We start from the raw sequence: 230,686 nt of genomic DNA on the forward strand, positions 1-230,686 counted from the left end.
GATCGGCTTCTCCCGCTTCGGCCAGATCGCCGCGCAGATCCTGCTCGCCGGCGGCCGCGACGTGACGATCATCGACCATTCCGCCGCCCGCGTGCGCCAGGCCGCGACCTTCGGCTTCCGCATTTACTTCGGCGACGGCACCCGGCTCGACGTGCTGCGCGCCGCCGGCATCGAGCGGGCAAAGATCGTCGCCGTCTGCACGCAGAAGAAGGAAACGACCGACCACATCATCGACCTCGTGCAATCGGAGTATCCGAACGCCCGCATCTTCGCCCGCTCCTACGACCGGCTGCATACGCTGGAGCTGCGCGCCAAAGGCGTCGACTACGAACTGCGCGAAACCTTCGAGTCCGGCCTGCTGTTCGGCCGCAAGTCGCTGGAGGCGCTGGGAGTCGGTGACGACGAGGCGATCGCGATCATGGACGATATCCGCAAGCGCGACGAGGCACGTCTCGTGCTGCAGGAGGCCGAAGGCATTACCGCCGGTCGCGACATGCTGCATTCGCGTCCCGTCAGGCCAGAACCGCTGGTCAAGCCGAAGCGCGAGGTCGATCACTCCCAGGAGACGGGCGAACGGATCCTGCCGGGGCTTCCTGCGGACGAGCGCGAGAGCGCGTAGTCGCGCCTGTACCGACCGTGCGGCCGTCAATCGTCGGAGCTCAGCCGAGCTTCGGTGCTCGCATCCGTTCGTCGAGGGCCCGCTTCAACTGATCCTTGATCGCGACGGTTCCGTTCAGCACGTCCTTGGCCCGCAGGAAATCCATTACCCGGTAGCGGCCGACATCCGGGCGCAGCAGGATATCCGGCGCGCCCTCCTTGAGCTTCATCGCGATGATCGATTGCATCATCAGCTGGCTCGCGCCGAACAGGCTGTCGATGCGGCTCGGGATCGTCTTGCCATCGCCATCAGGACCACCGACGACATCGACGGCGATGACGATGTCGGCCAGGCCGCGCAAATGATCGAAGGGGATGGGGTTGTAGATACCGCCGTCGATCATCACGCGCCCGCCGATCTTCACCGGGATGAAGATCGCAGGCAGGGCCGCGGAGGCCGCCAGCGCCTGCCACAGATCACCCCTTTCGCAGACATGCTCGGTCTGGCCGTAATAATCGGTGGCGACCACCTTCAGCGGAATGCCGAGATCCGAGAACTTCGACGGAATGGCCTCCGGCAGAAACGCTCTGAGAACGCGCTCGACATTGAATTGCCCGAAGCGAAAACCGTTCGCCACCGCCTCGGAAAGGCTCGACGGCCGCAACTGCCAGAGCCGATTGACGACCTCGCGGCGATGGCCGACGGTCGAAAGCGTGTGGGCCCTGATCTCTTCACCGCGCAGGCCGGCGGCCATGCCGGCGCCCATGATCGCACCGATGGAGGAGCCGGCGATCGCTACCGGGCGAATGCCCAGTTCATCCAGGGTTTCGATGACGTGAATATGCGCAAGCCCTCGTGCGCCACCGCCACCCAGCGCCAGCGCGACCGTCGGTTGGCTGGACGCCTGCGCCGCCCCCTTCATCGAAAGATCCTGCTTCATCGGCATGTTCTCCGCTTCTGCATCTTTCCCTAAGTCGAAATCGATTTGAGGGCAAAATTATGCAGCAGACCGAAACGTTACAGCGACCATGGGTGCGTCACAGAAGACGCGCGGCGCTATAAGCGGGATGAGGAAACTTGCATGGTCGGCGACAGCCTATCTTCGCAAGGAAATCGAAAATATGACGGTCAGGCGCCGCGGAAGCGATAGAAATGGATGCGGGTATCGCCGAAGACTCTGACGTCGAGACGCTCGAAGACTGCCGCAGGCGCCGGCTGGACGTCCGCCCGCTCTTCGAGGATCACCAGTGCATCGGGGACGAGCCAGTTGCCGGCGGCGGCAGATTCCAGCGCCTTCTCGCCGAGGCCCTTTGCATAGGGCGGATCGGCGAAGACGAGATGGAACGGCTCCATCGTGCCGACGGCGCCGAGGTTCGTCGCGTCACGCCGGAAAACCTTCGCCCGTCCTTGCAGGCCGAGCGTCTCGATGTTCGTCTGCAGCAGTCCCCTGCCCTCGACGCCCTGCTCGACGAAGAGTGCCTGACGGCACCCCCGTGAAAGGGCCTCGAAGCCAACGGCGCCAGTGCCCGCGAAAAGGTCGAGCACACGGGTGCCGTCGAGCGCTTCCGGATAGGAATGGCTCAGGATGTTGAACAGGCTTTCGCGCGTCCGGTCCGTGGTCGGGCGGATATCGTTGGACTTGGGCGTGGCCAGGCTGCGGCCACGAAACTCTCCACCGACGATACGCACGACCCGTTAGTTCCCCTTGCCGCGCGGTTTGCCACCCCTCGGACGGGCGCCACCAGGCCGACCGCCGGGTTTGCCCCCAGGCTTGCCGCCGCGGGGTGCGCCAGACCGTGCGCCGAAGGACTTGCCACCAGCCGGCTTGCCACCGGAGGGTTTTCCCCCAAACGGCTTTCCACGCGGCTTGTCGCCGAAGGGACGATCGCCCTCGGCACGCGGTGCGCGCGGCCGGTCGGAACGAACGCGTTCACCACCTTCTGCCCGGGCCGGACGGTCGCCACGCGGCGAGCGCGGCTTGTCGAAGCGGCTGCGCTCACCACCTTCGGCTCTGGCCGGACGGTCGCCGCGCGGCCGATCACCACCCTCGCGGCGCGGCGGGCGATCGCCGTGATCGCGCGAATTGCGCTCGCCGCCTTCGACCGAACGGCGGCGACCGAAGCCGCCATCCCTGCCCTCATCGCGATGACGAACCGGTTCTGCGGCGCTGATCCACTCGCCGTCCTCGTCGCGGCTCTTGACGAATGGGCGGGCCGGCTTGTCGGCGCGTGCAAAATCCCTGGCGCCGCCCTTGCGGTCGGGATCGAATTTGCTCGTTGTCTTCGTTGCCAGTCCGTCCTTGTTGCGGCCATAGCGCTTGGTCTTCGGCGCGCCTTCCGGACGCTCGCGACGGACGGGCTTCTCGGTGGCTTCGCCGTCAACGGATTTCGGCTTCTTCTCGGCCAGCGGACGGGCGCCAGGCGCCATCCAGACATTGGCGGTGCGCGCACGCGTAGCCGGCGCACGTTTCGGCCGATCTTCGAACTTGCTGTCACGGTCGTCACGATCACGGCCGCCACGCTTGCCGTCACGGCGATCGTCGCGGCGCGTGTCGAGCCGTGCCAGAGCACGTTCGCGCTTGTCCTCCGGTTTTTCCCAACGGCTGCTCTTGCGCTGCTCGGGTTCGTCCTCTTCGTGCAGGTCCCGCGCGGTCGTGGCCGCCTGGTCGTTGTAGAGCGGCGCGTCGAAATTCGCCTTGGCATCCTCGATCAGGCGCGGTCCAAGCTGGTCACGCAACGTGCGGCCACGGATTTCCTGGACATGTCCCTCCGGCAATTCGCCGAGCTGGAAGGGGCCATAGGAAATGCGGATGAGGCGGTTGACGTCGAGACCGAGTGCGCCAAGCACGTTCTTGATTTCGCGGTTCTTGCCCTCGCGCAGCCCCATTGTGATCCAGACGTTCGAACCCTGGACCCGGTCCAGCGTCGCCTCGATCGCGCCGTAGAGCACACCGTCGACGGCGATGCCGTCCTTCAACCGGTCAAGCGCCGCCTGATCGACGTCGCCGTGGGCGCGCACGCGATAGCGGCGCAGCCATCCCGTCGAAGGCAGCTCGAGCACGCGGGCCAGACCACCGTCGTTGGTCAAGAGCAACAGGCCTTCGGTGTTGATGTCGAGGCGGCCGATCGACAGGACGCGCGGCAGCTCGTCGGGCAGGTTGTCGAATACGGTCGGGCGTCCTTCCGGATCGGCATTGGTGGTCACCAGGCCGGCCGGCTTGTGATAGAGCCAGAGGCGGGTGCGCTCGATGCCGCGGATCGGCTGGCCATCGACTTCGATCGCATCGGCAAGCGTCGCGTTGACGACCGGCGTGTCGAGAATGACGCCGTTGAGCTTGATGCGACCTTCCATGATCATGCGCTCGACATCGCGGCGCGAGGCGACACCGGCACGTGCCAGGATCTTGGAGATGCGCTGCGGTTCGTCGATACCTGGAGCAGCCGCGTTCGGGCGCTCCCTGGCCGGACGCGAAGCGCCAGACTTGGCGCCGGAAGCCTTCGGCCCGGAGGTCTTGGCGCCAAACGTCTTCGAGCCGGCAACCTTTTTCGGTGCTCCAGCCTTCTTGTCGGCGAAATGCGGTTTCTTGTCCCGGCCGGCGGACTTGCCGCCAGGCCGCGTGGGCTTGTCTTTGGATGTCATTTGTGTTGCCTGCCTTTTGCGGCTGTCCTATCAGGTCGCGGCCCGTGGGTTAAGAGAAATTATTGTTTGAGCGATGACTGATACGACACGCTTCATGGATGCGGCCCTTGAGGAGGCCAGGAAGGCGGCGGAGCGCGGCGAGGTGCCGATCGGCGCCGTGGTCGTTTTCGATGGTCAGATCATCTCCCGCGCCGGCAATCGCACCCGCGAATTCAACGACGTGACCGCACATGCAGAGATCGTCGCCATCCGCGAGGCCGCAGCAGTGCTCAAGGACGAGCGGCTGACGGGCGCCGATCTCTACGTCACCCTCGAACCCTGCACCATGTGCGCCGCGGCGATTTCGTTCGCCCGCATCCGCCGCCTCTACTACGGCGCGGACGACCCGAAGGGCGGCGCGGTCGACAGCGGCGTGCGCTTCTTCGGTTCGCCCACCTGCCATCACGTGCCTGACGTCTATTCGGGCCTCGCCGAGCGCCAGGCTGCCGAGATCCTCAGGGACTTCTTCGCCGGCAAGCGGTGAGACCAGTCCGGGCTCTCACGAGTTCGCGTTTTCAGTTTTTTTGAAATCGCCTCAGTCGGCCGCGAAGCTTTCGAGGGCCGCGCCGGCCAGCCGGTAACGCGTCCATTCGGACATCGGCTCGGCGCCAACCGATTCGTAGACCCGGATCGCCGGCTCGTTCCAGTCGAGCACGCTCCATTCGAAGCGGCCGCAGCCTTCCTCGACGGCAATTTTCGCGAGGTGCTTCAGCAGCATCTTGCCGGCACCCGAGCCGCGGCAATCCGGCGTGACGTAGAGGTCCTCGAGGTAGAGGCCCTTGCGCGCCTGCCAGGTCGAGTAATTGTAGAACCACATGGCGAAGCCTGCGGGCTTGCCGTCCTTCTCGCAGATCACGGCACGGGTGATGGCGCCCGGGCCGAAGAGCGAGGCCTGCAGCATCTCGACTGTCGCCTCGACGGCGTCAGGCTCCTTCTCGTAGACGGCAAGTTCGGTGATGAAGCGCAGGATGGTCTCCGCGTCTTCCGGGCGAGCATCGCGAATGGTGATCGTCATGGCTTATGCGCAGCTTAGAAGGGCCAGTACCACTTGGTACCAGAATTCTTGATCTGCGCCTCCTTCTTGCGGCGGCGCTCCTTGTCCTTCTCCGGCTCGCCGAGATCGGTCTCGGTGCCCTCCGGCAGGCGGCGGTATTCTAGCGGCGGATCGCTCAGGAAACGGCGCTTGTCGGAATAGGCGCCCATCTCGATCTTGCGCGCCTCACGATAGGCCTCCTGCTGCTCCTTGGCCGAGAGCCGGCGGCCGTTGGCGCTGGCCTTGGCGAGCGGCGAAACGTAGTTCGGGTTGTTCTTGTTCGCGTCGGCTTCTTCGCGCAGACGATTGCGAACTTCCTCCGGAGACTCGACCCATTCCGGGTTGGCCTCACGGCTGGCGAGAGACTTCTGCGGCTCGACGAGAGCGGTCTGCTGCGCCGACGGCGGCAGAACGAGACCTGGGCGCGGCTGATACTTGACCGGATCACGCTTCGGCGGGCCGAAGCTGGCGACGCTGCCGAGGTCGTCCATGAGTTGTTCGCCAGCGGTCTTGTCCGTGCCGTAGGTGGGGCCGCCGATGCAGCCCGAAAGCACGAGGCCGCTCGTCAAAATGGCGGCCACGCTGGCAAACACTCGCAACTCTCGCGTCATTTCCATGAGATTCCTTCCAGCCGGCCACCGGTCCGCGCGGCCACTCAAGCGCCCATGGCGGAGAAATCCGCCAAATTTCGGGCAGGTTTTACCGGATGAACGCAACGAGTGCAATTCATCCGGTAACAATGCGTTAAGCCTTGAAACCAAGTTCACGCAGGGCCGCGGCGTCACGGGCCGACACGTCCGGGTAGAGCGGGTCGGAACCGACATCGGTCGTGATCCGCCAGGAACGGGCGCATTTCTGACCTTCGGCGAGCTTCGGCACGACGCTCACCTTGGCCACGTCGGCGAGGCGGAATGCATCCGCAGGGCCTTCGGTGGCTTCGATCACGATGGCCGAGGTGATGCAGATCTCGGCGAAGTCCTGACCTTCCAGCGCCTTCAAAAGCTCCGGATCGGCGACGTGGACGACCGGTGCCGCTTCCAGCGACGAACCGATGCGCTTGTCCTTGCGCTCGATCTCGAGCGCGCCGGTGACGACGGTGCGGACCGCACGGATCTTGTCCCACTTGGCTTCGAGCGCATCGTTCTTCCATTCCGCCGGGATCGCCGGGAACTGTTCGAGGTGCACCGAAACCGCATCGGGCTTGCGCGACAGCCAGGCTTCTTCCGTGGTGAAGGGCAGCATCGGCGCCAGCCACAGCACGAGGCAGTCGAAGAGCTTGCGGATGACCGCGAGCGCCGACCGACGACGCAGGCTCGACGGCGCGTCGCAATAGAGCGCGTCCTTGCGAACGTCGAAGTAGAAGGCCGAGAGTTCGACGTTCGAGAAATCGATCAGCGCGCGAGCGATCTTCTTGAAGTCGAAAGCATCGTAGCCTTCGCGCACGAGCTGATCGAGCTCCGCCAGGCGATGTAGCATCAACCTTTCGAGTTCCGGCATTTCGGCATAGGCGATCTCCTCGCCCTTGTCGTGGGCGAGCGTGCCGAGCATCCAGCGGATCGTGTTGCGCAGCTTACGATAGGCGTCGATGTTGGTCTGGATGATCGTCTTGCCGAGACGCTGATCTTCCCAATAGTCCGTCGTCATCACCCACAGGCGCAGGATGTCGGCGCCGGCATCCTTCATCACCTCCTGCGGCGTGACGGTGTTGCCCTTGGACTTCGACATCTTCTCGCCTTTCTCATCCATGGTGAAACCATGGGTGACGACGGCGTTGTAGGGCGCGCGGCCGCGCGTCGCACAGGCCTCGAGCAGCGAGGAATGGAACCAGCCGCGATGCTGGTCCGACCCTTCGAGATAGACGTCGGCCGGCCACTTCAGGTCCGGGCGGTCTTCGAGCGTGAAGGTATGGGTCGAACCGGAATCGAACCACACGTCGAGGATGTCCATGACCTGGTGCCACTTGGCGTGGTCGTGATCCTTGCCCAGGAAGCGGTCCTTGGCGCCCTCGGCAAACCAGGCATCGGCACCTTCCTTTTCGAAGGCTTCGAGGATGCGGGCGTTGACGGCCTCGTCGATCAGGATCTCGCCCTGGTCGTCAGCGAAGATCGCGATCGGCACGCCCCAGGCGCGCTGGCGCGAGAGAACCCAGTCCGGGCGTCCCTCGATCATCGCGCGCAGGCGGTTCTGGCCGGCGCCGGGAACGAAACGGGTATCGTCGATCGCCGAGAGCGCACGCGAGCGCAGCGTCGTGCCATCGCCGAACGCCTTGTCCATGTAGACGAACCATTGCGGCGTGTTGCGGAAAATAACCGGCTTCTTCGAACGCCAGGAATGCGGATAGGAGTGCTTCAGACGACCGCGCGCGAACAGCGCGTGACGGGCGATCAGCGCCTTGATGACGCGATCGTTGGCGTCGCCCTTCTTGCCCTTGTCGTCGATGACGCGGCCGGCGCCGCCTTCGGCGTCGGGGCCGAAGCCATGGGCGTCCGCGGTGAAGTAGCCGGCGTCGTCGACCGTGAACGGGATCGCCGAGGAAATGCCGCGGGCTTCGAGCGCACGGGCGCTGTCCATCCAGGCGTCAAAGTCCTCGCGGCCGTGGCCCGGGGCCGTGTGCACGAAACCGGTGCCGGCATCGTCGGTGACGTGGTCGCCGTCGAGCAGCGGCACCTTGAAGGCGTAGCCGCCGCCGAGACCATGCAGCGGATGGGCGCAGGTCACGGACGACAGTTCATCGGCTTCGAGATCGCGAACGAAATTGAAGGTGAGCTTCGCCTTGGCCGCGGATTCGTCCGCAAGGCGCTTGGCGAAGATCAGCTTCTCGCCCGGCTGTGGGCCGAAGTCGTTCTCGGCGGTCGCGACTTCATAGAGGCCGTAGGCGTAGCGCGAGGAATAGGCAATGGCGCGGTTGCCCGGGATGGTCCAGGGCGTGGTCGTCCAGATCACGACGAAGGCGCCGGAGAGCGCGTCCGGACCTTCGGTGACCGGGAACTTCACCCAGATCATGTCGCTTTCGACATCGGCATATTCGACTTCGGCTTCGGCAAGCGCGGTGCGCTCGACGACCGACCACATGACCGGCTTCGAGCCGCGATAGAGCTGGCCGAGCTTGGCGATCTTCATCAATTCGCCGGCGATGCGCGCTTCGGCGTGGAAGTTCATCGTCGTGTAGGGATTGTCGAAGTCGCCCTCGATGCCGAGGCGCTTGAACTCCTCGGCCTGGACCTGGATCCAACCGGAGGCGAAGTCACGGCATTCCTTGCGGAACTCGTTGACCGGGACCTCGTCCTTGTTCTGGCCCTTCTCGCGGTACTTCTCTTCGATCTTCCACTCGATTGGCAGACCGTGGCAGTCCCAGCCGGGCACGTAGTTGGCGTCGAAGCCGCGCATCTGGAACGAGCGGTTGATGACGTCCTTGAGGATCTTGTTGAGTGCGTGGCCGATATGGATGTTGCCGTTGGCATAGGGAGGGCCGTCGTGCAGCACGAACTTGTCGCGGCCGGCGGCCGAGGCGCGCAGCTTCTTGTAGAGGCCCATCTTCTGCCAGCGGGCCACCGTTTCCGGCTCCTTCTGCGGCAGGCCAGCGCGCATCGGGAACTCCGTCTGCGGCAGGTAGAGGGTCGAGGAATAGTCGATCTTTTCAGCGGTGTCGGTCATGGTCTTTGCAATCGCTTCTTCGCGCGAAGGGTCGCGCATACGCAATGGGCTCGGTATCGAGAGATGACTGGGGCGTCGGAAACGCCGAAATCCCGGACCTTCCGGCTGACTAAAGCGCGCGGAAGGCCGGGCCAATAATTCGCTGATCGATGATCAATCGACGGTGCCGGGTCATAGTGGCCGGTTGTTTAAGGCGTTTTCCGCCTTTTGAAAAGGTCCGCCACGACACCAATGCCGAAATTTATCGGGCGAAGTTGAGCCTGCGGTCGATGTCGCCGAGCGGCTGCACACCGGAGAGCAGCGCGCGCGCCTCGGCCTCGTCCTGACGGATCTGCGCCACCAGCGGATCGAGCCCGTCGAACTTCAGCTCGTCGCGCAGGTGGCCGAAGAAGGTGACCGTACAGATCTCGCCATAGAGATCGCCCGAAAAGTCGAAGACGAAGGTTTCGAGCAAGGGCTCGCCATCGCTGTCGACCGTCGGGCGGCGCCCGAAGCTTGCGACACCGTCATAGAGCGAACCGTCGGCCCGGCGGAAGCGCACCGCGTAGATGCCCGGCCTGAGTTCCACCTCGGGCGCGAGCCGCATATTGGCGGTGGGAAAGCCAAGATCGCGGCCGAGCTTCTTGCCGCCGATCACTTCCGCCTCGACGAGGTAGCGATAGCCGAGCATGCCGGCAGCCTGCGAGACATCGCCTTCGCCGAGCAGCGAGCGGATATAGCTCGACGAGATGACCGATGCATTTTCGTCGCGGAAGGCATCGACGAGCGTCACGCCAAAACCGTTGTCACCGCCGGCGGCCATCAGGAAGGCGGGGCCGCCCTCGCGACCCTTGCCGAAATGGAAGTCGAAGCCGGTGACGACATGCGAGGCGTGCAGCCATTCGAGCAGGATGCGGTGAATGAAATCCGATGCCGAAAGCTGAGAGAAGGTGCGATCGAACGGATATTCGATGACGGCGCCGAACCCCATGCCTTCGAGGATACGGGCCTTCAACGGCGCCGGCGTCAGCCGGAAGACCGGGGTTTCCGGACGGAACACGGTCCGCGGATGCGGCTCGAAGGTCAGGACCAGCGCCGGCACACCGCGCGCTTTCGCCTCTTCCAGTGCTCGATTGAGCACCGACTGATGACCGCGGTGCACGCCGTCGAAGTTACCGATCGCGACGACGCCGCCGCGCAGATGCTCCGGAAGCGGATCACGGGTCTCGTTGCGATGAAAAACCGTCATCTCCGTCTTCCCGTCAGGCGAGCCGCGGCATCCAATACTTCGGCGAGGCGCCCTCCTTCTTCAGGAAGGCGGCGAGCTTCGCCTCGTCGGTCCGGCTTTCGTTCATGTATTCCTGGGCGTGGATGCCGGCGCTGATGTAGAGCAGATCGAAGCCAGCATCCTGGGCACCCTTGACGTCCGTCGGCATGCCGTCGCCAATGGCGATCACGCGCGACAGGTCAAGCGCGCCGCGCACGGCCTTCGCCTCGGCCAGCGCCGCACGGTAGATGGCGATATAGGGCTTGCCGGCGATCCGGGCCTCGCCGCCCAACTCCTCATAGAGCTTGGCGATTGCGCCGGCGCAAGGGATCAGCCTGTGGCCGCGCTCGACGACGAGATCGGGATTGGCACAGATGAACGGGATCTTGCGCTTGGCGAGGCCCGTCAGCGTCGCACGGTAATGCTCCGGCGTTTCGGTCTCGTCGTCATAGAAGCCGGCGCAGACGACCGTCTCAGCGTCTTCCGACGACACGATCTGCGTTCCGAGACCTTCGAGCAGCGGCAAGTCGCGCTCGGCGCCGATGAAGAAGATCTTCTTGTCGGCGGCGGCGATCAGCGCCCGCGTCACGTCACCCGAGGTCACGATCCGGTCATAGGCTTCGTCGGGAACGCCGAGACCGCGGATCTGGATTTTCACACCCGGATGCGGACGGGGCGAATTGGTGATCAGCACCACCGTCAGGCCGGCGGCGCGCGCCTCGGCCAACGCCTCGCAGGCGGAAGCGAAGGCCTGCACGCCATTGTGAAGAACACCCCAGACATCGCACAGCACGACGTCGTAGCGTCCGGCGATTTCCCGAAAACTGTTGATCCTTGCGACCATCCTGGCTTCCTGCAAACACGGTTTCCGGCTTGCATGGCAAGGAAGGCACAAGAATACAAGTGTCGCCGTTGGAAAAAGGGAACCCTTCCCGGGCAAAAAATCTAAGGGCCAATCCTTGACTCGTTCCAGACCGAGCCTTATCTCGGCGTCGCTGGCACTCGACAAAAGAGAGTGCTAACACTCATCCGTCGGATCGGTCAGCGATCCGTAATGTCATTTGATCGAGGGATTAGACTAATGGCAAGCACCAATTTCCGCCCGCTGCACGACCGCGTCGTCGTTCGTCGCGTCGAGTCTGAAGAGAAGACCAAGGGCGGCATCATCATTCCGGACACCGCCAAGGAAAAGCCCCAAGAAGGCGAAATCGTGGCAGTCGGCTCGGGTGCTCGTGACGAAAGCGGCAAGGTTGTTCCGCTCGACGTCAAGGCTGGCGACCGTGTCCTGTTCGGCAAGTGGTCGGGCACCGAAGTCAAGATCAACGGCGAAGACCTTCTGATCATGAAGGAAGCCGACATCATGGGCATCATCGGCTGATCGGCCGATACCCGCCTTCCCAATTCTTCCCCCGTTTGAAACCGGGCCTTGCCCGGAATTTCGACAACAGGAGCTTTCAAAATGGCAGCTAAAGAAGTCAAGTTCGGCCGCACCGCGCGTGAAAAGATGCTGCGCGGCGTCGACATCCTCGCCGACGCAGTGAAGGTAACGCTCGGCCCGAAGGGTCGTAACGTCGTTATCGACAAGTCCTTCGGCGCACCGCGCATCACCAAGGACGGCGTTTCGGTCGCCAAGGAAATCGAACTCGAAGACAAGTTCGAGAACATGGGCGCCCAGATGGTCCGCGAAGTCGCTTCGAAGACCAACGACATCGCAGGCGACGGCACCACCACCGCTACCGTTCTCGCCCAGGCAATCGTTCGCGAAGGCGCCAAGGCCGTTGCCGCCGGCATGAACCCGATGGACCTGAAGCGCGGCATCGACCTCGCCGTTGCAGAAGTCGTCAAGGACCTGCTCGCCAAGGCCAAGAAGATCAACACCTCGGACGAAGTTGCCCAGGTCGGCACGATCTCCGCAAACGGTGAAAAGCAGATCGGTCTCGACATTGCCGAAGCAATGCAGAAGGTCGGCAACGAAGGCGTCATCACGGTTGAAGAAGCCAAGACCGCCGAAACCGAACTCGAAGTCGTCGAAGGCATGCAGTTCGACCGCGGCTACCTGTCGCCGTACTTCGTCACCAACCCGGAAAAGATGGTCGCCGACCTCGAAGACGCCTTCATTCTCCTCCACGAGAAGAAGCTCTCGAACCTCCAGGCCATGCTCCCGGTTCTCGAAGCCGTCGTTCAGACCGGCAAGCCGCTCCTCATCATCGCTGAAGACGTCGAAGGCGAAGCTCTTGCAACGCTCGTCGTCAATAAGCTGCGCGGCGGCCTGAAGATCGCTGCCGTCAAGGCTCCGGGCTTCGGCGATCGCCGCAAGGCCATGCTCGAAGACATCGCCATCCTGACGGGCGGCACGGTCATCTCCGAAGACCTCGGCATCAAGCTCGAAAATGTCACGCTCGACATGCTCGGCCGTGCGAAGAAGGTTTCGATCTCCAAGGAAAACACGACGATCGTCGACGGCGCCGGCCAGAAGGCCGACATCGAAGGCCGCGTTGCCCAGATCAAGGCCCAGATCGAAGAAACCACTTCCGACTACGACCGCGAGAAGCTGCAGGAGCGTCTTGCCAAGCTCGCTGGCGGCGTTGCCGTCATCCGCGTCGGCGGTGCAACGGAAGTCGAAGTCAAGGAAAAGAAGGACCGCATCGACGACGCCCTCAACGCGACGCGCGCTGCCGTTCAGGAAGGCATCGTACCGGGCGGCGGCGTTGCCCTACTGCGCTCTTCCGTCAAGATCACGGCCAAGGGCGAGAACGACGACCAGGAAGCTGGTGTCAACATCGTTCGCCGCGCTCTCCAGGCTCCGGCTCGCCAGATCGCTGAAAATGCTGGTGACGAAGCTTCGATCGTTGTCGGCAAGATCCTTGAGAAGAACACCGACGACTTCGGCTACAACGCTCAGACCGGTGAATATGGCGACATGATTGCCATGGGCATCATCGACCCGGTCAAGGTCGTTCGTACCGCTCTGCAGGACGCAGCTTCGGTTGCCTCGCTGCTGATCACCACCGAAGCCATGATCGCCGAGCTGCCTAAGAAGGACGCTCCGGCAATGCCGGGCGGCATGGGCGGCATGGGCGGCATGGACATGATGTGATAAGGCGTAAGCCTTTCACAGCATCGTCCATAAAGCTTCGCCCATGCACTTAAAGCGGTTCAGCGCGTCAAGCGCGCTGAACGGGCGGCATGGACATGATGTGATAAAGGCGTAAGCCTTTCACAGCATTGACCCATCTGGATCGGAAAGGCGGCCCTCGGGTCGCCTTTCTTGTTTTTTATCAATACCATTGTTCGGCGAAGAACCCTTCAGCCGAGCTGCGGGCACAAAAACTCCACCGGTTGTAGTCGGGCTTCAAAAAACCGTTGAAGTCGAAAAAAAACGAACTATAACAGCGCCCCAAGTGAACGGAGATTCACAGGAGACTGGATAGCGGATCAAGGCGGGCGGCCAATCGCTTAAGCTTTTTCGTATTAACCGTGTATCCGGAATCTCTTCGAGAAAATCACGATTAGCATAAGTATTTAATCGCAAATTTAGCCGCCCTCTCCAGCGAAATCACTTCGTCGGAGAGCTTCATACTATCTCGCGACCTTCGAGTGGTGAAGCGCCCACGGTCAGTGGCGTGCGCTTCCCTATTGGTCGATGGCGGGCGTGATTTGCACAATGGGACGTGTTTTCTTGAGGCGTCGATGAGGCGCTCAAGAATGCTGCTGGGGTAGACCGTGTTCAAGATCACGAGAGCAAATTCCGTTCCCCTCGGCTCTCCGGGACAGCCGGACCTCGATCTGCCGCACCATGAGTTCCTGCAACAGTTCTGCGCGTCGGAGGGATGGTCGGGCGACTTGTCCACCGGCCTGTTCCGGCTTGGTGAAAAGGCTGCCGCCATCCACGGCCTTCGCGACGGCGAATGCGGCCTGCTCAACTTCGTGCGCTGCTACGACCCGGCCGACCGCAACCACGTGCTCGAGCTTTTCGAGCAGGCGGCGACAAGCTGCTCCTCCTTCTGCTTTTCGACGACGATCGCGCTCGAAGAACACGGCCAGAAACAGCCCCTGTTCTGCATCGGCGAATCCTCAGGCCTCGAACAGCGTTATTCCGGCACGATCACGGGCATCTTCTTCTTCCCGCGCTTTCTGGTGGAAGGTGCCGGCCGGACCTTGCTGCGGCAATAGCGCAGGCCTTGGCCCTGCCGACGGTTGGCGTCGACAAGGCGTGAAATCCCCGCAAAATCGGTGCGCGATCAGCGCTCGCCGCAGGCGCGACCTTGGCGATGTGCCGCCCGATCAGGCGGCGGCCGCCTCGTCGTCGCCGCTGAACAGAAGCGTTATCGGGGCCGGGCGTCCGAGCAGGTAACCCTGTGCCTCGTCGCAGCCTTCCGCCTGCAAGATATCGAGCTGCTTCTGCGTCTCGACACCCTCGGCAAGAACCGGCACGGACAGGCTCTGACCGAGCGCCAGGATGGCGCGAACGATCGCCTTGGCCTGCGGACTGCCCTCAACCTCCCACATGAAGCTCTTGTCGAGCTTGATCTTGTCGAAGGGGAACGACCGCAACGTTTCGAGCGAGGAGTATCCAGTGCCGAAATCGTCGATCGCGATCGTGACGCCGAGCTCCTTGATCTGACGCAGCGTCAGCAGCGCGCGCTCCTTGTCGTCGATGATCGTCGATTCCGTGATTTCGAGCTCCAGCCGGTTCGGGTCGAGCCCGGTTTCGGCAAGCACGTCCTGCACCAGGCTGACGATGTCGCCATTGGCGAGTTGGACCGGCGACAGGTTGACGGCAATCTTGTGGTTGCTCGCCCAGCCCGCGGCCTCGCGGCAGGCTTCGCGCAGCACCCATTCGCCGATCGGCAGGATCGCGCCGCACTCCTCTGCGAGCGGGATGAACTCATTCGGCGGTACCATTCCGCGTTCGGGATGATGCCAGCGCAGCAGCACTTCGTAGCCGATGACGGTGCCGGTCATCACCGACTTCTGCACCTGGTAGTGCAAGGCAAGCTGCTTCTTGTCGACGGCATCCCAGAGATCGTTGGCGAGCGCACGGCGCTGGCGCGCAGCCTCGTCCATCGAGACCTCGTAGAAGCAGACCGTCTGGTTGAGCGCGGCCTTCGCCCGGTACATCGCAAGGTCGGCATTGTTGATCAGCGTATCTGCCGTCTCCGCATCCTGAGGATAGATGGCGACACCCATGCTGCCGCCGGACTTCAGCTCGAAATCGCCGAAGCGCATTTCCTCGTGCAGGCTCTTTTCGATACGGCGCAGGAAGTCGTTGAGCTCGGCCAGTTCCTCGAAACGCTTCACCGCAGCGAACTCGTCGCCGCCGAGGCGCGCTACGAACTCGCCCTCCTGCAGCAGCCCCTTCACGCGCTGGGCAATCGTCACCAGAACGAAATCGCCGGCGGCATGGCCATGCAGGTCGTTGACTTCCTTGAACTTGTTGAGGTCGATGCCGATGACGGCAACCTGGCGGTTGAACCAGGCCGCCGCATCCAGCTCTTCTTCGAGGTAGCTGTTGAACTGGAGCCGGTTCGGCAAGCCGGTCAGGCTGTCGTGACGGGCGAGGAAGGTAATCTGCTCTTCGGTGTCCAACCGCTCGGTGATGTCCTCGTAGGTGCTGACCCAGCCGCCATCGGGAAGGGTGCGATGCTTGGTCAGGATCGAGCGGCCGTTCGCCAGCTTTTCGACGATGTCGCCCCCGCCCTTGCCGACCATTTCGATCCGGTGCTTCTGATAGACTTCCTCGGCCTTGGCCCGCGCAATTTCAGGCTCGGCGTAAATGCGGGCGAAGACGATGTCGAGAATCTCGCGGAAGGTAAGCCCTTTGCCGGCGAGCGTCTCGGAAAAGCCGAAGATCTCGCGGCAGCGCCGGTTCGATAGCAGCAGCCGATCACCATTGTCGAACAGGCAGATACCCTGCGACATGTTTTCGAGTGCGACATCGAGGTTGTTGCTGACCTCGGCGATGCGATCGGCATCGGCCTTCGCCTTGGTGGTGTCCTTGACGATCTTGATGAAGCCGGCATGCTTGCCGTCTTCGTCAAGGAACGGGTCGATCACTACATGGGCCCAGAAGCGTGAGCCGTCCTTGCGATAGCGCCAGCCCTCGCTCTCAAACTTGCCCTCGGCCACCGCAGCCTCGAGCGCGCGGCGCGGCAGGCCGTTGCGCTGATCGTCTTCGGAATAGAAGCAGGCGAAATTCTTGCCGATGATGTCCTCGGCCGCATAGCCCTTGTTGGCCTCGGCACCGGCATTCCAGCTCGCCACACGGCCATCGACGTCGAGCATATAGATGGCGTAGTCCTTCACGCTGCGGACGAAGCGCGTGAATTCCCGTTCGGCGGCGGCGGCGGAGAGCTCGGCATGATGGGCAAAGCCGGCCGCAACCAGCACCAGGGACAGAAGGAAGAAGGCGGTTCCGGCAATGACGAAGGCGAGCAGATGCGGCTGGATCATGCCTTCAAGGGGCGTAGTGATAAGACCGACTTCGATCGTCACGGCGCCCATGGCGGTGAAATGCAAAGCGACGATACCGAGCGTCATCAGGAGCGTCGCGGTGATCTTCGCCTTCTGCGGCTTGCGGACACAGGCAATCGTCCGCAACGCACCGATGTCGAACAGCGAGCCGAGCATGATCGAAGCGACAACGAGCGTGGCGTCCCAGCGCAGGTTGCCGGGCACGTCGAGGGCCGCCATGCCGAGGAAATGCATGCAGGCAACGCCGGCGCCGAGCACCAGACCACCGGCAATCCAGGCCAGTCGATCCTGTAGACGGGTCGCGATCAGTAGCGCCGTCGTGGTCAGCACGATCGCGATGGCCAACGACAGGGCGGTCAGATCCATCTGATAGCCGAGGACGACACCGGGATCGTAGGCCAGCATGGCGATGAAATGCGTGGCCCAGATACCGAAGCCGCTGGCAATGCCTGCCGCCACCGCCCAGATCGTCCGCGCCTTGCCGGATGATCCACGGGCGCGCTGCAACAGCGTCACCGCACCGTAGCTGGACAGGAAGCATATGAGCGCCGCCAACGCGACCAGCTTCGGATTATGCTCCACAACGAGGCATGTAAGGACCTTGAACATCGCAATCGCCTAAATCAAAAACCGCTGGGGAAACGAGACCCCCCGCCTCCCCTTAAGCGACCTCTGTTGGCGTCTGGTGACTTAAGGAATTGATAAATCGCAAGTCGGCCCCGCAATTGCGAGGAAAAACAGTCCTTTCGTCGTTAACGAAAACTGAATTGGACCGCCTCAAGGCTGCCCCGGATTCGGAGCGTTGCCGGGCATGGTTCCCGCGCTACGCCTGAGAAAGCAGCGCCTTGAGGTCCGATTGCGGGTCTGCAATGACGGCCCGATCAGGGTTGATGCCGGCTTCTAGCAGCTTTTTGCCGGTCACATAGGCCTTGGCGTCGTTGATTGCGTCGACCGCGACCAAGCGTCCCTGCCTGAAGTACCAGACGGACACGCTGCCCTCGCGCTGGCCGGGTCTGACGATCGTTTCGTCATGGCCGAGACCGAGACCGGCGATCTGCAGTTTGACGTCGTATTGATCCGACCAGAACCACGGCTTGGGGTCGTAGGGGTGTTCGCTGCCGGCGAGGATTGCCGCCACCGCTTCCGCCTGGTCGACGGCATTCTGCACCGATTCCAAGCGGATACGCTGGCCATCCCAGGGCATGACGGCGCAATCGCCCATGGCGAAAATCGCCGGGTCGGCGGTTCGTCCGAAGGTGTCGACGACGATGCCGCCCGCGGTCTCGAGGCCGGCGTCGTGTGCCAGGCGATCATTGGCAGTGACGCCAATGCCGACGATGACGACATCCACCGGCAAGACCGATCCGTCGGAGAGTTCCGCCGCGGTCACCCGGCCATTTTCTCCGACAAGGCGATTGAGGCCGGTTCCCTCGCGAACATCGACGCCGCGCGAGCGGTGGATTTCGCGGACGATGCCCGAAGTCGCAGAGGAGGCGACGCGCTGTAGGATGCGGTCGGCCATTTCGATGACCGTGACCTCCAGACCCGAGGTCCGGGCGACGGCCGCTGCCTCAAGTCCGATATAGCCGCCACCGACGACCAGAGCGCGGCGGCCGGGCTTCATCTCCTCGGCGAGGCGATCCGCATCCTTGAAGTCGCGCACGACGAACACGCCGGCGAGATCGCCGCCGACGGAACCCGGCAGCCGGCGCGGCGTCGCGCCGGTGGCAAAGGCCAGCACCTCGTATTCAAGCGAGGTCCCGTCGCTGAGCGTCACGCGCTTGCCGGCGCGATCGAGCCCGGTCACGATCGTTTCGAGGCGGATGTCGACATTGTGTTCGCCGTACCAGGCCTCAGGCCTGTAGAGCAGCCGGTCGAGGCTCAATTCGCGCAGCAGATATTTCTTGGAAAGCGGCGGGCGTTGATAGGGCAGGCTCGCTTCGGAGGCGACGATGGTGATCGGCCGCTCGTCCTTCAGGGCACGCAGCTTGGCAACCAGGGCAAAGGCGGCCTGACCGCCACCGACAACAACAAGCCTTCCCGACACGCTTCTCACCTGTTTCTTATTCGTCTGTACCGCAAGGCCTAGCCTTGCACCGGAGCTTCGTCAACTCGGGCACAAGGCCACGGTGGTTGCTATTCCTTGCGCGGCACTTCCATGCCCTTCAGAGCCGCCGGGCGCGACAGGCCGCGCTCGACCCAGGCCATCACGTTCGGAAAGCTCTTGTAATCGAGGACCTCGGCGCCGCCATAGAACCTGCGTGCGCCTTCGACCCAGGGGTAGGTGGCGATGTCGGCGATCGTGTAATCGTCACCCATCAGCCATTGCCGTCCCTCAAGGCGGGTCTCGAGCACGCCGAGCAGACGCTTTGATTCGTCGCGGTAGCGCTCGACGGGATAGGAATTGTTGGCGACCTTGTCGGCGGCAAACTTGAAGAAATGGCCGAACTGGCCGAGCATCGGGCCGACGCCACCCATCTGGAACATCACCCAGCAGATGGTCTCGTAGCGGCCGGCAGCATCGGCCGGCAGCAGCTTGCCGGTCTTTTCCGCCAGATAGATCAGGATCGCGCCGGACTCGAAGAGGCCGATCGGCTTTCCGTCCGGACCGTTGGGATCGATGATCGCAGGGATACGACCATTCGGATTGAGCGAGACGAACTCCGGTGACTTCTGCTCGTTGGCATCGAAGGCGATCCGGTGGGGTTCGTAGGCGAGATCCAGCTCTTCGAGCGCGATCGAGACTTTCACGCCATTCGGCGTCGGCAGCGAATAAAGTTGGATGATATCGGGGTTTTTCGCCGGCCAGCGCTTGGTGATCGGAAAGGCGGAAAGATCGGCCATGAAGGTCTCCTGGAACGGAATGGCGGGGGGAACGGCGGAGATGCCGTCGGCGCGACTTACATAGGAACGGAGGGGGCGCTTTTTGAGGACCCTACTTTAATGCACGTTTTTCGAGCCCAGGAAGATTGCGGTGGGTCCGCCCTGCCCCGTTCGCAGCGTCAAAGCACGCCGCGAACCGCCGCAATAACCCGTGCCACGACCGGGTCTCCGTCATGGCCCGCCTTGCGCGCCCGCACTAGGCAGGCCTCGGAACGCAGGATCACGCCGTCAGTCAGGATCTTCAGATGGTTCGCCTTCAGCGTCGAGCCCGTCGAGGTGATATCGACGATGATGTCGGCCGAACCCGACGCCGGCGCGCCTTCGGTGGCGCCGAGGCTTTCGACGATGCGATAGAGCTGGATACCGTGGCTTCCCGAAAAATGGTTCTGCGTCAGCCGCCAGTATTTGGTGGCGATCGCTAGGCGGCGACCATGGCGCGCGCGGAAGTCCGCAGCAACGTCGCCGAGATCGGCCATGGTGTCGACGTCGTACCAGATCTCCGGCACCGCGACGACGACATCGGCATGACCGAAGCCTAGGCGGGCACAGAACTCGACGCGGGCGTCGGCATTGGCGAGCCCTTCGCGCACGAGATCCTCGCCGGTGACGCCGAAATCGATCGAGCCGCTGCCGAGTTCGCGGGATATTTCGGAGGCCGAGAGGAACGCGATCTCCACATCGTCCGCGCCCTCGACCCGGCCGCGATAGGAGCGATCATTGCCGACGGCGACGATCTTCATGCCGGCCCGTTCGAAGATCGCCGAGGCGTCATCCTTCATCCGCCCCTTGGACGGCAGCGCGATGGTGATGGTCATTGTGCGCCTCCCTCAGAGGCAATCGCCTTTTCGATGCGGTCGAGCCAGAGCGAGAAACCGACGGCCGGAATGTGTTCACGGGCGCCGAGCAGCGTCAGCAGCCGGTCGAAGCGGCCTCCGCCGGCCAGCACCGCCTGGATACCGTCGACTTCCACCTCGAAGACGAGACCGGTGTAATAATCGAGCGGGCGACCGAAGGCGGCGCGATAGCGGATCGCGCCGATGTCGGCACCGGTCTTGGAAAGCGCGGCGACACGGGCATCAAAGCGGACGAGCGCCTCATCGAGCTTGAGGCCGGATTTCTTGGCGAAGGCGAAGAGCGCGGCCGGAGCATCGGCGAGCGGCACGTCGAGCGCCAGGAACGCGCCGACCTGATCCAGCGTCTTGCGATCGAGCTGCGTGTTCGCCAGTTCCATCTTCTCCTTCAGCCGCCGGGCGATGTCCTCGGGCGAGCGGCTGGCATTGGTGGAGTAGCCGGTCGCTTCCATCGTCTCGCCGATATGGGCGACGAGGCGGGCTTCATCTTCAAGCAGTCCGTCCATCGACAGGCGTACCACTTCAGGACCGAAGACACCGACTGTCCGGGGATGGGCGAGCTCCGTAAGGAGCTTCTGCAGATGCTTCTGGTCGCCGAAGGCATGGATCAGCCGCTTCTGCCAGCCGGCCGGCAAGCCGCAGGCGCCGACGACGGCCTCGAACACCGCCTGGTCGCCCAGCGTCACGTTGAGGCGCCGTCCCGGCAGCCGGTTGGCGACGACACGCATCGCATCACCGACAGCGCGCGCATCGGCGGCAGCGGTATCGGTGTCGCCGAGATCCTCGATGCCGGCCTGGTAGAATTCGTTGCCGCCCTCGCGGCGCTGGCGGAAGACCTCGCCGAGATAGGCGTAGCGCTTCGGCGTGCCGGTCACCGCCTCGATGTGGCGCAGGCAGACGGGAATGGTGAATTCCGGGCGCAGGCAGAGGCTTTCGCCTGTCTCGCTCTCGGTCATGAAGATGCGGCGGCGCAGATCCTCGCCAGCCATGGCGAGGAAGGGTTCGGCCGGCTGGATCACCGGTGTGTCGACGCGCAGCGTGCCGAGGCTTTCGAACTCGGCAAGCAGCTCGTCGGCGAAGGCGGGCAGATTGATGAGGGCCATGACCGTCAGCCCCTTGCCCGATCCTCGGCCTGTGCCGCCAGCATCTCGCGCACCTTCTCGACCAGCTCGGCGGTCGGCACGGAAATCTGGGCCACACGCGCTTCGCGCCAGGCCGCATTGTCCTCGATCTCGCCCGACAGGCGCTTGCCTTCGATCAGATCCTTGATCTGTACTAGGCCGGCGGCGCGCTCGTCGCCACCCTGGATGATGGCCAGCGGCGAGCCGCGGCGGTCGGCATATTTCAGCTGATCGCCAAAATTCTTCTTGTTGCCCTGGTACATTTCAGCGCGGATGCCGGCGTGGCGAAGCTGCTGCACGAAACGCTGGTAGTGGCCCATGCTCTCGATGTCGCGGTCCATGACGCAGACGACGACCGGGGCGATCACTTCGGAGGCGCCGAGCTTGCCAAGGTTCTTGAGCGCCGTCATCAGGCGGGAAACGCCGATCGAGAAGCCGGTCGCCGGAACGGGCTGGCCCATGAAGCGCGAGACGAGGCCATCATAACGACCGCCGCCGCCAACCGAACCGAAGACGACTTTCTCGCCCTTCTCGTTGGTGACAGCAAACTGCAGCTCGGCCTCGAAGACCGGGCCGGTGTAATATTCGAGGCCGCGCACGACGGACGGATCGATCTTGATGCGGTCGGCCTCATAGCCGGCGCTCAAGACCAGGCTGCGGATCGTGTTCAGTTCCTCGACGCCTTCGCCGCCCTTTGACGTACCCGCAACGAGATCCGCGAGTTCGGCAGCACTTTCGGCATAGTCCTTGATGCCGACGAAGAAGAGCACCTTGTCGATCTGTTCGGCATTGAGGCCGGCACCCTTGGTGAAGTCGCCGCTTTCATCCTTGCGGCCTTCGCCGAGCAGGAGCCGCACACCTTCCGTCCCGAACTTGTCGAGCTTGTCGATGGCGCGCAGCACCGTCAGGCGGGCATTGGCCTTGTCGTCGCCGCCAAGACCGATCGCCTCCATGACGCCATCGAGCACCTTGCGATTGTTGACGCGGATCACGTAGTCGCCGCGCGCGATGCCGAGCGCTTCCATGGTGTCGGCCATCATCATGCACATTTCGGCATCCGCCTGGACGCCGGCGGCACCAACCGTATCGGCGTCGAACTGCATGAACTGGCGGAAGCGGCCGGGGCCCGGCTTCTCGTTGCGGAAGACGTAACCGGCACGGTAGGTGCGGAACGGCAGCTGAATCTCGTTGAAGTTCTCGGCAACGTGGCGGGCGAGCGGCGCCGTCAGGTCGTAGCGCAGCGACATCCACTGGTCGTCATCGTCCGTCAGCGAGAAGACGCCTGCGTTCGGACGATCGCTGTCCGGCAGGAACTTGCCGAGCGCGTCGGTGTATTCGAACAGCGGCGTTTCGACCGGATCGAAACCATAATGCTCGTAGACCGCGCGGATCTTGCCGATCATTTCGTCGGTCGCGCGGATATCGGCGGCGGAGCGATCGACGAAGCCGCGCGGCAGGCGCGCCTTGAGCTTCTGCGGTTTCTTCTGTTTCTCGGTCATGGGAGCATTCCGGACTGTCAGTGTGTTGGCTGCTTTCCCTATCGGATCAAGGCAGGGGCGGCAAGGGTTTGGACCGCGCAAAGCGCGCGCCGTTCCGGTCGCAGCAGGCTATGCGGAGCACACGGTGCGAGGCGAAGCTGGAGCCGGTGATCCTGCCTCTATCGGGCGGAACAGGCTTGCCTCAACCATAAAGCGCATTATTCTGGCAACAATCACCAAGAGTTTATCACCAGATCGATCGCCGACGTTTCGATCATGGAGGTGATCGGTTATCCTCCGGATCCCGGAGCGTTTACCGGCGAATGACGCCGGATGCAATGAGAGCATCGGCCCCAGGCACTCCAACCGCAAATGGAATGGCGAACCATCTCACTGGGAATGGCGGATTTCTGCGGAGACGTGGCGCGGGCGGAGCGAAGAGAGGAAATGGGTATCATGTTGAGATTCATGACACCTGGTTGCGGGGCTATCCGGCCCGGACATCTGGGCGCACATGACAATTGGATACGGCACCTCGACGAGGGGACCTACCTCAAGGAAGCCTGGCGCTGCGATCTCGCGACCGGCATTTTCCAGCTTGGCCAACGCACCGCCGCCGTACTCGGCACCTCCGCTCCTTCCTGCGGCGTCATCGATATGGTGTGCGCCTATGACCGAAAGGATCGCCCAACCGTGCTCAACATCCTCGAACAGGCGACCGCCTCGTCATCCTCGTTCTGCTTTACCGCCATGGTGCGGGCGCCGACGTCGCAAGCGGCGCAGCTCTTCTGTGTCGGCCGGTCCGTGCTCGACACACCAGGCGGCGAGGATCTGCTGCAAGGCGTCTTCGCCTTTCCGCGTGAGCGCGTGATGCTCTGCGCTTGAGCGCAGAGCCTGAAAGCGCTGACACCCCTTCCCCACGGCGCCGCGCGTCCTATCAGACGCGCAAAAGTCGCTGTAGGACTTTGATTTGCATGTCTTCGTCCTCAAATCGAGGTCGATTTAAGGAGACATGCAGTAGGTCGAAAATGGCTCCAAGGATCACGCCTCGGCGGCGCTCCCCAAAGGCCGATCGATTGCAGAAGGAAGAAAACACCATGTCACTGAAACCGTTGACGACGGCCCTCGCGCTCACCGCCTGCCTCGCCTTCCCGGCGGCGGCCGAAGACACGAGCCACGGCAGCATTCATCACGGCTCCACGGAATCCCAGAGCCTGGCGGGCGATGCCTCACCTTCGAGCAAGGCCTTTGCCGAAGCCAATGCCCGCATGCACAAGGATATGGACATCGCCTATACCGGCAAGACGGATATCGACTTCGTGCGCGGCATGATCGCCCACCACCAGGGTGCCATCGACATGGCCAAGATCGAGCTCGAATACGGCAAGGATGAAACGATCCGCAAACTGGCGGAAGAGATCATCAAGGCGCAGGAAGGCGAGATCAAGTTGATGAAGGAATGGCTCGCAAAGAACGGCGGCTGAGCGACAACGCCAGCCGGGTTTGAACACCAGTCAGCCGGGTTCGGGTTACCGGGGTCGGGTCGCCCCGCCCCTCACGCCACCCGACTCAGAGGCCTGACAAGCTTGGCTCGCATCTCCTCCACGGCCACGCGGCAATGACAGCCCTCGATGTGGTCGTTGACGAGGCCCATGGCCTGCATGAAGGCGTAGATCGTCGTCGGGCCGACGAAGGTCCAGCCGCGCTTCTTCAGGTCCTTCGAGACCCGGATCGAGGCCGCCGTCGTCGGATTGGCGACGATCGCCTCATAGGTCACCTTTGCCGGGCGCTCGGCTGCCGGTGGTTCGTGTGACCAGAAATAGCCCGCGAGCGAACCAAATTCCTGCCTGAGCTCCTGGGCGCGACGGGCATTGTTGATGGTCGAAACGATCTTGCCACGATGGCGCACGATACCGGTGTCGGCGAGGCAGCGTTCGATATCCGTCTCATCGAATGTCGCGACCTTGTCGAAATCGAAGCCGGCAAAGGCCGCGCGGAATGCCTCGCGCTTGCGCAGGATCGTGAGCCACGACAGGCCGGACTGGAAGCCTTCGAGGCAGATCTTCTCGAACAGGCGACGATCGTCGAGGACCGGGCGTCCCCATTCGTCGTCGTGGTAGCGACGATAGTCGTCGAGGTTGCCCTGCCAGGCGCAGCGCTGAAGTCCATCCTCACCGATCACTATGCCTTTGGCCGTCATGCCCGCTCCATCCTGTTCATTTCCCTGCCTTTTACCATTTGCAAACCAGATTTCTAAAGCGACGGATAACCCTACCCAAAGCTTTATCGGCACCTTCGCCTTTTAATGAAGCCCCGTTTACCATTCGGTGGCTCCCCGGTGACACGATCGCGCCATTGCCAAGGCGCATAGCCCGCTCGAGCGTCCGGTTCTTCGGCTATCTGCGCCCCTTTGATGAATTTCGGCGAAAGGTAGCGAGTCCGTCCGATGTTGAAAAACCTTCTTATAGCCGCCTCCGTTCTGACCCTTTTTGCCGGCCCGGCCGCGGCCCAGGACCGGTACCAGAACCGGCCTCCGGTCGTCGTCAGCCCCGATCTCACCGCCCCCTGGGTGATGCAACTCGGTGGGCAACAGGTCCGCACGCGGCAGGTCATCTACCGGCAGCAGATTCCGGCGGCCACCCGAAAACAGTATTATCAGGGACAACTCGCGCGGCCGCAGGCCAAGCGCCGCGTCGTCAACCCGCTGATCCAGCCGGCCAATGCCATGCGCGCCCAGCGCCCGGTCAAGTCGAAGTTTGACCCACAATTCCTGCCGCAGACGGTCTCCTATGAGACCAAGGAAAAGCCGGGCACGATCGTCATCGATACCAACAACCGCTTTCTCTATCTGGTGACCGGCAACGGCGAGGCACGGCGCTATGGCGTCGGCGTCGGCAAGCCGGGCTTCGAATGGGCCGGCGCTCACAAGGTCAGCCGCAAGGCGGAATGGCCGAGCTGGACACCGCCGCAGGAGATGATCACCCGCGAAGCGGCCAAGGGCCACTACCTGCCGGCGCGCATGGACGGCGGCCCGGAAAACCCGCTTGGCGCGCGCGCCATGTATCTCGGCTCGACGCTCTACCGGATCCACGGCACCAATGCGCCCTGGACGATCGGCTATGCCGTTTCCTCCGGCTGCATCCGCATGCGCAACGAAGACGTCGTCGACCTCTACGAGCGCGTGAAGGTGGGCACGAAGGTTATCGTCATATAGTTGAAGCATAGCATAGAATATTTCTCGACCCTCGCACGTGTTGCTGTTGCCTGCTGCATGTTTCCTTAAATCGTCTCCGATTTGAGGACATAAACATGCAGCAACTTAAAAGTGCTGCAGCGACCTTTGCGCGTCCAATACGACGCGCGGCGCTGCACGCGTGATTTTCAGGCAACAGCAGCATGAACAGATATAAGTCCGGCGATCCGCCGGCTGTATCGCAGGCTTGAACTTCGCCGCATTTTGCATAGCCTGCCTGCAACGAGGGTTCAGAGGGAATCGTATATGAAGCGTCTTGCCAGCAAAGCGGTCGCGATCGCTATCGCGACCAGCACTATTCTTGCCGCCACCAGCGCCTCGGCTTTCACGCCGACGCCAGCCACAGGTCCCAAGGTCAAGTCATCCGACGTTGTACTCGTGGCCACGCCCAAAAGGCCGGCAAAACAATACTGGCGCACCAAGGTTCGCTTCCGCACCGACGAGGCCCCCGGCACGATCATCGTCGATACCAACAACAAATACCTTTACTACATCGACGGCCCGAACCGCGCGACGCGCTATGGCATCGGCGTCGGCCGCGACGGCTTCGGCTGGTCGGGTGTCGTGAAGGTCGGCCGCAAGGCCGAATGGCCGACCTGGACGCCGCCGGCCGAAATGCGTCGTCGCGAAGCCGCCAAGGGCCGTATCCTGCCGATCACCCAGGAAGGCGGCATCGACAACCCGCTCGGCGCCCGCGCCATGTATCTCTACAAGGGCGGCCGCGACACGATCTTCCGCATCCATGGCACCAACCAACCCTGGACGATCGGCCAGAACATGTCGTCGGGCTGCATCCGCATGATGAACGAGGACGTGGAGCACCTCTACGACCGTGCCGACATCGGCACCAAGGTCATCGTCATCGGTCCCGGCAGCAAGCCGGGCGACACCTATTTCGACGATCGCGGCGTGGATATCTTCCGCCAGATCTTCGGCGGCTGATAGCTATTCGGGCACCCATCAAAAGGCCGGTTCCTCGCGGAGCCGGCCTTTTCTTTTGCCTTAGAGCCCTTGTGGCTTTGCCCCGCCATAGGCCCAGTCGAGCAGTTCGACCGTATGCAGGATGGGGATCGCGGTCCCGCTGGCGATCTGGGTGATGCAGCCGATATTGCCGGTGGCAATCGCATCCGGCTTCGTCGCCTCAATGTTCTTGACCTTGCGCGCCTTCAGCTTCGCCGAGATTTCCGGCTGCAGGATGTTGTAGGTGCCGGCCGAGCCGCAGCAGAGGTGCCCTTCGGCCGGATCGCGAACGACGAAGCCGGCGCGCTTCAAAAGCTGCTTCGGCACAATGGTGATCTTCTGGCCGTGCTGCATCGAGCAGGCGGAATGATAGGCAAGCGTCATGCCCCTCGCATCCTGTTCCGGCAGGTCGAGGGTAGACAGATACTCGGTGATGTCCTTGGCCAGCGCCGAGACCCGGGCCGCCTTTTCCGCATAGTCAGGATCGAGCCGCAGCATGTGGCCGTAGTCCTTGATCGTCGTCCCGCAGCCCGAAGCGGTAATGACGATGGCATCGAGCCCGCCCTCGTCGGCGACCTTCAGCCAGGCGTCGACGTTGCGGCGCGCCGCCGCGAGCGCCTGGTTCTCGCGGCCCATGTGGTGCACTAGGGCGCCACAACAGCCTTCGCCGGCCGAGACAACCACTTCGACGCCAAAGCGCGTCAGCAGCCTGATCGTCGCCTCGTTGATCTCAGGCTTCAGCACCGGCTGGGCGCAGCCGGACAACAGCGCGACCCGACCGATACGCTTGCCCTTCGGTGCGTGGGTGCCGGGCACGGCCGAAGCGGAAGGCTCAGGCACGGCCCCCGGCGCCAGATCCAGCATAACGCCAAAGGTTTTCAGCAAGGGCGTGCGCTTCATGAGAGCCGCAAACGGCCGGGCAAGGCCGGCCGCCTTCAGCGACAGGCGGAAGCGCTGAGGATAAGGCAGCACCGCCGCAAGCACGGAACGCGCCAGCCTATCCCTGAACGGGCGGCGATAGGTGTTCTCGATATGAACGCGCGCGTGGTCGACGAGATGCATGTAGTCGACGCCGGAGGGACAAGTGGTCGTGCAGGCGAGACAGGAGAGACAGCGGTCGATGTGGGTGACCGTTTCCTTGTCGGCTGCCCGGCCGTTCTCCAGCATGTCCTTGATGAGGTAGATACGCCCGCGCGGGCTATCGAGTTCGTCGCCCAGCGTCACATAGGTCGGACAGGTGGCGGTGCAGAAGCCGCAATGCACGCATTTGCGCAGGATGGCTTCGGATTCGGCCACATGCGGGTCGGTAAGCTGCGCGGGTGTAAAATTGGTCTGCAAACGCGAACTCCACTCTGCGGTTCTGCAGGACCGCACAAGATGCGTGCTTCGGTCACCGCAGCATTCTGATTTCAGCATCCTTCGACCGGATCCGGTCTCAGGGATTGCGCCGTGGCCTACACCATCCAGCTTTCGGGATTGGTGATCGGCTCCTGGCGCGCCGCCCGTTGCAGGCCGACGACGCAGCGCACGACGATCCAGACGGCGGTGGCGATGAAGCCGAGAATACCAACCAACAGCGCCGTCAGCAGCAACGAGATCAACCCGAACAAGAGAGCGATCCAGAAGGTTCGGATCGCCCATTCATAATGCGTCTGGACCCAGGACATGCCCTTGCCGCGATTGAGATAAGCCATCACCACGCCGATGATCGGGGTGATCCCGACCGCAAAACCCACGAGATAAAGGACGTAAATCACCTGGACGTTGATCTTGCCCGGCTCCAGCCAGCGATCGGTTTCCCGGGAAAACGGTGTCTGCGGACCATTGTCGCTCATCATTTCCTCCCATGTTCCATCGTCGCTGTCTCAGACACCGCAGCCATGCGGCCGGGATTGAAAATCCGGTGCGGGTCGAAGCTCGCGCGGACGCGCTCGCTCAATTGTGCCACGGCCAAGGGTTGTGGTTCAAACGCCGGGATGGCGGCACGGTAGCCGTCTTCGGCCCTGACGAGCGTTGCATGGCCGCCACCAAGAACCTTGATGTAACGGCGCACCAGTTCCGCTTCGGGGTCGGCCTCCATGCGCAGCCAGACGAGACCGCCCTGCCAGTCATAGAAGGCATCGACGCCGGTCTGCAGCCTGAGCGCCGCCACCAGTTGATGGCCGAGCGACGGGGCGACGGACACACGCCAGAGCGGCTTCTTCGTGCCGTCGGCATAGGGTTTGACGTCGCGGATCTCCGCCCAGAGCTTCGATGTCTGCGGCCCGTCGAGCCGCGTCACCGCGCCGAAGCGCCCGACCGCGTTCGCCAGCTTTTCGGCCCGGAGCGCGACCGATGCCTCCAGTCCTTCGAGCCTGAGCACCGTCGCGGCACCGTCCGGAAGGCCACCTTCGAGGAACCGCCCGCGCACGCTCTCCGGCAGATGCGCGGCACCGGAGACCTCGACCGTTTGCGCCATCGCCTCGGCCATGACCGCAGCGGCTTCGGCATCGTTGAGACCGGAGACGACGATGGTCTCGGACGCCGGCGGCAGCGGCAGGACGCGGAAGGTCACTTCGGTCAGGATGCCGAGCGTGCCGTGCGAACCCGCTTGCAGCTTGACCAGATCCAGGCCGGTGACGTTCTTCATCACCCGGCCGCCGGCCTTGATCGCCTCGCCGCGGCCGTTGACGAAGCGAACGCCGAGCAGGCTGTCGCGGGCGGCACCGGCGACATAGCGCCTGGGACCCGACACGTTGGCGGCAAAGACCCCGCCGATCGTCGGCTCTCCCGACGAAGCAAAGATCGGCCGATGATCCACCGGTTCGAAGGCGAGCATCTGTCGGTTTTCCGCCAGCGCCTCTTCGATTTCGCGCATCGGCGTTCCCGCAAGCGCAGTGATCGTCATCTCGGCTGGATTGTAGCTGACAATGCCGGAAAGGCGGCGCGTCGACAGCACCCGGTCGGCACGCACGGGATTGCCGAGACCCGAGCGCGTGTTGCCGCCGATGACTGCGAGCGAAGCCTTGTCGGCCGCCATCGCGCGGACGACGGTCGCAATCCCCTCTTCGCTTGCCGGTTCGAAATGCACGATCATGCGGCGGGACGCCCTTCGAGCGGGAAGACCTTGGACGGGTTCAGGATCCAATGCGGATCGAAGGCGGCCCGCGCCGCCATCTGCTGGTCGAGGTCGGCCTGGTTGTACTGGTGCAGCATGAGGTCCCGTTTTTCGATGCCGACGCCGTGCTCGCCCGTCAGGCAGCCACCGGCGTCAACGCAGAGCTTGAGGATATCGTTGCCGGCGGCTTCGGCGCGCGCCGCATCCTCCGGGTCGTTGATGTTATAGAGGATCAGCGGATGCATGTTGCCGTCGCCGGCGTGGAAGACATTGGCGACCCGCAGGCCGTAGCGCGCGACGATCTCGCCGGTGCGGGCGAGCACATGCGAGAGCTGGCTGAGCGGCACGGTGCCGTCCATGCAGATATAGTCGGCGATGCGACCGGTGGCGCCGAAGGCGGATTTCCGCCCCTTCCAGATCGCTGCCGCTTCCATTGCCGACTGGCACTCCTTGATCGTCGCGACGCCATGACGGCGTGCGACCGCGACGATGCTGGCGAGCATCGCATCCATTTCCGGCTCGGAACCTTCGACCTCGATGATCAGCAGCGCTTCGACGTCGAGCGGGTAGCCGGCATGGGCGAAGGCTTCGCAGATCTCGATCGCCGGCTTATCCATGAACTCGATCGCAACCGGGATGATGCCGGAGCCGATGACGTCGGCGACACAGGCGCCGGCCGCTTCCGACGAGGCGAAACCGAAGAGCACGGGACGGGCGCCTTCCGGCTTCGCGATCAGCCGCACCGTCGCCTCGGTGACGATGCCGAGTTGGCCCTCCGAGCCGCAGACGAGGCCGAGCAGATCGTAGCCGGCCGCATCCAGCGCCTTGCCGCCGAGCTCGATGACGGTGCCATCGAACAGCACCATCCTCACACCGAGCAGATTGTTGGTGGTGACGCCGTATTTCAGGCAATGGGCACCGCCGGAATTCATGCCGATATTGCCGCCGATCGTGCAGGCAAGCTGCGAACTCGGGTCGGGCGCATAGAAGAAACCGTCGGCGGAGACGGCCTCGGAGATATTGAGATTGGTGACGCCCGCCTGGATGGTGGCGGTGCGGTTGAAGAGGTCGATATCGAGAATGCGCGACATCTTGGACAGACCGATGACGACCGCATCCTCCTGCGGGATGGCGCCGCCCGAAAGCGAGGTGCCGGCGCCGCGCGGCACGACCGGAATGCCGTAGCGGCTGCAATATTTGAGAAGGGCTGCGACCTGCTCCGTCGTCTCCGGCAGCGCAACGGCGAGCGGCATGCGACGATAGGCGATGAAGGCGTCGGTCTCGAAGGGCTTCAGCCCGCGCTCGTCACTGATCAGACAGCCCTCGGGCAAGAGATCGGCGAGGTCGGCGACGATCTCGCGGCGCCGAGTGATAACAGCCTGTTTCGGTTGCAGAAAACCGATCGTCTCCGCCATCAGCTCCTCCGGCCGCTTATCAATTGGTTCATTTTCTTTACCACTAGGAGAGAACCCTCGCAAATGCTATGAGCTTTTCCGTTTTGGAAACAATGGCAACGATTGATGACGAATTTAGGCGATCTTGAGATTTTTGCACGGGTCGTTTCCACAGGCAGTATGTCGGCTGCCGGGAGGGTGCTGGGCTTTTCCCCAGCGGTCATCTCGAAGCGCATCAAGAGGCTCGAGGATCGGCTCGGCACACGGCTTTTGCAGCGCACGACGCGCCAGATCTCGCTGACGGAAGCAGGCCAGGGATTCTACGACCGGGTACTCGGCATTCTGACCGGCATCGAGGAGGCCGAGGCCTATGCCTCCGGGCGTTCGTCGCATGCGCTCGGCGTGCTCCGGATTTCGGCGCCGACCTCCTTCGGCCGGATGCACATCGCGCCGCATCTGACGAAGTTCATGAAGGATCATCCGGACCTGAAGCTGCACATCGTGCTGACGGACGAATTCACGGATATCGTCGCCGAAGGCTTCGACATGGCAGTCAGGATCGGCGAGCTGGTGGATTCATCCCTGGTGGCAAGGAAGCTTGCGCCGGTGCGTCGGCTGCTCTGCGCCTCGCCGGAATACATCGCCCGCAACGGCGCGCCGAAGGAGATCGGCGATCTCGCCAACCACCTCTGCCTGCCGGCGCACAACAACGACAACTGGAAGCTCGAAGGACCGGAGGGGGCGTTGGTCTGGCACCCGGAGGGGCCGCTCGTGACAAACTCCTCCGAGATCGTGCGCGCCGCCGTCATCGCCGGCGCCGGCATTGCGCTCCGCTCCACCTGGGATATCGGCCCGGAATTGCGCAGCGGGCAATTGGTGCAGGTGCTGCCGCAATGGGAAGGCTCGAAGCACCTGACGCTCTCGGCCGTCTATCCGAGCCGCCAGTTCCTGCCAGCCAAGGTGCGGCTGTTCATCGACTACCTGGCCGGACTTTACGGGCCGATCCCCTATTGGGAGCAATAGTTCCTGGGCTGGTTTTTGCTTCTCGCAATTCCGGACGCAAAACCGCGGCACACTTTTGCTGGAATTGCTTTTTTCTCGCAATTCCGAACGCAAAACCGCGGCACACTTTTGCTGGAATTGCTTACTTGTGCTCGCTGTCCTCGTGATGGCGGCGGATGCGGCGCACAATCAGCCAGACGCCGGCAACGGCGAAGGGAACGGCAAGGCCGGTGAGCAGGCCCGGATCGATCGGCAGCTCGTGGCTGACGGCCTTGGCGAGATAACCGAACAGCCCGACGACGTAGTAGGAAATGGCGGCGACCGACAGGCCTTCGACCGTTTGCTGCAGGCGCAGCTGCAGCTTGGCGCGCCGGTCCATCGAATTCAGCAGTGCGCTGTTCTGCCGCTCGAGTTCGACATCGACCCAGCTTCTGAGAAGAGCCGTGGCGCGGGCAAGCTTGCGCGACAGGTTGGCCTGGCGCTCTTCGACCGACTGACAGGTGCGCATCGCCGGCGCCAAGCGCCGTTCGAGGAAGGTGCCGATCGTCTCGTAGCCCGGCACCGGGGTCTCGGCGAGCGTGCGAATACGCTCCTGCACGATGCCGTAATAGGCGCGGCTGGCGCCGAAGCGGTAGAGGCTGAGTGCCGCACCCGCCTCGAGATCGGCGGCAAGCCGGGTGATCTCGGCCAGCATGTCGTCGGCCTCCTCGCGCACATTTTCCTTCATGCGCTGGGTGATCCCGGTCAAGCCGTCCTCGGTCCGGCGGATCTCCGGCGACAGCGACTGGGCGAGCGGCAGGCCCATCATCGCCAGAGTTCGGTAGGTCTCGATGTCGAGCAGGCGCTGGACGAGCGCGCCGGTGCCCGCCTCCGTCATGCCGCGGTCGATGACCAGGATCTGGGTCAGGCCGTCGCCGTTCTGGCGGAAATCGGTGACGATCACCGCCTGGCCGTTCTTGGTTTCGCTGTAGCAGAGGCTCGTCGGATCGAAGAGCCCGATCGCCTCGCGGCTCTCCGGCGTATCCGGCCGGATTTCCAGCCGGATACCCGAGATCAGCGAGCCAGGCGGCGAAAATCCGTCGCCAAACGGGTGGATCGGCACCTCGCCGCCAAACTTCTCCGGCGGCGGTGCATCCCAGAAATAGGTGGAGAATTCCGTGTGCCGCTCCCAGCGCAGCGTTCCCTGCCCCCAGGACATCGCATGATGGTTCGCGTCCCGCCCCGGCGGCGCAATCCCGCGTGCCCGCGACAACTCCGAGAGCACGGCGTGATCGACGATTGAGCCGCCATCGGTCAGGAAGGCGAGTTGGAAGATCACCCGCGGCGTGGTTACCAGCGCATAGGGGCGCGAATGAACCTCGCCCAAGGCCAAGGCGCGCATCGGCGCCACCGGAAATGCAAAACTACCCTTTGCCATGAAGCGCTCTTGTCCCCCTCACGCGTTCATCACGACTTTCTTATCAATCGAACGAGCAAAAGAAAAAGGACGCATTGCCGCAGTTTGACTTTTGTCAGCCGCACAAAGTGGACAAGCAAATTGACCACTTGGTGCCGGCTGCCTAGATTGCGGCACAGTGCGGGGTGAGGAACCTGGGTGCGGCTTTCCGCCCCCTCCCGCTCTAACCTATGAGAATCACGATGAATTTTTGGCCAAGAGACCGAACTTCACCGGGATCCGGGAGACCAAGACGTGACCGACGACCAGATCGACCTCTTCGCCCGCATCAGCCACAGCCGCACGGCCGACGAAGTCGTGCAGCAGATCGAGCTGCTGATTCTCGAAGGCGTGCTGCGCGACGGCGACCGGCTGCCGGGCGAAAGGGAGCTTTCCAAGCGCTTCGACGTGTCCAGGCCGATCCTGCGCGAGGCGCTCAAGGAGCTCGAAGGACGCGGGCTCGTCGAGAGCCGCCACGGCGGCGGCACTTTCGTCGCCGACGTGGTCGGGCAGATTTTCTCCAAGCCGCTGATCGACCTCATCGCCCGCCACCACAAGGCGACGCAGGACTATCTCGAATACAGACGCGAGCTCGAAGGACTGACGGCGGAACTGGCCGCCACCCGGGCCACGGATTTCGACCGCGATATTCTGACGAGGATCATCGAGCGCATGCGCACGGCGCACGCCGCCGGCGACTTCGACGCGGAACTCGAGGCCGATATCGAGCTCCACCAGGCAATCGGCGAAAGCGCCCACAACATCATCCTGATGCACACGCTGCGCGCCTGCTATCGGCTGCTCCAGCAAGGCATTTTCTTCCACCGCAACTCGGTTTTCGATGCGCCGGGGGCCCGCGACCGGCTGCTTGCCCAGCACGAGGCGATCTACGATGCGATCATGGCGCGGGATCCGGCAAAGGCGAAGGCCGCGTCGCAGAACCATATCGACTTCGTTGCCGCCGCGACCCGCGAGGCGGAACGCACCGGCGAATGGAACCGTATCGCCCGCCTGCGCCTGCAGCAGCGCGACCGCGCGAGCTGATGGACCAGTCCTACGCACGGTTGCCGGCGCTTGGTAAAGCGCCGCGAAATCACCATATCCTGTCGTATCTGGACCACAGTTCAGCGGAAAGCTGACCGCATATCCGGCTGCCCGCGGGCGGCAACATTTACACGCAACAGGACGCTGCCATACTGGCTTTGACAGAAAACAAAAACACTGATTCGCCGAGAGGAGCGCAGACGACCTTGAACTTCTTGAACAGACTCGCATCCGATGTCCAGTTGATGCTGCGCCGCCCGGCGCGCATGCAATATGCTGCGCTCTGCTATCGGATCCGCAAGAAGACCAAGGCCCTCGAAATCCTCATGATCACCAGCCGCGACACCGGTCGCTGGGTCATTCCCAAGGGATGGCCGATGCAGGGCAAGCGCGCCCACGAAGTGGCGGAGCGCGAGGCCTACGAGGAGGCCGGCGTCAAAGGCCATGTGCAAAAGTCGACGATCGGGTTCTATCTCTACCAGAAGCGCATGGACCACGGCCTGAAGATCTCGGTCAAGGTGCAGGTTCATGCTCTCGAAGTCGACGACCTCTGCAAGCACTTCCCCGAGGAAGGCCGCAGGCAGCTCGAATGGGTCGACTACAAGGAAGCCGCTTCGCGAGTGGCCGAGCCGTCGCTGAAGGACCTCATTCTCGCCTTTGGCGAACGCATGGTCGCGGCGTCTGCGCCGATGCCGAAGGCGGCGAACGGCTAACATTCCAGGTAACCTCTACTGCATGTCTCCTTAAATCGAACGCGATTTGAGGACGAAGACATGCAGCAAATCAAAGTCTACGGCGCCCTTTGCGCGTCTTAAAAGACGCGCGGCGCTGTAGGGCATCCAATGCCCCTCAACGCAGGTTCCGGACGCGCGGGCACCGATGTCCATCAAATCCACTTGAATGCGTGTTGCAGTGGCCTTAGTGGCCATGGTGACAATGGAGTTCCAGGCAGTGGCACAGCCGCGCATACGCCTCGCAAAACAGACGATCGACAAAGATCTCGACAAGCTCAGCCTTGCCGAAGAGGCATCGCAGCATGTCCGCCGCAGCCTGGCGGCGCCGGCGCTCGCCGGTCTCTTTCTGCTGCTCAGCATGGCCTTTGCCGCGAGCTTCGTGACAAGTTCCGCGACCGCGCCGATCATCATCGCCGCGGCTGCCATCGCCGGCTACATGGCCATGAACATCGGTGCGAACGACGTGACCAACAACGTCGGCGCTGCCGTCGGCGCCAAGGCGATGTCGATGACGACCGCACTTGCCATCGCCGCCGTCTTTGAAATTGCCGGCGCAATGCTTGCCGGGCGGGAGGTGGCGCTAACGATCGAAGCCGGCATCGTCTATGGAGAAGGCGTGCTCGGTCCGCAGGCGATCGTCTGGATCATGATGGCGGCGCTGGCCTCTTCGGCGGCCTGGATCAACATCGCCACCTATTCCGGAGCGCCGGTTTCGACCACGCACTCGATCATCGGCGGCATCGTCGGAGCGGGCATCGCGGCTGCCGGCTTTTCCAGCGTCCAATGGTGGTCGCTCGCCGGCATCACGCTCAGCTGGTCGGTCTCGCCGCTGCTGGGAGGCACGATTGCCGCCACTTTCCTCGCCTTCCTCAAGGAATTCATCATCTATCGCGAGGACAAGATCGCCGCCGCAAGGCGGTGGATGCCGGTCATTCTTGGTGTCACCGCGGGCTCCTTTACCGCATATCTCGCGGAGATCGCCCTGGTCCAGGTGGCCTCAATCTCCTTGCCAACGGGACTCGGCCTGGGCGCCGTCATCGGCACCATCATCTATTTTCTGACCAAGCCTTGGATCTACAGACAGTCCGAGGGGCTGGACAACCGCAACCAGTCGCTTCGCAAGCTGTTCCGTGCGCCGCTCATTCTGGCCGCGGCGCTGCTCTCCTTCGCCCACGGCGCCAACGACGTCTCCAACGCGATCGGCCCCTTGTCCGCGATCGTTTCGGCCTTGGACGGGGTCATTGCGACGGAGAAATCGCCGGCTCCCCTGTGGGAACTGGCGATCGGCGCGCTCGGCATCTCGATCGGTCTGCTGCTCTATGGACCGAAGCTCATTCGCGTCGTCGGTGAGGAGATCACCAAGCTCAATCCGATGCGCGCCTTCTGCGTCGCGCTCGCCACCGCCGTCACGGTGCTGCTGGCATCGGCGCTCGGACTGCCGATCAGCTCGACGCACACGGCCGTCGGCGCCGTCTTCGGCGTCGGTTTCTTCCGCGAATGGTACATCCGCAATTCCAAACGCCGCATGCAGTTTGTCCGGGAGCGGACAGGACAGACCGACTTCATGGAAACGGCGGAAACCAACTTCGCCGAAGTCCGGCGCCGGCGCCTCGTACGCCGCTCGCACTTCCTGACGATCGTCGGCGCCTGGATCATCACCGTTCCCGCCTCGGCAGCGCTATCGGCCGTCCTCTACTTCATTCTCTCCGGCATTTTCATGTGAAGGCACTCCCTATGCGCGCCAATTTTCGCATGCAGCGACTGTTCGTCGAACATCCCCTTGACACGGGCTCCGCCCATGAGGCGACCAAGGAGCAGTTCAATTATCTGGTGAATGTGCTGCGCTATGAAGAGGGTTCCTCGATCCTCGTCTTCAACGGACGTGACGGCGAGTGGCGTGCGGAACTCTCCTTCGCCAGCAGGAAGAAGCTGGTGCTGACCGCCATCGAACAGACCCGGCCGCAGCCGGAACCCTGCGATCTCGTCTATCTTTTCGCACCGCTCAAGGTCGGCAGGCTCGACTATCTCGTGCAGAAGGCCGTCGAAATGGGCGCAGGCGTGCTGCAGCCCGTCATGACGCAGCATGTGCAAGGCAAGCTCGGCAATATCGATCGGGTCCGCGCCAATGTCATCGAGGCGGCCGAACAATGTGGTGTGCTCGGCATTCCCGATGTCGAGGAGCCGCGCCGGCTGGAGGACGTGCTTTCCGCCTGGCCCGGCGACCGGCGCATCATTTTCTGTGACGAAGGCAGCGACAGCCAGAACCCGTTGCCGATCCTCTCGGCCGTCGAGGAAAAGAAACTCGCTCTGCTGATCGGTCCCGAAGGCGGTTTCTCGGAAGGTGAGCGGACGCTGCTACGCAGCCTCGACTTTGTCAGCAGCATTCCGCTTGGACCGCGAATCCTCAGGGCCGATACCGCCGCAGTCGCGGCCATGGCGGTCATCCAGGCGACGGTCGGCGACTGGCGATAGCCGGTCGTTCCGGAGCAGACCAGATACCGCTCGTTCCCCTAAAAGAAGTGGGATCTCTCAAGACAAGGTAGGGTTGGATCGACGATACCTCGATCCAGGGAGCTTGCTCCAGCGCAAGCAATCGTCCTACTTTTTTTGATGAGATCTTGAAAGAAATTGACTTGCACCGCACCTGATTACGGTTCAAGCAGCCTCCACCAACTCCCGCGATCCAGCGAGAGCCGTCCAAACAAAAGAAGACGCTCATGGCCCGAGATACCACCGACCAGACGCCGGTAACCTCTATCGCTGACCTGACCGCCTACCTGGCAGCAGGTTCGAAACCGGCGGAGCGGTTCCGGATCGGCACGGAGCACGAAAAGTTCGCCTTCTTTAAGGCGGACAACAGCCCCGTCCCCTATTTCGGCGAGGCCAGCATCCAGGCGCTCCTGAACGGCATGGCCGCCAAGAGCGGCTGGGAGCCGATCGTCGACGAAGGCAACATCATCGGCCTCGCCGAACAATCGGGCAACGGCGCGATTTCGCTCGAGCCGGGCGGCCAGTTCGAGCTTTCCGGTGCGCCGCTCGAAAACCTGCACCAGACCTGCAAGGAATCGAACCAGCACCTCGCCGCACTGCGCGAAATCGCCGAGCCGCTCGGCATCCGTTTCCTCGGCATCGGCGGCAGCCCGAAGTGGACCTTCGCCGAGACGCCGCGCATGCCGAAATCGCGCTATGGCATCATGAGCCGCTATATGCCCAAGGTCGGCACCAAGGGCCTCGACATGATGTATCGCACCTGCACGATCCAGGTGAACCTCGACTTCTCCTCGGAAGAGGACATGCGCCGCAAGATGCAGGTGTCTCTGAAGCTGCAGCCGCTGGCGACCGCGCTCTTCGCAAGCTCACCGTTTACCGACGGCAAGCCGAACGGGCTCTTGTCCTGGCGCGGCGACATCTGGCGCGACACCGACAATCAACGTGCCGGCCTGCTGCCATCCGCCTTCGGCCCGGATTTCGGCTTTGCCGACTATGTCGAATGGGCGCTCGACGTGCCGATGTACTTCGTCGTGCGCGACGGCCACTACCATGACTGTACCCACGTCACCTTCCGCCAGTTCATGGGCGGTGCGCTCAAGGGCGAGATTGCCGAGTGGCAGCCGAACATGGGTGACTGGACGAACCATCTGTCGACACTGTTCCCCGACGTTCGGCTCAAGCGCTTCCTCGAAATGCGCGGCGCCGATGGCGGTCCGTGGCGGCGGATCTGCGCGCTGCCGGCCTTCTGGGTCGGCCTGCTCTACGACCGCGAAGCGCTCGCTGCCGCCGAGACCCTGACGCGCGACTGGACCTTCGAGGAGGTAAGCGCGATGCGTGACGCGGTGCCCGTGCAGGCGCTTGCGACCAGGTTCCGTACGGGCAATCTCTACGACATCGCCCGCGAGGTCATCGCCATTTCGCGCGGCGGCCTCAAGCGTCGCAACCGGCTGAACGGCGAAGGCATCGACGAAAGCCAGTTCCTGGCGCCGCTTGACGAGGTTCTCGCGAAGAAGGCGACACTCGCCGAAGACCTGTTGGCACTCTACAACGGTCGCTGGAACGGCTCGGTCGAACCGGTTTTCGCCGAGTACCAATACTGAGGCGCCCGCCGGGCGCTCTCAAAAAGCGGTTTCCAGCCCCCGATTTCCCGTTATAGTGCAAGGATATGCGTCGCTTGCAGCGCCGCGCGTCGAGATGCCGAAGGGGAACTGGCATGGCACCGCTTTTTGACATGTTCGCACAGGCGCAGAACGGCAAGGCCATCGAACTGATGGCTCAACAATTCGGCCTCGCCCAGGAGCAGATGACGAAGGCGACGGCGGCGTTGCTGCCGGCCTTTTCGGCCGCCTTCAAGCGCAACACGGCCAATCCTTATGATTTCGGCGCGCTGCTGACGGCGCTCGGCAGCGGCAACTATGCCAAATACTTCGAAGACATGAGCCAGGCTTTCACGCCGCAGGGCATGGTCGACGGCAATGGTGTTCTCGGACAGTTGTTCGGTTCGAAGGAAATGTCGCGCGCGATCGCCGCGCAGGCCGCCCAGGTCACCGGCATCAGCCAGGAGATCTACAAGCAGATGCTGCCGGTCATGGCCGATACGCTGATGGGCGGGCTGTTCAAGCAGACGACCGGGCAATTCGCCGCCGCAAGCGACGCCTTCGCCAACAACCCGATGGCAGCGGCGATGCGCCAGTGGATGGAAGCGGCAGGCTTTGCCAAGAAGCCGGAGCCGCAACCGAACCCCTTCGACAACCCCTTCACGCAGGCGATGCAGGGCTTCTTCGGCATGGCCAAGAAGGAAGAGAAGCCGAAGACGCCGGACGTCTTTGCCGACAACCCTTTCGTCAAGGCGTTTCAGGATATGATGCAGGCGGGCGCCACCGGCGCGCAGAAGCCGGCACCGGACAATCCGGCGCTTGCCCAGTTCTCCCAGGTAATGAACAGCATGTTCGACACCGGGCTGGAAATGCAGAAGGAATACCAGAAGAACGTCGAGGCTCTGTTCGACGTCTACAAGACCGGGCCCGGCACAAAGAGCTGAAACGCCCCTTCCCTGTCCATGTCCCGTCGGCCGGCGCAAGCTTCTGCGCCTGAGCACGCGCGCCCCCGAGCAAAAGAAAAAGGCCCGGTACATGTCTTGGTCATGTACCGGGCCAAGCGGCAGGGTCTATTGGCTCTACCCTGCGGGGAAAGTTTGGGCGCGCGACCTCTGGCGATCGGCAGCACCGAACTTGAAATTCGCAGCATGATCCGCGGCGGCGGCAGGCTTTCGCGGATCATGCTCGACTGGCACACCCTAAGCGGCGGGATGCGCCGTGAAGCGGACCGAGGATGCGCGGCTTCCCGCCTTCACCCCGCTTCAACTCGTCAACGGTCAGTCGTGGCGGATCCCCTTGTAGAAGAGGCTCGCCCGGTTTCGCGAGGCGCGGGTCAGATAGCTCGCCGGATTGTCGAAAAAGGGCGAGGTGATCGCCTCGCGCACATCTTCTCGCTTCAGCCCCATATCGAGGAGCTGGCGGTCATCCAGGTCGTTCAGACGGCCGATCGCATGTCGGTTTCGCAGTTGGCGCCATACGGACGTCAGCATCCCTGCGACGCCGACGGCGCGGGAGGCATGGGACTGCTTTCCTGCAACGAGGTCGAGATCGAGGACGTGAGTCGTGCGCATGACGGTACTCCTTTTTTCAGGCACGAAGAGGCCCATCCCCTGCGGGGAGGTCAAACGCAAGGGCGGGCCAAAGAGCTTGGGAATCGCCGGCGAAATTGCCGGCCGGGGATCGATGAAATTGCCACTAATAGATCGCAAATCCTTATTGATCAGTCCAACGAATGTTTTTAATGATATTCATCAAACAATCTTATGGATGCTTCACGGCCATGTCCGCACCGCTCGATATCGACCAGCTCCAGACCTTTGTCGCGATCGCCGACACGGGTAGCTTCACCAAGGCGGCCGACCGGGTCTTCAAGACCCAATCCGCCGTGTCGATGCAGATGCGCCGCCTGGAAGAGCGCATCGGCAAGCCGCTTTTCATGAAGGACGGGCGCGGCAACCGGCTGACCGTCGAGGGCGACCGGCTGCTCAATTTCGCTCGCCGGATGATCCGCCTCAACAACGAAGCGATCGCCTCCTTCGACGACAATCGCCTCGAAGGCACGCTGCGCATCGGCACGCCCGACGATTACGCCGACCGCTATATGCCCGAGATCGTCATGCGCTTCGCCAAGACGCATCCGAATGTCGAGCTCTATATCGTCTGCGAACCCTCCGTGGATCTCGCCGAGAAGATGGCCAAGGGCGACCTCGACATTGCGCTGGTCACGCACAATCCGCGCGCCCGCGCTTCCGATGTCGTCCGCACCGAGCCGCTCTGCTGGGTTAGCTCGATCAACCATCCTCTGCCGGAGAACGCACCGATCCCGCTCGCCGTCGGGCGACGTGACTGCCTGTGGCGGCAGGCCGCCTGCGCGGCGCTCGATGCGACCGGGCGGGAATATCAGATCCTGTTCACGAGCTGGTCTTCGACGGTGGTCGCTGCCGCGGTGCTGGCCGGCATGGCCGTATCGGTCCTGCCGGAATCAGCACTCCGTCCGGGCATGAAGGTACTGACGCTCGCCGACGGCTTCCCGGCGCTGGCGCCGGTGCAGATCGGCATCATGAAGCGTCCGGGTCTGTCGCCCTCGCTTTCGAATGCGATCAGCAACCACATCACCGCCTGCCTCGACAATATCACGCCGATCAGCACCAATGACGATATCGATGCCGATATCAAGGGCTTCCCACGCTATCCCCGCCTGCGGCAGAGCCACATGCTGCCCGGCTGGTAAGAACGGCGAGAAACAAAAAGAAAGGCCACGCGATCGGAGGAGCGAGTGGCCTTTTTCTCTGCGGCTGTCCACGGCAGCGCACCCTGCGGCCTGTTCCGTGGCCGCGCCCATCATGTCCGCTTCGCGGGTCCGGAGCGCGGCCCGGCCACCTTGGCGCGCCCGCTTTTTATCGCCGACGATAATCTCCGATTGCATTTGAACTCAAATTTGATAGGGGATTCCTATCATGCTTACACTCCGACAGATGCGCTACTTCGAGGCGCTTGCCTCCGTTCGCCACTTCGGCAAGGCCGCCGAACTCGTTCACGTCAGCCAGCCGGCGCTCTCCGCCCAGATCATGGAAATGGAAACCCACCTCGGCGTGAAACTGGTGGAGCGCAGCCGCAGCGGTGTTTTCCTCACCCGCAAGGGCGAGGAAGTGCTGGCCCGCGCCCGCGCCATCCTCGCCGAGGTGGATCTGCTAGAGCAGAGCGCGCGCGCCAGCGCCGGGACGCTCGAAGGACGGATCCGCATCGGCGTCATCCCGACGCTTGCCCCCTACCTCGTGCCGCGACTGGTGCCGCATCTGCGCAGCGTCTATCCGGCAATCGAGATCGAATTGAAGGAATCGGTGACATCGCGGCTGGTTGGCGATCTCGGCGAAGGTCTGCTCGACGCGGTCGTTGCGGCGCTGCCGATCGACGCGGAAGGACTTGCGACGAAGCCGCTCTTCTCCGACCGGTTCTACATGGCGATGGCCGACGATGAACGCAACATCCTGATGTCACCGCTGACCGAAGACCAGGTCGACGTCGAACAGTTGCTGCTACTGGAGGAAGGGCACTGCCTGCGCGACCAGGCACTGGCCGTCTGCAGCACGGCCGGCAAGCGGCGCCTTGTCAGCTTCGGCGCCACGTCGATGACGACGCTCCTGCAGATGGTCGCCAACGGCATGGGCATGACGCTGATCCCCGAAATTGCCATTGCGACCGAGGCCGCGCGCAACTCGATCCGCATCGTGCCGTTCGCGGCCCCCGAACCGGCCCGCGAGATCGGCCTCGTCTGGCGCCGCAGCAGCCCGCGCGAGCGCGACATGGAGGCGCTCGCGGCGGCCATCAGCGGCTGCGCCGACGATATCATCCGGGCGGCGGCCGCCTGAGCGAAACCAATGCTCAGGCGAGCTTGGCCTTCAGGAACTCGACCGTCCGGCCCCAGGCGAGATCGGCCGCAACCTTGTCATAGCGCGCCGCCGAGGTGTCGTTATTGAATGCATGGTTGACGCCGTCATAGACGTAGATCGTCGCGTCCTTGCCATTGTCGTTGAGTGCCTTGCGATAGGCGTCGATGCCGGCATTGATACGCTCGTCGAGCCCGGCATAGTGCAGCAGCAGGGCGGCTTTGATCTTCGGTACTTCCTCTGCCTTGGGCTGGGCGCCGTAATAGGCAACACCAGCCTTGAGATCGGGCGAGCCGACGGCGAGCCGATTGACGAGGCCTCCTCCCCAGCAGAAGCCGATGGCACCGACGTTCCCTGTCGATTGCTGATGCCCTTGCAGGAAAGCCACGGTCGCCACTGCATTCGCCGTCGTTGCTGCCGCATCCAGCGCGCCGATCATCTCGCGCGCCTTGTCCTCGTCCGTCGGCGTCCCGCCCGACGGCGACAGGAAGTCGGGGGCGAGCGCCAGGAAGCCTTCGAGCGCCACGCGCCGCGCAATGTCGCGGATATGCGGATTGAGCCCGCGGTTTTCATGAATGACGATCACCGCCGGCAGCTTGCCGCTCATTTGCGCCGGGCGAACGAGATAGCCTTTCATGTCGCCGGCCGCACCGGGATAGGTAATGTCTTCGCCGGCGACCCGTGTGTCGGTCGCAGCAATGATCTCCGCCTTGGCGCCGTTTGCAGCAAGCAGCGGCGCGATCGCCGCTGCCGCGGCGGCAGAGCCGGCCAGCCCGGTCAGCTTTTCCATGAAGCGGCGGCGATCGAGGGTCAGATGCGTGTATTCGTCATAGGCGTCGATCATCGCCTGCGTAATTCTCAGTTCCTGCATGTCGGCCTCCTTCGGTTTCGTTCTCCCGTGGCGGCAGACAGAACCGCCCGCGACAGAATAGGTGCGCGGACGGAGTGGAACAGACAAACTTGCGTTACCAAGCGTGAACGGCGTCAGCCGTTGAGGTCCAGCACGATCCGGCCGTCTATCTTGCCTTCTTCCATGCGCGCAAAGATCGCGTTGATGTTCTCGATCTTGTCCCAGCTGAAATACGAGGCGACCTTGCCTTCGCCGGCGAACTCCAGCGACTCCTCGAGGTCCTGGCGTGTGCCGACGATGGAACCGCGGATGGTGATGCGCTTCAGCACCGTATCGAAGATCGGCAGGCACATCTGGCCCGGCGGCAGGCCGACCAGCGCCATGGTTCCCTTGGAGCGCAGCATATTGAACGCCTGCTCCATCGCCTTGGGCGCCACCGCCGTCACCAGCGCTCCATGCACGCCGCCGGTCGCCTTTTGGACCTGATCGACTGCATCCTTGTCGCGCGCGTCGACGACGAGATCGGCACCAAGCTTTCTCGCCAGCGCCAGCTTCTCCGGAAAGATATCGACGGCGGCGACATGCATGCCCATCGCCTTGGCGTATTGCACCGCCATGTGGCCGAGCCCACCGATGCCGGAGATCAACGCCCATTCGCCAGGACGCACTTCGGTCTCCTTCAGGCCCTTGTAGACGGTGACGCCGGCGCAGAGGATCGGCGCGGCCGGTCCGAATTCAAGCTTTGCCGGCAGGCGCCCGACGAAATCCGGATCGGCAAGGCCATACTGGGCAAAGGTGCCGTTGACGGAGTAGCCTGTGTTCTGCTGGCTGCCGCAGAGCGTCTCCCAGCCGGTGCGGCAGGGCGTGCAGCCGCCGCAGGCCGTGTGCAGCCACGGCACGCCGACGCGGTCGCCTTCCTTCAGGCGCGCGACGCCGCTGCCGAGCTTGGCGACATAGCCGACGCCTTCGTGTCCGGGGATGAAGGGCGGCTTCGGCTTGACCGGCCAGTCACCGTTGGCCGCGTGCAGGTCCGTATGGCAGACGCCGGTCGCCTCGTATTTGATCAGCACCTGGCCGGGGCCCGGCTCCGGTATCGGCACCTCCTCGATTGCCAGCGGCTTGCCGAATTCGCGCACCACGGCGGCTTTCATCGTTGCGGTCATCTCGTCCTCCGATACGTTGTCGTCCAACGTCGGCAGACTACCCGCAAGAGCAGCACCGGGTACTTGATGCGTATCAATGCGCGAAGATCACTTTGGCAAACTGTCTCAGATCTGCGCCAGTCGAAACGTAAGTCGGGATCAGCTCATCGCCATCCAGACGGCAAGCCACACCCACAGGGCGAAGAGCGTCGCGACGCCCGCCATGAACAGCGGGCGGCGATAACGGATGCGGTTGCTGGTGACATGCACGAAGGCGTGCGCATAGCGCAGCACGACGAAAAGCCAGGCAAGCCCCAGCGAGACGATGTTGTCGGCCTCGGTGATGTAGAGCAGCACGCAGCAGACGTAGAAGAGAACCGGCAGTTCGAACTGGTTGGCGATGCTGTTCTTCACCACCAGGCTTTCGCCCGGCTCATCGCGGTTCTCGCGAAACTGGGCCGCGTGCACCTTGCCGGCGCGGACAAGCCTCATCCGACGGAAGGAGAGGAGAGCGTAGAGGCAGAAGACGAGAAGAACATGGACCACGATCGGCCAGAAGATCTCGAAACCCGTCATGCACTGCTCCCTGAAATAGGCTTTCTGAAAAAACTTGATCTGAAAAGGCGAAGGGCGCCGCGAGATCTCGCGGCGCCCTTCGGATGTAGTCGCGATCAGTGCGCGCCCGGATAGTTCGGGCTCTCGCGGGTGATCGTCACGTCATGGGCGTGGCTTTCGCGAAGGCCGGCGCCGGAGATACGCACGAACTGGGCGCGCTCCTGGTATTCCTTGATGGTCGGGCCGCCGACATAGCCCATGGACGCCTTGAGGCCGCCGGCGAGCTGGTGCAGCACGCCTGCAACCGGGCCCTTGTAGGGAACCTGGCCTTCGATGCCTTCCGGAACCAGCTTCAGCGTATCGCGCACTTCCGCCTGGAAGTAGCGGTCCGCCGAGCCGCGGGCCATGGCGCCGACGGACCCCATGCCGCGATAGGCCTTGAACGAACGGCCCTGATAGAGGAACACTTCGCCCGGGCTTTCGTCGGTGCCGGCAAGCAGCGAGCCGATCATGACGGCCGAAGCGCCGGCGGCGATCGCCTTGGCGAGGTCGCCGGAGAACTTGATGCCGCCGTCGGCGATGACGGGAATGCCGGCCGCCTGTGCGGCTTCGACGGCGCTCATGATCGCGGCGAGCTGCGGAACACCGACACCGGCAACGATGCGGGTGGTGCAGATCGAGCCCGGGCCGATACCGACCTTGACCGCATCCGCACCGGCATCGATCAACGCCTTGGTGCCGGCGGCGGTGGCGACGTTGCCGGCCATGATGCGAACCGAGTTCGAGAGCTTCTTGACGCGACCAACGGCATCGAGAACGCGCTGCGAATGGCCGTGGGCGGTGTCGACGACGATCAGGTCGACGCCGGCATCGATCAGCCGCTCGGCGCGTTCGTAGCCGTCATCGCCGACCGAAATGGCGGCGGCAGCGCGAAGGCGACCTTGCGCGTCCTTCGAGGCGTTCGGATTGAGCTGCGCCTTCTCGATGTCCTTGACAGTGATCAGACCGACGCAGCGGCCGGCGGCGTCGACGACCAGCAGCTTCTCGATGCGGTGCTTGTGAAGAAGCCGCTTCGCCTCCTGCTGGTCGACGCTTTCCTTGACCGTGACCAGATTCTCATGGGTCATCAGCTCATGGATCTTCTGGTTCGGATCCGACGCGAAGCGAACGTCGCGGTTGGTGAGGATGCCGACGAGGCGGCCCTGTTTCTGGCCGCCGGCGCCACCGTTCTCGACGACCGGGATGCCGGAAATGCCGTGCTGCTTCATCAGGCCCAACGCGTCGGCGAGCGTGGCTTCGGGGCCGATCGTCACCGGATTGACGACCATGCCGCTTTCGAACTTCTTGACCTGACGGACCTCTTCGGCCTGTTCGGCCGGCGTCAGGTTGCGGTGGATGACGCCGATGCCGCCGGCCTGTGCCATGGCGATCGCGAGGCGGCCCTCGGTCACCGTGTCCATCGCCGACGACAGGATCGGCAGGTTGAGGTCGATGTCCTGCGCAATGGTGGTCGCGATGTTGGTCTGACCCGGCATGACTTCGGAATGTCCGGGCAGGAGCAGAACGTCGTCGAAGGTCAAAGCCTCCAGACCAGTTGCCGTTTCGATGATGCGCGCCATGGCCAATTCCCTTCAATAAACGAAAACCCCCGGGGACGGGCTGCGATTTGTCCACCGGGTGACTTCAAAGCGTGTCTTGGAAGTTGGCGAGGGCTCGTAACACGGATATGTCAGGATGAAAATAGCCAAAGCCGGGAAATGTCCCGCCTGCGGCCGATATTTGTTGCAGGGCAGCAATTTCGCGAGACGCGGCCCGGGAGTCGCTCAGATATCGAGCCGATAGCTGACGGGCACGAAGCGACAGCCCTCGCCCTGTTTCTCGACGAAGCCGACGGCCGGGAAAGGCATGCGGTAGCCGATGAAGGGCCGCTCGCCGGCGATCCTGTCGAAAGCCCTGCGGCGCGTCTCTGCCGCCTTCGCCTTGCCCATGTCGAAACGCGCTTCCCAATCCGGGCGCTGCAGCGACAGCACGTGATGGTTGGCGGTATCGGCCGTCAGCATCATGCCCTTGCCCCATGGACGAGCGGGCCAGAAGTAGCGTCTTGACAGCAAATGCCAGCCGGGATCACAGGCTTTTGATCCGCAATCACCGGTTTTTCCCGACAAAAGCCATCACCGGCATTAGCTTCTCGCCATCGCTGACTGTCTCCGAAGCACCATTCCATGAACCGTATCGTCCCGATGATCCTCGCCGTCGCTCTCTTCATGGAGCAGATGGATTCCACCGTAATTTCCACGTCTCTGCCGGCCATCGCCCGCGACATCGGCGTCGGGCCGATCACCCTCAAGCTGGCGCTGACGGCCTATATGGTGGCGCTGGCGATCTTCATTCCCTTAAGCGGCTGGATGGCCGACCGCTTCGGCGCCAAGAAGATTTTTCGCGCGGCGATCCTCGTCTTCATCGCCGGCTCTGTTCTCTGCGCCATCTCCAACAGCCTCGTCGCCTTCGTCTTCTCGCGCTTTCTGCAGGGCATGGGCGGCGCGATGATGACGCCGGTCGCCCGCTTGGTGCTGGTGCGCGGCACGCCCCGCAGCGAACTCGTCTCGGCCATGGCGCTTCTCACGATCCCGGCGCTTGTCGGACCGCTCGCCGGGCCGCCGCTCGGCGGCTTCATCACCACCTATTTCTCCTGGCACTGGATCTTCCTGATCAACGTGCCTGTCGGCATCGCCGGCTATATCCTCTCCGGCATCTACCTGCCGACCATGGAGCCGCGGGATCCGCCACCGGTCGATGTGCTCGGTTTCGTGCTCGGCGGAATTGCCGCGTCCGGCATCGTCTTCGGTCTCTCCGTGATCAGCCTGCCGGCTCTGCCGCCTGCCGTCGGCATCGCTTCGGTGGCGGTCGGCACGCTTTCAGCGCTGCTCTATATCCGTCATGCGCGGCGCCATCCGGCGCCGGTTCTCGATCTCAATCTCTTCAAAGACAGCGCGTTTCGCGCCGCCTCGATCGGCGGCACGATCTTTCGCATCTCGGTCGGCGCGGTGCCCTTCCTGATGCCCTTGATGCTGCAGGTCGGCTTCGGGCTCAATCCGTTCCAGTCCGGCCTCATCACCTTCATCGGCGCTGTCGGCGCGATCACCACCAAGTTCTACGCCCGGCGCGTGCTCGCCTTCGCCGGCTTCCGCACGACACTGATCCTCGCCGCAATCCTCGCCGCGATCACCACCTTCGCCAACGGCTTCTTCACGCCGGCAACGCCCTATCTGCTGATGATCACCATCTTGCTGATTGCAGGCTTTGCCCGTTCGTTCTTCTTTACCAGCGTCAATGCGCTCTCCTTCGCGGACATCGACGACGCGGATGCCAGCAAGGCGACTTCGATGAGCGCGGTGCTGCAGCAGATCAGCCTGGCGCTCGGCGTCGCCGTTGCCGGCGCGATCCTCGAAATCGAGACCAAGCTCAGCGGAGCTCCGCTGCAGCTCGACGATTTCCACACCGCCTTCATGATCATCGCCGGCGCCAACCTGATCGCGGCGATCCCGTTCCTCACCATGGCGAAGAACGCCGGCGCCTCGGTTTCCGGGCACCGGCTGCCGGTGCGCGAAGTCGAGTCGGCCGCGGGCAAGTAAGGAAATATCGGAACTTCAAGTGGCGACTTCGTGCGAAGCAAGGCGCCTCTTGTGACAGCTATTCCGGACGCTCGCAGACGGCGGCGATCTTGTTGCCGTCGAGATCGCGAACCCAGGTGCCGTAAAAATTCGCATGGAACGGACGCAGCCCCGGCGCGCCCTCGTCCGTGCCGCCATTGGCAAGGGCTGCCGCGTGGAAGGCATCGACGGCCGAGCGCGACTCGGCGTCAAGCGCGATGCTCACACCATTGCCATAGGTGGCCGGCTCGCGATTGAAGGGCGTCACCACCCAGAAACGGATGCGGTCGCCCTCGGAGCCATAACCGATCTCGGTCTCATCCTGCCGCTGGCGGCGGTAGCCAAGCGCCGGCAGCACCGCATCATAGAAGGAGCCGGCGCGCTCGAGATCGTTTGTGCCGACGGTCACGTAGAGCAGCATGCTATTCAGCCGCCTCGTCTTCGGTTTCCGTCTCGCTGCCGGTCTTCTGGCGTCCCTTGAAGCCCTTGGCGAGCAGGAACATTTCGACCGATTCGGCGCGCGACGACGCCGGTTTCACATGGATGACCTGGCGGAAATTCTGCTTGAGCATGTTGAGCAGGTCGCGCTCCGTTCCGCCCTGGAAGGTCTTCGCCAGAAAATGCCCACCCTCGGCGAGCACGTCGACCGCGAAATAGGCGGCGACCTCGCAGAGATGCATGGTACGCAGGTGGTCGGTCTGGCGATGGCCTGTCGTCGGCGCCGCCATGTCGGAGATAACCAGGTCCGGGGTGCCGCCGATCGCTTCCTTGAGTTTGCCTGGCGCTTCCGGGTCGAGGAAATCCATCTGCAGGATTCGCACACCCGGGATCGGATCCACTTCGAGGAAATCGATCGCGGCGACGCGCGGATCGGCATCGGTCGAATTGGTGACCTTGGCGGCAATCTGCGACCAGCTTCCGGGGGCAGCACCAAGGTCGATGATGCGGCGGGCGCCGTTCAGGATCTTGTGCTTCTCGTCGATCTCCAGGAGCTTGAAGGCCGCGCGGGCGCGATAGCCCTCGAGCTGGGCGCGCTGCACGTAGGGATCGTTGATGTGGCGCTCCAGCCAGCGGCGGGATGATGCCTTGAGCTTGCCCTTCTTGACCTTCTGGCCAAGCTTGCGGCCGCTGCGGTTGCCGCCAACTGGGGGTTTCGTCATGCCTTGTTTCCTTCCTGGCTGCCGGCATTGGCGCCGCGCTGGTGGCGGCGCGGCCGCGCGCGGCGCCAGGCTCCGTCATCCGCCATCATATCGGTCAGCAGCCCCTCGCGCAGGCCGCGGTCGGCAACACGCATGCGCGTCGACGGCCAGCGGCGGCGGATAGCCTCGAGAATTGCGCAGCCTGCAAGCACCAGGTCGGCGCGATCCGGACCGATGCAGGGATTGGCGGCGCGCGCATTGAAGTCCCAGGAGAGCAGGCGCGCCTGCATGGCCGAAACCTCGTCGTCGGTGAGCCACAGGCCATCGACGCGGCGGCGATCGTAGCGCGGCAGGTCGAGATGCACGCCGGCAAGCGTGGTGACCGTGCCCGACGTGCCGATCAGGTGGAAGCCACTGCCGGAAGCGCCGTTTGCCAGCGCCTCGACCGGTGGGCTTTCGAAGCGGGCAAGCATGCCCTCAACCTCTTTCACCATCGCCTCGAAGCTTACCGGCGTCACATGCTGGCCACCATGGCGCTCCGAGAGCGTGACGACGCCAACCGGCAGCGAGGTCCAATGGGTGATGTGGTTGGCGAGCCGGTTCGAGCGCGAATCACCGATCCGGATGACGGCAATCTCCGACGAACCACCGCCGATATCGAAGAGCACCACCGAACGCGTCTCGCGATCGACGAGCGACGAGCAGCCGGAGACGGCAAGCCGCGCCTCGGTTTCGCGGTTGATGATCTCCAGTTCCAGCCCGGTTTCGCGCGCCACCCGCTCGAGGAAGCTCTCGCCGTTTTCGGCGGCACGCGCCGCTTCCGTCGCGATCAATCGGCTGCGGCGAATCGTGCGGGCGCCGAGCTTCGAGGCGCAGATCTTCAACGCCTCGACCGCGCGCTCCATCGCCTCGTCCGACAACCGGCCGCTGGCACCGAGCCCCTCACCCAGGCGAACGATGCGCGAAAAGGCATCGACCACCCGGAATTGGCCCGGGCGCGTCGGCTGCGCGATCAGCAGGCGGCAATTGTTGGTGCCGAGGTCGAGCGCAGCATAAAGCGGTGCCGGCGGTTCGCTGGCGGCAACATAGGGCGTGCGCGGCTGATCGGCGCGCTGGCCCGGCCGCGGCTGTGACGTCGCCTGCCCATTGGAAGCGGAGGCCGCGGACCGCGCATTGCCGCCATCGGCAGTCCTTTGCTGTACCGGCTGGCGCTCGCCGCTCGTCAGCGGACGACCCTGGAGGCCACGACGATGCCGCGCCTTCTTGCCGCGCTTGTGGCCCTTGCGCTCACCGAGCGACGGCTCGACGAGTTGCGCGCTGCCCCCCTGTTGCGCGGACGCGCCTGTGGCCTGTTGTTTTGCGGATTTCGAACGACGACGCCGTTTGCGCTTGCGCGCCGGTTCCGCATCGTTCTGTCCTGCGGGACGCCCTGCCATGCCGGCAGTGCCGGACTGGCTGGCAATTGCAGACGGCGAAGCAGACGACTTGCGTCGTTTCCGCTTGCCCTTGCCGTTGCGCGGACCGAGCTTCGATCCATCACTGCGGCCTGCTGCCGACGCCCCGGATTCGGACGGCTTTTCGCCGTGATCGGGGTCTTTCACTTGTCTCAACCATGGCGCCGCGCAAGCCCTTGGGCCGCTCAAGGCGCTCTCTCGATTTTTCGTTGGCGCGACTGTACCAGCGCAAACCCCATTCGCCAAACTGTTTTTGACTGCGTCGCCAAGGGCTAAGCCCGGATGCGGCCAACTCTGCGGACACCGTTACGCTCAGGCCCTCTGCCTCGGCTCGCTCATCGCTGCCGCTCGGCCACAAATGCGCGGCATCACCGCGCACCTTCGCCCCCCCAAATCGGTGCAAAAATCCTGCCGCCTCATCGAGATCGCATTTTTTTGCCAAAAGGTATTTGCATTGGCCGCCGTTTTGTTTATAAGCCCGCCACACCGACGCGACGGGCAGCGCCCGACAGCGCACCTTGGGGAATAGGTTAACGGTAGACCAGCGGACTCTGACTCCGTTAGTCCTGGTTCGAATCCAGGTTCCCCAGCCAATTCTCGCTAAATCCCCTTAATTCCTTGATTTTCCAGTCGTGCCGGATCCCGTTTTGGCGTCATTGGCGACCTGATGCCCAGAACTGATGCCCAAAGGTGATGCCCAGCCGCTTAGCGCGCCGCAGCCGACCCTTCGGGCGAAGACAGGGTATTCGTCATGGCCGTGCGCCACGAGGTCGAGAATCTCATTCGCCGCGGAAACATCTTCTATTGGCGAGCACGAATCCCGGCCAATTTCGTTCATTGCCGTCCGGGCAGCCGTCTTTCACTCAGCCTTCATTGTTCCGATCATAGAAAAGCTCAGATCATCGGCCGGAAGCTCAATACGCGACTGGCCGAACTGAAGATGAATTCGAAGGAAGCGATGTCTACCAAGAAGCAGCTCCAGATCCTGTTCGAGCACGTGCGGGATGAGGAAATCGAGAGGCTCGATGACATCAGCACGATGGCCAAGCGCAACGGCCGCGGTGGCGATGTCGTCGAGATGGAGCTCGATCTCGAGGTTGGCTGGGCCTGCCAACTCCTGGCAAAGTTCGGGACCCGCTCGGAGCTCAACCTCGAAGGCGACTGCCCTGGTCTCACCTATCTCCTGAAGAACGGCGTTCCCGCGTCGCATGTCGATGCTATCCGGGCGAACTATCGAGGCGAGCTGAGCACGGCTCGTAGCCCTGGATTTGAGGATGGTATCAGACGACTGATCTACCACTTCGAGATCGAGGACACAGCGCTCAATCGCGAACGCGCCATGTCGAAAATGTTCGAAGGCCGCGCTGCGGCCCTCCTCGACATCGACGATCGACACGAACTCGTCGACCGGACCTCAAGCGAATTCACAGGTGGCGGCAGAGCGAAGAAACCCGTGGTCGAGGAGAAGCCCGTCGACGTCGAACCTGCTGCCGCTTCCTCGTTGAGGCTGGCCAAAGAGACCAAGCCGGCGTCGACTGCGACCGACATCCCGGAAGCACCGGAAATCGCTTGCCTCGAACTTTCGCCGCGCACGGCACCGACAACCGAGAAAGGGGCGCTCGGCACTCAACAGCCCAACCAGAGAATTGTTGCTGTCGCGGATTTCGAGCAAGAGTGCGAAAAGCTCATCGCGAACATGGGCGAAGAATGGACTGCGGAAACGGGGCGAGACGCCATGGCGCTAGTGCGGATGTTCAAATCGATTCTTGTAGAACATGGCGTGGAGCATTCCGGGCAGGTCGAGCAGTACCACATCGGCCTGCTGCGTCAGCACTTCAATGAGATCCCGATCAACTGGGGTCGAAGCAGCCGGATGAGGATCATGTCGGCGCCGGAACTGCGCGCGAAGGGCCATGAGCTGCGCAAGGCCGCGGAGGCTTCGGGAACCAAGGCGGAGGTGGGCCTCGCCGCCGGGACTATCCGCAAACACTTCGGCAACCTGCAGCATTTCCTGAAACATCTGAAGGGACACGGGTTCGAAATCGAGGATTGGACGTTCGAAGGTCTGCGCCCGAGAAAGCCCAAAGCTGGCGAAATCCGCCGCCAACAGTACAAGCCAACGCCGCAGGATATTGCCCCAATTTTCGCCAGCCCTCTCTATCGAGGTTCACGAGGTCATCTGCGTGGACAACGGCGGGAGCCGGGCAAGCATGTCTTCCACGATTCGCTCTACTATCTGCCGATCCTGTTCACCTATCTCGGACCCAGACGCAAAGAGTTCGCCGGACTGACAGTCAACGACATTGCTAAGGACGAGGAAGATTATGTCATCATCCTTCGCACGAACAGCCTTCGGCGGCTGAAGACCGCACAATCGGAACGACTGCTGCCCATGCCTGGTGAAATGGTTCGCTTGGGTTTCATCGACTATCTTCAAGCGATCAAGAAGCTTGGATACCAGGCTCTGTTTCCGGATCTCTTCTCGGACAAGACGGAGAATGATCCGGGCAATCGTTTCTACGACACCTTCATCCCTGTCATGCGGGGCGCGCTGGGCGAAAAAATGTGGGAGCGATCCATTCATGCCCTTCGCCACGGCATGGCAGACACCCTGAAGCAGGCTGGCGTCTCGTCTGAAGTGATCGATGACATCTCGGGGCGATTGAGCGAAGGGAGTGAAACGAACACGCGATACACCAATCCGGCCGGCCTTCCGTTGATGCGGAGCGCGCTCAAGCACTATCCGATCATTACGTCGACCATCGAACCGAAGCCGCTGCAACTTCTCCCGTGGATCGAGAACAAGCAGCCGCCGCCATGGGCACGAGAAGGCAAGAAGTGAAGTGACCGGGGCGGAAATGATTTCCGCCCCGGCTCACCACGTGACTAGGCTGCTTCCCAAACCTGATTGAGAATTCGTGCCGCCAATGCCGCCTTGTCCTGCGGAAGGAAGCGACCGTAGTGCTTGGCGACCATGTCTGCGGTGTCCTGGATGGCATAGCTTGCCTGCTCGTAGGAGCCGGTCTGTTTCAGGATATGGGTCGCCAACACATCACGAACGTTATGAGGACCGTGCGGCAGCAAGCCTTTGATCGCCCCACGGCCCGTGTATGGATTGTAGATGCCGTAGCGCTGGATGGTGAGCCGCCATGCCTCATAGAAGCTGGTGATGTCGTAGGCTGCGTCGGTACTCGTCGTCTTGACCGTCTTCACGAAAAACGTCCCGGGATCGGCAGCACCTTTAAGAAGGACCGAACGATGGCGCTCGACGTAATCATCGATGTGGCGGTAGAGGTCGAGCAGATCGGGCAGCACCAGCCTAAATGGTTTGTCTCCGAAGAACGACGAATGGGCGTTCTTGAAAGCCACCGCCGGGATCAACACCTCCCAGCCACCATCTCGGTCACTCCAGCGGATTTCTCCGCGCTTGAGCTTTTCCAGCACGCGTTCCGGGCGCGGCATGTGTCCCCGTGGGCAAAGCAACAACTGCCGCAGGTTTTTCTGACGAAGACCCAAATGCAACCCCAGTCGGAGCATGAGGAACGAGCGAACCGCCTCGGCAGCCGGGCGCGGATAGCGCTCCTCGTCAGGCATCAGCCGGATGATCTCCTCGGTGATCTTCCGGTATTCGCCGACAGGACTGTCGGCTTCGAGCACCGGCATGATCGGCTCGAACGGATCGCGATGGACCCGAGCGATGCGCTGGATTTCCTTCACACGGTGGGAGGCATGTTTGTGAAAATCCTCGCAGGCGCCGTGCCAATCTTCCCGCGCATAATCGATTTCGTTCTGCGACACGAGACCGGTAATAGGCTCCACACGCGCCAGGAGTTCAGGATGTTGCCGAAGCCACCCGGTGCCTTCCTTTGTGATTGCCAGGGCGATCCGCAGCATGTCGACTTCCCACGCCGTATAGAACCCCCGGCGGCTCTCGCGCCATTGCAGATACCAGTCCCAGACACCCGGAAAGAGAAGAAGCCCGAAGGTCAGTTGACGCAGCGGAACCCCATACCCCTTGATCTCTCCCGCCTTTGACGCCGCAAGTGCGCCAAACATCAGGCCGAGATGCTCGATCTTCTGGGAGGCGGTTTCCTCGCCCCAGACACCGTTTCGCTGAAATCCAATCGAAGTCAGCGCGGACGTCTTGAAGCGGACCAAGTCCGCCATTTCCATCGCGAGCGTCGGCGGCGCATCGATGACACCGGACAACAGGTCAGGGTCTTCGATCCAGGTCTCTTCATAGTTCGCCGGAACCGCGATCTTTCCATCACGCGGCGCGCGTCCACCGTAGGATACGCCGGGAAAGCGGATGGCGTAGCGCTGCTTCGCCGCGGCAGCCTGAAATTTGCGATAGTCCGTCGACCCGCTGATGATCACGCGACGGACCCAATCCAAAATCTCCTCGCGCTTGGCGAACGGAAGCGAGTTGAAGTCATCTGGTAGATGCCACGCGATCCTCCTTCGCTCCGCAGGCTCGATACCAGAGAGATTGAAACCGGACGCCGATCGCGACTGATGCGGCAGCTTCGCTTTGAAGTAGCCCTCCGGGAGACGATAGCGGCGCTCGATACGGCGAAGGACATCGAAGCTGTCGGTGCTACGTGGCACACGCCGGCCTTCGATCCAGCTCAACAGTGTATTCTTGTCCATGGGCTCATCAGGTCGCACGACTGATCGATAGAGAACCCAGTAGGTCTCACCGTGGCGACGCATGTGGAGCTGGAGTGCTCCGGCAAAATCCGCGAGGTCATCCCACTCGCAATACAAAGGGTCTGGAAACTCGACTTTCACGCCAGGCTTCTGCGCTGCGGATGCAACCTGGGAACGCGCAGTTCCCGGGGGCGCCGACTTGATTGTCGGTTTCGTTTTCTCGGCGCTGGCTTTTTTTGTCCTCGTCGGGCCTCCGGGCTTCCGAGAACCATCTTGCGTCGCTCCAACAGTTTTCCCGCCGTCCCTGTTCCAACGAACGATGGCATCAAACCCGGGGTCGATCAAACGGTGATGTGATGCAAGCGATCGAGCATCAATCCCGGTCATGCGGGCAACGACATCCCATTCTGTACGGCTTGCCGTTCGGGGCGGTCCGCACCTTCGCTCGATAAGTCGCCGCATGTAGGCCTTGAGGGCTTCGGCTTCGTCGCGGGAAAAAGTTGTCGAGAGGCGCAGTTCGCAATAGGCGTCGATCTTGCGTTGGAAGGCTTTGATTGCAGTTAGCTTGGTCATTTCACTTCATGATGTTCGTTACTCGGACCCTCTGTGCGAGGGGCCGGCCGAGCTAAGCGAAGCGAATTAAAGAAGGATTGGAGCCGTCTGCTTCTCGGGAATCCGATTCAGAATCAAACGGCGTTTTACGAAGTAATGGGGGGGAGAATTCGTAATCCCCTCAAACGCCGTTAGGCGTTGATCGGCTTCGTCGGGCAAGCAGAACCGATATCAAAAGACCAAATGGACACGGGCGCGCTCAAGCCTCTTGGTCGAAGCCGTCGGGATAGATCAGGTGGATTTTCCTGCGAAACGGCGAGCCGCCCGTCCGGTACTTGGCGACCAGATCGTCGAACACTGCGTCGGATTCGCGCTCATCGAACCCCTGATCGGCCAGCATCGAGACGATCTTGTTCTGGAACTTCTCAAGCTCCGTCTGCTGACCCTTCTCGATCGCCCGCCGGATCAGCCAGAACAGCGCCACCCGGGCAACATCATCCCTGTCAGGCCGCTTCGCCCTCTTGTTGGCGTCGCGAAGCGCCTTCTGTCGCTGCCTTGCTGCCTTCAAGTTCATGCTGCTCCTCCTCCCGCTGTTCGACCTCCTCAATGGTCAGGGGACCGGCCTGCCGGCGCAAGCCTTGTTCGACGGAATCGGAAATATCGACCTTTGAATCGGCGGTGCAGAGCAATGAATCAAATGACCGCAATTTGTTTCGAGTTGCGGGCAGGTTATCTCACGTTAAGACGTCCTATTCGGCAGCGAACGGCGTTGTTGAATCAACGGATTCGAACTCCGAATCAAAAATCCGGTGTTCGGAATCAAATGAGCGCAATTTGTTTCGGGTTGCTGGAGACTTGATGTGAGTTGCCGACAACGTGCCGCACCTCATCTCAAGTCACGCCACATCATAACGACGGTGTCCGAGTATCCAGCCCTCCCATATGTGGACGGCATCGATTGCCGGAATGCCTTCACCGCGCCGCCCGTCGACCACATCGAGCATCCCAAGCAGACCGATGGTGGCATCGAAACGATCCTCGCCTGCCTTGTCCGAGCCGAAGCCACCGTCGATGAAGGGCAGAAGCAGATCGGCATCGAGGTCCGGCCGCGCTGCAAGCCAAGGCAAGATACTCTGTCCCATCCGTACCCGGTCTGCCTGACGCCGCTTGCTCCAGCCACCTCTGGGCATGCCGATCTGACGGTACACGTCACCAGGATATGTCTCAGTGACGACGACTGGCTTGCTATTGGCGAGATTGACCAAGCTTCCATCGAACGGCCACAGCCCAATCTCATCCAGTCTCGGCACAATGATTTCCCGCCATCCCGAGATCGCGCCTTTGCCGACCTGGTTGCCGCCGAGTGTCCAGAACAACATGCAAGCGGCCTGCCGATCTTCGGTCGGCCGTTCGCAGACACGCAGGAGCGACGACGCGTCAGAAATTCCAAGGGCATCGAACAGATGGGTACGCGCCGTGCCACCAGGGCGGAGGGGATAGAACGGGCGCTGCAGCGAGATATGGTCGCGATGATCAGCGACATCGTACCAATGCGACCAGATCCCGGAGCCGAATGATGTCAGCGCCTCCCGGAAAGAACCCAGGCCGGCTGCTCGCGCATAGGCCGCCGGCAGGCCGATCGGGAAGTCGAAGCCGATGAGAAGCGCGCCAGGATCGACGGCGCGACGCTGCAGCCGGTCGAACAAGCTCGACGTGTTACCGACGAGTTCCGGAGGCTGAACATACCAATGTTCGCCGCGTTTGATGGCCACAGCCATCCAGCGCTTTTTATGGTCCATGCTCCAATCGCAATGGGCAACGACCGCGATACTCATCCTGCACTCCGGTTCTCGTCATCATCCGCATGACTATCAGCTTCAGCGTGTCAGATCACTCTGCCAGGATTTGCAGCACCGCCGCCTCATCCATTGCCTGGGCATCGAACAGGGCCTTGGCCAAGGCATGAAAGGTCGGCCTGCGCCTCCTGAGGATCGCCCCTGCCCGGTCGAATGCCGTTACAAGTCGATCATGAACGCGAGCCGCCAGTTCGGGTTCACGATCGAGAACCGCGCCCGGGTCGCGATTGGGACGGTAGAGCAGCGGATGCTCGGTTCCGAAGCCAAGGGTGCGCTCCATGTCGAACGCGATCCGCGTGGCCCGCGCCAGATCGCTGTCGTCAGCGCCACCGGAGCCGCTCGATACGCGCTTGAGCACCAGTTTCTCGGCAGCCCGTCCGGCCATCAGCATGGTGAGCATGTTTTCGTACCAATCGCGGGTGTCAGTGGTCCAGACGTGGAAGCCGACCAGATTGTAGCCGCCCTGCCCGGTATCGATATTGAGGCCACGGACAGGACCGAGATCGAGGGCATGATGGACAACGGCATGACCCGCCTCGTGGAAGGCGAAGCGCCAGCGCAGACTATAGGGCACGGGGGCACGATTGCCGCGGATGCCCTCTTCAATATCCTCGTAGCGGATCGCCCGCTTGCTGCGGCGCGCTTTCAGTCGCGCCTCCCGGATGATACGTTCGATATCGGCACCCGTCAGTCCCATGGCCCGCGTTGCCAGACGCCGCAGGATCGCATCGACGGGATTGACCTGTTGCGCGGCTGCCGGCGTTTCCGCCGTGCTGCTGTTCTGCGGCTCGGTCATCGGCCTGCTCCCTTCCGTTCGTCTTCTGCCTCTTCCTTCAGATGGTCGGCGATGATCTTGTTCAGAGAGAACCCATCATTGGCTTCCGACCGGGCGTCCGGTGCTGGCTCCCCGACCAGCGACGTCACATCGTCACCGAGATGATGGGCAAGGATTTCCGCGAGCGTCGGCACATCAGGCTTCGGGATTTCGATATGGGTCTCCAGCCGTCCGGATCGCTTGATCGCCTCATCGATGTCGTCTGGACGGTTGGTTGCGCCGACGATGATCAGCCCCTCGCTTTTGACAGCGCCATCGAGCAGTTCGAGCGCCTTGTTGACCACGGCATTCCAATAGTCCGCATATTCCCGCTCCGCCGGCTGTCGCTTGCCGATACCGTCGATCTCGTCGATGAACAAGATGGATGGCGCCATGGCCCGCGCCTCGACAAAGGTCTTCGCCATCTTCTCGATCACGTCATTGAGATGGCCGCCCTGCAGCCAGGTCGACACCGAGGTGACGACCAGCGGGACCTGCAGGCTGTTGCACAATGCCCGGGCAAACGTCGTCTTGCCGGTTCCGGGCGGACCTGACAGCAACAGCTTGGTGCTCATCTCCGGCCAGGCGAGGACGCTCGCCCGATAATCGTCGAGGTCCGCCTTGAGATCCAGCGCCCAATCCTTCGCCCTGCCGTATCCGGAAAGGGTTTCGACAGTTACCGGTGACCTGCCGCCGATCTCGCCCGCCGTCGGCAGAGGCTCCGGCTGGATCACCTCGGCACCCGACGGCTTGTCCTTCTTCCAGCGACCGTTGCTTTCGGTTTCGGACGGCTTCGACTTCTCGTCCGATCCCGACGCCTTCTCGGGGGAGGTTTTTGACGGCGACGATCCGGATGCCTTGTCACCATCATCGCCATCACCGGCGTCGCCACCCTCGTCCTCAGAGTCGCCGCGATTGCGTTCGATGAGCGTGGCAAGGACGTGCAGGACGTGTCGAACATGCCGTCCCGGACGGAAGGCGAGGACCAGATCCTCCAGCGACAGCCAGCGGGCATCGGGATCCGACGGCACGCCCAGCTTCTCGATTGCGGTGTCCGGATAGAGCACCTCGACCAGATCAGTGACGAACCTCCGATCGAGCTTTCCCGTCTCCAGCGACAGGTCGGCGGAGATTCGCAGCAACGAGGGAATGTCCGATCGCTTCTCGGCGATGGCAAGGATCGGAAAGTCACGGGAGAGCGCGCTGATCATTCGCCGGCGCAGGGCATTGCCCGTGACGCGATGCACGCCGGCGCCCGAGAATGCCACAAGACGTTTGCGAACCTCCCCTTCGTAAACATCGAAGTGGTTGTCGTCGAACATGTGGTCGGCGTCGATGATCGCGAAGGGACCACCAGGCACCAACCGGGATTTCTCGAGGAGTCTCAGCACTTCCCGCTCGAAGCCATCCAGCGGCGCATGGAGGGCGAGGACCGGCGTCACATGGATCAGGGTGTGAACGATCTCCCGAAGCGATCTGCCGCTACTCCGTACCGCGCGCGCCAACACAAGGGCCGCCACGACATGACTGACCAGCGGCGCTGCCGCTGCCTGATCCACAAGGCCGACCGCGTAAGCGCGCCGATCGATGCCGTTGCCCAGCGTCACCTCCTCTGCGATTGCGCGGCGACGTTTCCGCGGGAAGACAACCAGGGGGGAGGCTGGCATCACATCGATGGTCTTCGTCGTCACGGCAACATCGTCGCCAGTGTCGGAACCTGGCTTGCTCGTCTCCTTCGGCACGACAAGCCCCGCGCCGAGGTTCCGCCGGAACCAGACATCATCCCGAACCGGGTCGCCAGTCAGCGTTGTCGTGTCGAAGGCCGGGCTGTAGCGGCAAAGCAGATGACCATCGACATCGACGGTCCTGACCTCGAGCAGACCGTTGCGCAGCGCGATCCGGCGCGCCTCGCGGCGGGCAAGATGGCGAAGGCGACCAACGAACAGACGGGCGACCTTATCCATCGGTGCGCCCTCCTGTCTGCGCGGCAATAATTGCCGTTTTGACGTTCTGCACTGGATCGCGCGGACGTGTCCGGCGGCGCTTTCGGCCGTCGCCATGGCCGGACTCCGTGGAAGCCACCAGCAGACGCTCACGCAGCGAACGACGCAGACGATGGGTTTCAGCCGACACAGCAAGTGGGGCCGATCGGGTCAGATGCTCGTTCCCTGACCGACTAAAATCCCGGTTGCGGTTCCGCAGCCAGTCGAGCAGCAGGCGGCAAGCCGGGTCGCCATCATCAGCGAGTGCGCCCAACCGAACCATCAGAGGCTCCGGCATAAGGCCATCCAACAAAGGGCCTTGCCTGATGAAGGCGAGTGCCAGGCCAATCAGAACGGCAGGGTCCTCGGTATGGCTCGGGGCGCGATCGATGCCGGCAGGCTCGACGCGGGGGACAGCCGCCAGCCTGCTGTGAAGGCACGGCGACGCGATGGTACCGGTCGTGATCGGCTCGCAGCGGAAGCCGGCCACAGACGGGCTGTGGGTATCGATGGACATGAACGGTCTCCTAGCCGGAGCGCATCGGCATCCGGCGTTGTCGGAATGGATAGGAGTGGGGGAAGCGGGCCGCCCGCGTCACGGCGCGGCCGCGATCAGTGCCGCCGGGCTAGCAGTCTGTCAGTACCCGCGCGGACGGCGGGCAAAGCCAACCCGGATACGGACTGGTTCCGGTTCGTCGTCCTGATCCTCATCGAAGCAGCCGAGATCGTAATGACCATCGTCCTCGTCCAGCGCGGTCATCGCCTGCTCTTCCTCGTAGCTTCGTGCCGAGCCGTTCAGCGCGATCAGCGGCTTGCCCGCCATAATCGAGGGATGAGCGGCATCCAATGCGACCGCCGCCATAACACCGAGCGCCTTGCGCGCTTCCGCTTCGAGAAGCTGCTGCACACGACGGCCGAAGCGGAGACGCAGTTCCGCCATGCAGGCGGCGACCCCGTCGATTTCCAGCAACTCGTCGATCTCGGACAAAGCCCAGATGCCGGTGGCATGATCACTCGGACGGCTGGCGCCATCGACGATCGCGACCTCGACGGTGTCGACCATCATGCGCTTGTGATGCTTGTAGAGCCAATCCGGCAGAACCATCGCAGCGGCCATCATCTTGAGCTTCAGTTCCTCGAGACGGCTGGTGTCGCCGTACGACGCCAACGATCTTTTGAGATCGAGGATATAGGCCGTGTGCCGCGCGCGGTTGACGACGATCAGGTCGGGCGTGTAGCTGCCCTTCGCCGGCGCCTCACAATCGAGTTTGACCCCATCAAGACTCTGCCAGTCGTTTCCGGAGACGGCTTCGAGCGCCGCCTTGACCAGCGGCAGCTTCAAGGACTGCGTCAGCACGGTGATGTTCGGGTTGGCCTTCGCCAGACGCTCTACCGCCTGCTCCAAGAGCTTGCCTTCCCGGAACGACACGGCGCGGACGAGCGAGGCGATGTGGACGTAGTGCCCGAGGATCTCGTCCTCGATCGGTTCGCCGTCGGCGATTGCCATGATGGCGCGGTCGATCAGCAGATCGAGATCGGCCTCGACTTCGGCGAAGCGAACGATATGCGGATGGCGGCGCAACACTGCCGGTTCGCCGATGCCGATCCGGGCATCGGGGCCGAACGAACGCTGCGCGAAGGCGGATGCCGCTGCGGCGGTCGAACGGAGAACTTCCCCATTGGGGACAGAGAGAGTATGCGTGGTCATAGCCCGATTCCTTCTTACCAAGGCTTGAGGGTCAGGCCCTTGTCGATGTTACCAGCATCGGCTTGGGCCGCTTTGTGTCCGGTCTTCCGAACAGCCCCAACCTGGCAGGACCGGGAGCCGGGCTCAAGGACCCGGAGCCGCAAAATTGGAACAAAGCCGGTACAAGGTTAACGGCGGGCTCATGAAGCCCGTACCGGTGAACGCTTGCGGCGACCGGCATTGCCTGGTAGCGCGTTTCCGCTCGCCATCCGGAGGCAAAAAGAAAAGGGCCGACTTGCGGCCCTTCTGCGGTTGATGAGAAGGCAAGTTCGCCGGCCTTCGAGTCCCGCGCCTATCGCGAGACGGCAGGCGCCGGTTCAGCATTGGCTTTGTCGGCGGCAGCCTTGGCACGGTCAAGGAAGACCGGCCGTTTGAAAGCCTTCGGAGGCTCTGCCAAAACATCGGCCAGAGACGGGATCGAATCTTCCGAAAGAATCTGCTTGGATGCCACAGTCGGTTCCATCGTGACTTTCGCCCCGAATGGCGCAAGCATGGCTTCGAGCCGCTTCACAGCTCCTGCTTCGACAGTGCCTGTTTCGGAGCCGGCTCTAACCGAAGCCCCGTCATCCTGGCGCCGCCGCTCATCGATAGCCACCGAGCTCGCTTCGACCAATGACGTAGCTGCCGGCGAGGTCAACGCCTTCCCAGTCATCGGCCAGACCGGATCCTTGGTTTTTGCCGAAGCCCACTCCAACAGTGGCAAGACTTCGTTTTCCAGCCATGTCCGGAGTTCTCCCCTTTCCGGCCAAGTGTCGGTGCCACCGATCTTGTGAAGCAGATTGCCGACGTCACTCCACCGGGTGTTCGCCGGAAGTTTGGTCTCCCAGATCACATACTCGAAGTGCGGATTGGGCATGACAAACTGGGCAAGGCTTTCAAGTTCCTTGCGGGCAAGGCGGGCAGTCAAATGGATCTGAGCCGCAAGCGTCTTTTTGATCACCCGCTTTTCCAGAAGCGCCGCGGCGACATGCATCCGGATCTCCTCGACGTGACCGAGGAAGGACTTCAGGCCATCCCGGACCTTGATCGCAATGATCGCCTTGAGCCCTTCGATGCCGCCGACATCGTAGGTACTTTCATCCGGGCGAGCGTCATCGCCTGCCTGTTTTGCGCCTGCAAGGATCCCCGCAACGTCCGCCACCCGCAGTCTACCGTGCTGCATCGCAAAACCGATTGCCTGTTCGATCTGCCCCGGCTCGGCAGCGCTCAGCTTGCCGAGCACCGTCGATCCGACCGCCAGTTCGACAAGCGTGTCCTTGTAGTCCGAGAGATTCCGGTAAATGGCCCGGAAAGTGCGCACGTGACGGGTTGTGTAGTCACAACGCTGCACAACCCACTTGTCCAGACGACCGTCCGGAAGCAGCTCGGCGGCGCGCTCCAGATAAGCACCCAGTGCAAAGGACTGCTCGGTTGAGTGGCGGCGAGCGCCAATGAGATGCGAAGCCGTCTCCTCAAGTTCTCCAAGGATCTCATCGTCGGCGACATTGAGGGATTCGTAGATAGCACGAGTAGAAGCAGAGAGTCTTTCGGTAGTCTTGCGCATGTTTTACTCCAATGCGATTGATTAATATCTTGACGAACATCCTCAAGACATCCTTATGATCTCACAGAGATACAAGAATAGATACTAACTAACGGTTTGGTAAATTATGTTGTCATCGATTCTTCTTAAAACAATACTTATATTACTTGTTTTCCCTCGACTTTCTGGGCCCACAAAAAGAATCTTGCTTTCGTCAGGCGCAGTATTATCGCTCCACAACCATTGAGCGAGTCGCACCCCCCGAACTCGATGGGCGGGCCTTATCGTGACGAGCCGCTGACGCGGCAACTGCGCCATGCTAGCCTCGGTTATCACGAGATAGATGCGCAATGACCAAAGCCGTTCTGACAACCAAGATAGATCCCACGTACGACGACCTTCCGGAACAGCGGTATCACTTCCCGCGGACGTACCTGCGGCAGGTCGAAGGCGCTCGCGGGGATTGGATCGTCTATTATGAGCCCAGGCGTCCGAGTGGCGATCTGATGAAATCTGGCGGTCGGCAGGCCTATTTCGCCACGGCTCGTATTTCCGACATCATTCCGGACCCAGCGACACCGGATCACTTCTACGCGCTGATCGAGGATTTCCTACCCTTCGATCATGCCGTCCCGTTCAAGGAAGCGAATCATTATTACGAAAGCGGTCTGCGCAAGGAAGATGGCTCGACTAACAAGGGTGCGTTCGGTCGAGCGGTACGAAATGTTCCTGACGACGAGTATGACCTCATCCTGACTGCGGGCTTCGCTCACGTGCTTGGTCACCGGAATAGGGAGCGGCCGACGCCCGATCCCGTCGAAGAGGCACGCATCGGATTTGGAGATAACCCGCAGATGCCATTCGAGGTCGACAGTGTCGACCGCCGCATTGTTTCGCAGATGATGCAACGCCCCTTCCGAGACCGAGCATTCTCCACCGCCATCAAGACGGCGTACCACGACACCTGCGCCGTCACCGGCATAAAGCTCATCAATGGTGGCGGGCGCTCGGAAGTCCAGGCAGCGCATATTCGTCCGGTCGCGGCCGGCGGGCCGGACAGCATTCGCAACGGCCTTGCCCTATCCGGGACGGTACACTGGATGTTCGATCGCGGGCTGATTTCGGTCGATGATGACTATGGCCTGCTTATAGCGAGTGGCGGCGTTCCCGACACCATTTCGCGACTGATCAATCACGAGCAGCGCCTGCTCGTGCCGTCACGTGCTGACGAACGGCCGCATTCGCAATTCCTGAATTACCATCGCAGAGAGGTGTTCAAGGGATAAGAGGGCGGAAATTATCTCCGGCGTACCATCACAAAATCACAAGGTCGGTCGGCAGGTCACTGGCCGAACGCCGGCCACTTCGAGCGGCAGTCGCTGGAGCACCGATCAAGCCGTTCTCACCCGTTTTTTAAGTCGGCATCAAGCCGTCACATTACGTTTATAGGTCTCTCTAAAGACGGTATCAGCAAGCCACCGTCTGAACTCCGGATTGTCGCTGAATTGCTTGAAGAGCTCGGTGTCATCCTTCATCAGGCCGACGATCACGCTGGTGAGAGCCTTATCATGCTCGATACGGGCATTCTGCTTGTCCGAGTTCTGTTTCGCGTTCTGATATGATGTGTTCGCTGCCACCTTGTCCGGAATTTCGGTCGCAATCAGGCGCCTGATGCGATCGGTGTCTGCCCAGGTGATGTTGCCGAAAAGATCGTTAAAACTCCGGATGATGTTCGAAAGCCGTTCAAGCTCTGGTTCAGGTCGGTGTCCGCCCCCCTCTGTCGGGACAGGATCAATCTCTGCGTCCCGATCCGTCAGCAACACCCTTTGCGCCGCTTGCTTTTCTACTCGGTAGCTATCCATATCGATGGCTTCGAGAATTCCATTCGAAAGATCTTCCTCGCGCGGCGCCGGAAGCTTCGGGAGCAGGAAGTTCAGGAAAATCGATAGCTTCTCCCAATCCGCATTCGAATAGGGCAGAATGGACGAGAGAAAGGCGTAGGTACGTGCGAATGCCTTCGCTTTTCCCTTAAACTCGACCTGGCCATCTTCGCTTAGCGTCTCATTGTAACTGGCGACGCAAGTGTCCAGAAGCGGATCAAGGCGCTCCCGTCCGGCACCGGACAGATAGAGCCCTACGAACTGTTCGATCTGGCTCGGATCGTAAATCTGATGTTGGTCGAGCGCGTCCTTCAGGTCATGGAGGCGGTTCGGATCTGTTTCATCACTCAGGATAGTCGACCGATAGAACCGATCGAAGGAGGCGCGAATGGTCTCCACGTCGTTCATGAAATCGAGGACGAATGCGTCGTGCTTCTGGGGATGCGACCGGTTCAAGCGCGACAGGGTCTGCACCGCCTTAATGTTCGAAAGTGTTTTGTCGACGTACATCGAGTGGAGCAGCGGCTGATCATAGCCGGTCTGAAACTTGTCGGCACAGATCAGGAAGCGGTAAGGGTCGGTCTCGATCTTGTCGACAATATCCTTGGGCGGAAACCCGTTCAGGCTGGCCTCTGTGAGCTTGACCCCACGGAACTCGTGTTCGCCGGAGAATGCCACGATCGCCCGATACGGGCTCTTGCGTTCAACCAGATACGCGCTGATCGCATGATAGTACTGGATTGCACGTTCGATACCCGATGCAACCACCATCGCCCTCGCCTGACCACCAATCTTGTTGAGCGCAAGCACCTGCTCATGGAAGTGATCGACCATGATTTCCGCTTTGAGCCGGATGGCGTGGTCGTTGCTTTCCACGTACCGGCGCAACTTCTTCGTGGCACGCTTGCTGTCGAATTCAGGATCGGCTTCGACAGTTTTTACCAAGCGATAGTAACTGTTAACCGTCGTGTAGTGGCGCAGCACATCAATGATAAAGCCTTCCTGAATAGCCTGCTTCATCGTGTAGCTGTGGAAAGGGTGGTGCTTGACCACGTCACCTTCCGCCAAGGGTTCTCCGAATATCTCGAGCGTCTTGTTCTTCGGCGTCGCGGTGAATGCGAAGTAGCTCGCATTCGGGAGCATCTTGCGGCTCTCCATGATCGCGTTGATCTTATCCTCGACGGTCTCGTCCTCTTCGCCGTCTTCGACCCCGCTGAGCGCGGCATTCAAGGCAGCAGCAGCCTTGCCGCCCTGGCTGGAATGCGCCTCGTCGATGATGATCGCGAAGCGGCGGTCGTTATGCTGTTCGCCGATATCGTTGAGAATGAACGGAAATTTCTGAACCGTCGTGATAATGATCTTCTTTCCGTCGGCGATGAAGCGGCGCAGATCTCCGGAACGCTCCGCATGGCCGACAGTCGCGCCAACCTGCGCGAACTGCTTTATGGTGTCCCGGATCTGCTGATCGAGGATTCGGCGGTCGGTGACGACGATGACCGAGTCGAAGACGGGGCCCCTCGAATTGGCAAGCCGCACGAGCTGGTGCGATAGCCACGCAATCGAATTGGACTTCCCCGAACCTGCCGAATGCTGGATTAGAACACGGCGCCCGGCTCCCTTCTCCTTGGCCTCAGCAAGGAGAAGGCGCACGACATCCAGTTGGTGGAAGCGCGGGAACAACTGATCGCGTTTTACGCGGTTCGTCTTGGGGTCCTTACGTTCGACGATCTGCGCATAGTTTTCAATGACATCCGTCAGGCTAAGCGGCGTCAGGATATCCTTCCAAAGATAATCGCTCTTAAGCCCTCCAGAATTCGGCGGGTTGCCAGCCCCGTCGTTCCAGCCCTTGTTGAACGGCAGGAACCAGGATCCCTTTCCCTTCAAGTGGGTGCAAAACTTCACTTGCGAGTCGTCCACCGCGAAGTGGACCATGCAACGACCGAACTCGAACAGCTTCTCCCGCGGATCGCGATCCCGCTTGTATTGCTCGACCGCGTCCTCGACAGTCTGCTTAGTGAGGCTGTTCTTCAGCTCGAAGGTCGCTATCGGCAGGCCGTTGATGAAAAGCGCCAAGTCCAAGGCGTGAGCTTGATCGTCACGGCTGTAGCGAAGCTGGCGCGTAACGGTGAAGCGATTCAGTGCGAACCGCTGCGTGGCCTTCAAATTCCCGAGCGATGGCACACCAAAGAACAAGTCAACATCATGGGCGCCATGTTTGATACCGCGCCTCAGAACATCAATGACGCCACGCTTGCTGATCTCGCCCTGGAGGCGGGCGAGGAACTTTTGCCTGGCTGGAGAATCCCGTTCGAGTTCGAATGTGTCCACCAGGAGCGGCTGTGTCGCACTGATGAACTCGCGAAGCTGGACCGGATCCACGGTCCAGGCCCGATCATAGTCCTTCGGATCGCCCAGCCGCCAGTTGTGCAAACCAACGAAGGGCTCCGGATCGTTGGAAAACCCGGCTCTGCTTGCTCCCCCGGACGCACCGGCACTCCGGCCCGTCATTTCGGCGACGATCAGAGCCTCGAGGCCTTTTTCCGAGGTGTCGGTTCTCATGCGGCTGCCAGCCATCCTTTGCTACGGAGCGTTTCAAAGGCAATACCAATCTGGCGCGGAGAAAAGCGCTTCTTGCGATCGTTCCAGACGTGAACCTTCGCAGCCGCGTCCTGCGCGTCGACGGCGCCCTCGTGCTTCACAACCCAATGAACAGTCGCGAGAAGCTCAAGACCAAAGGGCGTCTCGAAGCCCTCGACCAGATTGCCCACGTGGTCGAAACGCGCCTTGGTCTCACTGTCATCATGCAGAAAGGCTTCCGCCTCTTTGACCGCGCCAGGAACCAACTCGAGCTGCTTTTCCGGCGCATCCCCGCCATCATGATATCCGGAGACGAGGTGACCCTCGATCTTCGTCAGCACATGCCGCAGATTGTCGGCGTAGGGTCCATAGTGGTGCTTGATGTAGTTCAACCTCAGCGGCTGACCCGCCTCCTGCATGAAATACATGAGTTTCTGCACTTCGATCAGCGTTACGAACGGGTCCATCAAGCCGCCGAGATAGCGATGCATCAGCACGACGAGCGCCGCGCGGCCAGGCGTCATGTTGGGAACCTCGCGCGATTTGGTGGAAACGGGCGCGCTGTTCGGCTCGAACACAATCACCTTCAAGTCATCGAGGCCGCGCAGGGCTTCGATGATGCGCGGGCGCACATCCGCCCAGTTCAGCCCGCCAAGACCACTGCCGAGTGGCGGAATGGCAATCGAGCGGATGCAGCGGACGCGGATCTCCTCTACAAGCGCCTTGAGACCGGAATCGATGTCTTCCATGCGGCTCTTGCCGCGCCAGTGACGCTTGGTCGGAAAGTTGATGATGAACTTGGGATTGGTCAGTGTCCGCGTTTCGTGCACGAACATCCGGCCGGGCTGCACCTCTTCACGGGCACAGGCAGCCTCGTAGGCCTTGAAGTTTTCCGGGAAGACATTCTTGAACTGCAAGGCGATGCCGCGGCCCATGATGCCGACACAGTTGACCGTATTGACGAGCGCTTCCACGTCCGCCTTCAGGATGTCTCCAGTTTTGAACTCGATCATTGTTTCCATCCCTCAATAATACCAGTCAGACCTGATTTCGATTATTGGCCGGTGCGCAGCACCTTGCATTGCATTCGAAACCAAGGGGACTACTGGCTGTGAATGAACACCGATACGCTCGACCAAATGCCACGGAAACGAATGCTCAATAAGAAACTCGGCTTGTTTACCCTCCTTGACGGATCGTGATACCCCGTTCCCAGACCATCGTCGGGCCTGCACAGAATCCCAGTCGATCTCATCAAGTTGTGCGAGGTCGCGGCGATCTTCAAAGTAGTATGCACCGGCATTCGAAAGCGTAAATGCCCAGCGGCGTGCATTCGCCTCCGCCCAAGCGACGGTTGCTTGCAGGTCTGCTTCGAGATGAATTATGGGAGTTTGGCCACCCTTATATTCCAGATCTGCACTACGCATGTAGATCAGATAGAGCATCACGGATCTTGGGCAAAAATAAAACGGCGTACAATGCCCCACGTGCAGATCCGGGTGGCATTCTAATCGCAGCTCATTCAGCCGACGAGCCTTGATGTTGCTCATTCCGATAGTCGTCCCAATGCCCTGCCGTTGCATCATCACGGCATCTGCGCAAAGAAAGCCGTCGGCAATAACTGAAGCCAGTCGATCAACATGGACGATATGGTAGATCTTGGGTCTCGCTGGAACGGGCATCGTCAGGCAACACCTCTTGCATACCAACCGAACTCCTTATGACGGCGCTCGATCAGGTCGACAAACACATCAAGAAAACGGCGCATATCTTCAATCGTGATGATAGCTCCCCAGTTTCGCGAACCTTTCGATGTATTCCACAGTCGGATTGCGCGAATCTGGCCTTTGCCATCTGACAGGAACTCAATGTTCCCATGCGCAATTCCATTGCGCATCAGCCTGACAAGATCGCCGAGAGATTCAGGATCCTTGTAAGTTGTCCGTTCCTTGGAAATCTGAGGCCAGCCCAAGGTCTGGGCATCAACTATTGGGATCAACCTCAGGTCATCCCGCATTGCCTCGAACGGATGAGCAAGGGCACCCAGGAACGTATTTATCAATTGCGTTACCTCGAAGGGTCCGGCTGGTCCACACCGTTCTTCTACGAAACGCAGGTTGGCCATGGAGCGGCGCATGATATTTAGGATCGGCTCTGTAGGTATACCCATCAGGCAGCGACCTCCTCGTTCTCGACATCGGCGTCCAACTCATCGAGATCCTCGTCGTCACCGGAGTCTTCGATCGGCTTGTGGTCGGCGACTTCGGGCAGGGTCGCAGCGACCGCCCGCACATCGAGCTTGCCGGTGACGACATCGACAATCAGCCGGGTGCGGAATTCTTGGATAAGGGCGATCTCACTCTCCAGCCTGTCAATACCGACATCAATGTCGCGACTTTGAGCTTCGCATGCAGCAACTATGCCCTGCTGAATCTCGAAAGCCGGAAAGAGGAATCGATGGGCTCGAAGCTTTTCACCAGTGAGGTGCGCGATAGTGCTCTCGTGACCATCGACAAAGGCACCTAGCGCTACAGCCAATCTCAGTTGCAATAACAAGAAGCGCGGATCATCCTGATCGAGCTTGAGGGGGCGAAGCCGGTGGAGCGCTTTCTGGAAGCCACAAACTTCAATTGCTGCCGACCAGATTGCCGCGCGACCCACCTCGCCACCTTCGCACACGAGCAGGTCGCCTGACTTCAACGTGTAGCGATCATACTCCTCTAATGGGACGTCCATTGTTGGAAGATCGATCAGATTGATTCTCTCCCACTGAACGTCCTGATTTCTTAGGTATGGTAGCGGATGCGCTCCTGTGATGCGTTTAGCATCAAGCATCTTCCCGAGGCACTGATCATATCGGTGCCGAAGAGCTGCTACATCCCACCCCTCCGGAACGTCGCCGAGCCAGGGCACGCCAGAGGGTTTGAGGCGGACGTTCGGATCGAGCCCGCGGGTGACGGCGCGGTGGATGATCGCCTGCTTCTGCTCGTTCAGAAGCGCAATGATCTTCCTTTTCGCGCGGATTAGTTTCTCCGTCTGCGCCCCGTGCCAATCCAGAAAACGCACGATCAATCGCTGCTCATCAAACGGCGGATAGACCGACGGCATTTGCTTGAACGACTCCCAGTAGAGCCGATTACGGTCCGCTACAATGCCGCGCGAGAAGGCATCGACCTCACGCATATAAGCTGCGGTGCGGAACAGATAGGCGTAGTAGGCGGCGTCCGTCTCCGGGAAAGGATGAGCCACCACGTAGGCGGGGCTTACCAGGCCGTCAACTGGTACGATCCCGACTGCTCCTTGCCACATGCGCATCATGTTGTAGGCGATGTCGCCGCGCAACGCCCGCTGATATTTGGAACGGTCGCTCATTTCCTGCTTGCGCGAACCGTTGTCGAAGTCGCGAACACGAACGCCGCTCCGCAAAGAGACTTCGAGGACCGGCAGCTCCGGAAAACCAGTCTCCCTTCTTGGCCCGAACAACCGACCGTTTCGCCTCACATCCCAATGCGCCGGCACGTCGCCAAGCCACAGCAGGTCGCTTGGCGTCATCTCGGCATAGGGGCGCAAACCACCGATCATCGCGCCGCTCCGATGATGTCCGCCATCAGGCCCTCGGTTTCGCGCTCCAGCGCCAGAATATCAGCGCGGATGGTTTCCAGCGACCTGAGCGTCTGGGGCTTGTAGAAGTAGCGCGTGAAACTTATCTCGTAGCCGATCGCAGTCTTGTCGTCATCGAGCCAGGCGTCCGGCGCATGGGGAAGCACCTCGCGGCGAATGAAGGCCTCTACGCCGCCGGGTTCCTTGAAGGGAATGGTCTCGGTGTCACGCAGTTCACTGTCGACCTCATACTCCACCACATGCGCCTTGCCCCCAATGGTAACCGGAAAGAGCCCGCGCAACGGGTCCGCGGCGACCTTGCCCGGCTTGTGGATGCGTCGGACAACGCGTTCCGCCCCTTCAACGCGCACCGCCAGCGCCGTCTGCAAGAGCTTGAGGCGCTTGGCCGTCAACTTGACGCCGTGGCGCTCCGCATCGGTCGCAACCCACTGCATGAACAGGTTGAAGTCTCGGTGCGGCCCGTCGCCGGCCGTGAGCGCGACGCGATCCACCACATTGGCAAGCGGCGCCTCATCCAGATCGGCGCAAGCTGCGCGGAAGCAGTCACGATGGGCCGATGAAAGATCGATAGACAGCCGAAGCGGCCGGTCCACCGTGACCTTCCAGTAGCCGAACTCGTTGTTCTCGTAGATCCGCGAGTGTTCACTCGGCTTGAAGGCGATGAACGTATCGAGGATGTGCTGGATGTCGGTATCCGACAGCTCGCAATTCTTCTTGCCCAGGTTTTTGCGCAGAGGATTGGACCAGGCGGTGGCATCGATCAACTGCACTTTGCCGCGCCGATGTCCCGGCTTTCGGTTCGACAGCACCCAGACATAGGTCGCAATGCCCGTATTGTAGAACATGTTGAGCGGCAGGGCGATGATCGCTTCCAGCCAGTCGTTCTCGATGATCCAGCGCCGGACATTGCTTTCACCGCTGCCCGCATCGCCCGTGAACAAGGATGAGCCGTTGTGAACCGATGCGATGCGGCTTCCCAGCGGCGTATTGTGCTTCATCTTCGAAATGAGGTTGGCCAGGAACAGCATCTGGCCGTCGCTGGAGCGTGTGACGAGGCTGTATTCCGGATCACCCGCATGCTCGATGATGAAGCGCGGATCCCGGATGCCGGCCTTCCCGCCCATGCGTTCTTGGTCGGATTTCCAGCTCTTTCCGTAGGGAGGGTTCGACAGCATGAAGTCGAACTCCTTCGACGGGAAGGCATCGTTGGTCAGCGTCGACCATTGCGGTCCGCCGACTATATTGTCAGCCTCTTCTCCTTCGCCCTTGATCAGCAGGTCGGCCTTGGCAATCGCATAGGTCTCACCATTGATCTCCTGTCCGAACAGATGCGTGGAGACTTGCTTGCCGTGCTGCTCGGCGAGTTGCTTCAAGGTTTCTTCGGCAACAGTCAGCATCCCGCCAGTGCCGCATGCCCCATCATACAGGAGATAAGTGCCGGACTGGATCTGATCGGCGATAGGCTGGAAGACAAGTTTTGCCATGAGCTTGACAGCATCGCGTGGCGTCCAATGTTGTCCGGCTTCTTCGTTATTGGCCTCGTTGAACTGCCGAACCAGTTCCTCGAAGATCGTACCCATGGCATGGTTGTCGAGGCCGGGATGCCTCGCAGATCCATCGCCGTTTAGCACCGGCTTTGGACCGAGATTGATTGAGCTGTCGAGGAATTTCTCGATCAGCGTGCCCAGCACATCCGCCTTGGAAAGCTTGGCGATCTGGTTCCGGAACTCAAAGTTCTCGAGAATTTCCTGAACATTCGGCGAAAACCCATCGAGGAAATCCTCGAAGTCCGCCTTCAACTGCGCCTGCGAAGAACGGTTGCGCAGATCACGCAAGGCAAAGAGGGATGTATTGTAAAAGGCTTGACCAGCCGCCTGGCGAAGGGCTGCATCCTGATTGGTGATGCCGGCCTTGTCGAGGTTGGCTTTCATTGATAGCACCTCGGCCTTGGTCGGCTCCAGCACCGCGTCGAGCCGACGCAGAACCATCATGGGCAGGATGACATCACGATATTTGCCGCGAACATAGAGATCGCGCAGAGCGTCATCCGCGATGCCCCATATGAAATTCGTGATCCAATTGAGATCGCCGTTGCTCATGCTTGTTTTGTTTCCTTGGGCGTTTCATTGGCAATCGAACTGAGGCGCTCATACTCCTCGATGGCGAGTACGACCACGACGGGTCGCCCATGCTTTTCGACCGTGACGGGCTCCGACCTGGCGATGTCGATCAAGCGACCGAAGCCATACTTCGCGTCTTTCGCAGACATGATTTGCATGTGATTCTGCCCCTCAACTCGGCCGCATTCTGGCTATTTTGGCCACTATTTCAAGAAGCGGCCTCGGCTGCGTTTCCGGAAATTATTTCCGATCTTGCACCAGGAAACCGCAGTTCATACCCTCACGAACGCATCCAGCTTCGGACACTTCGCCGGCTGCTCACGCCGATAATCTGGGGAATCGAGAACCGCTGCATCGTATCAACCGTCCGACGGTTCCAAAAAGCGTGGCTGCTTCTCGGCGGGCTGATCCCTTCCACCATCACAGTCAAATCCGATTGTCCCCGCCCCCTGCGAAGCAGAGAGCTTTGCCACGGGGCGTGGTTCGGTCAGCTATTAGGATGTAGCTAGCAACAAGCGGACGACCTTCATCTGCTTGAAAAGATGCGCGGCTCGGGCTGGCGGGCGGAGACCTGATCACTGTTCTGGTTCTGCAGCCAGAAGTCGAACAGATCGAGGCCAGCGTCGAGCTTCTCGACATGGACGACTTGCTTGGTCTCCTCCTCGTCATAGGGTGCAGCCAGCCCCTCAACGCTCGCGGCATCGCCCACCACAACATAGTCGAAGCGCTTTTGCATCCTTTCCTCGACCGTCGCGACGCCACTGACGTATGTAAGTGCGGTTTCGGGCTGCACCCCTACGCGGTAGATCTCAGGGCCGATAACCTCGTAGTAGGCCTGGTCGCCCATCGGGCGATGTATCAACATATGCGGCGGCGCCAGAAGACTGCTTGAGATCTTCACCTGCAGCCTCGCGGTTCGCCCGGTTGTACTTTCACGGTAGACCTTCAGTTTGACGGTCTCCTCACGCGTACGCCTGGAGGTCGTCTGGAATCCGATTATCCCGTCAGAGGACATCGCGATCCGGCGGAGGTCTTCCTCAGCTTCTATCGCTGGAAGGCTTGTAAGATAGACATATGCGACATTGGCGAGCTCCCTGGTGCCCTGCAGGTTCCACCGGGACGAACGCAGCTTACGGCTACCGACTATCGCGGCAAACGCCTTGGGGTTTGTGATGTGGAATATCCGAAGATCGAAGTCATCGTCCGCGCGAGGCCAACATCGCCCCGACGCAAAGCGTGTCAGCCGCTTCGGTCCCTCGACTACACACCGGTAGAGCTGTGCGCCATCTTCATAGCGCCTGACGAGACCATCGGACCGGATCTCGACAAGCAGCCGCGTCAGATCGGTCGCACGTGGATTACCGACATCGACAGAAAAGCGCGCGATGTGAATATCGGAGCCTATGTTGAACCCGAGGATAGGCGGCCCGAAGAAGCTAGGCTGGTAGAAGTGCCAGCCGGACCGCTCGACGAACATCAGCTCCGGCAGCAGCATGCTCCCGAAAGCGGCATGCCCGAGCCTCAGCTTAACAAGACCGGGAAAGCGAACTTGTGTGTCATCGCCAAGTGCTGGCGAATACCGGGCAGGTCGTCCGGCAAGTCTTGGGTCGAAAGGTACACTCATTCTCTTGCGTTTCATTCCTTCTTAAACGGCAGCTCTTGCTGCCTGCGCATATCACTTCCGCCCGTTGCTGCCTAATGATGCTCGACCTATGCAGCACGGTAGCGCCCAAAACGACCATCGGCCGGCGCCGCAGCGGTACCCGTTTCATCAACCAAACCAACCGCGAATCTTTGTCGCAATCGCCTTGGCGAACCGAGCGAATAGTCCCTGTGATCGGGATACCATTGTCTCGACGTCCCGCCGATCGCGCGCTTTCACCGCCGCGATCCGCTCCGCCGACATGGCGCCAGCCCATTGCACGCGGTTGCCGCTGATCCAGTAGTGCGACTGGCAGGGAAAGCTCCAGTTGCCAACTGACGGGTTGAGGGACACGGTGCCGTTGACTTCGGTGAGCCCCCATTTCGCCGGGTTAAGGGGAGTGACCACCTCCATCCCGCAGCCGCAGCAGCACAAGTGCGACGCCGTAGAATACCGTCTCGAGACATATAAGACGCCCGGTTCGAGCTTCTCTGGGATGAACTCAATAAACTCAGGCCTTATCTGTCTGATCCAGGTCATTTGTTTCCTTCAGAAATGATAGCGCCGGCAGCGATGCTGAAGCCGGTATAATATTGCTCGCGCGTATCCTGGTAGAAGCCGAACAGCTTTTTCCACTGGATGACCGCGATCGCCGCGTTGAGCGCATTCAGCTCCGCGATCTGGATGTTGCTGGCATACTCGTTCGCCCCGCCATCCCCGTCAGCATAGGAGATATGCGGCGCCGCCTGCTCGCGCGTCTTTGCCGTGCTGGTCGTCGCGCGGACGATCCCGCCGAGCCGTCCTTCGACAAGCACGACGCCCATGCCCACCTCGACGAATGGCGTACCGTTGGCTACGAGCCGCTCGACAATCTTCTCCTTCACCGGACCGCGATCGGCGCAGACGAAGACGAAGTCGAGCCCGTCCAGCAGGGCGACGTTCTCCTCAGTCATGTAGGCGTCATGGACGACGATGCCGTTCCGCATCTTCTTATAGATGCTCTTGAAGTGGGCCACCTTCTTGGGCTTGGCCGCGAGCTCTTCATGCCCCGGCGCGCCCGGCGAGCGGAACGCATTGTGCTGCGAGAAGACGTCGCCGTCGAAGAGATGGATTTCCGCGACGGGAGCCTTGGCGACGAGGTCCAGGACATAGCTGCCGGTCCCGCCAAGGCCGATGATGCCGATCTTCTGGCCCTTGACCTTGTCATTGATCGCGCCGATGCCGGCCCGGCTCGTCGCCGTGTCGACATACTTGAAGACCTCGCCTTCCCCGTCCGCGAGGATCGCGGGGAAGGTCTGCGCCGTCGCGTGTGGGTCGATCTTCGTCGCCTCGCCAGTGATGCGCCCGAGATAGGTCGTGACCTTGTGGTGATAGTCGCGGTACTGCGCCTTGGCCGAGAACATGAAGTCGGCCTGCACGCCGTTGCCGAAGTTCTGGGCCGGCGAGCCGTTCTCAATGCTCCTGATCTTCCGGCCGTCGCTGTGGCATGGATGCTCGCCTGTCCAGAACGCCCGGTGATCGCCAGGCCTGGAGGTGACGTCATCGGTCATTTCCAGCGTTGAGATCAGGATGCCGTCATAGCGGACGGCAGCCTGGGAGGTGACATAGGGTACGTTATGAACGAGAAGGTATCCGCCCCGGATTTCGAGGTCGTAGCCTTCGTTCTGAAGGCGGAGCAGATCCGCGCTACGAGCGATTGGTCGGCGTGACATCGAATTCCATACCTTCCTTCGCTTTGACGGACTGACCTTCAACGAGCGAGCCGGCCGGCTTGTTACCGTGGCCGCGCGTGTACTGGATGGTGAACTGCACGCCGTCTCCTGTGGGCGGGTTCTCGAACGCGAGCGCGATGACCTCCGCAAAGGTCAGGTCGTCGTTCTTGGGAACCGTCTTTTGGCGGCCGTTGACGATGATTGTCACGGTCTTCGGTTCGGGGGCGGGATGTTCTTCAGGCTTGGCCATCATTGATCCTTTCTGGCGGGGGGCGCCGGCTAATAGCCTGATTGCGAAATCGCAACTGATTTGATACTATCAAGAGAAGCGAATTGCAAGTTCGCAATTAATTGCGACATCTCAACGGAGAGGACATGACCGACAGGTTCGACAACGAGGCCTTCTTCGCGGCCCTCAATGCCGCGCGACTCAGCCGCCAGAAAACGTGGAAGGAAGTAGCAGCGGAAGCCGGGATCAATGCGTCCACCCTGACCCGCATGGGTCAGGGTGCCAAACCGGACGTGAACGGGCTTGCGGCGCTTCTGGCGTGGTCGCACCTCAAGGCCGAGATGTTTATCAAGGGTGCGGATGCAGCCGAATCGGAGCCAATTGCCAGAATCACCGCACTTTTACGCGCCGACCCAAAACTGACTTCAGATAAAGCCAAGCTGATGGAAGATATCGTCGTCAGCACCTACAACAGATTGAAGGATAGCTGAATTGGGTTTCAGGCGGGGGTTCAAGGCGGAAGCAAACCGCATCGCGCTGCGGGTTCGTCAGCAGATGGACCTGGCACCGCACGCGCCGATCGATCCGGCCGTGGTGTGCGCGCATTTCGAGATAGAGCTGCTTGAACTGAGCGAAGTGGAACCGGACAGCCCTTTTCTCGGTGAGCATCAGGATGCCTTCTCGGCGGTGACAGTGCCGCGGGGCCTCACCACCGCGATCGTGCACAACGACCGCCATCACCCGTACCGGCAACGCAGCAATATCTGCCATGAGCTCGCGCATTGCTTTCTGGGCCACGAATACGCACCGCCGCTCCTTGAAAACGGCGACCGCTCGCGCGACAGCGGCATTGAGGCGGAGGCGAACTTTCTTGCGGGCGTGCTGCTGATCTCCAACGAAGCTGCCAACAGGATCATGAGCGACGGGCTGTACCATCAGGCTCAGGGTATCTACGGCGTCAGCAAGCCCATGCTGGATTTCCGTCTGCGCGTCAGTGGCGCGCAGACTATCCACCAGCGGAGAATGGGCATCGTCCGGTACTCATCAAAATGATTCCTGATCACTTGCGCGATGATGCCACCTGCGGCGGCGAACCAGCAATTGCCTCTGTCTTAGCTGCGCTTTTTTTTGCAAGGCCGCCTTGAAGGACCTCGGCACCACAGGGTGTGGGTCCGTTCTCTACCATTTCTCAGACCTTCGTCCGAGACGGAATGCGCGGCGGTATTGGACCGGAACGCGATGTAGTGAGCCGCGGCTTTGGAGGCGCAGCAGTTATCCGCGCTGCCTCAAACAGGCCGTGACCAACGACAGTATTGGGGCCGAAACCGGACTGTCAGCTTTGGGCATGCCGCTGTTAACAACGGTCATTGCGCCGCCGGTGTGCCGTCGGCCGTAGCCACGCTCTCTGCCGGGGTTGAGACGAGCCCCTCCATGGTTGTCTGACTGGCCCGATCAGCAGGAACACCTGCCCGGAGTATCTCCGAGAGGAGTAGTTCACGCCCTTGCCGATCATGAAATTCAGGAAAGACCAAGTTCGCACATTTTTTTGGCAGCAATCGCCGGTAGTGGCTTGGAGATAGCGCCGATTTGTAAGACATAGATTTAAGGGGAGAATGCACGGGGGATTTAATGAACGGAGTTATCGCATCGTCAGGTTTGAGCGCGTCGACCAAGATTGTCAGCTTGACCAAGCATACGAAGCATCCGCACATTCCGAGTCCCGTTGCGCCGAAGTTTACCGCGCCTGCGGCATGCATCCACCTGTCATTTCAGCCCTTGGCCCTGGCGGCTGCAGTTGCTCGCACCGCGACCACATGGGACGACGCCCCAAAGGAACTCCTGGACGGCTTGCAACAAAGCGCTTTGGTCGAACTGGAGACGCTTCTCCGAGATGGAAGCGCGTTTGCCCTGAAGCCCTACTTCAAGTTTCTCGCCGACACGGCAGGATCGCAGTTCGCAGCGAAGGTCGGCGCCGGCATAACGCATCTTTATATGGAGGCCCTCGGATATGAGTGGCGGGCCAACGCCGTGTGCCTCTCGTCGTCGCTCGATCCCCATGCAGATTTTATCTATGACGGAGGGAACGCCGCAGGTCATGGCGTAGTCTTGGCCGAGGCACACGGTTCATTCGCCAAGGATGTGACTGCTGGGAAGATTACCAGCGCGGCAAGGCGGAAGTATAAAAAGCAGGTCAAGCCATACATTACGGCGACGTCCACGTTCGGTGAGATCATCCACGGCTATTCCATTGCCTTCGGCTCCAAGCCTACAGTGGCGGGCAACTTTCTCAGCGTGTCGGAAACGCGGATCTCGAAACCCAGGAAGAAGTCCGGCGCTACGCCTCCGGAACCAATAGAAGGCGAACGGCCTGAAGGGACGCCCACGCCAATCGTCCTCGCGACGCACCGATCCAACTTCATGTTGATGGGCGTGCCGGAAGTCGTGGACTGGATCGACTGGCTCCGCACGACTGATGCGGTCGCGCCCGAGCGGGAACCGGTTCCGCTCCTGCGTCTCCTGTATGCCGGCCGCACTTATCTGACGTCGGTGCCTTGGGTGCGGCGCTCCGGTGTGCCGCCCTGGTGGATCGAGGAGTTCTTCGATCATCCCTATTGGTGGCGAATGGCTCGACACCCGCATGTGCGAGCTTTGCAACGGCAGGCCGCCGGGCTTGCATGGTTCGCGATTGAGGAGAAGGGCGGCACCGAATTCTTGAACGGATTAAGCGCTATGATCCGCAGCGGTCGCCGGCAGATGCCTTCATCATTCGTGTTGCCGACCTTCGATCCTGCCGCATTCGGATTCTTGGACGGCGACCGGGCCGCGCTAAGTGTTCGAGATGAAGGTGATCGATCCTACAACTACGCGCAGTTTCGCGACGGGTTGGCGTTGCTGGGCGACCCGTTTCGCGGACGTGCTCGCGATGTCGTGCTGTGGTCACCAGAAGGCGGGGTATTACTGGGGCAATGAGAGGCGACGGTATATTTTCGAGCCGCGATGCTGCTTGCGGCAGAGATGTATGGGGCACGGTGAAGGGCTCTGCCCTGCCGGTGACAGCCGCACTCGCCCCGCGGCGGGAAAGACAGGCCTAGCATGAAGACGCCGGTCGCGATTACCTTCGACACCAACACCTATAGCACCATCGCCGATCCGAAAATTAGCCGGCTCCTGGAAAAGTGGTGGCCGCTCGATCGAGACCGTTGGCTGTCGACCATCCTGCGAGCGGCTACGTGCGACGGCGCCTGCGCTCTGGTCCGACACCGCCGGCGACTATATCGACCTTCTGCCCGGGCCGCGGCTGCCAAGCGAGTCTCTCCGGATGAGGAGTAACGATCTCGTCCGCTATATCAGGGCAACAACGCGGTTCTGGGGCCGGGCGGACCCGTTGCCAATGGCGGTTACCGATCCGCCATACTGGCCGTCTTGAACGAGCGGAGGGCGAATGATTGGACGACGACTATATCGATGACGAGTACCATGACCTGCCGCGGTATCGCTCCGTCGCCGAAATTGGCCCGGGCGAACTTGTCGCGGCGCTGAAGAGCCTCGCCGGCTTTTCCGAGAACACGTTCCTAGTCATGCAGGCCCACCAGCTCGGCATGGTCGACAATCTGCTGAACGCGCTGGAAGACGAGATCATGCGTCATCAGGCCGATGACGATCCGCCGCGCAACAAGATGGCTTTGCTAGGCGCGCTCTCACCGATGTGGATTTACGCGGCCTACGAGCTTCAACGGACCTGGCGCCAGCGCTGCGAAGAGGTAATCAAGCTCGCCGACAATGGCGGGCTCGAGTTCAAGGCGGGTCATCTCGAACGCGATCTCGGCTACCGGCATTATGACCGCGAACTCAGGGCCGAGCAGCTCCGCGACGCGCAGCAGCGGCCGGAACTGGTCGCGCAGATGCGCGTCGATCTGCGGCGCACAGAAATGGGCTTCACTACGCTGGAGTTCATTCGGGTTGCGCTCGCCAAGCATGAGGTGAGCAAGAAGGGTAGCAAGAAGCCGCCGATCGCCTTTGCGCCCGGATTGGCGCGGCGGAACCGCTATTGCGGCTCGATGGAATACGAGATGAGCAACGGCGGCACGATCATCGGGACCGTCGCGCGCCGCGACATCGCGGAGTCTATCCGGTCGATCCCCGAAGCCGAGAATCCGAGCGACGACACGCTGGCCAGCTTCCGGGCCTACATGAATCCACCCGACGTCGATCTGTTTGCGAAGGATGGATCGTGAGCGACGAGGAGCAGCCCGAGCCGCCCAAGAGGCAAAAAGCATTTGATCTGCTGGCGTCGGTGGCGGTCTTTGCGCGCAGGAACGGTATTGCGCTCAACGATCCGACGCTGGTCGATCGTTTCATGGCGGATGTCGCGCCGCGTTTGCGGGAAGCATTGGCCGATCCGACGCTTGTCCACGGTTCGCGGATTGAGCGCCTGTTCGAGGCGACGGTGCTGAGTCTCGGACGCTTCAAGCTCCTCAAGACGGAGGATGTCGGCCGTGTCCATGCGGCGGAGACCTTACGCGCACCGGATTTCCGCATTGTCCTCAATGACGATGAGCAGTGGCTGGTCGAGGTCAAAAACGTCCGCAGCAGGAAGCCGTTCAAGCAGGAGCTGCGCATGTCGCAGAAGTACCTCTCGTCGCTGCAATCCTATGCAGATGCGGTCGGCACGCCGTTGAAGCTCGCAATCTACTGGTCGCTCTGGAGGCTCTGGTCGGTGATCTCGCCCGAGCGTTTCCGGACCCGCAACGGCGCGTTGCGCGTCTCGATGCAGGAGGCGATGCTCGCCAGTGAATTCGTCCGCCTGGGCGAGGTAATGATCATGAGCAAGCCACCGCTGCGACTCGTGGTCGGCGCTGCCACGGACATGCCGCGGTCTGTCAGCGACGAGGGCCTGGCCAACTTCATGATCGCATCGGCAAGAATCTACAGCCGCGACGTTGAGCTGACGGACCCGAAGGATCGAAAGCTCGCGCAAGTGTTTCTGTTCCACGGCGAATGGGCAGTCGAGGGACCATTTGCTCTCATGGACGGTGATCAGATCGCTGGCGTCGAATTCGTCGCAAAGCCTATCGAGCCGACGAACCAAGGCTGGGAGGGTATCGGTACGGCCAGCCGGATTTTCAGCAGTTTCTACGCGGACCAAACGGTCGATGGCGACCAGGTTATCCAGCTTGATGGCGAGCCGGCGCCAGACTGGTTTGCTCCGCTTGGAAGCTGGGACTTCAAGAACAGCAAGCTGCCGCTCCTTCTCGGTCACATTCAGCCCTCCGACGGTGTGAAGGGTTCCATTGATGATTGAGTTGCCTCAGTCTCAACAGAACAATCAGTCATCCCACTCGAAGCAAGCGCTGCCCGCAATAAAGATCCGAAGGATGCGATCGCTGGCTACGACAAGTTCATGATCGCGGAAATTCTCCGGCGATTTGGAGCCGTGGAAGAGATTGCATCGAATCGTATAAATGGTTCGAAGGAGCTGAGGCCAGGTTGGAGTGTCGCCGGCTGCCCAATCGAGTGGCTGAAGCTTGACACCCTGACGTAAGACTTCGGCCATAAGCTCTTCACGTGAAAATCGCCAAAATGCGTTGCGCCCCAATTTTCGGCGCACGTCGCGCACATTGAGAACCGGCCACATCGTCGCGAAACTCTCGACCTGCTCGCGAAAGTCGGGCGCACTCCCCATCAGCTCGTTATAGGCCTCCGTGAGGCGCGGATGGTTCGCCAGTGCTGTGATCATCTCCGCATCGGTCGCGGCATCTGTCACACATTCCATCCAGCCATTGAATCCCATCCATAGGTTCACGAAAGAGGAGAAGGCGGATCGTTGGACGTCGGAGGCATCAATGAGTTCGCGTGCAAGATCTGCGGTCTCCGGATCGAGCATCCTAAAGTGACTAAAGCAAACCATGTTGATCAACTTTCCATACGAGAATCTGGGCTGTGGCGTGTCGCGGTAACTATGTATGACGGGTTTCGGAGTTGGGGTCTAATACGCTGAATGACCGCCATGGGGGCGCGTATCCGCCAGACCTTCGCCCTCAATTCGAGAAAACGGATGCTGCCCTGATCAGGTGATAGGTCGTTAGTGGAGCGTCCCGAGACAGCGTCTCTTCTCACCGGATTGAATGCCATGATAAGAGCCCCCATGGGCATCAAGAACTATCTGATCGAAGGCGGTTCCGGCACGGGAAAAACATCTGTCGCTACCGAACTGGAGCGGCGGGGCGACCATGTCGTCCATGGTGACCGGGTCTTGGGCTATGTTGGCGACCCTGAGACAGGCCAGGAACTAGCAGGACCGCCCAAAGGCGCGGACGGCATAGTTTGGGGATACGCGCACTGGATCTGGCGGGTTGACAAGGTCCGGGCTATTGCTGCCTACACCACCTATCCTGTCACCTTCTTCTGTGGCGGCTCGCGCAATTTCCACAAATTCCTCGACCTATTCGACAGGGTTTTCGTGCTCGACATAGACGTTGAGACGTTGAACCGACGATTAGATGGGCGGCCGAATGAGCCGGGCTTTGAGCCGGCCGAGCGGGCGCTGGTACTCCGCTACCATCACACTCGGGAACATCTTCCTGCCGGCATCAATATCGACACGGCGAAAACCGTCCCAGGTGTCGTCGACGATATCCTCGCTAAACTCACCTGAAGCCGTGCAGCTATGTGATGGAAGGGAAAGCCCCAGATTATACGGGAAAGACTAGCCGCCTAGACGCCTCACTGGCGGCGGTATTTCCGCGTTCGTAGCCGACCGGCAGCTTCCGGAATGACGAACCTGGCGTCCAACGACCGTCTTGGGGGCGCATTGTAGATCGGCCGTTGCCGACCCCTAGCTGTTGCTCCATCCCCATCTTACCCCGCGGCAGCGTTCTTCCATGAGTGCTCAGATGTTGCACTTCCGAATGCGGGCCAGCAGCCGGCACGTTGCACCGGATCGCTATGAGCAAATAAAGATAGGCTTGACCGCAATCGTCATGCTTGGCATACAAAGCATGGCCCTACACGCGGGCCGGTGTGCCCGCCACGCAAAGCTACGTCAGCGTTTAAATTCTAAAAGTGTCACTCCATGCCGACGGGCATGGGTCTGGCCATTAGCGGGCACATGGTCGGATCATTCCAGGATATGGATAATGACCGAAACAAAAGAATTTCGCAGACTTAAGGCTCTGGCCAAAAGATACGCCCGCGCTAACAGGATCGCGCAACATCAGGCCCTTGACCTGATTGCGGGGGAACTGGGTTTCCCTCACTGGACCAAGCTCATCGCCGCCAGCAAGAAAGGTTGGCAGATCGCTACCGAACAAATGGCGGGCGTCGAAGGCTTCGTCAAGCGCCCCCTCCCGGCGGCAACCTTCCGGAACGGTGATCCAGAAACCATGAACCGGCGCTTCGCATACCTCGACCAGGCCGAACATGGCATGATTGGGGATCATGCATATCGGCTTCAGGAGGTTTTTCACGACGTTATCATAGCAGGTGAAGGATGGAGCATCAGGGTGCCAGAGAACCCTGGCTTGACCCCGATCGTCGAGACATTTACGGATCAGGAAGCGGAATGCCCTGTCCTTGATCCGGAATTCCTGCAAACAGCACTCAGGCTGGCCAGAGATCGGGCTCTTCAGGTTCGCGCGGAAATCTCTGCCGATTGGCCCCGACGGTCTACCAAACCTGACCTTAGTGGTGTGGTTCGACATCCGCTAAGCCGCGACGAGTCGGCCGTGTGGTTCTGTCTACATTGCGATGGAAAGATCACCGGCGCCCAGATCGCTCAGAACCTCTGGCATTGCCCGGGATGCGGGGCATCGCCTCTCGACATCTTTGACACGCCATTCTGGTCTGATGATGACGGCAAGTCTTTCCTCCCGGTGAAAACTGACGGTGCCCTGGATAGAGACGAGCCCGATTTCCGGATTGTCGATGGCAGGCCCAAGCTCGACCTGAATGAAGAGAAGATTACTCTGCTCATCCGCAGCGCTTTGCTTGATGACGCTACCAACATCAGCGAGAAGCTGGGCGCTCTTCAGGCTGAGATCAGTGTCGATGACGAGAATGGCGTCTGGATTGCTCTTGAGGAAGATTTGTGGCCGGAGGGCAAGGACCCCGTTCAGGCTTTGGCTGTAGCGGAGCTACTAGGTCTTGAGGTTGAACTTGTCTCGAGTTGGTCCACGATACCTTTCGCCTGGCCGGGCCTGGGCGAGATAGCCTCTAGCACGAGTGAGTATACGCAAATGATGCTGGACGCCTATGCTCAGTATGGCGGCTCACCGGATAGGAAACCGAAGGAATCGTAATCCGTCTGCGACCAACCCTCTTGCCCAGAGAGCCATGTTAATGGGTAGGCGCGTTGGTCGCGACCGCTCCTCGCCCCATCATCGACAACGAGGCGGCTTGAGCTGAAGGGCTGCTTTGGGACATCGTGGAACTGGATTCAACGACCGGAGTGGGGGCGTGGAGCTGCCGGGCGCGTTATGGCCGCCTGACCGCAAACCTGAGGTCCGAAAGCGGAAATTATTGCCGCTCGCCCGTCCTGTTGACTGATGCCCAAAGCCAGGGCACAAAGGTGGCATCCACGGTCGCTCGGGGCGGGAAAACAGAGGGAATTTCAAGGCAATTTCGTTAAGCCATTGAAATCATGTGAGAATCAACGGTCCCCAGGCAAGCCATGTTTGTACCCATTCTCTCCCTTAAGAGCTACCGTTCCCACCAGAAAAAGTGATGTCTTTGCAGCTACTTGGAGCGATTTCGCATCAAATCCTATGTGACTGCCTCCAGATCTTCAGACCACCTGGAGCTCGGCAAAAAGCGGCTGGGGACCTCCTCAACTTCCTCAAAGACAACCCAGACCAACGACCCTGTTGGGCCGATAGCAAGATGTCTCTTTTTAGGCAGGGCAGCAGATAACCGCCATTTCGCCAACGCCCCCATCGGCTCTTCGATGCCATTAGTTGCTTATCGATGCCTGCGCTAATATCGCCGCCTAGAATCACTCATGCGCAGCGGGCACCCGAATGGCATTCTTTACGGAAGAGCATTTCTCCCTTCTCCAGCAGTGGAGCGGGACGCACATGGATAGCACGAGCGAGGACCAGCAAGACGCCTACGCGGCTCTCAAGACGGCGTACGATGTTACCGGGCAATGGGCCGAGGCGGTCGCGTCGAGGATCGGGCAGGGAGCCTACGTGAAGATAAGGAGAAGGCCGACCAATCAGGCCGGAAACTTCTCCAGCTATAACTGGGCAAAGATCTATCCCTCTCCCAGTTCGCCGACAAATCTCGCGTACACGGTCGGGATCGACGCCACACAGGTGTTCGTCGTCAAGATCGACACGGTGGGCAATCCTCCGCAGCAACAGGCGTATGCAGCGATCAGGGGCAACGACGACGACGCTTCCGGGATAGTCGCCGTCCTTCCCAAGGTCGACGGGCTGCGCATGTCGATGGACCAGCTTGTCGATTGGACCCTCGAAAAAATCGCGGACTTCCGGCCCGACTACGACGAAATAGTAAAGCAGCTCGCGTTGGCTGACCTGACAGATCAGCAGATCCTCGGCCACTTCGACGGCAAATCCGCCTTTCGGGAATACCGCGAAAGATGGACAGTCGAGGAAAGCGCACTCTTCTGCAGGCTCGCGCGGCTGACCCACGATCTCGGACTGGACTGGTGGCACATCAGTCGCGGCGTCCAGGTGCGGTTTGGCTGGAAAGAACCGAACGCCGAGCGCGCCAACACGGTCCTCGGGACCGTTCAGGGCAAAACGAGGCGCACCATTTCAATTCGCCGGACGATCAACGGAATGGAAACGGTCCGCCGTCGACCGTTGACCGCCGAATTGCTGACGGAACTAGAGGACGCGCTGTCGGAAGCGTCCCTGGTCGCCGAGGGAATCCTGCCGCCTGGGCGGAAGCTGACGGGACGGTGGCCGGACGAGCTCGAGGCCGACCGCGATACTGTCAGCGACGAAGACAAGGACGAATCCGAAACCGACCTAAATACGCGGGGTCCGTTGAACCGGATATACTACGGCCCTCCGGGTACAGGTAAAACCTATACCGTTTCGCGCCTCCTTCAGGAGGATTACGAGCAGCGCGCCGACGTCGAGAGCGATTCCGAGTGGCGTAGCCAGTTCGTACTGGAAAAAATGGGCACGCTCAGTTGGTGGGAAGCGGTCGTAGCCGCCATGTACGACCTTGGAGGCAAGGCGTCTGTCACTCAGCTTCTCGGCCATCCGTTCGTGCAGGCAGTATCGACGACAAAGGGCCGAAGCAAGAACGTCCGCGAAACCTTGCACACCACGATCCTGAACAAGATGGTCTCGGGAATAGGCGACGGCACTATCCGAATATTCTCTCGCGCCGGAGCGGGAGAATTTGAGCTTTCCGGAGATTGGGAAGTGGTTTGCGCTCCGCTCGTCGACCTCGTCAAGCAATCGCGGCAGAAGCCCGGTGCCGGCTCCATCGTCCGACGGCATTCATTCGTAACGTTTCACCAGTCGTTCGGCTACGAGGAATTCGTTGAAGGACTGAGGCCCGTGCTGTCCGACGAAGACGACGGATCGGTGCGGTACCATATCAAGAACGGCGTGTTCAAAGACATCTGCGAACGCGCGCGCCAGGCTCCCAATCACCGCTTCGCGATCGTCATCGATGAGATCAATCGCGGAAACATAAGCAAGATCTTTGGGGAACTGATCACGCTGATCGAGACCGACAAGCGGGAGGGCATGCCGAACAAGGTCGCAGTCGTCCTGCCGTATTCGGGCGATCTCTTCACCGTTCCCCAGAACGTCGACATCATCGGGACGATGAATACAGCAGACCGCTCACTGGCTCTGATGGACACAGCCCTTAGGAGGCGGTTCGAATTCGTTTCGCTCCCGCCGGAAACACGAAAGAGCGAAGGCTATCCGCTTGCCGACACCGACATCGTGACCGGCGAACACGCCATCGACGTGGCGCGGATGCTGGAGACCATCAACCGGAGGATAGAGCTCCTGTACGACCGCGACCACTGCATCGGCCACGCGTATTTCACCCCGCTTTCTTCGATTGGCGATCAACAGGAGCGTCTGGCGACGCTGGGCGCGATCTTCCAGTCGAAGATAATCCCCCTCCTCGAGGAATACTTCTTCGACGACTGGCGGAAAATCAGGCTTGTCCTCGGCGACAACCAGAAGAGCCACGCCAGCCATCAGTTCGTCCTCGAGCTCTCGCAGAACGAGGAGCTGGTGGCAGAACTGTTCGGCGACACCCACGAGATGGATAGCCTTCTCTCGCGACCGCGTTACGAAATCCAGAAGTCAGCCTTTACCGATGTGGAGTCCTACGTCGGGATCTATACGACGAAGAGATGACCATGAGAGGTTTAGGCGCGGTCACCGTCTTCGAATACCAGCACCTGGTGGCAGGACCGGGCTTCGGGGAGGTTATCGGTATCCCGGATGCGGTGTTCGCCTGGCTCGAGAGCGAATGCCTAAGAGCCAGCGGAACCGGTGACGCCGCCTGGGCAAAGCCGGGTCTCCGCCACGGCAGGCGGACGATCCAGATGACGAACTCCGTCGGCGTCATCCGTGCGCCCGGCGGATTCCAGATCGAAGTGCTGCCTAAGATAGGAAAGGTAGCGGCCGACGGCGGCTCTTCCGCGCGCGCCCTGCTTCTCGACATGCTGTCCTGTCTGGGAGAATTCCGCCACATCCGGAAGGATCGGGCGGGACTCCAGGCTCGGCGCATGCCGCTTTTCGAGGTATTCGTGTCGCAGTTTCTCGAAGCGGTCCGCAAGGTTCTCCAACGCGGGCTGGGGAGTGGCTATAATCCGCTGGAGGAAAACCTCGCGTCGCTTCGCGGAAAGCTCCTTTGCTCCGAGAACCTCAAGAGAAACCTAGTCCGCCCCGACAGGTTTTTTGCCGCGTTCGACGAGTTCACCCAGAACAGGCCCGAGAACCGCTTAATCCATAGCGCGTTGGCCGCAGTCGCAGACCAGACCCGTAGTCCGGCCAATCAGAGGCTCGCGCACGAACTCCGGTTCGCGTTCGCGGAGGTCCCGAGATCCGCCGACATCGATCGCGACTTCGCCGGCATAGCCCGGCAGCGCGGCATGGATCACTACGAGGAACCTCTCGCGTGGGCCCGGCTTCTATTGTCCGGGCACTCCCCGATCACCGGAATCGGCTCGAGCAACGCGCCCACGCTGTTGTTTCCCATGGAGGCTCTATTCGAGGCCTTTGTCGCCAAGCACATGCGCAGGCAGCTCAAAGAGGGTCACCACCTCCAGGCCCAGCGAAGCTCGAGATATCTGGTGCACCATGCGGGCAGACGGATGTTCCGTATGCGTCCGGACCTTGTTGTTACGCGATCGACGTCGAACGTTTTGCTCGCCGACACAAAATGGAAGCTGATCGACGAGGAGGCCGGTTTCCACGCCAAATACTGGCTGTCACAGTCCGATTTCTATCAGATGTACGCGTATGGGCACTCGTACCTTGGAGCGACGGGCGACGTAGTCCTCCTCTACCCCGCGACTGGGCAGTTCAAGGGTCCACTCGCGCCATTTTCTTTCCCTGACAGACCGGACCTGACCCTCTGGGTCCTGCCGTTCTCCCTCGGGACAAAACGGATCGTCCTCCCCGAGACAGACGACCCGCGCCTTGAGAGCCTACTCCGGGTGTTCAAGTCGCGCGGTCTCGGAGAGACGTCGCAGCCCGGTAAATTGACGTCAATCCTATGTTGACGCGAGGTAAGAAATGAATGTAGCGCCCAGATTTGAAACGGTGGCAATACCAAACCGGTTCAGGGCGGCAAATTGCCTGGAGGCCGGCAGTAGAGCTGACTCGGTGGGACTCACGAACTGTCGCAGGGAACTGTGCCATCGGACCTCTTCGAGCTTCGCTTGGTGTTACTTTGTCTTGCGAGCTGCGCGACGTCTTACCTGTGCGAAACGAGCCGCCCAAGGCATGGCCGAAACCGGCAAATATCAAGGGAGGAAGAATGATTGACGAGCGAGCCGTTGTGACGGCGAAGTTCTGGGAGGCTCTAGGGTCACTGCATGCTCCCTCCGGTTTGAGGGAAGACGAGTTCGAGCAGTTCGCGCTGATGGTGCTCGGCCTCGCATACGTGGAGCAGCGGTCGCCGGAAATTTGGCCCGACGAGGTTAGTCACCAGGTTCGGAATGTTTTCCATATGCTGAGGAAGACGGATTTGCTCCCGGACGAGGATCGATTTCATCGAGCATGGTCTGGCGCTTGGGATGCGCTGGCCAGGTACTACCGAAGCATCAACGGTCCTAACGTTCCGCGCGAGATCGGGTCCCTTGAAACGTTTGAACGCATCGTCGGGTTACTCGAACGCTTTGAGTGGAGCGGTGATTCCCGTTTAGGATTTTTGTTGGGTTGTTTCGATGAGGTGTTTCATCGGGTCGTTGCGCGGCTGACCGGACTTGGGTATCGCAGCGGCGACACCGTGGCAGCATTGGCGGCTCACCTTTCGGTGCACTTTGACCACATTTCCGAGTACTTCGCGACAACGGGTGAGTTCGCCGTGTTGCGACGCACTCTACATGATGTGAAGACGACCGCGCGCATCGCGGTAATTGACCGCCTGAACTTTTTCATTGGCCTTCGACTCACCCTGCACGGTATTGAGGCAGATGACCGGCAGCCAGAGGGTAATGATCTCGAGTCATTCATCAATCGCGGATTTCTGCTGGTTGATCATCCACGTCGAAGCACTACGCGGCAGCCTCCGCATTCACGAAGGTGGGCCGATCACCAGAGCTCGCTCCATGCGTTGGATATTCTGGTGCGAAGCTCAAGAATTGAGATGGGTCTGATCGTCGTTCCCAGCACGGATCGATCGGCTAAAGGATGGCGAAAGGCACTACGTGAGGAGCTGTTCCGCAGCGGTCGACTGCTCGCAGTGATCGACCTGCCCAGAGAGCGCACTGATAGATCGCGTAAGCCGGTCTCGGCGTGGCTACTCGGGAACAGAGGGGCCATTGATGATGTGCTAATGGTGGACGCGACGAGCTTAGCAGGTAAGGGTGAACTTCGCGAACCCGGCTCTCTCATGGCATTTGTGGCCGCCATCGTGTCGCTGGGCGCGCCGCAAGAAACGCCTTACCCCAGATTTTCAAGGCCAGATAGATTCAGTTCGGACAACGTCGAAGCAATGCTAGAGGCCTACTTCAAGGATGGGTACCGTAACGTAGAGGGTGTCTGCCGGCGCGTTCGCGTTGCAGAACTCGCTGAGAACGCCTACACGCTCGCTGCGTCCACCTATCTCGGAAGCGCGGAGGCGGAGAAGAAGCGCAAGACGTTTATGCCGCTGCTCAATAGTGACCCCGTACTGGAGGCTCTGCGCCACCGACATGACGGCAGCACGCGCATCTACGTCATAGGGAATAACGGTGAAGGCAAGAGTATCCTGCTTGGCGATCTGGCTGAACGTCTAGTCCAGGAAGGCCTGCGCGTCGTGGGTATCTCCTTCGGCCTAACCGACAGATTTCCGTTCGAGCGGCCCAAGCACAACGACCAACGCTTCATCTATGTCGGGGCGCGCACGTCAGAACGTGGCATCACACTTGACCGTACTTCGGCAGACGTCAATCGCATGGTGCGCGAGATCCATGTGAGTACAGAACGGCTCGAAGTTTTCAATGCGGTCGTAGGACTCTTGGGCTTCGGCGAGCGTCGATACCTCGTACCACTCGACCTGAACAGCACTTTCGATAATGACCGCGCACGCTACGCCGAGCTTCAGCAACTCACAGATAACGCCGACGAAAACGCGCTCATTCTTCAGCGTGCGGGTTCTAACCAGTACGTGCTGGGTCTCATGCGGCGAGAGTCGCAAAGTTCAATTACGACTTTCGGCGAGCTCAGCTCGGGCGAGCAACAATTGCTCACCCTCGCGCTCAAGCTCACGGCGTATGCGGGCAAGAGAACTGTGATCCTGATCGATGAGCCCGAGCTAAGTTTGCACGTGAGCTGGCAGCGCGCCATTCCGGTAATGCTGGAAGCGATCGGCTCTCGCCTGGGGTGTTCAATCGTCGTGGCTACGCATTCGCCTGTTGTTATCGCCAGCGCAACTCATCGCACCGATCAGTGTTTCGTCGCGAGACGGCATGCCCTGACAGAGCTCAGCTTGCGCCAGCGTCGATCAGTCGAGACAGCCTTGTTCGACGGTTTCCAGACGTACACGGCGAACAACCGACAGGTACACGAGCGATGCGCTGCGATTGTGTCGCAGACCATCCAGCGTCTCAATACCCAGCAGGATGAAGGTCTTCCTACCTTGGAGACGCTGCGTGAAGAACTGAGCTTGATGGAGCAGATCATTCGTCTGGCTGACTCAGCGCAGTTGTCGCATGTGCAAGAAGATCTCGAGCTGGTAGCTCACACTCGTGCAGCTCTCGATGAACTCGCAGTGATTGAGCGCGGAAACACCCGATGAGCTGGTTCAAAGGAACTTACCCGTCGCGGGCCGAAATGCGCCGCGAATTAAAAGCTTACCTAGATGCCGTGCATAAAACCAAGAAGCATATCGCGCGCACACAAGTGCTACTCAACGATCTTTGGAAACAGGCGCGCTCACGCCCATTTGTCGACGTTTGGCCGCTGCTTGACGCTATGAATGACGTCACGGAGTTGGGATCGATTAAAGGGACCTCTGTCAAGTCTGCTTTCAGGCGCAGGATCTTGCTACTCCAAGAAAATAGATGTTGTTATTGCCGTCGCTGGTTGGTCAATACGGCATACGCCAAGCCTATCGAGCATATTTTGCCGCGACGGCACTATCCGCAGTTCTCAATCGAGTTCTGGAATATGGCAGTGTCATGCTATGACTGCAACAGCGCCAAAACAGATGACGTTTGGGGTTCGATTTCCACGACATCGCGCCGGTATCCGAAGGCGCAAGAATTTACGGCGGCATTTCATCCGAGGTTCCACCGATACGATGATCACGTCCACTACTTGAGGATGGAGACCAATTCGAGCACGGTTGTGCTGTTTACAGGACTGACGCCTCAAGGGCAGCACCTCTGCCGATCTTTGTTGCACCGGATTGCTGCAAAGGAAGCTCTGATAAGGAACAACGTGGTCTTGGAAGCCGCGATTAGCCAGATCCGCTCCTTCGAGGCGAAGGCAGAAGGATTGAGCTTGGCGCGGCTCGACGCATTCCGTGCAGCGCTTGACCAAAGCCTGATGCGTTTGCTGGAGTAGTTCGCATCTCGAATAGACAACGGATGCCTTTGAAAGACATGCGGCCTTAGGATCTTCGGTCGGGGCGAACATCAAAGCAACGCCGGGAGCGAACGGTACAAGACCACCCCATCACGATCATGAATCGATGCGGAAAAGCTCGATGACTACGACTGGTCTTCGATGCTGTCTTACCTCCGCCCAGTCGTCCGGGGTAGATGTCGCGCAAGGTAACCATTGTTTCGCATGCAAGATAGAGGGGCGCGGTAGTAAATGTCCGCATTTAGACCCGCGCAGGTGACTTGAGAATGCCGGAAATGTGGCGTGAAACCGCCGGGCGCGTTATGGCCGCCTGACTGCAAACTTGACGCCCACAAGCGGAAATTATTGCCGCTCGACCGTCCTATTGACTGGGGCCCAAAGCCAGGGCACAAAGGTGGCATCCACGGTCGCTCGCGACGGGAAAACAGAGGGAATTTCGAGGCGGCTTCAATAAGCCATTGAAGTCATGTGAGAATCCAGGTTCCCCAGCCAATTCTCCCAAAAAGCCCTTAATTCCTTGATTTTCCAGTCGTGCCTGACCCCGCTTTGGCATCCTTGGCGACCTGATGCCCAGGAAAACCGGACACATGGCCGCCCGATGCCATGGTATGAAATTGGCGCCAAAGACGACCTTTAGCTCCGCTGCTCTCGACGGTGATAGCAGGTGGGGGGAGCGGAAGTTCAGCCACGTGGTCTGTGACGGCTGCCATACGCACCAACAGCGGACGTGCGTTTTCTGGCCCACCTGTTCACCCAACCATCTTTCGAACAGCCTTGCCCATGGCGTTCACGAAAGCGGCGAAGGCACGATCGATGACGAGATGACATCGATCCAGAAACGATCCACCAACCCGTCGTGTACGGGAGCCTTCCGGAGAAGTACTCGTCCGAGCCGGTCCGGAATTTACCGCCCCTCCGTGCCGTGTCCACCTAAGCACCGCCCCTGACGGCGTGGTCGCCCGGAGGACGGCCTCGAGCTGATCAAGGGCTATGCTCGGAATTCGCCGCCTTGTTCCCTAAAACCGCACGACAAGCCCCAACATCGGCCCTTGCTGCACGACGTCAAACACAAATCCATCCTTGCTGTAGTCCACACCCAGAGCGCGGTAGCCGGCGACGCCCGAGATAGTCGAGCTAAAGCGGTACCCGATCGCCGCGGCGACGTCCCAGTCGAGGTCTGCGCCGCCGGCGCCAACGAGCCCCCAGCCGGTTAGGTAGATTTCCGGCGTGATCGCATAGGTGCCCTTGAAGCCGGCCAAGCCGTCGACCCAGGTTGCGTCATCGGTCCTAGATACCCCATCGAGAATGCCGCCGCTGAATGACAGTTCACTTTCGACGGACCACACGCGCAGGCCACCGACGATATCGAGTCGCGCGGAGCTGTCTTCAAAGACCGCGTAACCGGCGCCGAGCAGGCCGGCGAAGGTCTCCGTCTTCAGTTCGACATCCTCTGCAAGAATGCCCCTCGGTGTGCCGGACTGACCGGAAATCTTGGTGTAGATCACATCGCCGAAGATGCTGTAGGGACCATAGCGCGCCTCGCCGATCGCCATCGCCCCGAAATCGAGGTGATCGAAGATATCGCTGAAACTGGCGTCGACATGGGCTTCCGGCAGCCCAAACTGTGCAACGTCCCCCGACAATCCCGCCGCCCAAAAATAGGGCGCGAATGAAAACGTCCAGCCGCTTTCCGTCGTCGTCTCCTGGACCGCCGGCGTCATCGGGGATCGAATGTCCGCGGCCATGACGCCGCTGGCGATGAGGCAGCTTCCGATGGAGACTAGAGTTCGAATGATGCAAGATTTCATTATATCCCCCGATAATGTTCGCTGCTTACGACCTCTCTCGCTTCCCTCCCCAATGAGATCATGATTGAAGGCCGTAATTTGGCAAAACGCTTTTTGACGCGTATTCGAATATCGCCTCTACTGGCTGCAATATCCGACCCTCGACTGATTCATGTTACTGCAGTCAGGATTACTACTACTTTGCTTTGCTTGTCCGGAAGGTCCGACCAGCGCCCCGGCATGGCGGCCATAGTTTTCCCTGGTGTTCTGGTCGATGACGGCGACGGGAGCAGCGACGACGAGGCCGGCGGCGGTCCCGACCGTATGTGCCGCGCCGGCGGTCATGGTCACGATCGTGTCGCCAAGACCTGTGCGGCTGTCAGTCAGAGTCTGCCCGGTCGAGAGGGGCGCGCCGATCAGTTGGACGATCTCCGGTGACTCCGCGAACTTGGTGTGGTGCAGCCTGTCGCCTTCCTTGAGCTTGGTGAGGTCAATGACAGTGATGTCGTTTGCCGCGAGTTCCTCCTTGTAGGGGGACTGCTCCGGATCGATCGCACCCAGGCGGGGAACATTGCCCCAGACGCGCCGCGACACCGCCAACGCCCGGTCGTCGCGCGAGACGAAGAGCGTGAAGCGCGGGCGCTGTTTGCCCATGTCGGCAATCTGGGAACGAAAGACGTCGACATCGACATCAGGGGCGGCCAGCATGACATTCTTGAACTTGGCCGGCAGCCCGCCGTTGCGGATGGCCATCTGGCGCAAGGATTCCAGCGCCAGCCAGTTTCCCATCGAGTGGGCCAGGATCGAGACCTCCTTGACCTCGGGATCGCGTGCCAGATACTGGAACATATTCTCGACCGCATTGCGCGTGTAATTGGTGCTTTCACGATCATAGCCATAGTCGAGCAGATGCCCGCGCGACGGCCATGTCGCCAGCAGAGGGACGGTGTGCGCCCTCGAATCGTGCATGATCTGGGCAAAACGGAAGACGGCATCCTCGAAGTGGTTGTTGAAGCCGTGGATGAAGACGAGCACGCTGCGGTTCTGGCTCTTGCGCACGGAACTGCTCAGCCACTTCTCGGCCGCCGTTTTGTCGAGCTGCTCGGCCTTGATCGCAGCAAAATCCGTTTCCGGATTGGGCGGGAGCCTGCGCGGCCAGGCGACTTCGCCGACCTTGCGGAGATTGGCGGGCGGAATCGATACCGTGATCTCCGCAAAGGCCGCCGCCGGCGCACGCTCACCGCTGAACATTTCGCCCGGGTTTTCAGATCGGTCGCGCATGGTCGCAACCAGCATGTCCACTTGGCTGGTCGACGGCGCGGCTGCCACCGGCTGCAGTACACCCCTCGGGCGGCTTGCGCATGCCACGAGCAGCGCCGCGAACACGATTAAAGCGACCGGCAATTGCCAACCGTTCGATCTGAAAAATCGCTCTAGGGGCATCGGTAGCCCACGATGTTTCCGGACGCATCCCGGATTTGCACGCACCCCGGCGGGGGCAAAGGCGAAGCCTTTTGCATCAGGTTCGGTGCTGGTGTCCCATGACTTGATGCGCAACGTATATTGCCATTTGCCGGGGAATTGTTCATCCCTGCCTCCTCTTCGCAATTCGGGTCCGCACCGGATCAACGCCACCCCGGTCCCCGGAAGCCGACACCCACGCCGTGGTAGCCGAAGCCAACGCCGCCGCCCACGCCGATCCAGTCTATGAACAGTGCGGTTTGCTCACCTGCGGCCGGCAGTTTGCCCTCAATGAGCTTGTAGCCGTAGACGAGGTCCCGGCCGTCGATTTTGGGATCGGTGATCTCGATCACTGCCGCGGTGTTGTTGGCCTGACCCGGCTCGTAGACCGATAGCGTTGCATTAGGCGGATCGGACTTGAAATTGTCCGCACCCGCCTTTGACGTCCATTCCTTCATGTAGAGGTCCATCTTGATATGGCCGGCAATCCGCTCCGGTCGATCGGCAAAGTAGAGCGTGTTGGGATCGACGTTCACGAGCCGGATGGTCTTTGCTTGCTCATCGTGCTTGAAGCCCTCCGAGAGCTGCACGAACATGAGCATTGGCTTGGCTTCCGCTTCGTCCGCGCGGACAGTGCCGGGTAAGCCCAGTTGAGATACCAGACCTGCCACGGCCGTGATGGCCCCCGCCAAGATCACGCCGCGACGTAAGGAATTCGTGCTTTCGTTAAGCCCATTTTTCTGCATGACTGCGGCTCCTTCGTTATTTCCCAGTTGCAAGGCGGTTTTCGCGGAGGCTTGCGGCACACCAGATTGCCAGCACCAGATGGAAGATCAGCCCCACCCACAAACCGATGCCGGCCAAACCAGGCCCGAAGTACGCATAGGCGAGCAGGACCGCGGCGACCACATCGTAGATCAGCACTGCCAGGATGAGACCCGAGGTGACGCGGCTTTGCGTGTCCTCTGCCATCCTCCAGCAGGCAACGGCCAAGGCGATCAGCGCTGCGCCGACGAAGCGCCCGATGATCTCCGAAAGCGCGCTGTCGAGACGTTGACCGAAAAGAACCAGCGTTGGGAAATTCGGGACGAGCAGGAATGCCAATCCCATCGCACCCTCGCCGATTGCGGTTACACGCAGCAGCAGGCGTACCGTCATGAGGATACCTCACATTCCTGGTGCATGTTGGTCACGGCACTCTCTTGATCGGCGGATTCACATAAGCGCCGTTGAGTGCCTCCTCCTTGGGCCAGTAGTTTCGGATGATGACGTTGAACTCGCCCGTGGGCGGAGCCGGCAGCCAGTTGGCTTCCTTGTCCTTCCCCGGCGATTCCTTCTGGATGTAGATATCGAGCGAACCGTCCGGCCCGTAGTTCAGCGCCATCCAGGGCGCGATGTCGTAGCGATTGAGCGGATTGGGGACATAGTTCGGCCCCTGGTAAAGCGAAACGGACCATGTGGCATTGGTCGGGGGAAGCTGCCCCTTGTCGAAGTGCAGAATGTATTTGTTCGCGCTGTCCAGCCTGTTGCCATCACCGTCGACGAAGGCGAGCGGGTAGATCGTGTCCTCCTGCAGATCAGCGCCAAGACCTGCCATGGCAATGCCGGCGCGCGTCTCGTAGTCCGTGCCATAACGGCCCAGATTGGGCGGCCTGATCCAGCCGTTCACATTCTTGATCTTGGTGGTGCCCTCGTTCATGAGGCCCTGTACCTCCTTGACCGCGCGCTTGAGGCCGCGCGCAACAGCCGGGTCGATCTGTTCGATGTCGAACTTCACACCGGAAACGATCCCCAGCTTGGCGAGCTTCCACACGGCATTTGCATCGGCAGGGCGGGGAGGATTATCCTTCATCACCATGGCCAGCCGGTTGAAGAAGGTTCCGGCGTCCATGTTCGCCACCTGGATCGGCGGGGTGGGCGTGAGGGCAACCGAGCCGTCGACCGGCACATTGGCTGGCGGTGAATACGGTGCGCCCCACGCGCTGAGGGGCGTGAGCTTGTATTCTGCCTGCAGCGCGTTGACCGCGGCAAAATCATCAGGCCCGTTCGCTTGGGTCTGCCCGAGGGCCCAGGCGTAGCGGGTCGACGAGCGGAAGGTCTCCTTGATGCCGACGGGTGCCGTACCATTCCAGTTCGGGCCGGCGATGAGGAAGCTGCCGGGCGCGGTGCCGGTCGTGCGTTTACCGATCGAGGCGAACACGTCCGTCCACATGTTCATGACCGAGAACACGTAGTAGCGGCCGTGCGTGTCCGGAACCGACAGGACCATCGGCTCCTTCTCGAGGTCGAGCCAACCCGTCGTCCACAGCGAATTGAGGCTGATCCTCACGACATTGGTGAAATACGGGCTGACATAGTGCGGCATCTTGGCAAGCTGGTTGATCGGGGCAGCCGTGCCCTCGCCGTTCGGCGCCGGCGCCGCCGTCAGCACCACCCGGGTGACGTCCATGACGACCAGCGGATAGCCGAAGACGTAGGATTCCAGGCCGACGTAATAGGCAGCCTCCTCGCGGGCGTCGTCGGTCAGGTCCGAGAACTCGCCCAGCAGTGCGTTCCTGATTTTCTCAGGCAGGCTCTCGGCAGCCGCCAGCCGCGGCCCCAAGATCGCGGCGATGCCCACCGCCAGTGCGGCAGAACCCAGATCGCGTCGGCGCAGTAGCGGGGTCACAACCCAATTGTGGCTGTTCATGTCTGCCTCCCGAAAACGCTCTCACTGCTGCGTGGACTCTAACTTGAATGTCAGCTTGTCGATCTTGCCGGTGAACTTGAATGGCGTGTCGTAGCGGTACTCGAGCAGCGCCACGCCGGTGCGTGTGTCCTGACCGATGTCAAAGGTTTCGTCCTCGGGAAACGTGATCGGAATTCCGTGCTCCAGGGAGTTCGTGGCCACTTCCTTGCCGTCGACCGTCAGGACGCCCGTACCGCCCGTACCAAGTTCGGTGCCGGCCGCCTTGTAGTCGAAGACGATCGTGTGGTTGCCAGGCTCGAGTTCCGGCCCCTCCCATGTCGTCCGCTTGAGGTCGAGCAGGTTGTAGAGGAACACGACCTTGCCTCGGCCGAAGCCGAACTCGCCCTTGCTGAGGAACAGGCCGTAACCGCCGAAGCGCCCGCCTTGGGTGACGATCATGCCCTCCGCGCCACCCTCGGGTATCTCGACCTCAGCCGTGATCGTGTAGGACTTGTTCAGGGTGCTGGGCGCTGCACTGGCCGGTACGCCGCTCAATTCCCCAGAATACGTGAACTCCGTCCGTCCAGCAGTGAGGCTCGGCCGAGGGGTGTTCCAGCGTGCGAGCGTCGAGTTGTCGAGCGGCAGGACGTTGTACTTCTTCGCTTCCGAATAGAAGAGCTCCTGCATCTCCTTGAGCTTGTCCGGCATCTTGGCGGCGAGGTCAGTAGACTGAGTGGGATCCTCTTGGATGTTGTAGAGTTCCCAGTTGTAGCCAGTGATCACGTCGGGAGGTGTCTTGGTGCTGAGTTCCCACGGGAGCGTTGCCGGCGTCGTGGCTGCCACCCACCCCTCATGATAGATGGCACGGTTGCCGAGCATCTCGAAGTATTGGGTCGTGTGGTTGGTCGGGGCGGTCGCATTCGCCTTCTCCCACGTATAGGCCATGCTGACGCCTTCGATCGGTTCCTGCTTGATGCCGTTGATCACCTCCGGCGCGGGAATGCCGGTCGCCTCGAGGATGGTCGGCACGATGTCGATGAAGTGGTGGAACTGCGTGCGGATACCGCCGGCATCCTTGATGTGTCCGGGCCAGGACATGACCATGCCTTGAGCGGTCCCGCCGAAGTGCGATGGCACCTGCTTCACCCACTTGAACGGTGTGTCCATCGCCCAGGCCCAGCCGGCGGCGAAATGCGGGAAAGTCCGTTCCGATCCCCAGAAGGGATACCAGAGAAACTGATCCTTGACCGGCACGGGAACCCCGTTGAAGGTGGTGAACTCGTTCGGCGTGCCGTTGACCATGCCCTCGGCGCTCGCGCCGTTGTCGCCGCCGATGTAGATGATCAGGGTGTTGTCGAGTTCGCCGAGGTCCTCGACCGCCTGGATGAGCCTTCCGATTTCATTGTCGGCGTAGGCGAGGTAGGCGGCGTAGACATCCGCCTGCTTGATGAAGAGTTTCTTCTCCGCGAAACTGAGGGAATCCCATTGCGGCAGCCCATCCGGCCAAGGCGTCAGCTTGGCGTTTTCCGGCATGATGCCGAGCCGCTTCTGGTTGGCGAAAATTTTCTCGCGTACCTTGTTCCATCCGTCATCGAACAGATGCATGTCGCTGATCTTCTTGATCCACTCCGGTGTTGGATGGTGCGGTGCATGGGTGGCACCCGGCACGTAGTAGACGAGCCAGGGCTTGTCGGGCGCGATCGCGTTCAATTGTTTGATGTAACCGATTGCCTCGTCGGCCATGGCCGTTTCCAGGTTCCAGCCGGGATTTCCTTCGAAGGGAAAGATCGCTGTCGTATTGCGGAAGAGGTTCGGTTGCCACTGGCTGGCGTCGCCGCCGACGAAGCCGTAGAAATATTCGAAGCCCATTCCATTCGGCCACTGATGGAACGGCCCGGCCTGACTCGACTGATAGGAGGGGGTGTTGTGATCCTTGCCGAACCACGACGTGGCGTATCCATTCTCCTTGAGGATCGTGCCGATCGTGCCTTTTTCGATGGGAATGATCGAATCGTAGCCGGGATACCCCGTCGCGATTTCACCGACGACCCCATAACCAACCGAATGATGGTTGCGCCCGGTGATCAGCGCCGCACGAGACGGTGAGCAAAGCGATGTCGAGTGGAAATTCGTGAATCGAAGTCCCTCGTTGGCGATCCGGTCCATCGCTGGCGTCGGAATGACGCCGCCGAAGGTGCTCGGCGCGCCGAAGCCCTGGTCATCGGTCATGATCAACAGCACATTGGGCGCGCCTTTTGGGGGCACAATTCTCGGAGCCCACCATGGTGTTGAATCCGAGGCCTTCTCCCGAATTATCCCGCCGAACTCAGGTTCGGGCGGCGGAAGTTGTTTTCCGGTGATGGTGGTGGTGTCGCCAGGCGATCCTGACCCGGCGGAGGCTTGCTGGGCAAATGACAGAGCCGTACCCGACAGAAGAGTGAGAGCAGAAACGATGATCGATAAGGCAAGTGCGCGGCGTCTGGTAGACATCACCTTCTCCTCGCTCGCAATGTCCCGACTATGTGTACCCACGCCCTTTTCTGCGGGAACGTGCAGGAACATGCGAACTTAATATGAGGCGAGCCCGAGCACATGTAGGATCACGTAAGCTCTGTCGCACCTCTCGCAAGCTTGCATTTGCGCCACCGCGAACGAAGGTTGCGGACTTTGGCTCCGTTTCGCGTCTAACGAATGGGGATTGGAATTCCGGCCTTAGCCAGCCCCTCCATGAAATGCGCTTGATCCTCGGGTCGATGGATGCGCATCGCCACCTCGCGGCGAAGATTGCCCAGAAAGCCTGGCGCATTGGTCTCGATCCATCGGCGCTCCTTGGCCGCGTCCACGCTTTTTTCAAGTTGCCCGAGAATGGCCGCAACGATCAGATGATAGAGCGGATTGGCCTGGGCATCGGCCGCCCTGATCCATTGCTCGGCGGCGACATAGTTTCGCTGCATATAGAAACACACGGCGAGGCCGGTCTCGAAATAGCCGAGCGGCCCCGGATTTCTGCTGACCGCATCAGAGACAAGGGCACAGCCTCGTTTCCATTGTCCTGAGAGAGCCATCCGGAGGCCGTATTCGGCGCTGAGTTCGGGATCGTTCGGATTCATGGCAAAGGCGCGCGCGCCTATGTTCAAGGCCGTATCGACGTCTCCGCGGAAGAAGAAGGCGAGCATCTCGGCCTGCAGGCCCCGCACGTTCTGCGGATCAAGTTCTACAGCCCGTCTGGCTGTTTCCATCGCGAGGTCGAGCGGCGGCGAAGTGGGGACGTCGAGTCGATATCGAAACCGCAACTGGTCAATGTAGGTCAATGAAAGTAGCGCCCAGGCCGTGGCATAGCCAGGAAAGCCCTTCACGGCCCGCTTCAGGCAGTCCTGAACTGACGCATGGGTCTGAGGATTGAGATCAGCGCGATAGCCGTAATAGGCCAAAGTACATTGATACGCTTCCCAATCGTCCGGTGGCGAGCTTGCCACTTTGGAAGCATCCGCTGCAAATATGACGCCATAAGGCTGCGCGAGCGCGCTGGCCACCGCACGCGCAACGTCGCTCTCCAATTCGAGAACATTGCGAACCTGCAGATCCTCGCTGTAGCTCTCAGCCCATAGAACGGAGCCGTTCGCTCGATTTACGAGACGTGTCGAGAGCCAGAGTTTGTCACCTGAAAACCGAACGCTGCCCGAGAGGGCATAGCGCGCTGGCGGCGCTGCTTTCAGCGGCGTTTCGCCCGAAGTGCCGGGAGGCCGGTCGGCGATCACGACGATTTCTTTGAATTTTGAGATCTGCTCGATGACCTTGTCCGTCAACCCTCTGGCGACGATTTTCGAGTCGCCGGTCCCGGACAGATCTTCAAACGGGACGACGATCACTCCGGGCACATCCGGCGCGGTCGATACTTCCGTTGCTGCATTTCGCATCGCGCCCGGGGCTTCGGTTCCTCGCCAACCTACATAGAGTGCGCTTGCCCCGAGGATGCAAAAGAGCGTGGCGGCAAGGAAGACTGTCTTCCATCCCCGACCCCCACTTTCCCCGCCAGTTTCCACCGCCCGGACCTGGGAGGAGGAAACCGCATCCGGAGGGTCGCCACGATCATGCCGGCTGAAAACAGGAACGTAACCGCCCTTAGGTATGGTTATAGTGATGGGATCGTTCTGACCTGCAAGCAGGTAATAGCGCTCAAGCGCTCGCCTGAGGCGCGCCGCTTCTATTCGAACGACCGGGTCGTTCTGCGAGTCGAACGACGAGTCTCGGCCAAAGACCTCCACCGCAATCGAATAACCCTTTATCCGATCCCCTCGGCCGGCAACGACCTCATCAACGACGTAAGCAAGAAATCTGCCCGTTCGTGCTGGCACGTCGAATTCCGGGTTCGCCTGGATCCGGTCCAACTGCGCGCGAATTTCGGGCTCTGGCGGCAACGCCATTGCCGCAGCGTCGACTTCGGAACGGGCCTGGACCATTGCCTTTGCCCCTCCCACAGGCTGCAGCGGGTCCATTGCCTGCCGCATATTCCTGTTTACTCACGTAACCTACATCCCTGCATTGATCCAGCGCAATATACTCTCCCTCGAATGGTTCCAGGTTGCGAGGGCTGCTCAAAAAATGGGTGTGCGGTCTGAAGGCGCTGTAGGGAAGAATGGATTGCAGGCTGCCACGCGCCGCTTTCCGACGCGTGGTCCCGAGATCGAGACGTTGTTTGCGCGAGATGAGAACTTCCGCGGCATGTGTGACGACCTTGCCGCAGCCGAAAAGGCCCTCGCTGCGGTCGAGCACCTGCCGGAAAATATTCGCGCGACACGGCGCCTCGAGTACGAGGAACTGGTTGGCGAACTTGTAGCAGAGATCGAAAAAGCGCTTGATCAGGCGAATATTTTCCCGATCTCGCGGCCACCGAAGCACTAGCGGGCAGATGCCATGAAACTTCTCAAGGAGCGCTGGACCGCCTACGACGCCAAGCGTATCAGCGTGAAACCGCCCTCCGATGCGACCGTGACGCTGCTGGAGCGCGCCTTTACATCGCCTGTCTGGTACACTCCAAAGTCCCGAGGAACTGCAGAAAATGTCATCGATCGAGGCGAGATACGGAAGGCCTGAAACAGGAACGGCCCTGATTTGTAGGCAATAGGGGGTGCGACCGATGGCAGTGGGCGGATACCGGGCCCGGAGGAGTATTCTTATGATGATGCCGTTTGAGCGATATTTGGCGGCGGTCTGCATAACAGCCGCCAGTATGACCGCCGTAGGCGCAGCCGAGACGGAGCAAGCAGTCGACATCGCTATCATTGCAGCGCAGATCCGCAGCCAAGGCTACTCTTGCGCCAACCCGACTTCGGCGGAAAGCATCGCGGCAGAGTCAGGCCCTAATGAGCCCGTCTACCTGCTGCGATGCGAGAACGCGAGCTACAAGGTGCGCCTTGTTCCCGACCAGGCCGCAAAGGTCACGCTGGTCGAATGAGCGAAGGCAGCGTGAGCAATGATAATGATACCATGCCGGGGCACCGGCAGTGGCACCTTGACGCGTCGCGAGGCGTTGATGGCCAGTGTTGCGTGCGTCGCTTCCGGATTTGCGAGACCCGCGGTGCTGGCCGGCCTGGCCTGCGCAGCCCCGGCATGGGCTCTATGGAGACCTCCCAATATGTCTATGTGGTGGCCGATGACATGGGATGGGGCGATGTCGGAATCCACGGCTGCTCCGACATCAAGACGCCCACACACAGTCCAGGTGCACGCCAAGTCGGGCGGCGCTAATTACTGGTCGCTATCCGCTGCGCTACGGTCTGCAGACGGGCGTGGTGCCGGCAGCCGGTTCCTATGGCATTCCGATGCCTGACGAATTCCTCGGAAGGTCACGATCGTTTCTGTGCGCTCCCAACTACTGCCAGGGCTACCGTCCACCGATCGACACGTCGACCCGCCATCTGGGGGCTTCAGGTGCATGGAGAGGGACGACGCCTATATGAACCGGCACCAGCCAAGGCGGACGGCTTCGCCGGCCTGCTCGCAGAGAACTCGGCATGCCGACCGATCCACGGCGACAAAAGCTCATCGGTGCAGGGAGGGAACCTACCGGCAATTGCCGTGCGTATATCCCCGTCATGCGAACGCTGCTTCGGCGTCACATTCCGGTTCCCACTTTTCAATAGCTTCATCGGTAATGCGCTCTTTTCCGCTTTCGATTGCCTCGGTAGCCAGGGGAGTTGAGGCGGGTCGCCAGCAGAAGTTTGTCGCCGTCACCCGTCGCTTTCCGGCGCGAGCCCATCACATCGAGGAACTGCTCGAGCGAGACGAGAATTTCACGGCATGTGTGACGACCTTGCTGGCGCCGAGCAGGCCCTTGTGGCCGTCGAGCACCAGCCGGAAAACCTCCGCACGACACGACGTCTGGAATACGAGGGACTGGCAGCGGAAATCGAACGAGCGCTGGACCGTGCCAATATTTCTCGAGATCGCCAAAGACACTAGTAGTGGGGTGCCAATGAAACTGCTTGGGGAGCCTCTCGTCCACTTCGCCATTGGGGGCGTCGCCCTGTTCGCTTTCGTTGCAGAAAAGCGGTGATGCTCGCGATGCCAGGGACGCCTCATTCGCGGCGAGGTGCCTTTTCGTCTTCACCGGCCCGACGACCAGCGGTAGCGAAGGCGGGCCTGTCCGTGCCGTCGCTGGCGCCGGCAGGAAACGCTACGCCACCTGCTGAACGCGTTGGTGCCCGGTGACCCCAAATCGGTCAACTTGCTGAGACGGCTGGGAGCGGCGGCTGAACATTAGACGGCTCAATTCAACATTCCTGGCAGAAACTACAGGATGCTACGGGCGCTGCGCCCCGTGCTCGGTTAGTCTGCGCAGCACATTAGGCGGGTCGCTTTGGAGCCCAATCCATGCGCGGAGAGCTGCACATGTTCAGAAAACTGGCCGCATTGACGCTAACAACCGTGGCGATCGCCTTCGCGCCGGCGATCGCCTTTGCACAATCCGGATCGGCCCCTCCGTCCCACAAACCTCTGGAAAAGACAATCGGTCAGGCCCGCCCTGAGGTCGTGCCCTCGCTGATCGTGATGAACGCCAGTGGAGCGACGCTCGATGCCAGCACATTGACGTTGAAGGGCATCGCGCCCAACTCTATCGTCTTCGCCGACCGCCCAGTGCGCGCAGCGGGGCATTCTCTGACGAGTGTACTACTTGCCGAGTGGAACCCGGAGTATCCAGATGGCTTCCACGCCGATCCGCCCAACGCGACTGTGTCGGTCTTCGGCGAAACCGACAAGACGGTCTATGATGCCGTCGTTACCCTGAAGAACCCCAGGATGCAGGGCGCCGACCTCGTCTTCGACGTCGATGTGCTCGAAGGCAGCCTCGCGGGCGCCAACGGTCCGGCAGCGGTCTTCATCGACATCATCGGCCGGCCGCTGACGCCACTTTCCTTTGCCGGCGTCGCGCGGCGCACCGCCTATCGCGGGGCCTGGTACGCCGGCGCTGCGGCCGCAGCGGCGGCCGCACCTTATTACTATGGCCGGCCGGCCTGCGGCTATCCTCCATATCCGCCCTGTTACTGATGCGGGGCCGAGAGTCTGCTCGAACAGCTACCGTGCACGGTGTTGAGGGCGAGCGAGCCTTTATGCTGGATGCCTCAAGCAAGCCCGCAAATCCCGGCACAGTCAGGTTGTGCCGGCCACTGTGGCGCGAGCCTGGCGCGACAATTCGCGAGAAGCGTTTGCGTTGCCGCCAGGTACCCGCCCAAATCCAAGGAGGAGAATGAGCATGAACCGCATAGCTACTTTTTCCGTAATAGCCGCCATATCGGCTCTGAGCTTCGGCGGGCTCGCACTTGCCCAGGGCGCCATGAACTGGCCGAGCGAAATCGAACAGACGGTGCGCGACTTCAAGGGCGACAAGGTGACGGTCGTTGATATCAGCACCTTGGCCGAGCAGAACCAGACGCGGATGTGGGTCGAGCACGCGACGCCGGAGCAGCGCGCCGCCCTCCTCGCAGCGATAGACGCCAACAAGCCGCTGGCCGAGATGTTGAAAGCACAGAATGTTGAGATGGACAATATCGGCGGCGCCGAAGAGGCGACCGATGGCTCGCTGACAATCTACGTGCGCTGAGCCTCGGCTTGTCGATCAGCGGGATGCGGAGTGGTTTACTGTCGCATCCCGCACACGTGCCGGTCGCCAGATCGGAGTGCACGATCCAACTTCATACTAATGCATGTCGCCAAAAGTCGTGCAGCGGTTTTGGGACAACGACAAGACAAAAACAAGCATCGCGTCGCATGAGTCCGAGTGAACGCGACGCGCTTTAGAAATCACGCTGCTCAAGCTTGCCGGACTTCGGAATTCTCTGCGCTACGCATCGGCCAAAGGAACGCCAGGCTCGACAGGCCGCGCGCCGGCGCGGAAGAGACATCGCGATCCCGCATTGACCCGAAGGACCAGAGCGTCGGCACGCGCCAAGAGACGGGCCGACAAACCTGAGGAGAAACCGCAATGAGGATTCCATATGCAGCCGCATCGGCGGTGCTGGCCCTTGGGCTTGCCATCGGCCCCGCAAGCGCGCAGAGCGTCACCGGCACGCTTGGATCGCCCAGCGCCACGACCACGATCGACGGCAAGCAATTGCCGGCGCCCGATCCGGCATTCGGCGGCGTGATCAAGGACGATGCGCTCCAGTCGAAAGCGTGGTGGGCGCCGCGCATCGTGCCGCCAAAGGACGCGCCGAACGTGCTCCTGATCATCACGGACGATGCCGGCTTCGGCGTGCCGAGCACCTTCGGCGGCGTCATCCCGACGCCGACGATGGACCGCATCGCCAGTGAAGGTCTGCGCTACAACAACATCCACTCGACCGCGCTGTGCTCGCCGACGCGCGCCGCACTGATCACCGGCCGGAACCATCACTCGGCGGGTTTCGGCGTTATCTCCGAGCAGGCATCGGGCTTCCCAGGCTACAACAGCATCATCTCCGAGGACAAGGCCACCATCGGCCGGATCCTTCTCGACAACGGCTACGCCACCGCCTGGTTCGGCAAGGACCATAACACGCCGGCCTTCGCGGCGAGTTCCATCGGGCCGTTCGACCAGTGGCCGACCGGGCTGGGCTTCGAGTATTTCTACGGGTTCGTCGGGGGCGACGCGAACCAGTGGCAACCGAACCTTTTCCGCAACACGACCCAGATCTACCCCTTCGAAGGCAAACCGGGCTGGAACCTGGTTACCGCGATGGCCGATGACGCCATCGACTACCTGACGCGCCTCAATCAGACGGCGCCGGACAAGCCGTTCTTCATCAAGTACGCGTCCGGCGCGACGCACGCTCCGCACCACCCGACCAAGGAATGGGTGGACAAGATCCAGGCCATGCATCTCTTCGACGGGGGCTACAACAAGGTTCGCGAGCAGATCTTCGAGAACCAGAAGAAACTCGGCGTGATCCCGCAGGAAACCCGGTTGGAGGCTTGGCCGACGGAAGTCCTGACGAACTGGGATGACCTGACTGCCGAGGAAAAGAAGCTCTTCATCAAACAGGCGGAGGTTTTCGCCGCCTACGCCGCATACAACGACCATGAGATTGGGCGTGTCGTCCAGGCCATCGAGGACATGGGCAAGCTCGACAACACGCTCATCGTCTATATCAACGGCGACAACGGCACGAGTGCCGAAGGCGGCCCTCTCGGGACCCCCAATGAGGTCGCCTTCTTCAACGGCATCAACAAGATGCCAGTCGACGTGCAGATGAAGTGGTACGACGTCTGGGGCACCGAGCAGACCTACAACCATATGTCGGCAGGCTGGTCCTGGGCCTTCGACACGCCCTTCACCTGGTTCAAGCAGAACGCGTCGAGGCTCGGCGGCGTCCGGCAGAGCATGGCGGTCTCCTGGCCGGCCCGCATCAAGGACAAGGGCGGGCTGCGCGAGCAATTCATGCACGTGATCGACGTGGTGCCCACCATTCTCGATGCGACTGGTATTCCCGCCCCGGATACAGTGGATGGCATCAAGCAGGCGCCGATCGAGGGCACAAGCTTCGCCTACACCTTCGATAAGGAGAACGCCAAGGAGCCCACCCGACACAAGACCCAGTATTTCGAGATGATGGGTCAGTGGGCGCTCTATAACGACGGCTGGCTGCTCAGCACCAAAGTTAACCGCGCACCGTGGGAGGCATACGGTCCGGCGAATCCCGACCCGCTGAACAACCAGGTGCTCGAACTCTACGATCTCACCAAGGATTTCAGCCAGTCCCAGAACATCGCCGACCAGCACCCTGACAAGGTCAAGGAGATGAAGGATCTCTTCATTGCAGAGGCGAAGAAATACCAGGTCTTCCCGATGGACGCCTCGGTGGCGGCCCGCATCGTGGCGCCGCGCCCGAACATCACTGCCGGCCGCACGGAGTTCACCTACATCCATCCGATGACCGGGCTGCCGCAGGGCGACTCGCCAGCCATCCTCAACAGCTCCTATTCCTTCACTGCGGATATCGATGTGCCGGAAGGGGGCGCCGAGGGAATGATCGTGACTTCGGGCGGACGCTTCGCCGGCTACGGCTTCTACCTGCTCAAGGGCAAGCCGGTGTTCCTTTGGAATCTCGTCGACCTGAAGCGCGTCAAGTGGGAGGGCCCGGACGCACTGACGCCTGGCCAACACACCCTCGAGTTCGACTTCAAGTATGACGGGCTCGGCACCGGCACGCTCGCCTACAACGACATGAGCGGACTCGGCCGGTCCGGCACCGGCTCGCTCAAGGTGGACGGCAAGGTCGTCGCGACCCAGACGATGGAGCGCACCCTGCCGATGATCCTGCAGTGGGACGAAAGCTTCGATGTCGGCTCGGACACGCTCACCGGTGTCAACGACGCCGACTACCAGCCGCCGTTTACCCTGACCGCCAAGCTCAACAAGCTGACGCTGAAGGTCGATCGGCCCAAGCTGACCGAGGAAGACATCAAGAAGCTCAAGGCGGCCCAGGGGGCCGCGAGCGACGGCGCCGCCGGACAGGCCGTGGCGGTCGACGGCAACCCGGTCCACCACGTGCAGGCGGGGCCGCAATAGTCCGAGCGACGGGCAATGCTCCCGAACCGGCTGCGGACCTGGGGGTCAGCCTCGGGCCCGCAGACCACGAGAAGACGGGATGGCCAGCGCCAGTGTATTTTCGATCGCTGTCCATCGAGCTTCATCGGTGGCCGAGCGCGAAACCCTTGACTTGCCCCTTGTCAAGGCCGCGGCTTGCTCATCAAATCGACATCACGGGAACAGGAAGCGCGATTGGAAGCGGGTGTTCAAAGACTGACGGGCAGGAAGCGGCACTTGATTGTAATGGGAACCCGGGCCGATGTCGAAAGCCAGCCGTAAGCACGAGCCGGTCGCCCGCTCACATCCGCAGTCGGCTGGCGTGCCGCGTCGCTTCAAGCAGGCGCGCGCCCTCCGGGCCAAACTTGCGATCCTGGCGATGGTCTTGGGCGGCGTCGCGATGGCCTTCTGGCTTGTCAACGATGGCATCTGGCCATCGCGTGTGTCGCGCGAGACTGGCGGCTCGTCCTCTGCCGCGACGTTCGTCGGGAGCGAGACCTGCGCCGGGTGCCACGGCGCGGAAGCGAATCTCTGGCGTGGTTCGCAGCATAAGCTCGCGATGGACCACGCGACCGACGGTTCCGTGCGGGGCGACTTCAACGACGTGCGTTTCGATCATTACGGGGTACAATCACGCTTCTTCCGCAAGGGTGGAAAATTCCTCGTCGAAACCGACGGGCCGGACGGCAAGCCGGCGACCTTCGAAGTCAAATACACGTTCGGTATCGATCCCCTGCAGCAATACCTGATCGAGTTCCCGGACGGCCGGATTCAGGCGCTTTCGATTGCCTGGGACAGCCGCCCAAGGGAGCAAGGCGGACAGCGCTGGTTTCATCTCTATCCGGGCGAGCCAATCCGTCACGACGACATTCTGCACTGGACCAAGCCCAATCAGAACTGGAACTATATGTGCGCCGAATGCCACTCGACTGGCGTGCGCAAGAACTACGATGCCGCAAGTGATCGCTTCGCAACGTCTTGGTCCGAAATCAGCGTCGGCTGCGAGGCCTGCCACGGCAAGGGCTCCGGCCACGTCGCCTGGGCGCGCGACCGCCAAAGCTGGTGGCCGTTCGGCAAGACGGAAAGCCCGGACAAGGGACTAGGGGTCCGCTTCGACGAACGGGCGAGCGTCGGCTGGTCACACGATACCGGGACGGGAAAGCCGCGGCGCAGTGCATCGCCACCGCTGCTGCGCAAGGAGGTGGAAACCTGCGGCCTGTGTCATGCGAGGCGCGGCCAATTCTCCGAGGATTGGGTGCCCGGAACGTGGCTGTCCGACACTCACAGGATTTCGCCGATCGATCGCAGCCTGTTTGAGGCCGACGGCCAGATGCGCGACGTCGAGGAGACCTACAACTACGGTCCCTTCAAGCAGAGCAAGATGTTCGCCGGAGGCGTCACTTGCAGCGACTGCCATGACCCGCACAGCGCCGCGCTGCGCCTTCCGGGGGACGGCGTCTGCGGACAGTGCCACGCATCGGAGACGTACGAGACCGCTGCCCATCGCCACCACGACAAGGCGAACCCGCCGCTGGCATGCGCATCCTGCCACATGCCAGAACGCACCTATATGGTGATCGACCAGCGGCATGATCACAGCTTCCGCATCCCGCGACCGGATCTGTCAGCCAAACTCGGCACCCCCAACGCCTGCAACGACTGCCATCGGGAGGAATCGGCGCAATGGGCAGCCGCGGCGGTCGAGCGCTGGTTCGGGCCGCAGCGCAAGGGATTTCAGAATTATGCTGAAGCATTCCATGCAGCGTGGACCGATCGTCCCGATGCGAACAAGCTTCTCGCCCCCGTCGCCAGCGACCCGGCCGCATCGCCCTTCGTTCACGCCAGCGCACTGACCGAGTTGAGCGCGTACTTGTCCGCCCTCAACGTCGATCTTGCGCGATCCGGGCTTTCCGATCGTGACCCGATGGTGCGCCTCGGTGGGCTCGATATGCTCGAAGGCGTGCCCGCTGATCAGCTCTGGCCGCTGGTGTCGCCGCTTCTGTCCGACCCGGTCCGCGGCGTGCGCCTCAGGGCGGTGTCGCTGCTGGCGGCGGTTCCGGCTGCAAGCCAGCCTTCAGCCGATCGCGATAGCTTCGAGCGGGCGGTGGCCGAGTTCATCGCCGCCCAGCGCACCAATGCCGATCGCCCTGAGGCACGCAGCGCGCTGGGGACCTTCCTAGCCCAGCGCGGGCTCGTTGCGGAGGCGCAAGCCGAATACAAGGCTGCGCTGCGCTTGAGTCCGCAATTCACGCCGGCAGCAGTCAATCTCGCCGACCTCTACAGGCAACTCGGACGGGACGCCGACAGCGAGCAGCTGTTGCGCGCTGCACTCGCCGACTTCCCGAAGGACGCGGACGTTCATCATGCGCTCGGCTTGACGCTCGTGCGCCTCAACCGGTTCGACGAGGCACTTGCGGAACTGCGTCAGGCGGCCGAACTCGCGCCCGACCAGGCACGATATGCCTATGCATACGCGATCGCCTTGCATTCGGCCGGGCGCGCCGGCGACGCGATTGCCGTGCTGCAGGCGAGTCTGGCGCGTCATCCTCATGATCGGGACACTTTGCTGGCGCTGACGACGCTCAGTCGCGATAGCCGCGATCTCGTCGCCGCGCTCGACTATGCCGAACGGTTGCTCCGGCTCACCCCGAACGATCAGGATCTCGCTCGCTTCGTTCAGGAGCTTCGGCGATTGAAGAACTCCGGGCAATGAGGCTTGGGCAACAGCCGAGGATCCCAGCACCGGAATTTCCTGTCGGCATCGACGAGCGGCACCAATGGGTCGAAACGCGTCGATCGCAGCTTCCGAGGTAAGGTCTGGAGGTGGCGCAAACCTGCAACTCGGCGGCATCTATGCATGTCCGCTGTCGCACCTTGTCGCGTGATGTCCCAACGGCTGGCCGGCAAGTCTAGAAAGCCAACGCGCAGCCGTCCTTGCGCGGGTCCGAGCCCGCCTGCAAGACGCCGTTGATCGAATCGATCAGGATCGCCTGCCCGCCGCCATGCGGCATCTCGGCGACCATGACCTCATGGCCGAGTGCCGCGAGCCCTTTCAGCACGTCCTCGCGGATGCCGCGTTCAGCCTCGAAGCGGCCCATCTGGTGGAAGCCGCGGGCGCAGTCGATCGCCTCCTGCACATTCATGCCGAAATCGACGATGTTGGTCAGCACATGGCTCTGCCCGACCGGCTGGAAGCCGCCGCCCATCACCCCGAAAGACAGCCACGGCCGGCCATCCTTCATCGCCATCGCCGGGATGATGGTGTGCAGCGGGCGTTTGCGCGGTCCCACGCAATTGGGGTGCGCAGGATCGACGCGGAAACCGATGCCGCGGTTATGCAGCAATACGCCGGTCTTCGGGCTGCTGATGCCGGTGCCGTACGACCAGAACAGCGAATTGATGAAGGAGCAGGCATTGCCCTTTTCGTCGACCACGCTGATGTAGACGGTGTCGCGATAGGTGGTGGCACCCGCTGGACCGGCGACCGGCATGGCCTTCTTCAGGTCGATGCGGCTGCGCAGCTCGTCGGCAAAGGCAGCGGAAAGCAGCTTTTCCACCGGCACGTCGGCAAAGTCGGGATCGGCGACATATTTGTCGCGCGCCTGGAAAGCGAGCCTTGTGGCCTCGGCTTCAATGTGGAAACGCTCGACGCCGACCGGATCGTATCTCCCCAGATCGAAGCCCTTCAGGATATTGAGCATCAGCAAGGTGGTGATGCCGACGCCGCTTGGCGGGATTTCCAGAAGTTCTATTCCGCGATAGGTCGTGGATATCGGATCGACCCAGAAGGCCTCTTGCGCGGCGAAGTCGTCGAGCGCGTGCATACCGCCGAGGCTGCTGAGGTAGCCCACCATGTCCTCGGCGACCCAGCCTGAATAGAAGCCGTCACGGCCCTTGGCGGCGATCTCACGCAGAGCCTTCGCGTGCTCGGGCTGGCGAAACAGTTCGCCCGCCCTCGGGGCGCGACCATCCTTCAGCCACATGCGCGCACTGTTGGCGTCCGCTTTGAGCTTGTCTTCGTTGCGGCTCCAATCGACGGCAACCCGTTCGGTGACCGCAAAACCCTCCTCCGCATGGCGAATGGCGGGCTGCAGCAGGTCACCCAGCGGCATGGAGCCGAAACGCTGGTTCAGCTTGCTCCAAGCATCGACCGCGCCGGGAATGGTGACCGCATGCACCGAGGTGAGAGGGATCTCCTTCAGTCCCTGCTTCAGCAGGTGTTCGGCGGTGAGGCCCTGGGGCGCACGGCCCGATCCGTTGAGGCCGAAGACCCGATTGCCATTGGCGACATCGGTGCCGGCGGGAGCAAAGAGAACGAAATTGTCGCCGCCGATGCCGGTTGAACCGGGCTCCACCACGCATTGCACGGCGCAGGCGGCAATCGCGGCATCGGCGGCATTGCCGCCGCGGCGCAGGATCTCGATGGCCGTGAGCGTGGCAAGGGCGTGCGAGGTGGCGGCGGCGCCGTGCCGGCCCATGACGACGGAGCGGCCAGGCAGGTGCAGGTCACGCATGGGGCAGGAACTCCAAGAGACGAGAACAACTCAGGCGCACGAGCCTAGGCGCCTGCCGGGCGGATGGAAAGGCCGGAGTTGATGCGCGCTGCGCCGCAACCGATCGCCCGGCGCATGCGCAGAAGCGATTGGCGACAGCACTTCTGGGCTGCCCAACGCCCCGCAAGAGGCGCATAATCCCATCCCTTCCAAGCGATCAGGCGGAGGACGGCCGATGTTCGATGCTGGCAGAAAGACGGATGCCGAATATGCGATCGAGTACATCCAGGAAAATCCGGAAGCCGGTCTTTGTTGCGAGGATCAGCGCTGGTGGATTACGCCGAACGCCAACGAGACCGATCAGCAGATCCTGTTCCTCGACGCCGTCGAGGCGGAGCGCCTGAAGGACGATGCACGCCTTCAAGCCGTGCCTGACATCGCCCACCCCGGCCGAGCTCTCTGGATCATGCGGAAGATGACTTAGGGGCGGCGAGCGGACTGCGACCAACGGAGGAAAGCTGGCCGCGCTAGAGCAGCCCCCGTCCAGCAAGGTTGCGCATCAGCGCCGCCGCGCCGAAGCTCCAGGGCGCACATTCCGTCGAAAGCCGGACGGTGTTGGTCAGCCGGCCGAGCTCCGCGTTGGCGATCGTCACGACGTCGCCCAGCTTGTGGGTGAAGCCCTGGCCGGGTTCGTCGCGGTCTTCGACGGGAGCGAAGAGCGTGCCCATGAACAGCATCAGGCCATCGGGATATTGGTGGTGCGGACCGATGGTCTGGGCGACGAGGTCGAGCGGGTCACGGCTGATCTCCGCCATCGAGCTTCGGCCGGTAAGCCGATAGCCGTCCTCCCCTTCGACGAACAGGGTGAGCTCGGCCTTGCGGACATCGTCGATCGTGTAGGTTTCGTCGAAGAGGCGAATGAAGGGGCCGATGGCACAGGAGGCGTTGTTGTCCTTGGCCTTGCCGAGAAGCAGCGCGGAGCGGCCCTCAATGTCGCGCAGGTTGACGTCGTTGCCGAGCGTTGCGCCCTTCACCTGACCGCCGGAGGAGACCGCGAGCACGATCTCCGGCTCCGGATTGTTCCAGTGCGAGGCGGGGTGCAGGCCGACATCGGCACCGGGACCGACCGCCGAAAGCACCTGGGCCTTGGTGAAGACCTCGGCATCCGGGCCGATGCCCACTTCCAGATATTGCGACCAGACGCCCTCCTCCTGGAGTGCTGCCTTGACGCGGGCTGCTTCCGGCGAGCCGGGCTTCAGGTTGCGCAGGCTGTCACCGATGACTGCGGTGACGCGGCTGCGGATCGCCTCGGCACGGGAGGCGTCGCCCGCCGCCCGCTCCTCGATGACGCGCTCGATCATCGAGCGCGCGAAGGTGACGCCACAGGCCTTCACCGCCTGCAGATCCGAGGGGGCAATCAGATGAAGGGTCGATGCCTCCGTCTTCCGCGCGAGGCAGTCCTCAAGCGAGGCGAGTCGGTCACCGGACATGGCGCGCACATGCGCGACCGGATCCGGAAGCTCGAGCAGGTCGCGCATGGTCGGCGTCGTTTTCGAGGTGATATCGAACAGAGCGCCGTCACGGATCGTGACAAGCGACGGCCCGCCGAGATCGGGTCTCCAGACGCGGCCGACAAAAGTGCCCTTGCTAAACGCTGTATCGGTCATGCTGCCTCTTCCTCCATGAGCGCTCTATTTCTTGCAGCCGAGAAGGGGGCTGTAAAGTCGACGGCGGGCGTGAACATCCCTTGGGTTGCAATATCCGGAACATTGCAAATTTTCACGCGTTTACCGTTATGCCACGCGCCCCCCGGCCGCCCTTGTCGCTTCGCGACGGCGCGAAATCCGTTGCCCACGACTGCCGGGGAAGGTTCAGGAGCAGTCGCCTGTGGCCAGGAGGACGCCAAGAGAGGATGAACGCAATGAACAAGCAGGAAGACTTCAAGGACAAGCCGGTAATCGATCCGGTGACCGGGCAGCCTATGCCGCAAACGCAGATGAGCGATGTGCCTCCGGCCCGCTCGGGGCGCAGCAACTGGCCGATCGTCATCATCCTGCTCGCCGGTCTGGTATTGGCGCTGATCGCCTGGCTGCCGGCTGAACTGAGCCGCGATTCGGCCGAAACGGCGGCACCGCCGCCGACGACGGACCAGCCGGCGACTGGCCAGGCAACCCCTGATGCGACGGCGCCGGGCACGGGCACGACGGGCCAGGCCACGCCGCCGGCCGACACCGGCACGGCACCCTCCAGCGGAACGGCGACGCAGCCGGCACCCGAAGCGACGCCGCAGCAGGGTACCCAGACGCCCGAAACGCAGGGCTCTACCCCGGGCACCACGCCCAATATGACGCAGCCCGCACAGTAAACGGCTGACCGTACCGGTGGCTGGAGGGCTCTCCCTCCGGCCAATTCGCGGAGTGGGATCACGCGGCAGATCGAGCGCGCGCTCAATTCGGCTTGATCGATGCCGCGATCATCGCATCCCAGCCCGCGGCTGCGCAGTCGGCGATTGCCAGCAGGGTTTCTCGTGTCGCCCCGTCGCGGGCTTCGATTGACATTCCGTGCTGGAGCGAAGCGACATAGGCCGCGATTGCCGCGCATGGGGTGCCTTCCGGCAGGTCGCCTTCTGCGATGGCGCGCTCAAACCGCCGCTCGAGCGCAACCTGCTTCTGAAGACGACGCATCTTCAGCGCGTCACAGACCTCTGCATCCCCGCCCGCCATCTGCGGCGCCGAGAGCACGACCATGCAGCCGCGCGGTTCGCCGCCGCGGGTGAAGTTGTCGGCGGTGCGTCTCAGGAGGTCATGTACCGCCGCCTTGGCCGTGGGCGCCGACTCCAGATGATCCCAGATGCCGGCGCCATCCGTCCGGCCATAGAGATCGACCGCTTCGATGAAGAGCCGTGCCTTGCTGCCGAAGGCGGCGTAGAGGCTCGGCGGTTTCAGCCCCATTGCCTGGGTCAGATCCGCAAGCGACGTGTTGTCGTAGCCCTTATCCCAGAACAGCTGCATGGCACGCGCCAGCGCCTCCTCTCGGGAAAAATTGCGTGGACGGCCGCGGCTCGGCATGGGAGCAATTCCTTTCTGTATCGATCAATACATAAATCGCTTGACAGTGCCTGGCAAGTCGTCTCTCCATATATGTATCGATCACTACAAATATGGAGAGACGCAGTGACGAATCTGAAAGACAAGGTGGCCCTGGTGACGGGCGGCAGCCGTGGCATCGGCGCGGCAATCGCAAAACGGCTGGCGGCGGAAGGCGCAACCGTAGCGGTGACCTACAGTCAATCCAAGGCGAAGGCCGAGACGCTGGTGACGGAGATCACGCGGGCCGGCGGCAGCGCGTTGGCAATCAAGGCGGACAATCGCGAGGCGGGCGCCGTCGAGGCCGCCGTCCAGACAGTCGCCGAAAAACACGGCCGCATCGATATCCTCGTCAACAATGCCGGTGTATTCGATGCCGGAACGGTGACGGAGGTGACCACCGACGATTTCGACCGGACAATCGACGTCAATGTGAAGGCCGTGTTCCTTGCGACGCGCGCCGCGGCTGCGCACATGCCCGATGGTGGACGTGTCATCTCGATCGGCAGCAACCTCGCCGCCCGCGTTCCGTGGCCCGGCATGAGCCTTTATGTGCTGAGCAAGAGCGCCCTGGTCGGGTTTACCAAGGCGGTGGCGCGCGATCTCGGGCCGAGGGGGATCACCGTCAACGTTGTCCATCCCGGCTCGACGGATACGGACATGAACCCTGCCGATGGCGAGCACGCCGGTCCGCAGCGCGGGCTGATGGCGATCCCGCGCTTCAACGAAGCAAGCGATGTGGCAGGTGTCGTCGCGTGGCTTGCTGGTCCCGACGGCCGCAGTGTCACCGGCGCCGAATTCACCATCGACGGCGGCACCAACGCCTGAACCGACTGGCAAACGAACAAGACCGGAAGCATTGCTCCGGCCTTGTTCAAGCATTGCGCGCAGCCTGCCCGCACAATACTTGAAACGCGCTTCCGGACGGAAAACCGCCCGATACTTCTTGCGGAATTGCTTTAGACCAGGAAGCGTTCCGGGCGGTAGGGCGCGATATCGATCACTGTCTTTTCGCCGGTCATGGCCTCTGCCAGCGCCCGGCCGGTCACGGGCCCGAGTGTCATGCCATGATGCGCATGGCCGAAGGCGAACCACAGGCCCTCGTGGCGCGGCGCCTTGCCGATGACCGGCATCATGTCGGGCGTGCAGGGACGCGCGCCCATCCATGGCTCCTCGTCGCGGCGTTCCGCGAGCGGGAAGAACTCGCGCGCCACTCGCTCGGCCCGCGTCAATTGCACTGGCGTCTTCGGCGCGTCGCGCCAGGCAAATTCGGCGCCGGTGGTGAGGCGCACACCGCGCAGCATCGGCGCGAGGAAATAGCCCCTCTCGGCGTCGAGCACCCAGTTGTTGAGTTGCGCGCCCTCCTGCACGCCGTAGTGCATATGGTAGCCGCGCTTGACCGCCAGCGGGAAATGGTAGCCGAGCTTGCGGGTGACCGTGTCAGCCCAGGGACCGAGCGCCACGACCACCTCGCGCGTCTCCAGCGGTCCCTCGGGTGTCGCGACGCGCCAGCCGGGGCCTTCGAGGATATGCTCCGTGGTTGCCGCGTCGCCGGAAACCAGACGCCCACCCAAGGACTGGAAATAGGCGAGATAGGCCTTGTTGAGGCTGTGCGGGTCGCGGATCGACCAGGGATCGCTCCAGCGCAGGCCGCCAACGAGATCGGCCCTGATCGACGGCTCGATCGTCTTCAGCTCGCTCGTCGAAAGCTTCTGGTGATTGACGCCGAAGCCGGCCGAGAGCTTCTCCGCCTCCTTGTAGGCGGCGTCTCGCTCCTTCTCCGTACGAAACACCTTCATCCAGCCATCCTTGCGGATGAGGTCGCCGGCGCCGGAGGCCTCGATCAGGTCCTGGTGCTCGCTGATCGAATGCTCGATCAACGGCGCATAGAGATGCGCGATGCGCTGGTGCTGGGTAAAGCCCGAATGCCACCAGTAGCGGGCCAAGAACGGCACTAGCCCCGGCAGGGCCCGGAAATGATAGGACGCGTCGATGGTATTGTTCAGCGCGTAGCGGAAGAGCGCCCCGAAGTCGTGCGGGAAGCCATAGGGAAACACCCCCTCGCGCTGGATCAGGCCCGCATTGCCGTAGGAGGTTTCCTCGCCGGCACCGCGACGGTCGAGCAGCACCACCGACTTGCCACGCCGCGCCAGATGGATGGCGGTGGAAATGCCGACGATACCGGCGCCGAGAACCACTACATCAGTCTTCATTTGCGGCTGCCCCATTGTCCGATCAAGTCAAGCCGCCGCCCCACGTCGGTTGCTCGCTCGAATATCGCTGCGGCTCAGGAGGATCCGCAGCAGATGGCTGTAGGAGATTGCCACGATCGAAGAGGCGACCTGATCTTCAGCCAAGTTCCAGCGATTTCACGATGCTCGGTACCCTCAAGGAAAAAGCTGCGGTTTCGGCATCAATAGCCAAGCCGGCCCGTAAGGGCAAGCAAGACCAAGCCGAGAGGTCAGATGCAGCAAGGGCGACGTTGCCGCCGCCCGTTTCGAACCCGCTCAAATTTGCGACCGCTCAGCCTCGACGCACCAGGCCTGCAACCAGCGAAATCACCAGGAAGACGAGGAAAAGGAAGAAAAGGACCTGCGCGATCCCCGCGGAGGCCCCCGCGATGCCACTGAAACCAAGTACACCCGCTATGATTGCCACAACGAGAAAGACAAGTGCATAGTATAACATAGCAATTCTCCTTGCCAGGATTACTGCAGAGCAAACGCCACAACTATCACTTTGTTCCGAATGGCATATGAAATGCGATCTACGCGAACCTTCATCTCAACAGACCATTAACCAATGATTTACCATGATAGACAAAAGAATCCCGATTCGAGACTGTTTGTACAGGAAACGCCCGGAACCTTCGCGATACTCTGACGTTCCTCCTCCAAGGAATATGCAGGGTCGAAATGAAAATGCCGGCAGCACATATCTGGAAAACTGCGGTTGAAGCGGGTCGGGAGAGAAGGGATATCCAGGACCGGAATCTCCACATCGGCAAGACGATGCGCGAACTATACGTCAGCAGCAGCGAAGATCAGAGCGCAAAACTCGAACATCTTCTCAAAGAACTTCGCCGGCGCGAACGGATGAAAAAGAAGAAATAACCAAACTCTGCAGGTGAATAAGAAGCGACCGTGACCAACACCGGACGTCTGGTCTTATTATATTTTCCCTTACCGTATTCGCACTTGAGCATTACTGGGGAATAATTCACCCTTGACGATATCAAGAATTTCCCCGTAGCCCATCGCGATCCTTCAGATTCGCGCCTTGCGCTTCATGTTTGGACACTTCGCATGTCCTATCGCAAAATCGCTGCGGACTTTCGCGCGGCATGCCTCAGCGCCGAGACATCCATTCGTCGATCTGTCGCTCAGCCTCGTCGCGCGCGACCCCGTAACGGGCTTGAATGCGCCCCGCAAGCTCCTCCCGGCGACCATCGATGACGTCGAGGTCGTCGTTGGTGAGTTCGCCCCAATGCGCCTGAACCTTGCCTTTCAGTTCATGCCATTTGCCTTTAACGATATCCCAGTTCATTGCTTCGCCTTTCGGTTGACGACGCCGCGGCGCGGCGCCCAGCGAATTCAATTGCGGCCCTTCGCATTGCCGCCGTGGCGCGCTGCGACGGCGTAGCTGCCGTCATCTAGCTGCATCTTGACCTGCAGGCGACCCGAAGCGGTAACCTGCCACTCGATCGTCGCCTCCTCCACAAACAGGGCCGGGTCGACCTCGGCACAGGCGCCATAGGCATGCTTGAAGCTCCCGGCGGTCGCCTCGATCGCCGGCGAAAGCAGTTCTCGGCATTCGTCTACAGTTTCGAAGGCTTCGATCGGCGCCGGCACCTCGCGGCAGGCATCCGTGGGCTGCATGCAGCCGACCAGGACCATGATGGCAGCGATATGTTCCATGGGCATGTTCCCAGCGTCAAGCTTGAGAACGGCAAACGGCTATGCATGCCCTCCCGTTCCGCCGACCGAGATCAAATTTTTGTTGGAACCTTTGCCCGCGTAATGCGTTGGCCGCGCCCGCCTCGCGCTTTAGATTCGCGAGAACACCACTCCCCACTCCGGCAGCCGTCACTGCCGCCGACGAGCACGACTGCGCGATACACTACCGCCGCACGATGCGATGCCCGAGCGGAGGCTATGGAACAAAACGCCGCAGTCGTCGTTTTCGCAACGATAACAGGTGCTGCGACTGCGGCCGAGCGATGGAGGAGATGCTGGGAGGCAAAGACACACCACACGGAGCTCGCTCCTTACGAGCAAGTCAAAGCTGGCCAATGACGCGGCACGGGGTGCGACCGACAGATGCCTCATTGTCGTCATTCTGTTCGTCATCAGTCCCGGCAAATCAATTTCGAGCAACCGATTCTATGTTCAACAGAGCAACCTTCAGATAGGAACGCGTCATGAAAAAGTTACTGATCGTAGCAAGCCTCATTCTCCCACTGGCCGCCTGCACGCAAACGGAAAAGGGTGCAGCAATCGGCGCAACCGGTGGCGCCATCATCGGTGGCGCAGCAACAGGCAATGTCAGAGGTGCAGCCGTCGGCGCAGCGATTGGTGGTGTCGCCGGTGCGCTCATCGGACATGCCAACGAGCCGGGCCGCTGCATCTATCGCGACCGCTACGGCCGTCGCTATGAGGCGGCCTGCTGATCGGCATGACAATGGAGAGACGGGCCAAAGCCCGTTTCTCCGTAAAGCGGGTTAGGACGCGCGTTCAGCCGTCGCTTCTGCTTTTTCCAGCTTTTCAAGCAGATCGATGAAGAGGTCGGGAACCGGCTCCTGTTCCAAGGCCTGGTATAGCGCCTTCAATCGGGCGCCGATCAATCCATGGGCATCCGGGCCTTCTGCGGCCACATCCAATTCCCTGCCCGGCCCATCCCGTCTTTCGATCCCGTCATCCATGCTCAATATCTACCGCCGCTTGCCGTCTTCCCGTGTCTTCAATCCGCCCGCACGGAAGACCGCTGCAGGGGTTTGCCGGATTTGCTCTAGAGCGCCGTGCGTTCAGATGAACGCACTAAGGTCGCTCTAGCACTTTGTTTCTAGAGCATCTTTCCACTTTCAAGTGATTCCACTTGAAAGTGGAATGCTCTAGGCCGAAAAACGTGTTCAAAACCATTCACGTATTCCGCCGGATCTCCCCTATCCTCAGAAAACAAACGAATCGTTTTGCACCTAAGGAAGTCGTTGATGTCACTTTCGACCCGGATCGCGCCACATCTGCCCTTTTTGCGCCGCTACGCCCGCGCCGTCACCGGTTCGCAGGCTGCGGGTGACGGTTATGTCGCCGCCGTTCTCGAAGCACTCATCGAAGACATCAGCCTCTTTCCGGACACGTCGAACGACCGAATCAGCCTCTACAAGCTATTCTGCTCGCAGTTCGAGAAGATTTCGATCGATCGGACGGAAAACGCCTCGCCGTTTGCCTGGGAGAAACAGGCGGCCGCCAACCTCTCGCTGATCGCGCCTGCCCCGCGCCAGGCCTTTCTGCTCGTCTCGGTCGAAGGCTTCTCGATCGCCGATGCGGCCGAGATCATGGGGCTGAGCCAAGGCGAGTTTTCAAAGCTGTTGACGGCTGCCTCGGAAGATATCTCGCGCCAGGTCGCGACCGACGTGCTGATCATCGAAGACGAGCCGCTGATCGCGCTCGACATCGAAGACATGGTAACCAGCCTCGGTCACAAGGTCACCGGCATCGCCCGCACCCATACGGAGGCTATGGATCTCTATCGCAAAACCTCTCCGAAGATGGTGCTCGCCGACATCCAGCTTGCCGATGGCAGCTCGGGTATCGATGCCGTCAACGAAATCCTCGCGCAGGCTGCAGTGCCGGTGATCTTCATCACCGCCTTCCCGGAACGGCTGCTCACCGGCAAGCGACCGGAACCGGCCTTCCTCGTCACAAAGCCGTTCAATCCGGACATGGTCAAGGCGCTGATCAGCCAGGCCCTGTTCTTCGACGAGCATGCACGCTCGGCCCGGCGCTGACGTGAACTACTGCATGTTTCCTTTAATCGTAGCCGATTAAAGGACAAAAACATGCAGCACTTCAAAGTGCTACAGCGTCCTTTGTGCGTTCATATGAACGCACGGCGCTCTAACCGGGAAGCTGTCGTTCCGACGGCTGCTCGCGCATTTCCTCTACGATCGCCATGGCGATCAGCGAGAGCGGAAGCGCCAGCATGGCGCCGACGGCGCCCCACATCCATGTCCAGAACATGATCGCCAGGAAGACGAGGAACGGGTTGACCTCGAGCCGGTTTCCCAGGATCGCCGGCATCACCAGATTTTCCATGGCAAGATGGACGACGAAGAAGGCGGCGGCCGGAGCAACGATCAGCAGAATCGTCTCGTGGGTCATAAGCCCGCCCACCAGCAATCCAGCGGTCATGGCGGTGACGCCGAGATAGGGAATGAAACTGGAGACGAAGGCGAACAACCCCCAAAGCAGCGGCACGGCAAGCCCACCGATGAGCGCGATCAACATCGTGACGACACCCAGCGCCAGATAGACCAGGCTGGCAATCGAGAAATAACGCGCCAAAGCCTCCTCGATCGCATTCATGATGCGAATGGTGTTCAGGCGGCTTTCCCGGCTGGTAAACGCAAGGATCAGGGCCCGACGCAATTGCAGCCGTCCAAGCAGGAAGAAGCCGAGGGCGGCGAGGAAGATCAGGGTCTGAACCAGCGCCGGCGTCAATCCGGCGACGACGAGACCGAGCATCGGCCCGGCATTCTTGATAACCGTGTCGGCCATCGCATCTTCGCCCGCGCCCCGGGCCAGCGCCAGCCGGCCCCACTCGAACCGCTCGATGAACGGCAGCAGGCGCTCCATGACGCTCTCCGCGAGGCGAGGCGCCTGTTGAGCGAGGTCGCTCAACGGGCCGAGCAATGTGTTGACGATCGCCGAAAGGCCAAGGGCGAAGAACACCGCCAGAAGCAGGCCGCCCATGATGGGTGGCAAGCCGAACCGCGCCAGGCTATCGGCAGCGCGCCCCAGCACGATGCCGATGACGATCGCCAGCGCAACCGGCATCAGGATCGTTTCCATGGTATAGACGGCGGCCGAACAGGCAATCACGAAGAGGCCAACAATGCTCCAGGCCACGAGGATTTCGATTGCATCGCGCTTTGGGGCCGCTGAGGGCGCTGCTGTTACGACCGCGATTTCCTCGTCGATGAGGCGCTTCGACCTCTGCCGGGACGCGACCTGCCGCAACATTTCCACCATCACGCCTCGCTTTCTCTCATCCACCCGGATAGCGCCTCCCTGTGACGCGCGATGCGCGACCGCCTGCCAGAGCCCTATGCCCTGACGGTCCAGCACTCATCGCAGAGAAGGACAGTCGTCGCCTTGGCGCCCGATCAATGATGCTCCGGCGGGAAGACGTGCAGGGTCAGCGACAGCAGGCCGAGACCCAGAATGATGATGAGCAAGGTATAGGCGACACCTGCTGCGGTGTGCGGAACGAGACCAAACCCGATCAGGATGCCTGCGAGGAGAAGGACACAGATCCGTGGCAGCCAATAGAGCATAGACAGTCCTCCCAATTGAGTTGGCCTGGTTTTTCGGCCGGTTTCTTGGATCGGACAGTTAACGTGCGGGCACGTCGATTGGTTCCGCTAGCGCGCTCATGCTACGCAACGAAAAACGCCGCCGGACCCGGGGCCGGCGGCGCGGAAAAACGCGACGATCGTACCGCGGGCCTTAGGCGGCAGCAGCGACGACGATAACTTCGACGAGATATTCCGGGGTCGCGAGCTTGGCTTCGCCGGTGGCGCGCGCCGGGGTATGACCCTGCGGAGCCCAGGCGTCCCAGACCGAGTTCATCTTCGGGAAGTCGGCCATGTCGGCGAGCCAGATGGTGGCCGACAGGATACGGGTCTTGTCGGTGCCGGCGAGCGCCAGAAGACGGTCGACTTCGGCAAGCGCCTGCTTCGTCTGCGTCACGACATCGTCACCGGCATTGCCGACCTGGCCGGCGAGGTAAACGGTGTTGTTGTAGACCACGGCCTGGCTCATACGGGGGCCGGTTTCGAAACGCTTGATTTCCATGATCGTGTTCCTGAGGTTGGGCCGAACGGGTCCGTCCGGCCGAAAAGCGGCTGCCCGCCGCCGAAAGGCGAGAAGTGAAGGCGGCGCGACACCTCTACACGATCGCGTCCCCGAGTCAAAGAAGCCGGACAGTGGCTGCCCGGCTTCGGTGTTTCATTTCATGGGCGAAGGTTCAGGCGGCCCGTTTCTTGGCAAGCCGGGCCTTGATGCTCGCCACATCCGCACGCGGCGTCGCGGCAAACAGGGTCTTGGTATAGCTGTGCTTCGGATCCGCAAAGACCTCGTCGCGGCTGCCATATTCCACGGCCTCGCCGAAATACATCACCATGACGTCGTCGGCGATGTAGCGCACGACCGAAAGATCGTGGCTGATGAAGACGTAGGTCAGCTTGAACTCGTCCTGCAGATCGGCGAGCAGGTTCAAGACCTGTGCCTGAACCGACAGGTCGAGCGCCGACACCGGTTCGTCCAGCACCAGCAGCTTCGGATTCAGCATCAGCGCGCGCGCAATGGCGATGCGCTGGCGCTGACCGCCCGAAAACATGTGCGGGTAGCGGTTGAAGTGCAGTTCGGTGAGACCGACCTTCTTCAGCATCGTCATCGCCCGATCCCGACGCTCGTCGGCGGGCGTATCGGTGTTGATGACCAGCGGCTCCATCAGGATGTCGCCGATCTTCTGGCGCGGATTGAGCGAGCCATAGGGGTTCTGGAAGACGATCTGCACCTTGCGGCGCATCTCCGGCGTCATGTCGCCCTTGGCAATGTCGATCTTCTTGCCCTCGATCAGCAGTTCGCCCGAGGTTGCCGGATCGATCAGCGTGAGAATGCGCCCAAGCGTCGACTTGCCGCAACCGCTCTCGCCGACGATCGCCAGGGTCTTGCCCTGTTCGACGCTGAAGCTCACGCCCTTGAGCGCGTGAACGGTCTTCGCCTTCTTCAACAGACCGCCGGGGATATGGTAGTCGCGCACCAGATTGCGCGCTTCGAGAATCACGCTCATTGGGCAGCTCCCTCATCGACGAAGAGTTCGGAAATCGTCGGCAGACGATCGCCGGTTGCGTTGTCAGGCAGAGCCGCCAGGAGTGCGCGCGTGTAGTTGCTCTTCGGATTCTCGAAGAGAGTCAGCACGTCGGCTTCTTCCATCTTGCGGCCCTTGTACTGGACGACCACCCGGTCGGCGGTTTCCGCAACCACGCCCATGTTATGCGTGATCATGATCAGACCCATCTTGTGCTCGGCCTGCAGCTTCATCAGGAGGTCGAGGATCTGCTTCTGGATCGTCACGTCGAGCGCGGTGGTCGGCTCGTCGGCGATCAGAAGCTTCGGGTTGCAGGCGATCGCGATCGCGATCATCACGCGCTGGCACTGACCGCCCGACATCTGGTGCGGGTAGTGGTTGAGCCGCTCGGCCGGATCCGGGATGCCGACCGCCTCGAACAGCTCGATCGCCCGCTTGCGCCGGGCGGCCTTGTCGAGGCCCATATGGACGCGCAGCACTTCCTCGATCTGGAAGCCGACCGTGAAGCACGGGTTGAGGCTGGCGATCGGCTCCTGGAAGATCATGGCAATGTCCTTGCCGACGATCTTGCGCCGCTCATTCGCCGACATGCCGAGCAGGTCGCGGCCGTTGAAGGCCAACTTGTCGGCCGTGACTTTCGCCGTCCACGGCAGAAGTCCCATGGCGGCCAGCATCGATACGGACTTGCCCGAGCCGGATTCGCCCACGATCGCCAGAACTTCGCCCTCGTGGACCTTCATCGACACGCCGTTGACGGCGCGGAAGGGACCGGAGGCCGTCTGGAATTCGACGACCAGGTTTTCGATTTCGAGAAGCGCCATGATCAGGACCTCTTCAGCTTGGGATCGAGCGCATCGCGCAGGCCGTCACCCATCAGGTTGATCGCCAGCACCGTGACCAGGATCGCGATGCCCGGCAGCGTGACCACCCACCAGTGGCTGCTGATGAACTCGCGTGCTTCGGCGAGCATCGTGCCCCATTCCGGTGTCGGCGGCTGGGCGCCCATGCCGAGGAAGCCGAGGGCCGCAGCATCGAGAATGGCGCTCGAGAAGGAGAGCGTCGCCTGGACGATCAACGGCGCCATGCAGTTCGGCAGGATCGTCTTGAACATCAGGCGACCATGGCCGGCACCGGCAACCTTGGCGGCAACGACATAGTCACGGGTCTTTTCGCTCATGACGGCAGCGCGTGTCAGGCGCACGAAGTGCGGTTGGAAGACGAGCGCAATGGCGATCATGGCGTTGACGAGGCCCGGGCCGAGCACCGCGACGAGCACAAGGGCCAGCAGCAGCGACGGGAAGGCAAGGATGATGTCCATCACGCGCATGATGACGGTATCGACCCAGCCACGGAAGTAGCCGGCGATGACGCCGAGCGCGATGCCGCCGACGAGCGACAGCGTCGTCACGATGACGCCGACGAACAGCGAGAAGCGAGTGCCGTAAATCAGGCGGGACAGCATGTCGCGACCGACGGCGTCGGTGCCGAGCAGGTAGTCGGCGCGGCCGGCCTCCTGCCAGACGGGCGGGACCAGCACCGCATCGCGGTACTGTGCCACCGGATCATGCGGGGCGATCCACGGCGCGAAGACGGCGAGCAGAACGAGGAACAGGAAGAACACGAGGCCGATGACGGCGCCGCGGTTCTCGGCGAAGTAATACCAGAACTCGGCCAGTCGCGCCCGGCGGGACGGATCGGTCGAAACGGCGCTTGTTGCAGCAGCTTGAGACATGACGCCCTCCTTAGTGCCGGATGCGCGGATTGATGAGACCGTAGAGCAGGTCGACGATGAGATTGACCAGCATGATCACCGCGGCGATGACCAGGAGGCCGCCCTGGATGACGGCGTAGTCACGACGCGACACCGAATCCACCATCCACTTGCCGATGCCCGGCCAGGAGAAGATCGTTTCGGTCAGGATCGCGCCGGCGAGCATGACGCCCACCTGCAGGCCGATGGTGGTGACCACCGGGATCATCGCATTGCGCAGCGCATGAACGCCGACGACACGGAAAGTCGAAAGCCCCTTGGCGCGCGCCGTGCGCACGTAATCTTCAGAGAGCACTTCGAGCATCGCCGAACGCGTCTGACGCGCGATGACCGCAAGCGGAATGGTGCCGAGCACGATCGTCGGCAGGACCAGGTGGCTGACCGCAGACTTGAAGGCACCGGCCTGGCCGGACAGCAGCGAGTCTACCAGCATGAAGCCCGTAACCGGCGGGAAGAAGTACATCAGCGAGATGCGGCCCGAGACCGGCGTCCACTGCAGCATGCCGGAGACCAGCATGATCAGCAGCAGGCCCCACCAGAAGATCGGCATGGAAAAGCCGACGAGCGCGGTGCCCATCATCGCCTGATCGATGGCCGAGCCGCGCTTGATCGCCGCGACCACGCCGGCGGGAATGCCGAGAATGACCGCAAAGAGGATCGCGCAGAGCGAAAGCTCGACGGTTGCCGGGAACAGCTCGAAGAACTGGTCGATGACCGGCTTCTTGGTCACGATCGAGGTGCCGAAGTCCCCCTGAAGCACGCCCCAGAGATAATCGAGGTACTGGACCACGATCGGCCGGTCGAAACCGAGTTGATGAGAAATTTCCGCATGTCGCTCCGGCGACATGACGCGCTCGCCCGAAAGCAGCGCTACGGGATCGCCCGGAAGCAGGCGAATGAAGGAGAAGGCGATGATGGAGACCCCGATGAATGTCGGAATCAGGACAGCCAATCGCCCCATGAGAAATCGGAACATGTTACACCCCGCGCCACGTTGCCGCGGCATTGTATCCCGCCGCTGGCACCACTGCATGTCTGCTTAAATCCTACCGGATCCTAGGGCAAAAACATGCAGCAACTCAAATTGTCACAGCGACCTTTGCGCGCCTGATCAGACGCGCGGCGCTGTGGTAGATGCAAAGAGGGGCGCTTGCCCTATGACAAACGCCCCCTTAACGATCAGTTAACTAAATTACTCGACGATGTCCACGCCGTCGAAGGCAAAATCGCCGAGCGGGCTCTGAACGAAGCCTTCGACATTCTTGCGCATCGGAACGACGGAGAGCGAGTGGTCGATCGTCGCCCACGGCGCTTCGCGCTTGAAGACGGCCTGCGCCTCTTCATAGAGCTTGGTGCGCTCGGCGATGTCGGAGGTTTCCTTCGCCTTCTTCACGAGCTTGTCGAATTCCTCGTTGCACCACTGCGCGCGGTTGTTGCCGCCGACGGCATTGCAGCCGAGAAGCGTGTCGAGGAAGTTGTCCGGATCGCCGTTGTCGCCGGTCCAGCCGAGGATGACGGCACCGTCACGATCCTTGGCCTTGGACTTGTCGAGGTATTCGGCCCACTCGTAGGAAACGATCTCGACCTTGACGCCGACTTTGGCGAAGTCGGACTGCATCAGCTCGGCCGCGCGGCGAGCGTTCAGCATGTACGGACGCGAAACCGGCATGGCCCAGAGCTTCATGGACAGGTCCTTGACGCCTGCGTCCTCGAGCATCTTCTTGGCTACTTCCGGCTCGTAGGTGTCGTCTTCGAGCTTGTCGTTGTAGGACCACATCGTCGGCGGGATCGGGTTGACGGCCGGCTGGGCAGCGCCCTGGAAGACGGCGTCGACGATTGCCTGCTTGTTGATCGCCTTGTTCAGCGCCTTGCGGACTTCGACCTTGTCGAACGGAGCCTGGGTCGTGTTGTAGGCGAGGTAGGCGACGTTGAGGCCGGCCTGTTCCATGACCTTCAGGTTCGGGTCTGCCTTCATCTTTTCAACGTCGGCAGCGTTCGGGTACGGCATCAGGTGGCATTCGCCGGCTTGGAGCTTCTGGAAGCGAACCGAAGCGTCGGTGGTGATCGCGAAGACGAGGTCGTCGATCTTCTGCTTGCCACCCCAGTAATCCGGGTTCGCCTTGTAGCGGATGACGGCGTCCTGCTGGTAGGCGACGAAGGCGAACGGACCGGTGCCGAGCGGCATCTGGTTCATCTGTTCCATCTTGCCATCGGCCTGCAGCTTGTCGGCATATTCCTTCGACAGGATCGAAGCGAAGGGCATCGCGATGTTGGCGAGGAACGGCGCTTCCTTGCGCGTCAGGGTGAACTTGACGGTCAGGTCGTCGACCTTTTCGACCGACTTGATGACTTCCGGGAAGCCCATGCCGGCTGCGTATTCCCACGAAGCGCCAGCGATGTACTTGTTCCACGGGTTGTCGGCCTTGAGCTGACGCTCATAGGAGAAGACGACGTCGTCTGCATTGAGGTCGCGGGTCGGCGTGAAGAACTCAGTCGTCTGGAACTTGACGCCCGGACGCAGCTTGAAGGTGTATTCGAGACCGTCGTCGGAGATCTTCCAGCTCTCGGCGAGGCCCGGCTCAACTTCGGTCGTGCCCTTCTTGAACTCGAGCAGGCGGTTGTAGACCGTGTGCGCAGCCGCGTCGAAGGTCGTGCCGGCGGTGTACAGACCCGGGTCAAAACCCTCAGGCGAACCTTCCGAGCAATAGACGAACGTCTTCGACCAGGCAGAGCCGGCCATCAGCGTGGCAAGCGCCGTCGCTGCAAAGAGAGTAGTGAGCTTTTTCATGAGCTTTGCTTCCCAGATTTGTTTTTGTTCTCGTGTTTTCCTGACGCGGAACGCCGTTGCCCCCCGGTCAAGGCCGGATGGAACGACATTTGGCGTCGCATTGCAATAAGTCGCCGCATAAATTTGTCTATGCGAAAAATTCGTCCGCAGGTAGAGCCGGGATATCTGTCCACTGTTTTAGAATCGGCTGACGAATCAGTGCAGCGCGACGCTTTCGGACCAAGGCTTCCGCCTGCTTCCGCAGGGTTTGTCACACGCCTCGTCCGTCCCTCCACCGGGGTTAGTCTCACCCCGGATGCCCACTTCTATTCTACCGCGAACGGCGGGCTGGCGAAATACGCGATCATTCACCGCACGAGGCTCGATTCGGTCCCTACAGCTTTCCGTCAATCCCAAGATACTATGGTAGAAATCACCAACGGGATTGTGCAATAAAATGTATACAAACTCGGGGGAGACAATCGACGTGCCCAGACGTCCTTGGGAGGGACCGGCAGCCGCCTTTTACAGATCGCCGTCTTTCGGCAGGGCTGCCGAGGGACGGGCATGACGCTTGCTGCCAGCAATGCCACAGCCGATCTTTGCCGGTTGATTGCGCCGGCGCGCTGGATAGACTGCCGCGCGACGACAAGGGGATAGCCATTCCGTGGCGGCTTTGCTGGAAAATCACAGGCGGTACGACCTTCGCGACGACCTCGAGAAAGCGCTGAACCGCGTCGACTTCTTCCGCATCTTCCACACGATGGCACTCCGGTTCGGCTTCAGCCATTTCGGCATTCTCCAACTCGGCAACGAGAACGACGCGTGCATGCTGTCCAGCCGCCTGGTGCTGCATGATCTGCCGTCCGGTCTCGCCGAGGAATACGACAAGCGCCACCGCTTCGGTGACTCTCTTTTCTACAAGACTCTGCACCGGTCGGCGATTTCCTCCGTCTGGCGGACGGACGACCCGGGTTGCGACGCCGGCCAGAATTTGCTCGTGCAACTTGGCTTCGAGCTGCTCCTCAGCGTGCCCGTGCATGCGGCCGCGACCGGCGCCCGCTATGCGGTGCTCTTTCTCGGCGATGGCGACGACATCGGCCGCGCCGAACATTTCGAGCTTGCCTATGACGCGGTCTCAGCCTTCGACTATTTCTATCGCGTCGCCCTGGCCAACAAGACCGGCATGGGCCTGACTCCGCGGGAAACCGAAATTCTCAAATGGATCTCGCACGGGAAGACGGCAAGCGAGATCGCCCTCATCGTTTCCGTGTCGGAGCACACCGTAAATTCCCACACCGCAACGATCCTGAAGAAGCTAGACGTCGTCAACCGCACCCAGATGGTGGCGAAGGCGATCCGAGAACAGATCATCCAGTGACAGCCGATGCGTGGTATTGCATTACGCAACGCCCCACGAACAGGACGCCCGCAAGTCAGCAAGGGTATCGGTCATGACGCGAAACGCCCACATCCTGCTCGTTGACGACGATCCGACGGAAAACCTGATCCTGCGTGCGCTGATCCGCAAGGTAAGCAACATCCAGATCGAACTGCATTATTGCCGGACGATGGAAGACGCGCTGGAGTTCCTGCGCTCGGGCAAACCGGTGTCGATGATCCTGCTGGACAACCGGCTACACCCGCAACTCGATTTCCGCGAGACCGTGCCGGCGCTCCGGCACCAGGGTTACATCGGGCCAATCGGGGTGATTTCGGCGTCGCTCGCCGCTCCGTATTTTCAGAATCTGGAGGAGTACGGTGCGGATTTCCGCATCGACAAGGCGGAAATCGACCCGACTGCGATCGATTTCATTTTGCGCGAGTATCTACCGCAGACGTGAGAGGCGGCGAACCTCCACTACAGCGCCGCGCGTCTTAGACGCGCAACGGTCGCTGCAGCACTTTGATTTGCTGCACATGGGTATGGGATCGTCAGGCGGCCGTCGTCTGCGGACGCTTCGTCTCTTCGAGGCCGAGCAGGAAGTTGATCTGCGGACGCGCCTTGACGAGGTCGTCGATCGTATAGCCCTGCAGCACCTCGAAGAAGGCGTTGAGCGCCTTGCGGAGTGCCGCGTTCAGGCCGCAGCTATCGACGAGCGGACAGTCGATCTCGCCCGCCTCGAAACACTCCGCCATCGCGAAGCTGTCTTCCGTCACCTTGACGACATCGAACAGGGTAATGGCCGATGCGGGCTTGGGCAGACGCACGCCGCCATTGCGGCCACGAACGGTCTCGACCAGGCCGGCCTTGGTCAACGGCTGCAAAATCTTGAAGAGAAACAACTCGGAAACGCCATAAGCCCTGGCGATTTCGGGAATGCGGCTGAGCTTTTCTCCGTTCGCAGCGCAGTACATCAACATGCGAACCGCGTAGTTCGTTTGTTTCGTCAGACGCATCATTCACTCCGGCATTCGAGAGGTTCACGAGTTCATCATATAGGACGGATCGTAGTTTGGAACAATTCCAAAAACCTTGAAAAATCACTTCTTCTTGAGTGTTAGCGGTTTCCCGATTGACTGTTTGCGGCGTCGACGTCAGAAAGATGAGCGATTTTGTTAACTTAGCTCAAACAAGAAAATGGAGGAAGCGATGTCCGTTTCAAGAGCAGCGATGGGCATTTTGTCCCTGACGGCAACCCTGCTTACGACGAGCGCCGCCTGGGCCGACGGTGAGGTCAATATCTACTCCTACCGGCAGCCCGATCTGATCAAGCCGCTGCTCGATACCTTCACCAAGGAAACCGGCATCACCACCAATGTGCTCTTCCTCGACAAGGGTCTCGTCGAGCGCATCCAGGCCGAAGGCGCCAACTCGCCAGCCGACGTGATCCTGACCGTCGACATCAGCCGCCTGACGGAAGCCAAGGACGCAGGCGTCACGCAGCCGGTCGTCAACGCGACGATCAACAAGGACATCCCGGCACATTTCCGCGATCCTGATGGCAACTGGTTCGGGCTCACCACACGCGGCCGCGTCGTCTACGCCTCCAAGGATCGCGTCGCCCAGAACGACATCACCTATGAGGAGCTTGCCGATCCGAAGTGGAAGGGCAAGATCTGCACCCGCGACGGCCAGCACTCCTACAACATCGGCCTTTTCGCCTCGATGATCGCCCACCACGGCGAGGCCGAGACCGAGAAGTGGCTGACCGGCCTCAAGAACAATCTCGCCAAGAAGCCCGACGGCGGCGACCGCGACCAGGCCAAGGCGATCCTCGCCGGCGAATGCGACCTGGCGCTCGGCAACACCTACTACGTCGGTCTGATGATGACCAACGAACGGGAGCCGGAACAGAAGGAGTGGGCGGCTGCCATCAAGGTGCTCTTCCCGAACGCCAAGGACCGCGGCACCCACGTCAACATCTCGGGCATGGCGCTCGCCAAGAATTCCCCGAACAAGGAAAACGCGCTGAAGCTGATGGAATTCCTCTCGGAAGGCGAAGCCCAGAAGATCTACGCCGAGCAGGTGTTCGAATATCCGGTTCTGCCGGGCGCCGAACCGTCTGACGTCGTGAAGTCCTTCGGCACGATCAAGCCGGACGAACTGCCGCTCGCCGAGATCGCAGCCAACCGCAAGAAGGCGTCGGAGTTGGTCGACAGGGTCGGCTACAACGACGGTCCGCAGGAATGATCGCGAGCTAAGGTCGAGTTTTCGAGTTACCGACAGCGGGCCCCGGCCCGCTGTTTTCGTTTGGTGCCGTAGCGGTCGTGGATAGCCAGCAGCATTTGCCATGCGCCGGATCCAACAAAAAGGGCCTCCCGAAGGAGGCCCCGAGGCGGGAGGATATCGTGTCCCGTTACTTCATCGTCGGTATGACGAATTCGGCTCCACCCTTGATGCCCGAGGGCCAGCGCTCGGTGATGGTCTTCGTCCTGGTCCAGAACTTGATCGAGTCCGTACCATGCTGGTTCAGGTCGCCGAAGGACGAAGACTTCCAGCCGCCGAAGGAGTGGTAGGCGAGCGGAACCGGGATCGGCACGTTGACGCCAACCATGCCAATGTTGATGCGCGAGGCGAAGTCGCGGGCAGCGTCGCCGTCACGGGTGTAGATCGCGACGCCGTTGCCGTATTCGTGCTTCATCGGCAGATCGAGGGCTTCCTCGTAGTTCTTGGCGCGAACGACCGAGAGAACCGGTCCGAAGATTTCCGTCTTGTAGATGTCCATGTCGGGCGTGACATGGTCGAACAGGCAGCCGCCGATGAAATGGCCGTTCTCATAGCCCTGGAGCTTGAAGTCGCGGCCGTCGACGACCAGTTTCGCGCCCTGCTCGATACCGCTATCGATCAGGTTCCGGATGCGCTGCTCGGCTTCCTTGGTGACGACCGGGCCCATGTCGGCCTTCTCGTCGGTGTAGGGGCCGATGCGCAGGCTTTCGACCATCGGGGTCAGCTTCTGGATCAGGCGGTCGGCGGTTTCTTCACCGACCGGGACGGCAACCGAGATCGCCATGCAGCGCTCGCCGGCCGAGCCGTAGCCAGCGCCTATCAGCGCGTTGGCGGCCTGGTCGAGGTCGGCGTCGGGCATGATGATCATGTGGTTCTTGGCGCCGCCGAAGCACTGGGCGCGCTTGCCGTTCATCGCCGCCGTGCCATAGACGTAGCGGGCGATCGGCGTCGAGCCGACGAAGGAGACGGCGGCGATATCCGGATGGGTGAGGATCGCGTCGACCGCGCCCTTGTCGCCGTTGACGACATTGAGGATGCCTGCCGGCAGGCCCGCTTCGATCATCAGTTCAGCGAGGCGGATCGGAACGGACGGGTCACGCTCGGACGGCTTCAGGATGAAGGCGTTGCCGCAGGCGATCGCCGGGGCGAACATCCACATCGGGATCATCGCCGGGAAGTTGAACGGCGTGATGCCGGCGCCGATGCCGACGGCCTGGCGGATCGAGTACATGTCGATGCCGGGGCCTGCGCCTTCGGTGAATTCGCTCTTCTGCAGGTGCGGAATGCCGATGACGAATTCGCAGACTTCAAGGCCGCGGACGAGGTCGCCCTTGGCGTCCTCGATGGTCTTGCCGTGTTCGCGCGAAAGGATTTCGGCAAGCTCGTTCATGTGCGCGTTCAGGAGTTCGACGAACTTCATGAAGACGCGGGCGCGACGCTGCGGGTTGGTGGCCGCCCACTTCGGCTGCGCCGCCTTGGCGCTCTCGACCGCTGCCGCCAGTTCCGCGTCGCTGGCGAGCGCTACCGTACCCTGTACTTCGCCGGTTGCCGGATTGAAGATGTTGCTGACGCGGCCGCTCTTGCCGGCAACGCGCTTACCATCGATGAAATGACCGATTTCGTACATGGTGGTTCCTCCAGACCTTGATTGTGGCGGCATGATCGCACTACGATTTCAACAAATCAATTTCCTACATTCAGCAACCGTTGTGCAGAAATTAAAGTCCACGGCTGCGCACCGAGGTTTCGACACTATGAACTGGGACGATGTCAGAATGTTTCTAGCCGTCGCGCGCACCGGACAGATCCTGGCGGCGTCGAAACGGCTCGGCGTCAACCATGCCACTCTCAGCCGCCGGGTGACCGCGCTCGAGGAAACGCTGAAGACGCGGCTTCTGGTGCGCCGGCCGAACGGCTGCGAACTGACGGCCGAGGGAGAGATCTTCCTGACGGCAGCCGAGCGGATGGAAACCGAGATGCTGGCAGCGCAGTCGCAGATCGGCCGGATCGATACGGCAATCGCCGGCACCGTTCGCATCGGCGCACCCGACGGTTTCGGCGTGTCTTTCCTGGCGCCGCGCCTCGGTCGGCTGACGGCTCGCTATCCGGAGCTGAAACTGCAGCTCGTGCCGGTGCCGCGTTCCTTCTCGCTGTCGCAGCGCGAGGCCGATATCGCGATCACCATCGAGCGGCCGGAACAGGGGCGTCTCGTCTCCTCCAAGCTCACGGATTACACGCTCGGCCTCTACGCCTCGTCAGCCTATCTCGAAAAGCACGGTACGCCACGGACGATCGACGACCTCAGGGAGCATCGCCGCATCGGCTATGTCGAGGACCTGATCTTCACGCCATCGCTGAATTTTTCTGCCGAGATCATGCGAAGCTGGGATGCCTCTTTCGAAATCTCCAGCGCCACCGGCCAGACGGAGGCGGTGCGCTCCAGCGCCGGCATCGGCATCCTGCACAATTACATCGCCCGCCACACGCCGGAGCTCAAACGCGTGCTGCCGGAGACGACCATCCGCCGCGCCTACTGGACCACCTACCACGAAAGCGCCCGCGACCTCGTGCGCGTGCGCACGGTGGTCGCCTTCCTGCAGGAACTGGTAATGGCGGAGCACCAGATCTTCATCTGATGCACCTCAACGGAGAAATCCGCGGACCAATCGTGCGCTACAACGCCGTGCGTCTTCGGACGCGCAAAGGCCGCCGTAGCACTTTGAAGTGCTGCATGTTTTTGTCCTTAGAGCGGATACGATTCAAGGAAACATGCAGTAGCGACCCGGCGGCCTCGTCGAGCGAATTGTCGCTATCAATCTGCGACTTGCGAAGCGGCCGCCAACAACTCCTCGGGATTGAGCGCCTGGCACATGTTTTGGCCCTGGTCCTCAACTTCCGTAAAGCTCCAGCGCACCACACCTTCACGATCGAGCAGAAAATGGCCGACAAGCTGCATATGGCCGGGTGTCCTCACCTGCTGATCGGCGTCCGTGATTTCGTATCCGTCCTTTTCGCTCAGGAGGTCGCCGGCCGTCGCCGGGTCCATCGGTTCGGGCAATTCGCTCGGCAGATCGACCCGCATCGTCTTGACGAGGTCCATCCCGACCCTGCGTGGCCAGTCGGTCTCGTCCTCCGTGAACTCGATGAGAGGTAAGCCGAAGGCACGGTGTGACGCCCGCTCCGGGTCGGACGCAGCAAGAAGGCCGGGTATCGGATGATAGCGGAAATAGAGCCGCGCGCGTTCGACCGGGGTGTTCACCACCGCCAGGGAATCCACGCCTTTTTCGCGCAGCGCCGGGTTGAACTGCGCCATCGCCGCGACATGGCGCCGGCAGAAGGGACACAGCAGGCCCCGATACAACCCGACCAATAACGGACGACGGCCGCGAAAATCATCGAGTGCGATCTTCCCCTCGCGTGAGATCGCATCCAGCACAAAGTTCGGAGCCTGGTCGCCCAATCGTAACGGATGGTCCAGATATTGTGGAGACATGGTCAACCTCCTCGCCCGAAGGACCAGAAAAAGAGGCCGCACGGCAAGCTCTGCGATGTTGAGCGCGGCGTAAACGCCCTGCTCCAGCGCAAAATGCACTCGGCCCCGTCATGGTGCGGGGTCGAGATCAAGCGTCGCCCGGTCTGACCTCCCGTCCAAGCGCATAGCCATAATCAAGCTGAGAATGGCCCCACATTGGCTCACGAGCAAGCAGCAAACGGCGTTTCATGGTCCGTGCACGGCACGCGCTTCCCGGCACGCGCCCTTCCCTCCAGGAGCGATGGACAGAGCGTCCCAGAATGCAGGTCGTCCCGCGTCGCATCTAAAGCGAAATCCCGGCTTCCCGTAGTCCGTCCACCAACCGGCCCAGAACGCCCGGATCCTTGTAGGGCATGGCACGCCTGAGGTGATCTATCGAGAAATTCGGATTGACCTCGAACACCTCATGCCAATAACGCCGCGCCTCCTCATGGCGCCCGGTGCGGCCGTAGAGACAGGCGAGATAGAAACGCGTCATGTCCGAACGAGGAGCCAGTGCCAGTCGACGCTTGAAGGCAATCTCGGCCTCGTCGAAGCGGCCGAGATTGAGCAGGGTCCGCCCAAGGAAGTGCAGCGAAAGGTCGAATTGCGGATCGAGCCGGTGGGCCCGCGTGTAATAGGGCAGCGCGTCCTCGAACCGGCTCTGGAAATCCCGGATCGAGCCGAGAGCCGTGTGACCACCGGCGGAATTGGGGTCGAGCTTGAGCATGCGCTGCGCCGCGACTTCCGCCTCGTCGTAACGCCGTGCCCAGCAGAGCGCGAGCGACAGGGCATGATGGCCATGCGCCTCGTTCTCGTCGGTTTCGACAGCCTTTTCGGCGAGCTCGAGGGCACGCGAAATATTGTCGAATGTCCCGCCGTTCCACCGGTTGATGTAGTCGGTCAAGGCGACGATCGAGAGCGACGCATAGGCAGCGGCAAGGCCCGGATCGATGGAGATGGCGCGCTCGAGCATGCTGCGCGCCTCGGCGGAAGATTGCACGTCGAACCGCAGGATGGCCTGGCGGGATCGGACGAGCAGGTCATAGGCTTCCGGGTCGACCTTGCTGCGAGTCTCGCGCCGCTCCTCTTCGCCGGCCGTCAGCTTTACCTTGAGCGCAGTGACGATGGTGCGGGTCACTTCGTCCTGAACCTCGAAGATGTCTTCCATTCCGCGGTCGTAGCGTTCGGCCCAGAGATGACCGCCTGTCGTTCCGTCGATCATCTGGGCGTTGATCCGGATCCGATTGGCGGCACGGCGAACGCTGCCTTCAAGCACGTAGCGAACGCCGAGATCGCGGCTGACCTGACGGATATCCGGTGACTTGCCCTTATAGGCGAAGGAGGAATTGCGGGCGATGACGAAGAGGCCTGAAACCTTGGAAAGATCGGTGATGATGTCCTCGGTGATGCCGTCGGCGAAATAGCCCTGTTCCGGATCGCCGGACATGTTGTCGAACGGCAGTACGGCGATCGATGGCCGGCTCGGGAGCTGCGGCGGCGCTTCGGGGACAACCTTCACCGGCGCGTCATATTCGTCCGGCGACCAGCTCCAGATGTGCACGGGGCGCTCGATGTTCTTGACCTCGTGCTGGCCACTGTCGACGAAATCGAGGTCGATGCGGCCATGCACATATTCGTGCACCCCATCCGAGATCGCCACGCCGCCCGGTTTGGCGAGCGCTTCTATCCGGGCCGCGACGTTGACGCCATCGCCATAGAGGTCGCTGTCGGCGACCATGATATCGCCCATGTTGACCCCGACGCGCAGCACGATTGCCTGATCCGCCGGTACGTCCCGGTTTGCCGCCGTCATCGCTTGCTGAAGTGCTGCGGCGCATTCGACGGCATTGACGGCACTGGAGAATTCGACGAGCACACCGTCGCCCGTCGTCTTGAAGACACGGCCTTGATGGGTGGCGACAAGTGGCTCCAGAACCTCCTTCCAGCGCGCCATGAGCTGTGTGTAGGTGTTTTTCTCGTCACGCTCCATCAGCCGGCTATAACCGACGACGTCAGCAGCCAGGATCGCAGCGAGCCTGCGTGTGATGGATTCGTTGGCCATGGATTGCAGCGCCTTCCGAGAATCCGTTGTCGAAATTTTACCGACGGATGGCGCCAATGTCTATTCGGACGGAAGGCGTCAGCGGCCGCTGATTTCACGCCTGAGGAAGACAGTCGCCATCGCCTCTGTACGCGACGGGCAATTCGCGCAACCGGACCGGCTTTCATCTCCGGCTGACTGCGGTAGCGTCACCGATCGACCCGTTTTGGGTATCGCAGCGCAGGAACAGAGCGCCGTCTCCCAGCGTTTCTGCTCAATGGGAGACTCCCGTGCGATGGTTCGGGGCAATTGCCCACGAGCGCGCGGGATCGCGCGGAAGCGATTCGTACGTGGAGTCGAGCAAGGAGGATGGAACGATGCTTGTCGCTGTAACGGGCAGGCCAATCCTGCCCGGTGAATTCATCAAGATCGACGACGTCTTCAGCGATGCGATACGGGAAAGAAATCTCCCGCGCCGCTCAGCCGAGGCCACTGCACTGGCCGCCCGACTGATCGAGCTCTACCAGAATGGCGTCGATGACGTGACGGCGTTGAGAGCGATGGCCAAGCTGTTCTGAGCGCGCGATGCTCGCGCCGGCGGCTTCGACAAAATGCTTCAACATCCGTGAGATAGGGAAGAAATGGTACGGTTGAGTGGGGTCGAACCACTGACCTCAGGTGCCACAAACCTGCGCTCTAACCAACTGAGCTACAACCGCACGGCTGGCGACGTCGTGTCGCTTGGCGGCTCACATACGGAGACTTCCGTCGATTTGCAAGCCTTAACTTGAGATTATCCTGCAAAAAGACCGGATGGCAACCCATCCGGTCTTTTTGAATTTCGGCGCACCCGTAGATCCAGGGGGCAACAGCGGCCTGTCGCCACCGGCCAGGCAACGCAATCGGTCGGCTCAGGCCTTCTTGAAGGAGGACATTGCCTTTTCGGCAGCTTCCTTGCCCGGCTTTGCGACGTTCTCGGCGACCTTCTTGGTCGCTTCCTGCATGGTCTTCGCCTGCTCGACGGCGAGTTCGGCCTGCTTGCGGATGAAGCTCGTCTGCAGTTCGACGAGTTCGGAGAGCGACTTCACGCCGAGCAGCGCTTCCATGTGCGAAAGCGAGTTTTCGGCATTGGTGCGCAGCGCATCGATCGCCTTGAGGCCGAGTTCGACGGTGCCGGTCTGAGCGCTTTCAAGCGTGGCTTCGACGGTCTTCGTCGCTTCTTCGGCGGCCGTCTTCATCTTGGCATAGGCTTCCTTCGACTGGGCGGCACCCTTTTCCGCGAAATCGCGGAAGCTGTCGGTGAACTTCGCCGGGTCGAACGAGGAAAGGGAAAATACGTCGTCGGTCTTCTTGGTAGCCATGAAAGCGCTCCTTGGTGTCAGGCCCTCTTTTGAGGCGCCGTTGCTTGATGCGCACTATATAATCGATCTCCTTGTGCATTGCAATAAAATTGTGCAGCGCACAAAATCCGAGGCATTAACCTTTCGCCGTGAAAGCCGGGACGAAGGTCGGGGCCTCGCTGGACCCTCGCGGGCGGGCCGGGTATTAATAGAGTGTTAACCCGTAAGCGATCCGTCAATAGGCCAGTCCATGCCCGCGAGACAGTATCCCTTCATCGACATCGCCGTGCATGCGCGGGTGCGAGAGCATTTCGCCCGCGGCGATGCGGCGATCCTGTTTTCGCGGGATTTCGAACGCATCCTCTGGGCAAACGACCAGGGCGCCGCGTTCTTCGGCGCCGGATCGATCTATGATTTCATCGATGCGGGGCCGGACCAGAACGATCTTTCGCTGCGCCAGCTGCGCGCCGCGGCCGCGCAGCTCGTACGCGTCGGCGATCGCCGCCAGCTTTCGATACGGAAGTTCTCGGGCTTTCGCGGTACGCCGCTCAATGTCGCCGTCGAGATGATCCGCGTTCGGCCGGACGAGGATGCCGTGCTCTTTACCGCACCGCATACGGGCGCGCCGCTTTCGATCGAGGATCGGGCCGCCCGAATGATCGCCGGCCTGGACGGCCCCGATACCCACATGGCGGTGCTCGATGGTGAAGGCGCCATTGTCGCGCACTCCCTGGGTTTTCCCGATCTCGGCATGTCGGACGAGACGCGCAGGCAACTCGTCGTCGCCGTTTCGCGCGACAATGACTGGCTGATCAAACGCCCGGTGGCCACCCGGAAGGGGCATTTGCCGGCGGCCGTGGGCAAGATTGCCGACGATCCGCCGCTGCATCTGCTCTTTGCTGTCGAGACCATCCTCGGCACCCTCGACCCCGAGGACGTTTCGCCCGCAGCCGAGCCGGCGTCCGTGCTGCCCCCAGTCCAGGATCAGGATCCGGGCGCAAGCGAGATTGCATCCGGCGCCGAACCGGCAACCGATGAAATGGTCGACGAACCGGCTGCAAGTCTTGCGCCTGTCGCGCCATTGGAACCGGCCTACGAACCCAAGGCATCGGACGTTGAAGCGCAGGTCGACGACGGTGCCCAAGTCACGGACGAAGCTGGCATTCCAGCGGACGACGTCATCGAACCGGAACCGTCCAGCACCGGCGACGAGGCTAAGGCGGCACAGCCCGGTGACGAGAGCGATGCCGAGGAACGAAGTGTCGAGCCCCCCGAGATTTCTGCCGACGGAGCTGAGGAACGCCGCGCCGAAGGCGAAACGGGCGAAATCGGCGAGGTGGAAATCGCTCCGACGGAACAGGCGGACTTCGTCTTTACGCCTGGCGGCCGTGCGGTGCGTTTCGTCTGGAAAATCGATGCCGAAGGTCGCTTCAGCGAAATTTCCGAGGAATTCGCGACCGCGGTGGGGCCGCGCGCGGCCGACGTGATCGGCATGAGCTTCACCGATGTTGCGGTGCGTTACGATCTCGATCGCGACCACAAGATCGGCACGCTGCTGCAGCGCCGCGACACCTGGTCCGGCAAGACGATCTTCTGGCCCGTTCAAGGCACGAGCCTCAAGGTTCCGGTCGATCTTGCCGCTTTGCCCACCTATTCCCGCTCGCGCGAATTCGACGGCTTCCGCGGGTTCGGCATCGTACGCCTTGCCGATGCCGTCGAGGACGAGAACGCCAACGGCCTGGCGCTCGGCCCCGAGGTAAGGGTGGACGGGCCCGTGGCCTCATCTCTGCCGGAAGAGGCCGGGAGCGAAGGACCAACCGGCGAGATCGAGGCCGAAAGCCAGGTTGCCGCAGAGCATGCCACGGATGAGGGCGGCGCTGCCGAACCCGAAGGCCTGCCGCTTTTCTCGGTCGCGCCGGCAGCAGCGGATCTTCCGCCTGAAGAGGAAAGCCCTATTGACGAGCCTGCGTCGCCCCCGGGTCCTTCCCAAGGCGAGCGCCCGGCGCTGCGCATCGTGGAGACACCGGGCCGCCGGACCTCCGACAAGATCGTCGAACTCGAGCAGCACCGGGCGGCGAGCGGGCTGACGCGCGGCGAACAGGCGGCCTTTCGCGAAATCGCCCGCCAACTGGGCGAGAATTTCGGCAAGCCGGCCGAAGAGGCAGAAGTGGCGCCGGAAAACGGCGAAGCAGTCCGCGCGACAACAGCCGAGCCCCTGCCCCCGAGCGAGGACGACAACACGGCTTCAATGCGGCCGTCAGGCGAGCCGGAGATCGAAGACGCTGTACCCGTCGAGGCGGACGGAAGCGAAACCGCGCTCGACGCGAAGACACCCGACGACGCGGCCGGCGAAATCGAAGTCCAGCAGCAGACGGCCGATATCGGTCTCAGCGGCGAGATCCTCGACAGCCTGCCGATCGGCATGCTCGTCCATCGCGGCGACCAATTGCTGCACGCCAATCCGGAGTTCCTGCGCCTCACCGCCTATGACGACCTCGACGCGTTCGCGCAGGAAGGCGGCATAGACGCGCTGTTTGCCAATGGCGAAGAGGCAATCGACGGCGAGCCCGACGGCACCATGACGCTGATCCGCAAGGACGGCCAATTGCGGCCGGTCACCGCCCGCCTGCACTCGATCCGCTGGGACGGCAAGGGCGCCCTGATGCTGGCACTGACACCGGCGAGCGCGCCGAGCACCGAAGCGGCCAAGGGTGACGAGGCGGTCGCAGGGGGCGAGCAGATCGAGAGCCTGAAGACGGAAATCGACGAGCTCAAGTCCATTCTGGAAACAGCCACCGATGGCGTGGTCGTTCTCGGCCATGACGGCGATATCCGCTCGGTGAACCGTTCGGCCAGCGCCCTCTTCAACTATGACGAGGGCGAGATCCGCGGCAAACCCTTCGCGGCGCTTTTCGCCCATGAGAGCCAGAAGGCGGTCATCGACTATCTGCACGGTCTTTCCGGTCATGGCGTGGCGAGTGTGCTGAATGACGGTCGCGAAGTGATCGGGCGGGAGGCCAATGGCGGCTTCATCCCGCTGTTCATGACCATCGGCAGGCTTTCGGCTTCCAACGGCTTCTGCGCCGTGATCCGCGACATCACCCAGTGGAAGCGGACGGAAGAAGAGCTCCGGAACGCCAAGCGCGCGGCGGAAACGGCAAACGCCCACAAGACCGAGTTCCTTGCCCGCGTCAGCCACGAGATCCGCACGCCGCTCAACGCGATCATCGGCTTCTCCGACATGATGGCAAGCGAGCATTTCGGCCCGGTCGGCCATCCGCGCTATATCGAATATGCCGGCGATATCGGCCGGTCGGGCCGGCACGTGCTCGATATCGTCAACGATCTCCTGGATATCTCGAAAATCGAAGCCGGAGAGATGGAACTCGACTTCGGCGCCGTCGAGATCAACGAGGCGATTTCCGAGGCCGTGTCTCTCGTCCAGCCCCAGGCCAACAGCCAGCGCGTCATCATCCGTACCTCGCTTTCGGCAGCCGTGCCGAACGTCGTCGCCGACGGCCGCTCGATCAAGCAGATCGCGCTCAACATCCTGGCGAATGCCATCCGCTTCACGCCGTCGGGCGGTCAGATCGTCGTATCGACCTCCTACGAGGCGAATGGCAGCGTCATCCTGCGGATCCGCGATACCGGCGTCGGCATGACGCGCAGCGAACTGGACCAGGCGATGAAACCGTTCCGGCAGGTAACGACGGGCGGACGCAAGCGCGGCGACGGCACCGGGCTCGGCCTGCCACTGACGAAGGCCATGGCGGAAGCGAACCGGGCGCATTTCTCGATCACCTCCGCGCCGAACGATGGCACGCTGGTGGAAATCTCCTTCCCGTCACAACGCGTCTTGGCGAACTGAGACCGGATGTTATAAGGAAATGTTGACTTGCGGCGGCCAGTTTGCTGGCCGCTGGTTAGCTATTCCTGCCGTCTCGCTTCGGAATCGATCGATTGCAGTCCACCTCTCACAGCACAAAGCGGCGTCTTGCACGTGCAGGAACCGGTCTTTCCCATCCTCTCCTGGCGACCTGGGCCGGCCTGACGTCGGTGATCGTGCTGATGCCGATCATCGCGATCGCGTGGCTTGCCGTATCGGGTGGCGGCAGCAACTGGCCGCACCTCATGGAAAACGTCATTCCACGCGCGACCGGGCGAACGCTGCTCCTCGTTTCGCTGACGGGTGCCACCACTGCGGTCATCGGCATCCTGACAGCGTGGCTGGTGGCAAGTTGCGAGTTTCCGCTCCGCCGGTTTCTCTCCGCAGCCCTCGTGCTGCCACTCGCCATCCCAGCCTATCTGGCTGCCTATGCCTTCGGTGAACTCCTCACCTTCACCGGGCCGGTGCAAAGCCTGGTCCGCTTCATCTTCGGCTTCAAGACGAGCCGCGACTATTGGTTTCCGGATATCCGCTCGCTCGGCGGCGCGGTGCTGGTGTTGAGTTCGGTGCTCTATCCATACATCTATCTCGCTTGCCGCTCGATGTTCCTGATGCAGGGACGGGCGGCTGCGGACGTCGCGCGCACCCTCGGCGCCGGTCCGCTCAAGGTGTTCTTCCGCATCCAGATCCCGATGGCCCGCCCGGCGATCATGATCGGCCTGACGCTGGTGGCGATGGAGACCTTGAACGATATCGGTGCCGTCGAATTCCTCGGCGTGCAGACGCTGACCTTCTCGATCTTCGATACCTGGCTGAACCGCGGCAGCCTTGCGGGCGCCGCACAGATCGCCTGCATCATGCTGGTCTTCGTCATCGGGTTGATGATGATCGAACGGGCCGCACGGCGCCGCCAGCGCTTCTCCAGCCAGAAGACCACCTCGGCCGTCCACGATGCCGTCCGGCTGTCTTTGACCGGCTGGAAGAAATGGTCGGCGATGCTTGCCTGCCTGCTGCCAGTTCTCTCCGGTTTCGCCGTGCCGTTCTTCATCCTCGGCAACTTTGCCCTGAAGCGGATCGACCAGTTTGTGGAGCCTCGTCTGCTGAACGCGCTCTTCCACAGCATCCTGGTTTCGGGCGCGACGGCGATCGCCACGGTGCTGCTCGGCTTCGTACTGGCCTATGCGGCGCGCACCGGGCACTCCCGGGTCTCCGACACGGCGGGGCGGCTTGCCTCCTTCGGCTACGGTGTGCCCGGCACGGTGCTGGCGATCGGCGTGCTCTTTCCGCTCGCCGCTCTCGACAATGCGATCGATGCCGGCATGCGGGAAACCTTCGGCATCTCCACCGGACTGATGATGACCGGCACCGGCTTTGCCATCATCTATGCCTGCAGCGTGCGCTTTCTGACAATGGCGGAAGGCACACTCGAAGCCGGCTTCCATAAGCTCTCTCCGCATCTCGACATGGCCGCGCGCGCACTCGGACGCACGGGCGGACAGACCCTGCGCACCGTGCTGCTGCCGATGATGCGTCCGGCCGTTCTGACTGCAGCCCTGCTCGTCTTCATCGAAACGATGAAGGAGCTATCGGCCACGATCATGCTGCGGCCCTTCAATTTCAACACGCTGGCCACGCTCGTCTACGAGGACGCCTCGCGGGCGAAGGTCGAGGATGCCTCGGTTGCCGCCATGATCATCGTCATCGCCGGCATGATCCCGGTCATCGCGGTGTCGCGGTCGCTCGAAGGCCGATCCTGATCGACCGGGGGCATTGGCTCCACTCGTTTCTGACGGCCGAAGCGGCATAAAAAAAAGGTGGCTGGGAGGCCACCTCGATAGTCGAATGCTAAACCAACAAGTGCTCGAAAAGGGATGACATCATGTCTGCGGCGGCATCGCTGCCGAACGCCGACCTACATCGACCGGGCCCAAGTTAACATGACAATGCGCCCCGAATTCTTAACAAGACCTTACCAGGCGACTGCGCAATTTTAGTGATTTTTCAGCAAGTCTGAAGGCTTGGTTAACTCGGGGAGCGCCAACAAGTTAACGCACCCTCAATTCTTAAGGGCCTCGAGACCGGCAAAAAGGTCGAGCGCCTCGGGGTTGGCGAGCGCCTCCTTGTTCTTCACCGGACGGCCATGCACGACATCACGGACGGCAAGCTCGACGATCTTGCCCGACTTGGTGCGGGGGATGTCGGTGACCGCGATCACCTTCGCCGGCACGTGGCGCGGCGACGCGCCGACGCGGATACGGTTCTTGATCGCCTTGATCAGATCCTCGGTTAGCGTGATCCCGGATGCGAGGCGGACGAACAGAACGACGCGGACGTCGTCTTCCCAATCCTGCCCGATGCAGAGGGCCTCGACGACCTCCTCCATCTGCTCGACCTGATTGTAGATCTCCGCGGTGCCGATGCGCACGCCGCCCGGGTTCAAAGTCGCGTCGGAGCGGCCGTGAATAATGATACCGCCGTGTTCGGTCCATTCGGCAAAGTCGCCATGGCACCAGACGTTGTCGAAGCGCTCGAAATAGGCGGCGCGATACTTGGCGCCTTCCGGGTCGTTCCAAAACATCACCGGCATCGACGGGAACGCCTTGGTGCAGACGAGCTCGCCCTTTTCACCGCGCACGGACTGCCCCTCGTCGTTCCAGACGTCGACGGCCAATCCGAGGCCTGGCCCCTGGATCTCGCCGCGCCAGACCGGCTTCAGGGGATTGCCGAGCACGAAGCAGGAGACGATATCCGTGCCTCCGGATATCGAAGCGAGCTGCACGTCCGACTTAATCCCTTCGTAGACGAAGGAGAAGCCTTCCGGCGACAAGGGCGAACCGGTGGAGGTGAGCAGCCTCAGGGTCGAGAGGTCATGGGTCTTGGCCGGCACGAAGCCGCCCTTGCGGACCGCATCGATATACTTGGCCGAGGTGCCGAACACCGCGAACTTCTCGGCCGCGGCATAGTCGAAGAGCACGTTGCCGTCGGGGTAGAAGGGCGAGCCGTCGAAGAGACAAAGCGTGGCGCCGACCGCCAAGCCCGAGGCCAGCCAGTTCCACATCATCCAGCCACAGGTGGTGAAGTAGAAGAGCTTTTCGCCGCGGCGAAGGCCGCAGTGGAAACGGTGTTCCTTCAGATGCTGCAGCAAGGTGCCGCCGGCCGAATGCACGATGCACTTCGGTACACCCGTCGTGCCTGACGAAAACAGCACATAGAGCGGATGGCTGAAGGGAAGCCGCTCGAACGTCAGGACCTTCGCCTCGAAGGGCGCGATGAAGTCTCCGAGAGTCGTACCGCCTGCGATCGAGGCGGCAAGCGCCGCGCTGTCGCCGGCGTAGGGTACGATCAACGCCGGCACGGCAAGGCTGGCCGAGACCGCGCGCACCTTCGCGTCGACGTCCTGGCGCTTGCCGTTATACCAATAGCCGTCGCAGGCGATGAACAGCTTCGGCGCGATCTGGCCGAATCGATCGAGAACGCCCTGCTCGCCGAAATCGGGAGAGCAGGAGGACCAGATCGCCCCGATCGAGGCGGTCGCCAGCATCAGCGCGACGGTTTCCGGCATGTTCGGCATCATCGCCGCGACGCGGTCACCCGGGCCAATCCCTTGCGCTTTCAGCGCCTGCTGCAGTCGCGACACCAAAGCGCGCAGCTCGTTCCACGACAGGCGGTAATCGACCTTGTCCTCGCCGCGGAACACAAGCGCATCGCCATCGCCGGTTTCACGAAGCAGGTTCTCGGCGAAGTTCAGCTTCGCTTCAGGGAAAAAACGAGCGTCGAGCATCCGGTCGCCATTGACGAGGGCGGTCGCGCCACGCTCGCCGATGACGTTGCAATGCTCCCATACTGCGGTCCAGAAATCACCACGCTCGGCCACCGACCATGCATGGAACGCGTCATAATCCGCAAAGGTCCTGCCGAAACGTTCGCTGCACCAGGCGATAAATTCGGCCATGGGACTATGCTCACGGATCTCGAGACTGGGAACCCACAACGGCTGCTCTGCTTGCATGCTTTTCCTCCACTCCTGCTCCATGCTCTCTATACCATGCTGCATCGCAAAATAAACAGTACCCGCAGTCGCCTCGGCATCGAGCCGGCGACATTTACCTGTCTGTTTCCTGTCCGCCGCATTTGATTTCTGAGGGCCGAAGGCCTATCCAACATGCGTGACCCAAGCGACGGCGACCAGGCGGACATGACACGGAAATTCCTGCATATGATGCGCGACGCACGCCTGTGGTCGCGGCTCCGCCGTCGCCACTTCCTCTGGGCAGCGGCGATCGGAGTGGGGCTTGCTGCCGCCTACAACGCCGCGCTGCCTCTGCTGATTTCCACCGCCGACGTGCGCCCAAGGGTGGAGCACATGCTCGACGCCTGGTCAGGTGGGAAAAGCCGGATAACAGGCAATCCCGAGATCAGCTTCTGGCCGGAACCGACCCTTACGCTCCGCTCGGCGACGATCGAGACGGCAGATGGCACATCGCGCAAGCTCGCGAATATCGGCAGGATAACCGCTTCCTTCAGCCTGCTTTCGGCCATCGACGGCGATCCGGAACTCGAGGACATCCGCCTGATCGAGCCGGTCATCACGCTGGAAAGACGGACGGATGGCACGCTCAACTGGCAACGCCCACACTGGTTGGCTGCGCCGGAAAGGCCGACCTCCAGCGATGATACGCCTTTCGGTGACGTCACGGTCGAAAACGGGCGCCTGCAGGTCATCGACCTCATCACCAACCAGACCCGGGAATTTTCCGGCATCGCCGGAACGGTCAAGTGGCCCTCCTTCACCGAGCCTCTGGGCGCCGAGTTCTCGGGCAGCCTTGGCGGACAGCTGGTGACCTGGACGCTCGACTGCAACGAGCCGCTGGCCCTGCTCGCCGGCCGCAACACGACGCTCAGGACATCGCTGAGCTCAACTCCATTGAACCTCTCTTTCGAAGGCATCGGCAGCCTCTCGCAGGCACCGATCAGTTCGGGGCGGCTCCAGCTTTCAACAGCATCCCTGCAAACGCTGGCGGCCTGGTATCAGGGCAAGGCTGGCCGCGCCCTGCCCGACAGCAGCCTTAACCTCACCGCCAATGTCACGACAGGCGATCGCTCCCTGAAGTTCGACGATCTGCAGCTTGCTCTGGGCGGCGCCAATGCGACCGGTGTTCTCGACGTTTCCACACCGGCCAACGATACGCCCCGGATAGAAGGCACGCTCGCCTTCGATCGTATCGGCCTCAACGGCCTGCAGCCACTCATCGATCAATTGCCGGTAGAGCCTGACGACGTCACCAAGCAGCTCCGTGACGCTTTCGTGCGGACCTGGCGCGCCGACCTCCGCCTATCGGCGCAGGAGGCATCGATCGGCCCTCTCCGGCTGATGGATGTCGCCGCCGGCGTCATCATCGATCATGGGCACGCTTCCATCGACATCGCTGACAGCACCTATGCCAATGGTCGGCTCAGCGGCCGGATCGCGATCTCGGAAGCAGGATTGGCAAAGGGCGGCAAGCTCGAACTGGTCCTGAAGAACGCCGACCTCGCCGCAGCGCTTGCGGACTTCGGGTTTACAGGCCCGATCCCGACCGGCCGAGGCAACGTCAACTTCGACCTGGAGACCGAGCATCCGTTCTGGACCGAGGAGGCGGCGGAAGCCTCGGGCCGCATCAGGCTCTCGCTCGCCAACGGCAGCCTCTCCGGCTTCGACGCAAACGCCTTCGCAGACTTGGTCAGGGCGGGAGAGTTCTTCTCGCTGGCTCAGGCGAGCGACGGCAGCTTCGCCTTCCAGACCGCCGATATCGAAGCCAGTTTCGGCGAGGGGTCGGCGCGGCTGAACCAGGCGCTCTTCACCGGCCACGCCGGCAGTCTCTCGGTCAATGGCGTCATTCCCTACCGCACCGGCAGCCTGGCGCTCGCCGGCACCTTCATCGACACGCTCAACGCTGGACAAAGGCTGCGCTTCTTCGTCGGCGGATCCTGGCCAAATGCAGTTATCTCGCCCTTGTCGGTCCTTGGCGAACCCAATTGAAAACGGCCGGTGTCAGGGACACCGGCCGTTGGCGTGCAGTTCACAACAATAAAGCCGCTCACGCTAGGCGCGGGACCACTCCCGCTCAGGATTGGGCAAAGGCGGCGCGCTCGTCTCGCTCGCGCTGCGCCTCACGCTGCTTGGTAACGATGGAAGCAACGACGACCCCGATCGCGACGACGCCGATGAGGATGGTGCAGATCGCATTGATTTCCGGCGTCACGCCGAGCCGCACCTGGCTGTAGATCTTCATCGGCAGCGTCGTGGCACCCGGTCCCGTGGTGAAGCTCGAAATCACGAGATCATCGAGCGACAGCGTGAAGGCCAGCACCCAGCCGGAAAACACCGCCGGTGCAATGACCGGCAGCGTGATCGCAAAGAAGGTCCGGACCGGGGTAGCGCCGAGATCGAGTGCGGCCTCTTCGATCGACCGATCGAAGCTGAGCAACCGCGACTGCACGACGACGGCGACGAAGCACATGGTGAAGGTGATATGCGCCAGCGTGATCGTCCAGAAGCCGCGATCGAGGCCGATGGCGACGAAGAGCAGCAGGAGCGACAGGCCGGTGATCACCTCGGGCATGACGAGCGGCGCATAGACCATGCCGGAGAACAGCATGCGGCCGCGAAACCGGGTGTAGCGGACGAGCGCCAGCGCCGCGAGCGTTCCGAGCACCGTTGCACAGGTCGCAGAGATCAATGCGACGCGGATCGTCACCCAGGCGGCATCGAGCAGCGCCTGATTGTGCAAGAGCTGCGCATACCATTTGGTCGAAAAGCCGGCCCACACCGTGACGAGTTTCGACTCGTTGAAGGAGAAGATCACCAGAAGCACGATCGGCAGGTACAGGAACCCGAAGCCGAGCACGATCGAGGCGATGTTGAAGCGTGACCAGGTGCCCATGTCCTACCTCCCTTCGCTGTCGGCTTTCGCCTGCGCGTTCTGGAAGTAGACGATCGGCAGCACCAGGATCAGAAGCAGGATCGTCGCCACGGCGGAGGATACCGGCCAGTCGCGGTTGGCGTTGAACTCGTTCCAGAGCGTCTTGCCGATCATCAGCGTTTCCGAGCCGCCGAGCAGGTCGGGGATGACGAATTCGCCAACCGCCGGAATGAAGACGAGCAGGCAGCCGGCGACCACACCCGCCAGCGACAGTGGGAAAGTCACGCGCCAGAAAGCGGTGAACGGCGTGCAGCCAAGGTCGAGCGCGGCCTCCGTCAGCGTGTGGTCCATCTTCTCCAGCGAAGAATAGATCGGCAGCACCATGAAGGGCAGATAGGAATAGACGATGCCGATGTAGATCGCCCAGTTGGTGTTGAGAATGATCAAGGGCTGGTCGATCACGCCGGTCGCCAGGAGGAACTGGTTGAGCAGGCCCTCGGGCTTCAGGATCGCGATCCACGCATAAACGCGGATCAGGAAGCTCGTCCAGAACGGCAGGATCACCAGCATCAAGAGCGTCGGGCGGACGGTCTTCGGCGCCTTCGCCATGCCATAGGCGATCGGATAGGCGATCAGCAGCGTCATGACCGTCGAAATCGCCGCGATGATGACGCTCGACACATAGGCGTTGAAGTAGAGAACGTCTTCGGTGAGCCAGACGTAGTTGTCGAAACTGAACTCCCGCGCCTTCTCGACAATGCCCGACAGGCCGCCGAAGAGGTCGAAAACCGGCGTATAGGGCGGCATCGCCACTGCCGTCTGCGACAGCGAGATGCGGAAGACGATGAAGAAGGGGATCAGGAAGAAGAACAGCAGCCAGGCATAGGGGATGATGATGACGAGGCGGCTGAAGAGAGCGGATGCGACGCGCGTCATGGTCTCAATCCTTCAGAACGACGCCGGCGTCTTCGCCGAAGGAAACCCAGACTTCCTGATCGTAACCGAGCGGGTCCTCGACGGCACGCACCGCGTTCAACGACGATGCCTTGATCACCCGTCCGTCCTTCAGGCGCACATGAAAGACGGTCATGTCGCCAAGATAGCCGATATCCCAGATCTCACCCTGGACGGCGTTGACGGGCGCATTTGCCGGCGGCTGCCGGCTGACGCGGATCTTTTCCGGACGGACGGCGACCGCGGACCTGGCGCCGGCAGCCGGTCTTTCGGGAGACGCCATGCGGATGGGGAAGCCATTGGCGCCTTCGAGCCGCACATAGCCGCCCTCGGCTCCAGAAACCGCTCCCTCGAAAATGTTGACGTCGCCGATGAAGTCCGCAACGAAGCGGGAATTCGGCGCCTCGTAAATCTCGGCCGGGGTCGCGACCTGGATGACCTTGCCGTGGCTCATGACCGCGATGCGGTCAGCCATGGTCATCGCCTCCTCCTGGTCGTGCGTCACGACGACGAAGGTGAGGCCGAGTTCCTGCTGCAGATCCATCAGTTCGAACTGGGTTTCCTCGCGCAGCTTCTTGTCGAGCGCGCCGAGCGGCTCGTCGAGCAAAAGCACTTTCGGCCGCTTGGCGAGCGAGCGGGCGAGCGCGACGCGCTGACGCTGACCGCCGGAAAGCTGATGTGGTTTGCGCTGGGAGAACTTTTCGAGCTTCACCAGCTTCAGCATCTGCGCCACGCGCGCGGCGATATCCGCCTTCGGCATGCCGTCCTGCTTCAGGCCGAAAGCGATATTGTTCTCGACCGTCATGTGCGGAAAGAGCGCATAGGACTGGAACATCATGTTGACCGGGCGACGGTAAGGCGGAATGCCGGCGAGGCTCTGCCCGTCGAGAATGATCTCGCCTGAGGTCGGCTGTTCGAAACCGGCGAGCATGCGCAAGAGGGTTGACTTTCCGCAGCCGGAAGCGCCGAGGAGCGCAAAGAACTCGCGTGTGTAGATGTCCAGCGAGAGGTCGTCGACGGCGGTGAAGTCGCCGAACCGCTTTGTCACGTTCTTGACGGAAATGAATGGCTTGGAAGCGGGATCCGCCCAGGGGGCAAAGGACCGCCGGATACTGCCGAGAGACTTCATCATCAATCCCCGAATGATACAGCCGATCGGGCGCTCTTGTTTCTCCCCGGCGCCCATTAAGAAAATTGCCCGGATCTTGAGGTCCGGGCAATTCGTTTTCCGCTCTTACTGGCCGGTTACGACCTTTGTCCAGAGTCGGGTCAATACCCTCTGTTCTTTCGCCTCGAAGGGCGTCACCGTGAACAGTTTCTGCATCACCTCATCCGACGGATAGATGGCGGTGTCTTCCAAAACGGCCTTGTCGAGGAACTGCTGCGAGGCCTTGTTGCCGTTGGCGTAGAAGACATAATTCGATGCTTTGGCGACCACTTCCGGCTTCATCATGTAGTTGAGGAAGGCGTGGGCTTCCTCGACGTGCTGCGCATCGGCGGGGATCGCGAACATGTCGAACCACATCTGCGCGCCCTGCGACGGGATCGCGTAGTCGACGGTCACGCCGGCCTTCGCCTCCGCCGCACGGTCACGGGCCTGGAAGACGTCACCGGAGAAGCCAACTGCGAGGCAGATGTCGCCGTTGGCGAGCGCGTTGATGTATTCCGAGGAGTGGAACTTGCGCACATAGGGGCGGATGCTTGCCAGGAGATCGGCCGCCTTTTCCAGATCGGCGGCCTCATGGCTGTCCGGATTGAGGCCGAGATAGGCGAGCGCCGAAGGCATGACGTCGGTCGGGGAATCGAGGATGTGGATGCCGCAATCCTTGAACTTCGCTGCCAGTTCCGGATTGAAGATGACGTCCCAATTGGGCTTCGCGTCCGTGCCCAGGATCGCCTTCATCTTGTCGACATTGTAGCCGATGCCGGTCGTGCCCCACATGTAGTCGACGGCGTATTCGTTGCCCGGATCGTACTTCGCCGTACGCTCCATGATCACGTCCCACATGTTGGAAAGGTTCGGCAGCTTCGACTTGTCGAGCTTCTGGAACACGCCGGCGGCGATCTGCCGCTGCAGGAAGGTTGCCGTCGGCACGACGACGTCGTAGCCCGAGCCGCCCGCCAGCAGCTTCGTCTCCAGGATCTCGTTGGAATCGAAGACGTCATAGACGACCTTAATGCCGGTCTCCTTGGTGAAGTCTTCCAGAATGCTGCTGTCGATGTAATCCGACCAGTTGTAGACGTTGACCACGCGCTCCTGCGCCGAGGCCAGCATGGTCGAACCGGCCAGCACGACTGCCGCCAGGGTTGTGACGATGAGCTTGGACATACAACTCCCCTCTTGGTTTTCATTTCGGGGCCCCGGCATGCGGAGGCACCGTCCAATCCGTTTCGCTCAGGCGGCGAGGTTAGGCATGTTTCTCGATAACCTCAAGCGCTTTCGTGGCGATAAAAGAGCGCGCCGCGCCAGTCGGCATTTTTCACAAGTCGAGGAAAATCGGGCACTTATGCCGAACCGCCGTGCCGCAGCTCAAACCTGCCGGTACCGCCTGCCACAGTTAACCATGTCGGATGCTCGACATGGACGAGCCGAGGTTTACAATTGATTAACCATGATCGCCGTGCGAATTTTCCGCCGGTTGTGCATCAAGCGGTGGGTATTGCGATGGGCGAGAAGATCATTGGCGAGAGCACCCCGGACGGGCGAAGCCGCAGGATCGATCCCAGGGAGTTGAAACGCCTGTCGGTGCTCGAGCCGCGAAAGGCGTTGGGCGCCATCGCTTTCGATTGGGCGATGATCGCAGCGGCGATCGCCGTCAGCGAATATGCCGGCAATCCTCTCGTCTATCTGATCGCCGTGGTGCTGATTGCGGGACGCATGCATGCGCTCGGTTGCATGATCCACGAGGCGGCGCATTACCGCATCATCCCCAACCGAAAACTCAGCGACGGGATGAGCGACCTGCTGCTCGCCTGGCCCGTGCTCGCAACCGTCGACGGCTATCGCCAGAACCATCTCGCCCACCACCAGCATGCCAATACCGACGAGGATCCGGATTGGACCGCGAAGCTCGGCATGCCACAATTCACCTTCCCGCAGAAGGCTGCCCGCGGCATCGTTCAGTTGCTCGGCTACCTCATCGCGGTCAATTCGCTGCGTGACATGCTGCATATGGCCAAGCGGATGGGAAAGAACGACCGCTCGACGCTCCGGTACAAGCTGCTACGCATCGGCTTCTATGTGGCCGCTACGGCGGTCTTCACGCTGCTCGGCATCTGGCGGGAAGTGGCGCTCTATTGGGTGGTTCCGTTCCTTACCTTCTTCTGCCTGTTCCTCTACATACGCAGCGTCGCGGAGCATTTCGGCAGCATGGACTATGGCGACGAATTGACGAGTTCACGGACCGTCTATCCGCATGCCTGGGAGAAGCTGTTCTTCGCCCCCCACAACATCAACTATCACCTCGAACACCATCTCTATCCGGGCGTGCCCTTCTACAATCTGCCGGAACTGCACGCGATCCTGATGCGCAACAAGGCCTATGCGGACAAGGCGCACATTACGCGCGGCTACACCACCGGACTGCCAGTGGAATGCTTCGCGCCGAACGCACCGCTGCTGCCGAACCGGCATCCCGTCAGCTACTGAAAATCGAAGACGCTGAGCCCTGTTGCCATCTCATCGAGCCCAAGCGGTCGCGTGACCGGCGGTTCGGCGCGTGCGAGACAGCCCTGCCGCTCGCAGAGCCGGCAGGCGGCACCAACCGCGACCGCCGGCGGCAGCGCCGAAGCGTAGACGACCTCGTCGGCGAAGGATGCCTCGCAACCGAGAAGCAGGGCCGTGCGCCTGACCCGCTCCTGGAACGCCGCCTGCGGGCCGTCCAGCGTGCGCGCCACCGTCAGAAACGCAGCGCCATCCGGCATTTCGACCCGGTCGACCAGAACCTGCCCCGGCACCGAAAAGGCGGCATGAATATTGAGCTTCGGACAGCCTCCACCAAACTTCGCCTGCGGGAAGCCGGCTGCGCCGGCCCGCCGCAGGCGGTGGCCGGCATTGTCGATCTCCATCAGGAAGAACGGCACGCCTTGCGCTCCGGGCCGCTGCAGCATGGTCAGCCGATTGGCGACCTGCTCGAAGGAGACCTGGAAGCGGGCACGCAACACATCGACATCATATTTCGCGCGCTGGGCGGCGGCGAAGAAGGCGGCATAGGGCATCATCAGCGCATGCGCGCCGTAGCGCGCAAGCTCGAAGCGGGCGATGCGGCGCGCCTCTGCAGTCGAGAAACGCAAGGGCTCGAGCTCGGCGATGATCGCTTCGTGGCAGGCGATCGACACCGCCTCCATGGCGATCTCGCGCAGTTGGTCATAGGGCGACAGCCGCTCGGAGATGAAGAGGCGCATGGAATGCCGATCGAAACGGCGGCGCAGATTGGGCATCGCATGTACCGGCAGGCTGCGAACGACCAAGCCATGTTCCTTCTTCAGCCAGTTCTTGAGCGCGCCCATGAGATCATCACCGGGCGACAGCGCCGCGTGAAAGGTTTCCGCCGCCGCCTCTATCGCAGCAAAATGGTTGGGCCTGGCCTCGAAGGTTTCCCGAACCTCGTCCATCGGCAGCCGCGTACCCGAAAGGGCCTCCATATGCCCCTGCCCCGCCAGCAGATCGGCAAGATCCTTGAGGCGCGCGGCCTGCTCGCGATAGGCGCGATAGAGCTTGACGACACCGCCCGCGGCATTGGGAGCGGCCTCCGCCACCTCGATCAGCTCCTGCTCCCCCGGCAGCTCGGCTGATAGCAGCGGATCGGCGAAGACTTCGCGCAACTGTGCGAGACTGCCGCCGGTTTCTCCCTGCAGTTCGTCGAGATCGACCTTGTAGACCGAGGCGAGTTTCAGGAGCAGTTGCACCGTCAGCGGCCGCTGATTGCGCTCGATCAGATTGAGGTAGGACGGCGAGATGCCGAGCGCCTCGGCCATGGCCGTCTGCGTCAGCGACAGGCCATTGCGAATACGCCTGACCCGCGGACCGGCGAAGATCTTGTTCTCGGCCATTTGTAACTACCTTTACAATCGCGAAGCACATAACATTTTACATCTTTTACAAGTTTACTTCGCGCTTCTGTCAAAGGCAAGACAAGATAACCCTTTTGGCCTCGCCATTTCAATGTTTCCAATAGCCGAATGCCGCAGCGCAATGTAAAAACTGTCACATGAACTCGAAACATGAAGCACCGTACGACGAAAGTCGAATGGATGTGAAATTTTGACAGGAGGATGTAATGACTGAATTTTACAAGCTTGTTCCGAGCGCACCGCAAGGCCGCTTCGATGGCGTCGACCGCCCCTATAGCGCAGAGACCGTGAAGCGGCTGCGCGGGTCGGTCGAGATCCGTTATTCGCTGGCCGAAATGGGCGCGAACCGCTTGTGGAAACTCATTCACGAGGAAGACTTCGTCAATGCGCTTGGGGCGCTCTCCGGCAATCAGGCCATGCAGATGGTCCGCGCCGGCCTGAAGGCGATCTACCTCTCCGGCTGGCAGGTCGCCGCCGACGCCAACACCGCCTCGGCCATGTATCCCGACCAGTCGCTCTATCCGGCCAATGCGGCGCCGGAACTCGCCAAGCGCATCAACCGCACGCTGCAGCGCGCCGACCAGATCGAAACCTCCGAAGGCAAGGGCCTTTCGGTCGATACCTGGTTCGCACCGATCGTCGCCGACGCCGAAGCCGGCTTCGGCGGCCCGCTCAACGCCTTCGAGATCATGAAGGCCTTCATCGAGGCCGGTGCTGCCGGCGTCCACTATGAGGACCAGCTCGCTTCCGAAAAGAAGTGCGGTCACTTGGGCGGCAAGGTGCTGATCCCGACGGCGGCCCATATCCGCAACCTGAACGCCGCGCGGCTTGCCGCCGACGTCATGGGTACGCCGACGCTCGTCATCGCCCGTACCGATGCGGAAGCGGCAAAGCTGCTCACCTCGGATATCGACGAGCGCGATCGGCCCTTCGTCGATTATGACGCCGGCCGCACGGTCGAGGGCTTCTACCAGGTGAAGAACGGCCTCGAGCCCTGCATCGCCCGCGCGGTCGCCTATGCGCCGCATTGCGACCTGATCTGGTGCGAAACCTCGAAGCCGGATCTGGAGCAGGCCCGCAAGTTCGCCGAGGGTGTGCACAAGGCGCATCCGGGGAAGCTGCTCGCCTACAATTGCTCGCCGTCGTTCAATTGGAAGAAGAACCTCGACGACGCGACGATCGCCAAGTTCCAGCGCGAACTCGGCGCGATGGGCTACAAGTTCCAGTTTATCACGCTCGCCGGCTTCCATCAGTTGAACTTCGGCATGTTCGAGCTGGCGCGCGGCTACAAGGCGAGGCAGATGGCCGCCTATTCCGAGCTGCAGGAAGCGGAATTCGCGGCAGAAGCCAATGGCTACACCGCGACGAAGCACCAGCGTGAGGTGGGCACCGGCTATTTCGACGCCGTCTCGCTGGCGATCACCGGCGGCCAGTCCTCGACAACCGCCATGAAGGAATCGACCGAGCACGACCAGTTCCGCCCGGCCGCAGAGTGAAAGACCGGCGGGAGCGTGGCAATCCCTGCCCGCCGCGCTCCTGCCGCCAGAACCATAGCCTCGAACCTCAAGGAGAAGTTCAATGACAGTCCAGACACGCGTCAAGGAACGGGCCGAGGAACAGTCTTCGGCGATGACCCCGGACCAGCAGGCAGCGATCCGCATGGTTGCCAACGACCTGCACCGCCTCAACCAGTCCGTCATGAAGGCCGTCGATGCCGGCGTATCTGTCGAGCTCGTTCGCTCGGCTCGCCACCACGGCGGCGAAGGCAACTGGGGCGATCTCCTGATCCCTGTCATCGTAACCCAGGGCAAGCCATGACACTCATTGCGATGACGCTTGCGATGGCCCTGCTTTCGTCGGCTTCATTTCAGCCGGCGGCGGCAATCAGAGCGGCGAAAGCAATCCAAGGTTGATAGCCGCAATATCATGGCGAAGATGCGATGGCGCCAGAGATCGGAATGGCCGGCGGGAATGCCGGCCATTCGGCGTTGCGGCGCTGAATCGTGTTCCAACAACTTCTTCGTTATGCCATTTCAAGTTGATCGCGGTGCGCTGCGGCTTATATTAGCCCAGCCTATCTTAGGTTGGGGCGAGCATGTATCGATCGACGAAAGCTGCCGATACGGCCGAATTGACGGAGCTCATCTACGGCGCCGCCTTTGGTGACTGTGGCTGGCAGGACCTTCTTGACCGGCTGACGACGACAATGCCGGACGGGCGCTCGGCGCTCCATTATCACGATCTCACGTCGCCAACGACATGCGTGCCCTATGTCTCCGGCTTTACGCCGGATGCCATCGATCAATTCAACAACCACTTCGCGGCGATCAATCCCTGGATACCGAAGTCGGTGCTGGTGCCGGTAGGGCGCGGTCTTGCCGGCGAACATATCGTCTCGCGCGCGGACCTGGTGAAATCGGAGTTCTACAATGACTGGCTGAAGGGCCAGACCGGCTGCGAAACCACCGTGGGCGTGACCATCGTACGCAGTCCGACACGCACATTGCTCGTATCGACCTGCACCTCATCGACGGACGAAGAGCTCAACCGGCGGGCGGCCGATCAATACACCCTTCTTGCGCCCCACCTGAAGCGCGCCTTCGACTTCCTGCGCCGGCGCGACCTGATGATGGCCGAACAGCATGAAGGCCGGACGCTGCTCGATACGATCGGCATCGGCGTCATCTATGTCGGCGACAATCTGCGCATCCGATCGATGAACGACAACGCCGAACGGATGGCGGCGAAGGGCTCTCCGTTTCGCGTGACGATCAACGGGCGCCTGGTCATGGACGAACCGGAAACCAATGCAGCACTCGAGCTTCTGGCCTCGCCGGTCGGCACTCCGGCTCAGCCGCAGGTTCGTCTCGTCAGGGCCGCGGAGGATGGCGCCTTTCGGATCACGCTGGTCCGGCGGAGCGCCAGCATCTTCACCGAGCTCCTCGACGGACCCACGGTCGCCGTGCTGATCGAGCCGGCGACCTCGCTCGTTTTCGACCAGCGCCTCAGCCACCTGAGAGACAGCTATGGCCTTACGCCGGCCGAACTCCGCATCGCTTCCGGCGTCGCTGCCGGTCTGACGCTGAAGGAAATGTCGCGGGCCAACGGCGTCAGCTACGAGACGATCCGCACGCAGCTCAAGAGCATCTATGCCAAGACCCGGGTCAATTCGCAGGCCGCCCTCGTCAAGCTCCTGATGCGCTGACCAAAGGCGCCGTCATCCAATTTGGCAATCCTGCAGCGCCGGCAGGACGCAAGCCGGCCCCACGCGCTCAGCCGCGTCGCGGCCTCTTTCCGGCAAAGACGTCGGCATGGCTGCGCAACAGCTTCGTCATGCGGTCGACCACAGTGCGGATTTCCTTTCGGTGCCGGTCCTCGTTGTTCATCACGATCCATTGGCGGTGCCTCAGCGCGGGAATCTCCTCGCCTGCCCGCTCCAGCATCGGATCGAGGTCACCGACGAAGCAGGGCAGGACAGCGCAACCGGCGCCTGCCCGGGCGAGATCCAAGAGCGAACGCGGCCGTGTGATGGTCGCGACAATCCTGCCTTCTGCCTGTTGGTGGGGCCAGCGAAGATAGGCCGAGATTGCCTCCTCCTCACCCACTGCCACCCACCGGGTGTTGGCAGCCGCCGGTGCGTTCTTCTGGCGATAGGCGGCATAGGCGACGTCACCGACCGGGCTCGCCGCCAGATAGGTTTCCTCGGGCTCGAAGGCCCGGATGCCGATGTCGGTCTCGCGATAGGCGAGGCTGGCGCGGGTCTCGCCGACGGTCATCGCCAGGCTGAAACCATCCCTCTCGCTGCAAAGCGCCGGGAAATTCTCCGCGAGCAGCCAGGCAATCCAGGTGCCGACGGTGATGCGGACGGTCGCGCCTTCACCCTCGCGCCGCCAGCTCTCGACCCGGCGCGCCGCCGCCTCCATCTCCTGAAGCTGCTCGAAAAGGAGCTCGCCGTCGCCGGTGAGCTGGTAACCGGTCTGGCTGCGCAGGAACAGGGAGCGGCCCGTCCGCTCCTCGAGCTCCAGCATCCGCCGTCCGACCGTGGCAGGGCTCGAACCGAGCGCCTGTGCGGCGCCGGTAAGGCCACCGGTGCGCGCCACGCTCATGAAACAGCGATAGATGTCCCAATCCAGGTTTTTCATTGCTGAAAAACATAGGCCGATTTCCGCTGTATGTAAAACTGCTTTGGATGCATAAAAGAAGTGATGCCCATCAAACGAGGAGCATCACCATGGAAATGATGGCAATGGTCTATATCGCCGACATGGCCCTGAAAAACCGGCGTTGGGACGAAGACTTCGATCCGAAGCCGCCGGGACTTCTTCGGCGCATGTTTGACGCCTTGGCCGCCAAGATTGCCGAGCGGCGCAGGAGACGCCTCGGCGCCGAAAAAAAGAGCACCGCAGAGCCTTGCGGCCACGCGGTGCAATGTTAGCCCCTGCCCTTGTTATGTCGCACGGCAATACCGATTGCCGTGCGTCCGTCCGAAGGCGGACGACCGCCGTCGGCGAATTCGATTGCCGGCCGCCTCAGGCGGCCCGGTAGCCGTAGTCGTCCGCCTCCGGCTCCAGCCGGAACTGCTCGACGAGCATCATCAATGTGTCCGCCTGGTGCGCGAGCGACCGGCTCGTCGCCGTCGCCTCCTCGACCATCGAAGCGTTCTGCTGCGTCATCTGGTCCATCTGGTTAACCGAGCCGTTGACCTCGTTGAGCGCTACGGCCTGATCGCGGCTTGCGGTCGCGATCATCTCGACATGCTGGCTGACGGTGACGATCTGCGCGCTGATCGATGCCAGCACTTCGCCCGTTTGCTTGACCAGGTGCGAGCCGGCATTGACCTCGTTGGTCGACTTGTTGATGAGACCCTTGATCTCGCGCGCGGCTCCCGCCGAGCGCTGCGCCAGTTCACGCACTTCCTGGGCAACAACGGCAAAGCCCTTGCCCGCTTCACCCGCACGCGCCGCCTCGATACCGGCGTTCAGCGCCAAGAGATTGGTCTGGAAGGCGATGTCGTCGATCACCTCGATGATCTGTTCGATCTGGCGCGAGGCTTCTTCGATGCGCCCCATGGCGGCAATCGCGTTGGTGACGACGGTCGCCGAGCTGTCGGCGCTCCGCTTCGTCTGGATCACGGCATGGTTGGCTTCCCCGGCACGCTCGGCCGAGGAGCGAACGGTCGCGGTGATCTGGTCGACGGCGGCAGCCGTTTCTTCGAGCGATGCGGCCTGGGCTTCCGTCCGCTTCGACAGCGAGTCCGCGGCATGGTGCATGCTGGAGCCGCTTTCCTGGATCGCCTGCGCATTGGCGCGGATCTGCGACAGCGTGTCCTGTAGGCGGATCAACGAGCCATTGAAGTCCTTGCGCAACTGTTCGAGGCGACCATGGAAGGGAACCTCGATCTGGCGCGAGAGATCGCCCTGCGCCAGGCGGCCGAGGCCGGCGGCAAGTTCGCTGACGGCCAGATCGATCTGGCGATCGAGTTCGCGCTTCTCCTGGTCGTTACGGCTGCGCTCGATTTCGGCACGGGCGCGCTGCTCTTCGCTCTCGGCCTCGATGCGGACCTTGGAAAGCGCGTTCTCCTTGAACACGCCAAGCGCCCGCGCCATGTCGCCGATTTCGTCGCGGCGCGCATCGCCGTCGATCGCTGTGTCGAGACGGCCGTCTGCGAGGCGACGCATGGCAGCAGTGATCTGGCCGATCGGCTTCTTCAGCGTCAGCGTCAGCGCAATGCCGGCAAGCAACGCGATCACCACGCCGGCGACGGTTGCCGCCACCGAGATCTGGTTTGCCTCCTGGCGTTCCGTTCCGGCGGCGACCTTCTGCCGCTCGGCAAAGCTGGTGAGATCGCCCCAGATCTGGTCGATCGACTGGCCAGCGGCGTCGAAATCGGCGGTCCGCTTGACGGTGATCTCGACAAGCGCTGCGGCATCCTTCTTCACCGCCGTCAAGATCGGCATCAGCGTATCGGCGATCTTGTCGAAGGAAGCACCGTCGCTGGCAACGCCACGCAGCGTTGCCATGTTCTGCTGGACGGCAAGCGACTTATCGAGCAGCTTCTGGCGGTTTTCTTCGTTGGTCTGGCCCATGAAGGTGGCGGCGGAAATCTGGATGTCCGTGATCGACCCGGCGAGCCGGCGGGTCGCGGTCAGCACCGATTCCGTCGCGACGATCTGCTCGTCGAGTTCGGCGAAGATCCGCGTCGCGTCCCGCATCTTGCCGACCGATGCCGCCTCCAGCCGGAAGCTCGCGGTGCGGAAACGGTCGACATATTTGGAGATGCCGGCGAGCGTCTCCGGGGCGGCCGGCGCCTTCAGCAGCGCGCCGATCTCGCTCGAGGCCGAGGTGATCGTTTCCATCAGCGACTTCTCGTCCTTCGGCAGCAGGCGGAAAATGTCGCGCTCGGTGCGGCCGATCATCGGGAAGCGCTCCTTGACCGCCTTCAGCTTGTCCTCGACGGAGATCGCCTTGCTGACTTCGGTGCCGAATTCGTTGAAGAAGCGGCTGGCGCGCATCAGCTTCTCGGCTTCGCGCAGCATGGTCTTGGCGGCGTTTTCGCTTTTCCGCACGGCATATTGCAGCCGGTTCGACTCCTCGTTGATCTTGGAGCGCTCGATCAGCAACGCGTCGAGGTTCGCCGCCATCGCCGCGCGCAGTTCCTGCTCACCGACATGCAGCTTCCAGAGACCGTCGATGCGCGCCTCGATGTCGTTTGTCGCGGCGATTGCGGCGGTCAGTTCGTCCTGGCCGCTCTGACCGGCGACCTGGGCGGCCGTCGCCGCAAGCACGTCCTTCTGGGCCGAAATCTTCGACTGGACGGCTTCCCTGGTTTCCTCGGTCGTGGAATGCAGGAAGGCGTTCATGCCCGCATAGACATCCTTGAAACCGCTCAATGTCTGCAGCACGCTGTTCGAAATCTCCATGCGCCCCTGAAGCAGGCCCGACGCATAAAGGCCGGTGATACCGACGGCACAGATGCTGACGACGAAGGGCAGGATGAAAAAGAGCACCTTCGTCTGGATCTTGAAACGGGCAAGAATTCTATCAATGAACATGGAAAACACCTTGGCTCGCAGCTCGCATTCGCCTCCCCCGGCGGCTCGAGACGTCTTCGCATTCAACGACTGGGCGTGAAGGCGTAGACGATCGAGAGCCACCCGATGCGCAAACAGGCTGATGTTTTTCGGAAAATCATACGGCGCACGCCGTCAGTCCGTCGGCAATCATTGCGGATCCACGTCGCCGCCCCTACAGCGCCGCGCGTCTTTTAAGACGCGCAAAGGTCGCTGTAGGACTTTGATTTGCTGCATGTCTCCTTAAATCGAGGTCGATTTAAGGAGACATGCAGTAGGCAACGCGAACCTGACGAAACTCACTTCGTCGTACTATTTAATTTGAACGATTAAAATTTGTATAAGCGCGATCGCCTGCGGCAGAAAATCCGAAGGAGCGCGGGGCGCCTCAACTGCGCCCGAGGAACCGGCCGTCTAAAGCCGGTCGCCTGAGATCAGAACCAAAGGGCCGGAAGAGCTGCGAGGGCGGCAACGGCGAAAAAAGCGATCAGTGCGAGGCGCGTGATTGCGGCCTTCTGCTGACGGCTTTCGTCGGTGCGGGCGATCGCTATGGCACGGGGACGGCGGCTTGGTTGGTTCATGGCATCCTGTCCTTGTCACATCGACCGGCAACCATCGACCCGGATGAACCGGCTTGCCAGTCACACATATATTGCAGCCATGCCGTGGCGGAGGAAAGTCAAAAAATGGGAAACAGTGTTATTTCCGTTTATGTGACAATCCGATCTCACCAACCGCCGGCTGTGCCGACAAAAACAGAGGTTCGATCAGACCCGTTAACAATCGTTGAAGCCCAACCGGCCAAAAGCGGGGAGATTACACATCCTGCCCGGCGGCAAAGCCCGATGCCCAGGCCCATTGGAAATTGTAGCCGCCGAGCCAGCCGGTCACATCGACGCATTCGCCGATGAAGTAGAGACCCGGCACCGCCTTCGCCTGCATCGTCTTGGAATCGAGCCCATTGGTATCGACGCCGCCGAGCGTGACTTCGGCGGTACGATAGCCTTCCGAACCGGCGGGCTTGATCGTCCAGGCCTGGATCGAGGACGAAAGCTGCTCGATCGTCTTGTCCGAGAGGTCGGCCAACTGGCGCCCGGTCAGCTTCGCGCCCTCGACGAAAAACTGCGCAAGCCGGCGCGGCAGGATATCACCGAGCGCCGTCTGCACCGCCTGCTTGCCGTGGGTGCGCCGGATTTCCTTGAGGATTGAAGCGATGTCGATGTCGGGCATCAGCCGCAGCACGATTTCCAGTCCTTCGCGCCAATAGGACGAGATCTGCAGGATCGCGGGGCCGCTCAGGCCGCGATGGGTAATCAGCACTGCCTCGCGAAAGGCTGTCTTGCCGCACCGGGCTTCGGCGTCGGCAGCGACGCCCGACAGCTCGCCGATCGTTTCGAGCTGCGCCGGATCGAGGGTCAGGGGCACGAGGCCCGGCCGCGTTTCGACGATGCCAAGCCCGAACTGCTCGGCGATCCGGTAGGCGAACCCGGTCGCTCCCATCTTCGGGATCGACTTGCCGCCACTGGCGATGACGAGCGATTGCGCATCGATGGGCCCCTCATCCGTCATGACGCGGAAGCCCGCGCCATGGCGTTCGACGCTTTCGATCGTTGTCTCCAGCCGCAACTCGGCGTGCACGTCGCGCATTTCTGCGAGCAGCATCCTGATGATGTCCTTGGCCGAATGGTCACAGAAGAGCTGGCCAAGCGTCTTTTCGTGCCAGGCGATGCCGTGCCTTTCGACCAGTGCAAGGAAATCGCGCGGCGTGTATCGCGCCAGTGCCGACTTCGAGAAATGGGGATTTGCCGAAAGGAAGTTCTTCGGCCCCGCATGGATGTTGGTAAAATTGCAGCGACCACCGCCGGAGATGCGGATCTTCTCGCCGGGCGCCCTGGCATGGTCGAGCACGAGCACGCGGCGCCCGCGCTTGCCCGCCTCGATGGCGCACATCATGCCCGCGGCACCGGCGCCGATGATGACCACGTCCTTCTTTTCAGCCACGAAACACCCCAGCTCTTTTGTCTTTCCTTCCCGATGGCGGAGACGAAAGTCAATGACGAAGCCCATCTAGCCAATTGCCAATCTGCGGTTATGATGCGCTATCCGAAGCCAAAACCGGTGATTTATGCCCTCCAAGAGAAGTGCTGCCCAACAAACAACGAAAATCAGCAAGACCTCGAAAATTCCCCCCGCCCTGCATTCCCTCCGCGGCGTGAAGACCTGGAAGGAAGCCACGGACTGGCTCAAGATCCGCGGCATCGAAGACATCGAATGCATCACGCCCGACCTCGCCGGCGTGCCGCGCGGCAAGATGATGCCGACCTCGAAATTCACTTCCAACACCTCGCTGGCGCTGCCCTCGGCAATCTACCGCCACACGATTTCGGGCGAATATCCTGATGAAACCGGGCAGTTCCGCTACGATTCCCGCGATAGCGACATCAAGCTCGTGCCCGACCTCTCGACCCTTTCGGTCGTGCCCTGGGAAACCGACCCGACGGCGCAGGTGATCTGCGACATCGTCGGCTCGCAGGGCGAACAGATCAGCTACACACCGCGCGCCGTGCTGAAGCGCGTGGTCGATCTCTACAGGCAGAAGGGTTGGAAGCCGGTGGTGGCACCGGAAATCGAGTTCTATCTCGTCGCCCAGAACGACGACCCGGACTATCCGCTGCATCCGCCGAAAGGCCGCTCGGGCCGCTCCATCCTTGGCGGCCAGGGCTATTCGATCGCCGGCATCAACGAGTTCGACGAACTGATCGACGACATCTACCACTTCTCCGAGAAGCAGGGCCTCGAGATCGACACGCTGATCCACGAGGAGGGTCCGGCCCAGCTCGAGATCAACCTTCGCCATGGCGACCCGATCGAGCTCGCCGACCAGGTCTTCCTGTTCAAGCGCACGATCCGCGAGGCGGCGCTGAAGCACGGCATCTATGCGACCTTCATGGCCAAGCCGATGCAGGGCCAGCCGGGTTCGGCGATGCACATCCACCAGTCGGTGGTCGAGATCAACACCGGCCGGAACCTGTTCTCGAACCCGGACGGTTCGGCATCGAAGGAGTTCTTCCACTTCATCGGCGGCATGCAGCACTACGTGCCGCGCACACTGGTCATGATGGCGCCCTACGTGAATTCCTATCGCCGACTGACGCCCGACATGTCGGCGCCGGTCAACACCGCCTGGGGCTACGACAACCGCACGACGGCTTTCCGCATTCCGGTGTCGGAACCGATCGCCCGGCGCATCGAGAACCGGCTGCCGAGCTCGGATGCCAATCCCTACCTGGCGCTCGCCGCCTCGCTCGCCTGCGGTTATCTCGGCATCATCGAACAGCGCGAGCCGACGGCACCGACCGAGGACACGGCAAACGAGGGTGAGATCCTCCTGCCGCGCGGCCTGCTCGAAGCGGTCGCCCTGCTGGAATCGGCACCATCGCTTGCGGAGGTGCTGAGCCCCGAGTTCATCGCCATCTATGCCGGCGTCAAACGCGGCGAGTTCGAGACCTTCATGCAGGTCATCAGCCCCTGGGAACGCGAATTCCTGCTTCTCAACGTCTGACCTCAGAGGTTCTCCATGCCCTGGCAAAGCCCCATCTCGCCCGGTTATTCCTGGTATGAGGCAACCGTTCCGGACCGACCTGAGTATCCCGTCATGCCGGGATCGCGAAAGGCCGACGTCGCGATCGTCGGCGGCGGTTATACCGGGCTGCAGGCGGCCTACAACCTGGTGCGTCAGGGCGTCGACGTGACCGTGGTCGACGCCTGCCGCTTCGGCGACGGTGCCTCTGGTCGCAATGGCGGCCAGTTAGGCACCGGGCAACGCGCCTGGGCGGACGAGACCGAGGAAAGCCTCGGTCATGAGCGGGCACAGGCGCTGTTCGACATGGCCGAGAATGCCAAGCGCTATGTGCTCGACTTCGCCAGCGCGCACGAAATCGACATCGAATTCGTGCCAGGCCAGCTCTCGGTGGGTCACAAGAAAGGTCTCGAAAAGGACTACCGCGACCATGCGGAAGCCATGGCAACGCGCTTCGGCTATCCGCACCTGTCCTTCATGGGCCGCGAGGAAACCGCAAGCCGGCTCGGATCGAGCCATTACCATTTCGGCATCCGCGACGCCGGGACCGGCCACATCCACCCGATGAAGCTGCTGGTGGGTCTCGCAAGACAGGCCGCCCTTGCCGGCGCCAATCTCTTCGAGCAGACGAAAGCCCTGAGGATCGATCGCAGCCGCGGTGCGATCGTCATCACCACGGACCGTGGCACAATCACCGCCGATCGCGTGCTCGTCGCCTGCAACGCCTATATCGGCAACCTGGAGCCGGTGAGCGCCAGCCACGTCATGCCGATCCGCTCCTTCATCGGCGCAACGACGGTGCTTTCCGACCACCCGACTGTCATTCCCGGCGGTGAATCGGTCGATGATTCGCGCTTCGTCGTGCGCTATTTCCGCAAGTCGCGGGACGGGCGGCTGCTTTTCGGCGGCCGCGAGGCCTACACCGCCGATAACCCGCGCGACATCTCGACCCACATCCGCCGACAGATCAGCGAGATCTATCCGGAACTGGCCAATATCGAGATCAGCCATGCCTGGGGCGGCTCCGTCGGCATCACCATGCCGCGCACGCCCTTCTGCCGCGAGGTCATGCCCGGCGTCACCTCGATCGGCGGCTATTCCGGCCACGGCGTGATGCTTTCCAACTATTGCGGCAAGCTCTATGCGGATCTCGCGCTCGGCAAGGACACCGAGCTCGATCTCTTGAAAGCCCTGAAAATCCCGGCTTTTCCCGGTGGTGGGCGGTTCCGCTCCTCCCTTCTCTTCCTCGCGTTAAGCTGGTACGCATTACGCGACAGGTTCTGAAAAGCGCTTCCGTGGCATTTTATTGCACCGCACTCTAGCGCTTTTAAATCGATTAGATTATATGTGCCCGTGACCTGAACAGATCGAGATATCCCATGAGCAGCCAGATCATTCCCGTCGAACCATTTGATTATGTGGTGTTCGGGGGCACCGGCGATCTTGCGGAGCGCAAGCTGTTGCCGGCGCTCTATCATCGCCAGTTGGAAGGCCAGATCACCGAGCCGACCCGTATCATCGGCGCCTCGCGCGCAGCGCTCAGCCATGAGGATTATCGCAAGTTTGCCGTCGATGCGCTGAAGGAGCACCTGAAGGCGGACGAATACAAGGAAGAGGAAGTCGCGAAGTTCGCTGCCCGCGTGTTCTACGTGTCCGTCGACGCCAAGTCGGACCAGGGCTGGGATGCGCTGAAGAAGATCCTCGAAGAGGGCAAGGAGCGCATCCGCGCCTTCTACCTCGCAGTCGGCCCGGCGATCTTCGGCGACATTTCCGAACGCATCCGCGATCACAAGCTGATCACCAAAAACACCCGCATCGTCGTCGAAAAGCCGATCGGCCGCGACCTCGCCTCGGCGACCGAACTCAACGACACGATCGGCAAGGTCTTCCGCGAAGAGCAGATCTTCCGCATCGACCACTATCTCGGCAAGGAGACGGTGCAGAACCTGATGGCGCTGCGCTTCGCCAATGCGCTCTACGAGCCGCTGTGGAACTCCGCCCATATCGACCATGTGCAGATCACCGTGTCGGAAGCCGTCGGCCTCGAAAACCGCGCCGGCTACTACGACAAGGCGGGCGCGCTGCGCGACATGGTGCAGAACCACATCCTGCAACTCGTCTGCTTCGTCGCCATGGAAGCGCCGACCTCGATGGACGCGGAAGCGGTCCGCGACGAAAAGCTCAAGGTTCTCCGCGCGCTGAAGCCGATCACCTCGGCGAATGTCGAGCAGGTGACGGTGCGCGGCCAGTACCGCGCCGGTGCTTCGGCCGGCGGTCCGGTCAAGGGCTACCTCGAGGAGCTCGAAGGCGGCATCTCGAACACCGAGACCTTCGTGGCGATCAAGGCCGAGGTCAGCAACTGGCGCTGGGCCGGCGTACCCTTCTACATCCGCACCGGCAAGCGTCTCGCCGGCCGCATGTCGGAGATCGTCATCACCTTCAAGCAGATCCCGCACTCGATCTTCGACAACAATGCCGGCCGCATCTCGGCCAACCAATTGGTCATCCGCCTGCAGCCGAACGAAGGCGTGAAGCAGTCGCTGATGATCAAGGACCCTGGCCCGGGCGGCATGCGCCTGCGCAACGTTTCGCTCGACATGAGCTTCGCCGAGGCGTTTGCCGTGCGCAACGCTGACGCCTATGAGCGGTTGCTCTTCGACGTCATCCGCAACAACCAGACACTGTTCGTGCGCCGCGACGAAGTCGAGGCTGCGTGGAAGTGGGTCGACCCGATCCTGAAGGCCTGGGAGGAAACCGGGCAGCAGGTCCAGGGCTACACCGCCGGCACTTGGGGTCCGAGCCAGTCGATCGCGCTGATAGAGCGTGACGGCCGCACCTGGAACGATGCGATATAGGTGCCCGATGACGACGCAGCTTCATACCTTCGAGAACGGCACGGCACTGGCGGAAGGCCTGGCTGAAGCCGTAAGCAGTGCACTTTCTGCCGGCATCGCGACGCGCGGCGCCGCGAGCATCGCGGTTTCCGGCGGCTCGACGCCCAAGGCTTTCTTCCAGGCGCTGTCCAGGAAGGACATCGCCTGGGACAAGGTAACGGTAACGCTCGTTGACGAACGTTTCGTGCCGCCGGAAAGTGACCGTTCGAACCACGGCCTGGTTGCCACCAACCTGCTTCAGGGCAAGGCAGCCAAGGCCAAGTTCCTGCCCCTTTACCACGCGGCTCCGACCGCTGAAGCTGCCGCGGAACTTGCAAGCCGGGAAACGGCCGCAATCGGCGCACCGTTCGACGTGGCCATTCTCGGGATGGGAACGGACGGGCATACGGCGTCGTTCTTCCCCGGTGGGTCGCAACTCGCGCGTGCCATCGATCCGGCAACGCCGCGCGGGGTGATCACGATGGAGGCAGAAGGCGCCGGCGAACCCCGCCTGACCTTCACCTTTGCCAGCCTCCAGGATGCGCGGCTGCTGGTGCTGCACATCGAGGGCGAAGGCAAGAAGACCGTTCTCGCCAAGGCGGAAGAAGCCGGCGACGAGAAAGATATGCCGATCCGCGCGATGCTGCGCCGTGCCGCATCGCCGGTGCAGATTTACTGGGCGCCGTAGATCGAATGCTGTTGGGTCGAACAGGCCCAATATCAAAGTGGAGACACGTTCAGCCTGTGGTGCGCCCCACCGGAACGGACACGTGTTTCTGAGAACTGCCGGGACGCGACGTGCGCTCTCCCAAGCCCGCCACGCTCCGGACCGATGACTGGATGAAGATGAGGAGTCCCAAGACTCCGGAACAGGATTTGCCATGTCCGCCGATTCCCGCATTGCCTCGATCACCGCTCGCATCGTCGAGCGTTCGAAACCGCACCGCGAACCCTATCTGGACCGCATCCGCCTTGCAGGGTCGAGCGGCCCGCACCGCAGCGTCCTCGGCTGCGGTAACCTTGCGCACGGATTTGCCGTCTGTTCCCCCGCCGAGAAGGTAGCGCTTGCGGGCGACCGCGTGCCCAATCTCGGCATCATCACCTCCTATAATGACATGCTCTCGGCGCACCAGCCGTTCGAGACCTATCCGGCGCTGATCCGCGAAGCCGCCCGCGAGGCGGGTGGCGTCGCCCAGGTTGCCGGCGGCGTGCCGGCCATGTGCGACGGCGTCACGCAGGGGCAGCCGGGCATGGAGCTGTCGCTCTTCTCGCGCGATCTCATTGCCATGGCCGCCGGCGTCGGCCTGTCGCACAACATGTTCGATTCCACCGTCTATCTCGGCGTCTGCGACAAGATCGTACCGGGCCTCGTCATCGCGGCGCTGACCTTCGGCCACCTGCCGGCCGTCTTCGTGCCCGCCGGTCCGATGACTTCGGGCCTGCCGAACGACGAGAAGGCGCGCGTACGCCAGCTCTTTGCCGAAGGCAAGGTCGGCCGTGACGAGCTTCTCGAAGCGGAATCAAAGTCCTATCACGGACCAGGCACCTGCACCTTCTACGGCACGGCCAATTCCAACCAGATGCTGATGGAGATCATGGGCTTCCATCTGCCGGGCGCCTCCTTCATCAATCCCGGCACGCCGCTGCGCGACGCGCTGACGAAGGAAGCGGCCAAGCGGGCGCTGGCGATCACCGCCATGGGCAACGAGTTCACGCCCGCCGGCGAAATGATCGACGAGCGCTCGATCGTCAACGGCGTCGTCGGCCTGCATGCGACCGGCGGCTCGACCAATCATACGATGCATCTCGTCGCCATGGCGCGTGCCGCCGGCATCGTGCTTACCTGGCAGGATATCTCCGAGCTCTCCGACATCGTGCCGCTTCTGGCGCGCGTCTATCCGAACGGGCTTGCCGACGTGAACCACTTCCATGCCGCCGGCGGCATGGGTTTCCTGATCAGCCAGTTGCTGAGCGCCGGCCTGCTGCACGACGACGTACGCACCGTTTTCGGCCAGGGGCTCGACGCCTACAAGATCGACGTCCGGCTCGGCCCCAATGGTGGCGTCGTACGCGTGCCGACACCGAAGGAAAGTGCCGATCCGAAGGTGCTGGCGACCATCGACCAGCCTTTCCAGCACACCGGCGGCCTGAAGATGCTGACCGGCAATCTCGGCAAGGCGGTCATCAAGATCTCCGCCGTCAAGCCGGATCGCCATGTCATCGAGGCCCCGGCGAAAATCTTCCACGATCAGGCCGAACTCAACGCCGCCTTCAAGGCCGGCAAGCTCGAGGGCGATTTCGTCGCCGTGGTGCGCTTCCAGGGCCCGAAGGCCAATGGCATGCCGGAACTGCACAAACTGACGACCGTGCTCGGCATCCTGCAGGATCGCGGCCAGCGCGTCGCCATCCTCACCGACGGGCGCATGTCCGGCGCCTCCGGCAAGGTGCCTGCAGCAATCCACGTGACACCGGAAGCCAAGGATGGCGGCCCGATCGCCCGCATCCAGGAAGGCGATATCGTCCGCATCGACGCCGTCACCGGAACGATCGAGGTCCTGGTCGAGGACATCGCGCTGAAGACGCGCGTGCCCGCGCATGTCGATCTCTCGGACAACGAGTTCGGCATGGGTCGCGAGCTTTTCGCGCCGTTCCGGGCGATTGCAGGTGCTGCCGACCAGGGCGCCAGCGTTCTCTTCAACTGAGGCGTAAGGAGCGCCGCCTCCTGATCCGGGGCGGTGCTTTTCAGGAAAGCCGATAGGGTCGCTGCATGGCTATGGTCCGATCCGGTGGCGAGGAACACAACCATCCATTGAGTTCTGCGGGACAGTCAAGCCCGAGGTCACTGGTTAACGGTAGATGTCGAGCGTCCGGTTGCGATGGTTCGGATGCGTGCTGTAGACGAAGATGCGATTGAGATCGCGGTCGGTCAGCAGCCGGAGAAACCGCGCTTCGATGAGATTGTTGGCATGCACGCGCTTCAACAAGCAGCCGACCATCTGGATGCGGGCACTCGGGATATCGAGATAAAAGTTCTGCGGCAGTTGATACTGCGTCAGAATACTGAGGACGGCACCGCTCTTCGACAGCTTGATGATTTCGCAGCGCCGCGAGCTCAACTGCGTCATGCCCTTCTCGGTATACTCGATGCGCGCCTCGTTCCGTGTGTCCTCCATGGGAAAGTTCGCTTCCCGATCGTACATGAACGACTCTTCCTTGTTCAGGAAGTGCCGCTGCATTACAGGCGCCGCGCCTCTCATCGATATGCCTTTCTTATCCCCTTTTGAGACAGGGTAGCGGCAGAGATTTAACAGAGGGTTTGATCTGCAGGTTGCATTGAAAAAACCCGCCCGATTTCCCGGGCGGGTCGAAAAGCCCGAGGTCGGTATCGTCACTCAGGCGCGATAGCTGCGGCCTTCGGCATCGAAGAGGTGCAGCTTGGCCTTGTCGGCGGTGAAGCGCACCTTGTCGCCGCGATGAACCGGCAGGATGCCGGGGATCTTGGCGATGATCGGCTCCTTGTCCACGAGCCCTTCGATGTAGAGCAGCGTCACTTCGCCGAGCGCCTCGACGATGGAGACCGTGCCTTCAAACAGGAAGTCCTCGCCAGTCGTGACCTGCAGGTCTTCCGGCCGTACGCCGAAGCTCGCCGTCTTGCCGTTTTGCAACGAGTCCGTCGGGATATCCAGCGTCACGCTCTTGCCGCCGGTCAGCTTCACCGTCGTTTGCGCGCCGGTGGCGGTAACGGTTGATGGAATGATGTTCATCGCCGGCGAGCCGATGAAGCGGGCAACGAAGAGATTGGCCGGACGCTCATAGAGCTCCAGCGGTGCGCCGACCTGCTCGATGTGGCCCTGTGACAGCACCACGATGCGATCGGCGAGCGTCATCGCCTCGACCTGATCGTGGGTGACGTAGATCATCGTCGTATCCGACATCTGCTCGCTGAGCTTGGCGATCTCGATGCGGGTGGCGACGCGAAGCGCCGCGTCCAGGTTCGAGAGCGGCTCGTCGAACAGGAAGACCTTGGGGTTGCGGCAGATCGCGCGGCCGATGGCGACGCGCTGGCGCTGGCCGCCGGACAGTGCCTTCGGCAACCGGTCGAGATATTTGGTGAGCTGCAGGATTTCGGCGGCGTTGCGCACGCGGCGGTCGATCTCCTCCTTCGTCTCCTTGGCAATCCGCATGCCGAAAGCCATGTTGTCGTAGACCGTCATGTGCGGGTAGAGCGCGTAGGACTGGAACACCATGGCGATGCCGCGCTTCGACGGCGGCACGGTGTTGACGCGCTCGCCGTCGATGAACATGTCACCGCCGGTAATCTCTTCGAGACCGGCGATCATGCGCAACAGCGTCGACTTTCCACATCCGGAGGGGCCGACGAAGACGATGAACTCGCCCTGCTTGATGTCGAGATTGATGCCATGAATGACATCGACCGCGCCGTAGGACTTGCGGATATCTTTAAGCAGCAGACCTGTCATCACACCCTCCCCTTCGGTTCTTCCCGTCTATCCTTGCTCTCATAATTCGGTCCTCAGACCAGCCGCGCGAAAAACGCGCCCCAGGCCGGCAGTTTCACAGTTTTGTCCTGGACCTCCGCGACGAAGCCGTGTCCTTCCAACGCGGCAACCGGCTCGTTCGGCAGGGCGGCCGTCGCCGGTGCGCCGCTCATGTTGAACAGGCAGAAGAGCTTCTCGTTGCCGTAGCTGCGCACGAAGGCGAGAACCTCTCCATCGGTGCTGAGGAACGCGATCTCGCCCTTGGCGAAAGCCGGATGGGCTCTTCTGAACTGCAAGAACCGGCGGTAATGTTCGAGAACGGACGCCTGGTCTCCCTGCTGCACCGATACGGCGCGGGCGAGATGTTCCGCCGGCACCGGCAGCCAGGGTTTTGCGCTGCCGAAGCCGCCGTTGACCTTCGCACCGTCCCAGACCATCGGCGTACGGCAGCCGTCGCGGCCCTTGAAATCGGGCCAGAACTGGATGCCATAGGGATCCTTCAGATCCTCATAGGCAAGTTCGGCTTCCGTCAGCGCGAGTTCCTCGCCCTGATAGATGCAGACCGATCCCCGGAGCGACATCAGCAGGCTCGCGAGCAGCTTCGCATGGGCGTCGCGATCGGCAACACCATCGCCCCAGCGGCTGACATGGCGCACGACATCGTGGTTGGAGAAGGCCCAGCAGGCCCAGCCCTCGGGTGCTGCCTTCTCGAAATTGCGGAGAACCTCGGCAACGGTGGCCGGCGTCAGCGGATCCGGCGCCAGGAACTCGAAGGCGTAGCACATATGCATCTTGTCGCCGCCGGAGGTGTATTCTCCGGCAATCTCGAGGCCGCGCTGGCTGTCGCCGACTTCGCCGACCGCCGCAATCGCCGGAAACTCGTCCATGACCGCGCGGAAGCGCTTCAGGAATTCCAGGTTCTCCGGCTGGTTCTTGTCGTAGAGATGTTCCTGATAGTTGTAGGGGTTCACGGCCGGGGCAGTCTGGGCATTGCGGCGCTCGGGCGCCAGCGCCGGATTGTCGCGCAGCTTCTTGTCGTGGAAGTAGAAGTTGATGGTGTCGAGGCGGAAACCGTCGACGCCGCGCTCCAGCCAGAAACGCTCGACGCCGAGCAGCGCCTCCTGAACTTCCGGATTGTGCAGGTTGAGGTCCGGCTGCGAGGTCAGGAAGTTGTGCAGGTAGTATTGCAGGCGGGTCGGATCCCAGGCCCAGGCCGAACCGCCGAAGATCGACAGCCAATTGTTGGGCGGGGTGCCATCCGGCTTCGAATCCGCCCAGACGTACCAGTCGGCCTTGGCGTTCGTCCGGCTCGACCGGCTTTCGACGAACCAGGGATGCTGGTCGGAGGTGTGCGACAGCACGAGATCGATCATCACCCGGATGCCGAGGCGGTGTGCCTCCGATATCACGGCGTCGAAATCGGCAAGGCTGCCGAAGATCGGATCGATGTCCGTATAGTTGGAGACGTCGTAACCGAAGTCCTTCATCGGCGAGGTGAAGAACGGAGAAATCCATATGGCATCGGCACCGAGTGCTGCGATGTGCGGCAGCCGGGCAACGATACCCTTGAGGTCACCGATGCCGTCGCCGTTCGAGTCCTGGTAGGAGCGCGGATAGATCTGGTAGATCACCGCGCCGCGCCACCAGTCCCGGTCAGGCTGCAAAGTGGATTGGCTCATTTCGGTCATGCTCATTTTGGTCGAAAGTCCCTTTTGTCAGCCGCCCTTGACCGATCCCGCCAGCAGACCGCGCACGAGATAGCGCTGCAGGCTGAAGAAGACGATCAGCGGAACGACGATGGTGATGAAGGCGGAAGCCGTCAGGATTTCCCAATTGCCGCCGCGTGAACCGAGCAAGTTGACGAGCCGACCGGTCAGAACCAGTTCGTCAGGCCCCGCGCCCAGGAACACGATCGCGACCAAGAGGTCGTTCCAGGTCCACAGGAACTGGAAGATCGCAAAGGAGGCGAGCGCCGGGAAGGACAGCGGCAGGATGATCTTGACGAAGATATCGAAATCGCTGGCGCCGTCGACGCGGGCGGATTCCATGATTTCGCGCGGCAGGCCGGCCATGTAGTTGCGAAGCAGATAGATCGCGAGCGGCAGACCGAAGCCGGTATGCGCAAGCCAGATGCCGACATAGGTCTTGGCCGGCACACCGAAAAACGCACCCACGCCGTTGTAGAGCTTCAGCAGCGGAATCAGCGACATCTGCAGCGGCACGACCAGCAGGCCGACGACGACGGCGATCAGGATCGCCCGGCCGGGAAACGGCATCCAGGCGAGCGCATAAGCGGCGAAGGCAGCGATCATGATCGGGATGATCGTCGCGGGAACGGCAACGGTCAGCGAGTTGATGAAGGACCGGCCGATGTTTTCGGCGCCCAGCACCTCGGCATAATTGTCGAAGGTGAAACGTGGCGGCGACGACGCGGTCACGAAGATACGCTGGCCGCGTGAACCCTCTATTTTCTTGTCGGAGACGATCTCGAAACTGCCGTCAGCCTGAACGGTCAGCTTTTCGCCGTCGTTGAGTTCGGCGGTTTCGCCGGCCTTGAAGGCGGTCGGCTCGCGGCTCGAAAAACCGAAAGCGGAGATCTGACCGGTCTGTCCGTCGAGCAGGTTACCGGAAATCACGAACTTGCCGTCGCGCTCCACCTGGGTGTCCGGGCCGGGCGCCCGGACGACGATGTTCTGCGACGATGTCGAAAGCGCCGTCCACCAGCCGGACACGGCAAGCTGATCCTTGTCGCGCAGCGACGAGATCAACAGGCCGGCGGTCGGCAGCGTCCAGAGCGCAACGATCAGCAGCACCGAGAGGTGGACGACCCACATGAGGGGGGAGCGTGTCGCTGGATTCATCTCAATGCCCCTTCATTTCCTTGGCCGCGTTGCGGATGTTCCAGACCATGATCGGGATAACGAGGATCATGATGACGACGGCGATCGCCGCGCCGCGACCGAAGTCACCGCCCCCGCGGAACATCCAGTCGAACATGAGGTTGGCGAGCACCTGGCTCTGCCATTGGCCATTGGTCATGGCGAGAACGATATCGAAGACCTTCAAAACCAGAATGGTGATGGTCGTCCAGACGACGGCGATCGTGCCCCAGATCTGCGGCACCATGATCTTGAAGAAAATCTGCCAGCCATTGGCGCCGTCGATGACGGCCGCTTCGATCGTTTCTTCGGGAATGCCGCGAAGCGCCGCGGACAGGATCACCATGGCGAAACCGGTCTGGATCCAGACGAGGATCGCCATCAGGAAGAAATTGTTCCAGAAGGGCAACGTGATCCAGGCCTGCGGGGCACCGCCGAAGGCGACGACGATGGCGTTCAGAAGACCGATCTGCTCGGCACCCTCCGGGCGAAAATCGTAGATGAATTTCCAGATGACCGCGGCGCCGACGAAGGAGATCGCCATCGGCATGAAGATCAGTGTCTTGGCGATATTGCCCCACCAGATACGATCGGTCAGCGCAGCGATGATAAGACCGAAAAAGGTTGCGAGCGCGGGGACCACCAGCAGCCAGAGGAAGTTGTTGTAGATCGACTGGCGGAACTCGCCGTCGTTGATCATCCAGGCATAATTGCTGGCGCCGACGAAGTTCTGTCCCGCGCGATCATGAACGCTGTACCAGAGCGACATGAAGACGGGATAGATAAGATACACTGTCAGCGCAAGGAGCGCCGGCCCCAGGAACAGCCACGGGCGGATGGCGTTGGTGATGCGCAGGTTTCGTGACGCAATCGCGCCGGATTTCCCTTTCGACGGGAAGATCAGGTCGAGAATGAAACTGGTTCCCCAGAAATAGGCGGCACAGCCGATGACCCCGCCCAGCATGAACCCTGCAGCCTTCACAAGCTGAAACAACATGACATGTCCCTCCCCCTCGGTGCACGATCACGTGCAGGGCTGGCGATTGTCGCCGTTCTCATTGGGGCCCGCCACTTCTCATAGTTGAGAGCGGGAGGCGAACGGAAAACGGCATACATTTTCCTCGTCCCGCACTGGCGTGCCCGGGTCGGCAACGGGCGGCATTTCTGCCGCCCGTCATCGGTTGTGTTACTTGATGGCGTCCCAAGCCTTCTGGACGCCGTCGGCGACGTCGGCGGACGACTTGCCGCCGACGAAATCGACCATGCCGGTCCAGAACGCGCCTGCGCCGATCTTGCCCGGCATCAGGTCGGAACCGTCGAAGCGGAAGGTGGTGGCGTTCAAGAGGATCTCGCCCTGCTTCTTCAGCGGCGGGTTGCCGTAAGTCTCGACGTTGACGCTCTTGTAAGGCGTCAGGAAGCTCGTCTGTGCCATCCAGACTTCATGCGCGATCGGCGTCTTCAGGAAGTCGATGAAGGCCCGTGCGGCCGGCGAATCCTTGGTGATCATCGCCAGCGTGCCGGCGCCGAGCACCGGATTGCCGAGGTCCTTCTTGCTCTCATATGGCGGCATGTAGAAGAAGTCGGCGTCTTCGCCGATCACCGTTCCCTCCGGGAAGAAGGACGGAATGAACGATGCCTGGTGGTGCAGGTAGCACTTCGGCGGCGAGGCGAAGAGACCTTTCGGGCTGTCGCGGAAGTCGGTGGAGGCAACGGCTGCGGCACCGCCATCGACGAACTTGTCGTTCTTGGCGAACCAGCCGAATTCATCGAGCGCACCGACGATGGCGGGGTCGGTGAACGGGATCTCGTTCTTGACCCACTTGTCATAGACGTCGGCCGGCTGCGTGCGCAGCATCAGGTCTTCCACCCAGTCGGTCGCCGGCCAGCCGGTCGCGCCGCCGGAACCGAGGCCGATGCACCAGGGCTTGCCGCCGTCGGCGGCGATCTTCTCGGTCAGCGCCTTCAGCTCTTCCATGGTCTTCGGCACTTCGTAGCCGGCGTCCTCGAAGTTTTCCGGCACGTACCAGACGAGCGACTTCACGTCGATCTTGTAGGGAAACCCATAGAGCGCGGCGTTGCCGTCCTTGCCCTTGTAGGTCGAGAGATCGACCCAGGACTGGCCGGCGGCGTAGTTGTCGAGCAGCCACTTCTGGGTGTCGTCGCCAAGCGGCGTCAGGTAGCCCTTGGAGGCGAGATCGGCAATCAGACCCGGCTGCGGGAGGATCGAGATTTCGGAGGGGCTGCCGGCCTGTGTGTCGATGACGATCTGTTGCTCATAGTTTTCCGAGGACGAATACTTGATTTCTGCGCCGGTCGCCTCGGTGAAATAGGCGTAGACGCTCTTGAACAGAGCCTCGTCCTCGCCGCGCCACGGACCGAAGATGGTCAATGTCTGACCCTTGAGGTCGTGGCCCTTCTTGAATTCCTCGAAGCTTGCCCAGTTGAACTTGTTATCTTCACCCGGCTTGAACTTGAGGTCCGCGGCGCCGGCGGTTCCTGCAAACAGGGCAAACGCCGCCACGCCCAATAGCAATGATCTCTTCACGTCCTTCTCCTCCCAAGATGAACCCGGATCCCGCCGGGCAGACGACAATGCGCAAAAATTCAAAGCGCTTTGAGTTCGCTAACAAACCATTGCGACACTCCAGGAGTCAAGAGCTTTCCCATCCCTGTCCCCGATGCGACGAATTTGTGCTTTGCGGTAACATTTTGCACCGCGCAATGGTTGAATTCCGCTTTGTCGCTCGAAAAACGGATGCTACACCAAGCCTCGGCGCTGGGACCAAACACCAAAAATCATACGGATATCCAAAGCGCTTTGGGAGGAAATCCTGGCCATGGCGGTCAATCTCAAGCAACTTGCGGAACTGCTCGGCCTGTCGCAGACGACGGTCAGCCGGGCACTGAACGGCTATCCGGAGGTCAATGCCGAGACCCGCCGGCGCGTGCTCCAGGCCGTGCGCGAGACGGGGTACAGGCCTAACCGCGCCGCCCAGCGGCTGGCCACAGGCAGGGCCTATTCCATCGGCATGGTCATGCCGATCGCACCCGGCATCGATTCCGACGTGCATTTCGGCGAGTTCCTGGCGGGCCTTGCGGAAGAGGCGGTCAAGCACGACTTCCACTTCGTGCTCAATCCGAGCGCGCCGGAAGACGAAGAAGTGACGTTCCGGCGACTGGCGGCAAGCGGCAATGTCGATGCCCTGTTCCTTGCCTATATGCGCGCCAACGACCCGCGGATCGCCATGCTGAAATCGCTGTCGATCCCCTTTCTCGTCCATGGCCGCTCGATCGGCGAAAGCCGGGACTATCCCTTCCTCGACATCGACAATACGGCCGCCTTCTACGACGCGGCGCGGCTGCTCATCCAGCTCGGGCATCAGCGCATCGCGCTCATCAACGGCCCGGAATATCTGACCTTCTCCATCCGCCGTCAGAAAGGAATGCTCAGGGCACTCTCCGAACACGGCCTCACGCTCGACGAAGCGCTGGTCCAGCATTCTTTGATGACGGACGAACACGGCTATCGCAGCATGCAGCGCTTTCTGCAGCATTCACAGCCGCCAACGGCAGTTCTGTGTTCAAGTACGGTATTGGCCCTCGGCGCCGTCCGGGCGATCAATCAGGCGGGATTGAAGATCGGCGAGGACATTTCGCTGATCGCGCATGACGACGTGTTGCCGATGTTGAAGCCCGAGAATTTCAGCGTACCGCTGACGACGACGCGCTCGTCGCTCCGGGCCGCCGGAGCCCGGATCGCCACACGGCTGATCGGCGGCATCCTGAAGCGTGGCGAGTATCCGGAACAGGAACTCTGGCGCGCCGAGCTCATCGTGCGCGCGTCGACCGGGCCGGCCCCGCAAAAATGAAAACGCGCCGCAATCGCGACGCGCCTCGATTTTCTCTGTAAAGCAGAATCAGAAGCGTGGCGGCTTGCGGCCAGCCTTGCGATAGGCGGCAATCACCGTATTCGCCATCAGCATGGCAATCGTCATCGGGCCGACACCGCCCGGAACCGGCGTGATCACGCTCGCCACCTCGGCGGCCTCGGCGAAGGCCACGTCGCCAACCAGCTTGGATTTGCCCTCGCCCCTTTCCGGCGCAGGCACCCGGTTGATGCCGACATCGATGACCGTCGCGCCGGGCTTCACCCAGTCGGCCTTCACCATTTCGGGACGCCCGACGGCGGCAACGAGGATATCGGCATTGCGGCAGACGGCCGCCAGGTCCTTGGTGCGCGAATGGGCCGTCGTCACGGTCGCATTGGCAGCGAGAAGCAAGGCTGACATCGGCTTGCCGAAGAGGTTCGAACGACCGATGACGACGGCATTTAACCCCGAGAGGTCCTCGCCGTGGGTCTGGCGCACGAAGACCATGGCACCGGCCGGCGTACAGGAGACGAGACCGCCTTCGAGATCGCCGGTCGCGAGTTTGCCGGCGTTGACGACGTGGAGGCCGTCGACATCCTTCTCCGGCAGGATCGACTGGATGATCGGCTCGGACTTCAGGTGCTTCGGCAGCGGCAACTGCACGAGAATGCCGTGAATGGAAGGATCCGCATTGAGCTCCGCAACCAGGGCGGCGAGCTCTTCCTGCGTGGTTGCCTCCGGCAGGGTGTGCTGGATCGACAGAAATCCGCACTCCTTGGCCATCTTGCTCTTCGATGAAACATAGGCGTGGCTTGCCGGATCGTCGCCGACGATCACGACGGCAAGACCCGTGCGAACACCGGCATCCGTCTCGAGCGCCTTGGTCGCGGCCTTCACAGTCTCGATGACCGAAGCGGCGACTTTTTTGCCATCAATCACGGTCGTCACAGCATGTTCCTCCTGGCTTCCTGTTCACGGGGCACACTCTAGTTCGCCCGGGAAAAGGCGATGGCCTCAAAGCGCCCTATGCTGTCCCAAACGCATAAATGCAAGAGGCGATGGAGCGCTTGGCGTTCGTTTCGCTCCCTCCGGCGGCATTTCCTTTCACAGGTGAGAGGCGAGCTTCGTTTCGCTCAAAGGCATGAGGGCGCGATGTCTGTACGATTGCCAAGTGAATGAGCCCACGCTCGGGGACGCCTAGCCACGCGCCTGTTTCTGGCGGGAGTAATGCTCGACGCGGGACCTCAGCGCGCGAAGGTCTTCCTGCACCTTGGCAATATCGCTCTCGGCTTCTGCGTACGACAATGAGCGCAGCGTGGAGCTCCCTGTTTCGCCACGACGGACGGCGGCGTAAGCGGCCGTCAGCGATTGCGCATGGTGCGCCGCGGGGTTGAACTGCGGCGGAAGATCGGACTTGGCAGGCGCCGGCTCGGACCGCGGCTGCGCGCGTTGCGAGGGTTTGGGATCATCCTCCGGCTCCGGTGGTTCTGGGTCCTGATCGCGCTGCGGCCCTGCACCAGGGTGGGCAAACAAACCGCGCATGCTGCGGTAGATGCCGAGCAGCACGCCGAGGCCGAAGCCGGCGAAGAAGCCAGCCATCGTGGCGGCAATCACGATGATCTTGCGCGAGGGGCCTTTTGCCTGCAACGCCGGCTCGGCCCTGGAGATCACCCGGATGTTCTTCGCCGTCAGCTTTTCCTCTTCGCGCGTTTCGCCGGCGCGCTTCAGGAAGGATTCGTAAATTTCGCGGGTTGCCGCGGCTTTCCGCTGCAGCTCACGCAGTTCGACGAATTCCGCGGAGGAATCGATCTGCCGCGCCTTCTGCACGGCAAGCTGCCGCATCAGGTCCTGTTCGGTGCGCTGGGCGCGATCGAGTTCGGTTCCGGCCGCGGCCGCAATGCGGCGCAGTTCGTTGGCGATTTCGGAGCGCGAGGCTTCGAGCGCCTGCTGGGTTGCGATCCGTTGCGGGTGGCGTGGCCCGAGGCTGGCGTCAAGCGCGCTCAGCTGCGCCCTGGTCGCGGCATATTGCTTGCGCAGTTCGGACAGCGCCAGCGAGCTGATTTCCTCCGGATAGGCGCCGGTCAGAACATCGTTCAGCTGCACCTTGCCGGAGGCTTCCGCTTTCGCTTTTGCTTCGGCGATGCGGTTGCGAGCGGCGGCCACCTGGTCGCTGAGGCTCAGGAGCTGCTTGTCGGCGATCAACTCGCCGCCGGCGCCGACGATGTCGTTGGTCGCCTTATAGTCCTCGACCGCCTTCTCGGCCGCATCGAGCTCGGCCTTCAATTCCTTGATGCGGGCGTCCAGCGCCACCGTCGTCTTCTGGAAGAAGCCGGATTGCGCTGCGGTTTCCTCGCCAAGGAAGGTTTCGACCAGCCGGTTGGTGATCAGCGCCGACTTCTCGGGATCACGCGTCTGTGCCTCGACCGTGACGATGAAGGTCTTCGGGTCGCGCCAGACCTGGATCGCTTCGCTCAGCTTCTTCAGCATACGGGCGGATGCGTCGCCGCCGCTCTTGCCTGCAAATTCCGCATCCTTCTCGAGGTCGAGGCCGGCTGCGACCTTCTCCATGACGGTGCGTGAGCGCAGCACTTCCAGTTGGCTGTCGACGAGCGCGAGAATGCCTTCGGTCGCCAATGATTGTTTCGACAGATCGGAATCGGTGAGCCGCACCTCGCGCGGATCGATGTAGAGCTTGCTTTCGGAGACGTAGACGCTGGGCGTCGAAAGCGCGAGCAGTATGCCGCCCACGGCACCGAGCGCAGTCGTTGCAATGATGATCTTGCGAAGCTGCCAGACGGAGCGCAGGACCGTCCCGATGTCGACGAGAGGACGGTCACCCCGTGCGTCAGCGGCGGGCGCGGCCGTCGCCTGGGTATCGTCCGATCGGCTGTCGACCAACCATCGTACCAGCCTGTCACCCATGCCGCTCAAGGCGCGGCGATGCTTGGCCGATCCCTTGCTTCCCTTCAGAGCTTTCCCGCCGCTGGTCGGCTGCGCCGCGGAACGGTTCGTGTCCCGCGCGCCGGCCCGGCCGCTCGGGCCATCGGCTGAGGGCAGGCGACTGCGCAAAGAAGAATTGGCCGCGGATGCGCCGGCCGCACGGGGCTTTTGCGCGCGCGGGGAACCGCGCGTGTCCTCGGCTACGAAGTCGAGCAACGATGCACGCGGAACCGGGCGTTTCTCGTCGTCGATGTCGAACATGACTGATCCCGCGGCTGCCGAGACGGCGAATTCCGAATAGTGAAGCCAAGCTAAGCAAACATGGAAAACAAATGGTTAATTTCGGCAGATCAGCGGGTGCAACCAGGCCGATCTCACGCCTTATTAAGCTTTCCCGGCTATGACCGTCGACGGAGAGCCGTTCCAGTAGAAGGCACTGCAGGCCCTGCATCGGAACTGCGTAAAAACAAAGAGATAGAGCGCGTCCATCGCCCCCGAGGAAAACGCGCTATTGGAACGTCGGCCGTGCCTCATCGCGTCAAAGCGCTTTACCTCCGCCACCGGGCGCTGATCCACGCCTACCTCTCCATGACCGGAGGTTCGGCCGGGCGGCTCGTGCTGTCGCTCGTCTACTTCATCGCCGTCGCGAACACGCTTGCCATCGCCGATTTTGGTCTTTTTGCCACGGCATCGGCAGCCGGCATCATGATCTCGCGCGTGCTGGCCTTCGGCTTCATGTCGCCGGTCTATCGGGTCGCGACTGTAAAGCCCCTGCTGGTCGGAACCTACAGCGCCGGCTTCCTCGTCGGCGCGGTGATCTCGCTGCCGCTGATTGCCGCCATTTGTGCGGTTACCTTTGTCGCCCTGTTTTCCCGGGACATGACGGCGAGCGCCTTTTCTGCCTTCATGCTGGCCGAAATCATCTGCTGGCGCGGATTGGAAACCGCCGTCATCGTGCTGAACGGCCTCGGCCGCTTCGGCCGTGGGGCGTTGCTCGTAGTGATCGGCACGGCGATCCGCACCGGCGCCGCATCGCTCTTCGCTCTCCTATCCTGGAAGACGCTTGAGGCATGGTCCTATTTCTACCTGGCCGCCAATGCGCTTGGCCTCGCCGTGGCGCTTTTGTGGTTCTACCCTCGCGTCCGGCTGCGCTGGAAGCCCAGGCTCTATTTTCGGCGCTGGGCGGATTCCGTCTCGGTCGCCGGTGCCGAGGTGCTGTTCTACATCCAGTCGGAATTCGACAAGATCGCCGTGCTTGCCATCGGCGGTCCGGCAGTCTCCGGCCTTTATGCCATCCTGATGCGGCTTGCCGACCTGACGGCGCTGCCGGTCAGGTCGTTCAATACCCTGCTCGTCCAGCGCATCATGCGCACGCCCGAGGCGATCGCGCGCTGGCGGACCAGATTGTCGATCGAACTTCTGGTGGCCTTGGCTTCGCTCGCGGCAATCGCGATCATGGCTCTCTATCTATGGATCTTCCCGAACGGCCTCGGCCACAACGTCTCTGCCGCCGCTCCGATCGTCGCGATGGTCCTTCTCGTTCCCTCGTTCCGCAACCTGATCGAATATCACTCCGAACTGCTCTATGCGACGGGCCGGACGGTGCGGCGCATGCTCAACCTGCTGATCGCCGGTGTGGTCAAGGTGGCCCTGCTGGTGCTGCTGCTGCGGACAACGACGGACGTTGCCGCATGGGCGCCGACGCTCAACGCGATCTTCTTGGCGCTCTACGCCCTGTCTTTCGCGCTGACCTACACGGCACTCAGGAAACCGGCCGAACGCGTCATCTGACGCCGCCGAACTTCAGGCGGCGAGTTCGACGACCGCCCGGCGGATGTCGTCGAGGTCGTGCCCGACGAAGGATTGAACGCCGATGCCGATCTGGTGGGGCGCCATGTCCTTCAGGAAATCCCTGAGGCCGGCAAGGTCCTGCCGGTAACTGTCCTCGAACCAGAGCACGTGGCAGAGCGCGGCATCGGAGGGCACATGCCCCTCCCCGGCGAGCACCTCGTCGACGAAGCGGCCATAGATCGTGCATTCGGAGAAGGCACGCGTGCGTGTCATCGCCCGCACCCAGTTCCGCCCGTGCCGCGCCTCGATATGGTCCAGCAGTTTCCGGCACGTGTCCGTGCGCCAGCCGATCAGCGTGTTGATGTAGTCGTTGGCCGGCAGCCGATAGGGACCAATGCCGAGAAGGCGGTCGGAATGGGCGAGCCACGCGAGATGGTTGGAACGCATATGTGCGTCGATCGCTCCATCCTTGCGGTAGAGCGTCAACCGATCCGCGTGCCAGAGGCTGGCGGGATCGAAGGGACGCAGGAAGACGACATCGGAGTCGACCGCAAACATCATTGCCTCGTCGATATGGCGCGCGAGCGCCAGACGACGAAGCTGTTGTGCGTGCCAGCCACGCAGCGGCAGGCCGAAAGGACTAAGCCACACTTTCCTGCGGCCGGCGGACAAGGGATCCGTGACCGGATGCAACCACCAGGGCAACAGATCGCGCTCGCTGACGACCACCCGCCGCGCCCCTTCCAGTTGCCGGAAGAGCGCGACGTCGAAGTCGGCGACCAGCAGATAGTGCTTCCAGTCGCCCTGGAGCTTGCGGTCCATGCTTTCGCACATGAGCCGGCACCGCTCGAAATCGTTCGCATAGGACGCTGTGACAACCGCAGTGCGCATGGTCTGACCGTTCACGATGTTCCCGTTCGAAGGCTGGTGTCGGCGATCGTATCGCGCGAACGTCCCGATAATTTGTGCCAGAGGACATGGCACAGGAAAAGCGGGTTTCCGAGAACGTAGCGGCGCCACATGCGCCGCGGTTCCATCGCCAGGCGAAAGAACCATTCCAGCCGCAGCCGGCGCAGGAATTTCGGCGCCCGCGGAAACTCCTGCGCAACGAAATCAAAAAGCGCACCGACGGTGATGACGAGCCGGGCATCCTGGGGGCCGACATGGGCATCGACCCATTTCTCCTGGCCCGGACTGCCCATCGCGACCAACAGGATATCGGCCTTCGACGCGCGGACTTCAGCGAGAATCTCCCGCGACCGTTCGCGGTCGAAGAAGCCATCCGAAACCGGCACGAACTCGTGCCACGGCGCATGCGCGCGAAAGTTCTCGGCGGCGCGCGCGAGCACTTTCGGCCGCGCACCGATCATCGCGATGCGCAGCGGCCTCTCGACATAGGTCAGCAATGCCGGCACGAAGTCCGTGCCATTCAGATTGGCAGGAAACATGCGGCCGTAAAAAAGATAGGAAGCGATATCGACACCGTGCCCATCCGGAAAGACCACTTGGCGCGCCAGCGCCGCCCGGTACTCCGCGTCACGCATCATCAGGTTGGCATTGTTCGCATTGAGGAAGGCGAGGACCGTTTGCCCGCTCGGCCGCGAAAGCGCTTCGGCAGCGAAGGCGAACGCCTTCGCCCAACCGAGATCGACGACCGGCATTCCGAGGATCAGACGCCGCGACAGAGAAACGTTGTTTGCGGCAACGGTCTTCGTCACGACCGCCCCCCTTCATGGACCGTCAAGTCCGGCGGTGGCGACGGCCCCTCCGCGGCGCTCGCAGGCGCAAAGCCCACCAGCACATTGCGCATCACCCGCATCAGTCTCACTTTCTGGGCACGATGGAAGGCCGAGCCGTCGAGACGTTGACGGTCGCCGGCACGCGCTCTTGCGACCTTGTCGACCAGAAGCCGCGCGAATTCCGAGGGATCGTCGGCCGCGGAGCAATTGTCGGGAACCGCATCGATGCCACGCAACGACGCCTGCGTTGCCACGCAGGGCATGCCGAGTTCAAAGGTCTCGAGGCTCTTCAGCTGCACGCCGGTGCCGCCGCGGCTGATGAGCGGGATGACCGCGCTTTCGGTGATGAAGGCTCGCGCCTCCGGCACCCGCCCGACGAAACGGACGCCCGGGTGAGAGACCGAAGGCACGCCATCCAACTGACCGGCGATCGCGATCGACATGTCCTCCGGCAGATGCGGTACAACCTCGGTGAGGAACCAGTCGAGGCCCAGCCTGTTCGGCCGCCAGCTCCACGTGCCGATCAGGCCGAGATCGTGACCGGGGTGTTGATCCGGTTCGCCGGCCGGGGCCATCGGCGTGCCCCAACCCGTTACCAGCGGCAGAACGAAGGCCCGCTCACTGACGGCGCGGCCGAAGCCGAAACGATCCGCCTCGGCAAAAGTCCAGACGGCGACCGCATTGTGCGCCAGGTGCTGCTCGTAGTGTTCGAGATATTGCGCTTCGCGCCGGAAGAGAAAGCGCTCGATGGTTCCCTTTGCCCGCTCGGCGTTCTCGAAAGCGGAATCCGCCTCGACATTGTGCGCGACATAGATCGACGGATAGGGTCGGAAGACCTGCGCGAATGCAGCCGGCAATTGCACCGAGTTGAGCACCAGCCCATCGAACGGGGCGAGGCTGTCGAGGATCGACTGAATCCGGTTTGCCGATACCGTGAGCATCTTGCCGGATGAAACCGACGTGCGGTTGAGGAAGGCGGTCGCGAGCCAGCGCAGCTTCTGAAGCGTGCCGACCCGGGCATTGGTGACCTCGAGCTCGCCGAGGAGATGCATCTCGCAATCGTGCGCGGGCGTGCGTCCCGGCTGGAGAAAACCAATGACGGTGACCCGGTGACCGAGCGCACGCAGACCGTCAAGCACGGCCCGGTTGGCGATGTCGAATCCGGACGCCGGATTGGCGACGGGAACGAGCGAAGAAACCAGGACAAGATGCATTTTGCCACACGTCATGAATGGAGCTGGGCACTTCCTTAGCAGCATGAGGTGAAAGAGCACTTAAAGCCCCCTTTCAAAATCCGCCGGACGGGTTCAGCATCTGTTTAGGAAGATTTGTTGTATTGACCGTCAATTTTGCTTGCACAGGTTTCGCCATGACGTCGACCGGCCAGGACATTTCCGTCTATTTCCGGACAGAACTGGAAGATGCCGGCGACATCGAAATCGTCGTCGTGCTGCCGACGTTCCGCCGGCCCGAACACGTCGTCAAGACGCTGAAAACCATTGTTTCCCAGAGGCCTGACGTCTCCTTTGCCACCGTCGTGGTGGAGAACGACGATGAAGGCTTGGCCGGCGCTCAGGCCGCCAAGGACTTTTTCCTGGGCCATCCATCCGAATCGATCGTCATCGTCGCGCACCAGCGCGGCAACTGCCATGCCTACAATGCCGGCTGGTCGATGGCGCTCGAGACCTATCCGAATCTCAAGGCGATCGCGATCATCGATGACGACGAGATTGCGGCACCCGAGTGGCTCGATTGCCTCATCACGGTACAGGAAACGACGGGGGCGGACATGGTCGGGGGGCCGCAACTCCCGGTCTTCGAGGGTGACGGGGGGCAGAAATGGAAGCGCCATCCGGTTTTCACGCCCCACTATGATACGACCGGGCCGGTGCCGATCCTCTATTCCTCCGGCAACGTGCTCATTACCCGGCCCGTGCTCGACACCATGCCGCGGCCGTTCCTGGACCCGGCATTCAACTTCATCGGCGGCGGCGACGCGGATTTCTACAGCCGGAGCAAGGAACAGGGATTCTGCTTCGCCTGGGCTGCCGATGCCTGGGTCGCCGAGACCGTGCCGGCACGCCGAACCAGCGCATCCTGGATTCGCGCGCGCAGCCTGCGCAACGGCGCGATCTCGACGATGCTCGAACATCGACGCGACCCGAGCTTCCGCGGGCGAATGAAAACCTTCGGCAAATCCTTGGCACTGCTCGGTGCATCGGTCCCGCGCGGCCTCGAGCTTTGGAGCAAGAGCGGCTTGGCAGGCGCCGGGCTCTACCACTTCTATGTGGCACTCGGCCGGTTGATGGCAGAGTTCGGCCTCGTCAACGAACAGTACCGCAACCCTGAGAAAAACTGACGGAAGCAGGGTTCCGAACAGCGTTTCCGAGAAAGCCCGGAACGGCTTTCCCTCCAGAATGTCGTAACGTCAAAATGAAATGATCGAGATCGGAAAGCGAGCGGCCAAACCCCGCCTTTCTCCGGTCAATGCGTGCTGCTCGCCTTGACGGCGCCTTCCGGCAGCTTGTCGCTGGCAACATTGCCGTTCTTGTCGACGATCGGAACCGGCTTCTGCCGCGGCACGTTCTGGCTGTTGGCGACGCGCTTGACGTCGTCCTTGGTGAGGTATTCGAGCTGCTCGACGAGCACCTCGGTAATGACCTCTTCGCCGAGCTTCTTGTTCAGGCCATCCTTCACCGTGGTCTTGAAAGTCGGCAGATCGAAGGTGCCGGTATCGGCAACGTCGATGAACTTCGAGCCGACGAGCAGATCGTAGAGCTCGTCGGTGACCATCTGCCGGAGCGGGGCACGAACATTGTTGATCCCCGCCTTGGTCGCCGAGAAGGAAAGCTTGGTGAGGAAATAGCCCTGGACGGAGCCTTCTCTGATGACCGGAATGGTGATCATCTCACCGGGAACATATTGCTCTGATGCGCGCCGGGCGGCCTCGCCGTCCGGGACGGCGGGCGCCGAGGCGCTCTGCATCGAGAAATAAACCGATCCGAGCGTGACCGCGCAGACCCAGACCCCGGTGAGAATGAGCTTCAGCATCAGAAATCGCTATAGCGGAACTGCGCTTCGGAATAGATGCCGTCCGCATCGGCATCCTGTGCGGCGGTCTTCAGGAGATCGACGACGGAACGCACCGCTTCGAGATGCGCTTCCACCTTCTGCGAGTTGATCGCCAGCTTGTCGCGAAGATGACGGGCGTGCGAGGCGAAAGTCGACGACGTCTCTCCCGGCTGCATGTCGCGATGCAACATCGTCAGTTCGTAGAGGCAACGGCTCTTGTGCGCGTTCGACGTCTTGATGTCGAATTCCGGGTCGATGCCGATGCGGCTGTTCTCGTTGTCGAGGATCATTTCCAGTCGCCCGAGCACGTTCTGGATCCGGACGTCATTGGATGCCACAGCTTCCATCAATCAACTCCCAATTGGATCACGATGATTTGGGTCGGATCGGCCCAAATCATAAACATGATCGATTCCTATGAATTAGAGCGGGATGCGGGCGGAAAGCTGCATACACTTTTCCTCATTCCGCTCTAGGCCCGCTTGTTCTTGTCGTCGGTCGCAAAGCCGGTCAGCGTCTTGCGCTCGTATTCCTGCACGAGGCTTGCGGCGAGGTTCCGGCTGTTGCCGTCGAGCGAGGCCTGGACCCGGTCTGTCGCGCTGCCGCTCGCCAACTGATCGGCGATGCCGATCCCGCCGTTCTTCGACAGGACGTCACCGATCTGTTCGGCCATCATGCTTTTCCAGATGTCGCCGGCCGTCCCCTTGCCGAAGACGTTTTCGCTGTCCGTCGGCAACATCGATTTCACGAAGTTCTGCAGCACCATGGCCTCGAACTTGCGATAGGTTTCGGGAATCTTCTTCTGCTCGACACGATTGTTGATGTCGCCGAGCCCGGTCGACCCTTCGGAAGAATTGAGGATATTGACGGCGGCGGCAAACCCGTTGCCATTCTCCGCAAGGCTCGTCGCCTTGAACGCGGCGCGATTAGCCTTCAACCGCGCCTGCGCTTCCTGCACTTCGGTCGGGTCGGCGGCGCGCACGACATCCATCACCAGGTCGCTGGGCGGAGAGATGGCCATGACGAATCCTCTCAAAATCGAGCCTGCATCGACCGACGGCGATGCACAAAGGCAATAGTCGGACCGGCATTGCTCCACCGTCGGAGCATCCCCGGATGGCGTACTATCGCCCGTCAACCTTACCGGAAGCTGGCGCCTGTCCTGTAAGGTGTTGATCGATCAGGTCATAGATGGAGTTGTCGGCCTCTTCGCGCTCCTCGGACTGCCGCGCATCCTTCATGTTTTCCTCCAGCCGGTCGGCCTTTGCCCGCTCCCTCAGCATTCGCGCCTCGTGCGTCTGCTGGATGCCGAGCAGCATCTGGTCCTTCTGCACGAGGCGCCCGACCTGCGAGGAATAGTGGCCGGAAAACATTCGGTGCATCGGGTGGGCCGAGCCCATGGCGTCGACGACCACGTCGATCGTCTCGGCCAGCACTTCGCGCTGCCGCACCATCTCGACATAGTCGGCCTCGGCCATCTGTTCGAGATGGCGCTGGACGGCGACCAGGCGTTTGAGCTTCTGCGAACGCGTCTTCATTCGCTATCCTCCCTGCATCACCGGCGCGAAACCGTCGCCGAACAGGCGCAGCATCGCAGCGATGCCGAGGTAGAGCAGGAACAGGCCGCCCATGATCAGATAGGGCTGCGAGATGAAGTAGATCGGGATCTGCGGCGCAAGCTTGTTCACCATGCCGATCGCCACGTTGAACAGCAGACCGTAGATGACGAAGGGGCTCGCGAGCCTCAACATGATCATGAAGGTCTGCGCCAGAGAATCCGTGAGCGTGATCAGCACGCCCTGCGGATCGAAGGCGGTGCCGATCGGCATGGCGCGATAGGATTGCACGATCGCTTCGATCATCACGTGATGGAAATCGAGCATGAAGAGCACCATCAGCCCGGCGAAACTGATGAGGCTGGTCAACTGGTTCTCGGGCGTGTCCTCGATCACGTCCGACGAGGGCGGCGGACTGAAACCCATCAACATGGTGATCGCCGTGCCGGCGAACTGCAGCCCGAGCACGTAATAGCGCGCAACGAGCCCCATGACGGCGCCGACGGCCGTCTCCGCGGCGATCAGGTAGATATAGGTGTGTCCCTTGCCGGTCACCTGCGGATAGATGTCCGTCCACATGACCGGAAGGATCGCCATGGACACGGCAACCGCGATGAACAGCCGGACCTGCATCGCAATACGGGCAGAAGAAAACCCGGGCATGATCATGATGCAGCCGCCGATCCGGCAGAAGGCCGCAAACAGCGCCAGCACCGTGCCCTCAGGGTCGGTGATCATGAAATCGAGCCGATGATCTTGATCTCGAGGCCCTTGGCAAGCTCGACATGCGAGAGCACGGGCAAAGTGGCAAAGAGACGCTCGATGATCATGCGAACATAAGAGCGGGATTCGGGCGAACTTACCAGCACGAAGGGCATGCCGCGATCGAGATGTTCACGGATAACTTTGGTCGCCTGTTCGCTGAACTCTTCCAGATGGCGCGGGTCGATGTCGAACTCGACGACTTCGCCTTTGGCGTCGCGCTTCAGTGCCTGGTGGAAGACCATGTCCCACTTGTTGCCGAGCCTGAGCACGCGCAGCACGCCGTTGTCGGCAAGATCGCCGCAGAGCTGCTGCGACATGCGCACGCGCACGTGCTCGACGATCTGCTCGGTCTTGCGCACATGCGGCGCAAGTTCGGCGACGGCTTCGAGGATCAGGTGCAGGTTGCGGATCGAGACGCGCTCGGCAAGCAGCAGCTTCAACACGGCCTGAAGACCGGAATAGGACATGTGCGAAGTGCAGATTTCGTCGGCAAGCTTGCGGTATTCCGGATCGAGACGCTCGATCAGCACCTTTACGTCCTTGTAGGAAAGCAGGTGCGGCAGGTTGTTGCGGATGACTTCGCTCAAATGCGTCAGCACCACCGAGACGTTGTCGATCGGATGGAAGCCCTCGCGCTTCAAGTCTTCGGTGAAGGTTTCGAGGATCGAGACCGCCGGCATGCCGAAGGCGGGTTCGCGGATCTCGTCGCCCGGCACGCTCGGCCGGCGGCCGCCGCCGGTCACGACAAGCACTTCGCCGACGCGCACGGTATTCGACGCGATCGTCGTGCCGTGGATACGGATATGGTAAGCCTTGTCCGGAATGCTGATGTCGTCGGAAACCTTGATCTCCGGAATGACGAGGCCGTACTGCCCGGCGAATTTGCGACGCATCTTGCCGACGCGGAAGGCCAGCTCCTGGTGCGCGCCGAGCAGGCGGGTCGAGACCTGCTTGCCGAGAAGAAGTTCGATCTCGGCGGTCTTCAGCACCGATTTGACGGAATCCGCCTCACCTTGCTTGGTCTGCTGCGCTTTGGCGGCCTCCTCGGCACGGCGGGCAGCGTTCGCCGCTTCCATCTGGCGCGGTACGAGCCAGCTCAGGAACGCCATGCCGCCGCCGAGCACGGCGAAAGGCAGGAAAGGCAGGCCGGGAACGACGGACAGGAGAATGATGAGGCCGGAGGCAACCATCAGCGCGCGCGGATAACCGCCGAGCTGGCCGACGACCGCCTGATCGGTCGAGCCGGCCGTGCCGCCGCGCGAAACGAGCAGGCCGGCGGCGAGCGATACGATCAGGGCGGGGATCTGCGAGACGAGACCGTCACCGACCGACAGTTTGACGAAGACGTCGGCCGCTTCGCCGATCGGCATGCCGTGGCGGAGATAACCGATGATGATGCCGCCGAAGATGTTGATCGCCGTGATGATGAGGCCGGCAATCGCGTCGCCGCGCACGAATTTCGAGGCACCGTCCATCGCGCCGTAGAAGGAGCTCTCCTCTTCCAGCTCGCGGCGGCGGCGCTGCGCTTCCTTCTCGTCGATCAGGCCTGCCGAGAGGTCGGCGTCGATCGACATCTGCTTGCCGGGGATCGCATCGAGGGTGAAGCGCGCGCCGACTTCGGCGATGCGCGTCGCACCCTTGGTGATGACGATGAAGTTCACGGTGATGAGGATCAGGAAGACGATCAGACCGATGACGAAATCGCCGGACATGACGAGGCTGGCAAAGCCGGAAATGACGCCGCCGGCAGCACCGTGCCCTTCATGACCGTGCGAAAGAATCACGCGGGTCGTGGCGATGTTCAGCGCCAGCCGCACCATGGTCGAGATCAGCAGGATCGTCGGGAAGGACGAGAATTCGAGCGGGCGCTGAATCCACAGTGCCACCATCAGGATCAGCACGGAAAAGGCAATCGAGAAGGCCAGCCCCAGGTCGATCATGAAAGTCGGGATCGGCAGGAAGAGGATCGACAGGATCGCCACGATCCCGAGCGCGAAGCCGACGTCCCGGCCCTTCGGTGCCACTTTCGGGATGATCAGCGCTGCCTGTTGTGCCATGTCTCTTCCGTCTCATCATGAGAACTAGGCAGCATTCACACGCGCTGCCCCACTATAGAAACGGAGATAACGGCCCAAGCTTGCGCGAGGGTTTCACGGGGGCGAGACGTTGGGATCGCGTCGCGCCGTGCGCGGTCAGAAGCCGGACTGGATGCGGGAGAAGATGATGTCGGTGAAGATGGAGATCTGGGCGCCGATGAAGGGGGCGGACACCGCAACGGTAATCATGACCGCAAGGATCTTCGGGACGAAGGTAAGGGTCATTTCCTGGACCTGGGTCAGCGCCTGAATGAAGGCGATGACGACGCCGACGATCATGGCGGCGAGAACGGCGGGGCCCGAGGCCACGATCACGGTCCAGATCGCGGCCTGTACGATATCGAGGGCATCCGCCTCATTCATGGTTGTGTCACTTCACCTTGACGCCCGGGCCGATAATGAGCTCCTTGCCACTATCGAGCACCGCAATGATTCCGTCGGAGTATAGTTTCACTTCCTTAACCACGCCAGTGGTCTTGCCATCCTCGCTGGTGACGGTACGGCCGATGACGGCATCCGCTTCACTGAGCGAGGTGCGCTGCAGAAGACTTTCGAGGTTCTTGTTCGTCTTGATCGTCTGCTCCACCTGCGAGAAGGTCGCAAGCTGGGCGATCTGCTGTGTCGCATCCATCGGCTGCGTCGGATCCTGATTCTTCATCTGGGCGACGAGCAGCTTCAGGAAGCTCTCATAGTTGAGCGATGCCTTGGCGGCGTCGCCGCCCGAATCCTGGCCGGAAACGATCGGCGTGTAGCTGTTGTTGTTGACGCCGCTTACCGCCATGGTGCGATTTCCTTGCGAATCTGCTCGACCGTCGCCGGCGTGATTTCCTGCGTGTTGAGGATGCGGTCTTCGATCGGGTACAGGCCGCGGATCGCCTTCAGCGCCTCGAAGGCGCGGCCGTTGGTGACGAGACCGTCGACACGCTTCAGTTCGGCCAGGACCTCTTCGTTCTTGAAGCAGTTGAGCAGCATGACGATCGACTTGCGGAACATGGCGGTCGACTGTTCCGCGCCTTCCGGATTGATGAGGATCATCTGCGCGATGAAATAGAGCTGCTTCAGCGGCGTGGTTGCATCTTCCGGCTGCAGCACGTGGTTTTCGAGCAGGAAGGTCACATCATTCAGGAATTCGACCGCAACCTTGCGATCCACGCGAAGCACCGCGCCGTTAACAAAGATCCGTTCGCCCGACTTCAGCGAAATACGCAGTGTGCTCTTCATTTCAGTCCATCCCTGATGATGGTGGTAATGTCAATTATGCCCTGGAAGTTGGAGGATTCGCGTTTGCGGATCTTCTCCGTCTCGTTGAGTATCCAGATGGCGATCGAAATCAGATTGGCGCGCAGCTCTTCGTTGAGCTGGTTTTCCGGAGCGCGCAGGTCCTCGATGAAACGGATCCACAGGCGCCGGGTGAAGTAGATGGCCTCGATGGCCTCTCTCGAATACCCTTTCTGCTGTTTCGCTGCTTCCATGAGCGCGATCGAGCGATCGAGTACCTGCCGTTCTCGATTTTTGGAGTCGGCAACGCCGTCCTCCATGATCTCGGCATAGGAAAACTGGTACATTCAGACATCCTTCATGTTTGTCCGGTTCCCCATATTAGAGGAAATTAAGCAAGCTCATCTGCTGCAGTCGCGACGTTAGTGTATAGGACGTTTCCAACTGCACCTTCAGCGTGTTGATCCGGGTCGACGTCTCGATCGGATCGACGCCCTCGATGTCGGCGACATGCGTGTTGACGAGCTTGAGCTGCGCTTCGATGGAGGTGTTCGCCTTCTTGACGCGCGCCTCGGAGATACCAAGCGAGCTACGCTCGGCGTTCAGGCCGGCGATGCCCTGCTCCGCATAGTCGAGCGCGGCGACGCCGATGGCCGCGCGCACCTCGGGCGTTACATTCTGGTCCATCAGTTCGGCGGAGATCACGCTTGCCAGCGCGAACATCCGGAAGCCGCTGGTATTGGCGTTGGTCGAGCTTTCGACGACTTCGCTGGCGCTGATCCGGCTCGTCATGTTCTGGTTCGAAGCGCCGGACCAGTTGGCATCCCAGCCCGGTCCGGTAAACATCGGTTCGACCGTGTTCTTGATGAAGTCCTGCATCTGCGTGACGGAGAACTGGTCCATGCCGGTCAGGGGCGGAACCTGGGCGGCCATGAAGCTCGAGAGGGCGTTGTCGAAAGCCGTCTTGGCGGCCGACGGCGGTGTCGTGCTGTAGTCGGCAACCGGCTTGGCATCGGTGTTGATGCCCGAGAACAGGAACTCGCCGTTGAAGGACGTATTGGCGGCAGCGGTAAAGGTCTGCAGCGCGCCCATGATCTCGGTCTTCTGGATCTTCAACTGGCTGGCAGCATCGTTGCCCTTGTAGGTGACGAGCGTGTCGCGCACCTTTTCCGCGGCCTTCGCCATGGTCTCGAGCGCACCCTGCGAACCGGAGAGGCGCTGGGTCACCACCGAGTTCGTGGTCTTCATCGAGTTCAGCCGGTCCAGTTCGCGCTGTAGGTTGAGCGAGCGCGACGCCGTCGCGCCAAGCGCCAGGCCAACGTCATAATGGCGTCCGGTGGTCTGCTCCTGGGTGAGTTTGAGCAGCTCCGACTGATTCTGCTGGATCGTCAGGCGCATAGCGCTCTGGATCGCCAGATTAGAAACGTAGGACGTCTTCATGATTACCTCACGGCTTCCATAAGGGCTGCCATCATGGCATCCACTGTGCTGACCAGCTTGGCCGATGCTTTGTATGACTGTTCGAGATCGAGCAGCAGCGACAGCTCTTCGTCGATGCTGACCCCCGTCTCTTTGCTGAGTGCTCCCTGGGTGCGGGCCAGCATTGCCTGCTTGTTGTCGTCCGCCGTCGAGGCCGTCTTGCGCGTCTGTTCGAGCCAGCCGACCGAACCGGTCGCGAAGTTCAAAAGGCTGCTGTTGCTGTCGAGACCCGTCGACGGGTCGAACGACATGTTCTCGCCCATCTTGTTGATGAACCCATCGAGCAGATCGGTATAGCCGGGGCTCGGGTTTGCGGCGCCCCCTGGGTTCGAGACCACACCGTTGAAGCCGCCGTCACGCAGCAGCAGCGGGTTCGCCTTGGCCATGGCGTTGACGGTGATCTTCGACGCCAGTCCGGGGACGACGGAGCCCGCGGCCGGAATGCCGGCGCTTCCCCAGGTGAACAGGCCGGGCTGATAGGCTATCGCCGGCGGATTGCCTTCCTTGAAGAGCTCCACCAGGCCGCGCGCGATTTCGTCCAGCTGCGACTGAAACTTCGGCGCGATGTCGTCGCGCAACTGCACCAAGCTTGCGAGCTTGCCTTTGGCGGTGGTATCGGCGCCGCTTCCGGCTGCGATCGGCACCCCGTCGACGAAAATCTTGTTTCCGGTGACGGTGGCGTCATAGGTCGTGGTCGGAGCGAACGTGACCTGACGCGGAATGTTCTCGAAAAGCACCGTGCCGTCGGTGGTGAAGATCACCGTGTCGTTGTTGCCGCGCGTGACGGTGGAGATACCGATGATCTCCGACACCTGCTTCAGGATCTTGTCGCGCTGGTCGAGCGCGTCGCTGGCGTCACCGCCTTGGGCCGTCGCCGACTTGACGGCGTTGTTGGCCTTCTCGAAATCCGCCAGCAAACTGTTCAGCTTGTCGACTTCAATCGCGATCTCCTTGTCGGCGTCCTTGCGCAGATCCTGCACCGTGGTGGAGGTCTTGTTGAGCGAGTCGGCGAGATCCTGCGCGTCGGAGACCGCCGTGGCGGCGATCGTCTTGTTCCCCGGCGTCGCGGCAAAGGTCTGCAGACTGTTGCGGAAATCGGAGAGCAGCTTGGACGGCGCAGTCTCGTAGTCGTTGCCGCCGAGCGCCGACTTCAGGAGTTCCAGCCCATCGCGAAGCCGGGCCTGGCCCGAGGCTTCGCCAATGCTGGCGATGCTCTGCTTGAGCAGGGCCTCGTTCTGGGCCCGGTAAATGGATACGACCTGCGCCCCGTTCGGCGTGCTGCCCAAGAGGGCGAGACGACGCGAGTAATCCGCATTGCCCGCATTCGCGATGTTCTTCGACACGATCGCGGTCTGCTGCGCCGTGTTGCTGAAGGCCTGCTGTGCGATGGATATTGCGGAGGACAGCGACATGACGCGGACCGTATCTCTTTCAATTACCGTTTCAGGTTGACCAGCACGTCAAGCAGGTCCGAGGCGGTCTGGAATACCTTGGAGTTTGCCGTGTAGTTGCGCTGCGCCTCGATCATCGAGGTCAGTTCGTTGGCGATGTCGACGTTGGAGTTTTCGAGCGCCTTGGACTGGATGCTGCCGAAGGCGCCGGAGCCGGCAAAACCGGTGACGATGACGCCGGAATCGGTGCCCTGCGAGTAGACGTTGCCCGACTCCGGCAGGAGTTTGTCCGGGCTCTGCACGGTCGCAAGCGCGATACGGAACTTCGGAATCAGGTTGCCGTCGCCGTACTTGACGTAGACGATGCCGTCCTTGTCGATCTCGAAGCCCGACATCTTGCTCGGCTTGCTGCCGTCGATGCCGCCGCCGCTGCTGGTGAAGTCGCCGCCGAGCTGGGTCGTCTTCGTCGTGTCGATCGTCAGGGCGTTCAGGTCGGCGCCCGTGCCAGGAAGACCCGTGATCGCTGTTGTCGTCAGCGTCGCAGGCGTCGCCGAAATGCGCTTGCCGGCCGCATCGAAGGTCATGGTCTGCGTGCCGAGCACACCGGCTACCGGAGGACCTGCCGAATAGGTGTCGCGGTCACGGACTTCGAGCGACCAGGCGTTCACACCGGTCTTCTTGTAGACGAAATCGAGGATGCGGGTGTTGCCCTGACTGTCATAGACGACGAGCGACGTTTTCGATTCATCGCCGACCGCCGCGCCCGACGGAAGGTTTGCTTCCATCGCGCCCTTGGTCGAGCCGGAGGCGACTAGGCCTTCGTCCTTGAGCTTGACTTCGGTCAAGCCATCGAAGCCGTTGACGACGACCGTCGGGTCGGCGCCGGCCTTGTATTCGTAACCCATCAGCTTGTAGCCGGCGGTGTTGACGAGGTTGCCGTCCTTGTCCGGCACGAAGGAGCCGGCACGCGTGAGGAAATTCTGGCCGCCACTGCCCTGGACGATGAAAAAGCCGCCGCCATTGATGGCGAGGTCACTTGCCGAGGTCGTGTAGCTCGTGCCGCCCTGCTGCGAGATGCTGTAGCGCACCTGCGTCTCGACGCCGCCGGAATTGTAGTTGCCGCCGCCCGAAGGCAGGATCATCGACGAAAACTCGGTGGAGGCGCGCTTGTAGCCCGTCGTGTTCGCATTCGCGATGTTTTCGGCAACGGTGCCCAGACGGTTGGACTGGGCGTTCATACCGGACACGCCCGTTCTCATGCTGCCATAGAGACTCATATCGGATCCTCATTTCCTCGTTGCGGCGACACTAGGAAGCGGGCCTTGCGTGAACCTGTCTTGGCTCGGCGCCCGCTCTCCGGCACGGCGCTCAATTCCAATCGATGCAGTAGCCAAGGAAACGCTTGGAATCGATCGGGTCGAAACCGAGCTTCTTGCGCAGTTTCTTGCGCAGCTTGCTGATGTGACTCTCGACGACGTTCTCTTCCACGTCCTCGTCGAAGATCCCGTAGATCGCGTTGAAGATCTGCGATTTGGATACGCGGCGGCCGCGGTTCGCGACCAAATATTCGAGAATGCGCCGTTCGCGGCGGGGCAAAGCGAAGACTTCACCGTTGATCTCCGGATCACGGCCGTCGGCAAAAACACGGATCGGACCGATGTCGGTGTAGTTGGTGATTGCCTTCAGGCGCCGGCGGATCGCAGCGACGCGAGCAAGAATTTCACGGGGGTGAACCGGCTTGCGCACGACGTCATCGACGCCGCAATCGAAGAGCGCAAGCGTGTTTTCGAGCGAGGGGGTGTCGCTGACGGCGATGACCGGAGCCATGGAGCGATCGCGGATGGCGCGAGGCAAGGTGAAGGTGGCGTCGCCCTGACCGATGAGGAACGCCTCGACGGCATCGATATCCGAATCAGCCGCCGCATTTACCCACTCGCCAAACTCCCTGGGGTCGAAACCCGTCGAGGGAATTCCTTCACGCCCGAAGAGCGACGTATAGCCGTCCTTAACGAGCTCTCTTTCATCAACCACTACGATCATTCGTCCGCCTCCGAATCAGTATGGCACCGCACTGATCGAGAGGTACGAATCGAGGGATTCATGAACAACTAGAGGAAGTTACTGGGTGGAATTAATAATTGATTAACCATGTTTTGCCGATTTGATCTATATCTAGTAGCACCCCGCCAATGTTGGCACTAAAATAATGTGGAAAAGTTAACGGACCACGACAAATCCACTTGCCGCCACATTGTCCACGCATTGTCGCCACAATGCGGCATTGGCATCAAGAATACAATCAAAGGTTGCTTATTGGCAGAACTGAGTGGCGTTCGGCGTCCACTTTCCGTAGCCCGTCGCGACGAGATTCGCGATCACCCGACAGACGTATTTCTTCTGCGCCGGATCGTTGTTCGGACCCGCATGGTAGCGAGCAACAGCCATGGTCCAAGTCTCATGCTTGGCGTGCAGGTTGGCCAGGAAGCGCGCGGCATATTCGACATTCTTGTGCGGGTCAAGCATCTCCTGCGGCGAGCTGAAGTGCTCGCCATGGAAGTAGTAGTTGATCTGCATGCAGCCAAGATCGATGAGCTTGGCGCCCTGCGCACGGGCATTGCCGAACTGCGTGAGAACATCCTGTTCGCTGGTGCCGAAATAGGCCTTGCCTTCGATGTTCATAGCATAGGGCTGCAGGGAGCCTTTGCGGCCCGTTTCGGTCAACCCGACGGAGTAGAGGATTCCGGCAGGGATGCCGTACTTCGCCGCCGCGCTGACGATCTCGCGTTCACAGATGCCGGCGTTGGCGAAGGCACTACATGTAGACGTGACCAGCGCGAGAGCGCTCAGTGCCGGCAGCCGCATCGTCCGTCCCGCCATTGCCAACCCACCTTTCCGCCATCGAAGCCTGGCCGTCTTCCTGTCGCTGCTGGCGCCCCTGACCGTTCCCGTCGGCCCGCTCGCGTCCCTGCTGCCCGGGTTGGGCCTGGGCCTGGGTCTGCGAGCCGCCGCCCGACGACGTGTCGCCGCCCGAATTGAACACGATATTGACCTGATCGACCGAGAAGCCCTGGGCGCGCAGGGCCTTCACCATCTCGCTCTGGTCGTCGCGCAACTGTCTGAACGCTTCGCCGGTCTCGACCTTCAGCTCGACCTGCAATTCGTCGTCCTTGAGCTTCAGCGTGGCGGTGACGAGACCGAGTTCGATCGGATGAAGCTGGATCTTCAACGTGTTCAGCGTCTTGCCCGCCTGGGTCCATGCGCCCGGCTGGCCGAGTGCCGCGCTCGTCTGCAAGGCGCTGGTGCCGGCTTCGCCTGCGATTGCGTCCGCCACGGCGCTCGTGTTCGGATTCATCGAGATGCCCAGATAGCGTCGAGCCTCGAGCACCGTGACGTTCTCAGCCTTGGCAGCCTGCGAACGGGTGCCGTCGAACGCCGCCTCTCCATCCTTCGAAAGGCTCATGGTTACCGCCTGCCCCTTGCCGTCGGCCCGGGCGAAACGGAAGAGCCGATCCGGCTCGCCCTCGCCTGCCGCAGCTTCGGGCTTCGCGCCGTGCTCGCCAGTTCCCGCGACATGCGTGCCGGCAGCTTCTCCCGCACCACCCGCTGCCTGACGGCCGGTCCTGCCCGTTTCGCCGGGCGCCTGCCCGATTGCCTGGCCGCCGCCAAGCAGCGTCAACAGGTCGTCCATATCCGTCTTCGGCGTCGACGTGGTTTCCCCGGCCTCGCCGTCTGTCGTGTCTGCGTCGGCCCCAGCCGTCGCCTCGCCGTTTGCCTGCGCCTTTGCCAGCCGGTCCGCAAGGTCCGCGATACGCGCTGCGAGCTCGTCCGGGACGGTCGCGTTGCTCATACCAATCGGATCAGCATTCGCCTTGGCCGGATCGGCCTTGCCCGCCACGCGCCTTGCGCTGACGTCACGTTCAGCGGTTGGAAAACGACCATGGGGCGTGTGTTCGCCAAGTGCCTGCTCGTCGCGACCGATGGCAATGCTGCGCGTGGCTGCACCGTGCCGGCCGGTGGTCTTGGCAATGTTGTCCTTGTCGATCAAGCCTTCGGTCTCCGCGTCATCGCCGGCGGCGGTGTCGCCGAAGCCGTTGCCCGCGCTGGCCTGATCATTCGCCTTCTGCCGTCCAGCGTTCGCCACGGCATCCTCGAAGGCCCTGCCCAAGGCGCCACCCACCTGCTCCTTGCCGCCGGCACGCCCATTGCCCTTGCCGGCCGGGGCCGGGGGCAGACCGCGCAGGCTATCGTCCAGAGCCCTCATTTCCCTTCTCCCTTCAGAAGGGCATCGATCTCTTCGATCTTTGACCTCCCCTTCGCCACGAACCCGTCGTGTTCGGGATCGCCGGCCGCACCGGCGTCGATTTCCGCCGCCCTTTCGGTTGCCGCCACCGGGAGCGGCGCATTGCCGAAGGGGCTCAGGCCGCTGCCGGTCTCCTCGCCCGTTTCCGAGCCATCGGCTTCGATCGGTCTATCGGGTTTAGACGCAAACGCTTGCGCGAGGCTTTCAGCATCCGGTGGCCGCACCACCGCATCTGCAATCGCCTTTGCAGCGTCACGCAGCGCGCGGTCGCGTGGCGAAAGCTCCGCGTCCGGTATTGCCGCTATGCTTGCCGTTGCGGCAAAAACATCATTCGAGGGAACGGACGCCAGTCCGGCATAAAAACCGGCAAGCACTTTCGGTTGCGCTGCCCCGTCCGCCCCGAGCGCTTCGGCCCGCTCGGAAGCCAGCTTCGCCAGGGCCTGCTTGCCGGCGATCGCCGCGCGACGGGCGACACGCAGATAGACCTCGCGCTGGCGCGGCGCGTCCATGAAGTCGAGGATCTCGGAAATCCGTCCCTGGGCCTCGCCGTCGAAATGCGCGACGGCAAGCTCGACGAAGACGTCGGCGAACTGGCTGGCATAGGGAGACGTCAGGTAGCGGCGCGCATAGGTCAGCGCGTAGTGGAAGCCCTTGTCCGGCGCGTTGGCCTGCACCGCAAGGAACACGGAGCGGCGCAGGGCCGCCTCCTCGATGATCGTGCCCGGAGCCGTCAAGCGCGCCCAGTCGTAATATTTCATCGCCGCAATCGGATCCTGCTGCGACGTCGCATTGCCAAGAATGAGATAGAGATACGGACCGATGCGGGCGCTTCGATATTCAGGAGCGGCCTTTGACAGGTTCTCGACGATCAGCCCGCCTTTGCCGTTCAGATATTGCCGCAGCGCATCGGTGACGCGGGAATCGAAATTGCCGGCCACGTCATGATCCGAAAGGTATTTCAGCGTCTCCGGATTACCGCCGCTCATCGCATAGACAAGAGCCGCATCGACGTTGCGCGGATCACGAAATACCGACGGGTCGGCGGCGCGCAGCCGCTTGTCGATCGCGCCGAGCATGAAACGCTGCATCTCGATCGCGGAGTGATCGCCGAGCACCACGGAGTCCTGCACATATTGCAGCGACCGGATCATCTTGAAGGGCGCGAGTTCCTCGATATCGTTCGCGCGTGCGGTCCCAATTGCAAACGGGGTCGCCAGCACGCAGCAGGTCATCAGGATCGATCGCAGGCGTCTCAGCATCGTGTTTAACCCGGAGCCGATTGCAGCAGGATCTCGATGCGCCGGTTGCCCGGGGCATAAGGGTCACCGGGGATCTGCAGCCGCCGGTCGGCAAAGCCGCTGATCTGGCTGACGCGGTCTTCCTTCAGACCGCCGCGAACGAGCATGTAATAGGCACTTTGGGCGCGCGCAGCGGAGAGCCGCCAGTTGTCATAGGTGCCGTCCTTGAACGGGCGACCGTCGGTGTGGCCGCGGATCGCGACGGCACCCGGGCGCTCGGCGAGCAGATGGCCGATCTTTTCCATCGCCAGCACCAGTTCCTTCTGCGGCACGGCCGAACCGACGGCGAACATCTGCGCATCCGTGCGCTCGCTGATCGTAACCATGAGGCCGCCCTCGGCCGGGGTTACGACCAGGCCTTCCGCCAGTTGCCCGGCCTCGCCAGCAAGCTCTTTCTTGAGCTCAGCCTGAAGTTCTTCGGCCTGCTTCTCAGCGTTCGCCTCGGCGGTCTCGGTCTTCGGCTTGTCGCCGGCATCGCTCTCGGCCGTTTTGCCGGTGCCGCCAGCCTTCGCCTGCTCGGCCTGTTTTTCACTCTCGGTCTTGTCGACCGCCGGCGCGCCACCCGCCTGCATCGCCTTCGCAGCGGCGAGTTCGACGTCGCTCTTGGTCGTATTGCCCGCGTCCGACACCTCGACCTGCTTGGTCCAGAAGTCCGGATCGAACGGATCACGATAGGCTTCGCCGCCGTCGGCTCCGGTTGCCGGCCCGGATTGCGCCGCGCCGCCCTCGCCCTTGACGCTGATATTGGCCTGCTGGCCGACCTCGCGGGCGATTTCGGAGAGCACCGAATAGGGGTTCTCGAAGAAGTCGGCGTCGGAATACTTGGTTTCTTCGCCCGAGGTCGCCGTCAACTGGTCGCCGGTCTTGGCCGACCCGCCGGACTTTTCCTGCTCGCCATCGACCTTGGAGCGCTGCTGCGTCTCCTCGCCCTGCGCGTCCTTCGCCGGATCCTTCAGGCCGCGCTCGGCAGGCTTCTGGTCGGTCAATTGCACCGGATTGAAATAGGAGGCGATCGCCGCCTTCGTTTCCTCATTGGCCGCGTTGATCAGCCACATGACGAGGAAGAAGGCCATCATTGCCGTCATGAAGTCGGCATAGGCAATCTTCCACGCGCCGCCGTGATGCCCTTCATGGCCGCCGTTGTGACGCTTGACGATGATGATCTCATGCTTGCCGTTGTGATGGTTTTCGTCGCTCATGCGAGAACTTTCCGGACAGTATCGGCCCAGGCGGCCATGCGCGTCACCAGGATCGTACCGTCCATTTCGACAGCGAGATCGATGTCATCGGTTTCGACGTGGCGGAACAACGGCATGTCCTCCCCGAGCTGGCGCTTCAGCGCCTCGAAGAGTGGGGTCGGGCCCTTGACGACGAGGGTGCAACCTTCGCCGGCCTCTAGGCCCTGCTTCATCATCTGTGCCATGTCGGCGACGGCGCGCTGCAGGAGGGCGTCCTCCATGACCGGCGCCAGGACCCGGGCGGTCTGATCTCCGAGCGCCGTGACCAGACTGTCGGCCATGTCGGCAAAACGCTCGGCGAGGCGACTGGCCGTTTCCACTTCGAGGCGCTGGGTCAATGCCGCGAGTTCAGCCGCATGGGCCGCCTGCAGGTCGGCAATCTGGCGCTCATGTTCGAACACAAGTTCGGCCGTCGCCTCGGCGCGGCCCTCTGCGAAGGCCCGTCGGCGCTCCGCGTCAATGTCGATCTCCGGCATGGCTGGCCTCGCGCCGGGGCGATCGCCATCGGCATAGTCGCTATCCAGGTCAGGAAAATACTTCGGAGGCATCAGCGACAGCTCGACCTTCGGCGCGCTGAAATCCTTGAGGTAACGGGAGAGCATCGCACTCATGACCGATCACTCGCGGCAGCACAGCGATGCGACAATGCCCGTCTGATCGCGAGGCGGCACCTACTGGCGCGGACTTCCATTGCTGCTGGCACTGCTGACATGTCTCCCTCGGGTCCGGCCGCGGATACGGAAAACCCAACATTCTTGACGTACATCGGCGAGTTCCGGACACATGGTCCCCGGAGCGATCCGACACAGGCGGCGGCGCAAGATTCATTTTGGCCGGCAGTCATCCGACAGGACTGCGAGAGAAGGCTATTCGGTCAAACTTGTGCGAAAATGAATGTGTTGGACCGCGCCAGGGCAATTAGCGCGGTCCAACCGTTTCCACCGGGTGCCGTGACCGACGACGTGGCAGAACTCAATTTTTGCCGTCACCAAGCTTCGGGTGACAGAAGCAGTTTGGTGGATCCGTCAGTCGCAGCCGGTCCACGGATGCGCCTTACTGCTGGAACAGGCGCAGGATGTTCTCGGAATTCGTGTTGGCGATCGACAGCGCCTGGATGCCGAGCTGTTGCTGCGTCTGCAGGGCCTTCAACCGCGTCGATTCCTCGTTCATGTCCGCGTCGACCAGACGGCCGACACCCTTGTCGATCGTATCCATGAGGTTGGCGATGAAGCTTTCCTGCATGTCGATGCGCTTGGTGATGGCACCGAGCGTGGAGCCGGCATCCGTCAGCTGACCGAGAATGTGGTCGACGACGCGGATCATGTCGTCCATCTCGGCATCGGTGGTCGACGACGTCAGCTTGATTTCATCCGACGTTCCCGTGGTTGGGCCAATCAGATGGAAGATTCTGACGCCCGTTGTTCCGGTCGGAGAGGTCAGCAGGGCAGCATCATAGCTTCTGGTCAGGAGGCCACGGCTGGCATTGGCCGTGTCGATCAGCATGGATTGTGCGGTGTCGAAGTCGAGGGTCGTGACGGACACGTTGCCGTTCGCATCACGGTTGAACGACGCAACGATCGACTTGGTGCCGACGGAGGCGGCATTCGCGTTGTAGAGCCAGTTCTCGCTCGAGAAGGATGCGGACTGAGCCGCAGCCAGGAGCTGGTTCTTGAGTTCGGTGATTTCCTTATCGATCTTAAGCTTGTCAACGCCCGGCTCGCGCGCGGCAACCAGCTTGCGCTTGATCTCGCTGACGACGTCGATCGACGAATTCATCGCCGCGTAGGCCGTATCGATCTTGGCTGCACCGAGGCCGAGTGCGTCTTCGACGGTCGACAGCGCGGCATTGTCGGACCGCATGGTGGTGGCGATCGACCAGTAGGCGGCATTGTCCGCGGCGGTCTGCACGCGGTAGCCGGAGGAAATCCGGTCCTGGACCTCGGCCATATCGGTATTGATGGAACGCAAGGTCTGAAGCGCCGCCATGGCGGCGGTATTGGTCATGATGCTGGTCATTGGTCACCTGCCCGGAATGAATTTCTGAAGACATTCCGGAGTGCAGAACCGGCAGCGATGGGACTGGCATCATGCGAATCGCCCCTGTTTTGCCCTGGAGGCGACCCTTCGCTCTTAACCAATATGTAATGATTGCATGGTTAACAAATGGTTAACGCCGTTAGTGACTTGGTAACGAAGGTGAACGAAAATAAGGAAATACGGATGAAGAGTTAAAGCGGATCGCACCATCCGCAAATGCGCCTGGAAAGCGGGAACGCGAAACGAAAAAGCCGCACAGCCCCGATGGGTGTGCGGCCTTTTGCGCTGTGTGCGAGGAGAGGGGCGAAGGTCGCCCGACTTTCCCTGGCGTTCGCTTAGCGGAACAGCGACAGGATGTTCTGCGAGTTGGTGTTGGCGATCGTGAGCGCCTGGATGCCGAGCTGCTGCTGCGTCTGCAGAGCCTTCAGGCGGGTCGACTCTTCGTTCATGTCGGCGTCGACGAGGCGGCCCACGCCCTTCTCGATCGAGTCCGAGAGGTCCTGAACGAAGTTCTGCTGCAACTCGACACGGCTGTTAAGCGCACCGAGGTCGGCGGCAGCGTCGGTCATCTGCAGGAGCGTTGCGTCGACGCCGGAGATGGCTTCGGCAAGAGCGCCCATGGTCATGTTGGTGATGTCCATCGTCAGGACGCTGTAGGCAGCCGTGACCGTCGAGCCGGTTGCGTCCTTGTACTCCATGTAGCTGGACAGCAGACCCGTGCCGGTCGTGACGTAGGAGCCGGAAGCGTTGACTTCGATCAGCGAGCTCTTGTTCGTGTCGAACTGCAGCGTCGTCAGGCTGACGTTGCCCTGGGCGTCGCGGTTGAACGAGCCGACGATCGACTTGGTGGCAGCGGTGTTGTTGGCGTCGTTGTAGACCCAGTTTTCGCCGGAGAACGAAGCCGACTTAGCAATGCTGATGAGCTGGTTCTGCAGCTCCTTGATTTCCTTCTGGATCTTGCTCTTGTCGACGCCCGGCTCGCTGGCGGCAACCAGCTTCTTCTTGATTTCGTCGACGACGTCCTTGGAGTTTTCCATGGCCGTGTAGGCAACGTCGGTCTTGGCGGCGCCGAGGCCGAGCGCGTCTTCAACGGTCGAAAGAGCCTTGTTGTCCGAACGCATGGTGGTTGCGATCGACCAGTAAGCGGCATTGTCGGCAGCGGTACCGACGCGCAGGCCCGACGAAATGCGGTCCTGGGTGGTTTCCATCTGCGAGTTGATCGAACGCAGGGTCTGAAGCGCGCCCATTGCGGCGGTGTTCGTCATGATGCTGGTCATTGGCTGAGTGCCCCTTGTTGGCTGATTTGGAATGGAAGGGACATTCCGGGAGCTACCGGGAAGCAGCGGTCAGCCTCATGCCTGTTAACGTTCATTAACCCGCCGTTTCGTTGGCCACAGAAAACACCATCGTGGTTAACAAAGACTGAAGCGGAGCCGATATTTCGATAGAAGCTGCCGGATTCGACCAAAAGGAAACCGCGCCTCCTGCGAAGCGCGGTTTCGATTTGCTGCGGTCGGGCGCGGGCCGAAACCCGCGCCGCCTGGCCTTGATTAACGGAACAGCGACAGGATGTTCTGCGAGTTCGAGTTGGCGATCGTGAGCGCCTGGATGCCGAGCTGCTGCTGCGTCTGCAGAGCCTTCAGACGGGTCGACTCTTCGTTCATGTCGGCGTCGACGAGCTTGCCGATGCCCTTCTCGATCGAGTCCGAGAGGTCCTCAACGAAATTCTTCTGCAGTTCGACGCGGCTGTTGAGCGCACCGAGGTCGGCGGCAGCGTCGGTCATCTGCAAGAGCGTTGCGTCAACGCCCGAGATGGCTCCGGCAAGATCACCGGTCGTCATGTTGGTGATGTCCATGGTCAGGACGCTGTAGGTAGCCGTCACCGTCGAGCCGGTTGCGTCCTTGTACTCCATGTTGCTGGACAGCAGACCCGTGCCGTTCGTGACGTAGGAGCCGGAAGCGTTGACTTCGATCAGCGAGCTCTTGTTCGTGTCGAACTGCAGCGTCGTCAGGCTGACATTGCCCTGGGCGTCACGGTTGAACGAACCGACGATCGACTTGGTGGCAGCGGTGTTGTTGGCGTCGTTGTAGACCCAGTTTTCGCCGGAGAACGAAGCCGACTTGGAAATGCTGATGAGCTGGTTCTGCAGCTCCTTGATTTCCTTCTGGATCTTGCTCTTGTCGACGCCCGGCTCGCTGGCGGCAACCAGCTTCTTCTTGATCTCGTCGACGACGTCCTTGGAGTTTTCCATGGCCGTGTAGGCAACATCGGTCTTGGCAGCGCCGAGGCCGAGAGCATCCTGAACCGTGCCGAGAGCCTTGTTGTCCGAACGCATGGTGGTTGCGATCGACCAGTAAGCGGCGTTGTCGGCAGCGCTACCGACGCGCAGGCCCGACGAAATGCGGTCCTGGGTGGTTTCCATCTGCGAGTTGATCGAACGCAGAGTGGAGAGAGCCGCCATTGCGGCGGTGTTCGTCATGATGCTGGTCATTGGCTGAGTGCCCCTTGTTGGCAATACTCGTGAAAAGGGACATTCCGGGAGCTACCGGGAAGCAGCGGTCAGCTTCATGCCTGTTAACCGGTTAATATCGTTGGTTAACCCGCTCCTTCGATGGACACAGCAAACACCATTGTGGTTAACGTCGGCCTAAGACGCCGCGATTATTTTCCCAACGTTCCAGCATCCGATAGATGCACGACAAAAAACCGCGCCTCTTTGGAAGCGCGGTTTCGATTTTCTGCAGTCGGGTGCGGGCCGAAACCCGCGCCGTCTGGCCTTGATTAACGGAACAGCGACAGGATGTTCTGCGAGTTCGAGTTGGCGATCGACAGCGCCTGGATGCCGAGCTGCTGCTGTGTCTGCAGAGCCTTCAGGCGGGTCGACTCTTCGTTCATGTCGGCGTCGACGAGCTTGCCGATGCCCTTCTCGATCGAGTCCGAGAGGTCCTGAACGAAGTTCTTCTGCAGTTCGACGCGGCTGTTGAGCGCACCGAGGTCGGAAGCGGCGTCGGTCATCTGCAGCAGCGTTGCGTCAACACCCGAGATAGCTCCGGCCAGATCACCGGTCGTCATGTTGGTGATGTCCATGGTCAGGACGCTGTAGGTAGCCGTCACCGTCGAGCCGGTTGCGTCCTTGTACTCCATGTTGCTGGACAGCAGACCCGTGCCGTTCGTGACGTAGGAGCCGGAAGCGTTGACTTCGATCAGCGAGCTCTTGTTCGTGTCGAACTGGAGCTGTGTGAGGCTGACGTTGCCCTGGTTGTCACGGTTGAACGAACCGACGATCGACTTGGTGGCAGCGGTGTTGTTGGCGTCGTTATAGACCCAGTTTTCGCCGGAGAACGAAGCCGACTTGGCAACGCTCACGAGCTGGTTCTGCAGCTCCTTGATTTCCTTCTGGATCTTGCTCTTGTCGACGCCCGGCTCGCTGGCGGCAACCAGCTTCTTCTTGATCTCGTCGACAACGTCCTTGGAGTTTTCCATGGCCGTGTAGGCAACGTCGGTCTTGGCAGCGCCGAGGCCGAGGGCGTCCTGAACGGTCGAGAGAGCCTTGTTGTCCGAACGCATGGTGGTTGCGATCGACCAGTAAGCGGCGTTGTCCGCGGCGCTACCGACGCGCAGGCCCGACGAAATGCGGTCCTGGGTGGTTTCCATCTGCGAGTTGATCGAACGCAGGGTAGCAAGAGCGCCCATTGCAGCGGAATTGGTCATGATGCTCGTCATTAGAGTGTCCCTTTTTTACTTAAGACGATTGGGGGACATACCGGACTGTTTACACTACCGGTGATGGCGGATCGGCTTCATGCCTCTCGGTTCCAACGACAATCTCGGAAGAAACCAAACCCGTCATGTGAGGCCGAATATCGAGTCCAATGCTTGCGAATTCCTTAAATGACCGAGCCGGGTCGGCGAGAGATAGTTTATACTTAACAACGCTTTAAGTCAGCTTACCGGGCTGAGGCCAGAGCCTGCGCGATGGCTCTCCCTGAGACAGACACAACGGCTTCATAGGGGCCGTCGGCGTCATGCCTGAGGCAAGGTTTCGCCTCTACGATACCCGTAAGACCTGCTTTGCGACATCGGGGTGTCTCGCCCCGAGCCGGCCTGTACACTCGACGGAGCTCCTAGTGAACGCCCAAGCCATCTTCTCGACCGCTTCCCGGCAATACCAGAAAGGCCAGTACACGGACGCGCTCGACCAGCTCAACATCCTGATGAACATCAACCGGGATACGAAGACCTATGTGCTGCTTGCCAAGGTGCTCCTGAAACTCGGTTTCAAGCCCGAGGCGGCGCGCGCCTACCAGCTCGCCGGAGAGGCCGGCGGTTCGCGGTCGCAGGACTATCTGACCGAGGCGATGAAGCTCTATTTCGTCAACGGGCACGAGGACGAAGCGCTGGCCATCGGCCTTCCGCTGCTAGAGAAAGCCAAGACGGATCCGGAGATCGCATTCATCATTGCTTCGATCTTCCTCAAGCGCGACCAGAAGGAGATACTCGGCCTGTTCAAGGCGCCGCTGTCGACCAGCAGCAACCGTCATCATCAGGCGCTGGCCTTCAAGCTGCTGACCGCCGACGTCGGCGACCTGCAGGACCGCGAGGCAGTCGCCAATCTCTTCAAGACGCATCCCAAGAACACGACGCTGCGTTCCGCCTATCTCGTCTATGCCCGCGAAGCCAATGACTACGCGGAGGTCGAGAAGCATGATCGCGATATCCAGCGGTCACTCAAACTCGGCCAGTACGACATTCTCGCCGCAGAAGCGCCCTACTATCACGTCACCTGGTGCGGCGACGAAAAGCTCAATTACATCGCCGGAGCCATGCAGCGCGCCCTTCCGGAGGAACTGGCAAAGGCACGCCGGAGCCGGCCGCATAGCTGGGGTGAGCGCATCCGTATCGGCTATGTCTCGTCCGACTTCTGGCACGACCACGCGACCATGAAGCTCCTCGCGGCCGTGCTGATGGCACATGATCGCTCGCGTTTCGATATCACTCTCTTCTGCCACACATCGCCCGACAACGTCGCGCGCGATAACGGGTCCCGCGAAAAGTGGGGCAAGATCATTTCCATCAACGAGCTTAGCGACGACCAGGCGGCGGAGGTCATCCGTGCCGAGAACATCGACATTCTCGTCGACCTGAAGGGACACACGCTCGAAAGCCGGGTGAACATCTTCAACCGGCAGACGGCTCCCGTCCAGGTGAGCTGGCTCGGCTTTCCCGGGACGACGGTCAACGTCGACCTCGACTATATCATCGGCGACCCGCACGTGCTGCCGGACGGCAGCGAACCGCATTACTACGAGAAATACTGCAGGCTTCCAGACACCTACCAGCCGAACGATCCGATCAACCGTCCGCTTCCGCAGCCTATGTCGCGTCGCCAGCTCGGCCTTCCCGAAGACGCGTTCGTCTTCGCCTCGTTCAACGCCAACCGCAAGATCTCGTTGCAGACGATCAACCTATGGATCGAGATCCTTCGGCAGACGCCGGACAGCGTGCTGTGGCTGATGTGCAGCCGCCCGGACGCGCGCGCAAACATCATCGCAAAATTCAAGAGCGCCGGCATCAACCCCAAGCGCATCATCATATGCCCCAAGGTCGTCTATCAGGACCATATCAGCCGCATCCCCGTCGCGGACATCGGCCTCGACACCTATCCCTACAACGGCCACACGACAACGTCAGAGCAGCTCTGGGCCGGCCTTCCGGTCTTGACCTTCAAGGGTACCAACTTCGCCTCACGCGTGAGCGAGAGCCTGCTCAACGCCATCGGCGTGCCGGAACTCGTCGCCGCGGGACCGGAAGACTATGTTCGCGAGGCGGTCGCGCTCTACAACAACCGCGGCAAGATCGCCGACTACCGCAGAACACTGGAGGAAAACCGGTTCCGCATGCCGCTGTTCGATTCCGAACGCTTCTGCCGCCACCTGGAACAGGGCTACGAAATGATGGCTGATCGCGCGAGAAAAGGTCTGGCGCCCGGTCATATCGACGTTCCGGCCCTGCCGGCGCGGACCGGTTCGTTCGAGCGCTAAGCAGTCCGACACTTATCCGGACGAGGAAAGGCAGTGCCAAGGCGCTGCCTTTTTGTTTGCGCCTTTTCCAAGCGCGCCAAACGTTCGATGACGGATCTTTAATTTAGCTGAAGGAGCGCACCAGGCTGCCGACGAGCAGGTTCCATCCGTCGATCAGCACGAAGAACAGGATCTTGAAGGGCAAGGAGATCGCCGTTGGCGGCAGCATCATCATGCCCATGGCCATGGTGATGGTGGCAACGATCAGGTCGATCACCAGAAACGGCAGCATGATCAGGAAGCCGATCTCGAAGCCGCGACGGATTTCCGAGATCATGAAGGCCGGCACGACCGCCCTGAGGTCGACCTTGTCGTCGACGACGACCGTCTGGCCCTTTTCCTTGGCGATATCGATGAAGAGCTGCAGATCCTTGTCGCGGGTGTTGGCGAGCATGAACTCGCGGAACGGCTCGCTGATCCGTGGGATCGCCTCGCTCTCGGTGATCTGGTTCTTCATCAGCGGATCGATGCCGTCGCGCCATGCGCGATCGAAGGTCGGCCCCATGACATAGAAGGTCATGAACAGTGCCAGCGAAACCATGATCATGTTCGATGGCGTGGTCGCGAGACCCATGCCCGTGCGCAGGATCGCAAACGCGATCACGAAGCGCGGAAAGCTGGTGACCATGATCAGGATGCCCGGGGCCACCGACAGTACGGTCAGAAGACCAAAGGTGCGGATGATCCACGAGGCTGCCGACCCTTCGATCGGCGTATTCAGGATATCAGAGGGAAAACTCTGGGCGCCGGCAATACCGGACATCGCCGTCATGGCGACTATGAAGGCGACAAGCCGGACCATTTACCGAATCATTGGATGACGAAGGTTCTGAACATCACATTGGTTACGCGCCCATCGGAGCGCAGGTCAACCCGCTCCTGGATGTCATCCCGGAGATATTGAAAGCCGCGCGGCCCCTGGATCTGCTGCAGGGAAACCGTCTTCAGATAGGCGGCGATATCCTGGTGGATCTGCTCGGCCAGCTTGGGATCGGGCACGCCGTCGAACTGCAGCGCCACCTCGAGCCGTACCCAGTTTTCCGAGGGATAGGCAAGGTTGGTGGTGATCGGCTCGAGCTGGACGACGCCGTTCGCTTCGGTCGCAACCTTCGGCAGCCCCTCTTCGCCGGTGGCATTGGCGGCCGGTTCCCTGGTCGCCTCCACCTCTGCCTTCGGCGGAGGCGGAGCGAGCAGGCCGCCGACCAGCCAACCGCCGCCGCCGGCGACGAGTGTCAGCACGGCAACGATCGCGATGGTCATCACCTTCGACGACGGCTTCGGAGCGCTGGCGGAATCGAATTCTTCCATCTTGCCGTTCCCTGCCGATCAGATCGGCGAAAATAGATCCATGAACTGCTGGCCGTAGGGCGGCTGCTGCACCTCGGTCAGGCGACCGCGGCCGCCATAGGAAATGCGCGCCTCGGCGATGCGGTCGTAGGAGATGACGTTGTCGGCATCGACATCCCGCGGCCGGACGATACCGGCGACGTTGAGGATACGCAGTTCGTGGTTGACGCGGACCTCCTGCGAACCGCTGATCAAGAGGTTGCCGTTTTCGAGAACCCCGGTCACGACTGCTGCGACGAGCACCCTCAGCTTTTCCGAACGCTCGGTCGTGCCGTCGCCCTCGGTCTTCGTATTCGAGCCATACTTCAGCTCGCCCTCCCAACCAAAATCGCTGGCCTCCGACTGGCCGTTTGCGCCGACGTTGAAACCACTGCTGTTCTTGCGGCTACGATCGGTCTTGTTGTCGAAAGTGGCCCCTTCGTTGATCTTGATATCGACCGTCAGAATGTCGCCGACATTGATGGCGCGCGCGTCCTTGAACAGGGCCGCCTGCTGGTCGTTCCACAGCGAATAGCCGTTCACCACCTGGCGCGGCTGCTTCGGATACATGGCGAGCTGCGGGGTCTGGGAGTATTGCAGGCCGCTGCCGATCGGGCTCATCGAAGGCGCCCGACCGATCTCGTTGAGCGCCTGGTTCTGACACCCGGCAAGGAGACCCGCCGTCAGCACGGCCGTTAGACGCATTTTCATGATGGTTCCTTCGAGGTGTTCGGATCGCTGGCGCTCGAGATGATGTTGGTAAGGGTTGCCGCCTTTTCGTCCGTCATTTCGCTGAGGATCAGCGACGACTGGCGTGCCGGCAGTTGCATGACGATCGCCGCCGCAATCTCCGGATTGACCATTTCCAGCTTGCCGGCAGCCGCATCCGGCTTCATCGTCTTGTAGATGTCGACAAGGCCGAGTTGGGCCTGTTTCAGAAAATCATTGCGGCGTTTCAGCCAGTCCTCGTATTCGTCGCGCCGCTTCTCCAGCGTCGCGATGCGTTCGTCGATGCTTGCCTGCAGGGTCTCGAGATCCTTGCGCTGCAGCACGTAGCGCTGGTCGCGGGCGGCATCGGCAATGTTGGTGCAGAACTGCTGAATCTCGTTCTGCGTCCCGTCGGCCGGCGGAGGCGCGGTGACGTCCTGGGCGAAGGCGCCGGGCATCGTCAGCATCGAGGCTGCGGCCGCGCCGGCGAGCAACAGGTTGCGGACCTTGCCGAGAGTTGGGTTAATGTTTGCCGTCATTGCAGCACTAGCTCCGCCTGGAGGGCCCCGGCCGTTTTGATGCTTTGCAGGATGGCGATGATGCCATCCGGCTTGACACCGATGTTGTTGAGACCGGCGACGAGGGAGCGGAGGCTCGATCCGTTGAGGATCGCCACCGTGCCGCCGTCGGACTGCGCGTTGATGGTCGTGTTCGGTTCCACCTCCGTTCGCCCGCGCGAGAATGGCAGCGGCTGGACGACAGTCGGCGTCTCGCTGACCTCGACGGTCAGGGTGCCGTAGCTCACGGCTACCTCATTGATGCGAACGTCCTGGCCGATCACGATTGTGCCGGTGCGTTCGTTGATGACAACGCGGGCCGGGACGTCCGTCTCGATCACGATGTTTTCGATATCGGCCATCAGCCGGGCGAGGTCCGCCATCTTCGGCTTTTCGACGAGCACGGCCTGGGAATCACGCGCCTCGGCAATGCGGCCGCCATATCGCTGGGCGGCATATTTGTTGATCGCCGCCGCCATGCCGACGGCCGTCGAGAAATCCGGGTTGCGCAGTTGCAGGACGAGGTTGAAGCCATCCTTGAACTTGGACGGCAGCTCGCGCTCGATGATCGCGCCGTTGGGCACGCGCCCGGCCGTCGTCACACCCTGGTTGAGGGTTGCCGCATCACCCTGCGCGGAGAAGCCCGTTACGACGACGGAGCCTTGCGCGACCGCGTAGATCTGACCGTCCGCGCCGGACAGCGAGGTCATCACCAGGGTACCGCCGCGAAGCGAGGTGGAATCGCCGAGCGAGCCGACAGTCACGTCGACGCGGCTGCCGGGGCTTGCAAACGGCGGCAGCGTCGCCGTCACCAGAACCGCGGCAACGTTGCGCGTGCGGGAATCGCCGCCCTGGGTGGAGATGCCGAGGTTCTGCAGCATCGCGCGGATCGACTGATCGGTGAACGGCGAGGCTCGCAGGGTGTCACCGGTCCCCTGGAGGCCGACGACGAGACCGTAACCGATGAGCTGGTTGTCGCGCCCCGCCTGAAGCGACGCGACGTCCTTGATCCTGGACGCGCCGAAAGCCGGCGTCAGTGCCGCGGAGATCGCGACGGCCAGCGTCAGGAACCATTTGCAGGCAAGCATTTTCATTTCGCCACCACATGGACAGTGCCGTCAGCCATCACCGTTCCGGAAACGATGACGCCGGTATCGATGTTGCGCGCCCGGATCAGTTCACCGACCGCGGCATCCTGGAGCGGCGATCCGGCGGCGCTGATGGTCAGGCTGCCATTGCTGAAGACGAGGCGCACGGTGGAACCGCGCGCGACGGCATATTGCTCACGCAGCGCGTTTGCGAGGATCACCCGGCCGGGCAGGAGCGTGCGCTTGGTGACCTTGCCCTCGATTTCGCTGAGGGTCCTGACGTAGCCGTCCGCGAGATCGGGGTTGGTGACGTCGACAACCTCGACGCGGCTGCGGTCGAGCGTTTCGCCCGGATAAATGGTCCGCGTCGGGATCACTGCAGTCAACCGTTCTGCGACGCTCGCCGAAGGCATCAGGAAAGCGGCGGCAAGCAAGGTGCCAGCCGCCAGACGAAGCGCCATCGATGCGCTGCCGTCTTTCGAAACCTTGATGTCTTCGGATCGGCGAAACATCATGTTTGCCCCCTCTTTCGTTACCTGAGGTTCTTGCTCACCGTGGCCGCCATTTCATCAGCCGCCTGAATGATCTTGGAGTTCATCTCGTAAGCGCGCTGCGCCGAGATCAGGTCGGTAATTTCCTTGACCGGATCGACGTTGGACGCTTCGAGGTATTTCTGCTTGATCTGGGCGAAGCCCGGGTCCGCCGGGGTGCCGACGATCGCGTCGCCGGAAGCCGGAGTCTCCTTGAAGAGGTTGTCGCCCTGCGGCTCGAGGCCGGCCTCGTTGACGAAGTTGGCGATCGTCAACTGACCGATTTCCTGCATTGCGGGATCGTTGCCGATACGCACCATCACCTGGCCGGAACTGGTGAAGGCGATTTCCGTCGCGTCCTGCGGAACCGTGATGCCGGGAACGACCGTGTAGCCGTCGATAGTCACGAGTTGGCCCTGGGCATTCTTGTTGAACGCGCCCGAGCGCGTATAGACCGTCTCGCCATCAGGCGTTTCGACCTGGAACCAGCCGCGACCCATCAGTGCCAGGTCATAGTCATTGCCGGTGTTGACCAGGCTGCCCTGGATATGCAGGTTGCGCACGGCCGCCGTCTGGACGCCGAGACCGATGATCGCGCCTTCCGGAACGATTGCCTGGTTGGAGCGGTTCGGCACGCCCTGGGCACGCTCGGTCTGATAAAGCAGATCGGAGAATTCGGCGCGCGCACGCTTGTAACCGGTCGTGTTGATGTTCGCGATGTTGTTCGCGATTACCTCGAGGTTCAGCTGCTGGGCGTTCATGCCGGTGGCGGCAATGGAAAGGGCCTTCATGTCTCGTTCCTTCAGATCTGCATGCGCGCGATTTCGAGATAGGCGGTGACCACCTTGTCGCGGATGGCGATCGCCGTCTGGAGCGACTGCTCGGCATTCATGACGGCATCGACAACTTCACGGGTGTTTGCCTGACCGCGAATGCCATCGAGCGATGCGCCCTCGGCCTTTTTCATCGCGTTGATGGTATCGGTTGCCATATCCCCGAGGACCGAGGCGAAGCTTTGCCCCTGCGGCACGCCCGGCGTGGCCGCCGGCATGCTGAAGATCGACGACGAGGAAGATGTGGAACGGGTGCCGTCGGTCTCTTTGGTGACCGAGAATGCGCCGAGGGATTTGACTGCATCGATCATTATTGCGAGGCTCTCAACAGGTCGATTGTCTGTGAAATCAGGTCACGGGACTGCTTGATGGTCTGGAGGTTGGCCTCATAGGCGCGGTTGGCTTCGCGCATGTCGGCCATCTCGACCAGGATGTTCACGTTCGGCATCTTGACCATGCCCTTGTCGTCGGCGGCCGGATTGCCCGGATCGAACTCGATGTTGAAATCCGAATCATCCGTGCCCTGCCGCTCGATCTCGACCAGCGAGGCGCCGCTTGCGCGATCCACTTCGGCTGCGAAGCTGATGGTCTTGCGGCGGTAGGGCTCCGAACCCGGGGTGTCGCCGGTCGAGCGGGCGTTGGCGATATTCTCGGAGACGATGCGCAGACGGGTCGATTCCGCCTGGAGGCCGGAGGCCGATACCTTGAGGGCCGAGGTCAATGGATCCATGGTTCTTACTTCCGTACCGTCATCAGCATCATGCGGTGAAACGCCTTCACAAGCCCGGCGCTGAGCTCGTAGTCGCGCTTGATCTCGCCGGTCTTCATCATTTCCTGCTCGATCGCGACGCTGTTGCCGGATTGCTGGATCTGCACGCCGTCGACCATGCCGACTTCGGCCACCTGCGAGGCTTCGAGGCCATCGGTGAAATGCGCCTTGTGGGTCGCGGCCATCTGCATGCCGGTATCCTGCAGCACGCTTTCGAACGGCTTGACGTCCTTCGCCTTGTAGTGCGGCGTGTTCGCATTGGCGATGTTGCCGGCCACCACGTTCTGGCGAACGGTCAGCCACTGGGCCTGCCGGGACGCGAGGTCGAAAAGCTGAATTTGCATCAGAAGCTCCATGCTTGGTGATGCGAACCTAGGCCGGTAATCTTGCGTGGGACTTTCGTCGGAAGCGGCTGCGATCGGGATGCCTGCATCCCACGGGCGGCCGGCGGGCGAACGGCAGCACGTCGCGCATCCGAGGAGATGCGCGACCATCATCCTGACGATGCGCTGGCAAATCAGTCGGCTTGGTAGACTTCGCCTGACGAGGTGATCATCACCCAATGGCCGTCGCGCTGCTCGAGCGTGGCGAGCCGGGTATTGTCGGGCAGAACCGAGCCGATGCGCACGATGTACATGCCGCTCGCATCCTCGATCAGCGCCCGGCCATTGGCGACATGCATCAGCTTGAAACCAGACTTGCCGGGAAAGGGCTGCGACAGCCCCTCTTCCGCAGCCGACCCTTCGGGAGCCGGACCAGCGCCGATGCCCGGCACCGTCGCCGTCGTCAGCTGATCGATCGCGGCAAGCGCCTCACCGTCGGCATCGGGCATCGCCAGCGGCGAGACCGAGACGACGTTGCGGGCGGCGCGCTCCGGCAGATCGCGGGTGGAACCCTGCCAGAGCGGCGGCATGGTGAACTTGTCCTGATGGAAGAAGGCGTACCAGGGAAAGAAGGTCGCGAAAGCGGCAAGCGCGACGCCGGTCGCGGCCAGGAACTTGTCGGTCATCGGCATGCGGCTGCTTCGCTTGCGCTGATGCACCTTTTCATCCGCATCGTAATCGGTCACCGCCATCACCTCGCCCTCGCGCCCGGTTGATTGCCCATCGCCGCCGCCTTCAATGCATTCGCAAGATCGGCAAAAGCGTCCTGCGCCGGGCGCTCACCGGCGGTCTGCGTCAGCACCTCATAGATGACCGGCACCTGCTTGATCGCCATGTCGAGGTCGGGATCGCCACCGGGGCGGTAACCGCCGATCAGGCGAAGGTCGCGGGTTTCCTCGAAGCGGTGGATCAGCGCCTTCAGACGCGCCACCAGCTTTTCCTGATCCGGCGTCCAGGCCTTGCGCGCCAGACGCGAGATCGAGGCGAGCGGATTGATCGGGGGATAACGCCCCTCTTCCGCAAGGCTGCGTTCGAGAACGATGTGACCGTCGAGAATGCCACGTGTCGAGTCGGCGACCGGGTCGTTGTGGTTGTCGCCATCGACGAGGATGGAGATGATCGCCGTGATCGTGCCCGTGCCTTCCGTGCCGGGTCCGGCACGCTCCAGCAGGCGCGGCAGTTCGGTGAAGACGGAGGCCGGGTAGCCGCGGGCGATCGGGGGCTCGCCGGAAGCCGTCGCCACTTCGCGGATCGCATGTGCGAAACGCGTCACGCTGTCGACGATCAGCAGCACGTTGTCGCCATTGTCGCGGTAGTGCTCGGCGATGGTGACGGCGGTCAGCGGCGCCATCTTGCGCAGCATCGGGCTTTCGTCGCTGGTCGCCACCACCGCGACCGACTTTGCGAGATTGTCGCCGAGCGTATCTTCGATGAATTCGCGCACTTCACGGCCGCGCTCGCCGACCAGCGCGATCACCACCTTGTCGAAGGCGTCTGCTCGCGCCAGCATGGACAGCAGCGTCGACTTGCCGACGCCGGAACCGGCGAAGATGCCGAGACGCTGGCCGAGGCAGAGGGGCGAAAAGATGTCGATCGCCCTGACGCCGGTGACAAAGCCCTTCTCCACCCGCTTGCGGCTCATCGACGGCGGCGCGGTGTTGGAGATCGAGCGGCGCACCTCGCCCTGCAGCAGCGGCCCGAGACCGTCGATCGGCTCGCCGAGCGCATTGATGGTGCGGCCGCACCATTGGTCTGTCGGCGCGACGCGGAAAGCGCCCTTGCGGATCACGGTGTCGTGGATACCGATGGGATCACCCGGCTCGATCGGGCAGACGACCACCCGCTCGGGCTCGACCCGCACCACTTCGCCGAGATGGGTTCCGGTGACGCTCTTGTGGGCGACGAAATCACCGAGCCGCACATGCCGCGACAGGCCGGTTACCGTGTAGTGACCGGGCGAGATCGTCTGCACGTGACCGCCGGGAGCGATCGAGAATTCGGGCTTTGCATAGCGCTCGACGAGGCCGGCAAGTGCTGCCAGAGAGGTCGATCCCGCGCTTGTCTTCAGGCCTTCGCGTTGCATGCCGGTACCCGTCAGAAATTAGCGACTGCCGCCGAGCGTCTTGACCGCTTCCTCGAGCGATCCTTCGCTATCACGCAACAGGGCGGTGATGTTGTCGAAGGCGCGCGTGACCATGATCAGCTGCGACATTTCCTGGACGGCATTGACGTTGGACTCCTCGACGAAACCCTGCATCACGCCGACATCGAAGCGGTCGACCACCGGCTCCGGCTGCATCGCCGGCTGCACGGCGCTGTTGTCGAGACGGACGAAGCCGTTGCTGAAATCGGCCTGGTAGAGGCCGAGCGAGGCGACCGCGACGCCGTTCTGGTGAAGCGCACCATCGGCGCCAACCGTGATTTCCCCGCTATTGCCGTTGAGCTGGATCGGCGCACCACCGGCGTCGAGTACCGGATAGCCGCGGATCGTCACGAGTTCTCCGGCGTCCGTCAGCGTGAAGCGCCCGTCGCGCGTGAGCGCCGGGCCGGCCGGCGTCTCGATCTGAAACCAGGCGTCGCCCTTGACGGCGAAGTCGAGCGCCGAGCCGGTCCGCGTCAGCGAGCCGTTGCTGGTGTTCAGGAACTCCTCGCCCTTGCTGACATAGGCAACCTTGGTCGGCTTCGTATCGCCGAGCATCTGGTTGAACTTCACCTCGGTACCGCGGAAGCCGACGGTGCTGGCATTCGCGATGTTGTCGGCGAGCGTGTTGAGGCGCTTTTCGAGCGCCATCTGCGACGAAATCGCGACGTAAAGACCGGTCTGCACGTTCAGCGTCCCCCGAGTTTCAGGCTGTTGATGGACAGGAGAAGATCGGAAGAGATGCCGTAGCCGCTCGAAGAACCGAAGACTGCGAGCGGATCATAACCGTCCGTTGAATTTTTGGTTTCCCAGAGCGCCGTGAACCGGTCGAGAAACTCGGTCACCTTGCTCGGGTTCTGGAAATCCTTGAAATCGATCGCCTCTTCATAGGCCTCGGCCTGCCGATCGACATCGGTCGCGGCGAATTCGTCGGGCAGTTGCAGGGCGGTGCGCACTACCTGGGCCAGCGCCTCGTCGGCGATGATGGCATAACCACTGCTGATCGTCGGCGCCATGCGCGCAAAGTAAAGGGCGAGCCGTACGCCGGCATTCTCCTCACCGGCATTCTGCTCCAGCGTCTGGCGGGCATATTTGTCGGCAACGCCCTTCTGCGCGCGGTCGAAGGATGTGGCGGCCGCACCCTGGGCGGCAAAATTCAGCGATTCGACGAGTTGCTTGTAGCGGTTGTCGGTCAGCTTGTTGGCAAAGGCGTCGTCATTGTCGATGCCTTCGGTCAGCACCTTGCGCATGAAAGCCTTGGCATAGGCCATGTCTTCGAGACCGTGGGCCTTCATGGCGTAGTTATAGAGCCTGGTATCGGCAAAGAAATCGTCGATCGTTTTCACGTCACCGATCTTCGACAGGTAGTATTCCGTCTCGCGCGCCACATCCGGCTGTTCGGCGACGCGGGCCAGCGACTTCGTCAAGTCGGCCGTTATCAGCTTGTAGCTCGTATAGGTCGTGGTCACGATCGGTTCGCCCCTGCCGGAATGACTGAGACAGAGCATGCGCCCTGCCTTGGCAAATCCTGACCGGATAGCCTTGCGCGAACCTGTTCCAGTGAAAGGCTTCGCCGCCCGTACCGGCCAGCCTCACGCAAGGATGAAACCGTATCCCGTTAGCGGAAAATAGGATCGCGACAGGTATCGAAAATGAACATCATCATCGGGCTTCTTGTGACGTTCGGCTGCATTCTCGGCGGCTATCTGGCCATGGGCGGCCACATGGAGGTCCTCAACCAGCCCTTCGAACTGTTGATCATCGGCGGGGCCGGCGTCGGCGGCTTCATCATGGCCAATTCGATGAAGGTGGTGAAGGATACCGGCAAGGCACTCGGCGAAGCCTTTCGCCACAGGGTACCGAAGGAGCGCGAATATCTCGACACGCTCGGCGTTCTCTATTCGCTGATGCGGGACCTGCGCACCAAGTCGCGCAACGAGATCGAAAGCCACATCGACAACCCGGAAGAATCCTCGATCTTCCAGTCGGCGCCGACGGTTCTGAAGAACAAGGAACTGACGGCCTTCATCTGCGACTATGTGCGCCTGATCATCATCGGCAACGCCCGTTCGCACGAGATCGAAGCGCTGATGGACGAGGAAATCCAGACCATCACCCACGACAAGATGAAGTGCTACCACGCGCTGACGACGATGGGCGATGCCTTCCCGGCCATCGGCATCGTCGCCGCGGTTCTCGGCGTCATCAAGGCCATGGGCGCGATCAGCGAGGCGCCGGAAGTTCTCGGCGCCAAGATCGCAGCCGCACTCGTCGGCACGCTGCTCGGCGTGTTCCTGTCCTATTCGATCGTGGCGCCGGTTGTCGCCAACATCAAATCGGTGCGCGAAAAGCAGAACCGGCTCTATGTCATCGTCAAGCAGACGCTGCTTGCCTACATGAATGGCTCGGTACCGCAGGTCGCTCTCGAATACGGCCGCAAGACCATCTCGGCCTATGAGCGTCCGTCGATCGACGCGGTCGAGCAGGAAATGATGAACCCCGGCGGTGGCAGCGAAAGCAAGGCGGCCTGATCCCATGAGTTCCAACGTTCACGCATTCGACCGGAAACTCCTGGCGCGCATGACCGGCGCGCTCGGTGACGACCGGGTGATCGGCCGGCTGGCGCTCGAACTCGGCCAGGTCTTCGGCGAATTCCTGCCCGACATCTGCCGGGCGGAAACGGGCCTCGACATCACGATCGGCTATGCCGGTTTCCGGACGGGACTCCGGCAGGAGTTGATCGCCGGCCTCGGCACCGGCGTGGTGATCAGTGACGTGTCGTTGCGCAACTGGTGCGCGGATTTCCAGATCGGCTGCGACAGCCCGATCATCATCACTCTCGTCGAGGCGCTGCTCGGCGCCGAGCCAGCCGGGATCGAGGAGCCGCAGCCGCGTGCGCTCTCGCAGATCGAGATCGATGTCGCGGTGCCGCTTTTCGAAAAGATCGCCGACGTGCTGCGCACCGCCGTCAATGCGCCGGGTGGTTTCGAACCGATCGTCGAACGTCCGCTCAACAGCGCTTCGCGTCCCAAGCCCGATCCGATGATCGAGGACATCCATGCGGGCGCCATCGACATGACGATCGGCTTCGGCCCGGTCATGTCCACCTTCTCCGTCATCGTTCCACAGAGCGTGCTCCTGAAGACCACCATCGTCTTCCCGAAG

At 61.8% G+C, this 230,686-nt stretch carries 202 protein-coding genes, 2 tRNA genes and 2 pseudogenes (2 of these 206 running past the window's edge); 70 read left to right on the forward strand and 136 right to left on the reverse strand.

Translation table 11 applies throughout. The features are described 5' to 3' along the window. Positions 1-619, forward strand: the final stretch of a protein-coding gene (locus AC0C6X_RS01370; protein ID WP_247958026.1) for a monovalent cation:proton antiporter-2 (CPA2) family protein. The gene continues 1,217 nt to the left of window position 1, outside the view; only the last 619 of its 1,836 coding nucleotides appear in the window; the start codon falls outside the window, past its left edge; its stop codon occupies positions 617-619. 40 nt (positions 620-659) lie between these two features. On the opposite strand, the gene AC0C6X_RS01375 is transcribed toward AC0C6X_RS01370, so the two are convergent. From AC0C6X_RS01375 to AC0C6X_RS01385, 3 genes are all read right to left on the reverse strand, one after another. Beyond that, the gene (locus tag AC0C6X_RS01375) at positions 660-1,538 is read right to left on the reverse strand and encodes a patatin-like phospholipase family protein (RefSeq protein ID WP_472951482.1); all 879 of its coding nucleotides are present in this window, start codon (positions 1,536-1,538) and stop codon (positions 660-662) included. A 188-nt stretch (positions 1,539-1,726) separates the two neighbouring features. Further along, the gene (rsmD, locus tag AC0C6X_RS01380) at positions 1,727-2,287 is read right to left on the reverse strand and encodes a 16S rRNA (guanine(966)-N(2))-methyltransferase RsmD (protein WP_247958028.1); all 561 of its coding nucleotides are present in this window, start codon (positions 2,285-2,287) and stop codon (positions 1,727-1,729) included. A gap of 6 nt (positions 2,288-2,293) precedes the next feature. Then, positions 2,294-4,237 (reverse strand): pseudouridine synthase, encoded by a 1,944-nt coding sequence (locus AC0C6X_RS01385; protein ID WP_247958029.1) that lies wholly within the window; start codon positions 4,235-4,237, stop codon positions 2,294-2,296. A gap of 73 nt (positions 4,238-4,310) precedes the next feature. Here AC0C6X_RS01385 and AC0C6X_RS01390 point away from each other — a divergent pair, with 73 nt between their 5' ends. After that, positions 4,311-4,760, forward strand: a complete 450-nt coding sequence (locus AC0C6X_RS01390) for a nucleoside deaminase (RefSeq protein ID WP_173515732.1) — start codon at positions 4,311-4,313, stop codon at positions 4,758-4,760. Between the two features lie 51 nt (positions 4,761-4,811). Here AC0C6X_RS01390 and AC0C6X_RS01395 read toward each other — a convergent pair whose 3' ends face one another. The 5 genes from AC0C6X_RS01395 to AC0C6X_RS01415 form a co-directional block, all read right to left on the reverse strand. After that, positions 4,812-5,291, reverse strand: coding sequence for a GNAT family N-acetyltransferase (locus AC0C6X_RS01395; RefSeq protein WP_173515731.1), 480 nt, complete (start codon positions 5,289-5,291; stop codon positions 4,812-4,814). A gap of 14 nt (positions 5,292-5,305) precedes the next feature. Continuing rightward, positions 5,306-5,926 (reverse strand): hypothetical protein, encoded by a 621-nt coding sequence (locus tag AC0C6X_RS01400; protein ID WP_173515730.1) that lies wholly within the window; start codon positions 5,924-5,926, stop codon positions 5,306-5,308. A 127-nt stretch (positions 5,927-6,053) separates the two neighbouring features. Then, positions 6,054-8,963 (reverse strand): isoleucine--tRNA ligase, encoded by a 2,910-nt coding sequence (ileS, locus tag AC0C6X_RS01405; RefSeq protein ID WP_173515729.1) that lies wholly within the window; start codon positions 8,961-8,963, stop codon positions 6,054-6,056. Between the two features lie 241 nt (positions 8,964-9,204). After that, positions 9,205-10,191, reverse strand: a complete 987-nt coding sequence (locus tag AC0C6X_RS01410; RefSeq protein WP_173515728.1) for a bifunctional riboflavin kinase/FAD synthetase — start codon at positions 10,189-10,191, stop codon at positions 9,205-9,207. A gap of 13 nt (positions 10,192-10,204) precedes the next feature. Continuing rightward, positions 10,205-11,053 carry a TIGR01459 family HAD-type hydrolase gene (locus AC0C6X_RS01415; RefSeq protein WP_472951485.1) on the reverse strand — a complete coding sequence of 283 codons (849 nt, stop codon included), beginning with the start codon at positions 11,051-11,053 and terminating at the stop codon, positions 10,205-10,207. Positions 11,054-11,290: 237 nt separating this feature from the next. Between AC0C6X_RS01415 and groES the strand changes: the two genes are divergently transcribed. The 3 genes from groES (at position 11,291) to AC0C6X_RS01430 (ending at position 14,382) form a co-directional block, all read left to right on the forward strand. Further along, on the forward strand, positions 11,291-11,587 hold the full coding sequence (gene groES, locus AC0C6X_RS01420; protein WP_012706990.1) for a co-chaperone GroES: 297 nt from the start codon (positions 11,291-11,293) through the stop codon (positions 11,585-11,587). Between the two features lie 81 nt (positions 11,588-11,668). Next, positions 11,669-13,306, forward strand: coding sequence for a chaperonin GroEL (gene groL, locus AC0C6X_RS01425; RefSeq protein WP_066875142.1), 1,638 nt, complete (start codon positions 11,669-11,671; stop codon positions 13,304-13,306). A gap of 626 nt (positions 13,307-13,932) precedes the next feature. After that, complete coding sequence (locus AC0C6X_RS01430; RefSeq protein WP_472951489.1) at positions 13,933-14,382, forward strand: hypothetical protein; 450 nt, start codon at positions 13,933-13,935, stop codon at positions 14,380-14,382. A gap of 111 nt (positions 14,383-14,493) precedes the next feature. Here the strand turns inward: AC0C6X_RS01430 and AC0C6X_RS01435 are convergent, their stop codons facing one another. From AC0C6X_RS01435 to hisS, 6 genes are all read right to left on the reverse strand, one after another. Next, positions 14,494-17,292: a bifunctional diguanylate cyclase/phosphodiesterase gene (locus AC0C6X_RS01435; protein WP_472951491.1), complete on the reverse strand. Its 2,799-nt coding sequence runs from the start codon at positions 17,290-17,292 to the stop codon at positions 14,494-14,496. Positions 17,293-17,506: 214 nt separating this feature from the next. After that, positions 17,507-18,730: an NAD(P)/FAD-dependent oxidoreductase gene (locus AC0C6X_RS01440; RefSeq protein WP_472951493.1), complete on the reverse strand. Its 1,224-nt coding sequence runs from the start codon at positions 18,728-18,730 to the stop codon at positions 17,507-17,509. A gap of 89 nt (positions 18,731-18,819) precedes the next feature. After that, complete coding sequence (locus AC0C6X_RS01445) at positions 18,820-19,527, reverse strand: glutathione binding-like protein (protein ID WP_472951495.1); 708 nt, start codon at positions 19,525-19,527, stop codon at positions 18,820-18,822. A gap of 158 nt (positions 19,528-19,685) precedes the next feature. Continuing rightward, complete coding sequence (gene hisG, locus AC0C6X_RS01450) at positions 19,686-20,381, reverse strand: ATP phosphoribosyltransferase (protein WP_173515722.1); 696 nt, start codon at positions 20,379-20,381, stop codon at positions 19,686-19,688. Next, positions 20,378-21,520: an ATP phosphoribosyltransferase regulatory subunit gene (locus AC0C6X_RS01455; RefSeq protein ID WP_247958035.1), complete on the reverse strand. Its 1,143-nt coding sequence runs from the start codon at positions 21,518-21,520 to the stop codon at positions 20,378-20,380. The genes hisG and AC0C6X_RS01455 overlap by 4 nt, the downstream gene beginning before the upstream one ends. Positions 21,521-21,525: 5 nt before the next feature. Further along, entirely contained in the window at positions 21,526-23,037 is a 1,512-nt protein-coding gene (gene hisS, locus AC0C6X_RS01460; RefSeq protein WP_472951499.1) for a histidine--tRNA ligase, read from the reverse strand. Between the two features lie 435 nt (positions 23,038-23,472). Between hisS and AC0C6X_RS01465 the strand changes: the two genes are divergently transcribed. Further along, a complete protein-coding gene (locus AC0C6X_RS01465) occupies positions 23,473-23,901 on the forward strand; it encodes a hypothetical protein (RefSeq protein WP_472951501.1) in 429 nt (142 codons plus the stop codon). A gap of 212 nt (positions 23,902-24,113) precedes the next feature. After that, positions 24,114-24,500 carry a CopM family metallochaperone gene (gene copM, locus AC0C6X_RS01470; protein WP_247958038.1) on the forward strand — a complete coding sequence of 129 codons (387 nt, stop codon included), beginning with the start codon at positions 24,114-24,116 and terminating at the stop codon, positions 24,498-24,500. A 71-nt stretch (positions 24,501-24,571) separates the two neighbouring features. On the opposite strand, the gene AC0C6X_RS01475 is transcribed toward copM, so the two are convergent. Further along, positions 24,572-25,216 (reverse strand): DNA-3-methyladenine glycosylase I, encoded by a 645-nt coding sequence (locus AC0C6X_RS01475; RefSeq protein ID WP_472951504.1) that lies wholly within the window; start codon positions 25,214-25,216, stop codon positions 24,572-24,574. A gap of 246 nt (positions 25,217-25,462) precedes the next feature. Here AC0C6X_RS01475 and AC0C6X_RS01480 point away from each other — a divergent pair, with 246 nt between their 5' ends. Both AC0C6X_RS01480 and AC0C6X_RS01485 read left to right on the forward strand, forming a co-directional pair. After that, the gene (locus AC0C6X_RS01480; protein WP_472951506.1) at positions 25,463-26,230 is read left to right on the forward strand and encodes a L,D-transpeptidase; all 768 of its coding nucleotides are present in this window, start codon (positions 25,463-25,465) and stop codon (positions 26,228-26,230) included. A gap of 285 nt (positions 26,231-26,515) precedes the next feature. Then, complete coding sequence (locus tag AC0C6X_RS01485) at positions 26,516-27,211, forward strand: L,D-transpeptidase (RefSeq protein ID WP_173515715.1); 696 nt, start codon at positions 26,516-26,518, stop codon at positions 27,209-27,211. Positions 27,212-27,271: 60 nt separating this feature from the next. Here AC0C6X_RS01485 and glcF read toward each other — a convergent pair whose 3' ends face one another. The 4 genes from glcF to AC0C6X_RS01505 form a co-directional block, all read right to left on the reverse strand. Beyond that, positions 27,272-28,567 (reverse strand): glycolate oxidase subunit GlcF, encoded by a 1,296-nt coding sequence (glcF, locus tag AC0C6X_RS01490; protein WP_246304265.1) that lies wholly within the window; start codon positions 28,565-28,567, stop codon positions 27,272-27,274. A gap of 116 nt (positions 28,568-28,683) precedes the next feature. Next, positions 28,684-29,064 carry a DUF4870 family protein gene (locus AC0C6X_RS01495; RefSeq protein WP_173515713.1) on the reverse strand — a complete coding sequence of 127 codons (381 nt, stop codon included), beginning with the start codon at positions 29,062-29,064 and terminating at the stop codon, positions 28,684-28,686. Next, the gene (gene glcE, locus AC0C6X_RS01500; protein ID WP_472951509.1) at positions 29,064-30,305 is read right to left on the reverse strand and encodes a glycolate oxidase subunit GlcE; all 1,242 of its coding nucleotides are present in this window, start codon (positions 30,303-30,305) and stop codon (positions 29,064-29,066) included. The genes AC0C6X_RS01495 and glcE overlap by 1 nt, the downstream gene beginning before the upstream one ends. Continuing rightward, positions 30,302-31,741: an FAD-binding oxidoreductase gene (locus AC0C6X_RS01505; RefSeq protein ID WP_173515711.1), complete on the reverse strand. Its 1,440-nt coding sequence runs from the start codon at positions 31,739-31,741 to the stop codon at positions 30,302-30,304. The genes glcE and AC0C6X_RS01505 overlap by 4 nt, the downstream gene beginning before the upstream one ends. Positions 31,742-31,846: 105 nt before the next feature. Between AC0C6X_RS01505 and AC0C6X_RS01510 the strand changes: the two genes are divergently transcribed. Continuing rightward, positions 31,847-32,743, forward strand: a complete 897-nt coding sequence (locus tag AC0C6X_RS01510; protein ID WP_472951513.1) for a LysR family transcriptional regulator — start codon at positions 31,847-31,849, stop codon at positions 32,741-32,743. 121 nt (positions 32,744-32,864) lie between these two features. Here AC0C6X_RS01510 and AC0C6X_RS01515 read toward each other — a convergent pair whose 3' ends face one another. Beyond that, positions 32,865-34,139, reverse strand: a complete 1,275-nt coding sequence (locus AC0C6X_RS01515; protein WP_247958042.1) for a DUF3422 family protein — start codon at positions 34,137-34,139, stop codon at positions 32,865-32,867. 273 nt (positions 34,140-34,412) lie between these two features. On the opposite strand from AC0C6X_RS01515, the gene AC0C6X_RS01520 reads away from it, so the two are divergent. From AC0C6X_RS01520 to AC0C6X_RS01545, 6 genes are all read left to right on the forward strand, one after another. After that, positions 34,413-35,201, forward strand: coding sequence for a FadR/GntR family transcriptional regulator (locus AC0C6X_RS01520; RefSeq protein ID WP_173515708.1), 789 nt, complete (start codon positions 34,413-34,415; stop codon positions 35,199-35,201). A 206-nt stretch (positions 35,202-35,407) separates the two neighbouring features. Next, a complete protein-coding gene (locus AC0C6X_RS01525) occupies positions 35,408-35,914 on the forward strand; it encodes an NUDIX hydrolase (protein ID WP_247958043.1) in 507 nt (168 codons plus the stop codon). 238 nt (positions 35,915-36,152) lie between these two features. Continuing rightward, a complete protein-coding gene (locus AC0C6X_RS01530; RefSeq protein ID WP_173515706.1) occupies positions 36,153-37,658 on the forward strand; it encodes an inorganic phosphate transporter in 1,506 nt (501 codons plus the stop codon). A gap of 11 nt (positions 37,659-37,669) precedes the next feature. Further along, a complete protein-coding gene (locus AC0C6X_RS01535; RefSeq protein WP_173515705.1) occupies positions 37,670-38,407 on the forward strand; it encodes a 16S rRNA (uracil(1498)-N(3))-methyltransferase in 738 nt (245 codons plus the stop codon). A gap of 245 nt (positions 38,408-38,652) precedes the next feature. Continuing rightward, a complete protein-coding gene (locus AC0C6X_RS01540) occupies positions 38,653-40,026 on the forward strand; it encodes a glutamate--cysteine ligase (RefSeq protein ID WP_472951517.1) in 1,374 nt (457 codons plus the stop codon). A gap of 113 nt (positions 40,027-40,139) precedes the next feature. Beyond that, positions 40,140-40,967, forward strand: coding sequence for a DUF937 domain-containing protein (locus AC0C6X_RS01545; protein ID WP_173515703.1), 828 nt, complete (start codon positions 40,140-40,142; stop codon positions 40,965-40,967). A gap of 333 nt (positions 40,968-41,300) precedes the next feature. On the opposite strand, the gene AC0C6X_RS01550 is transcribed toward AC0C6X_RS01545, so the two are convergent. Continuing rightward, complete coding sequence (locus AC0C6X_RS01550; protein WP_173515702.1) at positions 41,301-41,594, reverse strand: DUF1127 domain-containing protein; 294 nt, start codon at positions 41,592-41,594, stop codon at positions 41,301-41,303. 209 nt (positions 41,595-41,803) lie between these two features. Between AC0C6X_RS01550 and AC0C6X_RS01555 the strand changes: the two genes are divergently transcribed. Together AC0C6X_RS01555 and AC0C6X_RS01560 are read left to right on the forward strand one after the other, a co-directional pair. Next, the gene (locus tag AC0C6X_RS01555) at positions 41,804-42,754 is read left to right on the forward strand and encodes a LysR substrate-binding domain-containing protein (RefSeq protein WP_173515701.1); all 951 of its coding nucleotides are present in this window, start codon (positions 41,804-41,806) and stop codon (positions 42,752-42,754) included. A 226-nt stretch (positions 42,755-42,980) separates the two neighbouring features. Further along, positions 42,981-43,892: a hydrogen peroxide-inducible genes activator gene (locus AC0C6X_RS01560; RefSeq protein ID WP_173515700.1), complete on the forward strand. Its 912-nt coding sequence runs from the start codon at positions 42,981-42,983 to the stop codon at positions 43,890-43,892. Between the two features lie 13 nt (positions 43,893-43,905). On the opposite strand, the gene AC0C6X_RS01565 is transcribed toward AC0C6X_RS01560, so the two are convergent. The 5 genes and pseudogenes from AC0C6X_RS01565 to AC0C6X_RS01585 form a co-directional block, all read right to left on the reverse strand. Further along, the gene (locus AC0C6X_RS01565) at positions 43,906-44,781 is read right to left on the reverse strand and encodes a dienelactone hydrolase family protein (protein ID WP_472951519.1); all 876 of its coding nucleotides are present in this window, start codon (positions 44,779-44,781) and stop codon (positions 43,906-43,908) included. Between the two features lie 113 nt (positions 44,782-44,894). After that, positions 44,895-45,923 carry an alcohol dehydrogenase AdhP gene (gene adhP / locus AC0C6X_RS01570; protein ID WP_472951522.1) on the reverse strand — a complete coding sequence of 343 codons (1,029 nt, stop codon included), beginning with the start codon at positions 45,921-45,923 and terminating at the stop codon, positions 44,895-44,897. Positions 45,924-46,061: 138 nt separating this feature from the next. After that, positions 46,062-46,478: an MAPEG family protein gene (locus AC0C6X_RS01575; RefSeq protein ID WP_472951525.1), complete on the reverse strand. Its 417-nt coding sequence runs from the start codon at positions 46,476-46,478 to the stop codon at positions 46,062-46,064. Positions 46,479-46,573: 95 nt separating this feature from the next. After that, a complete protein-coding gene (gene guaB, locus AC0C6X_RS01580) occupies positions 46,574-48,076 on the reverse strand; it encodes an IMP dehydrogenase (protein ID WP_173515696.1) in 1,503 nt (500 codons plus the stop codon). Positions 48,077-48,280: 204 nt separating this feature from the next. Beyond that, positions 48,281-48,529, reverse strand: a pseudogene (locus AC0C6X_RS01585) (MBL fold metallo-hydrolase); the annotation flags it as partial. Positions 48,530-48,679: 150 nt separating this feature from the next. Between AC0C6X_RS01585 and AC0C6X_RS01590 the strand changes: the two are divergent. After that, the gene (locus tag AC0C6X_RS01590) at positions 48,680-50,089 is read left to right on the forward strand and encodes a DHA2 family efflux MFS transporter permease subunit (protein WP_173515695.1); all 1,410 of its coding nucleotides are present in this window, start codon (positions 48,680-48,682) and stop codon (positions 50,087-50,089) included. A 58-nt stretch (positions 50,090-50,147) separates the two neighbouring features. Here the strand turns inward: AC0C6X_RS01590 and AC0C6X_RS01595 are convergent, their stop codons facing one another. Genes AC0C6X_RS01595 through AC0C6X_RS01605 form a run of 3 tightly spaced genes read right to left on the reverse strand, consistent with a single transcriptional unit; the run spans position 50,148 to position 52,847 of the window. Next, positions 50,148-50,528, reverse strand: coding sequence for a VOC family protein (locus AC0C6X_RS01595; protein WP_472951529.1), 381 nt, complete (start codon positions 50,526-50,528; stop codon positions 50,148-50,150). Position 50,529: 1 nt separating this feature from the next. Beyond that, positions 50,530-51,267, reverse strand: coding sequence for an RlmE family RNA methyltransferase (locus tag AC0C6X_RS01600; RefSeq protein ID WP_173515693.1), 738 nt, complete (start codon positions 51,265-51,267; stop codon positions 50,530-50,532). Beyond that, complete coding sequence (locus tag AC0C6X_RS01605) at positions 51,264-52,847, reverse strand: Ppx/GppA phosphatase family protein (RefSeq protein WP_247958045.1); 1,584 nt, start codon at positions 52,845-52,847, stop codon at positions 51,264-51,266. Before AC0C6X_RS01605 ends, AC0C6X_RS01600 begins: the two co-directional genes overlap by 4 nt. Positions 52,848-53,219: 372 nt before the next feature. On the opposite strand from AC0C6X_RS01605, the gene AC0C6X_RS01610 reads away from it, so the two are divergent. Both AC0C6X_RS01610 and AC0C6X_RS01615 read left to right on the forward strand, forming a co-directional pair. Beyond that, positions 53,220-53,293: transfer RNA gene (locus AC0C6X_RS01610), tRNA-Gln, on the forward strand. A gap of 158 nt (positions 53,294-53,451) precedes the next feature. Further along, positions 53,452-55,542: a DUF6538 domain-containing protein gene (locus tag AC0C6X_RS01615; protein WP_472951533.1), complete on the forward strand. Its 2,091-nt coding sequence runs from the start codon at positions 53,452-53,454 to the stop codon at positions 55,540-55,542. Between the two features lie 44 nt (positions 55,543-55,586). On the opposite strand, the gene AC0C6X_RS01620 is transcribed toward AC0C6X_RS01615, so the two are convergent. From AC0C6X_RS01620 to AC0C6X_RS01655, 8 genes are all read right to left on the reverse strand, one after another. After that, entirely contained in the window at positions 55,587-57,923 is a 2,337-nt protein-coding gene (locus tag AC0C6X_RS01620; RefSeq protein ID WP_472951536.1) for a hypothetical protein, read from the reverse strand. 238 nt (positions 57,924-58,161) lie between these two features. Further along, positions 58,162-58,476, reverse strand: a complete 315-nt coding sequence (locus AC0C6X_RS01625) for a hypothetical protein (protein WP_472951539.1) — start codon at positions 58,474-58,476, stop codon at positions 58,162-58,164. A gap of 322 nt (positions 58,477-58,798) precedes the next feature. Then, positions 58,799-59,737: a DUF429 domain-containing protein gene (locus AC0C6X_RS01630; protein WP_472951541.1), complete on the reverse strand. Its 939-nt coding sequence runs from the start codon at positions 59,735-59,737 to the stop codon at positions 58,799-58,801. A 55-nt stretch (positions 59,738-59,792) separates the two neighbouring features. Next, positions 59,793-60,554: an ATP-dependent metallopeptidase FtsH/Yme1/Tma family protein gene (locus AC0C6X_RS01635; protein WP_472951544.1), complete on the reverse strand. Its 762-nt coding sequence runs from the start codon at positions 60,552-60,554 to the stop codon at positions 59,793-59,795. Then, entirely contained in the window at positions 60,551-62,536 is a 1,986-nt protein-coding gene (locus AC0C6X_RS01640) for an ATP-binding protein (RefSeq protein ID WP_472951547.1), read from the reverse strand. Before AC0C6X_RS01640 ends, AC0C6X_RS01635 begins: the two co-directional genes overlap by 4 nt. Further along, the gene (locus tag AC0C6X_RS01645) at positions 62,529-63,071 is read right to left on the reverse strand and encodes a hypothetical protein (protein ID WP_472951549.1); all 543 of its coding nucleotides are present in this window, start codon (positions 63,069-63,071) and stop codon (positions 62,529-62,531) included. The genes AC0C6X_RS01640 and AC0C6X_RS01645 overlap by 8 nt, the downstream gene beginning before the upstream one ends. Before the next feature lie 120 nt (positions 63,072-63,191). Continuing rightward, positions 63,192-64,262, reverse strand: coding sequence for a hypothetical protein (locus tag AC0C6X_RS01650; protein WP_472951551.1), 1,071 nt, complete (start codon positions 64,260-64,262; stop codon positions 63,192-63,194). Positions 64,263-64,593: 331 nt separating this feature from the next. Continuing rightward, positions 64,594-65,844 carry a hypothetical protein gene (locus tag AC0C6X_RS01655; RefSeq protein WP_472951553.1) on the reverse strand — a complete coding sequence of 417 codons (1,251 nt, stop codon included), beginning with the start codon at positions 65,842-65,844 and terminating at the stop codon, positions 64,594-64,596. Between the two features lie 329 nt (positions 65,845-66,173). Between AC0C6X_RS01655 and AC0C6X_RS01660 the strand changes: the two genes are divergently transcribed. Then, positions 66,174-67,109: an HNH endonuclease gene (locus tag AC0C6X_RS01660; RefSeq protein ID WP_472951556.1), complete on the forward strand. Its 936-nt coding sequence runs from the start codon at positions 66,174-66,176 to the stop codon at positions 67,107-67,109. A gap of 138 nt (positions 67,110-67,247) precedes the next feature. Here the strand turns inward: AC0C6X_RS01660 and AC0C6X_RS01665 are convergent, their stop codons facing one another. The 11 genes from AC0C6X_RS01665 to AC0C6X_RS01715 all read right to left on the reverse strand — a co-directional run bounded on the left by AC0C6X_RS01665 (position 67,248) and on the right by AC0C6X_RS01715 (position 79,625). After that, positions 67,248-70,262, reverse strand: a complete 3,015-nt coding sequence (locus AC0C6X_RS01665; RefSeq protein WP_472951559.1) for a type I restriction endonuclease subunit R — start codon at positions 70,260-70,262, stop codon at positions 67,248-67,250. After that, entirely contained in the window at positions 70,259-71,293 is a 1,035-nt protein-coding gene (gene darG, locus AC0C6X_RS01670) for a type II toxin-antitoxin system antitoxin DNA ADP-ribosyl glycohydrolase DarG (RefSeq protein WP_472951562.1), read from the reverse strand. The genes AC0C6X_RS01665 and darG overlap by 4 nt, the downstream gene beginning before the upstream one ends. Before the next feature lie 12 nt (positions 71,294-71,305). Then, positions 71,306-71,962: a type II toxin-antitoxin system toxin DNA ADP-ribosyl transferase DarT gene (gene darT, locus AC0C6X_RS01675; RefSeq protein WP_472951565.1), complete on the reverse strand. Its 657-nt coding sequence runs from the start codon at positions 71,960-71,962 to the stop codon at positions 71,306-71,308. Positions 71,963-71,964: 2 nt separating this feature from the next. Further along, positions 71,965-72,450, reverse strand: coding sequence for a HEPN family nuclease (locus tag AC0C6X_RS01680; protein ID WP_472951568.1), 486 nt, complete (start codon positions 72,448-72,450; stop codon positions 71,965-71,967). Next, positions 72,450-73,862, reverse strand: coding sequence for a restriction endonuclease subunit S (locus AC0C6X_RS01685; RefSeq protein WP_472951570.1), 1,413 nt, complete (start codon positions 73,860-73,862; stop codon positions 72,450-72,452). The genes AC0C6X_RS01680 and AC0C6X_RS01685 overlap by 1 nt, the downstream gene beginning before the upstream one ends. Then, complete coding sequence (locus AC0C6X_RS01690; protein WP_472951572.1) at positions 73,859-76,000, reverse strand: type I restriction-modification system subunit M; 2,142 nt, start codon at positions 75,998-76,000, stop codon at positions 73,859-73,861. The genes AC0C6X_RS01685 and AC0C6X_RS01690 overlap by 4 nt, the downstream gene beginning before the upstream one ends. After that, positions 75,997-76,170, reverse strand: coding sequence for a type II toxin-antitoxin system prevent-host-death family antitoxin (locus AC0C6X_RS01695; protein WP_472951574.1), 174 nt, complete (start codon positions 76,168-76,170; stop codon positions 75,997-75,999). Before AC0C6X_RS01695 ends, AC0C6X_RS01690 begins: the two co-directional genes overlap by 4 nt. Before the next feature lie 377 nt (positions 76,171-76,547). Beyond that, positions 76,548-77,645: a hypothetical protein gene (locus AC0C6X_RS01700; protein WP_472951577.1), complete on the reverse strand. Its 1,098-nt coding sequence runs from the start codon at positions 77,643-77,645 to the stop codon at positions 76,548-76,550. Between the two features lie 147 nt (positions 77,646-77,792). Then, positions 77,793-78,203, reverse strand: coding sequence for a ubiquitination-like system serine protease family protein (locus tag AC0C6X_RS01705; protein ID WP_472951579.1), 411 nt, complete (start codon positions 78,201-78,203; stop codon positions 77,793-77,795). Further along, positions 78,200-79,375, reverse strand: coding sequence for a ThiF family adenylyltransferase (locus tag AC0C6X_RS01710; protein WP_472951582.1), 1,176 nt, complete (start codon positions 79,373-79,375; stop codon positions 78,200-78,202). The genes AC0C6X_RS01705 and AC0C6X_RS01710 overlap by 4 nt, the downstream gene beginning before the upstream one ends. Beyond that, positions 79,350-79,625, reverse strand: a complete 276-nt coding sequence (locus AC0C6X_RS01715) for a multiubiquitin domain-containing protein (protein WP_472951584.1) — start codon at positions 79,623-79,625, stop codon at positions 79,350-79,352. Before AC0C6X_RS01715 ends, AC0C6X_RS01710 begins: the two co-directional genes overlap by 26 nt. 125 nt (positions 79,626-79,750) lie before the next feature. Between AC0C6X_RS01715 and AC0C6X_RS01720 the strand changes: the two genes are divergently transcribed. The 5 genes from AC0C6X_RS01720 to AC0C6X_RS01740 all read left to right on the forward strand — a co-directional run bounded on the left by AC0C6X_RS01720 (position 79,751) and on the right by AC0C6X_RS01740 (position 84,906). After that, positions 79,751-80,095 (forward strand): helix-turn-helix domain-containing protein, encoded by a 345-nt coding sequence (locus tag AC0C6X_RS01720; protein ID WP_472951586.1) that lies wholly within the window; start codon positions 79,751-79,753, stop codon positions 80,093-80,095. A gap of 1 nt (position 80,096) precedes the next feature. Continuing rightward, the gene (locus tag AC0C6X_RS01725) at positions 80,097-80,657 is read left to right on the forward strand and encodes an ImmA/IrrE family metallo-endopeptidase (protein ID WP_472951587.1); all 561 of its coding nucleotides are present in this window, start codon (positions 80,097-80,099) and stop codon (positions 80,655-80,657) included. 630 nt (positions 80,658-81,287) lie between these two features. After that, positions 81,288-82,574, forward strand: a complete 1,287-nt coding sequence (locus tag AC0C6X_RS01730; protein WP_472951588.1) for a hypothetical protein — start codon at positions 81,288-81,290, stop codon at positions 82,572-82,574. Positions 82,575-83,050: 476 nt separating this feature from the next. Continuing rightward, complete coding sequence (locus AC0C6X_RS01735; protein ID WP_472951590.1) at positions 83,051-83,839, forward strand: hypothetical protein; 789 nt, start codon at positions 83,051-83,053, stop codon at positions 83,837-83,839. Then, the gene (locus AC0C6X_RS01740) at positions 83,836-84,906 is read left to right on the forward strand and encodes a hypothetical protein (RefSeq protein ID WP_472951592.1); all 1,071 of its coding nucleotides are present in this window, start codon (positions 83,836-83,838) and stop codon (positions 84,904-84,906) included. Before AC0C6X_RS01735 ends, AC0C6X_RS01740 begins: the two co-directional genes overlap by 4 nt. A 24-nt stretch (positions 84,907-84,930) precedes the next feature. Here AC0C6X_RS01740 and AC0C6X_RS01745 read toward each other — a convergent pair whose 3' ends face one another. Further along, on the reverse strand, positions 84,931-85,521 hold the full coding sequence (locus AC0C6X_RS01745) for a hypothetical protein (RefSeq protein ID WP_472951594.1): 591 nt from the start codon (positions 85,519-85,521) through the stop codon (positions 84,931-84,933). 228 nt (positions 85,522-85,749) lie between these two features. Between AC0C6X_RS01745 and AC0C6X_RS01750 the strand changes: the two genes are divergently transcribed. The 6 genes from AC0C6X_RS01750 (at position 85,750) to AC0C6X_RS01775 (ending at position 95,824) form a co-directional block, all read left to right on the forward strand. After that, positions 85,750-86,259, forward strand: coding sequence for a nucleoside kinase (locus AC0C6X_RS01750; RefSeq protein ID WP_472951596.1), 510 nt, complete (start codon positions 85,750-85,752; stop codon positions 86,257-86,259). A gap of 481 nt (positions 86,260-86,740) precedes the next feature. Next, entirely contained in the window at positions 86,741-87,901 is a 1,161-nt protein-coding gene (locus AC0C6X_RS01755) for a hypothetical protein (protein WP_472951599.1), read from the forward strand. A gap of 717 nt (positions 87,902-88,618) precedes the next feature. Further along, on the forward strand, positions 88,619-90,961 hold the full coding sequence (locus AC0C6X_RS01760; protein WP_472951601.1) for an McrB family protein: 2,343 nt from the start codon (positions 88,619-88,621) through the stop codon (positions 90,959-90,961). Positions 90,962-90,963: 2 nt separating this feature from the next. Further along, positions 90,964-92,334, forward strand: coding sequence for an McrC family protein (locus AC0C6X_RS01765; protein WP_472951603.1), 1,371 nt, complete (start codon positions 90,964-90,966; stop codon positions 92,332-92,334). A gap of 257 nt (positions 92,335-92,591) precedes the next feature. Then, positions 92,592-95,054: an AAA family ATPase gene (locus tag AC0C6X_RS01770; RefSeq protein WP_472951605.1), complete on the forward strand. Its 2,463-nt coding sequence runs from the start codon at positions 92,592-92,594 to the stop codon at positions 95,052-95,054. After that, positions 95,051-95,824: an HNH endonuclease gene (locus AC0C6X_RS01775; RefSeq protein WP_472951607.1), complete on the forward strand. Its 774-nt coding sequence runs from the start codon at positions 95,051-95,053 to the stop codon at positions 95,822-95,824. The genes AC0C6X_RS01770 and AC0C6X_RS01775 overlap by 4 nt, the downstream gene beginning before the upstream one ends. A gap of 1,037 nt (positions 95,825-96,861) precedes the next feature. Here the strand turns inward: AC0C6X_RS01775 and AC0C6X_RS01780 are convergent. The 7 genes from AC0C6X_RS01780 to AC0C6X_RS01810 form a co-directional block, all read right to left on the reverse strand. Then, positions 96,862-97,653 (reverse strand): hypothetical protein, encoded by a 792-nt coding sequence (locus AC0C6X_RS01780; RefSeq protein WP_247958056.1) that lies wholly within the window; start codon positions 97,651-97,653, stop codon positions 96,862-96,864. Positions 97,654-97,770: 117 nt separating this feature from the next. Further along, entirely contained in the window at positions 97,771-99,075 is a 1,305-nt protein-coding gene (locus AC0C6X_RS01785; RefSeq protein ID WP_472951839.1) for an alpha/beta hydrolase, read from the reverse strand. Positions 99,076-99,257: 182 nt separating this feature from the next. Continuing rightward, positions 99,258-99,839: a hypothetical protein gene (locus tag AC0C6X_RS01790; protein WP_472951609.1), complete on the reverse strand. Its 582-nt coding sequence runs from the start codon at positions 99,837-99,839 to the stop codon at positions 99,258-99,260. A gap of 16 nt (positions 99,840-99,855) precedes the next feature. Continuing rightward, positions 99,856-100,251 (reverse strand): hypothetical protein, encoded by a 396-nt coding sequence (locus AC0C6X_RS01795; RefSeq protein WP_472951612.1) that lies wholly within the window; start codon positions 100,249-100,251, stop codon positions 99,856-99,858. Positions 100,252-100,282: 31 nt separating this feature from the next. After that, on the reverse strand, positions 100,283-101,782 hold the full coding sequence (locus AC0C6X_RS01800) for a DUF1254 domain-containing protein (protein WP_472951614.1): 1,500 nt from the start codon (positions 101,780-101,782) through the stop codon (positions 100,283-100,285). A 21-nt stretch (positions 101,783-101,803) separates the two neighbouring features. After that, positions 101,804-104,251, reverse strand: coding sequence for an arylsulfatase (locus AC0C6X_RS01805; RefSeq protein WP_472951616.1), 2,448 nt, complete (start codon positions 104,249-104,251; stop codon positions 101,804-101,806). A gap of 194 nt (positions 104,252-104,445) precedes the next feature. Then, positions 104,446-106,221, reverse strand: coding sequence for a hypothetical protein (locus tag AC0C6X_RS01810; protein WP_472951842.1), 1,776 nt, complete (start codon positions 106,219-106,221; stop codon positions 104,446-104,448). 82 nt (positions 106,222-106,303) lie between these two features. Between AC0C6X_RS01810 and AC0C6X_RS01815 the strand changes: the two genes are divergently transcribed. From AC0C6X_RS01815 to AC0C6X_RS01845, 7 genes and pseudogenes are all read left to right on the forward strand, one after another. Continuing rightward, positions 106,304-106,663, forward strand: coding sequence for a hypothetical protein (locus AC0C6X_RS01815; RefSeq protein ID WP_472951618.1), 360 nt, complete (start codon positions 106,304-106,306; stop codon positions 106,661-106,663). 30 nt (positions 106,664-106,693) lie between these two features. Beyond that, a pseudogene (locus tag AC0C6X_RS01820) lies at positions 106,694-106,855 on the forward strand (DUF3604 domain-containing protein); the annotation flags it as partial. Between the two features lie 82 nt (positions 106,856-106,937). After that, positions 106,938-107,216 (forward strand): hypothetical protein, encoded by a 279-nt coding sequence (locus tag AC0C6X_RS01825; protein WP_472951620.1) that lies wholly within the window; start codon positions 106,938-106,940, stop codon positions 107,214-107,216. A 1,436-nt stretch (positions 107,217-108,652) separates the two neighbouring features. Further along, entirely contained in the window at positions 108,653-109,309 is a 657-nt protein-coding gene (locus AC0C6X_RS01830) for a hypothetical protein (protein ID WP_472951623.1), read from the forward strand. Between the two features lie 205 nt (positions 109,310-109,514). After that, positions 109,515-109,862 (forward strand): hypothetical protein, encoded by a 348-nt coding sequence (locus AC0C6X_RS01835; protein WP_472951625.1) that lies wholly within the window; start codon positions 109,515-109,517, stop codon positions 109,860-109,862. A 381-nt stretch (positions 109,863-110,243) separates the two neighbouring features. Further along, entirely contained in the window at positions 110,244-112,808 is a 2,565-nt protein-coding gene (locus tag AC0C6X_RS01840) for an arylsulfatase (RefSeq protein ID WP_472951628.1), read from the forward strand. Between the two features lie 280 nt (positions 112,809-113,088). Further along, a complete protein-coding gene (locus AC0C6X_RS01845) occupies positions 113,089-115,539 on the forward strand; it encodes a tetratricopeptide repeat protein (protein WP_472951630.1) in 2,451 nt (816 codons plus the stop codon). A gap of 196 nt (positions 115,540-115,735) precedes the next feature. Here the strand turns inward: AC0C6X_RS01845 and ggt are convergent, their stop codons facing one another. After that, on the reverse strand, positions 115,736-117,340 hold the full coding sequence (gene ggt / locus AC0C6X_RS01850) for a gamma-glutamyltransferase (protein WP_247958064.1): 1,605 nt from the start codon (positions 117,338-117,340) through the stop codon (positions 115,736-115,738). A gap of 214 nt (positions 117,341-117,554) precedes the next feature. Here ggt and AC0C6X_RS01855 point away from each other — a divergent pair, with 214 nt between their 5' ends. After that, on the forward strand, positions 117,555-117,803 hold the full coding sequence (locus tag AC0C6X_RS01855; protein WP_247958065.1) for a hypothetical protein: 249 nt from the start codon (positions 117,555-117,557) through the stop codon (positions 117,801-117,803). A 43-nt stretch (positions 117,804-117,846) separates the two neighbouring features. Here the strand turns inward: AC0C6X_RS01855 and AC0C6X_RS01860 are convergent, their stop codons facing one another. After that, positions 117,847-118,986, reverse strand: a complete 1,140-nt coding sequence (locus tag AC0C6X_RS01860; protein WP_173515683.1) for a fumarylacetoacetate hydrolase family protein — start codon at positions 118,984-118,986, stop codon at positions 117,847-117,849. A 254-nt stretch (positions 118,987-119,240) separates the two neighbouring features. Here AC0C6X_RS01860 and AC0C6X_RS01865 point away from each other — a divergent pair, with 254 nt between their 5' ends. Continuing rightward, on the forward strand, positions 119,241-119,684 hold the full coding sequence (locus tag AC0C6X_RS01865; RefSeq protein WP_246304263.1) for a hypothetical protein: 444 nt from the start codon (positions 119,241-119,243) through the stop codon (positions 119,682-119,684). 82 nt (positions 119,685-119,766) lie between these two features. Here AC0C6X_RS01865 and AC0C6X_RS01870 read toward each other — a convergent pair whose 3' ends face one another. Further along, on the reverse strand, positions 119,767-120,387 hold the full coding sequence (locus AC0C6X_RS01870; protein ID WP_247958066.1) for a TetR/AcrR family transcriptional regulator: 621 nt from the start codon (positions 120,385-120,387) through the stop codon (positions 119,767-119,769). 72 nt (positions 120,388-120,459) lie between these two features. Between AC0C6X_RS01870 and AC0C6X_RS01875 the strand changes: the two genes are divergently transcribed. Next, a complete protein-coding gene (locus tag AC0C6X_RS01875) occupies positions 120,460-121,233 on the forward strand; it encodes a 3-oxoacyl-ACP reductase family protein (protein ID WP_247958067.1) in 774 nt (257 codons plus the stop codon). Positions 121,234-121,364: 131 nt separating this feature from the next. Here AC0C6X_RS01875 and AC0C6X_RS01880 read toward each other — a convergent pair whose 3' ends face one another. After that, positions 121,365-122,618 carry an NAD(P)/FAD-dependent oxidoreductase gene (locus AC0C6X_RS01880; RefSeq protein WP_173515679.1) on the reverse strand — a complete coding sequence of 418 codons (1,254 nt, stop codon included), beginning with the start codon at positions 122,616-122,618 and terminating at the stop codon, positions 121,365-121,367. Between the two features lie 310 nt (positions 122,619-122,928). Further along, the gene (locus tag AC0C6X_RS01885; protein WP_173515678.1) at positions 122,929-123,093 is read right to left on the reverse strand and encodes a DUF1328 domain-containing protein; all 165 of its coding nucleotides are present in this window, start codon (positions 123,091-123,093) and stop codon (positions 122,929-122,931) included. Between the two features lie 227 nt (positions 123,094-123,320). Here AC0C6X_RS01885 and AC0C6X_RS01890 point away from each other — a divergent pair, with 227 nt between their 5' ends. Further along, a complete protein-coding gene (locus AC0C6X_RS01890; protein ID WP_173515677.1) occupies positions 123,321-123,518 on the forward strand; it encodes a hypothetical protein in 198 nt (65 codons plus the stop codon). Between the two features lie 235 nt (positions 123,519-123,753). On the opposite strand, the gene AC0C6X_RS01895 is transcribed toward AC0C6X_RS01890, so the two are convergent. Next, positions 123,754-124,002, reverse strand: coding sequence for a CsbD family protein (locus AC0C6X_RS01895; protein WP_312032950.1), 249 nt, complete (start codon positions 124,000-124,002; stop codon positions 123,754-123,756). Continuing rightward, a complete protein-coding gene (locus AC0C6X_RS01900) occupies positions 123,999-124,322 on the reverse strand; it encodes a hypothetical protein (RefSeq protein WP_247958068.1) in 324 nt (107 codons plus the stop codon). Before AC0C6X_RS01900 ends, AC0C6X_RS01895 begins: the two co-directional genes overlap by 4 nt. Positions 124,323-124,825: 503 nt before the next feature. On the opposite strand from AC0C6X_RS01900, the gene AC0C6X_RS01905 reads away from it, so the two are divergent. Then, positions 124,826-125,074: a glycine zipper domain-containing protein gene (locus AC0C6X_RS01905; protein WP_173515675.1), complete on the forward strand. Its 249-nt coding sequence runs from the start codon at positions 124,826-124,828 to the stop codon at positions 125,072-125,074. Positions 125,075-125,125: 51 nt separating this feature from the next. On the opposite strand, the gene AC0C6X_RS01910 is transcribed toward AC0C6X_RS01905, so the two are convergent. Then, the gene (locus tag AC0C6X_RS01910; protein ID WP_173515674.1) at positions 125,126-125,326 is read right to left on the reverse strand and encodes a NepR family anti-sigma factor; all 201 of its coding nucleotides are present in this window, start codon (positions 125,324-125,326) and stop codon (positions 125,126-125,128) included. A 288-nt stretch (positions 125,327-125,614) separates the two neighbouring features. On the opposite strand from AC0C6X_RS01910, the gene AC0C6X_RS01915 reads away from it, so the two are divergent. Further along, positions 125,615-126,412: a response regulator gene (locus AC0C6X_RS01915; protein WP_247958070.1), complete on the forward strand. Its 798-nt coding sequence runs from the start codon at positions 125,615-125,617 to the stop codon at positions 126,410-126,412. Between the two features lie 109 nt (positions 126,413-126,521). Here AC0C6X_RS01915 and AC0C6X_RS01920 read toward each other — a convergent pair whose 3' ends face one another. The 8 genes from AC0C6X_RS01920 to AC0C6X_RS01955 form a co-directional block, all read right to left on the reverse strand. Then, the gene (locus AC0C6X_RS01920) at positions 126,522-127,652 is read right to left on the reverse strand and encodes an AI-2E family transporter (protein WP_472951844.1); all 1,131 of its coding nucleotides are present in this window, start codon (positions 127,650-127,652) and stop codon (positions 126,522-126,524) included. 137 nt (positions 127,653-127,789) lie between these two features. Continuing rightward, positions 127,790-127,960, reverse strand: a complete 171-nt coding sequence (locus tag AC0C6X_RS01925) for a hypothetical protein (protein ID WP_173515672.1) — start codon at positions 127,958-127,960, stop codon at positions 127,790-127,792. Between the two features lie 172 nt (positions 127,961-128,132). Beyond that, a complete protein-coding gene (locus AC0C6X_RS01930; RefSeq protein ID WP_060516475.1) occupies positions 128,133-128,480 on the reverse strand; it encodes a RidA family protein in 348 nt (115 codons plus the stop codon). Positions 128,481-128,652: 172 nt separating this feature from the next. Then, on the reverse strand, positions 128,653-129,480 hold the full coding sequence (locus tag AC0C6X_RS01935; RefSeq protein ID WP_173515671.1) for an ABC transporter ATP-binding protein: 828 nt from the start codon (positions 129,478-129,480) through the stop codon (positions 128,653-128,655). Further along, positions 129,477-130,319, reverse strand: coding sequence for an ABC transporter ATP-binding protein (locus AC0C6X_RS01940; protein WP_173515670.1), 843 nt, complete (start codon positions 130,317-130,319; stop codon positions 129,477-129,479). The genes AC0C6X_RS01935 and AC0C6X_RS01940 overlap by 4 nt, the downstream gene beginning before the upstream one ends. Positions 130,320-130,321: 2 nt before the next feature. Next, a complete protein-coding gene (locus AC0C6X_RS01945) occupies positions 130,322-131,230 on the reverse strand; it encodes an ABC transporter permease subunit (protein ID WP_173515669.1) in 909 nt (302 codons plus the stop codon). 10 nt (positions 131,231-131,240) lie between these two features. Next, entirely contained in the window at positions 131,241-132,245 is a 1,005-nt protein-coding gene (locus AC0C6X_RS01950) for an ABC transporter permease subunit (RefSeq protein WP_173515668.1), read from the reverse strand. Positions 132,246-132,461: 216 nt separating this feature from the next. Further along, entirely contained in the window at positions 132,462-134,057 is a 1,596-nt protein-coding gene (locus AC0C6X_RS01955) for an ABC transporter substrate-binding protein (protein ID WP_173515667.1), read from the reverse strand. Positions 134,058-134,703: 646 nt separating this feature from the next. On the opposite strand from AC0C6X_RS01955, the gene AC0C6X_RS01960 reads away from it, so the two are divergent. Both AC0C6X_RS01960 and AC0C6X_RS01965 read left to right on the forward strand, forming a co-directional pair. Next, the gene (locus AC0C6X_RS01960) at positions 134,704-135,417 is read left to right on the forward strand and encodes a helix-turn-helix transcriptional regulator (RefSeq protein ID WP_173515666.1); all 714 of its coding nucleotides are present in this window, start codon (positions 134,704-134,706) and stop codon (positions 135,415-135,417) included. Positions 135,418-135,490: 73 nt separating this feature from the next. After that, positions 135,491-135,880, forward strand: a complete 390-nt coding sequence (locus AC0C6X_RS01965; protein WP_472951643.1) for a response regulator — start codon at positions 135,491-135,493, stop codon at positions 135,878-135,880. 91 nt (positions 135,881-135,971) lie between these two features. On the opposite strand, the gene rirA is transcribed toward AC0C6X_RS01965, so the two are convergent. Next, a complete protein-coding gene (gene rirA, locus AC0C6X_RS01970) occupies positions 135,972-136,436 on the reverse strand; it encodes an iron-responsive transcriptional regulator RirA (protein WP_173515664.1) in 465 nt (154 codons plus the stop codon). Between the two features lie 214 nt (positions 136,437-136,650). Between rirA and AC0C6X_RS01975 the strand changes: the two genes are divergently transcribed. After that, complete coding sequence (locus AC0C6X_RS01975; protein WP_472951847.1) at positions 136,651-137,670, forward strand: Fe(3+) ABC transporter substrate-binding protein; 1,020 nt, start codon at positions 136,651-136,653, stop codon at positions 137,668-137,670. Between the two features lie 166 nt (positions 137,671-137,836). On the opposite strand, the gene AC0C6X_RS01980 is transcribed toward AC0C6X_RS01975, so the two are convergent. Beyond that, positions 137,837-139,333, reverse strand: a complete 1,497-nt coding sequence (locus AC0C6X_RS01980; protein WP_173515662.1) for a CoA-acylating methylmalonate-semialdehyde dehydrogenase — start codon at positions 139,331-139,333, stop codon at positions 137,837-137,839. A 127-nt stretch (positions 139,334-139,460) separates the two neighbouring features. Between AC0C6X_RS01980 and AC0C6X_RS01985 the strand changes: the two genes are divergently transcribed. Beyond that, positions 139,461-140,342 carry a LysR family transcriptional regulator gene (locus tag AC0C6X_RS01985; RefSeq protein ID WP_173515661.1) on the forward strand — a complete coding sequence of 294 codons (882 nt, stop codon included), beginning with the start codon at positions 139,461-139,463 and terminating at the stop codon, positions 140,340-140,342. 176 nt (positions 140,343-140,518) lie between these two features. Here the strand turns inward: AC0C6X_RS01985 and AC0C6X_RS01990 are convergent, their stop codons facing one another. Beyond that, complete coding sequence (locus AC0C6X_RS01990; RefSeq protein WP_472951850.1) at positions 140,519-141,199, reverse strand: peroxiredoxin-like family protein; 681 nt, start codon at positions 141,197-141,199, stop codon at positions 140,519-140,521. A 322-nt stretch (positions 141,200-141,521) separates the two neighbouring features. Further along, positions 141,522-143,282, reverse strand: coding sequence for an adenylate/guanylate cyclase domain-containing protein (locus tag AC0C6X_RS01995; protein WP_173515660.1), 1,761 nt, complete (start codon positions 143,280-143,282; stop codon positions 141,522-141,524). A 356-nt stretch (positions 143,283-143,638) separates the two neighbouring features. Between AC0C6X_RS01995 and AC0C6X_RS02000 the strand changes: the two genes are divergently transcribed. Continuing rightward, on the forward strand, positions 143,639-143,839 hold the full coding sequence (locus AC0C6X_RS02000; RefSeq protein WP_173514874.1) for a hypothetical protein: 201 nt from the start codon (positions 143,639-143,641) through the stop codon (positions 143,837-143,839). Between the two features lie 64 nt (positions 143,840-143,903). Here AC0C6X_RS02000 and AC0C6X_RS02005 read toward each other — a convergent pair. Further along, positions 143,904-143,980, reverse strand: a tRNA-His gene (locus AC0C6X_RS02005). A gap of 192 nt (positions 143,981-144,172) precedes the next feature. Next, complete coding sequence (locus AC0C6X_RS02010) at positions 144,173-144,622, reverse strand: phasin (protein ID WP_173515659.1); 450 nt, start codon at positions 144,620-144,622, stop codon at positions 144,173-144,175. Positions 144,623-144,851: 229 nt separating this feature from the next. Between AC0C6X_RS02010 and AC0C6X_RS02015 the strand changes: the two genes are divergently transcribed. Together AC0C6X_RS02015 and AC0C6X_RS02020 are read left to right on the forward strand one after the other, a co-directional pair. After that, positions 144,852-148,469: a PAS domain S-box protein gene (locus AC0C6X_RS02015; protein WP_472951647.1), complete on the forward strand. Its 3,618-nt coding sequence runs from the start codon at positions 144,852-144,854 to the stop codon at positions 148,467-148,469. A gap of 92 nt (positions 148,470-148,561) precedes the next feature. Beyond that, positions 148,562-150,244 carry an ABC transporter permease gene (locus AC0C6X_RS02020; protein WP_472951650.1) on the forward strand — a complete coding sequence of 561 codons (1,683 nt, stop codon included), beginning with the start codon at positions 148,562-148,564 and terminating at the stop codon, positions 150,242-150,244. 299 nt (positions 150,245-150,543) lie between these two features. Here the strand turns inward: AC0C6X_RS02020 and AC0C6X_RS02025 are convergent, their stop codons facing one another. Further along, positions 150,544-152,496, reverse strand: coding sequence for an acetoacetate--CoA ligase (locus tag AC0C6X_RS02025; protein ID WP_472951653.1), 1,953 nt, complete (start codon positions 152,494-152,496; stop codon positions 150,544-150,546). Between the two features lie 186 nt (positions 152,497-152,682). On the opposite strand from AC0C6X_RS02025, the gene AC0C6X_RS02030 reads away from it, so the two are divergent. Continuing rightward, positions 152,683-154,506 carry an AsmA family protein gene (locus tag AC0C6X_RS02030; RefSeq protein ID WP_472951852.1) on the forward strand — a complete coding sequence of 608 codons (1,824 nt, stop codon included), beginning with the start codon at positions 152,683-152,685 and terminating at the stop codon, positions 154,504-154,506. Between the two features lie 85 nt (positions 154,507-154,591). On the opposite strand, the gene AC0C6X_RS02035 is transcribed toward AC0C6X_RS02030, so the two are convergent. Genes AC0C6X_RS02035 through AC0C6X_RS02050 form a run of 4 tightly spaced genes read right to left on the reverse strand, consistent with a single transcriptional unit; the run spans position 154,592 to position 158,672 of the window. Further along, positions 154,592-155,410, reverse strand: coding sequence for an ABC transporter permease subunit (locus tag AC0C6X_RS02035; RefSeq protein ID WP_173515655.1), 819 nt, complete (start codon positions 155,408-155,410; stop codon positions 154,592-154,594). Between the two features lie 3 nt (positions 155,411-155,413). Continuing rightward, positions 155,414-156,325: an ABC transporter permease subunit gene (locus AC0C6X_RS02040; protein ID WP_472951655.1), complete on the reverse strand. Its 912-nt coding sequence runs from the start codon at positions 156,323-156,325 to the stop codon at positions 155,414-155,416. 4 nt (positions 156,326-156,329) lie between these two features. After that, entirely contained in the window at positions 156,330-157,529 is a 1,200-nt protein-coding gene (locus AC0C6X_RS02045; protein WP_432704667.1) for an ABC transporter ATP-binding protein, read from the reverse strand. Between the two features lie 48 nt (positions 157,530-157,577). Continuing rightward, a complete protein-coding gene (locus tag AC0C6X_RS02050) occupies positions 157,578-158,672 on the reverse strand; it encodes a polyamine ABC transporter substrate-binding protein (RefSeq protein WP_173515652.1) in 1,095 nt (364 codons plus the stop codon). 336 nt (positions 158,673-159,008) lie between these two features. On the opposite strand from AC0C6X_RS02050, the gene AC0C6X_RS02055 reads away from it, so the two are divergent. Continuing rightward, positions 159,009-159,992, forward strand: coding sequence for a fatty acid desaturase family protein (locus tag AC0C6X_RS02055; RefSeq protein WP_173515651.1), 984 nt, complete (start codon positions 159,009-159,011; stop codon positions 159,990-159,992). Here the strand turns inward: AC0C6X_RS02055 and AC0C6X_RS02060 are convergent. Continuing rightward, the gene (locus AC0C6X_RS02060; RefSeq protein WP_247958079.1) at positions 159,986-161,395 is read right to left on the reverse strand and encodes a helix-turn-helix domain-containing protein; all 1,410 of its coding nucleotides are present in this window, start codon (positions 161,393-161,395) and stop codon (positions 159,986-159,988) included. The genes AC0C6X_RS02055 and AC0C6X_RS02060 overlap by 7 nt on opposite strands. A gap of 227 nt (positions 161,396-161,622) precedes the next feature. On the opposite strand from AC0C6X_RS02060, the gene aceA reads away from it, so the two are divergent. From aceA to AC0C6X_RS02075, 3 genes are all read left to right on the forward strand, one after another. Beyond that, complete coding sequence (aceA, locus tag AC0C6X_RS02065) at positions 161,623-162,912, forward strand: isocitrate lyase (RefSeq protein ID WP_173515649.1); 1,290 nt, start codon at positions 161,623-161,625, stop codon at positions 162,910-162,912. An 82-nt stretch (positions 162,913-162,994) separates the two neighbouring features. Beyond that, entirely contained in the window at positions 162,995-163,234 is a 240-nt protein-coding gene (locus AC0C6X_RS02070; protein WP_173515648.1) for an SMc00767 family acetate metabolism repressor, read from the forward strand. A gap of 277 nt (positions 163,235-163,511) precedes the next feature. Then, complete coding sequence (locus tag AC0C6X_RS02075) at positions 163,512-164,621, forward strand: LuxR C-terminal-related transcriptional regulator (RefSeq protein ID WP_173515647.1); 1,110 nt, start codon at positions 163,512-163,514, stop codon at positions 164,619-164,621. Between the two features lie 67 nt (positions 164,622-164,688). Here the strand turns inward: AC0C6X_RS02075 and AC0C6X_RS02080 are convergent, their stop codons facing one another. Beyond that, complete coding sequence (locus tag AC0C6X_RS02080; RefSeq protein WP_472951661.1) at positions 164,689-165,558, reverse strand: LysR family transcriptional regulator; 870 nt, start codon at positions 165,556-165,558, stop codon at positions 164,689-164,691. 104 nt (positions 165,559-165,662) lie between these two features. On the opposite strand from AC0C6X_RS02080, the gene AC0C6X_RS02085 reads away from it, so the two are divergent. Next, positions 165,663-165,851 (forward strand): hypothetical protein, encoded by a 189-nt coding sequence (locus tag AC0C6X_RS02085; protein WP_472951663.1) that lies wholly within the window; start codon positions 165,663-165,665, stop codon positions 165,849-165,851. A gap of 94 nt (positions 165,852-165,945) precedes the next feature. Here AC0C6X_RS02085 and AC0C6X_RS02090 read toward each other — a convergent pair whose 3' ends face one another. The 3 genes from AC0C6X_RS02090 to AC0C6X_RS02100 form a co-directional block, all read right to left on the reverse strand. Then, positions 165,946-168,468, reverse strand: coding sequence for a methyl-accepting chemotaxis protein (locus AC0C6X_RS02090; RefSeq protein ID WP_472951665.1), 2,523 nt, complete (start codon positions 168,466-168,468; stop codon positions 165,946-165,948). A 452-nt stretch (positions 168,469-168,920) separates the two neighbouring features. Beyond that, positions 168,921-169,067 carry a hypothetical protein gene (locus tag AC0C6X_RS02095; protein ID WP_173515643.1) on the reverse strand — a complete coding sequence of 49 codons (147 nt, stop codon included), beginning with the start codon at positions 169,065-169,067 and terminating at the stop codon, positions 168,921-168,923. A 235-nt stretch (positions 169,068-169,302) separates the two neighbouring features. Next, positions 169,303-170,487: a BaiN/RdsA family NAD(P)/FAD-dependent oxidoreductase gene (locus AC0C6X_RS02100; protein WP_472951669.1), complete on the reverse strand. Its 1,185-nt coding sequence runs from the start codon at positions 170,485-170,487 to the stop codon at positions 169,303-169,305. Positions 170,488-170,611: 124 nt separating this feature from the next. Here AC0C6X_RS02100 and AC0C6X_RS02105 point away from each other — a divergent pair, with 124 nt between their 5' ends. The 5 genes from AC0C6X_RS02105 to edd all read left to right on the forward strand — a co-directional run bounded on the left by AC0C6X_RS02105 (position 170,612) and on the right by edd (position 177,641). After that, positions 170,612-172,048 (forward strand): glutamine synthetase family protein, encoded by a 1,437-nt coding sequence (locus AC0C6X_RS02105; protein ID WP_173515641.1) that lies wholly within the window; start codon positions 170,612-170,614, stop codon positions 172,046-172,048. Positions 172,049-172,063: 15 nt separating this feature from the next. Next, a complete protein-coding gene (locus AC0C6X_RS02110; RefSeq protein WP_472951671.1) occupies positions 172,064-173,350 on the forward strand; it encodes an NAD(P)/FAD-dependent oxidoreductase in 1,287 nt (428 codons plus the stop codon). A 95-nt stretch (positions 173,351-173,445) separates the two neighbouring features. Then, positions 173,446-174,921 carry a glucose-6-phosphate dehydrogenase gene (gene zwf / locus AC0C6X_RS02115; RefSeq protein ID WP_173515639.1) on the forward strand — a complete coding sequence of 492 codons (1,476 nt, stop codon included), beginning with the start codon at positions 173,446-173,448 and terminating at the stop codon, positions 174,919-174,921. 7 nt (positions 174,922-174,928) lie between these two features. After that, positions 174,929-175,627 carry a 6-phosphogluconolactonase gene (gene pgl / locus AC0C6X_RS02120; RefSeq protein ID WP_173515638.1) on the forward strand — a complete coding sequence of 233 codons (699 nt, stop codon included), beginning with the start codon at positions 174,929-174,931 and terminating at the stop codon, positions 175,625-175,627. A gap of 193 nt (positions 175,628-175,820) precedes the next feature. Further along, a complete protein-coding gene (edd, locus tag AC0C6X_RS02125) occupies positions 175,821-177,641 on the forward strand; it encodes a phosphogluconate dehydratase (RefSeq protein WP_472951674.1) in 1,821 nt (606 codons plus the stop codon). A 144-nt stretch (positions 177,642-177,785) separates the two neighbouring features. On the opposite strand, the gene AC0C6X_RS02130 is transcribed toward edd, so the two are convergent. The 6 genes from AC0C6X_RS02130 to AC0C6X_RS02155 form a co-directional block, all read right to left on the reverse strand. After that, positions 177,786-178,196 carry a hypothetical protein gene (locus AC0C6X_RS02130; RefSeq protein ID WP_173515636.1) on the reverse strand — a complete coding sequence of 137 codons (411 nt, stop codon included), beginning with the start codon at positions 178,194-178,196 and terminating at the stop codon, positions 177,786-177,788. Between the two features lie 135 nt (positions 178,197-178,331). Then, positions 178,332-179,420: an ABC transporter ATP-binding protein gene (locus tag AC0C6X_RS02135; protein ID WP_472951676.1), complete on the reverse strand. Its 1,089-nt coding sequence runs from the start codon at positions 179,418-179,420 to the stop codon at positions 178,332-178,334. A 53-nt stretch (positions 179,421-179,473) separates the two neighbouring features. Continuing rightward, positions 179,474-181,126: a beta-galactosidase BglA gene (gene bglA, locus AC0C6X_RS02140; RefSeq protein ID WP_376741646.1), complete on the reverse strand. Its 1,653-nt coding sequence runs from the start codon at positions 181,124-181,126 to the stop codon at positions 179,474-179,476. Positions 181,127-181,153: 27 nt separating this feature from the next. Continuing rightward, positions 181,154-182,299: a carbohydrate ABC transporter permease gene (locus tag AC0C6X_RS02145; RefSeq protein ID WP_247958090.1), complete on the reverse strand. Its 1,146-nt coding sequence runs from the start codon at positions 182,297-182,299 to the stop codon at positions 181,154-181,156. Between the two features lies 1 nt (position 182,300). Next, the gene (locus tag AC0C6X_RS02150; RefSeq protein ID WP_376741617.1) at positions 182,301-183,314 is read right to left on the reverse strand and encodes a carbohydrate ABC transporter permease; all 1,014 of its coding nucleotides are present in this window, start codon (positions 183,312-183,314) and stop codon (positions 182,301-182,303) included. Positions 183,315-183,503: 189 nt separating this feature from the next. Beyond that, on the reverse strand, positions 183,504-184,862 hold the full coding sequence (locus tag AC0C6X_RS02155) for an ABC transporter substrate-binding protein (protein WP_472951679.1): 1,359 nt from the start codon (positions 184,860-184,862) through the stop codon (positions 183,504-183,506). Positions 184,863-185,154: 292 nt separating this feature from the next. Between AC0C6X_RS02155 and AC0C6X_RS02160 the strand changes: the two genes are divergently transcribed. After that, a complete protein-coding gene (locus AC0C6X_RS02160) occupies positions 185,155-186,186 on the forward strand; it encodes a LacI family DNA-binding transcriptional regulator (protein ID WP_472951681.1) in 1,032 nt (343 codons plus the stop codon). 48 nt (positions 186,187-186,234) lie between these two features. Here the strand turns inward: AC0C6X_RS02160 and folD are convergent, their stop codons facing one another. Then, positions 186,235-187,134 (reverse strand): bifunctional methylenetetrahydrofolate dehydrogenase/methenyltetrahydrofolate cyclohydrolase FolD, encoded by a 900-nt coding sequence (gene folD, locus AC0C6X_RS02165; RefSeq protein WP_173515630.1) that lies wholly within the window; start codon positions 187,132-187,134, stop codon positions 186,235-186,237. A 249-nt stretch (positions 187,135-187,383) separates the two neighbouring features. Further along, positions 187,384-189,387, reverse strand: coding sequence for a GumC family protein (locus AC0C6X_RS02170; protein ID WP_472951683.1), 2,004 nt, complete (start codon positions 189,385-189,387; stop codon positions 187,384-187,386). 264 nt (positions 189,388-189,651) lie between these two features. Here AC0C6X_RS02170 and AC0C6X_RS02175 point away from each other — a divergent pair, with 264 nt between their 5' ends. Next, on the forward strand, positions 189,652-190,917 hold the full coding sequence (locus AC0C6X_RS02175; RefSeq protein WP_472951685.1) for a lipopolysaccharide biosynthesis protein: 1,266 nt from the start codon (positions 189,652-189,654) through the stop codon (positions 190,915-190,917). Between the two features lie 12 nt (positions 190,918-190,929). Here the strand turns inward: AC0C6X_RS02175 and AC0C6X_RS02180 are convergent, their stop codons facing one another. Genes AC0C6X_RS02180 through AC0C6X_RS02190 form a run of 3 tightly spaced genes read right to left on the reverse strand, consistent with a single transcriptional unit; the run spans position 190,930 to position 193,870 of the window. Next, positions 190,930-191,808, reverse strand: a complete 879-nt coding sequence (locus tag AC0C6X_RS02180; protein WP_247958255.1) for a DUF6492 family protein — start codon at positions 191,806-191,808, stop codon at positions 190,930-190,932. 11 nt (positions 191,809-191,819) lie between these two features. After that, positions 191,820-192,635 carry a WecB/TagA/CpsF family glycosyltransferase gene (locus AC0C6X_RS02185; protein WP_247958095.1) on the reverse strand — a complete coding sequence of 272 codons (816 nt, stop codon included), beginning with the start codon at positions 192,633-192,635 and terminating at the stop codon, positions 191,820-191,822. Then, the gene (locus AC0C6X_RS02190) at positions 192,632-193,870 is read right to left on the reverse strand and encodes a glycosyltransferase (RefSeq protein WP_247958096.1); all 1,239 of its coding nucleotides are present in this window, start codon (positions 193,868-193,870) and stop codon (positions 192,632-192,634) included. Before AC0C6X_RS02190 ends, AC0C6X_RS02185 begins: the two co-directional genes overlap by 4 nt. Positions 193,871-194,025: 155 nt before the next feature. Between AC0C6X_RS02190 and AC0C6X_RS02195 the strand changes: the two genes are divergently transcribed. Further along, positions 194,026-195,015, forward strand: coding sequence for a glycosyltransferase family 2 protein (locus AC0C6X_RS02195; RefSeq protein WP_173515626.1), 990 nt, complete (start codon positions 194,026-194,028; stop codon positions 195,013-195,015). Between the two features lie 125 nt (positions 195,016-195,140). Here the strand turns inward: AC0C6X_RS02195 and AC0C6X_RS02200 are convergent, their stop codons facing one another. From AC0C6X_RS02200 to AC0C6X_RS02310, 23 genes are all read right to left on the reverse strand, one after another. Next, the gene (locus AC0C6X_RS02200; RefSeq protein WP_472951689.1) at positions 195,141-195,707 is read right to left on the reverse strand and encodes a hypothetical protein; all 567 of its coding nucleotides are present in this window, start codon (positions 195,705-195,707) and stop codon (positions 195,141-195,143) included. Continuing rightward, positions 195,707-196,075 (reverse strand): hypothetical protein, encoded by a 369-nt coding sequence (locus AC0C6X_RS02205; RefSeq protein WP_173515624.1) that lies wholly within the window; start codon positions 196,073-196,075, stop codon positions 195,707-195,709. The genes AC0C6X_RS02200 and AC0C6X_RS02205 overlap by 1 nt, the downstream gene beginning before the upstream one ends. 125 nt (positions 196,076-196,200) lie before the next feature. Continuing rightward, positions 196,201-196,749 (reverse strand): rod-binding protein, encoded by a 549-nt coding sequence (locus AC0C6X_RS02210; protein ID WP_173515623.1) that lies wholly within the window; start codon positions 196,747-196,749, stop codon positions 196,201-196,203. A gap of 103 nt (positions 196,750-196,852) precedes the next feature. Further along, positions 196,853-197,266 carry a hypothetical protein gene (locus tag AC0C6X_RS02215; protein WP_429812493.1) on the reverse strand — a complete coding sequence of 138 codons (414 nt, stop codon included), beginning with the start codon at positions 197,264-197,266 and terminating at the stop codon, positions 196,853-196,855. A 3-nt stretch (positions 197,267-197,269) separates the two neighbouring features. Continuing rightward, a complete protein-coding gene (fliR, locus tag AC0C6X_RS02220; RefSeq protein WP_472951692.1) occupies positions 197,270-198,022 on the reverse strand; it encodes a flagellar biosynthetic protein FliR in 753 nt (250 codons plus the stop codon). Next, positions 198,019-200,106, reverse strand: a complete 2,088-nt coding sequence (gene flhA, locus AC0C6X_RS02225; RefSeq protein ID WP_173515620.1) for a flagellar biosynthesis protein FlhA — start codon at positions 200,104-200,106, stop codon at positions 198,019-198,021. The genes fliR and flhA overlap by 4 nt, the downstream gene beginning before the upstream one ends. A gap of 135 nt (positions 200,107-200,241) precedes the next feature. Beyond that, on the reverse strand, positions 200,242-200,508 hold the full coding sequence (gene fliQ / locus AC0C6X_RS02230; RefSeq protein WP_043624946.1) for a flagellar biosynthesis protein FliQ: 267 nt from the start codon (positions 200,506-200,508) through the stop codon (positions 200,242-200,244). 7 nt (positions 200,509-200,515) lie between these two features. Continuing rightward, positions 200,516-200,926: a flagellar hook assembly protein FlgD gene (gene flgD, locus AC0C6X_RS02235; protein ID WP_173515619.1), complete on the reverse strand. Its 411-nt coding sequence runs from the start codon at positions 200,924-200,926 to the stop codon at positions 200,516-200,518. Further along, positions 200,917-201,366, reverse strand: coding sequence for a flagellar biosynthesis repressor FlbT (gene flbT / locus AC0C6X_RS02240; RefSeq protein WP_173515618.1), 450 nt, complete (start codon positions 201,364-201,366; stop codon positions 200,917-200,919). The genes flgD and flbT overlap by 10 nt, the downstream gene beginning before the upstream one ends. Next, the gene (gene flaF / locus AC0C6X_RS02245; protein ID WP_034800744.1) at positions 201,363-201,710 is read right to left on the reverse strand and encodes a flagellar biosynthesis regulator FlaF; all 348 of its coding nucleotides are present in this window, start codon (positions 201,708-201,710) and stop codon (positions 201,363-201,365) included. The genes flbT and flaF overlap by 4 nt, the downstream gene beginning before the upstream one ends. 34 nt (positions 201,711-201,744) lie before the next feature. After that, positions 201,745-202,803 carry a flagellar hook-associated family protein gene (locus tag AC0C6X_RS02250; RefSeq protein WP_247958099.1) on the reverse strand — a complete coding sequence of 353 codons (1,059 nt, stop codon included), beginning with the start codon at positions 202,801-202,803 and terminating at the stop codon, positions 201,745-201,747. A 2-nt stretch (positions 202,804-202,805) separates the two neighbouring features. Next, positions 202,806-204,254 (reverse strand): flagellar hook-associated protein FlgK, encoded by a 1,449-nt coding sequence (gene flgK, locus AC0C6X_RS02255; protein ID WP_472951697.1) that lies wholly within the window; start codon positions 204,252-204,254, stop codon positions 202,806-202,808. 23 nt (positions 204,255-204,277) lie between these two features. Beyond that, a complete protein-coding gene (locus tag AC0C6X_RS02260; RefSeq protein ID WP_173515615.1) occupies positions 204,278-205,510 on the reverse strand; it encodes a flagellar hook protein FlgE in 1,233 nt (410 codons plus the stop codon). Positions 205,511-205,601: 91 nt separating this feature from the next. Next, on the reverse strand, positions 205,602-206,273 hold the full coding sequence (gene rem, locus AC0C6X_RS02265; protein WP_173515614.1) for a transcriptional activator Rem: 672 nt from the start codon (positions 206,271-206,273) through the stop codon (positions 205,602-205,604). Positions 206,274-206,543: 270 nt separating this feature from the next. After that, positions 206,544-207,095: a transglycosylase SLT domain-containing protein gene (locus AC0C6X_RS02270; RefSeq protein ID WP_173518078.1), complete on the reverse strand. Its 552-nt coding sequence runs from the start codon at positions 207,093-207,095 to the stop codon at positions 206,544-206,546. Further along, positions 207,046-208,494 (reverse strand): flagellar hook-length control protein FliK, encoded by a 1,449-nt coding sequence (locus tag AC0C6X_RS02275; protein WP_472951700.1) that lies wholly within the window; start codon positions 208,492-208,494, stop codon positions 207,046-207,048. The genes AC0C6X_RS02270 and AC0C6X_RS02275 overlap by 50 nt, the downstream gene beginning before the upstream one ends. After that, a complete protein-coding gene (gene motC / locus AC0C6X_RS02280) occupies positions 208,491-209,792 on the reverse strand; it encodes a chemotaxis protein MotC (RefSeq protein WP_472951702.1) in 1,302 nt (433 codons plus the stop codon). The genes AC0C6X_RS02275 and motC overlap by 4 nt, the downstream gene beginning before the upstream one ends. A gap of 5 nt (positions 209,793-209,797) precedes the next feature. Beyond that, positions 209,798-211,030 carry a MotB family protein gene (locus AC0C6X_RS02285; protein WP_472951704.1) on the reverse strand — a complete coding sequence of 411 codons (1,233 nt, stop codon included), beginning with the start codon at positions 211,028-211,030 and terminating at the stop codon, positions 209,798-209,800. Continuing rightward, entirely contained in the window at positions 211,027-211,680 is a 654-nt protein-coding gene (locus AC0C6X_RS02290) for a hypothetical protein (protein WP_472951706.1), read from the reverse strand. Before AC0C6X_RS02290 ends, AC0C6X_RS02285 begins: the two co-directional genes overlap by 4 nt. A 442-nt stretch (positions 211,681-212,122) precedes the next feature. Further along, entirely contained in the window at positions 212,123-213,085 is a 963-nt protein-coding gene (locus tag AC0C6X_RS02295; RefSeq protein WP_472951708.1) for a flagellin N-terminal helical domain-containing protein, read from the reverse strand. A 356-nt stretch (positions 213,086-213,441) separates the two neighbouring features. Next, positions 213,442-214,383 carry a flagellin N-terminal helical domain-containing protein gene (locus AC0C6X_RS02300; RefSeq protein WP_472951711.1) on the reverse strand — a complete coding sequence of 314 codons (942 nt, stop codon included), beginning with the start codon at positions 214,381-214,383 and terminating at the stop codon, positions 213,442-213,444. Between the two features lie 273 nt (positions 214,384-214,656). Continuing rightward, positions 214,657-215,598, reverse strand: a complete 942-nt coding sequence (locus AC0C6X_RS02305; protein WP_247958107.1) for a flagellin N-terminal helical domain-containing protein — start codon at positions 215,596-215,598, stop codon at positions 214,657-214,659. Between the two features lie 290 nt (positions 215,599-215,888). Beyond that, positions 215,889-216,830 (reverse strand): flagellin N-terminal helical domain-containing protein, encoded by a 942-nt coding sequence (locus AC0C6X_RS02310; protein ID WP_247958108.1) that lies wholly within the window; start codon positions 216,828-216,830, stop codon positions 215,889-215,891. A gap of 404 nt (positions 216,831-217,234) precedes the next feature. Here AC0C6X_RS02310 and AC0C6X_RS02315 point away from each other — a divergent pair, with 404 nt between their 5' ends. After that, positions 217,235-219,148 carry an O-linked N-acetylglucosamine transferase, SPINDLY family protein gene (locus tag AC0C6X_RS02315; RefSeq protein ID WP_247958109.1) on the forward strand — a complete coding sequence of 638 codons (1,914 nt, stop codon included), beginning with the start codon at positions 217,235-217,237 and terminating at the stop codon, positions 219,146-219,148. Positions 219,149-219,251: 103 nt separating this feature from the next. On the opposite strand, the gene fliP is transcribed toward AC0C6X_RS02315, so the two are convergent. The 14 genes from fliP to AC0C6X_RS02385 all read right to left on the reverse strand — a co-directional run bounded on the left by fliP (position 219,252) and on the right by AC0C6X_RS02385 (position 228,990). Next, positions 219,252-219,989: a flagellar type III secretion system pore protein FliP gene (gene fliP, locus AC0C6X_RS02320; protein ID WP_247958110.1), complete on the reverse strand. Its 738-nt coding sequence runs from the start codon at positions 219,987-219,989 to the stop codon at positions 219,252-219,254. 8 nt (positions 219,990-219,997) lie between these two features. Next, positions 219,998-220,495 (reverse strand): flagellar basal body-associated FliL family protein, encoded by a 498-nt coding sequence (locus tag AC0C6X_RS02325; protein ID WP_173515603.1) that lies wholly within the window; start codon positions 220,493-220,495, stop codon positions 219,998-220,000. An 18-nt stretch (positions 220,496-220,513) separates the two neighbouring features. Beyond that, the gene (gene flgH / locus AC0C6X_RS02330; protein WP_247958111.1) at positions 220,514-221,224 is read right to left on the reverse strand and encodes a flagellar basal body L-ring protein FlgH; all 711 of its coding nucleotides are present in this window, start codon (positions 221,222-221,224) and stop codon (positions 220,514-220,516) included. Beyond that, positions 221,221-221,760 (reverse strand): MotE family protein, encoded by a 540-nt coding sequence (locus AC0C6X_RS02335; protein ID WP_173515601.1) that lies wholly within the window; start codon positions 221,758-221,760, stop codon positions 221,221-221,223. The genes flgH and AC0C6X_RS02335 overlap by 4 nt, the downstream gene beginning before the upstream one ends. Then, complete coding sequence (locus tag AC0C6X_RS02340; RefSeq protein WP_173515600.1) at positions 221,757-222,872, reverse strand: flagellar basal body P-ring protein FlgI; 1,116 nt, start codon at positions 222,870-222,872, stop codon at positions 221,757-221,759. Before AC0C6X_RS02340 ends, AC0C6X_RS02335 begins: the two co-directional genes overlap by 4 nt. Beyond that, entirely contained in the window at positions 222,869-223,327 is a 459-nt protein-coding gene (flgA, locus tag AC0C6X_RS02345; protein ID WP_472951856.1) for a flagellar basal body P-ring formation chaperone FlgA, read from the reverse strand. The genes AC0C6X_RS02340 and flgA overlap by 4 nt, the downstream gene beginning before the upstream one ends. Positions 223,328-223,398: 71 nt before the next feature. Further along, complete coding sequence (gene flgG, locus AC0C6X_RS02350; protein WP_173515598.1) at positions 223,399-224,187, reverse strand: flagellar basal-body rod protein FlgG; 789 nt, start codon at positions 224,185-224,187, stop codon at positions 223,399-223,401. An 11-nt stretch (positions 224,188-224,198) separates the two neighbouring features. Continuing rightward, complete coding sequence (fliE, locus tag AC0C6X_RS02355; RefSeq protein WP_173515597.1) at positions 224,199-224,540, reverse strand: flagellar hook-basal body complex protein FliE; 342 nt, start codon at positions 224,538-224,540, stop codon at positions 224,199-224,201. Next, a complete protein-coding gene (gene flgC / locus AC0C6X_RS02360) occupies positions 224,540-224,959 on the reverse strand; it encodes a flagellar basal body rod protein FlgC (protein WP_173515596.1) in 420 nt (139 codons plus the stop codon). The genes fliE and flgC overlap by 1 nt, the downstream gene beginning before the upstream one ends. 5 nt (positions 224,960-224,964) lie before the next feature. Further along, positions 224,965-225,345, reverse strand: a complete 381-nt coding sequence (flgB, locus tag AC0C6X_RS02365) for a flagellar basal body rod protein FlgB (protein ID WP_173518077.1) — start codon at positions 225,343-225,345, stop codon at positions 224,965-224,967. Between the two features lie 170 nt (positions 225,346-225,515). Beyond that, positions 225,516-226,073 carry a flagellar protein gene (locus AC0C6X_RS02370; RefSeq protein WP_472951719.1) on the reverse strand — a complete coding sequence of 186 codons (558 nt, stop codon included), beginning with the start codon at positions 226,071-226,073 and terminating at the stop codon, positions 225,516-225,518. Further along, entirely contained in the window at positions 226,073-227,464 is a 1,392-nt protein-coding gene (fliI, locus tag AC0C6X_RS02375; protein WP_472951721.1) for a flagellar protein export ATPase FliI, read from the reverse strand. Before fliI ends, AC0C6X_RS02370 begins: the two co-directional genes overlap by 1 nt. Before the next feature lie 18 nt (positions 227,465-227,482). After that, complete coding sequence (gene flgF / locus AC0C6X_RS02380; RefSeq protein ID WP_173515593.1) at positions 227,483-228,208, reverse strand: flagellar basal-body rod protein FlgF; 726 nt, start codon at positions 228,206-228,208, stop codon at positions 227,483-227,485. 2 nt (positions 228,209-228,210) lie between these two features. Then, complete coding sequence (locus AC0C6X_RS02385; protein WP_472951859.1) at positions 228,211-228,990, reverse strand: DUF1217 domain-containing protein; 780 nt, start codon at positions 228,988-228,990, stop codon at positions 228,211-228,213. A 183-nt stretch (positions 228,991-229,173) separates the two neighbouring features. On the opposite strand from AC0C6X_RS02385, the gene motA reads away from it, so the two are divergent. Together motA and AC0C6X_RS02395 are read left to right on the forward strand one after the other, a co-directional pair. Then, positions 229,174-230,052 (forward strand): flagellar motor stator protein MotA, encoded by an 879-nt coding sequence (gene motA, locus AC0C6X_RS02390; protein ID WP_173515592.1) that lies wholly within the window; start codon positions 229,174-229,176, stop codon positions 230,050-230,052. A gap of 4 nt (positions 230,053-230,056) precedes the next feature. Further along, a protein-coding gene (locus AC0C6X_RS02395) for a FliM/FliN family flagellar motor switch protein (protein WP_173515591.1) crosses the window boundary here: on the forward strand, positions 230,057-230,686 show its 5' portion. The gene runs 306 nt beyond the window's last position; 630 of the gene's 936 nt are visible here — the first part of the coding sequence; it begins with the start codon at positions 230,057-230,059; its stop codon lies beyond the right edge, outside the window.

The organism is Ensifer sp. VA4 (assembly GCF_055710065.1).

Bases quoted from the DNA above. Each gene is read 5' to 3' on its own strand.
- AC0C6X_RS01375 (WP_472951482.1), bottom strand. From the start codon at position 1,538: ATGAAGCAGGATCTTTCGATGAAGGGGGCGGCGCAGGCGTCCAGCCAA.
- AC0C6X_RS01385 (WP_247958029.1), bottom strand. From the start codon at position 4,237: ATGACATCCAAAGACAAGCCCACGCGGCCTGGCGGCAAGTCCGCCGGC.
- AC0C6X_RS01390 (WP_173515732.1), top strand. From the start codon at position 4,311: ATGACTGATACGACACGCTTCATGGATGCGGCCCTTGAGGAGGCCAGG.
- AC0C6X_RS01395 (WP_173515731.1), bottom strand. From the start codon at position 5,291: ATGACGATCACCATTCGCGATGCTCGCCCGGAAGACGCGGAGACCATC.
- AC0C6X_RS01400 (WP_173515730.1), bottom strand. From the start codon at position 5,926: ATGGAAATGACGCGAGAGTTGCGAGTGTTTGCCAGCGTGGCCGCCATT.
- ileS (WP_173515729.1), bottom strand. From the start codon at position 8,963: ATGACCGACACCGCTGAAAAGATCGACTATTCCTCGACCCTCTACCTG.
- AC0C6X_RS01410 (WP_173515728.1), bottom strand. From the start codon at position 10,191: ATGACGGTTTTTCATCGCAACGAGACCCGTGATCCGCTTCCGGAGCAT.
- AC0C6X_RS01415 (WP_472951485.1), bottom strand. From the start codon at position 11,053: ATGGTCGCAAGGATCAACAGTTTTCGGGAAATCGCCGGACGCTACGAC.
- groES (WP_012706990.1), top strand. From the start codon at position 11,291: ATGGCAAGCACCAATTTCCGCCCGCTGCACGACCGCGTCGTCGTTCGT.
- groL (WP_066875142.1), top strand. From the start codon at position 11,669: ATGGCAGCTAAAGAAGTCAAGTTCGGCCGCACCGCGCGTGAAAAGATG.
- AC0C6X_RS01435 (WP_472951491.1), bottom strand. From the start codon at position 17,292: ATGTTCAAGGTCCTTACATGCCTCGTTGTGGAGCATAATCCGAAGCTG.
- AC0C6X_RS01445 (WP_472951495.1), bottom strand. From the start codon at position 19,527: ATGGCCGATCTTTCCGCCTTTCCGATCACCAAGCGCTGGCCGGCGAAA.
- hisG (WP_173515722.1), bottom strand. From the start codon at position 20,381: ATGACCATCACCATCGCGCTGCCGTCCAAGGGGCGGATGAAGGATGAC.
- AC0C6X_RS01455 (WP_247958035.1), bottom strand. From the start codon at position 21,520: ATGGCCCTCATCAATCTGCCCGCCTTCGCCGACGAGCTGCTTGCCGAG.
- hisS (WP_472951499.1), bottom strand. From the start codon at position 23,037: ATGACCGAGAAACAGAAGAAACCGCAGAAGCTCAAGGCGCGCCTGCCG.
- AC0C6X_RS01465 (WP_472951501.1), top strand. From the start codon at position 23,473: ATGTTGAGATTCATGACACCTGGTTGCGGGGCTATCCGGCCCGGACAT.
- copM (WP_247958038.1), top strand. From the start codon at position 24,114: ATGTCACTGAAACCGTTGACGACGGCCCTCGCGCTCACCGCCTGCCTC.
- AC0C6X_RS01475 (WP_472951504.1), bottom strand. From the start codon at position 25,216: ATGACGGCCAAAGGCATAGTGATCGGTGAGGATGGACTTCAGCGCTGC.
- AC0C6X_RS01480 (WP_472951506.1), top strand. From the start codon at position 25,463: ATGTTGAAAAACCTTCTTATAGCCGCCTCCGTTCTGACCCTTTTTGCC.
- AC0C6X_RS01485 (WP_173515715.1), top strand. From the start codon at position 26,516: ATGAAGCGTCTTGCCAGCAAAGCGGTCGCGATCGCTATCGCGACCAGC.
- AC0C6X_RS01495 (WP_173515713.1), bottom strand. From the start codon at position 29,064: ATGAGCGACAATGGTCCGCAGACACCGTTTTCCCGGGAAACCGATCGC.
- glcE (WP_472951509.1), bottom strand. From the start codon at position 30,305: ATGATCGTGCATTTCGAACCGGCAAGCGAAGAGGGGATTGCGACCGTC.
- AC0C6X_RS01505 (WP_173515711.1), bottom strand. From the start codon at position 31,741: ATGGCGGAGACGATCGGTTTTCTGCAACCGAAACAGGCTGTTATCACT.
- AC0C6X_RS01510 (WP_472951513.1), top strand. From the start codon at position 31,847: ATGACGAATTTAGGCGATCTTGAGATTTTTGCACGGGTCGTTTCCACA.
- AC0C6X_RS01515 (WP_247958042.1), bottom strand. From the start codon at position 34,139: ATGGCAAAGGGTAGTTTTGCATTTCCGGTGGCGCCGATGCGCGCCTTG.
- AC0C6X_RS01535 (WP_173515705.1), top strand. From the start codon at position 37,670: ATGCGCGCCAATTTTCGCATGCAGCGACTGTTCGTCGAACATCCCCTT.
- AC0C6X_RS01540 (WP_472951517.1), top strand. From the start codon at position 38,653: ATGGCCCGAGATACCACCGACCAGACGCCGGTAACCTCTATCGCTGAC.
- AC0C6X_RS01545 (WP_173515703.1), top strand. From the start codon at position 40,140: ATGGCACCGCTTTTTGACATGTTCGCACAGGCGCAGAACGGCAAGGCC.
- AC0C6X_RS01550 (WP_173515702.1), bottom strand. From the start codon at position 41,594: ATGCGCACGACTCACGTCCTCGATCTCGACCTCGTTGCAGGAAAGCAG.
- AC0C6X_RS01555 (WP_173515701.1), top strand. From the start codon at position 41,804: ATGTCCGCACCGCTCGATATCGACCAGCTCCAGACCTTTGTCGCGATC.
- AC0C6X_RS01560 (WP_173515700.1), top strand. From the start codon at position 42,981: ATGCTTACACTCCGACAGATGCGCTACTTCGAGGCGCTTGCCTCCGTT.
- AC0C6X_RS01565 (WP_472951519.1), bottom strand. From the start codon at position 44,781: ATGCAGGAACTGAGAATTACGCAGGCGATGATCGACGCCTATGACGAA.
- adhP (WP_472951522.1), bottom strand. From the start codon at position 45,923: ATGACCGCAACGATGAAAGCCGCCGTGGTGCGCGAATTCGGCAAGCCG.
- AC0C6X_RS01575 (WP_472951525.1), bottom strand. From the start codon at position 46,478: ATGACGGGTTTCGAGATCTTCTGGCCGATCGTGGTCCATGTTCTTCTC.
- guaB (WP_173515696.1), bottom strand. From the start codon at position 48,076: ATGGCGCGCATCATCGAAACGGCAACTGGTCTGGAGGCTTTGACCTTC.
- AC0C6X_RS01590 (WP_173515695.1), top strand. From the start codon at position 48,680: ATGAACCGTATCGTCCCGATGATCCTCGCCGTCGCTCTCTTCATGGAG.
- AC0C6X_RS01595 (WP_472951529.1), bottom strand. From the start codon at position 50,528: ATGCTGCTCTACGTGACCGTCGGCACAAACGATCTCGAGCGCGCCGGC.
- AC0C6X_RS01600 (WP_173515693.1), bottom strand. From the start codon at position 51,267: ATGACGAAACCCCCAGTTGGCGGCAACCGCAGCGGCCGCAAGCTTGGC.
- AC0C6X_RS01615 (WP_472951533.1), top strand. From the start codon at position 53,452: ATGGCCGTGCGCCACGAGGTCGAGAATCTCATTCGCCGCGGAAACATC.
- AC0C6X_RS01620 (WP_472951536.1), bottom strand. From the start codon at position 57,923: ATGACCAAGCTAACTGCAATCAAAGCCTTCCAACGCAAGATCGACGCC.
- AC0C6X_RS01625 (WP_472951539.1), bottom strand. From the start codon at position 58,476: ATGAACTTGAAGGCAGCAAGGCAGCGACAGAAGGCGCTTCGCGACGCC.
- AC0C6X_RS01630 (WP_472951541.1), bottom strand. From the start codon at position 59,737: ATGAGTATCGCGGTCGTTGCCCATTGCGATTGGAGCATGGACCATAAA.
- AC0C6X_RS01635 (WP_472951544.1), bottom strand. From the start codon at position 60,554: ATGACCGAGCCGCAGAACAGCAGCACGGCGGAAACGCCGGCAGCCGCG.
- AC0C6X_RS01640 (WP_472951547.1), bottom strand. From the start codon at position 62,536: ATGGATAAGGTCGCCCGTCTGTTCGTTGGTCGCCTTCGCCATCTTGCC.
- AC0C6X_RS01645 (WP_472951549.1), bottom strand. From the start codon at position 63,071: ATGTCCATCGATACCCACAGCCCGTCTGTGGCCGGCTTCCGCTGCGAG.
- AC0C6X_RS01650 (WP_472951551.1), bottom strand. From the start codon at position 64,262: ATGACCACGCATACTCTCTCTGTCCCCAATGGGGAAGTTCTCCGTTCG.
- AC0C6X_RS01655 (WP_472951553.1), bottom strand. From the start codon at position 65,844: ATGCGCAAGACTACCGAAAGACTCTCTGCTTCTACTCGTGCTATCTAC.
- AC0C6X_RS01660 (WP_472951556.1), top strand. From the start codon at position 66,174: ATGACCAAAGCCGTTCTGACAACCAAGATAGATCCCACGTACGACGAC.
- AC0C6X_RS01665 (WP_472951559.1), bottom strand. From the start codon at position 70,262: ATGAGAACCGACACCTCGGAAAAAGGCCTCGAGGCTCTGATCGTCGCC.
- darG (WP_472951562.1), bottom strand. From the start codon at position 71,293: ATGATCGAGTTCAAAACTGGAGACATCCTGAAGGCGGACGTGGAAGCG.
- darT (WP_472951565.1), bottom strand. From the start codon at position 71,962: ATGCCCGTTCCAGCGAGACCCAAGATCTACCATATCGTCCATGTTGAT.
- AC0C6X_RS01680 (WP_472951568.1), bottom strand. From the start codon at position 72,450: ATGGGTATACCTACAGAGCCGATCCTAAATATCATGCGCCGCTCCATG.
- AC0C6X_RS01685 (WP_472951570.1), bottom strand. From the start codon at position 73,862: ATGATCGGTGGTTTGCGCCCCTATGCCGAGATGACGCCAAGCGACCTG.
- AC0C6X_RS01690 (WP_472951572.1), bottom strand. From the start codon at position 76,000: ATGAGCAACGGCGATCTCAATTGGATCACGAATTTCATATGGGGCATC.
- AC0C6X_RS01695 (WP_472951574.1), bottom strand. From the start codon at position 76,170: ATGTCTGCGAAAGACGCGAAGTATGGCTTCGGTCGCTTGATCGACATC.
- AC0C6X_RS01700 (WP_472951577.1), bottom strand. From the start codon at position 77,645: ATGAGTGTACCTTTCGACCCAAGACTTGCCGGACGACCTGCCCGGTAT.
- AC0C6X_RS01705 (WP_472951579.1), bottom strand. From the start codon at position 78,203: ATGACCTGGATCAGACAGATAAGGCCTGAGTTTATTGAGTTCATCCCA.
- AC0C6X_RS01710 (WP_472951582.1), bottom strand. From the start codon at position 79,375: ATGTCACGCCGACCAATCGCTCGTAGCGCGGATCTGCTCCGCCTTCAG.
- AC0C6X_RS01715 (WP_472951584.1), bottom strand. From the start codon at position 79,625: ATGGCCAAGCCTGAAGAACATCCCGCCCCCGAACCGAAGACCGTGACA.
- AC0C6X_RS01720 (WP_472951586.1), top strand. From the start codon at position 79,751: ATGACCGACAGGTTCGACAACGAGGCCTTCTTCGCGGCCCTCAATGCC.
- AC0C6X_RS01750 (WP_472951596.1), top strand. From the start codon at position 85,750: ATGGGCATCAAGAACTATCTGATCGAAGGCGGTTCCGGCACGGGAAAA.
- AC0C6X_RS01755 (WP_472951599.1), top strand. From the start codon at position 86,741: ATGACCGAAACAAAAGAATTTCGCAGACTTAAGGCTCTGGCCAAAAGA.
- AC0C6X_RS01760 (WP_472951601.1), top strand. From the start codon at position 88,619: ATGGCATTCTTTACGGAAGAGCATTTCTCCCTTCTCCAGCAGTGGAGC.
- AC0C6X_RS01765 (WP_472951603.1), top strand. From the start codon at position 90,964: ATGAGAGGTTTAGGCGCGGTCACCGTCTTCGAATACCAGCACCTGGTG.
- AC0C6X_RS01770 (WP_472951605.1), top strand. From the start codon at position 92,592: ATGATTGACGAGCGAGCCGTTGTGACGGCGAAGTTCTGGGAGGCTCTA.
- AC0C6X_RS01775 (WP_472951607.1), top strand. From the start codon at position 95,051: ATGAGCTGGTTCAAAGGAACTTACCCGTCGCGGGCCGAAATGCGCCGC.
- AC0C6X_RS01780 (WP_247958056.1), bottom strand. From the start codon at position 97,653: ATGAAATCTTGCATCATTCGAACTCTAGTCTCCATCGGAAGCTGCCTC.
- AC0C6X_RS01785 (WP_472951839.1), bottom strand. From the start codon at position 99,075: ATGCCCCTAGAGCGATTTTTCAGATCGAACGGTTGGCAATTGCCGGTC.
- AC0C6X_RS01790 (WP_472951609.1), bottom strand. From the start codon at position 99,839: ATGCAGAAAAATGGGCTTAACGAAAGCACGAATTCCTTACGTCGCGGC.
- AC0C6X_RS01795 (WP_472951612.1), bottom strand. From the start codon at position 100,251: ATGACGGTACGCCTGCTGCTGCGTGTAACCGCAATCGGCGAGGGTGCG.
- AC0C6X_RS01800 (WP_472951614.1), bottom strand. From the start codon at position 101,782: ATGAACAGCCACAATTGGGTTGTGACCCCGCTACTGCGCCGACGCGAT.
- AC0C6X_RS01805 (WP_472951616.1), bottom strand. From the start codon at position 104,251: ATGTCTACCAGACGCCGCGCACTTGCCTTATCGATCATCGTTTCTGCT.
- AC0C6X_RS01810 (WP_472951842.1), bottom strand. From the start codon at position 106,221: ATGGTCCAGGCCCGTTCCGAAGTCGACGCTGCGGCAATGGCGTTGCCG.
- AC0C6X_RS01825 (WP_472951620.1), top strand. From the start codon at position 106,938: ATGATGATGCCGTTTGAGCGATATTTGGCGGCGGTCTGCATAACAGCC.
- AC0C6X_RS01830 (WP_472951623.1), top strand. From the start codon at position 108,653: ATGTTCAGAAAACTGGCCGCATTGACGCTAACAACCGTGGCGATCGCC.
- AC0C6X_RS01835 (WP_472951625.1), top strand. From the start codon at position 109,515: ATGAACCGCATAGCTACTTTTTCCGTAATAGCCGCCATATCGGCTCTG.
- AC0C6X_RS01840 (WP_472951628.1), top strand. From the start codon at position 110,244: ATGAGGATTCCATATGCAGCCGCATCGGCGGTGCTGGCCCTTGGGCTT.
- AC0C6X_RS01845 (WP_472951630.1), top strand. From the start codon at position 113,089: ATGTCGAAAGCCAGCCGTAAGCACGAGCCGGTCGCCCGCTCACATCCG.
- ggt (WP_247958064.1), bottom strand. From the start codon at position 117,340: ATGCGTGACCTGCACCTGCCTGGCCGCTCCGTCGTCATGGGCCGGCAC.
- AC0C6X_RS01855 (WP_247958065.1), top strand. From the start codon at position 117,555: ATGTTCGATGCTGGCAGAAAGACGGATGCCGAATATGCGATCGAGTAC.
- AC0C6X_RS01860 (WP_173515683.1), bottom strand. From the start codon at position 118,986: ATGACCGATACAGCGTTTAGCAAGGGCACTTTTGTCGGCCGCGTCTGG.
- AC0C6X_RS01865 (WP_246304263.1), top strand. From the start codon at position 119,241: ATGAACAAGCAGGAAGACTTCAAGGACAAGCCGGTAATCGATCCGGTG.
- AC0C6X_RS01870 (WP_247958066.1), bottom strand. From the start codon at position 120,387: ATGCCGAGCCGCGGCCGTCCACGCAATTTTTCCCGAGAGGAGGCGCTG.
- AC0C6X_RS01875 (WP_247958067.1), top strand. From the start codon at position 120,460: ATGTATCGATCACTACAAATATGGAGAGACGCAGTGACGAATCTGAAA.
- AC0C6X_RS01880 (WP_173515679.1), bottom strand. From the start codon at position 122,618: ATGAAGACTGATGTAGTGGTTCTCGGCGCCGGTATCGTCGGCATTTCC.
- AC0C6X_RS01885 (WP_173515678.1), bottom strand. From the start codon at position 123,093: ATGTTATACTATGCACTTGTCTTTCTCGTTGTGGCAATCATAGCGGGT.
- AC0C6X_RS01890 (WP_173515677.1), top strand. From the start codon at position 123,321: ATGAAAATGCCGGCAGCACATATCTGGAAAACTGCGGTTGAAGCGGGT.
- AC0C6X_RS01900 (WP_247958068.1), bottom strand. From the start codon at position 124,322: ATGGAACATATCGCTGCCATCATGGTCCTGGTCGGCTGCATGCAGCCC.
- AC0C6X_RS01905 (WP_173515675.1), top strand. From the start codon at position 124,826: ATGAAAAAGTTACTGATCGTAGCAAGCCTCATTCTCCCACTGGCCGCC.
- AC0C6X_RS01910 (WP_173515674.1), bottom strand. From the start codon at position 125,326: ATGGATGACGGGATCGAAAGACGGGATGGGCCGGGCAGGGAATTGGAT.
- AC0C6X_RS01915 (WP_247958070.1), top strand. From the start codon at position 125,615: ATGTCACTTTCGACCCGGATCGCGCCACATCTGCCCTTTTTGCGCCGC.
- AC0C6X_RS01925 (WP_173515672.1), bottom strand. From the start codon at position 127,960: ATGCTCTATTGGCTGCCACGGATCTGTGTCCTTCTCCTCGCAGGCATC.
- AC0C6X_RS01930 (WP_060516475.1), bottom strand. From the start codon at position 128,480: ATGGAAATCAAGCGTTTCGAAACCGGCCCCCGTATGAGCCAGGCCGTG.
- AC0C6X_RS01935 (WP_173515671.1), bottom strand. From the start codon at position 129,480: ATGAGCGTGATTCTCGAAGCGCGCAATCTGGTGCGCGACTACCATATC.
- AC0C6X_RS01940 (WP_173515670.1), bottom strand. From the start codon at position 130,319: ATGGCGCTTCTCGAAATCGAAAACCTGGTCGTCGAATTCCAGACGGCC.
- AC0C6X_RS01945 (WP_173515669.1), bottom strand. From the start codon at position 131,230: ATGTCTCAAGCTGCTGCAACAAGCGCCGTTTCGACCGATCCGTCCCGC.
- AC0C6X_RS01950 (WP_173515668.1), bottom strand. From the start codon at position 132,245: ATGTTCCGATTTCTCATGGGGCGATTGGCTGTCCTGATTCCGACATTC.
- AC0C6X_RS01955 (WP_173515667.1), bottom strand. From the start codon at position 134,057: ATGAAAAAGCTCACTACTCTCTTTGCAGCGACGGCGCTTGCCACGCTG.
- AC0C6X_RS01965 (WP_472951643.1), top strand. From the start codon at position 135,491: ATGACGCGAAACGCCCACATCCTGCTCGTTGACGACGATCCGACGGAA.
- rirA (WP_173515664.1), bottom strand. From the start codon at position 136,436: ATGCGTCTGACGAAACAAACGAACTACGCGGTTCGCATGTTGATGTAC.
- AC0C6X_RS01975 (WP_472951847.1), top strand. From the start codon at position 136,651: ATGGGCATTTTGTCCCTGACGGCAACCCTGCTTACGACGAGCGCCGCC.
- AC0C6X_RS01980 (WP_173515662.1), bottom strand. From the start codon at position 139,333: ATGTACGAAATCGGTCATTTCATCGATGGTAAGCGCGTTGCCGGCAAG.
- AC0C6X_RS01985 (WP_173515661.1), top strand. From the start codon at position 139,461: ATGAACTGGGACGATGTCAGAATGTTTCTAGCCGTCGCGCGCACCGGA.
- AC0C6X_RS01990 (WP_472951850.1), bottom strand. From the start codon at position 141,199: ATGTCTCCACAATATCTGGACCATCCGTTACGATTGGGCGACCAGGCT.
- AC0C6X_RS01995 (WP_173515660.1), bottom strand. From the start codon at position 143,282: ATGGCCAACGAATCCATCACACGCAGGCTCGCTGCGATCCTGGCTGCT.
- AC0C6X_RS02000 (WP_173514874.1), top strand. From the start codon at position 143,639: ATGCTTGTCGCTGTAACGGGCAGGCCAATCCTGCCCGGTGAATTCATC.
- AC0C6X_RS02010 (WP_173515659.1), bottom strand. From the start codon at position 144,622: ATGGCTACCAAGAAGACCGACGACGTATTTTCCCTTTCCTCGTTCGAC.
- AC0C6X_RS02015 (WP_472951647.1), top strand. From the start codon at position 144,852: ATGCCCGCGAGACAGTATCCCTTCATCGACATCGCCGTGCATGCGCGG.
- AC0C6X_RS02025 (WP_472951653.1), bottom strand. From the start codon at position 152,496: ATGCAAGCAGAGCAGCCGTTGTGGGTTCCCAGTCTCGAGATCCGTGAG.
- AC0C6X_RS02030 (WP_472951852.1), top strand. From the start codon at position 152,683: ATGACACGGAAATTCCTGCATATGATGCGCGACGCACGCCTGTGGTCG.
- AC0C6X_RS02035 (WP_173515655.1), bottom strand. From the start codon at position 155,410: ATGGGCACCTGGTCACGCTTCAACATCGCCTCGATCGTGCTCGGCTTC.
- AC0C6X_RS02040 (WP_472951655.1), bottom strand. From the start codon at position 156,325: ATGACGCGCGTCGCATCCGCTCTCTTCAGCCGCCTCGTCATCATCATC.
- AC0C6X_RS02045 (WP_432704667.1), bottom strand. From the start codon at position 157,529: ATGGGCGCCGGGGAGAAACAAGAGCGCCCGATCGGCTGTATCATTCGG.
- AC0C6X_RS02050 (WP_173515652.1), bottom strand. From the start codon at position 158,672: ATGTCCAAGCTCATCGTCACAACCCTGGCGGCAGTCGTGCTGGCCGGT.
- AC0C6X_RS02055 (WP_173515651.1), top strand. From the start codon at position 159,009: ATGGGCGAGAAGATCATTGGCGAGAGCACCCCGGACGGGCGAAGCCGC.
- AC0C6X_RS02060 (WP_247958079.1), bottom strand. From the start codon at position 161,395: ATGGCCGAGAACAAGATCTTCGCCGGTCCGCGGGTCAGGCGTATTCGC.
- aceA (WP_173515649.1), top strand. From the start codon at position 161,623: ATGACTGAATTTTACAAGCTTGTTCCGAGCGCACCGCAAGGCCGCTTC.
- AC0C6X_RS02070 (WP_173515648.1), top strand. From the start codon at position 162,995: ATGACAGTCCAGACACGCGTCAAGGAACGGGCCGAGGAACAGTCTTCG.
- AC0C6X_RS02075 (WP_173515647.1), top strand. From the start codon at position 163,512: ATGTATCGATCGACGAAAGCTGCCGATACGGCCGAATTGACGGAGCTC.
- AC0C6X_RS02080 (WP_472951661.1), bottom strand. From the start codon at position 165,558: ATGAAAAACCTGGATTGGGACATCTATCGCTGTTTCATGAGCGTGGCG.
- AC0C6X_RS02085 (WP_472951663.1), top strand. From the start codon at position 165,663: ATGGTCTATATCGCCGACATGGCCCTGAAAAACCGGCGTTGGGACGAA.
- AC0C6X_RS02090 (WP_472951665.1), bottom strand. From the start codon at position 168,468: ATGTTCATTGATAGAATTCTTGCCCGTTTCAAGATCCAGACGAAGGTG.
- AC0C6X_RS02095 (WP_173515643.1), bottom strand. From the start codon at position 169,067: ATGAACCAACCAAGCCGCCGTCCCCGTGCCATAGCGATCGCCCGCACC.
- AC0C6X_RS02105 (WP_173515641.1), top strand. From the start codon at position 170,612: ATGCCCTCCAAGAGAAGTGCTGCCCAACAAACAACGAAAATCAGCAAG.
- AC0C6X_RS02110 (WP_472951671.1), top strand. From the start codon at position 172,064: ATGCCCTGGCAAAGCCCCATCTCGCCCGGTTATTCCTGGTATGAGGCA.
- zwf (WP_173515639.1), top strand. From the start codon at position 173,446: ATGAGCAGCCAGATCATTCCCGTCGAACCATTTGATTATGTGGTGTTC.
- pgl (WP_173515638.1), top strand. From the start codon at position 174,929: ATGACGACGCAGCTTCATACCTTCGAGAACGGCACGGCACTGGCGGAA.
- edd (WP_472951674.1), top strand. From the start codon at position 175,821: ATGTCCGCCGATTCCCGCATTGCCTCGATCACCGCTCGCATCGTCGAG.
- AC0C6X_RS02130 (WP_173515636.1), bottom strand. From the start codon at position 178,196: ATGAGAGGCGCGGCGCCTGTAATGCAGCGGCACTTCCTGAACAAGGAA.
- AC0C6X_RS02135 (WP_472951676.1), bottom strand. From the start codon at position 179,420: ATGACAGGTCTGCTGCTTAAAGATATCCGCAAGTCCTACGGCGCGGTC.
- bglA (WP_376741646.1), bottom strand. From the start codon at position 181,126: ATGACCGAAATGAGCCAATCCACTTTGCAGCCTGACCGGGACTGGTGG.
- AC0C6X_RS02145 (WP_247958090.1), bottom strand. From the start codon at position 182,299: ATGAATCCAGCGACACGCTCCCCCCTCATGTGGGTCGTCCACCTCTCG.
- AC0C6X_RS02150 (WP_376741617.1), bottom strand. From the start codon at position 183,314: ATGTTGTTTCAGCTTGTGAAGGCTGCAGGGTTCATGCTGGGCGGGGTC.
- AC0C6X_RS02160 (WP_472951681.1), top strand. From the start codon at position 185,155: ATGGCGGTCAATCTCAAGCAACTTGCGGAACTGCTCGGCCTGTCGCAG.
- AC0C6X_RS02170 (WP_472951683.1), bottom strand. From the start codon at position 189,387: ATGTTCGACATCGACGACGAGAAACGCCCGGTTCCGCGTGCATCGTTG.
- AC0C6X_RS02180 (WP_247958255.1), bottom strand. From the start codon at position 191,808: ATGCGCACTGCGGTTGTCACAGCGTCCTATGCGAACGATTTCGAGCGG.
- AC0C6X_RS02190 (WP_247958096.1), bottom strand. From the start codon at position 193,870: ATGCATCTTGTCCTGGTTTCTTCGCTCGTTCCCGTCGCCAATCCGGCG.
- AC0C6X_RS02195 (WP_173515626.1), top strand. From the start codon at position 194,026: ATGACGTCGACCGGCCAGGACATTTCCGTCTATTTCCGGACAGAACTG.
- AC0C6X_RS02200 (WP_472951689.1), bottom strand. From the start codon at position 195,707: ATGCTGAAGCTCATTCTCACCGGGGTCTGGGTCTGCGCGGTCACGCTC.
- AC0C6X_RS02205 (WP_173515624.1), bottom strand. From the start codon at position 196,075: ATGGAAGCTGTGGCATCCAATGACGTCCGGATCCAGAACGTGCTCGGG.
- AC0C6X_RS02210 (WP_173515623.1), bottom strand. From the start codon at position 196,749: ATGGCCATCTCTCCGCCCAGCGACCTGGTGATGGATGTCGTGCGCGCC.
- AC0C6X_RS02215 (WP_429812493.1), bottom strand. From the start codon at position 197,266: ATGAAGACGCGTTCGCAGAAGCTCAAACGCCTGGTCGCCGTCCAGCGC.
- fliR (WP_472951692.1), bottom strand. From the start codon at position 198,022: ATGATCACCGACCCTGAGGGCACGGTGCTGGCGCTGTTTGCGGCCTTC.
- flhA (WP_173515620.1), bottom strand. From the start codon at position 200,106: ATGGCACAACAGGCAGCGCTGATCATCCCGAAAGTGGCACCGAAGGGC.
- fliQ (WP_043624946.1), bottom strand. From the start codon at position 200,508: ATGAATGAGGCGGATGCCCTCGATATCGTACAGGCCGCGATCTGGACC.
- flgD (WP_173515619.1), bottom strand. From the start codon at position 200,926: ATGGCGGTAAGCGGCGTCAACAACAACAGCTACACGCCGATCGTTTCC.
- flbT (WP_173515618.1), bottom strand. From the start codon at position 201,366: ATGAAGAGCACACTGCGTATTTCGCTGAAGTCGGGCGAACGGATCTTT.
- flaF (WP_034800744.1), bottom strand. From the start codon at position 201,710: ATGTACCAGTTTTCCTATGCCGAGATCATGGAGGACGGCGTTGCCGAC.
- AC0C6X_RS02250 (WP_247958099.1), bottom strand. From the start codon at position 202,803: ATGAAGACGTCCTACGTTTCTAATCTGGCGATCCAGAGCGCTATGCGC.
- flgK (WP_472951697.1), bottom strand. From the start codon at position 204,254: ATGTCGCTGTCCTCCGCAATATCCATCGCACAGCAGGCCTTCAGCAAC.
- AC0C6X_RS02260 (WP_173515615.1), bottom strand. From the start codon at position 205,510: ATGAGTCTCTATGGCAGCATGAGAACGGGCGTGTCCGGTATGAACGCC.
- rem (WP_173515614.1), bottom strand. From the start codon at position 206,273: ATGATCGTAGTGGTTGATGAAAGAGAGCTCGTTAAGGACGGCTATACG.
- AC0C6X_RS02270 (WP_173518078.1), bottom strand. From the start codon at position 207,095: ATGCGGCTGCCGGCACTGAGCGCTCTCGCGCTGGTCACGTCTACATGT.
- AC0C6X_RS02275 (WP_472951700.1), bottom strand. From the start codon at position 208,494: ATGAGGGCTCTGGACGATAGCCTGCGCGGTCTGCCCCCGGCCCCGGCC.
- motC (WP_472951702.1), bottom strand. From the start codon at position 209,792: ATGCTGAGACGCCTGCGATCGATCCTGATGACCTGCTGCGTGCTGGCG.
- AC0C6X_RS02285 (WP_472951704.1), bottom strand. From the start codon at position 211,030: ATGAGCGACGAAAACCATCACAACGGCAAGCATGAGATCATCATCGTC.
- AC0C6X_RS02290 (WP_472951706.1), bottom strand. From the start codon at position 211,680: ATGAGTGCGATGCTCTCCCGTTACCTCAAGGATTTCAGCGCGCCGAAG.
- AC0C6X_RS02295 (WP_472951708.1), bottom strand. From the start codon at position 213,085: ATGACCAGCATCATGACCAATACCGCCGCCATGGCGGCGCTTCAGACC.
- AC0C6X_RS02300 (WP_472951711.1), bottom strand. From the start codon at position 214,383: ATGACCAGCATCATGACGAACACCGCCGCAATGGGCGCGCTTCAGACC.
- AC0C6X_RS02305 (WP_247958107.1), bottom strand. From the start codon at position 215,598: ATGACCAGCATCATGACGAACACCGCCGCAATGGCGGCTCTCTCCACT.
- AC0C6X_RS02310 (WP_247958108.1), bottom strand. From the start codon at position 216,830: ATGACGAGCATCATGACCAATTCCGCTGCAATGGGCGCTCTTGCTACC.
- fliP (WP_247958110.1), bottom strand. From the start codon at position 219,989: ATGGTCCGGCTTGTCGCCTTCATAGTCGCCATGACGGCGATGTCCGGT.
- AC0C6X_RS02325 (WP_173515603.1), bottom strand. From the start codon at position 220,495: ATGGAAGAATTCGATTCCGCCAGCGCTCCGAAGCCGTCGTCGAAGGTG.
- flgH (WP_247958111.1), bottom strand. From the start codon at position 221,224: ATGAAAATGCGTCTAACGGCCGTGCTGACGGCGGGTCTCCTTGCCGGG.
- AC0C6X_RS02335 (WP_173515601.1), bottom strand. From the start codon at position 221,760: ATGACGGCAAACATTAACCCAACTCTCGGCAAGGTCCGCAACCTGTTG.
- AC0C6X_RS02340 (WP_173515600.1), bottom strand. From the start codon at position 222,872: ATGAAAATGCTTGCCTGCAAATGGTTCCTGACGCTGGCCGTCGCGATC.
- flgA (WP_472951856.1), bottom strand. From the start codon at position 223,327: ATGGCGCTTCGTCTGGCGGCTGGCACCTTGCTTGCCGCCGCTTTCCTG.
- flgG (WP_173515598.1), bottom strand. From the start codon at position 224,187: ATGAAGGCCCTTTCCATTGCCGCCACCGGCATGAACGCCCAGCAGCTG.
- fliE (WP_173515597.1), bottom strand. From the start codon at position 224,540: ATGATCGATGCAGTCAAATCCCTCGGCGCATTCTCGGTCACCAAAGAG.
- flgC (WP_173515596.1), bottom strand. From the start codon at position 224,959: ATGGATCCATTGACCTCGGCCCTCAAGGTATCGGCCTCCGGCCTCCAG.
- AC0C6X_RS02370 (WP_472951719.1), bottom strand. From the start codon at position 226,073: ATGGCGGTGACCGATTACGATGCGGATGAAAAGGTGCATCAGCGCAAG.
- fliI (WP_472951721.1), bottom strand. From the start codon at position 227,464: ATGCAACGCGAAGGCCTGAAGACAAGCGCGGGATCGACCTCTCTGGCA.
- motA (WP_173515592.1), top strand. From the start codon at position 229,174: ATGAACATCATCATCGGGCTTCTTGTGACGTTCGGCTGCATTCTCGGC.